The organism is Allobosea sp. NPDC055594 (assembly GCF_053618995.1).
Window position 1 is genome coordinate 279,220 of sequence record NZ_JBSHIO010000003.1, and the last position, 223,428, is coordinate 502,647.

The 223,428-nt window shown below is 66.9% G+C and carries 215 protein-coding genes, 2 tRNA genes, 1 pseudogene and 1 CRISPR repeat array (1 of these 219 only partly in view); of the genes and pseudogenes, 104 read left to right on the forward strand and 114 right to left on the reverse strand.

Annotated elements, in window-relative coordinates:
- Positions 1–10: 10 nt before the first annotated feature.
- From ACWGRX_RS08485 to ACWGRX_RS08500, 4 genes are read right to left on the reverse strand one after another with little or no spacing between them, the layout of a single operon-like run.
- Complete coding sequence (locus tag ACWGRX_RS08485; protein ID WP_452117189.1) at positions 11–880, reverse strand: metal ABC transporter permease; 870 nt, start codon at positions 878–880, stop codon at positions 11–13.
- Positions 877–1,731: a metal ABC transporter permease gene (locus ACWGRX_RS08490; RefSeq protein WP_291642114.1), complete on the reverse strand. Its 855-nt coding sequence runs from the start codon at positions 1,729–1,731 to the stop codon at positions 877–879. The genes ACWGRX_RS08485 and ACWGRX_RS08490 overlap by 4 nt, the downstream gene beginning before the upstream one ends.
- Entirely contained in the window at positions 1,728–2,639 is a 912-nt protein-coding gene (locus ACWGRX_RS08495) for a manganese/iron ABC transporter ATP-binding protein (RefSeq protein WP_452117190.1), read from the reverse strand. Before ACWGRX_RS08495 ends, ACWGRX_RS08490 begins: the two co-directional genes overlap by 4 nt.
- Positions 2,636–3,556: a metal ABC transporter substrate-binding protein gene (locus ACWGRX_RS08500; protein ID WP_452117191.1), complete on the reverse strand. Its 921-nt coding sequence runs from the start codon at positions 3,554–3,556 to the stop codon at positions 2,636–2,638. Before ACWGRX_RS08500 ends, ACWGRX_RS08495 begins: the two co-directional genes overlap by 4 nt.
- Positions 3,557–3,684: 128 nt before the next feature.
- Here ACWGRX_RS08500 and ACWGRX_RS08505 point away from each other — a divergent pair, with 128 nt between their 5' ends.
- A complete protein-coding gene (locus tag ACWGRX_RS08505; RefSeq protein ID WP_291642118.1) occupies positions 3,685–4,137 on the forward strand; it encodes a Fur family transcriptional regulator in 453 nt (150 codons plus the stop codon).
- Positions 4,138–4,246: 109 nt separating this feature from the next.
- On the opposite strand, the gene acs is transcribed toward ACWGRX_RS08505, so the two are convergent.
- The 5 genes from acs to tsaD all read right to left on the reverse strand — a co-directional run bounded on the left by acs (position 4,247) and on the right by tsaD (position 9,274).
- Positions 4,247–6,199, reverse strand: a complete 1,953-nt coding sequence (acs, locus tag ACWGRX_RS08510) for an acetate--CoA ligase (RefSeq protein WP_291642120.1) — start codon at positions 6,197–6,199, stop codon at positions 4,247–4,249.
- Between the two features lie 264 nt (positions 6,200–6,463).
- Positions 6,464–6,874, reverse strand: coding sequence for an EVE domain-containing protein (locus ACWGRX_RS08515; protein ID WP_452117192.1), 411 nt, complete (start codon positions 6,872–6,874; stop codon positions 6,464–6,466).
- A complete protein-coding gene (locus ACWGRX_RS08520) occupies positions 6,874–7,206 on the reverse strand; it encodes a hypothetical protein (protein ID WP_291642124.1) in 333 nt (110 codons plus the stop codon). The genes ACWGRX_RS08515 and ACWGRX_RS08520 overlap by 1 nt, the downstream gene beginning before the upstream one ends.
- A gap of 29 nt (positions 7,207–7,235) precedes the next feature.
- Complete coding sequence (locus ACWGRX_RS08525) at positions 7,236–8,231, reverse strand: NAD(P)H-dependent glycerol-3-phosphate dehydrogenase (RefSeq protein WP_452117193.1); 996 nt, start codon at positions 8,229–8,231, stop codon at positions 7,236–7,238.
- Entirely contained in the window at positions 8,231–9,274 is a 1,044-nt protein-coding gene (gene tsaD / locus ACWGRX_RS08530; RefSeq protein ID WP_291642128.1) for a tRNA (adenosine(37)-N6)-threonylcarbamoyltransferase complex transferase subunit TsaD, read from the reverse strand. The genes ACWGRX_RS08525 and tsaD overlap by 1 nt, the downstream gene beginning before the upstream one ends.
- A gap of 194 nt (positions 9,275–9,468) precedes the next feature.
- Here tsaD and hemC point away from each other — a divergent pair, with 194 nt between their 5' ends.
- The 5 genes from hemC to rpoH all read left to right on the forward strand — a co-directional run bounded on the left by hemC (position 9,469) and on the right by rpoH (position 16,433).
- Entirely contained in the window at positions 9,469–10,392 is a 924-nt protein-coding gene (hemC, locus tag ACWGRX_RS08535) for a hydroxymethylbilane synthase (RefSeq protein ID WP_452117353.1), read from the forward strand.
- A 32-nt stretch (positions 10,393–10,424) separates the two neighbouring features.
- Positions 10,425–12,440 carry a uroporphyrinogen-III synthase gene (locus ACWGRX_RS08540; RefSeq protein ID WP_452117194.1) on the forward strand — a complete coding sequence of 672 codons (2,016 nt, stop codon included), beginning with the start codon at positions 10,425–10,427 and terminating at the stop codon, positions 12,438–12,440.
- Between the two features lie 10 nt (positions 12,441–12,450).
- Positions 12,451–14,136: a heme biosynthesis protein HemY gene (locus ACWGRX_RS08545; protein ID WP_452117195.1), complete on the forward strand. Its 1,686-nt coding sequence runs from the start codon at positions 12,451–12,453 to the stop codon at positions 14,134–14,136.
- A gap of 165 nt (positions 14,137–14,301) precedes the next feature.
- The gene (locus tag ACWGRX_RS08550) at positions 14,302–15,330 is read left to right on the forward strand and encodes an RluA family pseudouridine synthase (protein ID WP_452117196.1); all 1,029 of its coding nucleotides are present in this window, start codon (positions 14,302–14,304) and stop codon (positions 15,328–15,330) included.
- Between the two features lie 206 nt (positions 15,331–15,536).
- Positions 15,537–16,433 (forward strand): RNA polymerase sigma factor RpoH, encoded by an 897-nt coding sequence (rpoH, locus tag ACWGRX_RS08555; RefSeq protein ID WP_291642136.1) that lies wholly within the window; start codon positions 15,537–15,539, stop codon positions 16,431–16,433.
- On the opposite strand, the gene ACWGRX_RS08560 is transcribed toward rpoH, so the two are convergent.
- The gene (locus ACWGRX_RS08560) at positions 16,427–17,491 is read right to left on the reverse strand and encodes a DUF2125 domain-containing protein (protein ID WP_452117197.1); all 1,065 of its coding nucleotides are present in this window, start codon (positions 17,489–17,491) and stop codon (positions 16,427–16,429) included. The genes rpoH and ACWGRX_RS08560 overlap by 7 nt on opposite strands.
- A 131-nt stretch (positions 17,492–17,622) precedes the next feature.
- Between ACWGRX_RS08560 and ACWGRX_RS08565 the strand changes: the two genes are divergently transcribed.
- The gene (locus ACWGRX_RS08565) at positions 17,623–18,180 is read left to right on the forward strand and encodes a gamma-glutamylcyclotransferase (RefSeq protein WP_452117198.1); all 558 of its coding nucleotides are present in this window, start codon (positions 17,623–17,625) and stop codon (positions 18,178–18,180) included.
- 4 nt (positions 18,181–18,184) lie between these two features.
- On the opposite strand, the gene ACWGRX_RS08570 is transcribed toward ACWGRX_RS08565, so the two are convergent.
- The 5 genes from ACWGRX_RS08570 to ftsE form a co-directional block, all read right to left on the reverse strand.
- Positions 18,185–18,571: a hypothetical protein gene (locus ACWGRX_RS08570; protein WP_452117199.1), complete on the reverse strand. Its 387-nt coding sequence runs from the start codon at positions 18,569–18,571 to the stop codon at positions 18,185–18,187.
- Positions 18,572–18,630: 59 nt separating this feature from the next.
- Complete coding sequence (locus ACWGRX_RS08575; RefSeq protein ID WP_452117200.1) at positions 18,631–19,413, reverse strand: lysophospholipid acyltransferase family protein; 783 nt, start codon at positions 19,411–19,413, stop codon at positions 18,631–18,633.
- 48 nt (positions 19,414–19,461) lie between these two features.
- On the reverse strand, positions 19,462–20,208 hold the full coding sequence (locus ACWGRX_RS08580) for a YdcF family protein (protein WP_452117201.1): 747 nt from the start codon (positions 20,206–20,208) through the stop codon (positions 19,462–19,464).
- A 120-nt stretch (positions 20,209–20,328) separates the two neighbouring features.
- Complete coding sequence (locus tag ACWGRX_RS08585; RefSeq protein WP_291637700.1) at positions 20,329–21,315, reverse strand: cell division protein FtsX; 987 nt, start codon at positions 21,313–21,315, stop codon at positions 20,329–20,331.
- Positions 21,302–21,961 carry a cell division ATP-binding protein FtsE gene (gene ftsE / locus ACWGRX_RS08590; protein ID WP_291637698.1) on the reverse strand — a complete coding sequence of 220 codons (660 nt, stop codon included), beginning with the start codon at positions 21,959–21,961 and terminating at the stop codon, positions 21,302–21,304. The genes ACWGRX_RS08585 and ftsE overlap by 14 nt, the downstream gene beginning before the upstream one ends.
- A 199-nt stretch (positions 21,962–22,160) precedes the next feature.
- Between ftsE and ACWGRX_RS08595 the strand changes: the two genes are divergently transcribed.
- The 3 genes from ACWGRX_RS08595 (at position 22,161) to ACWGRX_RS08605 (ending at position 24,183) form a co-directional block, all read left to right on the forward strand.
- On the forward strand, positions 22,161–23,117 hold the full coding sequence (locus ACWGRX_RS08595) for a zinc-ribbon domain-containing protein (RefSeq protein WP_452117202.1): 957 nt from the start codon (positions 22,161–22,163) through the stop codon (positions 23,115–23,117).
- A gap of 126 nt (positions 23,118–23,243) precedes the next feature.
- Positions 23,244–23,804: a hypoxanthine phosphoribosyltransferase gene (hpt, locus tag ACWGRX_RS08600; protein ID WP_291637694.1), complete on the forward strand. Its 561-nt coding sequence runs from the start codon at positions 23,244–23,246 to the stop codon at positions 23,802–23,804.
- A 4-nt stretch (positions 23,805–23,808) separates the two neighbouring features.
- On the forward strand, positions 23,809–24,183 hold the full coding sequence (locus ACWGRX_RS08605; RefSeq protein ID WP_452117203.1) for a response regulator: 375 nt from the start codon (positions 23,809–23,811) through the stop codon (positions 24,181–24,183).
- Between the two features lie 15 nt (positions 24,184–24,198).
- On the opposite strand, the gene ACWGRX_RS08610 is transcribed toward ACWGRX_RS08605, so the two are convergent.
- On the reverse strand, positions 24,199–24,708 hold the full coding sequence (locus ACWGRX_RS08610; protein ID WP_452117204.1) for a TspO/MBR family protein: 510 nt from the start codon (positions 24,706–24,708) through the stop codon (positions 24,199–24,201).
- Between the two features lie 104 nt (positions 24,709–24,812).
- On the opposite strand from ACWGRX_RS08610, the gene ACWGRX_RS08615 reads away from it, so the two are divergent.
- A complete protein-coding gene (locus ACWGRX_RS08615) occupies positions 24,813–25,967 on the forward strand; it encodes a trans-sulfuration enzyme family protein (RefSeq protein WP_452117205.1) in 1,155 nt (384 codons plus the stop codon).
- A 92-nt stretch (positions 25,968–26,059) separates the two neighbouring features.
- Here ACWGRX_RS08615 and ACWGRX_RS08620 read toward each other — a convergent pair whose 3' ends face one another.
- From ACWGRX_RS08620 to argH, 6 genes are all read right to left on the reverse strand, one after another.
- Complete coding sequence (locus tag ACWGRX_RS08620; RefSeq protein ID WP_452117206.1) at positions 26,060–27,274, reverse strand: GGDEF domain-containing protein; 1,215 nt, start codon at positions 27,272–27,274, stop codon at positions 26,060–26,062.
- A gap of 144 nt (positions 27,275–27,418) precedes the next feature.
- On the reverse strand, positions 27,419–28,048 hold the full coding sequence (locus ACWGRX_RS08625) for a glycoside hydrolase family 19 protein (protein ID WP_452117207.1): 630 nt from the start codon (positions 28,046–28,048) through the stop codon (positions 27,419–27,421).
- Between the two features lie 233 nt (positions 28,049–28,281).
- Positions 28,282–30,960, reverse strand: a complete 2,679-nt coding sequence (locus ACWGRX_RS08630) for a TIGR02302 family protein (RefSeq protein ID WP_452117208.1) — start codon at positions 30,958–30,960, stop codon at positions 28,282–28,284.
- A gap of 149 nt (positions 30,961–31,109) precedes the next feature.
- On the reverse strand, positions 31,110–32,399 hold the full coding sequence (lysA, locus tag ACWGRX_RS08635) for a diaminopimelate decarboxylase (RefSeq protein WP_452117209.1): 1,290 nt from the start codon (positions 32,397–32,399) through the stop codon (positions 31,110–31,112).
- Between the two features lie 7 nt (positions 32,400–32,406).
- Positions 32,407–32,670: an LPS translocon maturation chaperone LptM gene (gene lptM / locus ACWGRX_RS08640; RefSeq protein WP_291645758.1), complete on the reverse strand. Its 264-nt coding sequence runs from the start codon at positions 32,668–32,670 to the stop codon at positions 32,407–32,409.
- Positions 32,671–32,800: 130 nt separating this feature from the next.
- Positions 32,801–34,207, reverse strand: a complete 1,407-nt coding sequence (gene argH / locus ACWGRX_RS08645) for an argininosuccinate lyase (RefSeq protein WP_452117210.1) — start codon at positions 34,205–34,207, stop codon at positions 32,801–32,803.
- 30 nt (positions 34,208–34,237) lie between these two features.
- Between argH and tlpA the strand changes: the two genes are divergently transcribed.
- Positions 34,238–34,864 (forward strand): thiol:disulfide interchange protein TlpA, encoded by a 627-nt coding sequence (tlpA, locus tag ACWGRX_RS08650; protein ID WP_452117211.1) that lies wholly within the window; start codon positions 34,238–34,240, stop codon positions 34,862–34,864.
- 57 nt (positions 34,865–34,921) lie between these two features.
- Here tlpA and ACWGRX_RS08655 read toward each other — a convergent pair whose 3' ends face one another.
- Positions 34,922–36,988 carry a mechanosensitive ion channel domain-containing protein gene (locus tag ACWGRX_RS08655; protein WP_452117212.1) on the reverse strand — a complete coding sequence of 689 codons (2,067 nt, stop codon included), beginning with the start codon at positions 36,986–36,988 and terminating at the stop codon, positions 34,922–34,924.
- Positions 36,989–37,337: 349 nt separating this feature from the next.
- Between ACWGRX_RS08655 and ACWGRX_RS08660 the strand changes: the two genes are divergently transcribed.
- Entirely contained in the window at positions 37,338–39,083 is a 1,746-nt protein-coding gene (locus tag ACWGRX_RS08660) for a carbamoyltransferase family protein (protein WP_452117354.1), read from the forward strand.
- Between the two features lie 99 nt (positions 39,084–39,182).
- Here the strand turns inward: ACWGRX_RS08660 and grxD are convergent, their stop codons facing one another.
- The 6 genes from grxD to ACWGRX_RS08690 all read right to left on the reverse strand — a co-directional run bounded on the left by grxD (position 39,183) and on the right by ACWGRX_RS08690 (position 45,317).
- Positions 39,183–39,518, reverse strand: coding sequence for a Grx4 family monothiol glutaredoxin (gene grxD, locus ACWGRX_RS08665; RefSeq protein WP_291637666.1), 336 nt, complete (start codon positions 39,516–39,518; stop codon positions 39,183–39,185).
- A gap of 47 nt (positions 39,519–39,565) precedes the next feature.
- Positions 39,566–39,802, reverse strand: a complete 237-nt coding sequence (locus tag ACWGRX_RS08670; protein WP_291637664.1) for a BolA family protein — start codon at positions 39,800–39,802, stop codon at positions 39,566–39,568.
- A gap of 14 nt (positions 39,803–39,816) precedes the next feature.
- Positions 39,817–42,027: a phosphoribosylformylglycinamidine synthase subunit PurL gene (gene purL, locus ACWGRX_RS08675; protein ID WP_452117213.1), complete on the reverse strand. Its 2,211-nt coding sequence runs from the start codon at positions 42,025–42,027 to the stop codon at positions 39,817–39,819.
- A gap of 95 nt (positions 42,028–42,122) precedes the next feature.
- Positions 42,123–42,560 carry an acyl-CoA thioesterase gene (locus tag ACWGRX_RS08680; RefSeq protein WP_452117214.1) on the reverse strand — a complete coding sequence of 146 codons (438 nt, stop codon included), beginning with the start codon at positions 42,558–42,560 and terminating at the stop codon, positions 42,123–42,125.
- Entirely contained in the window at positions 42,557–43,444 is an 888-nt protein-coding gene (locus ACWGRX_RS08685) for a methyltransferase domain-containing protein (RefSeq protein ID WP_452117215.1), read from the reverse strand. Before ACWGRX_RS08685 ends, ACWGRX_RS08680 begins: the two co-directional genes overlap by 4 nt.
- Before the next feature lie 16 nt (positions 43,445–43,460).
- Positions 43,461–45,317, reverse strand: a complete 1,857-nt coding sequence (locus tag ACWGRX_RS08690) for a M3 family oligoendopeptidase (protein WP_452117216.1) — start codon at positions 45,315–45,317, stop codon at positions 43,461–43,463.
- A gap of 220 nt (positions 45,318–45,537) precedes the next feature.
- On the opposite strand from ACWGRX_RS08690, the gene ACWGRX_RS08695 reads away from it, so the two are divergent.
- From ACWGRX_RS08695 to ACWGRX_RS08720, 6 genes are all read left to right on the forward strand, one after another.
- Positions 45,538–46,794 carry a GGDEF domain-containing protein gene (locus ACWGRX_RS08695; RefSeq protein WP_452117217.1) on the forward strand — a complete coding sequence of 419 codons (1,257 nt, stop codon included), beginning with the start codon at positions 45,538–45,540 and terminating at the stop codon, positions 46,792–46,794.
- A gap of 106 nt (positions 46,795–46,900) precedes the next feature.
- A complete protein-coding gene (locus ACWGRX_RS08700) occupies positions 46,901–48,469 on the forward strand; it encodes a sigma-54-dependent transcriptional regulator (protein WP_452117218.1) in 1,569 nt (522 codons plus the stop codon).
- A gap of 60 nt (positions 48,470–48,529) precedes the next feature.
- Positions 48,530–50,434, forward strand: coding sequence for a L,D-transpeptidase family protein (locus ACWGRX_RS08705; RefSeq protein WP_452117219.1), 1,905 nt, complete (start codon positions 48,530–48,532; stop codon positions 50,432–50,434).
- Between the two features lie 223 nt (positions 50,435–50,657).
- The gene (locus ACWGRX_RS08710) at positions 50,658–52,391 is read left to right on the forward strand and encodes a peptidoglycan L,D-endopeptidase MepK (RefSeq protein ID WP_452117220.1); all 1,734 of its coding nucleotides are present in this window, start codon (positions 50,658–50,660) and stop codon (positions 52,389–52,391) included.
- A gap of 140 nt (positions 52,392–52,531) precedes the next feature.
- The gene (locus ACWGRX_RS08715; RefSeq protein WP_452117221.1) at positions 52,532–53,698 is read left to right on the forward strand and encodes an efflux RND transporter periplasmic adaptor subunit; all 1,167 of its coding nucleotides are present in this window, start codon (positions 52,532–52,534) and stop codon (positions 53,696–53,698) included.
- 3 nt (positions 53,699–53,701) lie between these two features.
- A complete protein-coding gene (locus tag ACWGRX_RS08720; protein ID WP_452117222.1) occupies positions 53,702–56,851 on the forward strand; it encodes an efflux RND transporter permease subunit in 3,150 nt (1,049 codons plus the stop codon).
- A gap of 9 nt (positions 56,852–56,860) precedes the next feature.
- On the opposite strand, the gene ACWGRX_RS08725 is transcribed toward ACWGRX_RS08720, so the two are convergent.
- The gene (locus tag ACWGRX_RS08725; protein WP_452117223.1) at positions 56,861–57,469 is read right to left on the reverse strand and encodes a glutathione S-transferase family protein; all 609 of its coding nucleotides are present in this window, start codon (positions 57,467–57,469) and stop codon (positions 56,861–56,863) included.
- A gap of 79 nt (positions 57,470–57,548) precedes the next feature.
- Entirely contained in the window at positions 57,549–58,514 is a 966-nt protein-coding gene (locus ACWGRX_RS08730; RefSeq protein ID WP_452117224.1) for a LysR family transcriptional regulator, read from the reverse strand.
- 185 nt (positions 58,515–58,699) lie between these two features.
- Between ACWGRX_RS08730 and ACWGRX_RS08735 the strand changes: the two genes are divergently transcribed.
- A complete protein-coding gene (locus ACWGRX_RS08735; RefSeq protein ID WP_452117225.1) occupies positions 58,700–59,287 on the forward strand; it encodes a nitroreductase family protein in 588 nt (195 codons plus the stop codon).
- 136 nt (positions 59,288–59,423) lie between these two features.
- Positions 59,424–60,119: a pentapeptide repeat-containing protein gene (locus ACWGRX_RS08740; protein WP_452117226.1), complete on the forward strand. Its 696-nt coding sequence runs from the start codon at positions 59,424–59,426 to the stop codon at positions 60,117–60,119.
- 93 nt (positions 60,120–60,212) lie between these two features.
- Here ACWGRX_RS08740 and ACWGRX_RS08745 read toward each other — a convergent pair whose 3' ends face one another.
- Positions 60,213–60,455: a DUF2312 domain-containing protein gene (locus tag ACWGRX_RS08745; protein ID WP_066477463.1), complete on the reverse strand. Its 243-nt coding sequence runs from the start codon at positions 60,453–60,455 to the stop codon at positions 60,213–60,215.
- 78 nt (positions 60,456–60,533) lie between these two features.
- Complete coding sequence (locus tag ACWGRX_RS08750; protein WP_452117227.1) at positions 60,534–61,307, reverse strand: N-formylglutamate amidohydrolase; 774 nt, start codon at positions 61,305–61,307, stop codon at positions 60,534–60,536.
- 228 nt (positions 61,308–61,535) lie between these two features.
- Between ACWGRX_RS08750 and ACWGRX_RS08755 the strand changes: the two genes are divergently transcribed.
- The 4 genes from ACWGRX_RS08755 to pncB all read left to right on the forward strand — a co-directional run bounded on the left by ACWGRX_RS08755 (position 61,536) and on the right by pncB (position 66,400).
- On the forward strand, positions 61,536–62,843 hold the full coding sequence (locus ACWGRX_RS08755) for a glycerate kinase type-2 family protein (RefSeq protein WP_452117228.1): 1,308 nt from the start codon (positions 61,536–61,538) through the stop codon (positions 62,841–62,843).
- Complete coding sequence (locus ACWGRX_RS08760; RefSeq protein WP_452117229.1) at positions 62,840–63,292, forward strand: DUF1036 domain-containing protein; 453 nt, start codon at positions 62,840–62,842, stop codon at positions 63,290–63,292. Before ACWGRX_RS08755 ends, ACWGRX_RS08760 begins: the two co-directional genes overlap by 4 nt.
- A 125-nt stretch (positions 63,293–63,417) precedes the next feature.
- Positions 63,418–64,857 carry a pyruvate kinase gene (gene pyk, locus ACWGRX_RS08765; protein WP_452117230.1) on the forward strand — a complete coding sequence of 480 codons (1,440 nt, stop codon included), beginning with the start codon at positions 63,418–63,420 and terminating at the stop codon, positions 64,855–64,857.
- Between the two features lie 238 nt (positions 64,858–65,095).
- Positions 65,096–66,400 carry a nicotinate phosphoribosyltransferase gene (gene pncB / locus ACWGRX_RS08770; protein ID WP_452117231.1) on the forward strand — a complete coding sequence of 435 codons (1,305 nt, stop codon included), beginning with the start codon at positions 65,096–65,098 and terminating at the stop codon, positions 66,398–66,400.
- A gap of 22 nt (positions 66,401–66,422) precedes the next feature.
- On the opposite strand, the gene ACWGRX_RS08775 is transcribed toward pncB, so the two are convergent.
- The 7 genes from ACWGRX_RS08775 to ykgO form a co-directional block, all read right to left on the reverse strand.
- On the reverse strand, positions 66,423–67,151 hold the full coding sequence (locus ACWGRX_RS08775) for a class I SAM-dependent methyltransferase (RefSeq protein ID WP_452117232.1): 729 nt from the start codon (positions 67,149–67,151) through the stop codon (positions 66,423–66,425).
- A 216-nt stretch (positions 67,152–67,367) separates the two neighbouring features.
- Positions 67,368–68,081 carry an RES family NAD+ phosphorylase gene (locus tag ACWGRX_RS08780; protein WP_452117355.1) on the reverse strand — a complete coding sequence of 238 codons (714 nt, stop codon included), beginning with the start codon at positions 68,079–68,081 and terminating at the stop codon, positions 67,368–67,370.
- Entirely contained in the window at positions 68,075–68,488 is a 414-nt protein-coding gene (locus ACWGRX_RS08785; protein WP_452117233.1) for an MbcA/ParS/Xre antitoxin family protein, read from the reverse strand. The genes ACWGRX_RS08780 and ACWGRX_RS08785 overlap by 7 nt, the downstream gene beginning before the upstream one ends.
- A gap of 73 nt (positions 68,489–68,561) precedes the next feature.
- On the reverse strand, positions 68,562–68,816 hold the full coding sequence (locus tag ACWGRX_RS08790; protein ID WP_452117234.1) for an alpha/beta fold hydrolase: 255 nt from the start codon (positions 68,814–68,816) through the stop codon (positions 68,562–68,564).
- A gap of 189 nt (positions 68,817–69,005) precedes the next feature.
- Positions 69,006–69,518 carry an alpha/beta fold hydrolase gene (locus ACWGRX_RS08795; RefSeq protein WP_452117235.1) on the reverse strand — a complete coding sequence of 171 codons (513 nt, stop codon included), beginning with the start codon at positions 69,516–69,518 and terminating at the stop codon, positions 69,006–69,008.
- Positions 69,519–69,566: 48 nt separating this feature from the next.
- Positions 69,567–70,217 carry a tetratricopeptide repeat protein gene (locus tag ACWGRX_RS08800; RefSeq protein WP_452117236.1) on the reverse strand — a complete coding sequence of 217 codons (651 nt, stop codon included), beginning with the start codon at positions 70,215–70,217 and terminating at the stop codon, positions 69,567–69,569.
- Between the two features lie 166 nt (positions 70,218–70,383).
- Positions 70,384–70,509, reverse strand: a complete 126-nt coding sequence (gene ykgO, locus ACWGRX_RS08805; RefSeq protein WP_114828362.1) for a type B 50S ribosomal protein L36 — start codon at positions 70,507–70,509, stop codon at positions 70,384–70,386.
- Positions 70,510–70,799: 290 nt separating this feature from the next.
- Here ykgO and ACWGRX_RS08810 point away from each other — a divergent pair, with 290 nt between their 5' ends.
- Positions 70,800–71,711 (forward strand): tellurite resistance TerB family protein, encoded by a 912-nt coding sequence (locus ACWGRX_RS08810; protein WP_452117237.1) that lies wholly within the window; start codon positions 70,800–70,802, stop codon positions 71,709–71,711.
- A 146-nt stretch (positions 71,712–71,857) separates the two neighbouring features.
- On the opposite strand, the gene ACWGRX_RS08815 is transcribed toward ACWGRX_RS08810, so the two are convergent.
- Both ACWGRX_RS08815 and ACWGRX_RS08820 read right to left on the reverse strand, forming a co-directional pair.
- A complete protein-coding gene (locus ACWGRX_RS08815) occupies positions 71,858–72,187 on the reverse strand; it encodes an SMR family transporter (protein ID WP_291645781.1) in 330 nt (109 codons plus the stop codon).
- On the reverse strand, positions 72,184–73,368 hold the full coding sequence (locus ACWGRX_RS08820) for a pyridoxal phosphate-dependent aminotransferase (RefSeq protein ID WP_452117238.1): 1,185 nt from the start codon (positions 73,366–73,368) through the stop codon (positions 72,184–72,186). The genes ACWGRX_RS08815 and ACWGRX_RS08820 overlap by 4 nt, the downstream gene beginning before the upstream one ends.
- 358 nt (positions 73,369–73,726) lie before the next feature.
- On the opposite strand from ACWGRX_RS08820, the gene ACWGRX_RS08825 reads away from it, so the two are divergent.
- The 8 genes from ACWGRX_RS08825 (at position 73,727) to denD (ACWGRX_RS08860) (ending at position 81,029) form a co-directional block, all read left to right on the forward strand.
- Positions 73,727–75,577 carry an IlvD/Edd family dehydratase gene (locus ACWGRX_RS08825; protein ID WP_291637602.1) on the forward strand — a complete coding sequence of 617 codons (1,851 nt, stop codon included), beginning with the start codon at positions 73,727–73,729 and terminating at the stop codon, positions 75,575–75,577.
- A gap of 267 nt (positions 75,578–75,844) precedes the next feature.
- Positions 75,845–76,684, forward strand: a complete 840-nt coding sequence (locus ACWGRX_RS08830; protein ID WP_452117239.1) for an isocitrate lyase/PEP mutase family protein — start codon at positions 75,845–75,847, stop codon at positions 76,682–76,684.
- A complete protein-coding gene (locus ACWGRX_RS08835) occupies positions 76,681–77,007 on the forward strand; it encodes a hypothetical protein (RefSeq protein WP_452117240.1) in 327 nt (108 codons plus the stop codon). Before ACWGRX_RS08830 ends, ACWGRX_RS08835 begins: the two co-directional genes overlap by 4 nt.
- On the forward strand, positions 77,004–77,681 hold the full coding sequence (locus ACWGRX_RS08840; RefSeq protein ID WP_452117241.1) for a GNAT family N-acetyltransferase: 678 nt from the start codon (positions 77,004–77,006) through the stop codon (positions 77,679–77,681). Before ACWGRX_RS08835 ends, ACWGRX_RS08840 begins: the two co-directional genes overlap by 4 nt.
- 1 nt (position 77,682) lies before the next feature.
- Positions 77,683–78,129 carry a GNAT family N-acetyltransferase gene (locus ACWGRX_RS08845; protein WP_452117242.1) on the forward strand — a complete coding sequence of 149 codons (447 nt, stop codon included), beginning with the start codon at positions 77,683–77,685 and terminating at the stop codon, positions 78,127–78,129.
- Between the two features lie 25 nt (positions 78,130–78,154).
- The gene (locus tag ACWGRX_RS08850) at positions 78,155–78,901 is read left to right on the forward strand and encodes an SDR family oxidoreductase (protein WP_452117243.1); all 747 of its coding nucleotides are present in this window, start codon (positions 78,155–78,157) and stop codon (positions 78,899–78,901) included.
- Positions 78,902–79,027: 126 nt separating this feature from the next.
- Positions 79,028–80,020 carry a D-erythronate dehydrogenase gene (denD, locus tag ACWGRX_RS08855; protein ID WP_452117244.1) on the forward strand — a complete coding sequence of 331 codons (993 nt, stop codon included), beginning with the start codon at positions 79,028–79,030 and terminating at the stop codon, positions 80,018–80,020.
- A 25-nt stretch (positions 80,021–80,045) separates the two neighbouring features.
- On the forward strand, positions 80,046–81,029 hold the full coding sequence (gene denD / locus ACWGRX_RS08860; RefSeq protein WP_452117245.1) for a D-erythronate dehydrogenase: 984 nt from the start codon (positions 80,046–80,048) through the stop codon (positions 81,027–81,029).
- 149 nt (positions 81,030–81,178) lie between these two features.
- On the opposite strand, the gene ACWGRX_RS08865 is transcribed toward denD (ACWGRX_RS08860), so the two are convergent.
- From ACWGRX_RS08865 to ACWGRX_RS08875, 3 genes are all read right to left on the reverse strand, one after another.
- Positions 81,179–81,991, reverse strand: coding sequence for an AprI/Inh family metalloprotease inhibitor (locus tag ACWGRX_RS08865; protein WP_452117246.1), 813 nt, complete (start codon positions 81,989–81,991; stop codon positions 81,179–81,181).
- Complete coding sequence (locus tag ACWGRX_RS08870) at positions 81,976–82,950, reverse strand: 2-hydroxyacid dehydrogenase (RefSeq protein ID WP_452117247.1); 975 nt, start codon at positions 82,948–82,950, stop codon at positions 81,976–81,978. Before ACWGRX_RS08870 ends, ACWGRX_RS08865 begins: the two co-directional genes overlap by 16 nt.
- Positions 82,951–83,150: 200 nt before the next feature.
- Complete coding sequence (locus ACWGRX_RS08875; protein WP_452117248.1) at positions 83,151–83,909, reverse strand: FadR/GntR family transcriptional regulator; 759 nt, start codon at positions 83,907–83,909, stop codon at positions 83,151–83,153.
- A 258-nt stretch (positions 83,910–84,167) separates the two neighbouring features.
- On the opposite strand from ACWGRX_RS08875, the gene ACWGRX_RS08880 reads away from it, so the two are divergent.
- From ACWGRX_RS08880 to ACWGRX_RS08900, 5 genes are all read left to right on the forward strand, one after another.
- On the forward strand, positions 84,168–85,220 hold the full coding sequence (locus tag ACWGRX_RS08880) for an ABC transporter ATP-binding protein (protein WP_291641394.1): 1,053 nt from the start codon (positions 84,168–84,170) through the stop codon (positions 85,218–85,220).
- Between the two features lie 119 nt (positions 85,221–85,339).
- Complete coding sequence (locus tag ACWGRX_RS08885) at positions 85,340–86,647, forward strand: ABC transporter substrate-binding protein (RefSeq protein WP_291641391.1); 1,308 nt, start codon at positions 85,340–85,342, stop codon at positions 86,645–86,647.
- Positions 86,648–86,707: 60 nt separating this feature from the next.
- Positions 86,708–87,661, forward strand: a complete 954-nt coding sequence (locus ACWGRX_RS08890) for a carbohydrate ABC transporter permease (RefSeq protein ID WP_291645792.1) — start codon at positions 86,708–86,710, stop codon at positions 87,659–87,661.
- Positions 87,654–88,556 carry a carbohydrate ABC transporter permease gene (locus tag ACWGRX_RS08895; RefSeq protein ID WP_291641387.1) on the forward strand — a complete coding sequence of 301 codons (903 nt, stop codon included), beginning with the start codon at positions 87,654–87,656 and terminating at the stop codon, positions 88,554–88,556. Before ACWGRX_RS08890 ends, ACWGRX_RS08895 begins: the two co-directional genes overlap by 8 nt.
- 55 nt (positions 88,557–88,611) lie before the next feature.
- A complete protein-coding gene (locus tag ACWGRX_RS08900; RefSeq protein WP_452117249.1) occupies positions 88,612–89,502 on the forward strand; it encodes an NAD(P)-dependent oxidoreductase in 891 nt (296 codons plus the stop codon).
- An 85-nt stretch (positions 89,503–89,587) separates the two neighbouring features.
- Here the strand turns inward: ACWGRX_RS08900 and ACWGRX_RS08905 are convergent, their stop codons facing one another.
- The gene (locus tag ACWGRX_RS08905) at positions 89,588–90,589 is read right to left on the reverse strand and encodes a LacI family DNA-binding transcriptional regulator (protein ID WP_291641383.1); all 1,002 of its coding nucleotides are present in this window, start codon (positions 90,587–90,589) and stop codon (positions 89,588–89,590) included.
- Positions 90,590–90,786: 197 nt separating this feature from the next.
- Between ACWGRX_RS08905 and ACWGRX_RS08910 the strand changes: the two genes are divergently transcribed.
- Positions 90,787–91,698, forward strand: a complete 912-nt coding sequence (locus ACWGRX_RS08910; RefSeq protein ID WP_452117250.1) for an NAD(P)-dependent oxidoreductase — start codon at positions 90,787–90,789, stop codon at positions 91,696–91,698.
- Positions 91,699–91,711: 13 nt separating this feature from the next.
- Here the strand turns inward: ACWGRX_RS08910 and ACWGRX_RS08915 are convergent, their stop codons facing one another.
- The 10 genes from ACWGRX_RS08915 to ACWGRX_RS08960 all read right to left on the reverse strand — a co-directional run bounded on the left by ACWGRX_RS08915 (position 91,712) and on the right by ACWGRX_RS08960 (position 101,688).
- Positions 91,712–92,629: a DMT family transporter gene (locus ACWGRX_RS08915; RefSeq protein WP_452117251.1), complete on the reverse strand. Its 918-nt coding sequence runs from the start codon at positions 92,627–92,629 to the stop codon at positions 91,712–91,714.
- 113 nt (positions 92,630–92,742) lie between these two features.
- Entirely contained in the window at positions 92,743–93,216 is a 474-nt protein-coding gene (locus tag ACWGRX_RS08920) for a MarR family winged helix-turn-helix transcriptional regulator (RefSeq protein WP_291641377.1), read from the reverse strand.
- A 93-nt stretch (positions 93,217–93,309) separates the two neighbouring features.
- Complete coding sequence (locus ACWGRX_RS08925) at positions 93,310–93,891, reverse strand: NAD(P)H-dependent oxidoreductase (protein ID WP_291641375.1); 582 nt, start codon at positions 93,889–93,891, stop codon at positions 93,310–93,312.
- A gap of 2 nt (positions 93,892–93,893) precedes the next feature.
- Complete coding sequence (locus ACWGRX_RS08930) at positions 93,894–95,318, reverse strand: FAD-binding oxidoreductase (protein WP_452117252.1); 1,425 nt, start codon at positions 95,316–95,318, stop codon at positions 93,894–93,896.
- Complete coding sequence (locus tag ACWGRX_RS08935; protein ID WP_452117253.1) at positions 95,315–96,643, reverse strand: cytosine deaminase; 1,329 nt, start codon at positions 96,641–96,643, stop codon at positions 95,315–95,317. The genes ACWGRX_RS08930 and ACWGRX_RS08935 overlap by 4 nt, the downstream gene beginning before the upstream one ends.
- 99 nt (positions 96,644–96,742) lie before the next feature.
- A complete protein-coding gene (locus ACWGRX_RS08940; RefSeq protein WP_291641369.1) occupies positions 96,743–97,924 on the reverse strand; it encodes an enolase C-terminal domain-like protein in 1,182 nt (393 codons plus the stop codon).
- Positions 97,925–97,936: 12 nt separating this feature from the next.
- Positions 97,937–99,211, reverse strand: a complete 1,275-nt coding sequence (locus ACWGRX_RS08945) for a TRAP transporter large permease (RefSeq protein ID WP_452117254.1) — start codon at positions 99,209–99,211, stop codon at positions 97,937–97,939.
- A 6-nt stretch (positions 99,212–99,217) separates the two neighbouring features.
- The gene (locus tag ACWGRX_RS08950) at positions 99,218–99,730 is read right to left on the reverse strand and encodes a TRAP transporter small permease (protein ID WP_452117255.1); all 513 of its coding nucleotides are present in this window, start codon (positions 99,728–99,730) and stop codon (positions 99,218–99,220) included.
- A gap of 240 nt (positions 99,731–99,970) precedes the next feature.
- Complete coding sequence (locus ACWGRX_RS08955) at positions 99,971–100,966, reverse strand: TRAP transporter substrate-binding protein (protein WP_452117256.1); 996 nt, start codon at positions 100,964–100,966, stop codon at positions 99,971–99,973.
- 53 nt (positions 100,967–101,019) lie between these two features.
- Positions 101,020–101,688 carry a GntR family transcriptional regulator gene (locus ACWGRX_RS08960; protein WP_291641361.1) on the reverse strand — a complete coding sequence of 223 codons (669 nt, stop codon included), beginning with the start codon at positions 101,686–101,688 and terminating at the stop codon, positions 101,020–101,022.
- A 121-nt stretch (positions 101,689–101,809) separates the two neighbouring features.
- Here ACWGRX_RS08960 and folD point away from each other — a divergent pair, with 121 nt between their 5' ends.
- Positions 101,810–102,673, forward strand: coding sequence for a bifunctional methylenetetrahydrofolate dehydrogenase/methenyltetrahydrofolate cyclohydrolase FolD (gene folD / locus ACWGRX_RS08965; protein ID WP_452117257.1), 864 nt, complete (start codon positions 101,810–101,812; stop codon positions 102,671–102,673).
- Positions 102,674–102,780: 107 nt separating this feature from the next.
- Here the strand turns inward: folD and lpdA are convergent, their stop codons facing one another.
- The 11 genes from lpdA to zapE all read right to left on the reverse strand — a co-directional run bounded on the left by lpdA (position 102,781) and on the right by zapE (position 115,299).
- Positions 102,781–104,178 carry a dihydrolipoyl dehydrogenase gene (gene lpdA, locus ACWGRX_RS08970; protein WP_452117258.1) on the reverse strand — a complete coding sequence of 466 codons (1,398 nt, stop codon included), beginning with the start codon at positions 104,176–104,178 and terminating at the stop codon, positions 102,781–102,783.
- Between the two features lie 19 nt (positions 104,179–104,197).
- On the reverse strand, positions 104,198–104,863 hold the full coding sequence (locus ACWGRX_RS08975; protein ID WP_452117259.1) for a hypothetical protein: 666 nt from the start codon (positions 104,861–104,863) through the stop codon (positions 104,198–104,200).
- Positions 104,860–105,300, reverse strand: a complete 441-nt coding sequence (locus ACWGRX_RS08980) for a VOC family protein (protein WP_452117260.1) — start codon at positions 105,298–105,300, stop codon at positions 104,860–104,862. The genes ACWGRX_RS08975 and ACWGRX_RS08980 overlap by 4 nt, the downstream gene beginning before the upstream one ends.
- A 20-nt stretch (positions 105,301–105,320) precedes the next feature.
- Positions 105,321–105,704, reverse strand: coding sequence for an MAPEG family protein (locus ACWGRX_RS08985; RefSeq protein ID WP_452117261.1), 384 nt, complete (start codon positions 105,702–105,704; stop codon positions 105,321–105,323).
- A gap of 9 nt (positions 105,705–105,713) precedes the next feature.
- On the reverse strand, positions 105,714–106,937 hold the full coding sequence (gene odhB, locus ACWGRX_RS08990; protein ID WP_452117262.1) for a 2-oxoglutarate dehydrogenase complex dihydrolipoyllysine-residue succinyltransferase: 1,224 nt from the start codon (positions 106,935–106,937) through the stop codon (positions 105,714–105,716).
- A 93-nt stretch (positions 106,938–107,030) separates the two neighbouring features.
- Positions 107,031–109,988, reverse strand: a complete 2,958-nt coding sequence (locus ACWGRX_RS08995) for a 2-oxoglutarate dehydrogenase E1 component (RefSeq protein ID WP_452117263.1) — start codon at positions 109,986–109,988, stop codon at positions 107,031–107,033.
- A 117-nt stretch (positions 109,989–110,105) separates the two neighbouring features.
- The gene (gene sucD / locus ACWGRX_RS09000; protein WP_291638086.1) at positions 110,106–110,990 is read right to left on the reverse strand and encodes a succinate--CoA ligase subunit alpha; all 885 of its coding nucleotides are present in this window, start codon (positions 110,988–110,990) and stop codon (positions 110,106–110,108) included.
- A gap of 9 nt (positions 110,991–110,999) precedes the next feature.
- On the reverse strand, positions 111,000–112,196 hold the full coding sequence (gene sucC, locus ACWGRX_RS09005; protein ID WP_452117264.1) for an ADP-forming succinate--CoA ligase subunit beta: 1,197 nt from the start codon (positions 112,194–112,196) through the stop codon (positions 111,000–111,002).
- Between the two features lie 117 nt (positions 112,197–112,313).
- Positions 112,314–113,276 (reverse strand): malate dehydrogenase, encoded by a 963-nt coding sequence (gene mdh, locus ACWGRX_RS09010; protein ID WP_291638088.1) that lies wholly within the window; start codon positions 113,274–113,276, stop codon positions 112,314–112,316.
- 242 nt (positions 113,277–113,518) lie between these two features.
- Complete coding sequence (locus tag ACWGRX_RS09015) at positions 113,519–114,118, reverse strand: TetR/AcrR family transcriptional regulator (protein WP_291638089.1); 600 nt, start codon at positions 114,116–114,118, stop codon at positions 113,519–113,521.
- Between the two features lie 2 nt (positions 114,119–114,120).
- On the reverse strand, positions 114,121–115,299 hold the full coding sequence (zapE, locus tag ACWGRX_RS09020) for a cell division protein ZapE (RefSeq protein WP_452117265.1): 1,179 nt from the start codon (positions 115,297–115,299) through the stop codon (positions 114,121–114,123).
- A gap of 302 nt (positions 115,300–115,601) precedes the next feature.
- On the opposite strand from zapE, the gene ACWGRX_RS09025 reads away from it, so the two are divergent.
- Positions 115,602–116,219: a GNAT family N-acetyltransferase gene (locus tag ACWGRX_RS09025; protein WP_452117266.1), complete on the forward strand. Its 618-nt coding sequence runs from the start codon at positions 115,602–115,604 to the stop codon at positions 116,217–116,219.
- Positions 116,220–116,315: 96 nt separating this feature from the next.
- Here ACWGRX_RS09025 and ACWGRX_RS09030 read toward each other — a convergent pair whose 3' ends face one another.
- Positions 116,316–116,999, reverse strand: coding sequence for an AprI/Inh family metalloprotease inhibitor (locus ACWGRX_RS09030; protein WP_291638092.1), 684 nt, complete (start codon positions 116,997–116,999; stop codon positions 116,316–116,318).
- A 191-nt stretch (positions 117,000–117,190) separates the two neighbouring features.
- On the opposite strand from ACWGRX_RS09030, the gene ACWGRX_RS09035 reads away from it, so the two are divergent.
- On the forward strand, positions 117,191–117,619 hold the full coding sequence (locus ACWGRX_RS09035) for a RidA family protein (protein ID WP_291645810.1): 429 nt from the start codon (positions 117,191–117,193) through the stop codon (positions 117,617–117,619).
- A 16-nt stretch (positions 117,620–117,635) separates the two neighbouring features.
- On the opposite strand, the gene ACWGRX_RS09040 is transcribed toward ACWGRX_RS09035, so the two are convergent.
- Complete coding sequence (locus tag ACWGRX_RS09040; protein ID WP_291645811.1) at positions 117,636–119,213, reverse strand: OpgD/OpgG family glucan biosynthesis protein; 1,578 nt, start codon at positions 119,211–119,213, stop codon at positions 117,636–117,638.
- 665 nt (positions 119,214–119,878) lie between these two features.
- Here ACWGRX_RS09040 and ACWGRX_RS09045 point away from each other — a divergent pair.
- From ACWGRX_RS09045 to ACWGRX_RS09055, 3 genes are all read left to right on the forward strand, one after another.
- The gene (locus ACWGRX_RS09045; protein WP_291638095.1) at positions 119,879–121,024 is read left to right on the forward strand and encodes a type III PLP-dependent enzyme; all 1,146 of its coding nucleotides are present in this window, start codon (positions 119,879–119,881) and stop codon (positions 121,022–121,024) included.
- Positions 121,025–121,360: 336 nt separating this feature from the next.
- Complete coding sequence (locus ACWGRX_RS09050; protein WP_452117267.1) at positions 121,361–121,897, forward strand: GNAT family N-acetyltransferase; 537 nt, start codon at positions 121,361–121,363, stop codon at positions 121,895–121,897.
- Positions 121,898–122,152: 255 nt separating this feature from the next.
- A complete protein-coding gene (locus ACWGRX_RS09055) occupies positions 122,153–123,589 on the forward strand; it encodes a homospermidine synthase (protein WP_452117268.1) in 1,437 nt (478 codons plus the stop codon).
- Positions 123,590–123,721: 132 nt separating this feature from the next.
- Here ACWGRX_RS09055 and ACWGRX_RS09060 read toward each other — a convergent pair whose 3' ends face one another.
- Entirely contained in the window at positions 123,722–124,024 is a 303-nt protein-coding gene (locus ACWGRX_RS09060) for a hypothetical protein (RefSeq protein WP_291638098.1), read from the reverse strand.
- Between the two features lie 123 nt (positions 124,025–124,147).
- Positions 124,148–125,128 (reverse strand): hypothetical protein, encoded by a 981-nt coding sequence (locus ACWGRX_RS09065; RefSeq protein WP_452117269.1) that lies wholly within the window; start codon positions 125,126–125,128, stop codon positions 124,148–124,150.
- Positions 125,129–125,683: 555 nt separating this feature from the next.
- Between ACWGRX_RS09065 and ACWGRX_RS09070 the strand changes: the two genes are divergently transcribed.
- A complete protein-coding gene (locus ACWGRX_RS09070) occupies positions 125,684–126,718 on the forward strand; it encodes an aspartate-semialdehyde dehydrogenase (protein ID WP_291638100.1) in 1,035 nt (344 codons plus the stop codon).
- Between the two features lie 64 nt (positions 126,719–126,782).
- Here ACWGRX_RS09070 and ACWGRX_RS09075 read toward each other — a convergent pair whose 3' ends face one another.
- Complete coding sequence (locus ACWGRX_RS09075; RefSeq protein WP_452117270.1) at positions 126,783–127,112, reverse strand: four-helix bundle copper-binding protein; 330 nt, start codon at positions 127,110–127,112, stop codon at positions 126,783–126,785.
- Between the two features lie 237 nt (positions 127,113–127,349).
- Between ACWGRX_RS09075 and ACWGRX_RS09080 the strand changes: the two genes are divergently transcribed.
- The gene (locus ACWGRX_RS09080; RefSeq protein ID WP_452117271.1) at positions 127,350–128,261 is read left to right on the forward strand and encodes a DMT family transporter; all 912 of its coding nucleotides are present in this window, start codon (positions 127,350–127,352) and stop codon (positions 128,259–128,261) included.
- 22 nt (positions 128,262–128,283) lie between these two features.
- Here ACWGRX_RS09080 and ACWGRX_RS09085 read toward each other — a convergent pair whose 3' ends face one another.
- Positions 128,284–128,952 carry a TetR/AcrR family transcriptional regulator gene (locus tag ACWGRX_RS09085; RefSeq protein ID WP_291638102.1) on the reverse strand — a complete coding sequence of 223 codons (669 nt, stop codon included), beginning with the start codon at positions 128,950–128,952 and terminating at the stop codon, positions 128,284–128,286.
- Positions 128,953–129,094: 142 nt separating this feature from the next.
- Between ACWGRX_RS09085 and ACWGRX_RS09090 the strand changes: the two genes are divergently transcribed.
- The 6 genes from ACWGRX_RS09090 (at position 129,095) to ACWGRX_RS09115 (ending at position 134,279) form a co-directional block, all read left to right on the forward strand.
- Positions 129,095–130,297, forward strand: a complete 1,203-nt coding sequence (locus ACWGRX_RS09090) for an HlyD family secretion protein (protein ID WP_452117272.1) — start codon at positions 129,095–129,097, stop codon at positions 130,295–130,297.
- A 156-nt stretch (positions 130,298–130,453) separates the two neighbouring features.
- Entirely contained in the window at positions 130,454–132,037 is a 1,584-nt protein-coding gene (locus tag ACWGRX_RS09095) for a DHA2 family efflux MFS transporter permease subunit (protein ID WP_452117273.1), read from the forward strand.
- 170 nt (positions 132,038–132,207) lie between these two features.
- Positions 132,208–132,741 carry an iron response transcriptional regulator IrrA gene (irrA, locus tag ACWGRX_RS09100; protein WP_291645821.1) on the forward strand — a complete coding sequence of 178 codons (534 nt, stop codon included), beginning with the start codon at positions 132,208–132,210 and terminating at the stop codon, positions 132,739–132,741.
- Entirely contained in the window at positions 132,738–133,025 is a 288-nt protein-coding gene (locus tag ACWGRX_RS09105) for a (2Fe-2S)-binding protein (protein ID WP_291638106.1), read from the forward strand. Before irrA ends, ACWGRX_RS09105 begins: the two co-directional genes overlap by 4 nt.
- Positions 133,026–133,135: 110 nt before the next feature.
- Positions 133,136–133,624: a bacterioferritin gene (gene bfr / locus ACWGRX_RS09110; RefSeq protein WP_291638107.1), complete on the forward strand. Its 489-nt coding sequence runs from the start codon at positions 133,136–133,138 to the stop codon at positions 133,622–133,624.
- Positions 133,625–133,736: 112 nt separating this feature from the next.
- Entirely contained in the window at positions 133,737–134,279 is a 543-nt protein-coding gene (locus ACWGRX_RS09115; protein ID WP_452117274.1) for an MOSC domain-containing protein, read from the forward strand.
- A 56-nt stretch (positions 134,280–134,335) separates the two neighbouring features.
- On the opposite strand, the gene ACWGRX_RS09120 is transcribed toward ACWGRX_RS09115, so the two are convergent.
- The 4 genes from ACWGRX_RS09120 to ACWGRX_RS09135 form a co-directional block, all read right to left on the reverse strand.
- Positions 134,336–135,013 (reverse strand): cold-shock protein, encoded by a 678-nt coding sequence (locus ACWGRX_RS09120; RefSeq protein WP_452117275.1) that lies wholly within the window; start codon positions 135,011–135,013, stop codon positions 134,336–134,338.
- 300 nt (positions 135,014–135,313) lie between these two features.
- Entirely contained in the window at positions 135,314–136,009 is a 696-nt protein-coding gene (locus ACWGRX_RS09125; protein WP_452117276.1) for a carbonic anhydrase, read from the reverse strand.
- 70 nt (positions 136,010–136,079) lie between these two features.
- Positions 136,080–136,394, reverse strand: a complete 315-nt coding sequence (locus tag ACWGRX_RS09130) for a DUF167 family protein (RefSeq protein WP_452117277.1) — start codon at positions 136,392–136,394, stop codon at positions 136,080–136,082.
- A 4-nt stretch (positions 136,395–136,398) separates the two neighbouring features.
- Complete coding sequence (locus tag ACWGRX_RS09135) at positions 136,399–136,689, reverse strand: YggT family protein (RefSeq protein WP_291638112.1); 291 nt, start codon at positions 136,687–136,689, stop codon at positions 136,399–136,401.
- A gap of 110 nt (positions 136,690–136,799) precedes the next feature.
- Here ACWGRX_RS09135 and ACWGRX_RS09140 point away from each other — a divergent pair.
- Both ACWGRX_RS09140 and ACWGRX_RS09145 read left to right on the forward strand, forming a co-directional pair.
- Positions 136,800–136,875, forward strand: a tRNA-Ala gene (locus ACWGRX_RS09140).
- A 91-nt stretch (positions 136,876–136,966) separates the two neighbouring features.
- Positions 136,967–138,724, forward strand: a complete 1,758-nt coding sequence (locus ACWGRX_RS09145; RefSeq protein ID WP_452117278.1) for a DUF6538 domain-containing protein — start codon at positions 136,967–136,969, stop codon at positions 138,722–138,724.
- A 1-nt stretch (position 138,725) separates the two neighbouring features.
- Here ACWGRX_RS09145 and ACWGRX_RS09150 read toward each other — a convergent pair whose 3' ends face one another.
- Both ACWGRX_RS09150 and ACWGRX_RS09155 read right to left on the reverse strand, forming a co-directional pair.
- Complete coding sequence (locus ACWGRX_RS09150) at positions 138,726–139,892, reverse strand: reverse transcriptase domain-containing protein (RefSeq protein ID WP_452117279.1); 1,167 nt, start codon at positions 139,890–139,892, stop codon at positions 138,726–138,728.
- Between the two features lie 223 nt (positions 139,893–140,115).
- Positions 140,116–140,301 carry a helix-turn-helix domain-containing protein gene (locus tag ACWGRX_RS09155; RefSeq protein ID WP_452117280.1) on the reverse strand — a complete coding sequence of 62 codons (186 nt, stop codon included), beginning with the start codon at positions 140,299–140,301 and terminating at the stop codon, positions 140,116–140,118.
- Between the two features lie 823 nt (positions 140,302–141,124).
- Here ACWGRX_RS09155 and ACWGRX_RS09160 point away from each other — a divergent pair.
- Complete coding sequence (locus ACWGRX_RS09160) at positions 141,125–141,832, forward strand: recombinase family protein (protein ID WP_452117281.1); 708 nt, start codon at positions 141,125–141,127, stop codon at positions 141,830–141,832.
- A 466-nt stretch (positions 141,833–142,298) separates the two neighbouring features.
- On the opposite strand, the gene ACWGRX_RS09165 is transcribed toward ACWGRX_RS09160, so the two are convergent.
- Together ACWGRX_RS09165 and ACWGRX_RS09170 are read right to left on the reverse strand one after the other, a co-directional pair.
- A complete protein-coding gene (locus ACWGRX_RS09165; RefSeq protein ID WP_452117282.1) occupies positions 142,299–143,327 on the reverse strand; it encodes a hypothetical protein in 1,029 nt (342 codons plus the stop codon).
- An 11-nt stretch (positions 143,328–143,338) separates the two neighbouring features.
- Positions 143,339–144,490 carry a hypothetical protein gene (locus tag ACWGRX_RS09170; protein WP_452117283.1) on the reverse strand — a complete coding sequence of 384 codons (1,152 nt, stop codon included), beginning with the start codon at positions 144,488–144,490 and terminating at the stop codon, positions 143,339–143,341.
- A 676-nt stretch (positions 144,491–145,166) separates the two neighbouring features.
- Between ACWGRX_RS09170 and ACWGRX_RS09175 the strand changes: the two genes are divergently transcribed.
- Positions 145,167–146,174, forward strand: a complete 1,008-nt coding sequence (locus tag ACWGRX_RS09175; protein WP_452117284.1) for a helix-turn-helix domain-containing protein — start codon at positions 145,167–145,169, stop codon at positions 146,172–146,174.
- Between the two features lie 512 nt (positions 146,175–146,686).
- Here ACWGRX_RS09175 and ACWGRX_RS09180 read toward each other — a convergent pair.
- Positions 146,687–146,953, reverse strand: a complete 267-nt coding sequence (locus tag ACWGRX_RS09180; protein WP_291638115.1) for a YMGG-like glycine zipper-containing protein — start codon at positions 146,951–146,953, stop codon at positions 146,687–146,689.
- A gap of 233 nt (positions 146,954–147,186) precedes the next feature.
- Between ACWGRX_RS09180 and ACWGRX_RS09185 the strand changes: the two genes are divergently transcribed.
- The 5 genes from ACWGRX_RS09185 (at position 147,187) to ACWGRX_RS09205 (ending at position 152,616) form a co-directional block, all read left to right on the forward strand.
- Positions 147,187–147,345 carry a hypothetical protein gene (locus ACWGRX_RS09185; RefSeq protein WP_452117285.1) on the forward strand — a complete coding sequence of 53 codons (159 nt, stop codon included), beginning with the start codon at positions 147,187–147,189 and terminating at the stop codon, positions 147,343–147,345.
- A gap of 109 nt (positions 147,346–147,454) precedes the next feature.
- Positions 147,455–149,068, forward strand: coding sequence for a cytochrome c oxidase subunit I (gene ctaD, locus ACWGRX_RS09190; RefSeq protein ID WP_452117286.1), 1,614 nt, complete (start codon positions 147,455–147,457; stop codon positions 149,066–149,068).
- Positions 149,069–149,167: 99 nt separating this feature from the next.
- Positions 149,168–150,106, forward strand: a complete 939-nt coding sequence (locus ACWGRX_RS09195; RefSeq protein ID WP_452117287.1) for a heme o synthase — start codon at positions 149,168–149,170, stop codon at positions 150,104–150,106.
- Positions 150,107–150,185: 79 nt separating this feature from the next.
- Positions 150,186–151,028 carry a pyridoxal kinase gene (gene pdxY, locus ACWGRX_RS09200; RefSeq protein WP_452117356.1) on the forward strand — a complete coding sequence of 281 codons (843 nt, stop codon included), beginning with the start codon at positions 150,186–150,188 and terminating at the stop codon, positions 151,026–151,028.
- A 124-nt stretch (positions 151,029–151,152) separates the two neighbouring features.
- Entirely contained in the window at positions 151,153–152,616 is a 1,464-nt protein-coding gene (locus ACWGRX_RS09205) for an L-lactate permease (RefSeq protein WP_452117288.1), read from the forward strand.
- A 126-nt stretch (positions 152,617–152,742) separates the two neighbouring features.
- Here the strand turns inward: ACWGRX_RS09205 and pdxR are convergent, their stop codons facing one another.
- The 4 genes from pdxR to ACWGRX_RS09225 form a co-directional block, all read right to left on the reverse strand.
- Positions 152,743–154,182 (reverse strand): MocR-like pyridoxine biosynthesis transcription factor PdxR, encoded by a 1,440-nt coding sequence (pdxR, locus tag ACWGRX_RS09210; protein WP_452117289.1) that lies wholly within the window; start codon positions 154,180–154,182, stop codon positions 152,743–152,745.
- A 214-nt stretch (positions 154,183–154,396) separates the two neighbouring features.
- The gene (locus ACWGRX_RS09215) at positions 154,397–155,176 is read right to left on the reverse strand and encodes an aldolase (protein WP_291638120.1); all 780 of its coding nucleotides are present in this window, start codon (positions 155,174–155,176) and stop codon (positions 154,397–154,399) included.
- Positions 155,177–155,178: 2 nt separating this feature from the next.
- On the reverse strand, positions 155,179–155,841 hold the full coding sequence (locus tag ACWGRX_RS09220; RefSeq protein ID WP_452117290.1) for a glutathione S-transferase family protein: 663 nt from the start codon (positions 155,839–155,841) through the stop codon (positions 155,179–155,181).
- The gene (locus tag ACWGRX_RS09225; RefSeq protein ID WP_452117291.1) at positions 155,838–156,812 is read right to left on the reverse strand and encodes a Bug family tripartite tricarboxylate transporter substrate binding protein; all 975 of its coding nucleotides are present in this window, start codon (positions 156,810–156,812) and stop codon (positions 155,838–155,840) included. The genes ACWGRX_RS09220 and ACWGRX_RS09225 overlap by 4 nt, the downstream gene beginning before the upstream one ends.
- Positions 156,813–156,897: 85 nt before the next feature.
- Here ACWGRX_RS09225 and ACWGRX_RS09230 point away from each other — a divergent pair, with 85 nt between their 5' ends.
- A complete protein-coding gene (locus ACWGRX_RS09230; RefSeq protein ID WP_291638123.1) occupies positions 156,898–157,428 on the forward strand; it encodes a helix-turn-helix domain-containing protein in 531 nt (176 codons plus the stop codon).
- A 77-nt stretch (positions 157,429–157,505) separates the two neighbouring features.
- On the opposite strand, the gene ACWGRX_RS09235 is transcribed toward ACWGRX_RS09230, so the two are convergent.
- On the reverse strand, positions 157,506–158,042 hold the full coding sequence (locus tag ACWGRX_RS09235; RefSeq protein ID WP_452117292.1) for a MarR family winged helix-turn-helix transcriptional regulator: 537 nt from the start codon (positions 158,040–158,042) through the stop codon (positions 157,506–157,508).
- Between the two features lie 358 nt (positions 158,043–158,400).
- On the opposite strand from ACWGRX_RS09235, the gene ACWGRX_RS09240 reads away from it, so the two are divergent.
- Together ACWGRX_RS09240 and ACWGRX_RS09245 are read left to right on the forward strand one after the other, a co-directional pair.
- Positions 158,401–158,952, forward strand: a complete 552-nt coding sequence (locus ACWGRX_RS09240) for a redoxin domain-containing protein (protein ID WP_452117293.1) — start codon at positions 158,401–158,403, stop codon at positions 158,950–158,952.
- Positions 158,953–159,211: 259 nt separating this feature from the next.
- Positions 159,212–160,459, forward strand: coding sequence for an aspartate aminotransferase family protein (locus tag ACWGRX_RS09245; protein ID WP_452117294.1), 1,248 nt, complete (start codon positions 159,212–159,214; stop codon positions 160,457–160,459).
- Positions 160,460–160,555: 96 nt separating this feature from the next.
- Here ACWGRX_RS09245 and ACWGRX_RS09250 read toward each other — a convergent pair whose 3' ends face one another.
- From ACWGRX_RS09250 to ACWGRX_RS09280, 7 genes and pseudogenes are all read right to left on the reverse strand, one after another.
- A complete protein-coding gene (locus tag ACWGRX_RS09250) occupies positions 160,556–161,239 on the reverse strand; it encodes an MOSC domain-containing protein (protein WP_452117295.1) in 684 nt (227 codons plus the stop codon).
- A gap of 67 nt (positions 161,240–161,306) precedes the next feature.
- Positions 161,307–161,380, reverse strand: a tRNA-Cys gene (locus tag ACWGRX_RS09255).
- 410 nt (positions 161,381–161,790) lie between these two features.
- A pseudogene (locus ACWGRX_RS09260) lies at positions 161,791–162,501 on the reverse strand (pyridoxal-phosphate dependent enzyme); the annotation flags it as partial.
- Complete coding sequence (locus ACWGRX_RS09265; RefSeq protein WP_452117296.1) at positions 162,498–163,739, reverse strand: aminotransferase class V-fold PLP-dependent enzyme; 1,242 nt, start codon at positions 163,737–163,739, stop codon at positions 162,498–162,500. The pseudogene ACWGRX_RS09260 and the gene ACWGRX_RS09265, both read right to left, overlap by 4 nt.
- A 182-nt stretch (positions 163,740–163,921) precedes the next feature.
- Complete coding sequence (locus ACWGRX_RS09270; protein ID WP_452117297.1) at positions 163,922–165,064, reverse strand: DegT/DnrJ/EryC1/StrS family aminotransferase; 1,143 nt, start codon at positions 165,062–165,064, stop codon at positions 163,922–163,924.
- Between the two features lie 108 nt (positions 165,065–165,172).
- Positions 165,173–166,243 carry an alanine racemase gene (gene alr, locus ACWGRX_RS09275; RefSeq protein ID WP_452117357.1) on the reverse strand — a complete coding sequence of 357 codons (1,071 nt, stop codon included), beginning with the start codon at positions 166,241–166,243 and terminating at the stop codon, positions 165,173–165,175.
- A 79-nt stretch (positions 166,244–166,322) separates the two neighbouring features.
- Positions 166,323–167,525 (reverse strand): phosphoserine transaminase, encoded by a 1,203-nt coding sequence (locus ACWGRX_RS09280; protein ID WP_452117298.1) that lies wholly within the window; start codon positions 167,523–167,525, stop codon positions 166,323–166,325.
- Between the two features lie 407 nt (positions 167,526–167,932).
- Between ACWGRX_RS09280 and ACWGRX_RS09285 the strand changes: the two genes are divergently transcribed.
- From ACWGRX_RS09285 to ACWGRX_RS09340, 12 genes are all read left to right on the forward strand, one after another.
- Complete coding sequence (locus tag ACWGRX_RS09285) at positions 167,933–168,646, forward strand: 2OG-Fe dioxygenase family protein (protein ID WP_452117299.1); 714 nt, start codon at positions 167,933–167,935, stop codon at positions 168,644–168,646.
- A gap of 64 nt (positions 168,647–168,710) precedes the next feature.
- Complete coding sequence (locus ACWGRX_RS09290; RefSeq protein WP_452117300.1) at positions 168,711–169,409, forward strand: phosphatidylserine decarboxylase; 699 nt, start codon at positions 168,711–168,713, stop codon at positions 169,407–169,409.
- A gap of 169 nt (positions 169,410–169,578) precedes the next feature.
- A complete protein-coding gene (locus tag ACWGRX_RS09295; RefSeq protein ID WP_452117301.1) occupies positions 169,579–170,397 on the forward strand; it encodes a glutamine amidotransferase in 819 nt (272 codons plus the stop codon).
- Positions 170,394–171,629, forward strand: coding sequence for a serine hydroxymethyltransferase (glyA, locus tag ACWGRX_RS09300; protein ID WP_452117302.1), 1,236 nt, complete (start codon positions 170,394–170,396; stop codon positions 171,627–171,629). Before ACWGRX_RS09295 ends, glyA begins: the two co-directional genes overlap by 4 nt.
- Before the next feature lie 172 nt (positions 171,630–171,801).
- Positions 171,802–173,052 (forward strand): 5-aminolevulinate synthase, encoded by a 1,251-nt coding sequence (hemA, locus tag ACWGRX_RS09305; protein ID WP_452117303.1) that lies wholly within the window; start codon positions 171,802–171,804, stop codon positions 173,050–173,052.
- Positions 173,053–173,319: 267 nt separating this feature from the next.
- A complete protein-coding gene (locus ACWGRX_RS09310; RefSeq protein ID WP_452117304.1) occupies positions 173,320–174,222 on the forward strand; it encodes a hypothetical protein in 903 nt (300 codons plus the stop codon).
- Positions 174,223–174,451: 229 nt separating this feature from the next.
- Entirely contained in the window at positions 174,452–175,237 is a 786-nt protein-coding gene (locus ACWGRX_RS09315; RefSeq protein WP_452117305.1) for a DeoR/GlpR family DNA-binding transcription regulator, read from the forward strand.
- 47 nt (positions 175,238–175,284) lie between these two features.
- The gene (phnD, locus tag ACWGRX_RS09320) at positions 175,285–176,316 is read left to right on the forward strand and encodes a phosphate/phosphite/phosphonate ABC transporter substrate-binding protein (protein WP_291641741.1); all 1,032 of its coding nucleotides are present in this window, start codon (positions 175,285–175,287) and stop codon (positions 176,314–176,316) included.
- Entirely contained in the window at positions 176,316–177,155 is an 840-nt protein-coding gene (phnC, locus tag ACWGRX_RS09325) for a phosphonate ABC transporter ATP-binding protein (protein WP_452117306.1), read from the forward strand. The genes phnD and phnC overlap by 1 nt, the downstream gene beginning before the upstream one ends.
- Positions 177,152–177,958, forward strand: a complete 807-nt coding sequence (phnE, locus tag ACWGRX_RS09330; RefSeq protein WP_291649374.1) for a phosphonate ABC transporter, permease protein PhnE — start codon at positions 177,152–177,154, stop codon at positions 177,956–177,958. The genes phnC and phnE (ACWGRX_RS09330) overlap by 4 nt, the downstream gene beginning before the upstream one ends.
- On the forward strand, positions 177,955–178,791 hold the full coding sequence (gene phnE, locus ACWGRX_RS09335; protein ID WP_452117307.1) for a phosphonate ABC transporter, permease protein PhnE: 837 nt from the start codon (positions 177,955–177,957) through the stop codon (positions 178,789–178,791). Before phnE (ACWGRX_RS09330) ends, phnE (ACWGRX_RS09335) begins: the two co-directional genes overlap by 4 nt.
- A complete protein-coding gene (locus tag ACWGRX_RS09340) occupies positions 178,769–179,674 on the forward strand; it encodes a TIGR01459 family HAD-type hydrolase (RefSeq protein WP_452117308.1) in 906 nt (301 codons plus the stop codon). The genes phnE (ACWGRX_RS09335) and ACWGRX_RS09340 overlap by 23 nt, the downstream gene beginning before the upstream one ends.
- Before the next feature lie 116 nt (positions 179,675–179,790).
- Here ACWGRX_RS09340 and ACWGRX_RS09345 read toward each other — a convergent pair whose 3' ends face one another.
- Positions 179,791–180,243: a hypothetical protein gene (locus tag ACWGRX_RS09345; RefSeq protein ID WP_452117309.1), complete on the reverse strand. Its 453-nt coding sequence runs from the start codon at positions 180,241–180,243 to the stop codon at positions 179,791–179,793.
- 135 nt (positions 180,244–180,378) lie between these two features.
- Between ACWGRX_RS09345 and ACWGRX_RS09350 the strand changes: the two genes are divergently transcribed.
- Complete coding sequence (locus ACWGRX_RS09350; RefSeq protein ID WP_291641750.1) at positions 180,379–180,588, forward strand: hypothetical protein; 210 nt, start codon at positions 180,379–180,381, stop codon at positions 180,586–180,588.
- A gap of 101 nt (positions 180,589–180,689) precedes the next feature.
- Positions 180,690–181,334: a hypothetical protein gene (locus tag ACWGRX_RS09355; protein WP_452117310.1), complete on the forward strand. Its 645-nt coding sequence runs from the start codon at positions 180,690–180,692 to the stop codon at positions 181,332–181,334.
- Positions 181,335–181,367: 33 nt separating this feature from the next.
- Here the strand turns inward: ACWGRX_RS09355 and ACWGRX_RS09360 are convergent, their stop codons facing one another.
- Positions 181,368–181,640 (reverse strand): hypothetical protein, encoded by a 273-nt coding sequence (locus tag ACWGRX_RS09360; RefSeq protein WP_452117358.1) that lies wholly within the window; start codon positions 181,638–181,640, stop codon positions 181,368–181,370.
- Positions 181,641–181,877: 237 nt separating this feature from the next.
- Here ACWGRX_RS09360 and ACWGRX_RS09365 point away from each other — a divergent pair, with 237 nt between their 5' ends.
- Complete coding sequence (locus tag ACWGRX_RS09365; protein WP_452117311.1) at positions 181,878–182,624, forward strand: transporter substrate-binding domain-containing protein; 747 nt, start codon at positions 181,878–181,880, stop codon at positions 182,622–182,624.
- Positions 182,625–182,627: 3 nt separating this feature from the next.
- On the opposite strand, the gene ACWGRX_RS09370 is transcribed toward ACWGRX_RS09365, so the two are convergent.
- The 6 genes from ACWGRX_RS09370 to ACWGRX_RS09395 form a co-directional block, all read right to left on the reverse strand.
- Complete coding sequence (locus ACWGRX_RS09370; RefSeq protein WP_452117312.1) at positions 182,628–183,572, reverse strand: threonine ammonia-lyase; 945 nt, start codon at positions 183,570–183,572, stop codon at positions 182,628–182,630.
- Positions 183,569–184,609: a succinylglutamate desuccinylase/aspartoacylase family protein gene (locus tag ACWGRX_RS09375; RefSeq protein ID WP_452117313.1), complete on the reverse strand. Its 1,041-nt coding sequence runs from the start codon at positions 184,607–184,609 to the stop codon at positions 183,569–183,571. Before ACWGRX_RS09375 ends, ACWGRX_RS09370 begins: the two co-directional genes overlap by 4 nt.
- A 111-nt stretch (positions 184,610–184,720) precedes the next feature.
- Complete coding sequence (locus tag ACWGRX_RS09380) at positions 184,721–185,503, reverse strand: transporter substrate-binding domain-containing protein (protein WP_452117314.1); 783 nt, start codon at positions 185,501–185,503, stop codon at positions 184,721–184,723.
- A 40-nt stretch (positions 185,504–185,543) separates the two neighbouring features.
- Positions 185,544–186,275 (reverse strand): amino acid ABC transporter ATP-binding protein, encoded by a 732-nt coding sequence (locus ACWGRX_RS09385; protein ID WP_291649351.1) that lies wholly within the window; start codon positions 186,273–186,275, stop codon positions 185,544–185,546.
- Positions 186,262–186,912, reverse strand: coding sequence for an amino acid ABC transporter permease (locus tag ACWGRX_RS09390; protein WP_452117315.1), 651 nt, complete (start codon positions 186,910–186,912; stop codon positions 186,262–186,264). The genes ACWGRX_RS09385 and ACWGRX_RS09390 overlap by 14 nt, the downstream gene beginning before the upstream one ends.
- The gene (locus ACWGRX_RS09395; protein WP_291649348.1) at positions 186,909–187,571 is read right to left on the reverse strand and encodes an amino acid ABC transporter permease; all 663 of its coding nucleotides are present in this window, start codon (positions 187,569–187,571) and stop codon (positions 186,909–186,911) included. Before ACWGRX_RS09395 ends, ACWGRX_RS09390 begins: the two co-directional genes overlap by 4 nt.
- A gap of 162 nt (positions 187,572–187,733) precedes the next feature.
- Here ACWGRX_RS09395 and ACWGRX_RS09400 point away from each other — a divergent pair, with 162 nt between their 5' ends.
- From ACWGRX_RS09400 to ACWGRX_RS09410, 3 genes are all read left to right on the forward strand, one after another.
- A complete protein-coding gene (locus ACWGRX_RS09400; RefSeq protein WP_291641770.1) occupies positions 187,734–188,519 on the forward strand; it encodes an IclR family transcriptional regulator in 786 nt (261 codons plus the stop codon).
- A gap of 122 nt (positions 188,520–188,641) precedes the next feature.
- Positions 188,642–188,851, forward strand: a complete 210-nt coding sequence (locus tag ACWGRX_RS09405) for a hypothetical protein (protein WP_452117316.1) — start codon at positions 188,642–188,644, stop codon at positions 188,849–188,851.
- A 117-nt stretch (positions 188,852–188,968) separates the two neighbouring features.
- Entirely contained in the window at positions 188,969–189,295 is a 327-nt protein-coding gene (locus ACWGRX_RS09410) for a polyhydroxyalkanoic acid system family protein (RefSeq protein WP_452117317.1), read from the forward strand.
- Between the two features lie 9 nt (positions 189,296–189,304).
- On the opposite strand, the gene xerD is transcribed toward ACWGRX_RS09410, so the two are convergent.
- Genes xerD through ACWGRX_RS09425 form a run of 3 tightly spaced genes read right to left on the reverse strand, consistent with a single transcriptional unit; the run spans position 189,305 to position 192,269 of the window.
- Positions 189,305–190,240, reverse strand: a complete 936-nt coding sequence (gene xerD, locus ACWGRX_RS09415; RefSeq protein WP_452117318.1) for a site-specific tyrosine recombinase XerD — start codon at positions 190,238–190,240, stop codon at positions 189,305–189,307.
- Positions 190,241–190,250: 10 nt separating this feature from the next.
- The gene (locus ACWGRX_RS09420; RefSeq protein ID WP_291641778.1) at positions 190,251–190,394 is read right to left on the reverse strand and encodes a histidine kinase; all 144 of its coding nucleotides are present in this window, start codon (positions 190,392–190,394) and stop codon (positions 190,251–190,253) included.
- A 30-nt stretch (positions 190,395–190,424) separates the two neighbouring features.
- Positions 190,425–192,269 carry an aminodeoxychorismate synthase component I gene (locus ACWGRX_RS09425; protein WP_452117319.1) on the reverse strand — a complete coding sequence of 615 codons (1,845 nt, stop codon included), beginning with the start codon at positions 192,267–192,269 and terminating at the stop codon, positions 190,425–190,427.
- 145 nt (positions 192,270–192,414) lie between these two features.
- Here ACWGRX_RS09425 and ACWGRX_RS09430 point away from each other — a divergent pair, with 145 nt between their 5' ends.
- The 3 genes from ACWGRX_RS09430 to ACWGRX_RS09440 are packed head-to-tail and all read left to right on the forward strand — an operon-like array spanning position 192,415 to position 195,456.
- Complete coding sequence (locus tag ACWGRX_RS09430; protein ID WP_452117320.1) at positions 192,415–192,996, forward strand: shikimate kinase; 582 nt, start codon at positions 192,415–192,417, stop codon at positions 192,994–192,996.
- The gene (gene aroB / locus ACWGRX_RS09435) at positions 192,993–194,138 is read left to right on the forward strand and encodes a 3-dehydroquinate synthase (RefSeq protein WP_452117321.1); all 1,146 of its coding nucleotides are present in this window, start codon (positions 192,993–192,995) and stop codon (positions 194,136–194,138) included. The genes ACWGRX_RS09430 and aroB overlap by 4 nt, the downstream gene beginning before the upstream one ends.
- A 10-nt stretch (positions 194,139–194,148) precedes the next feature.
- A complete protein-coding gene (locus ACWGRX_RS09440) occupies positions 194,149–195,456 on the forward strand; it encodes an HlyC/CorC family transporter (protein WP_291640782.1) in 1,308 nt (435 codons plus the stop codon).
- A gap of 6 nt (positions 195,457–195,462) precedes the next feature.
- Here ACWGRX_RS09440 and ACWGRX_RS09445 read toward each other — a convergent pair whose 3' ends face one another.
- Both ACWGRX_RS09445 and ACWGRX_RS09450 read right to left on the reverse strand, forming a co-directional pair.
- On the reverse strand, positions 195,463–195,792 hold the full coding sequence (locus tag ACWGRX_RS09445; protein WP_452117322.1) for a DUF1330 domain-containing protein: 330 nt from the start codon (positions 195,790–195,792) through the stop codon (positions 195,463–195,465).
- 205 nt (positions 195,793–195,997) lie between these two features.
- Positions 195,998–197,806, reverse strand: a complete 1,809-nt coding sequence (locus ACWGRX_RS09450) for a glucan ABC transporter ATP-binding protein/ permease (protein ID WP_291640778.1) — start codon at positions 197,804–197,806, stop codon at positions 195,998–196,000.
- A 239-nt stretch (positions 197,807–198,045) separates the two neighbouring features.
- Here ACWGRX_RS09450 and ACWGRX_RS09455 point away from each other — a divergent pair, with 239 nt between their 5' ends.
- On the forward strand, positions 198,046–198,816 hold the full coding sequence (locus ACWGRX_RS09455; RefSeq protein WP_452117323.1) for a motility protein A: 771 nt from the start codon (positions 198,046–198,048) through the stop codon (positions 198,814–198,816).
- A 14-nt stretch (positions 198,817–198,830) separates the two neighbouring features.
- Entirely contained in the window at positions 198,831–199,655 is an 825-nt protein-coding gene (locus tag ACWGRX_RS09460) for an OmpA/MotB family protein (protein WP_452117324.1), read from the forward strand.
- A gap of 18 nt (positions 199,656–199,673) precedes the next feature.
- Here the strand turns inward: ACWGRX_RS09460 and ACWGRX_RS09465 are convergent, their stop codons facing one another.
- Both ACWGRX_RS09465 and ACWGRX_RS09470 read right to left on the reverse strand, forming a co-directional pair.
- Positions 199,674–200,156, reverse strand: a complete 483-nt coding sequence (locus ACWGRX_RS09465; RefSeq protein ID WP_452117325.1) for a CAP domain-containing protein — start codon at positions 200,154–200,156, stop codon at positions 199,674–199,676.
- A 43-nt stretch (positions 200,157–200,199) separates the two neighbouring features.
- On the reverse strand, positions 200,200–202,803 hold the full coding sequence (locus ACWGRX_RS09470) for a DUF3772 domain-containing protein (RefSeq protein ID WP_452117326.1): 2,604 nt from the start codon (positions 202,801–202,803) through the stop codon (positions 200,200–200,202).
- Positions 202,804–203,246: 443 nt separating this feature from the next.
- On the opposite strand from ACWGRX_RS09470, the gene ACWGRX_RS09475 reads away from it, so the two are divergent.
- From ACWGRX_RS09475 to ACWGRX_RS09505, 7 genes are all read left to right on the forward strand, one after another.
- A complete protein-coding gene (locus ACWGRX_RS09475; protein WP_452117327.1) occupies positions 203,247–203,714 on the forward strand; it encodes a (2Fe-2S)-binding protein in 468 nt (155 codons plus the stop codon).
- Positions 203,715–203,804: 90 nt separating this feature from the next.
- Entirely contained in the window at positions 203,805–205,994 is a 2,190-nt protein-coding gene (locus ACWGRX_RS09480; RefSeq protein ID WP_452117328.1) for a xanthine dehydrogenase family protein molybdopterin-binding subunit, read from the forward strand.
- A gap of 116 nt (positions 205,995–206,110) precedes the next feature.
- Positions 206,111–206,572, forward strand: coding sequence for a sulfur oxidation c-type cytochrome SoxX (gene soxX / locus ACWGRX_RS09485; protein WP_452117329.1), 462 nt, complete (start codon positions 206,111–206,113; stop codon positions 206,570–206,572).
- Positions 206,535–207,029: a thiosulfate oxidation carrier protein SoxY gene (locus tag ACWGRX_RS09490; protein WP_452117330.1), complete on the forward strand. Its 495-nt coding sequence runs from the start codon at positions 206,535–206,537 to the stop codon at positions 207,027–207,029. Before soxX ends, ACWGRX_RS09490 begins: the two co-directional genes overlap by 38 nt.
- Positions 207,030–207,033: 4 nt before the next feature.
- Complete coding sequence (gene soxZ / locus ACWGRX_RS09495) at positions 207,034–207,360, forward strand: thiosulfate oxidation carrier complex protein SoxZ (protein WP_452117331.1); 327 nt, start codon at positions 207,034–207,036, stop codon at positions 207,358–207,360.
- A 7-nt stretch (positions 207,361–207,367) separates the two neighbouring features.
- Positions 207,368–208,126, forward strand: a complete 759-nt coding sequence (gene soxA, locus ACWGRX_RS09500) for a sulfur oxidation c-type cytochrome SoxA (protein ID WP_452117332.1) — start codon at positions 207,368–207,370, stop codon at positions 208,124–208,126.
- A 73-nt stretch (positions 208,127–208,199) separates the two neighbouring features.
- Positions 208,200–209,186 (forward strand): alpha/beta hydrolase, encoded by a 987-nt coding sequence (locus tag ACWGRX_RS09505; RefSeq protein WP_452117333.1) that lies wholly within the window; start codon positions 208,200–208,202, stop codon positions 209,184–209,186.
- A 5-nt stretch (positions 209,187–209,191) separates the two neighbouring features.
- On the opposite strand, the gene ACWGRX_RS09510 is transcribed toward ACWGRX_RS09505, so the two are convergent.
- Positions 209,192–210,310: an ROK family protein gene (locus tag ACWGRX_RS09510; RefSeq protein ID WP_452117334.1), complete on the reverse strand. Its 1,119-nt coding sequence runs from the start codon at positions 210,308–210,310 to the stop codon at positions 209,192–209,194.
- A 203-nt stretch (positions 210,311–210,513) separates the two neighbouring features.
- Between ACWGRX_RS09510 and ACWGRX_RS09515 the strand changes: the two genes are divergently transcribed.
- The 4 genes from ACWGRX_RS09515 (at position 210,514) to ACWGRX_RS09530 (ending at position 213,271) form a co-directional block, all read left to right on the forward strand.
- Entirely contained in the window at positions 210,514–210,993 is a 480-nt protein-coding gene (locus tag ACWGRX_RS09515; protein WP_452117335.1) for a DUF2938 domain-containing protein, read from the forward strand.
- Positions 210,994–211,032: 39 nt separating this feature from the next.
- On the forward strand, positions 211,033–212,268 hold the full coding sequence (locus tag ACWGRX_RS09520) for a metal-dependent hydrolase family protein (RefSeq protein WP_452117336.1): 1,236 nt from the start codon (positions 211,033–211,035) through the stop codon (positions 212,266–212,268).
- A gap of 4 nt (positions 212,269–212,272) precedes the next feature.
- On the forward strand, positions 212,273–213,010 hold the full coding sequence (locus tag ACWGRX_RS09525) for a spermidine synthase (RefSeq protein WP_452117337.1): 738 nt from the start codon (positions 212,273–212,275) through the stop codon (positions 213,008–213,010).
- Positions 213,011–213,082: 72 nt separating this feature from the next.
- Positions 213,083–213,271: a DUF3008 family protein gene (locus tag ACWGRX_RS09530; protein WP_291640747.1), complete on the forward strand. Its 189-nt coding sequence runs from the start codon at positions 213,083–213,085 to the stop codon at positions 213,269–213,271.
- A 15-nt stretch (positions 213,272–213,286) separates the two neighbouring features.
- Here the strand turns inward: ACWGRX_RS09530 and ACWGRX_RS09535 are convergent, their stop codons facing one another.
- Positions 213,287–214,477, reverse strand: coding sequence for an MFS transporter (locus ACWGRX_RS09535; protein ID WP_452117338.1), 1,191 nt, complete (start codon positions 214,475–214,477; stop codon positions 213,287–213,289).
- Positions 214,478–214,857: 380 nt separating this feature from the next.
- Between ACWGRX_RS09535 and ACWGRX_RS09540 the strand changes: the two genes are divergently transcribed.
- A complete protein-coding gene (locus tag ACWGRX_RS09540) occupies positions 214,858–216,111 on the forward strand; it encodes an MFS transporter (RefSeq protein ID WP_452117339.1) in 1,254 nt (417 codons plus the stop codon).
- Positions 216,112–216,153: 42 nt separating this feature from the next.
- Here the strand turns inward: ACWGRX_RS09540 and ACWGRX_RS09545 are convergent, their stop codons facing one another.
- Positions 216,154–216,549, reverse strand: a complete 396-nt coding sequence (locus ACWGRX_RS09545) for a hypothetical protein (protein WP_452117340.1) — start codon at positions 216,547–216,549, stop codon at positions 216,154–216,156.
- 402 nt (positions 216,550–216,951) lie between these two features.
- Between ACWGRX_RS09545 and cas9 the strand changes: the two genes are divergently transcribed.
- From cas9 to cas2, 3 genes are read left to right on the forward strand one after another with little or no spacing between them, the layout of a single operon-like run.
- Positions 216,952–220,236, forward strand: coding sequence for a type II CRISPR RNA-guided endonuclease Cas9 (cas9, locus tag ACWGRX_RS09550; RefSeq protein WP_452117341.1), 3,285 nt, complete (start codon positions 216,952–216,954; stop codon positions 220,234–220,236).
- Positions 220,237–220,240: 4 nt separating this feature from the next.
- Entirely contained in the window at positions 220,241–221,215 is a 975-nt protein-coding gene (cas1, locus tag ACWGRX_RS09555; protein ID WP_452117342.1) for a type II CRISPR-associated endonuclease Cas1, read from the forward strand.
- Positions 221,212–221,550: a CRISPR-associated endonuclease Cas2 gene (cas2, locus tag ACWGRX_RS09560; protein WP_291649258.1), complete on the forward strand. Its 339-nt coding sequence runs from the start codon at positions 221,212–221,214 to the stop codon at positions 221,548–221,550. The genes cas1 and cas2 overlap by 4 nt, the downstream gene beginning before the upstream one ends.
- Before the next feature lie 72 nt (positions 221,551–221,622).
- A CRISPR array of direct repeats spans positions 221,623–222,120; the repeat unit is 36 nt; unit sequence AGATTAGCGTTTCAGAGATCGCGGTCCAGCGGCAAC.
- 3 nt (positions 222,121–222,123) lie between these two features.
- Here the strand turns inward: cas2 and ACWGRX_RS09565 are convergent.
- Positions 222,124–222,828 (reverse strand): alpha/beta fold hydrolase, encoded by a 705-nt coding sequence (locus ACWGRX_RS09565; RefSeq protein WP_452117343.1) that lies wholly within the window; start codon positions 222,826–222,828, stop codon positions 222,124–222,126.
- Between the two features lie 96 nt (positions 222,829–222,924).
- A protein-coding gene (locus ACWGRX_RS09570) for an HpcH/HpaI aldolase/citrate lyase family protein (RefSeq protein WP_452117344.1) crosses the window boundary here: on the reverse strand, positions 222,925–223,428 show its 3' portion. Its footprint extends 297 nt past the window's final position; the window shows 504 of its 801 coding nt (coding positions 298–801); the start codon falls outside the window, past its right edge; the stop codon is at positions 222,925–222,927.

The window sequence follows — 223,428 nt, forward strand, 5'->3', positions numbered from 1 at the left end:
TTCCTGGCAATCACGCTTTCGTGAAGTCTCCGGCGACGGCGCTCGAGGCCCGGCGCCGGCTCGCCCGCCAGAGATTGGAGGCTAGCGCCAGGGCGAAGAACCCGCCCTGGACCACGACGATGCAGGGGCCGGTCGCGGCGTCGAGATGGAAGGAGAGGATCGTGCCGGCGACGCTCGATGCCGTCGCCGAGGCGATCGCGACCAGCAGCATCAGGTCGAAACGGCGGCTCGTCAGGTAACCGATCGCGCCCGGCGCCACCAGCATGGCGACGACCAGGATGATGCCGACCGCCTTCAGCGCCGCAACGATAGTCAAAGCCAGCAAGGCGAGCAGGCCGAAATGCAGCGCCCTGACCGGCAGACCGATGGCGCGCGCATGACCGGGATCGAAGGCGTGCAGCAGGAAGTCGCGCCGCTTCAGCAGCATGATCGCAGTAACCGGCAGCGCGATCAGCGCGGTCTCGGCGATGTCGGCCCAAGTCACACCGAGCATGTTGCCGAAGAGGATGTGCATCAGGTGCTGGTCGCTATCGACCTTGACGAAGAGCACGAGGCCAAGCGCGAACATGCCGGAGAAGACGATGCCCATCACCGTGTCCTCCTTCACCCGGCTGTTCTCCTTGAGATAGCCGATGCCGAAGGCGCAGCCGAGCCCCGCGGCGAAGGCGCCGAGCGCCAGCGGCAGGCTGGCGATATGGGCGAGCACGATGCCGGGCAGCACCGCATGCGAGACTGCGTCGCCCATCAGCGACCAGCCCTTGAGCACGAGGAAGCAGGAGAGCACGGCACAGGCCAGGCCGACCATCACCGCGACGATCAGGCCGCGCTGCATGAACTCGTGCGCGAAGGGGGCGAGCAGCCAGGTCTGGACGAGGCTCATGCGGAAGCCCTCGCACTCGCCGCCCGCCGCGCCGCCAGCCTTCCATGCTTCGGCGCGAAGACGAAGGCGGCGAGGAACAGCAGGGTCTGGAAGACGACGATAAGCCCGCCGGTCGAGCCGTCGAGGAAGTAGCTGACATAGGCGCCGACCGCCGAGGTGACGACGCCCATCGTCACCGCGATCGCGATCAGCCGGCCGAAACGATCGGTCATGAGATAGGCGGTAGCCCCCGGCGTCACCACCATGGCGATGACGAGGCAGGCACCGACCGTCTGCAGCGCAGCGACCGTGCAGGCACTGAGCAGGACGAAGAACAGGATCTTCAGCCTGAGCGGGTTCAGCCCGACGCTGCGGGCATGGTTCTCGTCGAAGAAGACCAGCATCAGGTCCTTCCAGCGCGCCAGCAGGATCGCGAGCGAGACCAGCGTGATGATCGCGACCTGGATCACGTCCTCGTCGGAAATGCCGAGGATGTTGCCGAGCACGATCGACTGGACATTGACCGAGGTCGGGTTGATCGAGACGATCAGCAGGCCGATGGCGAAGAAACTGGTGAAGACGATGCCGATCACCGCGTCCTCGCGCAGTTGCGTGCGCACCCTGACCAGCGCCATGGCGAGCGCCGCGAGCAGCCCGGAAAAGAAGGCGCCGGCGGCATAGGGCACCTTCAGCAGATAGGCGAGCGCAACGCCGGGGACGATCGCATGCGCCAGCGCATCGCCCATCAGCGACCAGCCCTTCAGCATCAGATAGCAGGAGAGGAAGGCGCAGACCCCGCCGACCAGGGCCGAGACCCAGATCGCCTTGACCATGTACTGGTAGCCGAAGGGCTCGAGCAGGAATTCGATCATGGCTTGTCGTCCGTGCTGCCGCTCGCCAGCTTCTCATGGTCGCGCTCGCCATAGAGCACGAGCGGCCTCTCATCGTCGGTGAGCACGGTGATCCGCCGGGCATCGGCATCGTCGTGCAGGGCCGTGCCCTCGAGCCGGAAATGCCGGAGCGCGCCGCCGAAGGCCCGCTGCAGGTTCTCCTGGGTGAAGGTGGTCTCGGTCGGCCCCGCCGCCAGCACGGTCTTGTTGATGATCACGACCTGGTCGCAGAACTCCGGGATCGAGCCGAGATTATGGGTCGAGACCAGCATCAGCCGCCCTTCGGCCCTGAGCTCGCGCATCAGCGAGACGATCTGGTCCTCGGTCTTGACGTCGACGCCGGTGAACGGCTCGTCGAGCAGGATCACCTGCCCGCCCTGCGCCAGCGCACGCGCCAGGAAGACGCGCTTGCGCTGCCCGCCCGAGAGCTCGCCGATCTGGCGGCGGCGGAAATCGAGCATGTTGACCCGGGCCAGCGCCTGCTCCACCGCCTCGCGATCGGCCTTCCGCGGCAGGCGCAGGAAGCCCATATGGCCATAGCGCCCCATCATCACGACGTCCTCGACCAGAACCGGAAAGGTCCAGTCGACCTCCTCAGCCTGGGGGACATAGGCGACAAGGCCACGCTTCAGCGCCCGCTGCACCTCGAGTCCGGCGATCCGCACGAGGCCGGCAGCCGGCTTCAGGAAGCCCATCAGCGTCTTGAAGATCGTCGATTTGCCGGAGCCGTTGATGCCGACCAGCGCGCAGATCGTGCCCGGCCCGAGCCCGAAGGAGGCGTCGTTCACGGCGGTGACGCCGTTGGCATAGCTCACGGTGACGCCCTCAACCGTGATCGAGGGCGCGCCTTCCGCCGCGAGCAGCGGCGCTACCGGGCGGTGCAGGTTCACTGGCCAAATCCCTTGGCGATAGTGTCGACGGTGACTTCCAGCAGCTTCAGATAGGTCGGCACGGCGCCGCGCGCATCGGAGAGCGAGTCGACATAGAGCACGCCGCCATATTTCGCCCCGGTCTCGCGCGCCACCTGCTTGGCGGCCCGATCCGAGATCGTGCTCTCGCTGAACACAGCCGGGAGCTTGTTCTTGCGGATGAGGTCGATCAGCCGGCGCACCTGCTGCGGCGTGCCCTGCTCATCGGCATTGATCGGCCAGAGATAGGCTTCGCGCCAGCCATAGTCGCGCGTGAGATAGCTGAAGGCGCCCTCGCTGGAGACGAGCCAGCGCTTGTCCTCCGGCACCTTGTCGAGCCTTGCGCGCAGCGGCGCGTCCATCGCCTGGATCTGCGCGGCATAGGCGGCGGCGTTCCTGGCATAGGTCTCGGCATTCGCCGGATCGGCCTCACTCAGCGCCTTGCGGATATTCTCGACATAGATCAGCGCGCTTGCCGTCGACATCCAGGCATGCGGGTTGGGCTTGCCCTCATAGGGCCCCTCCTTGATGCCCATCGGCACGATGCCCTCGGTCACCACCGCGCTCTTCACGTTCTTCACATTGTCGAAGAAGCGCTCGAACCAGCGCTCGAGATTCATGCCGTTCCAGAGCACGAGATCGGCCGACTGCGCCTTGACCACGTCGAGCGGCGTCGGCTGGTAGTCGTGGATCTCGGCGCCGGGCTTGGTGATCGACTCGACGATCGCCGCCGTGCCGGCGACGTTCTGGGCGATGTCCTGGATCACCGTGAAAGTGGTGACGACAAGCAGCGGCTTGCCGGACGCGGCCTGCGCCAGCGCGGTCAGAGGATCGAAGGCGAGACCCAGCGCCAGCGGGGCAGCAGCGAGCAGGCTCAGGAAACGGCGGCGCGGGGACATGCTTTCTCCAGCGTTCGATGGCGCATGGTCGAACGCTATTGCAAACCACTTGCATCTGTCAACGCAGTTGCGAACGATTTGCGATAACTGCTTTTGCAAATGCCTCTCAGCGTTGCTACCTCTCTGCCATGAAGGGAATCGACCAGCGCGTGGAGGCTTTCGAAGGCCAACTCCGCCAGGCGGGGCTGCGCATGACGCAGCAGCGCCGGCTTATCCTGCGCGTACTCGCCGAAGCCGACGACCATCCGGACGCCAAGGGCATCTTCACCCGCGCCTTCGCGCATGATCCGACACTCTCGCTGTCCACGGTCTACCGGACGATGAAGCTCTTGGAGACGCAAGGCGCGATCGAGCGCCACGCCTTCGAGGACGGCGTCTCGCGCTATGAGCACGCCGACCAGGAGCATCACGATCACCTGATCGATGTCGAGACCGGAACGGTGGTGGAGTTCTCCTCGCCCGAGATCGAGGCGCTGCAGGCCAAGATCGCCGCCGAGCTCGGCTATGAGATCGTGCGCCACCGGCTGGAACTCTATGGGCGCAAGATCAAGGCGCCGCGCCGCAAGCCTGCCGCAAAGTAAGCCTGAGGCGCCCCGCAGCGACCTCGGCCGCCGCCGGCGATCGTGTCATGAGGAATTAAAAGAAAATGGCCGGATCGGATCCGGCCATTTTCCGCGTCGCTTTCGGGACTCAGCCCGCCTTGCGCTTGTTCTGGCGGTTGGCGATCAGGTCTTCGACCACGGCCGGATCGGCCAGCGTCGAGGTATCGCCCAGCGCCCCGAACTCGTCCTCGGCGATCTTGCGCAGGATGCGGCGCATGATCTTGCCGGAGCGGGTCTTGGGCAGGCCCGGCGAGAACTGGATCAGGTCCGGCGACGCGATCGGGCCGATCTCGTTGCGGACATAGGTGACCAGCTCCTTCTTCAGGTCCGCCGTAGGCTCTTCGCCCGCCATCAGCGTGACATAGGCGTAGATGCCCTGCCCCTTGATGTCGTGAGGATAGCCGACCACCGCGGCCTCCGAGACCTTGGGATGCGCGACCAGCGCGGACTCGACTTCGGCCGTACCCATGCGGTGGCCGGAGACGTTGATCACGTCGTCGACGCGCCCCGTGATCCAGTAATAGCCGTCAGCATCGCGCCGGCAGCCATCGCCGGTGAAGTACCTGTTCGGATAGGTCGCGAAATAGGTCTCCTCGAAGCGCTTATGGTCGCCATAGACCGTACGCATCTGGCCCGGCCAGCTCTCGGAGATGACGAGATTGCCCTCGGCCGCCCCCTCGAGGACCTTGCCCTCGGCGTCGACGATCTCGGGCTTGACGCCGAAGAAGGGCCTGGTCGCCGAGCCCGGCTTCAGCCGGGTCGCGCCGGGCAGCGGCGAGATCAGGATGCCGCCGGTCTCGGTCTGCCACCAGGTGTCGACGATCGGGCAACGGCGCTCGCCGACGACCCGGTGATACCATTCCCAGGCTTCCGGATTGATCGGCTCGCCGACCGAGCCGAGCAGGCGCAGCGACTTGCGCTTGGTCTTGGTCACGGCCTCCTCGCCGGCGCCCATCAGCGAACGGATCGCGGTCGGCGCAGTGTAGAAGGTGTTGACCTTGTGCTTGTCGATCACCTCCCAGAACCGGGAGATGGTCGGATAGGTCGGGATGCCCTCGAACATCAGCGTCGTCGCGCCATTGGCGAGCGGCCCGTAGAGAATATAGCTGTGGCCGGTGACCCAGCCGACATCGGCTGTGCACCAGTAGATGTCCCCGTCGTGGTAGTCGAAGACGTATTGATGCGTCATCGCGGTATAGACGAGGTAGCCGCCGGTGGTGTGCAGCACTCCCTTCGGCTTGCCGGTCGAGCCGGACGTGTAGAGCAGGAAGAGCGGATCCTCCGCCTTGACCTCGACCGGCGGGCAATGGCCGGAGACCTTCGCCGCCTCGTCATGGTACCAGACGTCGCGGCCATCCTGCATGGTGACGTTGCCACCGGTACGCTTGACGACGATGACCGTCGCGATGCCGCCCTTCACCTTGGGGTCGGCGGCATCGACATTCTTCTTCAGCGGAACGGTGCGGCCGCCGCGCAGCCCCTCATCGGCGGTGATCACGATCTTCGAATCGGAGTCCTCGATCCGGCTGGCGAGCGAGTCCGGCGAGAAGCCGCCGAACACCACCGAATGCATCGCCCCGATGCGCGCGCAGGCCAGCATCGCATAGGCCGCCTCCGGGATCATCGGCAGATAGATGGTGACGCGGTCGCCCTTCTTGACGCCTTGGGCCTTCAGCACGTTCGCGAACTTGCAGACCTCGGTGTAGAGCTGCCCGTAGCTGATCTTCTTCGACTCCGAGGGGTCGTCGCCCTCCCAGATGATCGCCGTCTGCTTCGCCCGCGTCGGCAGATGCCGGTCGATGCAGTTATAGGCGACGTTGGTAGTGCCGTCCTCATACCACTTGATCGAGACCTTGCCCGGCTTGTAGCTGACGTTGCGGACCTTGGTATAGGGCTTGAACCAGTCGATGCGCTTGCCCTGCTCGCCCCAGAACTTGTCGGGATCCTTGATCGAGGCCGCGTACATCTTCTTGTACTTGGCGTCGTTCAGATAGGCCTTCTTGGCCCAGGTCGCCGGCACATCGTAGATCATCTCGGTCATATCAGACGTCTCCCCAGACTTCGGCCGTCGGCGTGAGCCGGAGGCGGCTCTGGGCGGCATGGCGCCGTCGTCGCGATCCGACGCGGCTTCTTTCAAGTTCATCACATCATAAGACGCAAGCCATCGGCGACAAGCGCCGGCGGCTCGCACTTTCGTTGCTGCGACTTTCGGCGGGGGAGCGAGCTCCGCCGCTGCGCCCGGGTCGCTCCGGATACGCCGTCGCGTGCCCTGCCGGCCTCCCGGTGGACGCACGCGGAAACGGTCTCAGAGCCCGCCCATCCTGCAGACCATCGCCCATTCCTCTTCGGTCACGGGCTGCACCGACAGGCGGAAGGAGGTGACCAGCGACATCTTGGCGAGGCTCGGCTCGGCCTTCACCGCGGCGAGCGTCACCGGCTTGGGCAAGGGCTTCACCGCCTTGAAATCGACCAGCACCCAGGGCGGGCCCGCTTCGCTCCAGGGATAGTGCTCCTTGATGACCTCGACGATGCCGACCACCGCGAGCCCTTCATTCGAATGGTAGAAGAAGACCTGCTCGCCCTTCTTCATCGCCATCAGGTTGAGCTTGGCGGTGTGGTTCTTCACCCCGTCCCAGCGCGTGCCCTCGGCCCCGGCCTTGACCTGGTCCTCCCAGGACCAGACCGAGGGTTCCGATTTGATCAGCCAGTGAGCCATCAGGCGTCGTCCTCTTCTTCCTTCAAAGGCGCCGGTGGCCGCGAGGCGGCCTCGCCCTGCTCGTTCCAGAACCGCACCATCTCGCGGGTCAGCGCGGCATAATCCTGCGGGCTGAGCTCGATCCTGGTCTCGCCCTCGCCGAAGGGCAGGATCAGCACGAAGCGATGCGTGTCCTCGCGGCGGCGGCGGCGCAGTTCGATCACTCGCCCGGCGATCCGCCCGGCCAGAGGCACGGGCTGGCTCTCGGCCACCAGCTCGGCGCCGGTGGTCTTGCGTACCTCGGCGATGCCGCGGGCCACGCGTTTCGTCAGATCGGACCAGTCATTGGCCATTATTCGCTCCCTGCCCGGTTCCAGCCGTTTCAGTTCTCGGAACGGATCGGCCGCGCCAGCAGCCCGGCGACCGCCTCGCGGACCCCGATCTTTCCGGCGATGATCGCCGCGACCGCTTCCGCGATCGGCGTCTCGATTCCTCGCGACCGCGCCATCTCCGCCAGGATCGCCGCCGTGAAGGCGCCTTCGGCGAGCTTGCCGCCGGCTGCCTCGGCCGGCGTGCTGCCCTGCCCCAGCGCCAGCCCATAGGCGAAATTGCGCGATTGTGCCGAGGCGCAGGAGAGCACGACGTCGCCCAGGCCCGAAAGCCCCATCAGCGTCTCCGACTGCGCCCCGAAGGCCTCGCCGAAACGGCGCAGCTCGGAAAAGCCGCGCGCCACCAGCGCCGCCCGGGCGCTCTCGCCATAACCGAGCCCGATCGCGATGCCCGCAGCGATGGCGAGCACGTTCTTGGCGGCGCCGCCGATCTCGACGCCGCGCGGGTCGTTGCTGTGATAGATGCGCAGCGAAGACGAACTCAGCACCTCGGCGAGCTTCTGCGCCAGCACGGGATCGCTCGCCGCCAGGGTCAGCGCCGTTGGCAGGCCGCGGGCGATGTCGACGGCGAAGCTCGGACCCGACAGGATCGCCGGCACCGCGCCCGGCCAGAGCTCGGCGATGATCTGCGTGGTGAACAGGCCGCTCTTCTGCTCGATGCCCTTGGCGGCCGAGATCGCCGGCAACCCGGAAGGCAAGGCTTGCGCGAGGCTCATGCAGACCGGCCGCAGCGACTGGGTCGGCACCGCCAGGATCAGCGCCTGCGCCGCGGCCAGCGCCGTCAGCTCGGCGACCGGCTCGACGGCCTCCGGCAGGATCGCGCCCGGCAGGCGCGGCACTTCGCGGCGTGCGCGCATCGCCGCCACCGCCTCGCCGTCGCGGGCCCAGAGGATCACGTGCCGTCCGGCCCGTGCCGCCGCCAAGGCAAGCGCCGCGCCGAAGGCGCCGCCACCGACGACGCCGATCGTGGCGAACCGATCCGCTGCCATCACACGGCGGCCTTGAGCTCGTCGAGCGGCCAGCGCGGCCGGGCGACCGCGCTCATATCGTCGACCATGCCGAGCCGCAGCCGCTCCAGCCCGGCCCAGGCGATCATCGCGCCATTGTCGCCGCAGAGCGCCAGCGGCGGCGCGACCATCGGCAGCCCGGCCTCGGTGGCAAGCCGCATCAGCCCGGAACGGATCGTCTGGTTGGCGGCGACGCCACCGGCGACGACGAGCGTCGACGGGCTGATCCCGGCCTCGCGGCAGGCGCGCAGCCCGGCCCGGGTCCTGTCGACCAGAACATCGACGACCGCGGCCTGGAAGGAGGCGCAGAGATCGGCGACATCGCGATCGGAAAGCGGCGCGATCCGCTCCGCCAGCAGCCGCACCGCCGTCTTCAGGCCCGACAGCGAGAAATCCGGCTTGGGTCGCCCGGTCATCGGCCGCGGGAACTCGAAACGCTCGGAATCGCCCTTGAGTGCCTCGCGCTCGACCGAGGGGCCGCCGGGATAGGGCAGGCCCAGCATCTTGGCGATCTTGTCGAAGGCTTCGCCGACCGCGTCGTCGATGGTCGTGCCCAGCCGAAGGTAGTCGCCGACGCCGCGCACGGCGAGCAATTGCGTGTGCCCGCCGGAAACCAGCAGCAGCAGATAGGGGAAGGCGACGTCGTCGGTCAACCGCGCGGTCAGGGCATGGCCCTCGAGATGGTTGACCGCGATGAAGGGCTTTCCGGTCACCAGAGCGATCGCCTTGGCGCTGGTCAGGCCGACCATCACGCCGCCGACCAATCCCGGCCCGGCCGCCGCCGCGACCGCGTCGATCTCCGAGGCCTTGAGCCCGGCGCTCTCGAAAGCGCGCGCGACGATCCGGTCGATCGCCTCGACATGGGCGCGTGCCGCGATCTCCGGGACGACCCCGCCATAGGCGGCATGCGCCGCGATCTGGCTGAGGATCTCGTTGGACAAAATCTTGGCCGCGCCGCCGCGCTCGACGCCGACGATCGCGGCGGCGGTCTCGTCGCAGGTGGTCTCTATGCCCAGAACTCGCATGGCCGGTCGGTCGGAAAGCTCGCTGGTTTAAGGTCCCGGCAGCGGGGTGGCTGACAGGTGCGCGGTTTCGCGCGGGGATTTCCTTCGTATAGTGCTGCAGAAAGAGAAGGCCAATGGCGCGCGGGACGCTGCGCCGGGAAACGGAGAATTTGCGCCGAATGAGCGAACAGCCCACCCCCCCGCGGCAGCAGCGCATGCCCGGCCGCTTCGTCATCGGTACGCGCGCCAGCCCACTCGCCATGGCGCAGGCCCGGGAATTCGCCGGCCGGTTGATGGACGCCCATGGCTGGGCCGCCGAGGAATTGCCCTTCGACCCGATCGTCACCACCGGCGATTCGATCCAGAATCGCTCGCTCGCCGCGGCCGGCGGCAAGGGATTGTTCACCAAGGAACTCGATGTCGCCCAGCTCGCCGGGATGATCGATTTCGCCGTGCACTCCTCCAAGGACCTGCAGACGGAGCTGCCGCCCGGCCTCGTGGTCGGCGGCTATCTGCCGCGCGAGGATGCGCGCGACGTGCTGATCTCACGCGGCATCTCCCGCCTCGCCGACCTGCCGCAAGGCGCCGTGATCGGCTCGGCCTCGCTGCGCCGGCAGGCGATGCTGCGCCGGATCCGGCCCGATCTGAAGGTCGTTCTGCTGCGCGGCAATGTCGCGCGGCGCATGGAGAAGGTCGCCAGCGGCGAGATCGACGCGACGCTGCTGGCGCTCGCCGGGCTGCGCCGGCTCGGCCTCGAGGACAAGGCGAGCGGCATCCTGTCCATCGCGGAATCGCTACCGGCGGTCGGCCAGGGCGCGATCGGCATCGTGATCCGCGAGGACGACGCTGCCGCGATCGCGGCACTCGCCCCGGTGATCTGCCGTGAAACCGGGATCGCGGTCACGGCCGAGCGCGCCTTCCTGGCCGAGGTCGACGGCTCCTGCCGCATGCCGATCGCCGGCCATGCCGTCGTCGACGGCGACCGCGTGCATCTGCGCGCCCAGCTGCTCTCGCCCGACGGCTCGCAATGCGCCGAGGGTGAGCGCCATGGTTCCGTCACGGAAGCCGCGCAACTGGGAGCCGATCTCGGGCGCGAATTGCGCGCCCGCGCCCCGGCCGGCATTTACGATCCGGCCTGAGCCTCTACGACCGGCCGAAACGAGGAGACGACATGCGCGTTCTGGTGTTGAGACCGCAGCCCGATGCCGAGCGCACCGCCAAGGCGCTGCGCGAGCGCGGCCAGGAGCCGGTCCCGGCGCCGCTCTTCAGCATCGTCCCAGGCGCGGAGCCGGCACCGAAAGGCCCGTTCGACGCGATCGTGCTGACCAGCGCCAACGCCGTTCCGGCGCTGGAGCAGTTGCCGAAGGCCTGGCGCAAGGCGCTTCCTGCATTCTGTGTCGGCAGCCGCACCGCCGATGCGGCCGGGGAACTCGGCTTCGCGACCCGCAACGCCAAGGGCAACCGCGCCGATCTCCTCGCTTTGATCTCCAGCCAATTGCCGGCGCCGAAGAAGCTGCTCTTCGTCGCCGGGCAGGACCGCCATGACGATCTGCCGGAGCAATTGCGCACCGCCGGCCATGAGGTCGCGATCTGGACGGCCTATGAGGCCAGGGCGGTCGAGAGCCTGCCCGAGGCCGCCGTCGAGGCCCTGCGCCGCGGCGAGGTCGATGCCGCCCTGCATTATTCTCCGCGCAGCGCCCAGACTTTCCTTTCGCTGGCCAGCGCTGCCGGCCTGACCGAGCAGGCGCTCGCCTTGCCGCAGGTCGCGCTTTCGGCCGAGATCGCCGCACCGCTGATCGGTGCCGGCGCCGGCACCGTGCTGGTCGCCGAGCATGCCGAGGAGGCCGCTCTGCTCGCCGCACTCGACCAACTGCCGGCTCGCATTCTGCTCGATGGCGGTGCTAGAGAGGAAATGGCGGCGGCCGAACCGGCTGCCGAGACGGAAAAGGATGCCATGAGCGAGCCGAGCAGCGAACAGAGCCCGGCCGCAAAGCGTCGCAGCCGCTCGGGCCGCACCCCGCCGACCATCGAATTGCAGCCGCAGGGCGAACCGACCGCCGAGGTCTCCCCCGAAGCCGCGACGCCTGAGCCGGAGTCCGCCGCGAGCCCCGCCGCCGAAACCGAGCGCGCCGCCGAGGCCGTATTGCCCAGCGAGGCCCTCCCCCGCGAGTTCGAGCCGCCCCCGCCCCCCCTGCCCCAGCGCCGCCCCGGCCTGCCGGCGCTTGCTCTCGCCGGACTGATCGGCGGCGCGGTCGGCGCCGGGCTGGTGCTGCTCGGCCTCAAGCTCGCCGGCCCCGACGACGCCGCCCGCCTCGCCGAGTTGAACCGTCGGATCGAGGCGCTGCAGGCCCAGAGCGCCGCCTTGCCCAGCCGCGCCGCGCTCGAGGCGATCGAGCGCAAGGCCAGCGCCGCCGCCGACAGCGCGGCCAAGGCCGACGCCGTGGCGCAGAGCAATGCGAGCCGCCTCGCCGAGCTCGCCAAGGCCGCCCCCGCGGTCGCGGCGGGCGACGCCGCCGCCCTGGCCCAGGTCACCGAAAAGCTCAGCCAGGCCGACAGCAACGCCGCCGCCGCCCGCACTGCCGCAACCGAACTCGAGCGCCGCCTCGGCGAGACCGGGCAACGCCTCGCCGCGGTCGAGACCACCGCCAAGAACGCTCTGGTGCCGAGCCGGCAGGCACTCGCCGCCACCCGCATCGTCCTCGCCGAGCGCGTGCGCGAAGCGATCGCCGCCGGCCGGCCATTCCAGCAGGACGTCGCCGCGCTCGCAGCAGGCGGCATCCCGGCCGCCGAGCTGACCGCACTCGATACGGTCGCCGCCAAGGGCGCCTCGACCCGCGACGCCCTGCTCGCCCAGTTCCGCAGCCACCGCGCCTTGTTTGCCCGCGAGAGCGCCCCCCCGGCCAGCAGCTGGGAGGACAAGCTGCTCGGGCTGGCCAGCCGGATCGTCACCATCCGCCCGGTCGGCGACACCGGCGCGAACGATCCGGCGACGCTGCCGATCCGGCTGGAGAACGCTCTGGTGCAGAACGACATCGCCACTGCGGCGGCGCTCTGGGCGCAGCTGCCGGAGCCGGCCCGCCGCCCCAGCGAGGCGTTCGGGACGGCGCTCAAGCAACGTGCGGCAGCCGAGGCCGCCATCGCCGCGATCGCGCGCAATGCGGTCGCCGCCCTGGGTTCGGCAGGCTGAGGAAGGCTCCATGGTTCGCGTACTGACCTATCTCCTCGTCATCGCCGCGCTGGCAGCCGGCGCCGTCTGGCTCGCCGACCGCCCGGGCGAGGTCTCGGTGCTCTGGCAGGGCTACCGGATCGAGACCAGCGTCGCGATCGCCGCGATCGGCGTCATCCTGCTCGCCTTCCTGGCCTTGGTCGTCTGGGCGGTGCTGCGCTTCGTGCTCGGCCTGCCCTCCGCCTTCAGCTTCGCCTCACGGTCGCGCCGCCGGGCGCGCGGCTTCGAGGCGGTGTCGCGCGGCATGGTCGCGATCGGCGCCGGCGATCCCATCGCCGCCGGCCGTCACGCCCATGACGCCCGCAAATTCGCGGCCGAGGAGCCGCTGACCCTGCTGCTCGAGGCCCAGACCGCCCAGCTCACCGGCGATCGCGGCCGCGCCGAGGCCGCCTTCAAGGCGATGCTCGACAAACCCGAGACCCGGGTGCTCGGCCTGCGCGGCCTGTTCGTCGAGGCGCGCCGCCGCGGCGACATGGCCGCGGCCCGCGCCTTCGCCGACGAGGCGGTGCGCCGCTCGCCCTCGCTCGCCTGGGCCAATGATGCCCTGCTCGATTTCCACACCAGCGCCGGCGACTGGCAGGCGGCGCGCACCGCCGTCGAGCGCCGTGCCGCCTTGCGCCTCGCCGACAAGGCCGAGGCCAAGCGCCAGCGCGCCGTTCTGCTCGCCGCCGAGGCGCTCGAAGCCAAGGGCCGCGAACCCGAGAAGGCGCTCGCCGCCGCACTCGAAGCCGCCAAGCTCGCCCCGGGGCTGACCCCGGCGGCGGCACTGGCCGGGCGCATGCTCTCCGAGCGCGGCGACGTCAAGAAGGCGGCGAGGCTGCTCGAAGCCGCCTGGAAGGAAGCTTCCCACCCCGATATCGCCGCCGCCTATCTCGATGTCCGCCCCGGCGACAGCGCCCGCGATCGCCTCGCCCGCGCCGAGACGCTGACCCGGCTGCGTCCCTCCGACCCGGAGGGCGTGCTGGCGCTCGCCGGCGCGGCGATCCACGCCCAGGACTTCGGGAAGGCGCGCGCGACGCTGAAGCCGCTGCTCGCCGGTGGCGCCTCAGTCCGGGTCTGCCTGCTGATGGCCGAGCTCGAAGAGGCCGAGCACGGCGCCGCCGGGCGCGTCCGTGAATGGCTCGCTCGTGCCACCCGTGCCCCGCGCGACGCGGCCTGGGTCGCCGATGGACTGGTCTCCGACCATTGGCTGCCGGTTTCGCCGATCTCCGGCCGCCTCGATGCCTTCGTCTGGACGATGCCGCCGGCGACGCTCGGCCGCCCCGCCGCCGATCTCGACGACGTGCTCGCCGATCTCGACGAGTCCGCCCCGCTCCTCGAAGGACGTGTCGAAACCGCGACGCCGGAGCCCGCCGCCGCGATCGTCGAGGCCGTTCCGGCCGCCACCGTGGCCGAGGCGGTCACACCCACCCCGACGCCTGCCGCTGCGGAGACGCGAGCCGAATCTACGCCGGAAGCCAAGCCCGAGCCCGTTGTCGAGCCGAAGCCCGAGCCGGCGGCTGCCGCGCCCGCCGAGGCGGCTCCGAGCCCCGCCAAGCCGGCCGGACAGGCCCGGCCATCGCCGGTGGTCTTCCCCGTCGCCCACGCTCCCGACGATCCGGGACCGGAACAGGCAAAGCCGGAAGAACCGAAGGGCCGCTTCCGCCTCTTCGGTTGACGCAAATCGGCGTCCTTCCTCGGCCAGAGCGCCATGACGAGCCGGCCACCTCCTGACGGGAGAGCGCCGACTCGTGCCTCGCGCGGCCCGAGCTGCCGATTAAGGCCCGCACATGACCCGTGATCTTTGGGTGCGATTTTCTTCCCTTGCGCCTATAGACGGGACATGAACGCGCCCAACCCCACTGATGTCCCGACTGAACTCGTCATTGCCGCCGGGCATGCCGGCCTGCGTCTCGACAAGGCGCTGGCGCTGCTCGCTGGCGAGATTTCCCGTGCCCGGCTGCAGCAGGTGATCAAGGAGGGCGGCGTCAGCATCGACGGCGCCGTGATCGCCGACCCCAGCCGCAAGGTCGCCGAGGGACAGAAGCTCGCTCTGGTGATGCCCGAGGCCAAGCCCGCCGCGCCGGTCGGCCAGGCGATCCCGCTCGACGTCGTCTTCGAGGACGAGCACCTGATCGTCATCGACAAGCCCGCCGGCCTCGTCGTCCACCCCGCCGGCGGCCATGAGGACGGCACGCTGGTCAATGCGCTGATCGCCCATTGCGGCGCGAGCCTCTCCGGCATTGGCGGTGTGCGCCGGCCCGGCATCGTCCACCGCCTCGACAAGGACACCAGCGGCCTGCTCGTCGTCGCCAAGCACGACAAGGCGCATCAAGGGCTGGCCAAGCAATTCGCCGATCACGGCCGCACGGGACCGCTCGAACGCGCCTACCTGGCCCTGGTCTGGGGAGCGCCGCGCCGCCATAGCGGCACGATCGACGCACCGATCGAACGCTCCAACCGCAATCGCGAGAAGATGATGGTGGTCGGCGAAGGCCGGGGCCGCGAGGCCATCACCCATATCGAATTGATCGAGCGCTATCCGCCCTTGCTGCGCGGCCATGAGGAGGTCGAAGCACTGGCGAGCCTGGTCGAATGCCAGCTCGAGACCGGCCGCACCCACCAGATCCGCGTCCATATGAGCCATATCGGCCACCCCCTGCTCGGCGACCAGCTCTATGGCTCGGGCTTCATGACCAAGGCCAGCCGCCTGCCGGAAGGCGCACGTGCCGCGCTCACCGCTCTCGGTCGCCAGGCTCTGCATGCGCGCCTGCTCGGTTTCGCGCATCCGGTCACCCGCGAGGAGCTGCATTTCGAGTCGGAACCACCGGACGACTTTGCACGTTTGCAAAGAGAACTCGCGATCCTGTGACGGTTTTTTGCTGCGCCGCCCACTTTCGGTCACTCTCGCATTGAATATACTGCACTGCGAAGCGGATGGCTGAAGGGGCGCCGCTGGGAGCGCTACTCGCGAATTGACGACGGTCTTCGTCGAGCCGGCGCGCCGCACAATCCTGCCCGATGGATCATCGGGTGGTCGGCTCGCCGCTGTGCGGGAGCCTGGAGAGGAGTACGAGCATGGCGATTGCGTCGCTGCCCGTCATGTCCGCCGAGGGCGGACTTTCACGCTATCTGGAAGAGATCCGTCGGTTCCCGATGCTGGAACCGAACGAAGAGTTCATGCTGGCCAAGCGCTGGCGCGAGCATGGCGACCGCGACGCGGCGCACAAGCTCGTCACCTCGCATCTGCGCCTCGTCGCCAAGATCGCCATGGGCTATCGCGGCTACGGGCTGCCGATCGGCGAGGTCGTGTCCGAGGGCAATGTCGGCCTGATGCAGGCGGTCAAGCGCTTCGAGCCCGACAAGGGCTTCCGGCTCGCGACCTATGCGATGTGGTGGATCAAGGCCTCGATCCAGGAATATATCCTGCGTTCCTGGTCGCTGGTGAAGATGGGTACCACCGCCAACCAGAAGAAGCTGTTCTTCAACCTGCGCAAGGCCAAGAGCAAGATCTCGGCGCTCGGCGACGGCGATCTGCGGCCCGACCAGGTCAAGAGCATCGCCACCAAGCTCGGCGTCGGTGAACAGGACGTCGTCGACATGAATCGTCGCCTCGGCGGCGACGCCTCGCTCAATACGCCGCTGCGCGAGGATGGCGAGGGCGAATGGCAGGACTGGCTGGTCGACGACAGCGAGAGCCAGGAGAACCGGCTCGCCGAATCCGAGGAAAGCGACAACCGCCATTCGGCGCTGCGCGAGGCCTTGAACGTCCTCAACCCGCGCGAGCGCCGCATCTTCGAGGCGCGCCGCCTCGCCGAGGACCCGATCACCCTCGAGCAGCTCTCGGAGGAGTTCGGCGTCTCGCGCGAGCGCGTCCGTCAGATCGAGGTCCGTGCCTTCGAGAAGGTGCAGGAGGCGGTCAAGAAGGCGCTGGTGCGGATCGAGGCGCCGCGCGCCGCGATCGGCGCTCAGTAGAGCGGCCGCAGCGGTTGCAGGGGCAGCCGCACCGGCCCGAGAAAGACCCTGCCCTCGCGCAGGACGACCGGCGGCAGCGGCGTGAGCCCTGCCGCCGCATTGCTTTGCGCCGCATTGGCCCGCCCGCCGAGCAGCGCGCCGAGCCCCGCGGTCAGCCCCCCGACCCTGATGCCGGCGACGCGCTCGATCCCGGCGACCGCGGCATCGACCTGCCCGGCCGGCCGATGCACCTCGTCGAGCCCGAGCCGGCCGGAAGCCTCGAACCGGGCCGAGCCTTTGAGCAGGCTGAGCCGCGTGATCTCTATCCCGCCATTGGCCGTGCGCCAGCTTTCAAGCGCATCGGGATTGAAGCCGCGCCGAAAAGCGTAGGATTGCAAGACGGTCGCCTGCACGTCGAGATCGCTCGGCGCGGCATCGCCGAGCAGGGCATCGAGCACCGGCAAGACCGCTCCCTTCGTGCTCAGCGCGACATCGACCGCCTGCTGACTGGCATAATTCTGCTGGTTCGGCCGCAGATGCGCCTCGAACAGCGCCGAGCGCAGCGTTTCGCTACGCAGGCCGCCGGTCTCGTCCGGAGTGCGCAGCGTCGCGACCGGGTCGTGCACGACAAGCGAAATGCGCTCGAAACCGGTCGTGGTCAGGCGCAGGCTGGCCTCGAGCGCGCTCCAGTTGAGATCGGCGTTCTGCCTGGCCGGCAGGGTCGCGGTCAGCGGCCCGGTGGCTTGCAGGATCAGATGCCCCGGCGCGGTCGCCTGGGCTACGGCAACGGCGGGGCCGGTCTCGACCTTGACCTCGTCGCCCCAGCGCGAGGAGACCAGCGTCACGCCGGCGCAGCGCAGCTCGATCCGGAACGGGTAGCCGCCGATGCTGCGATCGCGGCAGGTCCAGTTGCGGCCGGCGGCCGCCTCGCGCGCGATTCCCGCGTCGAGATGCTGCTCGACCTTGCCGCGCGCCATCATCCAGAGCCCCGACCAGCCCGCGGCGAGGATGGCGAGCAGGACGAAGGGAGCATAGAGCCAGAAACGGCTGTTCCGTCGCGCGGTGGTGTCGGCAGGCATGCGCGGTCGCTCCCTTGCAAGGATTCCGGCGGATTGATAGCGACCGGGGCGGCAAGAGGCCAGCGCCGATCCGCTTGCGGATCGTGGCGTCCTGTCTGCCGAGGCAAGCGGGCCAAATTGTGAGGGTACGGATGACCGAAGCGGAAACGCCGGAGGATCTCTGGGTGTTCGGCTATGGCTCGCTGATCTGGCGACCGGGCTTTGATTTCGTCGAGCGGGCCGGAGCACGCCTGCACGGCTTCCATCGCTCGCTCTGCATCTATTCGCATGTGCATCGCGGCACGCCCGAGACACCCGGCCTGGTGCTGGGGCTGGATCGCGGCGGCATCTGCCGCGGCGTCGCCTTTCGCGTGCCGGTCGACCAGGCCGAGGAAACCATCGATTATCTGCGGGCCCGCGAGCAGGCGACCGCGGTCTATCTCGAAAGGCGGCTCGCCATCCGCCTCGACGACGGGCGGCGCCTGCATGCGCTCACCTATATCGCCGACCGGGCCCACGGCCAGTATGCCGGCCGCTTGCCGGAGGCGGCGGTGCTCGGCTTCGTACAGCAGGGCAAGGGCGTCTCAGGCGAGAATCCGGACTATGTCCGGCGCACCCAGGAGCACCTGCATGAGATGGGCATCCACGACCCGCTGCTGACCCACCTCGTCGCCGAACTCGACAAGAGCGCGAGCCCTACCCCGACCTGAGCCTTCAGGCCTCGGGCATCAGATCGGCGAGCGCGGCGCGCCGGCTCGCGCCGTCCTCGGCCAGCAAATGCACATGGATCTCGCAGGCACCGGCCATGGCGGCCGCGTCGCGCCAACGGGTCAGCGCCGCATCGATGCCGAAGGCGCCGCTGTCGCGCGCCGCGACGATCGTCCGCTCCGGCGAGACGGCGAGCAGCACGGCATCGGTGAAGTTCAGCGCATGCCCGTCCTGCACCGCGAAGACCGAGGCGACATAGCGCCGCCCCGAGCGGCCGCGCCAGGCGGTGAAGCGCCGTTCAGCCAGTTGCGCCGCGCCGCGCAGCGGCGCCTCACGCGCGGTCCGCACCGGGCGATCCTCGCAAGGGCCGGCCAGAAGAGCCAGAGCAGCCATCGGTTCCTCCTTTGTTCCAGAACAAAATCAGAACATAGTGACGCTGCTGTCAAGTTCAATCAGCCATTGCGCGTCGCTTCCTGCCGCGGACTGACAGGAGCAGGCACGCCGAGGCGGGCGAGTTCGGCCCGGCCCTCGCTGACCAGACGGTCGGTGGCACCCTCGATCTGCTCCTGCAGCAGCATGTGGAAGGCCTTCTTGTCCATGCCGGGCTGGATCGCCGGCAGGATCTCGACGCGGATCGTCCCCGGGCGGCGCAGAAAGGAGCGCCGCGGCCAGAACAGGCCGGCATTGAGCGCGACCGGCACGCAGGGCACGCCGAGCTCGCCATAGAGATGGGCGACGCCGAACTTGTAGGCGGGCGGGGCGGCGACGGGGCGACGCGTCCCCTCCGGGAAGATCAGCAATTGCCGCCCATTCTGCCCGAGCTCAACTTTGGCCCGGCGCGTCGCCATCTGCAGCGCGCGGCTGCCGGCGCTGCGATCGACCGGGATCATCTTCATCTTCAGCAGCGCCCAGCCGAAGAAGGGGAGCCAGGTCAGCTCGCGCTTCAGGATGTAGACCGGGTTCCGGAACACCGTGATCAGCGCGAAGGTCTCCCAGGCCGACTGGTGTTTCGCCGCCATGATGATGCCGCCGGGCGGAATGTTCTCGATGCCGCTGATCTCGCAACGCGTGCCGACGATCACCCGCATCAGCCAGAGCGAGCTGCTCGCCCAATTCAGGGCGACGCCGAGCAGGAAGCGCTTCGGCAACACCATGGTCACCATGGCGCAGACCAGCCAGAAGGCGAGGTTGAGGTAGAAGGCGATATTGAAGAGGAGCGAGCGGAGCACGAGCATGCGGGGCAAGAACCTCGCCGGCGCGCGCCCGTCAAGAGCACCGCGGCCTCAGGCGCCCGGCACCTGCCCCGCGGAGCGCGAACGCTTGTCCTGCTCCGGTCCCATCTGGTCCCCCGGCTTGGGCGAAACCGGCTTGCGTCCGCCGATGATCACCGAAAGCCGCGAGGTTTCGGGATCGTCCTCGACCAGGCTGCGCAGGAAGGCCACCAGGTATTTGGCATATTCAGGCACCAGCAGCCTGATCGTGTGCCAGTCCTTCCACCAGGCCGTGACGTCGACCTGGTCGGTGACCACCGGATAGGGCACGATCCGCACGCCGGGCATGGCGTGATTGAATTCCAGCATGGTGCGCGGCATGTGGTAATTGGAGGTCACCAGCAGCAGCGAGCGGAAGCCGTGCTGGCGGATCCAGCGCCGCGTCTCGATGGCGTTGCCGATGGTGTTGCGGGCGCGATAGTCGAGATCGACGCAGCATGTCAGCACCTCGCGCGCCCGTGGGTTGAGCTTCGCCAGCTCCTCTCGCCCGGTCCGCTCATTGACGCCGCTGATCAGCAATCGCGTACCACGATCCGCATGCAGCAGCCCCATCGCGTCGCCGACGCGCTGGGCACCGCCGGTCACCACGACGATCGCGTCGGTTCGCGGCGCCCTGGCCTCGCTCTGGGCCAGGCGCATCGCGAAATGCACATAGCCGGCGACAAGCGCCAGAGTTCCCAGCAAGGCGAGCCAAAGCAGCGCACGTCCCAGCCTGCGGCGGAACGACGCCTTCGTCACGATGGCGCGCGCATCGGCCACATCGCCCTCAGCACGCGTAGGATGAGCTGGCCTCGCTGCGATCATCGCCATGACCACTGCAAGATACTCGCCCATTCGGGCGCAATAGCGGCATGATCGCAGGCCCCCCCTTGCAATACATCACGACATCGCCCGCAGATAATGCCGAACCGTCACCCGAGAGACGAGACCGGCAATGGCGGCAACGATTGCCGCAACCAGAATGACGACGCCATAGCCCGACCAGCCGATCTCGAAGGCGCCGAACATAGCCTGCAACTGATCTGCCTCCGGGGTCGCGCTCCAGGCCGAAGCCAGCCAGCCGAGCAGCGCGATGACGATGACGGCTGCGAATCCACCGGCGCCGCCGCCCCGCAACCCTAGCGTGATGAACCGGTTCTGGAACTCTCGGGCGATGAACTCGTCATCGGCGCCGACCAGATGCAGCACCTCGACGCTGTCGCGACTGCCAGCCATCGCACCGCGCGTGGCGAAGGCGACGGCGAGCGCCGCCGCCACCAGCACCAGCATCACCACACCGACGCCCGCGACGATGATCGTGTTCGCCATGGTCGAAAGCCGGCGCACCCAGAGCCGATGATCGTCCAGCGTCGCGCTCGGCACCTCGCGCCGCAATGTCTGGCTGAAGGCGACGAGGTCGTTCGCCACGCTGGCATTGAGGCGCAGCACGATCAGGCGCGGCACCGGCAGCTCGATCAGATCGAGCCCGGCGCCGAGCCATGGCTCGAGCAGCCTGTCCGATTCGGCCCGTGGCATCGCCCGTACCTCGGCGACGCTCGGAACCGCACGGGCGAGCTCGACGGCCCGGGCGAGATCGGCCTCGATATTGCGGCGCGGATCGGGCCTGACCTGGATCGTCATCTCGTTGGCGACCGCGCCGCGCCATTGCTCCGAAGCCCGCGCCGCCATCAAGGCACCACCGGCACTGAGCGCGGCCAGGAAGGTGAGGATCGCGATCACCACGACCAGGGCACGCCCGGCGACCGTGTCGACCGGGACCAGCGGCTGATCGCGCCGCAGATTATCCGGCAACCGCGATCGCGGCCGGGCGAACTCCTCGCCCTCCTCGTGCTCGGCCGGCTCGGCGCCCCGGTCAGGCGTCGACATGAAGATGCCCGTCGGCAAGCACCAGGCGCGGTGCGTCATAGAGCTCCATCAGCGCAAGGTCATGTGTCGCGATCACAACCGCAGTGCCGAGCGTCTGCAACTCCATGAACAGGCGCAGCAGGCGCCGGCCCAGCCCCGGATCGACATTGCCGGTCGGCTCGTCGGCAAGCAGCAGCTGCGGCCGCGAGATCAGCGCCCTGGCGATCGCCGCGCGCTGCTTCTCGCCACCGGACAGAACCGAGGGCACCGCATGCATGCGCTCGCCGAGCCCGACCCAGCGCAGCAATTCGACGACCTCGGCGCGATAGCCGGCCTCTTCCTTGCCGAGCACGCGCAGCGGCAGGGCGACGTTCTCGTAGACGGTGAGATGGTCGAGCAGGCGGAAATCCTGGAAGACGACGCCCATCTTGCGCCGGAAATCGGTCAGCGTCGTCGCCTCGAGCCGCGAGACGTCCTGGCCGAAGAGGTGCACGAGGCCGCGCGTCGGCTTCAGCGCCATCAGGATCAGCCGAATCAGCGTGGTCTTGCCGGCTCCCGAAGGCCCGGTCAGATACTGGAACGAACGCGGCGCGATGCTGAAATTGATGTCTTTCAGCACCTCCGGCCCCATACCGTATCGCAGCCCGACATTTTCGAACCGAACCAACTCTGCTCCTATCCCGTAACCCGCCGAATCGCGCTTCGCCGGTCTCGCCGCAGCGCGATCCTACACCCGGAGCGGCCGCCCGCGGGAAGGGTCATGCCGTCGCTCCCCGCAATTCTTCCCCTGAAAGCACCCGCTTTACGCGACGTTAACCATAAATTGCGCCAATGACTGGACGAACCGCCTCCCGGCATGCCGGCGCTTGCGCGCCGCCCGGAACCGAGGAGGTTCGAACATCATCGCCGCGCCTTCCAGCCGGCTGCAGACCAACGCCGCGCGGAGCGACCGCCCCAAGACCATGCTGATCGTCTGTCCCTCCTGCGCCAGCCGGTATGAGCTCGACGAGGCCAAGATCGGCCCTTCCGGGCGCAAGGTCCGTTGCGCGTCCTGCCAGACGACCTGGCAGGTCGAGGCCCCGGCACTGGCCGCGCCCCCGCCCGAGCCTCGGCAGGCGGAAGAGCCAGCGACCGAGCCGGAAGCCGATCTCGGCGAGATCGCGGCCCAGGATTTTCCCAGCGCCCCCAGCGAGGACGAGACCAACGCACTGCTGGCCGAGGAATTGCGCCAGGCCGCCGAGATCGAACAAAGCGTCTCGGCGCTCGCCGCCGAACGCAGCGACGCCGCGACGGCGCCGACCACCGCGCCGACGAGACGACGCCGCAAGCCTGCGGCGAAAGGCTGGCTCGAAAGGCTCCGGCCGGCCGGGCGCCTGCCGCTCGGCACGCCCGCCGCCATCGCCTTCGCGGGAGTCTGCGTCCTCGGCCTGGCTCTCTGGCAGCGCGGCGCAGTGGTGCGCACCCTGCCGCAATTTGCCGCGCTCTATGAAAGGCTCGGCCTGCCCGTCAATCTGCGCGGGCTCGCCTTCAGTGCCGTCGAGAGCGAACTCGTGCAGGATGCGCAGGGGCGCTTCCTGGTTGTCGAGGGCGACGTCACCAACATCACCCGCGAGAAGACGAAGCTGCCGCCGATCACGGTCGCCGTGAAGGACGAGGCCGGCCAGGTGCTCTACACCTGGACCGCGGATCCTCCGCGGCCGGTACTCGAGCCGGCGGAGCTGGTCCGCTTCCGGGCGCGGCTGGCTGCACCGCCCGAGAACGGCCGCTCGGTACAGGTCCGTTTCGGGCCGCTCGCCCAGGCGACGCTCGCCAGCGCTCGGTGATTCCCCCACCACATTGCCGTGGCGGACTTCAATTATCCGCGCTCCGGCGTTATCGATAGGTCCAGTTTCAGCCGCGATCATGGGGCGGCGCTAGCGGGCGCCGGAGCCCGGAAGGAATGCCAGACCATGCCGCCGTCCCAGCGTATCCGGGTGCTCTACGACGAGGCGACCATTGCCGCCCGCAACGCCGAGATGGCTGCGGCGATCGCAGCTGATTCGCCCGCCGACCTGCTGGTCGTCGCGGTGCTGAAGGGCAGCTTCATGTTCGTGGCCGATCTGATCCGCGCGATGCACCGCGCCGGCATGGCGCCCCAGGTCGAGTTCGTCCATCTCTCCAGCTACCGGGCCGCCACCATCTCCTCCGGTCAGGTCGAGATCCTGCGCGACGTGCAGAGCGATGTCCGCGGCCGCCAGGTCCTGCTCGTCGACGACATCCTCGAATCCGGCCGCACCCTCGCCTTCGCCAAGGACCTGCTGGCGGCGCGCGGTGCGGCCAAGGTTTCCAGCGCCGTCCTGCTGGAGAAGCCGGGCAAGCGTGCCGTCAACATCAAGGCCGATTATGTCGGCTTCGAATGCCCGGATTATTTCGTCGTCGGCTACGGCATGGACGTCGCCCATTCCTATCGCCAACTCCCCTATGTCGGCGTGATCGAGACCGCCGACCAGGCCGGCTTGCCGGGGATCTGAACCCATGTCGCGCATTCTCGTGGTCGATGACGAGGAGACCCTGCGCATGCTCGTCGCGCGCGGCCTCGCCATGGACGGGCACGATTGCATGATGGCTGGCGATGGCGCCGAGGCGCTGGAGATCCTGACCGCCGAACAGGGCCGGTTCGACCTTGTGCTCACCGATATCCGTATGCCCCTGATGGACGGCATCGCGCTCGCCCTCGCCGCGAAGCGCGAGTTTCCCGACCTCACCATCATGCTGATGACCGGCTATGCCGAGCAGCGCGAGCGCGCCAAGAGCCTCGAGACCATCGTCGCGGAGGTGATGGCCAAGCCCTTCACCATCGCCGAGCTGCGCGAGACCGTGATGCGGGTGATCGAACGCTCGATCGATTGAAGCAACTCTCCGCCTTCAGCGGTTCAACCACCAGATCGAGAGGTTGAGCACCGCGGCGAACGAGACCCAGGCGAGATAGGGCGCGAGCAGCCAGGCCGCGAACCGGTCCGGCAGGGTCGCGAAGCGCCTGATCGTCCAGATGATCGCGGCGATCAGCAGGGCGATGACGACGAGCCCGCTCGCCGGGCTGTTCAGCCCGAAGAAGACACAGGACCAGGCGAGATTGAGCGCGAGCTGGACATGATAGGCCAGCAGCGCCCGGCCGCGACCGAGCGTGCCTGACGGGCGGCGCAGCACGCGGAAGGCGGCGAGGCCCATCAGCGCGAACAGGACGGTCCAGACCGGGGCGAACAGCCAGTTCGGCGGGTTGAAGGGCGGCTTGGCGAGCCCGGCATACCAGCCCGGGATCTGCGGCACCGTCGCCGCGCTGCCGATCAGCGACGCTGCGACCACCGGCAGGATGGCGATGAGAAGGGCCAGCCACACTGCCGGCTGACGATCGGCGCTATCGGTCTGTGTGCTCATGCGGCAAGGATGGGGTATCCCTGCGCTCCTCGCAAGACGAGTCTATTGCACCGCAGCAAAGACAGTGAGATGAATTGTCTCTCATAGTGGAAACTGGATCGCCGATGACCAAGCGCCCGCTGCATCCCCGTTCGCTCGCCGCCCAGGCCATGGGCAAGGTCGACCCGCTGACCAAGGCGGTCGTGCCGCCGATCCATGTCGCCACCACTTATATCCGCGACGCGGACAACGCCTATTCCTCGGGCTTCGTCTATGGCCGTCCCGACAATGAGACGGTGCACGAGGCGCAGGCCGTGCTCGCCATGCTCGAGGAGGCCAAGGCCGGCGCCCTGCTGTTCAGCTCCGGCATGGCCGCGGCGACCGCCGTGTTCCAGGCGCTCTCCCCGGGTGACCATGTCGTCGCCTCCAAGGTGATGTACTGGGCGTTGCGGGCCTGGCTCCTGACCGAGGCGACGCGCTGGGGGCTGAAGATCGAATTCGTCGAGACCGACGATCTCGCCGCTTTGAAGGCGGCCGTGAAGCCCGGCATCACCAAGCTCATCTGGGCGGAGACGCCGTCGAACCCGCTCTGGACCATCACCGACATCGCCGCCGCCGCCGAGATCGCCCACGCCGCCGGCGCCAAGCTCGCGGTCGATTCGACCTGTGCCTCGCCGGTCCATACCCGGCCGCTGACCCTCGGCGCCGACATCGTCATGCATGCCGCGACCAAGGTGCTGAACGGCCATTCCGACGTCGTCGCCGGTGCGCTCTGCGCCGCCGAGGACGACGAGTTCTGGGGCAGGGTCAAGACCGTCCGCAAGATGCAGGGCGGCATCCTCGGCCCGTTCGAGGCCTATCTCCTGATGCGCGGCATGCGCACGCTCCATGTCCGGCAGGAGCGCCAGTCGGCCTCGGCCATGGCGCTGGCCCAGAAGCTCTCGGCCCATCCGCTGGTCTCGCGCGTGCTCTATCCCGGCCTGCCGCAGCATCCCGGCCACGACATCGCGGCGCGCCAGATGCAGGGCGGCTTCGGTTACATGCTCTCGATCCAGGTCAGCGGCGGTGAGCAGGCGGCCGTTGCCGCAGCGGCTCGCGTCGAACTTTACAAGAGAGCGACCTCGCTCGGCGGCGTCGAGAGCCTGATCGAGCATCGCGCCTCGATCGAGGGCGCCGGCTCACCCTGCCCGCCCGATCTGCTGCGGCTTTCGACCGGCATCGAGGATGTCGAGGACCTCTATGCCGATCTCGACCAGGCGTTGAAGGCGGGGCACGGCTGAGCAGTGCGGCTGTTTCGCATCGGCTTCCGCAGGCCGATGCGATAACAAAAAGATCGATCACCGTAACCGGGTCCGGACGGACGCGCGGCGATCTAGCCGACCTTGAGCCGGACGCGCTCGACGACACCGCGCCGCCCCTCCGGCAATGGCCGGCTGCTGGCCGGAGGTTCCGTGTCGCCCGCACGCACGACACGGTCGCGGCCATTCCGCTTGGCGGCATAGAGCGCCTTGTCGGCATCGTGCAGAAGCGCCTCGAAATCGAGAACGGTTTCTTCGGACCAGGCGACGCCGGCGCTGACCGTGCTCGCAAACGAACCACCATTCCCGCTGAAATTGCGCTTGGCGAGGCGCCTGCGCACGCCATCGGCGAGATTTGCCGCCATGATCAGCGAGGCTCCCGGCAACAGCAGCGCGAATTCCTCGCCGCCGAGCCGCGCCGCGAGCCCCTGCGATCGGCTGGTCAGCGCCAGGATCTTCCCGAAGCTTCGCAGCACCTCGTCGCCCGCCAGATGACCATGGACATCATTGGTCGTCTTGAAGTGGTCCATGTCGAAAACGATCAATGCCGCGGGACCTCTGACGTCGCCTGAGAGGCGACTGAGCAGCGCCCGCCGGTTGAGCAGGCCGGTCAAAGGATCGGTCTCGGCATCGCGCTTATGGCCGCGCGCCAGCCGCGCCTGGTTCAGCGCCAGGGAAAGCGCGCCGATACCGGACAGGGTGAGCAGGCAGATGACGATGTTGAGGTCTTCGGCCCAGTTCGATGGAGCCTGCGACAGGCGCCATTCGCCATCCAGCAGCAGCAGGACGGCGCAGGGGACGAAGGAGAGCCCCGTCAGCACGTAGAGGACCGTCAGCAGCGGAATGGCCAACCGGGCTTCGGCGCGGCCGAGCCAGTAATCCCAGGCCGTGATCAGAAGAATGACCGTCGCTGCGACATTGAGCATGACGATGGCGGCGCCGTTGTAGCCGGCCAGCATCGGGACGGCCATGGCGACGGAGGACACCACCGCCATGACGACCATGCTGCGCCAGGGCAGGACGCCGGTGCGGAACTCACGGCCGGCGCCGAACACGAAAGCGAGGCCGGTCAGCAGGATCGTGTATCCGGCGGCGCCAATGGCCGGCACCATGGTCTGCGCGTACCAGCTGTAGATCAGCACGCCGAGCGCCATGAACGCCACGCCGAAAGTCCAGGCGATCAGGAAGCGTTCCGTTCTGGAGGCCAACCAGCTTACGAAAAAGGTGATCGCCAATCCGCAACCGGAAAGGGCGAAGGCCGTCAGCAGCGAATGGTAGTCCAGCGGCAAGGCACACTCTGCGGCAGGTGGCGATAGCTGCGCAGCTTATCGACGCCTGCCCTTGCGAAAGCTTTAAGCCGACCGCGTGGATTCCGAGCTATCGCGGCCGAGGCCGATCCTGATCGGTTTCGGCCCCTGGACTGGCTGCCCGGTCTAAACCCAGATGCCCTTCGCCGTCGCCAGCAATTGCCGGCGGTCGGCGAGACCGTTGGCGCCGCCATTGATCAGCTGCGTGACGCGGGCCGCATCGTCGCGGTCTGCGGCGGCGTTGAGGTTGCGGTCGCGCCAATAGGCGAAGGCGATCTGGATCGAGATGCGCGGATCGAGCGCGAGCTCCGGCCGGCCCTCGAGATCGACGTTCAGCATCCGGCCATAACGCCGGTAGTTGGCCCGGCCGGTCAGCTGGAAGACGCCACGGCCATGATAGCGCGCCCCATCCCCGGCTTCGCTGTTGCCGAGATCCGTGCGCCCTTCATAGCGCGCGAACTGCGTCGCCCCACCCTGCTCCTCGAGCGTCCGGAAACGGTTGGTCTCATGCGCGGCCTGGGCGAGGAAATGGCAGAGGCGCAGCCGCGTCGTGACCTCGGCCTGGACGGCGAGCCGCTCGAAATGCAGCGCGATGTTCGCCATGATCTCGGCCTTGCCGACCGGGGCGAGCCGGGCGAGCCGCGCCACCGTCACGGCGAGGTCCGGCTCGGCGACCGGCACGTTCTGGGCCGGAACCTCTTCGGCCGGCACCGGCGCGGCGGGTTTCCTGCGGCTTCGCGATCCCTTCATCGACATGACGGCGCTCCCCATGGCTGCGGGCATCATGCACCGGTTTTCCGGGACGGGGATAACGCGGTCGGATATCCCGCCGGCCGATCAGTCGCGCCGTTGGAGCGGGAAACTCGTCGTCATTCTCGGATGAAGCGAAGCGCAGACCCGAGGAGTGCCTGACTTGGGGGCGCCGACCTGTGCCTCCTTCGGCCGAGGATGCTCGGGTCAAGCCCGAGCATGACGACGAGGCGCAGCGCTCAGTTCCGCCGCAGCAGGCGTTCGAGATAGTCAAGCTCTTCCAGCGGCCGCGAGGGATCGCCGAGGCGGCGGCGCAGCTCCTCGAGGATGCGCCGTGCGCGCTGCGTCGCGCTCTCGTCGGCGCCGGGCACGCGGACCCGGCCATCGGCCCAGTCGCGCTGGCGCTGCGGCCGGCCGAGCGGGTCGTCGCGGGTGCGCTGCTGGGCTGAAGGCCGCCCCGCCGGGCGCCCATCGGGCTCACCAAAGGCGTTGTCATTGCCCTCACCCTCGCCGGGCTGGCCCTGCATCTGCTGGGCAAGGTTCTGGCCGCCCTTGCGCAGCGCGTCGAGCGCCCGTCCCTGCGCATCGACGGCCTCGCCTTCCTGGCCCTGGCCGAGCTGTCCCTCCGCCTCGCGCATCGCCTCCTCGGCCTCGCCGAGCTCCCCCGGATCGGCGCCCATGCCGCGCATGCGCCGCTGGAGGTCCTGCAGGCGCTCGCGCAGGGCCTGCTGACGCTGCGACAGGCCCTGCCCCTGGCCCTGGCCGCCCTCGGCGTTCTGGCCGTCCTCGCCCTCGCCTTCGTCGCCCTGCTCGCCGGGTTGCTGGCCGCGTTGCCCACGCTGGCCCTGCTGGCGCTGCTGGCCGGGGCGGGCCTGCTGCTGGCCCGGCCGCTGGCCACGCTGGGCCCGGTTCTGGCGCTGCTGCTCCTGCTGATAGGTCTCGTCACGCAACTGCTGCTGCTCGCGCGTCATCCGGTCGAGATCGCCGAGCGCCTGGTTCATCTCGCGCTGGCGCGGATCCTGTTGGCCGGGCCTTGCCGTCTTGAGATTGTTGAGGAGGTTGTTGAGCTCCTCCATCAGCCGCTGCGCCTCGGCGAGATCGCCGCGCTTCGACAATTCCTCGATCCGGTCGAGCATGTTCTGCAGGTCGCGCGGCGTCACCGAGCGGAAATTCTCCGGCAGCTGCGCCTGGTTCTGCTCGCCATTCTGCTGCTGGCGCTGCATCTGCTGGGCGAGCTCGCGCATATAACGATCCATCGCCCGCCGCATTTCCTCGGTGAGCTTGCGGATTTCCTCCTCGGAAGCGCCGCGTTCCAGCGCCTGCTGCAAGTTCTCCTGAGCGGCGCGCAGCGCCTTCTCGGCATCGGAGAGATCGCCATCCTCGAGCTGCAAGGCGAGCCCCCACATCAGGTCGGCGGTCTCGCGCAGCTGATCGTCGCTCGTCGCACGGCGCAGGCGCTCGCCGATCATCCGCATGGCGAGATAGACCCCGGTCTCCTTCATGAAGCGCTCGGGCTCAATCATCAGCGCGTCCATGGCGAGCTGAACGCGCTTGCGGGTCTCGACATTCATCACCAGACGGCGGCGCTCCTCGACCAGCGCCTTGGCCAGCGGCTTGGTGAAGACGCGCTGCGGCAGAACCACTTCGAGCGTCTCGCTACGGCCCTCCTGGCCGGCCTCGTCGCGCGCCAGCAGGCTCATATTGACCTTGGCGCCGGCCCAGGGATGGGCCGAAAAATCGACCGTGCTCTTCATCTCCTCCTCACCGGAGGCGGAGGATGGCGGCGGCAGGCTCTGCTTCGGCGCTTCGACCAGAGAACGCCCGCTCGTGACCGGACCGGCGCGCGAGACGATCACCTCAATCGCCGCGATTCCGTAATCATCCTTGGCGCGGTAGCCGATCCCGAGCCCACCCTGCACGCCGCTCACGGGCTTGGGGGCATCGACGAAAGCGATCTCGGGCTTGGCGTCGATGACGGCGTGCAGGCTCAGCGTCTGCTCCGGGGCGCCGCTGCCTGTGATGCGCAGCGTGCCGTCACCGGCGAGGAGATAGCGCTTCTCGACGACCGCGACGGTAGGCTCGGCTGACCTGGCAGCCCCGCTTGGGCCGGCGCCGGCCGGCGCCGCCTTGTCATCAGCCGGCAGCGCGTCGAGCCGGCCTGTCGTGGCGACGTCCATGGCGCTGCGGCCGGCGATACGCACGACCACCGTCGACTTCTCGGGAACGTTGAAGCGCGGGCTGGCGAGCCTGGAGAAATCGATCAGGATCGGCGGCAGGCGCGTATAGGCCGGCGGATCGATCCAGGCATCGATCCGCGCCGGCGCCGTCGCCGCGGCCGGGCCGCGCCAGTCGAAAGCCGCCGAGAGCCGGGGCCAGACCTCGTGGCCGGCGACGAAGAAGCCGGTGACCGCCGCGAGCAGCGGCACGGCGCGCAATGCGCGCCGGTCCCGTGCGGCCATCAGCGGCCGAGGCACGCTCACCTTCAGCGCCGCGACATGTTCGCTCTGGCGCTGCAGATGCAGCTTCCACAGCGCCTGCGAGACCGGATCGCGCCCACCGACGGCGAGGCTGTCCTCGAGCGCCGTCGCCGGACGATGGCCGCCCGCCACCGAGCGGTCGAGCCGCGCCAGCGCCTCGCGCCGGCCCGGCCAACGGTCGCGGACGATCGGCCAGAAACTCGCAAGAAAGGCGCCGGCGAACAGAAGCGCGCCTCCAGCCCGGCCCCACCAGGGCAGATGCAGCCAGAGCCCGAGCCAGGAAACGGCGAGGAAAGCGAAGGCGACGGAAAGCGGTGCCCAGAGCCGCGGCCAGAGCCGCTCCCAGGCCAGCGACAGTCGTGCCACCACCGCGAGGCGATCGAGCCTGCGGCGGATCAATGCGAGCGGATCGAGCGCCGTGTGGCGCGGCCTGTCATTCATCCCGCTGCTCCGGGCCGCGCCATACGGCCCTCTGCCTCCGATATGGAACAAAGGCTAGCACGGGAATATGGCATGACCAGCGCGGAAGCGCGGCAGCCCACAGGCGCTCCGGGAATCGTGAAGCCGCCAGAGCGATCATCATGCGCGGTCTAGGACAGCCAGGGCGGGGACCGATCGGTGCCGATCAGCTCCTCATAGCTCTGCCTGGGCCGCGTCACCGCGAATTGATCACCCTTCACCAGGACCTCGGCGACCAGCAGTCGCTGGTTATAGGTCGAAGACATGCTGGCACCATAGGCGCCGGCGGTCATGAAGGCGATCAGATCGCCCTGCCGGAGCTGCGGCAGCTCGCGCCCGGTGGTGAAGGTGTCGCCTGATTCGCAGATCGGCCCGACCACGTCATAGGCGACCGTCTTTGCGCCCTCCTCGGGCTCCGCGACCGGCCAGATCTCGTGATAGGCCTCGTACATCGCCGGCCGCATCAGATCGTTCATCGCGGCGTCGACGACGAGGAACTGCTTGGTCGGCCGCGGATTGAGATGCAGCACCCGCGTCAGCAGGATGCCGGCATTGCCGACGATCAGCCGGCCCGGCTCGAAGCCGAGCTCGACATCGAGGCCCGCCGTCAGCTTCCCGACCATCCCGGCATAGGCTTCGATCAGCCCCGGGCCATGGTCGAAATCCCGCGGCACTTCATAGGGAATGCCGAGGCCGCCGCCGAGATCGAGCCGGTCGACCCGGTGTCCCTCTTCGCGCAGCGCCAGGACGAGGTCGCGCATCTTGGCATAGGCCGCCTCGAAGGCTCCGGTCTCGCGGATCTGGCTGCCGATATGCACGGCGAGTCCCATGATCCGGACGCCGGCCAGGTTGGCCGCGCGGGCGTAGAGCCGGTGCACGTCCTCGAAGGAGACGCCGAACTTGTTGGCCGAGGAGCCGGTGGTGATCTTGGCGTGGCCGCCGGCCCCGATATCGGGGTTGACCCGGAACACCGCCTCCTGGCGCCGGCCGAGCCGCTCGCCGATGCGCGACAGCAAGTCGAGCTCGCTCTCGCTCTCGATATTGACCTGGTAGATTCCGGCCTCTACGGCGAAGGCGAGCTCGCCTTCGCTCTTGCCGACACCGGAGAAGACGATGCGTTCCGGCGGGAAGCCGGCCGCCAGCGCCTTGCGGATCTCGCCTTCGGAAACCGTGTCCGCCCCTGCTCCCAACCCCGCCAGCGTCTTCAGCACGCCGAGATTGCTGTTCGCCTTCATGGCATAGAAGACCTGCGGCTTCCGCCCGGGCGTGATCGACGCCATCGCCTGCTCGTAGAGCCGGTAATGCCGCTCGATCGTGGCCGAGGAATAGACATAGACGGGGGTTCCGACCTTCTCCGCGATCTCGCGCAGGTCGACATTCTCGGCGAAGAGCGCGCCGTCGCGATAGGCGAAATGGTGCATTGTCAGCTCAGAGCAGCGGGTCGAGCACGAAGGGCGTCTCGGGAATCTGCAACGCCTTGCTCGCTTTCGCCGGCTTGCCGAGCGGCGAGGCGTCCATGGCGGTCGGCGGCGTGTTCTCCACGGCGCCGATCTGCTTGTCCGGCAGCGCGATGGCGTTCTTGGCGTTGGGAGGGGCCTCGAGCGGGCCCTTGCGGCCACAGGCCGCGAGCGCGAGTCCGAGCAGGCCGGCCAGCAGAACGGCGCGGCCGAATTTCAGGCGGGAATGCGGCACGAAAGAAAATCCTCGGACTAGGTTCGAGCGGCAGTGTAGCGAATGGCGCCGAGGCTTGCGAGCCTCGCCGGCGTCATTCTCGGGCGCGGCGCTGCGCCGGCCCGAGAAACTGGGGCGGTAGAGGCTCGGGTCAAGCCCCGGACTGACGGCCGGCATCCTTGGCGAGCAGCTTCAGCCAGCGCTTGGCCTGCCGCTTCACATTGGCGGGCGCGGTGCCGCCATAGCTGACCCGGCTCTTGACCGACTGCTCGACACCGAGCACCGCGAAGACCGCCTCGGTGATCGTCGGCTCGACCTGCTGCATCTCGGCCAGCGAGAGCTTCTCCAACCCGACGCCACGCTCCGAGGCCAGGCCGACGAGGCGCCCGGTGACGTGATGCGCGTCGCGGAACGGCATCTTCAGCACCCGCACCAGCCAGTCGGCGAGGTCGGTCGCGGTCGCGTAGCCGAGGCCCGCCGCCTTCTTCATCACCTTGAGGTCCGGCTGCATGTCGCGGACCATGCCGGCGGTCGCGGCAAGGCAGAGCGACAAGGTCTGCACCGCGTCGAAGGTGCCTTCCTTGTCCTCCTGCATGTCCTTCGAATAGGTCAGCGGCAAGCCCTTCATCATCGTCAGCAGAGCCTGCAGCGCGCCGAAGATGCGCCCGGCCTTGCCGCGCACCAGCTCGGCCGCGTCCGGATTGCGCTTCTGCGGCATGATCGAGGAGCCGGTCGAGAACTTGTCGGAGAGCTTGACGAAGCCGAATTGCGGCGTCGCCCAGAGCACGATCTCCTCGGCGAAGCGCGACAGATGCATCGCGCAGATCGAGGCTGCGGACAGGGTCTCCAGCACGAAATCGCGGTCCGAGACCGAATCGAGCGAATTCGCCGTCGGGCGGGCGAAGCCGAGCGCCTCTGCCGTCATGTGCCGGTCGATCGGGAAGGAGGTGCCGGCGAGCGCGGCGGCGCCGAGCGGGCATTCGTTCATGCGCTCGCGGGCATCCCTGAGCCGGCTACGATCGCGCGCCAGCATCTCGACATAGGCGAGCAGATGATGGCCGAAGGTGACGGGCTGCGCCGATTGCAGATGGGTGAAGCCCGGCATCACCGCCCCCGCATAGGCCTCGGCCTTCTCGGCGAGCGCGAGCTGGAGACCGGCGACCTGCTCGTCGAGCTGGTCGAGCGCGTCGCGCACCCAGAGCCGCATATCGGTCGCGACCTGGTCGTTGCGTGAGCGGGCCGTGTGCAGGCGCCCGGCGGCGAGGCCGATCTGCTCGCGCAGATTGCCCTCGATGTTCATGTGGATGTCCTCGAGCGCGCGCGAGAACGTGAAGCGCCCGCCCTCGATCTCGGCCTCGATGCCCTTGAGTCCCTTGGTGATGACGTCCACGTCGTCCTGCGTCAGGATCCCGGTCGCGGCCAGCATGGCCGCATGCGCGAGCGAGCCCCTGATGTCCTGCCGCCACAGGCGCTGGTCGAAATCGATGGAGGCGTTGATCTCCTCCATGATGGCGTCTGGACCTGTGGCGAAACGCCCACCCCACATGCGGTTGCTCACGGCGATCTTTCCTGCTCTTGAGGACGCACGATGACGTCTCGTTCGAAAATGGCGGTGGCCCTCGGCGCGCTGGTTCTGGTCGCGCTCGGCGGCGTGGCCGCCTTCTACTCCGGGCAGGGCGGGGCCGGCAATTCCACTTGCAGCGCCGCGACCACGAAGCTCGCCGAGCTGCGACCGCTGGTGAAGGGCGAAATCGCCGCCATCCAGGTGCCGCAAAAGTCGACGCCCGTGCCCGATCTCGCCTTCAACGGCCCGGACGGCAAGCCGACCAGCCTCTCGGCGATGCGCGGGCGGACCGTGCTGGTCAATCTCTGGGCGACCTGGTGCCCGCCATGCCTGCTCGAAATGCCGGCGCTGGCCAAGCTCCAGAAGACGCTCGGCGGTCCGGATTTCGAGGTCGTCACCGTCAATATCGACACGCGCAACCTCGACAAGCCGAAGGAGTGGCTGGCGAAGAAGGACATCGCCGGCCTCGCCTATTACGCCGACCCCGAAGCCAAGGTCTTCCAGGATCTGCGCGCCGCCAAGAAGGCGGAGGGCATGCCGGTGAGCCTCCTGGTCGATCCGCAGGGCTGCGAGCTCGCGACATTGCAGGGCCCCGCCGAATGGGCCGGCACCGAGGCTCTCGCCCTGATCCGGACGGCGCTCGGCCGCTGAGCCGAGCTTTCGCTGCCGCAGATTCGCCGCCCCGGCCGGAACCTCTGCCCCCGACGCCTATGGCTTGCCCGCCGACGCTCCGGCGAGCGCGAGTTGCCCCGAAAGGTTGAGCGGCGGCGCCGCGCCCGCCTTGTCGGCGCCCATATAGAGCGTCAGATGCGGGAACGGGATTTCGATGCCGCGGCGGTCGAAGACCTCCTTGAGCAGCTCGTTATAGGCGCGCCCGGCCGCCCATTGCGCGCCCGGCAAGGTCTTGATCCGCGCCCGCACGGTGATCGCGGAATCGCCGAAAGCGGTGATGCCCTGCATCTCGAGCGGCCCGATGATCCGCTCGCCATGCTCGCTCGCCTGCAGGCTGGCGAAGGCCTCTGCCATCGCCTCCTTCACCTCGGGGATGCTCTCGCGATAGGCGACCCCCATTTCGGCGACGTGGAAGGAGAAGCCCTTCATCATGTTCGAGACCTGATCGACCGAAGAGAACGGGATCAGGTGCAGCGTGCCGTCGAGCGAGCGGACCGAGACCGAGCGAATGGTCAGGCGCTCGACCACGCCGGACTTGCCGCCGACCTCGACGACATCGCCCTCGTTCATGACGTTCTCGAACTGGATGAAGACGCCGGTGATGATGTCCTGCACGAATTTCTGCGCACCGAAGCCGATCGCCAGGCCCAGCACCCCGGCGCCGGCCAGCAATGGCGCGATGTTCAGGCCGAGCTGCCCCAGCGCGAGCATGAGGACGAGGACCGCGAGCGCCGTGGTGAAGGCATTGCGGAACAGCGAGAGCAGGGTCTTTTCGCGGGCGGTCGGGACTGTCCCGAAATCGGGATTGAGCCGATATTCGACCCAGGACAGCATCGCGACATAGATGCCCATGCCGACGAGGACGATCAGCGCCGCCGCGATCACCGAACCGGTGAGCCTCTGGCCGGACGCGCTCGCCAGCCATCCCGCAAAATCGAGCAGCTGCCAGGCCTGCGCGACGGCGAGAAGAACACCGAAGACGACCAGGGTCCTGACGATCTGCAGCACCCGCGGCGTGAAAGCCTGAAGCCGCGGCTCGAGCAGCGGCAGGCGCAGGCGGATATCCTCGGGCAGGCGGACGCCGACATTGGCCAATCGCGAGACGAAGGCGACCACCAGCCCGCCGATCAGCGCGACGACCACGGACTGGACCGTCGCAGCCATGACGAACGGCAAGGCCCGCGCCGGGTTGACCAGCCAGACCAGGAAGATGCCGACGAGATAGGTGATGGCGAGGATGTGCCAGTAGCGCCCGAAGACGTGGCCGGCGCGGGCTAGCAGGTCGCGCCGGCCGGCCTCCATCCGCGCGAACAGCCGGCGGCGCACGCTGTGCCGGTTCTGCAGGATGATGATGATCGTGATCACCAGGGCCGTCAGCGTCACCAGGACCTTGAGCGCCTGCGCCGCGGCCGTCGGGAGGTAGAGTGCCATGACCGGTGCCGCGAACAGGAATGTGTAGCCCATCAGCGAAACCAGCCGCGCCAGCCAGAAATACCAGTACGCCGCCATTGTATCGTCGAACCTCAGGACGCGCAGTCCCGGATGCCGTGGCTCGAGCACGGCCCGCATCGCCACCTTGACGAATTCGATCACCAGGAAGGCGTTGAGCAGCAGGGTCTGGTCCAGCGTCATGCGGCGGGTCGCGCCGCCGACAAGTTGGAGGGCGATCAGATAGCCCGCCCCCCAGGCGAGGGCGACGCCTGCCAGATCCAGGATCGCCGCGCCGATGAGCGCGGCCAGCCGGGGCGCCCAGGATGCCCGCTCGACCCGCCTCGCCAGGCTGCCCTGCGCCGCCTCGACGGCGAACCTGACGACCAGGAAGCTGGCGAACAGCCCCGCAGCGACCAGCGCCAGTGCCAGCCCGGCATCGCGCAGGCGCACCATGTCGAGCCCTGAATCGCCCGAAAACACCGTCCCGATCTGCCGCACCGCCTGCAGCGCTGCCGAGACCGCCTCGGCGCTCTGCTCGGCCACCGCTCTGGTGTATTCCGCGACACGTTGCGCCAGCCCTGCCTCGCTCGGCTGCGCCGGTGCCACCTGCCCCGGCGGACGTTGCCTCAGGCGCTGGAGCAGATCCGCGCGCAGCTTGTCGTCCTCGAGCACGCGCACGAGATCGTCGAGCGACGCAGCCCCGCGCTCGACCGTCGAATCCGCAGTAGAATTGGAATGACCAGAGACAATACCTTGCGCAAGGCAGATGTTAGAAAATACAGAAAAAATAAAAGATAGAACAAATAGAAATTTCGACATCAAACAGGACCTGCGGGCGAATTTTGGGAGACACGCAGCCTAGGCGCATCATATACTCAGTCAACGAAAATAAAATTATACAAACAAATACAACACGATAGCGTCAAATCTACAAAAATTAACTCGCAAGGAGCGCTGGCACGTCGCAATCTCGACATCCCTCATGTTAAAGTATCGGCCACCCCATCACTTGCCCGAGTACATGACCTACACGATCGGCCTCGCCACCACCTTCCACGACCCCGCCATCGCCATCGTCGGCCCGGATGGCGAGGTGCTCTTCGCGGAAGCGGCCGAGCGCTATCTCCAGTACAAGCGCGCCCCCAATTGCGAGCCGGACACCACGGCGCGGATGGAGTCTCTGCTCGGGCGCTACATTCCGCGCGGTGCCGAGATCCGCCTCGCGACCAGCTGGGGCGCCGAGTTCACCGACTTCCTCGCGCAGATGGACCGCAGCGGCGCCTTCACGCTCGATGCCCTGCTCAAGCTCTCGCCGGAATTCAACCGCTCCATGGTGCCGGAGCGCTCCGAGCGGGCCTTCATCGCCTCGCTCCATCTCGCCCAGCAGCGCGCCGGGATCGGCACGCTGATCGGGCTCGACCGGGCCTTCGGCGAGGCGAGGATCACCGGCCTTACGCGCTATGGCCACCATCTCAGCCACGCCGCCTATGCCTGCTGGTCCTCGCCTTTCCGCGACGCCGCCTGCCTGGTGGTCGACGGTATGGGCGAAACCGGCGCTTCGGCGATCTTCGCGTTGAGGGACGGCGAGATCACCGAGCTCAGGCGCCATAGCGGCCGCGCCTCGATCGGCTTCTATTTCGGCTTCGTCACCGATCTCGCCGGATTCGACCAGGCCAAGGGCGAGGAATGGAAGATCATGGGGCTCGCCCCCTATGGCCGGCAGGACCCGGAATTGCTGACCCTGCTGCGCCGGCTCTACCGGATCGAGGGCAGCAAGCTCTCCTTCGCCGATGCCACAACGGTCAGGGAGGTCGGCGCCGAGATCCTCTCCCGCCGCCCGGCCGATGCGCTCGATCAGGGCTGGGCCGACCTCGCCCGCTGCGGACAGGACGTCTTCGCCGAGATGATGGCGGCGCTGCTGGCCGAGACGGCGGCGCTCTGCCCCTCCGAGAACCTCGTCCTCGCCGGCGGCTGCGCCCTAAACTCGTCTTTCAATGGCAAGATCTGCAACGACAGGATCGCGGGCCGCCACGGTTTCGCCCGTGTCCATGTGCCCTCGGCACCAGCCGATGACGGCAATGCGCTCGGTGCCGCCTGGCTCGCCTATGCCGAAGCCAATCCCGGCTGGCGCCCGCCGGCGGGACCGCTGAGCCCCTATCTCGGCTCGACCGTCTCGACCGAGCCGTTCGAGCGGATGGCTGCCTGGGAGCCGCGGCTGCGCAAGCTCGCGGCCGATGAGATCGCGCCCGCGACCGCAAGCCTGCTCGCCGAAGGCAAGCTCGTCGGCTGGGTCCAGGGCCGCGCCGAATTCGGCCCGCGCGCCCTCGGCAACCGCTCGATCCTCGCCGATCCGCGCCCGGCGAACGCCAAGGACCTGCTCAACGCCAAGGTGAAGTATCGCGAGGCCTTCCGGCCCTTCGCCCCGTCGATCCTGGCCGAGCATGGCCCCGACTGGTTCGAGGACTATCAAGACACGCCCTATATGGAGCGCACTCTGAGCTGGAAGGAAGCGGTCCGCGCCCGCGTCCCGGCCGTCGTCCACGAGGACGGCACCGGTCGGCTGCAGAGCGTCACGGCGCAGCGCAATCCGCGCTATCACGCGCTGATCTCGGCCTTCCACGATCTGACCGGGGTGCCGGTGATCCTCAACACCTCCTTCAACATCATGGGCAAGCCGATCCTGCATACGAGCGAGGATGCGATCCTGATGTTCTACACCTCGGGCCTCGACGCGCTGGTCGTCGAGGACTGGCTGCTGGTGAAGTGAGCCTCCGACCTCGCATCGGTAGACCGCCACCCGGCGCCAAATGCAAAAGGGCGGCGCCGGATGCGCCGCCCTCTCGAAGGCTTCGACAAATTGAGAGCGTCAGCTCGCCTGCTTGACGGTGATGCCCTTCTCCGCCAGCAGCGTCTGCAGCTCGCCGGCCTGGAACATCTCGCGGGCGATGTCGCAGCCGCCGACGAACTCACCCTTGACGTAGAGCTGCGGGATCGTCGGCCAGTTCGAATAGGCCTTGATGCCCTCGCGGATCTCCTGATCCTCGAGCACGTTGACGCCCTTGAACGGCACGCCGACGTAATTGAGGATCTGCACCACCTGGCCGGAGAAGCCGCACATCGGGAATTGCGGCGTGCCCTTCATGAAGAGCACGACGTCCTCGGACTTCACCTCGGCGTCGATGCGGGCATTGATGTCGGTCATGTCCTGATCTCCTGGGGCGGGTTCAAGGCCCGCTGGATGCATTCGTTCTAATTCTGGGGAACCGCCGTCGTCAGCGCAAGGGCGTGCAACACGCCGCCCATGCGGCCTTGCAGCGCGGCATAGACCATCTGGTGCTGCTGCACCCGGGACTTACCCTTGAAGGCGGCCGAGGTCACCGTCGCGGCGTAGTGATCGCCGTCGCCGGCGAGGTCCTTGATCTCGACCACCGCATCGGGCAGCGCCGCCTTGATCATGTTCTCGATTTCGTGGGCGTCCATCGCCATGTCTTTAGGTCTCCTCAGGCAGCCTTGCCGGCCATGTAGTCCGGCAGCCAGCTCTCATGCGCCTTGCGCAGAGCCACGATCGAAACGGCGGCCTCGCCCGGCAGGGCAAGATCGGCGCCGCCGGTCTGCCCGATCAGCTGCGCCGGAACGCCCGCCGCTTTTGCCTCGGCGATGAGCGCCTCTGCGGCACCGGCCGGCACCGTGACGAGATAGCGGCCCTGATCCTCGCCGAACAGCACCGCATGGGCGGGACCGGCCGGCAGGGCCGCGACCTTGGCGCCGACACCCTTCGCCATCGCCATCTCGGCGAGCGCGACCGCAAGTCCGCCATCCGAGAGGTCATGGCAGGCGCTGACGCGGCCGGCCGTGACCAGCGGGCGGACGAAATCGCCATTGCGCCGCTCGATGGCAAGATCGACCGGCGGCGGCGCGCCCTCTTCGCGGCCGCAGATCGTCGCGAGATAGGCGCTCTGGCCGAGCCAGCCGTCGGTCTCGCCGATCAGGATGATCGCCTCGCCCTCGGCCTTGAAGCCGACGGTCGCATGCTTGGTCACATCGGCGAGGACGCCGACGCCGCCGATCGTCGGAGTCGGCAGGATCGAGACGCCATTGGTCTCGTTGTAGAGCGAGACATTGCCGGAGACGACCGGGAAATCGAGCGCGCGGCAGGCCTCGCCGATGCCCTTGATGCAGCCGACGAGCTGGCCCATCACCTCGGGCCGCTCGGGATTGCCGAAGTTGAGATTGTCGGTGACGGCAAGCGGCAGGGCGCCGACCGCGGTCAGATTGCGCCAGGCTTCGGCGACGGCCTGCTTGCCGCCCTCGAACGGGTCGGCCTCGCAATAGCGCGGCGTCACATCGGCGGTCATGGCGAGGCCCTTCGGCCCGTCCTCGACCCGCACGATGCCGGCGTCGCCACCCGGCGTCACCGCAGAATTGCCGAGAATCAGCGTGTCGTATTGCTCCCAGATCCAGCGCTTCGAGCAGAGATCGGGCGAGCCGACCAGCTTGAGCAGGGCTTCGGCATTCGCCATCGGCTGGGCAACGCTCGCCGCCTCGACCACCGGCCGCTTCGGCGTCTCGATCCAAGGCCGATCATATTCCGGCGCCTCATCGCCGAGCTCCTTGATCGGCAGATTGGCCATCGTCTCGCCCTGGTGCTTGACGACGAAGCGCAGCGTGTCGGTGGTCTTGCCGACGACGGCGAAGTCGAGGCCCCATTTGCGGAAGATCGCCTCGGCCGGCTGCTCATGGCCGGGCTTGATCACCATGAGCATGCGCTCCTGGCTTTCCGAGAGCATCATCTCATAGGCGCTCATCCGCTCCTCGCGGCAGGGCACGGAATCGAGGTCGAGTTCGACGCCGAGATCACCCTTGGCGCCCATCTCGACGGCCGAGCAGGTCAGGCCGGCTGCGCCCATGTCCTGGATCGCGTCGACATGGCCGGCGGCCATGATCTCGAGGCAGGCTTCGAGCAGCAGCTTCTCGGCGAAGGGGTCTCCGACCTGCACGGTCGGGCGCTTCTCCTCGGCACCCTCGTCGAAGGCGGCCGAGGCCATGGTCGCGCCATGGATGCCGTCGCGCCCGGTCTTCGAGCCGAGATAGACGATCGCCTTACCGACGCCGGACGCCTTGGCGTAGAAGATCTCGTCGGCACGGGCGAGGCCGACCGCCATGGCGTTGACCAGGATGTTGCCGTCATAGCGGCGATGGAAACCGGTGGCGCCGCCGACATTCGGCACGCCGAAGGAGTTGCCGTAGCCGCCGATGCCGGCGACGACGCCGGAGACCAGATGGCGGGTCTTCGGATGCGACGGGTCACCGAAGCGCAGCGCGTCGAGCACCGCGATCGGACGCGCGCCCATGGTGAAGACGTCGCGCAGGATGCCGCCGACGCCGGTGGTCGCGCCCTGATAGGGCTCGATGAAGGACGGGTGGTTGTGGCTCTCCATCTTGAAGACCACGGCGAGCCCGTCGCCGATATCGATCACGCCAGCGTTCTCGCCCGGGCCCTGGATCACCCAGGGCGCCTTGGTCGGCAGCGTCTTCAGATGGATCTTCGAGGATTTGTACGAGCAGTGCTCGTTCCACATCGCCGAGACGATGCCGAGCTCGGTGATCGTCGGCTCGCGCCCGATCAGATGCAGGAAGCGCTGGTACTCGTCGGGCTTGAGCCCGTGCTCGGCGACCAGCTGGGGGGTGATCTTGATGTCGTTGGGAATCACGCGACCTGTTCCTGACGGACGGGGCGAGCGGAGCGCTCATTCAGGGCGGGGCATAGCCCGAAGCCGGCGGAGAAACAACTTTTCCGGGCCAGATTTCAGATGCTCAGTCCCGCCAGCGCCTCACGCAGCCCTTCCGGGATCGGCACCGGCTTCTGTGCGGCGCGCTCGACATAGACATGGGTGAACAGGCCCTGCGCCGCCGTCTCCTGCGCACCTTCGCGGAAGATGCCGAGGCGGTAGGTCACCGAGGAGCGGCCGAGCCTTTCGACCGCGAGCGCGCCCTCGACCGTCTCGGGGAAGGCAACGCTCTCGAAATAATCGCAGCGCGTGCCGACCACGAGGCCGACGACCGGGCTCTCCTTCACGTCGAGGAAGCCCTGCTCGATCAGCCAGGCGTTCACCACCGTGTCGAACCAGTTGTAGTAGACGACATTGTTGACGTGGCCGAAGACGTCATTATCGGCCCAGCGCGTCGGGATCGTGCGGAACAGCCGGAAATCGGCCCGCTTCAGTCGTACCGGCTTGTCGCTCATCCCTGCCCCTCTCCGCCCGGCTTCTCGCCGGTACCGACCTCCGTCACGCCGAGCGCATCCGCCAGCCGCGCCTTGGCCGAACCCGGCCGGAGCGGCTTCTGTTGGCTCTCATGCGGCGCCCAGCCCGAGAGCCAGACGATCTCGAAACTCGCCCGCAGCCTGCCATCCGGATCGGCAAAGCGCTCAGCATAGAGCTCGGCAGCACGCAGCAGCACGGCCCGTCGCAGCGGCTTGCGGCTGCGCTCCAGCAGCGTATTGGCCCAGCCCATGGCGCGCAGGTCGCGCAGCAGGCCGAACAGATCGCCATAGCGCACGGTGACGAGCTCGCTGTCGACGACCGGCAGGGCAAAGCCGGCCCGCTGCAACAGGCTACCGAGATCGCGCAGATCGGCGAAGGGCGCGACCCGCGGGCTCGCCCCGCCGCTCACCTCGACCTCGGCGGCGAGTAGTGACTGGCGCAGTTCGGTCAGGCTCTGCCCGGCGAGCAGGCAGCCGATGAACAGCCCGTCCGGCCGAAGGCTGCGCCTGATCTGGAGCAACGCGCCGGGCAGGTCGTTGACCGCCTGCAGGGCGAGCAGCGAGGCGGAAAGGTCGAGCGCGGCGGCGGCGAAGGGCAGCGCCTCGAGATCGCCGACGATGTCGGCGCCAGCGCCGGCCACTTCCGCCAGCCGCAGCACCCCGTCCGCCTTCTGCCGCAGCACCGGTGCCGCCAGCGGCAGGGCCGAGCCGAGATCGGCGGCGACCGCGAAGCGCCGCAGCACCGCAGAAAGCCGCTCCGCGAGATCATCGGCGCAGCGCGCCAGCAGGAAATCGGGATAGCCGTCCGCGAGCGCCGCCGCGAGGCGACGCCGATAGAGCGCGCGGTCGAAGACCTGGGAGCTCACCTGCGCACCCCCTCGCTTATTCCATGCCCTCGAGCTCGATGATCAGCCCCTCGATCATGTTGAGGCCGATCTGCCAGAAGGCCGGATCGCGGGCGTCGAGGCCGAACGGCTTGAGCAGTTCGGAATGATGCTTGGTGCCGCCGGCCGAGAGCAACGCGAAATAGCGCTGCTGAAAGCCCTCCGCCGAGTTCTGGTAGACGCCGTAGAGCGAGTTCACCAGGCAATCGCCGAAGGCATAGGCGTAGACGTAGAAGGGCGAGTGGATGAAGTGCGGGATATAGGCCCAGAAGGTCTCGTAGCCCGGGCCGAGCCTGATCGCGGGACCGAGGCTCTCCGACTGCACGCTCATCCACAGTTCGCAGAGATTTTCCGCCGTCAGCTCGCCCGAGCGGCGGGCTTCGTGGACCTTCCGCTCGAAGGAGTAGAAGGCGATCTGGCGCACGACCGTGTTGATCATGTCCTCGACCTTGGCGGCGAGCATCGCCTTGCGCTGCTTGGCGTCGACCGTCTCGTTGAGCAGCTTGCGGAAGGTCAGCATCTCCCCGAAGACGCTCGCCGTCTCGGCCAGCGTCAGCGGCGTCGGCGCCATCAACGCGCCGTTTGGCCCGGCCAGCACCTGGTGCACGCCATGGCCGAGCTCATGGGCGAGGGTCATCACGTCGCGCGGCTTGCCCTGATAGTTGACCAGCACATAGGGGTGCGCGGAGGGCACGGTGGGATGGGCAAAGGCGCCCGGCGCCTTGCCGGGCCGCGCCGGCGCATCAATCCAGCGCTCATCGAAGAAGCGCCGGGCGATGCCGGCCATCTCCGGCGAGAAATCGCCATAGGCGGACAGCACGGTGTCGCGCGCCTCGTTCCACGGGATCGTGCGCTGCTCGACGCGTGGCAGCGGCGCGTTGCGGTCCCAGTAATCGAGCGCCTCGCGCCCGAACCAGCGTGCCTTCAGCCTGTAATAGCGATGCGACAGGCGCGGATAGGCATCGCGCACCGCCGCGACCAGCGCATCAACCACCTCGCGCTCGACCCGGTTCGCCAGATGCCGGGAATCGGCGACATCCTCGAATTTGCGCCAGCGATCGGAGATCTCCTTGTCCTTGGCGAGGGTGTTGGTGATCAGGCCAAAGGTCCGCAGATGCTGGCGGAACACCGTTCCGAGCGCCTCCGCCGCCTCCTTACGGACCGCCCCATCGGCGTCCTGCAGGCGGTTCAGCGTCAGTTCGAGCGTCAGTTCCTCGCCGCCGGCCTTGAAGCGCAGCGAGGCGATGGTCTCGTCGAAAAGCCGGTTCCAGGCGCCGTGGCCGGTCACCGACTTCTCGTGGAACAGCTCCTCGATCCGGTCCTCGAGCTGATGCGGCTTGTCCTTGGCGAGGTCCTCGATCCACGGCTTCCAATGGCTGAGCGGCGCCTGTGCCGCCGCCTTGGCCAGGGTGGCCTCGTCGATCCGGTTGAGCTCCAGCCCGAAGAACAAGAGCTCCGTCGAGATCGCCGTGACCTTGTCCTGCGTGTCGCCATAGAATTTGGCGCGCTGCGGGTCGGTGGTATCGCCGGAATAGACCAGCCCGGCATAGGACATGATCTTGCCGACGAGGTCTTCGAGCTTCTCATAAGCAGCAACCGCTTCCGCCAACACCGTACTGGCGTCGGCGCGCGCCGCCAGCATCGCGAGCTTGCCGCGGTAGAGGGCCGCGAAGCTGCGCGCCTCGGCCAGGGCTTTCTCGAGATCGGCGGCGAATTCCGGCGCGTCCATCGCCGGATAGAGATGCGTCAGATCCCATTCCGGCAGGACGCCCAGCGCCTTGGCCGCCTTGTCGGCGCGGCCGGCAGGGCTCCTTGCGACATTGGCGGCGGTCGTCCCGGCGAAGGCTGTCGTCATGTCAAAGGCACCTTTCTGGCGAAACCGTTCCCTCCCATATGCGCGGACAAGACCGCGCGATCAACGTTGCGCAGCGCCGCAATCGTGCCGCGCCTCGCTCCAGCCGCTTGTGCATGCAGGGCATTCGCGCGAACTGAAGACGTTGACTTTCCGTAAGGTCTGCCACTACCCAGGGTCGAGACCGGCCTCTGCGAGCGCGCGCCGACCGCGGAATGGTGGAATGGACCACGCCTATCTTCTGACCGCGATTCTGCCCGTCATTGCCGCGGTGCTCTGCGCGACCCTTTATTCCCTCTGGCTGAAGCAAAGGGAGCACCGGCATGTGCTCAACTGGTCCTTGGCCTATGCTTGCGCTGTCCTTGGCTCCGCGATCAGCCTGGCGCGCCTCGTCACCGAGAACGCCGCGCCCTTCTCCCTGATCGCCAACGCCTTTCTGGTCGGTGTCGCCTTCTTCGCGGCACGCGGCGCCCTGATTCTGCATGCCGGCCGGCCGGCCGACCGCCTCACCTTGCCGATCCTGCTCGCCACCGTCCTCGCCGGAATCTGGTTCGGCCTCGTGAGCCCGAGCGTCTTCTGGCGCGGCACCATCGCCAGCATCGGAGCCGCCCTGATCTTCCTGATCGCGGCGTGCGCGATCGCGCGCGCGCCGGACCGCGACAGGATCGACCGGTTGACCGGCCTGGTCTTTGTGCTGACGGCCGCCATCCTCGTCGTCCGTCCCGCCCTCGCCTTCGTGCTGGAGGGGCCGATCGAGAGCGAGGCGGAAGTGACGAGCGCCTTCTGGGGCGTAAGCTTCCGGATTTTCGCCATGCTGAGCTGGTGCGCCATGGCCGCCCTCTTCCTGCTCAGGGCGACGAGCGACCTGATGGCCGAGGCGACCGCGCAGTCGCTGACCGACCCGCTCACCGGCATCGGCAATCGCCGCGGCTTCTTCACCGCCGCCGAGACCGCGCTGGCCGCAACCTGCCGCGAAGCGCCGGCGACGCTCCTGCTCTGCGACATCGACGCCTTCAAGCAGGTCAATGACGTCTATGGCCACGCCACCGGTGATCTCGTCATCAAGGAGCTGGCCAACGTCCTGGCCGAAGCGGCGGATGGGAACGGCGCGATTCTCGGCCGTCTCGGCGGCGAGGAGTTCGTCGCCCTCCTGCCCGGCACGCCACTCGAGCCGGCGCTCGCCATGGCCGAGGCGATCCGGGCCGACTATGCGCGTCGCTCGCGCGCCATCCGCCCGCTGCAAGGCCCGGTGACGGTCAGCATCGGCGTCGCCGAAACGGCCGGCGAGGAGGAGCTGGAAGCCGTGATCGAGCGTGCCGACGCGGCGCTCTACCGGGCCAAGCGCAAGGGCCGCGACCGGGTCGAGGTCGCCGGCCTTGCGGAAGGCACGCCCGAAGTGCCGCAGCGCGGCACCTCGCATAGCCGCCGCTACAGGCGCGCCTTCACCGCACCTGAAGCACGGACCCGCACGCGCCCCTGAGCGCGAACGGTGTCGCTGTCTTAATCACGACTTAACCCTTCTGGCCGAGATTGCCCCGAAACGGAACAGCGCTTCCGCCTGCAAGCCCCTGGCCGATCGAGGGTCCATGTCCGCCACCGTCCTCGTCGTCGACGACGATCCCGTCCAGCGCCGGCTGCTCGACGCGATGCTCAAGCGTTTCGGCCATGACGTCCTGACGGCTGAGGGCGGTGAGCAGGCGCTCGCTCTGCTCGGCGACGAATCGCAGCATATCGACTGCCTGGTACTAGACCTCGTCATGCCCGGCCGCGACGGCATGGCGGTGCTCGCCGCGCTGCGCGAGCGCGGCATCGCGACGCCGGTGATCGTCCAGACCGCGAACGGATCGATCGAGACCGTGGTTTCCGCGATGCGGGCGGGGGCGGTCGACTTCGTGGTCAAGCCGGTCGGAGCCGAGCGCCTGCAGGTCTCGCTCAAGAACGCGCTCAAGCTCGGTGCGCTCGAGCATGAGATCCGCTACATGAAGCGGCGCTCCGCCGGCCAGCTCGGCTTCCGCGACCTCGCCAGCAAGAGCCCGGATATGAGCCGGGTCGTGCAGCTCGCCGAGCGCGCTGCCAAATCGAACATTCCGGTGCTCGTCGAAGGCGAATCCGGCGTCGGCAAGGAAGTGCTCGCCCGCGCCATCCAGGGCTCCAGCGACCGCCGCGGCAAGCCCTTCGTCACCGTCAATTGCGGAGCGATCCCGCACAACCTCGTCGAATCCATCCTCTTTGGCCACGAGAAGGGCGCCTTCACCGGTGCCACCGAGCGCCATGTCGGCAAATTCGTCGAGGCCAATGGCGGCACGCTCTTCCTCGACGAGGTCGGCGAACTGCCGCTCGATGCCCAGGTCAAGCTGCTGCGCGCCATCCAGGAGGGCGAGGTCGACCCGGTCGGCGGCAAGAAATCGGTGCGCGTCGACATCCGCATCATCTCGGCGACCAACAAGAGCCTGCTCGATCAGGTCAAGCGCGGCGAGTTCCGCGAGGACTTGTATTACCGCCTCAACGTCTTCCCCATCACCCTGCCGCCGCTGCGCCAGCGCCGCGAGGATGTCGCCGACCTCGCCCGCGGCTTCCTCGCCCGCTTCTCCGCCGAAGAGGGCAAGAAGCTGCGCGGCATCAGCAGCGAGGCGCTCGGGCTGCTTGGCCGCTACGACTGGCCGGGCAATGTCCGCCAGCTCGAGAACGCCATGTTCCGCGCCGTGGTCCTGGCCGATGGCGACGAGCTGACCATCGCCGAGTTCCCGCAGATCGCCGCGCAGATGGAGGGCTTCGACGTCCGCATCCCGCCGGCCCCGCCTCCCCTTTCCGGCGCGCGCCAGGAGGATGCGCCGCCGCGCATCGTCCAGGTGCCGGTGCGCGATCCCAACGCGCTCGACCTCGTAGCCGGCTCCGACATGCGCAGCCTCGACGAGCTCGAACGCGAGATCATCAAATTCGCGCTCGCCCATTATCGCGGCCACATGTCCGAGATCTCGCGGAAGCTCGGCATCGGCCGCTCGACGCTCTATCGCAAGCTCAAGGATTACGGGCTGATCGAAGGCGAGACCGGTCCGATTGGAGTGGACGCCGCCGAGCCGGAACCGGACCGAGCGCCGCGGCCGGCGGAGCCGGCTTCGGACAGAATGGCCGCCGCTGTTGCAGGGCGGCACTAGTCGAAACAGGCTGCCTCACGCAGGTATCGGCGTGGATCGGCAGCGATTCGGGGACACAGCATGCGCCGTCGCCTTCTGGCGGAATCCGCCTCCGCCGCTATCCTGGCTCTCGCGCTCGGCATCGTCGGCGCGCTCGCGCAGGAAGCCCCGCACGAGGCCGCCGCGCCGCGCCTGCCGCTACCGGAACTGCCGGCTCCGCTGGTGATGCTGCCCGAAGCGGCCCCGCTCAGGCTCGACATTCCCGCCCCGCCCGAGCTGGTGCTCGACCTGCGAACCGGCCCCGCCGAAGAGCAGCCTGAGCTCGCCGCCCGGCTCGATGCGACCGAGCTCGTCACCGGAGCGATCTCGGTGACGCCGCAGCCTGAGGACCGCATATTCCTGCTCGACATCCCGGCTCCCGAGCTGCCGCCGGTCGATCCCGCATTGACCGCCAGGCCGGCGCCGGACGCGCCCTCCCCGGCCGCGCTCCCGGCGCAGATCGAGATCGCGCCGCCGGCCTTGCCCGAAGTCGTGTTGTCGCTGCCGAGCGCGCTCGAGCTCGCCGCCCGCATCGCCCAGCGTGCCGAGGAAGGTCTCGCCGTGCCGCGCCTCGCCCAGCGTGAGCGCGCCGACATCCTCGCCGCCTACGCTGCCAACGAGAATCGGCCGTTCTGGATCGAGGGCAAGGGCTGGAGCCCCGCCGGCAAGCAGCTCGTCGCCCAGCTCGCCCGCGCCGGCCAGGACGGCTTGCGCCCCGCCGACTATGCCGTGCCGGCTTTCGAGGCCAGCGACAAGGACGGCCTCGCCGAGGCCGATGTCAGGCTCTCGGCCCTCGCCGTGCTCTATGCCCGCGACGCGCGCGGCGGCCGCATCGATCCGCGCCGCCTCTCGAAGATGCTGACCCCGGAGCTCGACCTGCCCTCGGCCACCGAGGTGCTGTCGGAGCTCGCCGGCGCCGCCGACCCGGGCGCGGTGCTCGCCGCGTACAACCCGCAGCACGAGGGCTATCGCCGGCTCAAGGCCAAGCTCGCCACTCTGCGCTCCAACGACGAGGATGTGCCTTCGGTGCGCATCCCTGCCGGGCCGCCGCTGCGGCTCGGCATGCGCGACCAGCGCGTGCCGCTGGTTCGCGCCCGCCTCGGCCTCGGCGCCAGCGAGGAACCGGTCTTCGACCGCTCGACCGCGACCGCGCTCGCCGCATTCCAGAAGCAGGCCGGGCTGCGCGCCGACGGCGTGCTCAGCAACCAGACGCTCGCCGCGCTCGGCTCGCCGCCCGCCGCTCGCCTGGAAAACGACATCATCGCCCAGATGGAGCGCTGGCGCTGGCTGCCCGCCGATCTCGGTGCCAGCCATGTCATGGTCAACGTCCCCGAATTCCGGATGCGCATGGTCCATGACGGCAAGCCCGTGCACGATACCCGCGTCATCGTCGGCAAGCCGCAGAGCGCGACACCGATCTTCTCGCACAAGATGGAATATGTCGTCGTCAATCCGTCCTGGTACGTGCCGCCCTCGATCCTGAAGAAGGAGTTCCTGCCCGGGCTCAAGGCCGATCCCGATTATGCCGCCAAGCGCGGCTATGTCGTCACCCGCCGCGGCAATTCGATCTCGGTGCGCCAACCCCCGGGCGAGCGCAACGCGCTCGGCTGGATCAAGTTCATGTTCCCGAACGACCATGCCGTCTATCTGCACGACACGCCGAACCGGCGCCTCTTCGCCGGCAACAAGCGCGCTCTCAGCCATGGTTGCGTGCGCGTCGAGAACCCGTTCGCGCTCGCCGATCTCGTGCTCGGCCCGGAATGGACGAACGAACGGCTGAAGCGCCTGATCGGCTCCGGCGAGCGCACGATCAGATTGCCGCAGCCGCTGCCGATCCATCTGGTCTACAACACGCTGGTGGTGAACGAGGCCGGCGCGATCACGACCTTTGAGGACCTCTACGGCTTCCACCGGCTGGTCCGCACCGCGCTCGAGCGGCTCTCCTGAGGCCAGATTGCGGCGGCGGCACGGTTTCGCCATGATCTGTGGGTAGCCAGCTGCGGACTTGCCGAAAATCCGGCGGGATGGTTGTGCCGCCGGTAACCTCCCGTTAAGCCTTCTCGGCAACTGTTCCTTCACGTTTACCGCACCGGCTCGCCGGCGCTTCGAGACGGGTCAGGTGAGAGTGAGCTGGTCGAAAGCCGAGACGACGAGACGGCTGACGCGCCCCATGCGGCGCCTCGCGCATACCGGTGCGCTCGTCGCGACCAGCGTGGTCGTCTTGTGCATTGGGGTCCGCGGCACGCAAGATGCTGTCGCCAACGGCGATACCCGCACCATCACCATCAAGCACATGCACACCAAGGAGGAGACGACCGTCACCTTCAGGCGTGATGGCCGCTACGATTCCGCAGCGCTCGAGAAGCTGAACTGGGCGATGCGCGACTGGCGCACCGACGAGCCGATCCGGATGGATCCGCGCCTGTTCGATCTCGCCTGGGAAGTGCATCGCAAGGTCGGCTCCGAAGAGCCCTTCCACGTCGTGTCCGCCTATCGCTCGCCCGGCACCAATTCGATGCTGCGCCGGCGCTCGCGCGGGGTCGCCAAGTCCAGCCAGCACATGGTCGGCAAGGCGATGGACTTCTACCTGCCGGACACACCGACCGTGAAGATCCGGGAGGTCGGCATGCGGCTGCAACGCGGCGGCGTCGGCTTCTACCCCGGCGCCCATACCCCGTTCATCCATCTCGACGCCGGCTCGGTGCGCTCCTGGCCACGCATGACGCGCGACCAGCTGGTGCGTCTGTTCCCGGACGAAAAGACCGTGCATCTGCCGGCCGACGGCAAGCCCCTCAGCGGCTACGAGGTCGCCAAGGCCGAGATCCTCTCCGGCGGCGGCTCGGTGATGGGCTATGCCGCCACCGATTTCGACGAGGGCGCGATCATCGCTTCCGGCCGCGGCGGCAAGGGTTTCTGGGCAGCACTCTTCGGCGGCGACGACGAGGAGGCGGATGCCCGCCCGAGCCGCGGCCGCGCCGCGGCCCGCCGCGCACCGACGCCACAACCCACCGTCATGGCCTATGCCGGCGACAGCAACAGTGGCGATGGCGGCCGTTTCGCGGTCTTCAATGCCCAGCCCGCCCAGGCCGAGCCGACCGGCCGCGCCCTGATGCGCGAGCGCTCGAACCGCGCCACGGCACCGGCTCCCGCGGCGCCCGCTGCCGCACCGGCCGAGACCCAGCTCGCCGCCCTTGCGCCACCGCCGGCCGAACCGCCCAAGCCCAGCGCGATCGCGACCGCATTGCCGGTCGCGCGACCGGCCAGCCTGACGCTGCCGCCACCGCCCGCCGGCTCGCCGCAACTCGCCGCATTGGCCGCCGAGGCCTCGGCATTGCCCTTGCCGCAGACCGAGCAGAAGCTGATTCTCGCCTCGCTGCCGCCGCGCCGCCCCGGCGATCTGCCGCCTCCCGTGCTCGAGGCTGTCGTGGCCGGCCGGCCTGTCGCGGCGCCCTTGCCGCCGATCCGCCCGGTCGTTCTCGCGAACCTCGCCCCGGAGCCCGCTCGCGCCGAGGCCGAGGACGCGGCTCCTGCCGGCGCCCGCCTGGTCAATGTCTCGCATCCACCGCCGCCGATCCGTCCGCGTGCGCCGGGCGAAGCGACGCGACGCGTCGCCGAAGGCGCGGCGGCCGAGACGCGGACGCCGATGGCCGCCGAATACGATGCCGATCGCTCCGGTCTGGATTCGCTGTTCGCTGCCGTCGCCCAGCCGGCGGCCGCGCCGCGCCGCGCCGGCGTCGCCACCGCCAAGGCGAAGGTGACCGACCCTGCCGCCAGGGGGTGGGTCGCGGGGCCGAGCCCAGCGGCCGCGCTCGGCTTCAGCAACGCCGCCCCCAGCGACCTCAAGACCAGCGGCTTCAGCGGCCCCGCCGTCCGCGCCCTGCCGACGACCTTCGTCCAGAACTGACCTGCCGACGGGCCGACGCTGCGACAGCGCCCGTCATGATCTTGTAGGCGTAGCGCAGCATCAATAAAACGCGCACAGTGCCGTCGCGTCATGATACGCGTCATGGCAGGATACGGACGATGCCTACGGGAGTCATGGAAATGCGCGCTCAACTTGCGGAAAGTCCGGCTCGCCGGTCGCGGAATGGAGCGACCTTCCTGCTCGTCGCCGGCATTGCCCTGCTCGGCCCCTGCTGGCCCGCACTCGCCCAGCAGGCTCAACCCGCCCAGCCGGCGGCCATCCCGGTCGGTACCACCCCGGCGCAGAAGCGCCCGATCGAGCGCACCGCCGATTTCGTCGGCCGCATCGAGGCGATCAACCGGGTCGAGGTCCGGGCCCGCGTCACCGGTTTCCTGGAAGCCGTCCTGTTCCGCGACGGCGACAGTGTCAAGGAAGGCGCCCCGCTGTTCCGCATCGAGAGAGCGCCGTTCGAGGCAGCCGTGCAGCAGGCGCAGGGCACGCTCGAGAGCGCCGAGGGGACGCTGCAGAACGCCACCGCCCAGCGTCAGCGTGCCGAGGACCTGCTGCGGACCAATGCAGGCTCGGTCGCGGTACGCGACCAGCGCGTCGCCGAGGAGACCGCTGCTAAGGGCTCGACCACCACCGCCGCCGCCAATCTGAAGACCGCGGAGATCAATCTCGGCTACACCGAGATCACCTCGCCCATCGCCGGCCGGATCGGCCGTACCAAGCTGACCAAGGGCAATGTCGTCTCGCCGGACAGCGGCGCGCTGGCCCTGATCGTCAGCGAAGACCCGATGTATGTGAACTTCCCGGTCAGTCAGCGCGAATTCGTCACCTTCGGCCATAATCGCGTCGATGCCGGCGCGACCGGACCAAAGGTCACCCTGCGCTTTTCAGACGGCTCGACCTATGACCAGCAGGGCACGATCGACTTCGTCGACGTCTCGGTCGACCGCTCCACCGACACCGTCCTGGTCCGCGCCGTCGTGCCCAATCCGAAAGGCCGGCTGATCGACGGAACCCTGGTCAATGTCGCCGTCCATGCCGACAAGCCCGTGGACAAGGTCCTGGTGCCCCAGGCGGCGCTGATCGCCGACCAGCAAGGCGCTTACGTCTTCGTGGTCGAGGGCGGCAAGGCCGTGGTCAAACGCCTGAAGATCGGGGCCGAAGCCGGCGCCTATGTCGTGGTCGACCAGGGGTTGAATGGTGGCGAGCAGATCGTGGTCGAGGGGCTCCAGGGCCTGCGGCCCGGCACCCCGGTTCTCGCCTCCCCTGTCGCAGCGCCGCCGGCCGGCCGGAGCTGAGGCATGTTCACCTCCGTCTTCGTCGACCGGCCGCGCCTGGCCATCGTCATCGCGGTCGTCACGGTCATCGCCGGCCTGATCTCGCTCTTTGCGATTCCGGTCGCGCAATATCCCGACATCGTGCCGCCCCAGGTCTCGGTGACGACCTCCTATCCCGGCGCATCGGCGGCCGTGGTCGAGTCGACCGTGGCGCAACCGCTCGAAGCCCAGATCGTCGGCACCGACAAGATGCTCTACATGAAGAGCGTCAGCGGCAATGACGGCAGCTATTCGCTGAAGATCTCGTTCGAGCTCGGCACCGATCCCGACATCAACACCGTCAACGTCAACAATCGCGTCCAGATCGCGCTGTCGAAGCTGCCCGAGGAGGTCAAGCGCAACGGCGTGACGGTGAAGAAGCAGTCCTCGGCGCTACTCGGCGTCATCGCGGTCTATTCGCCGAAGAAGACCTACGACAACCTCTTCGTCTCGAACTACACCACCATCAACCTGCTCGATGCGATCCGCTCGACCCCGGGGGTCGGCGACGCCTCGCTGTTCGGCGCGCAGGACTATTCGATGCGCGCCTGGGTCCGCACCGACGCCCTGACCGGGCTCGGCCTGACCACCGGCGACATCATCAACGCCATCCAGTCGCAGAACACCCAGGCCGCCGTCGGCCGCATCGGCGCACGTCCGATCTCCGACGACCAGCAGCTTCAGCTCAACATCCAGACCAAGGGCAGGCTGAGCTCGCCGCAGGAATTCGAGAAGATCGTGGTGCGCACCAACCCGGACGGGTCGGTGCTGCGGCTCTCCGATGTCGCGCGCATCGAGCTCGGTGCCGCCAATCTCGACCGCGAGACCCGCCTCAACAGCGGCCCGGCCGTGCTGATCGGCATCTACCAGTCGCCGGGCGCCAACGCCATCGCGGCGCTCGATGCGGTCAAGAAGACCGTCGGCGACATCGCCCGCAATTTCCCGGAAGACCTCGCCTGGAAGGTGACCTACGACCCGACCGCCTTCGTCACGGCGACCATCGACGAGGTCAAGAAGACGCTGATCGAGGCGTTCATCCTCGTCATCATCGTCGTCTTCCTCTTCCTCGGCAGCTTCCGCGCCACCCTGATCCCGACCTTCGCCGTCCCGGTCAGCCTCATCGGCACCTTCATCGTGCTGAACGCCATCGGCTACTCCGCCAACACGGTCTCGCTGCTCGCCGTCGTGCTCGCCATCGGCATCGTCGTCGACGACGCGATCGTCGTCGTCGAGAATGTCGAGCGCGTGATGGAGGAGCATCCCGAGCTTTCGCCGGCCGACGCGACCAAGCGCGCCATGAGCGAGATCGTGGCGCCGATCATCGCGATCACGCTGGTGCTGCTCTCGGTCTTCGTGCCCGTCGCCTTCATCCCCGGCATTTCCGGCGAACTCTTCCGCCAGTTCGCCGTCACCGTCGCAGTCGCGATGCTGATCTCGGCGATCAATGCGCTGACCCTGTCGCCAGCGCTCTGCGGCGTTCTGCTCAAGCCGCATCACGGCCCGCGCCGCGGGCCGATCGGCCATGTCATGCGCGGCATCGACTGGACGCGCGATCGCTATGGCGACCTCGTCGCCCGGCTGGTGCGCATCTCGCTGATCAGCCTGGCGCTGACCGCGGCCTTCGGCGCCGCGATCTACGGCATGGGACGCATCACACCGACCGGCTTCCTGCCGGAGGACGACCAGGGCGCCTTCTTCGTCGTCGCCCAATTGCCCGACGGCGCCTCGGTCGGCCGCACCGCGGCCGTTGCCGCCGAGGTCGAAAAGATCCTCAAGGCCGAGCCGACGGTCGAGGATTACTCGACCATCATCGGGCTGAACTTCATCGACGGGAACTCGCAGTCCAATGCCGGTTTCTTCCTCGTCACGCTGAAACCCTTCGCGGATCGCAAGGGTGCCGACCAGAGTGCCAACGCGGTCCTCGCCCGCGTCGCGCAGAAGCTGCGGGCGGTACGCGGCGGCGCCGTGGTGCCGATCGCGCCGCCACCGATCGTCGGTCTCGGCACCGGCGGCGGCTTCACCTATGTGCTGCAGGACATGGGCGGCTCCGATCCCAAGGCGCTCGCCCGCACGCTGCGCGGCCTGACCATCGCCGCCAATCAGGACCCGCAGCTGAGCCGCGTCTTCTCGACCTTCTCGGACACGACGCCCTCGGTCTTCCTCGACATCGACCGCGACAAGGTCCAGATTCTCGGCGTCGAGCTGAGCACACTGTTCCAATCGCTCCAGGCCTCGCTCGGCGGCTACTATGTCAACGACATCAATCTTTTCGGCCGCACCTGGCAGGTCCAGATCCAGGCCGATGGCGCAGACCGCAAGTCGATCGACGACATCTACCGCATCAATGTCCGCAGCCGCGACGGTAGCATGATCCCGCTGCGCAGCCTGCTCGAGGCACGCATCATCGTCGGGCCGCAGGCGCTGATCCGCTACAACAACCGCCTCGCCGTCACGATACAGGGCTCGCCGGCGCCGGGGGTCTCCTCCGGCCAGGCGCTGGCGGCGATGGAGCAGGTCGCGGCGAAGACGTTGCCGGCGGGCTATCGCGGCGACTGGACCGACGTCTCCTTCCAGGAGAAGCGGGCCGAGGGCCAGACGGGGATGATCCTCGCTTTCGCCCTGCTCTTTGCCTATCTCTTCCTGGTCGCGCTCTATGAGAGCTGGACGATCCCCGTGCCCGTCCTGCTCTCGGTCGCGGTCGGCGTGCTCGGCGCCTTCATCGGCATCGTCATCGGCGGGCTGACGCTCGACCTCTATGCCCAGATCGGCATCGTCGTGCTGATCGGCCTTGCGGCCAAGAACGGCATCCTGATCGTCGAATTCGCCAAGGAGCAGCGCGAAAAGGGGCTTCCCCTCCTCGACGCAGCGACGCTGGGCGCGCGCCTGCGCTTCCGGCCAGTGATGATGACCTCGCTCGCCTTCATCCTCGGCCTCTTGCCGCTGGTGATCGCGGAGGGGCCCTCGATGCTCGCCAGACGCAATGTCGGCACGCCGGTCTTCGGCGGCATGATCGCGGCGGCCGTGATCGGCATCTTCCTGATCCCGGCGCTCTACGTCATCTTCCAGTCGCTGCGCGAGCGCTTCCGCCCAGCCTCCAGGCCGAAGGTCGAGCGCGAACCCGACCCGGCGCAGTAGCGCCGGGTCTTACTCCCGGTCGATCGGCCAGGCCTCGAACACGTCGAGCGCCTCGCAGGCCTTGGCCTGTGCGGCGAGCGCCGGCCAGCGCGCTTCGTCGACGAACTCCGGGATGACGAAACGGCAGAAGCCCCAGGCGATCGCCGCCGCGATGTCGCTCGGCCGCAATTCCGGACCGGCGGCGAGCTCGCCGCGCCGCGCCGCCTGGTCGAGCAGATCGAGCGCCGTATGCAGCTGCGTCAGAATGCGCTCCTGCCAGTTGGCGTAGCGGCGCTCTTCCGGACGCTTGCGCTCGTATTCGACCGAAACCGCCTTGTCGGCGGCGACGATGCCGATGCCGGTCAGACTGAGGTCTCGCACCCGTGCGGCCGGGTCGACGGGCCGCAATGAGCGTCCGGCGACATCCTCGAAATGCTGGATGATCAGCAGCGATTCACTGATTACCGTGCCGTCATCGGCGACCAGCGTCGGCGCCTTGATCAGCGGATTGATCTTGCTGAACTCCGGCATGTGCCGGAACACCGAGACCGAGCGGTGCTCGAATTCGAGCCCGAGCAAGGTTCCGGTGATCGCGGCGCGCCGCACATAGGGGCTGTCTAGCATTCCAACCAGCAGCATCACGATCTCCCGCTTCGATGGGTCGCAACACTGCCTTTGCGAAAGACGGCTGGCACGTGAAATCGGGTGAAGTGCAACTTCACGCAGCTTGATGTTCGTCCTCGCCAGATCCGACCATCTGCGCATGCTGATCCAGCACCTTCCGGCAGGGATCCCAGGTCGCGGCGGAGCCGAAGCGTTCGACCAGGAGATCGGTGAGCACGCGGACCTTGCCGGAGACATAGGCGCCCGGCGGACGCACGACATAAAGCCCGCTTTCCGGCAGCGGAAACTCGACCAGAACGGGCTCGACCCGGCCGGCGCGAATCGCCTCGCCGGCAATGAAGCTCGGCAGCAGGGCGAGACCCAGCCCGGCCTCCGCCCATTGCAGCAAGGTGTCGCCATTATCGGAACGAAGCCGCCCGCTCGGCCGGACCGAGACAAGCCGCCGATTGACCTTGAAATTCCAGTCGGGCACCGCCCCGCCGGTATAGATCAGGCATTCATGGCCGGTGAGATCGGCCGGCGTCGCCGGGCGGCCATGCCCGGCAAGGTAGGCGGGACTGCCGACGACGATACCGCGCACGGAGGTGATCCGACGCGCCACCAGGCTGGAATCCTTCAGCACGCCGATCCGGATCGCCATGTCGAAGCGCTCGGAGATCAGGTCGACCTGCCGGTCGCTGGCCTCGGCATCGATCTCGAGCCGGGGATGCCGGCGCGCCAGCTCGGCCAGCACCGGCGCGGCATGATGGATGCCGAAGGAGAGCGGCATGCTCAGCCGAAGTCGGCCCGCGACCCCGCCGGCCTGCAGCGCCACCGCTTCGCGAGCTTCTGTCAGCTCGGCCAGGATGCGTTCGCCGCGCGCCTTGAACTCGAGCCCCGCTTCGGTCGGGCTGACGCCGCGGGTGGTACGGCTCAGAAGTCTGGTGCCGAGATCGGCCTCCAGTCGCGCCACGCGGCGACTGATGATCGATTTCGACAGGCCGAGGCTACGCCCGGCCCGGCCGAAGCCTCCGGAATCGACCACGGCGACGAAGCTGCGGATATCGTCGAGCTCGGACATGCAGGCGTTCCTCCGCTAGCAACAGATTGGTGCCCAATATGGGCATTCCGATGCAGCAAGTGAACCGCTACCTCTCCCCCATCAAGTCCCGCCTTCGCCGGGACGGCGCCTGTGCAGGCGCTCAGGGAAACCCGTCCTGTCTCATCGGTCCACCGACGTGACATGCGTTCGCATATGAGGAAGCCATGCTCGACAAGCTCAAGAAGCGCCGTACGCAATATGCGCTCGGCAAGAATCTGCCGATTCCCGAAGCGCAGGTGGATGCCCTGATCAGGGAAGCGATCCGCCTTTCGCCGTCCAGCTTCAACTCGCAGAGCTCGCGCGCCGTCATTCTGTTCGGCAAGGAGAGCGACAAGTTCTGGAACATCACGCGGGAGGCGCTTCGCGCCGTCGTGCCGGCCGCCGATTTCGAGGGGACGAGCAAGAAGATCGACAGCTTCGCGAACGGCGCGGGAACTGTGCTGTTCTTCGAGGATCAGGAGCCGGTCAAGACGCTCCAGGCCAGCTTCCCGCTCTACGCGCACAACTTCCCGATCTGGTCGGAACATTCGACCGGCATCGCGCAGCTGGCCGTGTGGACGACGCTCGCCGACGCCGATATCGGTGCGAGCCTCCAGCATTACCATCCGCTCGTCGACGCAGACGTCGCCAAGGCTTGGAACATCCCTGCGTCCTGGAAGTTGACGGCGCAGATGCCCTTCGGCTCCAATGAAGCGGCTTTCCAGGAAAAGACCTTCATCGATGACGAGGTCCGGTTCCGGACCCATAGCTGACAGCCGCCCGCAAGGCCGCCCAGGAAAACGCCGGTCTCAGATGATCCGAGGCCGGCGTTTTCCGTCATGAATTGACGGCGCGGGAGCGATGGCCGACAGGGCTGCCAACTGAGAACGCACCCGCAGGAGCTTCGCGATGGCCGAGAACAGGACGCCCGACACCGTCGTCGCCGGCAACAGGCCCGATCGCTCCGAGCTGGCCGCTCTGGCCGCCCGGGAGCAACCAGCCCGCCTTTCCGGCTGCGACCTGCAGGGGCTCGACCTGTCGCGGCTGGACTTTTCCGACTGGACCTTCGAGCGCTGCAATCTCCAGCACGCACAACTGAAGGGCGCCATTCTGGAGCGCACGGGCTGGACATCGTGCAGCGCCGCCTTCGCCGACATGACCGCAGCGGACCTGACCGAGGCCAAATTCACGTCCTGCGACCTCAACAATGCCGGGTTGCGCGGGGCGAAGCTCACCTCCGCATCCTTCATCGGCTGCAAGCTCACGGGGGCAACCCTTACGGAAACCCGGTCGCTGGACACCTGCTTCCGCGACACGCTTTTGGTCTACGCCAAGCTCCGCGGCATGTCGTTTCGCGGGATGCACCTCGAGGGCGTCGACTTCTCGCAGGCCGATCTCGGCGACTGCGATTTCCGCGACGCGATCCTCGCGGGCGTCAGCCTGCGCGAAGCCTCGCTGAAAGGCGCGCGCTTTCAGGCCGCAGATCTGCGCGGCGCCGATCTCGGTGGACTGCGGCTCGGCGATGCCGCCGCCTTCAAGGGCGCGACGATCTCGCGTGAACAGGCCGGGCAGTTGCTGCGGGAATTCGGGCTGTACGTCCGGTAGCGAACAGCGCCAGGGCCGGACGGCCTCGATCGCCTGACGACAGGGGCAGTCCGGCTGGCAATAGGCGGGTTGGCGCTCGACGCGCCGCCCGGATCAGGGCGTCTCGCCGACGGCCTGCAGATAGAGGTCGAGGATCGCCTCCTCTTCCTTGCGCTCGTCGAGGTCGCGCTTGCGCAGCGCGATCACCTTGCGCAGCACCTTGACGTCGTAGCCATTGGCCTTGGCCTCGGAATAGACCTCCTTGATGTCGTCGGAGATCGTCTTCTTCTCTTCCTCGAGCCGCTCGATGCGCTGCACGATGCTAAGCAGCTGATCGCCTGCAACCGGATCGTCCATTCTCAAACCCTTCTTCGAAAATTGGTCGCAGGGGTTCGCCCGGATGGGCCGCGAGGTCAAGCGGGAAGCGGCCGGATTTCACATTTCTCGCGCGATTGCGAGGCTCGCGGGCAACAAGCGCGCCAGCCGCCTGCCCCAGGCGCGCGCCGCGTGCGGCTCGCCGATCAGGTCCTGGCGGATCTCGATAAGCGCGTCGAGCAAGCCGCGCCGCGTCGCATGCCGGTCGATCGTGTCGCCCGGCAGCCCGCCCCTATAGGGCTCGTTGTCGCCGACGGTCAGATCGCCTTCGTTCTGCAGCGCCGCGATCAGCGCCTGCGCCAGCCGGCCCTCGCGGTCCCAGAGCAGGCCGGCATGCCAGGGGCGGGGCACGCCCTTCCAGAACGGCGTGAAGGAATGCAGAGAGACGATCGCCGGCGGGTGCCCGGCCGCGATCGCGGCCTCGACCGCCCCGTCGATGGCGGCGTCATAGGGCGCGTAATAGCGGAGAATCCGCTCGGCGATGCCGGCCTCGTCGATCCGGGCGTTGCCGGGCACGAGCGCGCCATCCGAAATGCGCATCACCAGGGTCGGGTCGTCGCGCCCGCGATTGGGATCGATCAGGAGCCGCGAGAAATTGCTCAGCACCGCCGGCGCGCCCAGCGCCGCCGCCATGGCCCGCGTCATCTCGGCCGCGCCGATATCGTAGGCGATATGGCGCTCGAGCTGCTGGGCCGGCAGGCCGAGCCCGTCGAGCTCGGCAGGAATGGCGTTGGTGGCGTGGTCACAGAGCAGCAGCACGCCGGTCGCCGGATCACCCGGGATGATCTCGACCTCGCCGGGCCGCAGCACGGGAGCTCCGTTCGGCAAGGCCATCTGCGCTTCCATTCCGCCCTCGGAACTGCCTATGGCATCGGACTGAAAAGTGGAATCCACTTTTCGGAAAACTCCGATGCGATAACAAAAAGATAGATCACCGTAGCCGCGTCCGGACGGACGCGCCGCGATCTAGCAAATCGCGGATGACGCCCGCGCGTCAGCGACATAGAAGGGGCTGAGACGAAAGTCGATTGGCATGATCGGATTCGCGGGAAGGCCGACGGTTTGCAACAGCTTCGCAAGGCAATCGAACAGCGGCGCCGGACCGCACGGACGATCTTCGACGCCGCGGTGGCGCGCGCCCATCCGAGCAACTGGCTCGCCGGACACCTGCCCGAGCCTCAACCGTCCGGCCGCCTGATCCTGCTCGCCGCCGGCAAGGCCGCCGGGAGCATGACCGCGCTCGCGGAAGCGCATTATCTCGACACGCTCGGCCTCGCGCCCGAACGCCTGCTCGGCCACGCCGTCGCCCGGCACGGCTACGAGACCAAGACCCGCCACATCCCGATGGTCGCCGCCGGCCATCCGGTACCGGACGAAGGCAGCATCGCCAGCGCCGAGCGCGCGCTCGCGCTCGCCCAGGGCGCAACGGCCGACGATCTCGTCCTCGTCCTGCTCTCCGGCGGCGGATCGGCCAACTGGGTCGCACCGGCCGGCACGCTCACGCTGGCCGAGAAGCAGGCCGTCAACAAGGCGCTGCTGCGCTCGGGCGCGCCGATCGGCGAGATGAACATCGTGCGCAAGCGGCTCTCGCGCATCAAGGGCGGCAGGCTCGCCCTCGCCGCCACCCCGGCACGGCTTTTGACCATCGCGGTCTCCGACGTGCCGCATGATGACCCGGCCGCCATCGCCTCGGGCCCGACCGTGCCCGACCCCAGCACCATGGCCGATGCCCGCGCCATCGTCGCCCGCTACGGGCTGAAGCTGCCGCCGGCGGCCGAGGCACTCCTCGCCGACGAGACCAACGAGACGCCGAAGCCCGGCCATCCGGCCTTTGCCGGCAGCGACTACCGCATCGTCGCCCGCCCGGCCGACGCGATCGCCGCCGCGGTGGCAGCCGCCCGCGCCGCCGGTTACGAACCGATCGATCTCGGCCCCGATCTCGAAGGCGAGGCCCGCGAGGTCGCGCAGGGGCAGGCCCGGCAGGCCCTTGCGCTGAAGGCGGAAGGCCGGCGCGCCGCGCTGATCTCGGGCGGCGAACTCACCGTCACCATCGCCGGCAAGGGTCGTGGCGGCCCGAACCAGGAGTTCGCATTGGCGCTGGCCATCGCGCTCGCCAGCGAGCCGGGCATCGTCGCGCTCATCGGCGATACCGACGGCACCGATGGCGGCGGCGGCGAAGCCAGCGACCCGGCGGGCGCGATCATCGACGAGACGACGCTGGCACGCGCCCGCGCGCTCGGCCTCGATCCCGCCCAATCGCTGCGCGACAATGATTCGACCGGCTTCTTCGAAGGCCTTGGCGACCTGCTGCGGACCGGCCCGACCCTGACCAATGTCAACGATTGCCGCGTGATTCTGATCGATCCATGATTTTGAACGCACGCCTCGCCCGATCCGTGCTTCGCCTCGCCTTGCCGGGTGCGTTCCTGCTCGCAGGCGCCGTCCCGGCGCTGGCTGATCTGCGCATGTGCAACACCACGGGCAGCCGCGTCGGCGTCGCCATCGGCTATCGCGACGCCCAGGGTTGGGTCACGGAGGGCTGGTGGAACATCGCGCCGCGGGCCTGCGAGACCCTGTTGCGCGGCACGCTGGCGGCACGATTCTACTATGTCCACGCCGTCGACTACGACAAGGGCGGCGAATGGACCGGCAAATCGATCATGTGCACGCGCAACAAGGAGTTCACCATCCGCGGCATCGAGGATTGCCTGTCGCGCGGCTATGACCGCTCGGGCTTCTTCGAGGTCGACACCGGCGAGCAGAAGGGCTGGACGATCCAGCTGACCGACACTCCCGGCGCAGCGCCGCCGCGGCCTTGACCGCGATAGCCTTTCCAGTTCCGGGCGAGCGCAGAATCTTGCGTCCACGCTTGCCCTGGAGCCACGAATAAGCGACGGAACGACCGGACGCAGAACGAACTGCGCGAACAAGGAGAAACGACCCAATGTGGCGGGAACGACGGATCAAGATCATCGCGACATTGGGGCCCGCCTCCTCCACGCCGGAGATGTGTGCGAAACTTTTCCAGGCCGGCGTCGACGTTTTCCGGATCAACATGAGCCATACCCAGCGCGAGACGCTGCCCGAGAAGGTCGCGATGCTGCGGGCACTGGAGACGCAGTTCCGGCGGCCGGTCGGCATCCTCGCCGATCTGCAGGGGCCGAAGCTGCGCGTCGGCCAGTTCGGCGGCGATGGCGGCGTGCTGCTGGAGAACGGCGCGCGTTTCACCCTCGATTCAGATCCTGCCCCCGGCACGGTCAAGCGCGTCCACCTGCCCCATCCGGAAATCCTCTCGGCGCTGGAGCCCGGTCACAACCTGATCCTCGATGACGGCAAGATCCGGCTCGTGGTCGAGAAGGCCTCGGAGAAGCAGGCCGTGACCAAGGTCACGGTCGGCGGGCGGCTGTCCTCGCGCAAGGGCATCAGCCTGCCCGACACCACGATTCCGGTCTCGGCGATGACCGACAAGGACCGCTCCGATGCCGAGGCGGCGGCCGAGGCCGGCGTCGACTGGATCGCGCTCTCCTTCGTGCAGCGGCCCGAGGACATGGCCGATCTCCGCAAGATCGTCCGCGGCCGCGCGCTCGCCCTGGCCAAGATCGAGAAGCCGCAGGCGCTGCTGCGCCTCGAGGAAATCATCGATGCCTCCGACGCGATCATGGTCGCGCGCGGCGATCTCGGCGTCGAGATGCCGCTCGAGAAGGTCCCCGGCACGCAGAAGCGCATCACCCGCCTGTCGCGGCGCATGGGCAAGCCGGTGGTGGTCGCGACCCAGATGCTGGAGAGCATGATCACCGCCCCGGTGCCGACCCGCGCCGAGGTCTCCGATGTCGCGACCGCCGTCTTCGAGGGCGCCGACGCCGTGATGCTTTCGGCCGAGAGTGCCGCAGGCCAATACCCGGTCGAAGCCGTCACGATGATGAACCGCATCGCCGAGGAGGTCGAGAACGACACGACCTATCGCTCGATCCTCGACGCGCAGCGCGCCGAGCCGGAGGCGACCGGCGCCGACGCCATCGCCAAGGCCGCCCATGAGATCGCCTCAGCCCTGCATCTGAAGGCGATCGCGGCCTGGACCTCCTCGGGCTCGACCGCCTTCCGCCTCGCCCGCGAGCGGCCGAATTCGACGGTCGTCGCGCTGACGCCCAACCGCGCCACGGCGCGCCGCCTGACCCTGGTCTGGGGCGTGCATGCGGTCGTCACCAAGGACGCCAGCGACAATGACGACATGGCCTTCCGCGCCTGCAAATTCGCGGTGCGCGAGGGCTATGCGGCGCTCGGCGACCGCATCATCGTCATCGCCGGAGTCCCCTTCGGCACGCCGGGTGCGACCAACATGGTCCGGATCGCCTTCGTGGCGAAGGAGCATGTCGAACAGGCGTGAGGACGTCTCTTCGCGCTTGCTGAGGAAGCATGCCGTCTTTCCGGGGCTTCACGCAGCGAAGAGCCCGGACCCCATGAATACCACGGCCGGCAGCAAGACTGTCGGTCGTGGTATTCATGGGGTCCGGGCTCGGGCCTTGCAGCCTGCCCCGGAATGACCCTGTGCCGCCGCCCGCCATTCCCCTGCGGCCGCCCCTGCTCTACTGCTTGAGCGATCCTTCCAGCAGCCCGCGACGCCCATGGCCATCACCGACATCGCCTCACGGACCTACAACCACAGCTGGCGGCTCGACCCGATCGTGCGCAGCCTGCTCGACACCGATTTCTACAAGCTCCTGATGCTGCAGATGATCAGGAGCTTCCACCCGAAGGTCGAGGTCACCTTCGGGCTGATCAACCGCAGCAAGGCGATCCGCCTCGCCGAGGTGATCGACGAGGGTGAGCTGCGCGCCCAGCTCGACCATGCCCGGGAACTGCGCTTCACCAAGAAGGAGCTGATCTGGCTCGCCGGCAACAGCTTCTACGGCAAGACCCAGATGTTCACGCCGGATTTCATCGCCTGGCTCGCCGAGTTCCGCCTGCCCGATTACGAGCTGCGCAAGGTCGACGGGCAATACGAGCTGACCTTCGCCGGCCCCTGGACCCATTCGATGATGTGGGAGATCCCGGCCCTCGCCATCGTCAACGAGCTGCGCTCGCGCCAGGCCCTGAAGGGCTGGGGACGCTTCGCGCTCGACGTGCTCTATGCCCGCGCCAAGTCGAAGCTCTGGGACAAGGTCGAGCGGCTGAAGAAGCTGCCCGATCTGCGCATCTCCGATTTCGGCACCCGCCGCCGCCATGGCCATCTCTGGCAGCGCTGGTGCGTCGAGGCGCTGAAGGAGGGCCTGGGGCCGACCTTCACCGGCACCTCGAACGTGCTGCTCGCCATGGAGAACGATCTCGAGGCCATCGGCACCAACGCCCATGAACTGCCGATGGTGCTGGCGGCGCTGGCCGACAGCGACGAGGAACTGCGCGCCGCCCCCTATCGCGTGCTCGACGAATGGCGTCAGGTCTATGCCGGCAACCTCCTGATCGTGCTGCCCGACGCCTTCGGCACCACCGCCTTCCTCGACGACGCCCCCTCCTGGCTCGCCGACTGGACGGGCTTTCGCCCCGACAGCGCCCCACCGATCGAGGCCGGCGAGCAGATCATCGCCTGGTGGAAATCCCAGGGCCGCGATCCCCAGAGCAAGCTGCTGATCTTCTCCGACGGCATGGACATCGACTCGATCGAGGAGGCCTATCACCATTTCCACGGCAGGGTCCGCACCAGCTTCGGCTGGGGCACCAACCTCACCAACGACTTCGTCGGCTGCTCGCCGGTCGGCACGCCCGATCTCGACCCGATCTCGCTGGTCTGCAAGGTCGTCAGCGCCAATGGCCGCCCGGCGGTGAAACTCTCCGACAACCCGAACAAGGCCACGGGCGATCCGGCCGAGATCGCCCGATACCTGCGTGTCTTCGGCGGCGCGGATCGCAAGGCGAAGGCGGTCAGGGTCTGAGCCCGCCGCGATCCGCACGGTGTCAGCACTGTGCCGACACCAGCAGCATCATCGGCCGCTCCAGCTCCTCCGCCAGCCCGGGATTCTCCGCGATCTGGGCTGCGGTCGGCGCGAATTCCGCGACATGGCGGAGCGTCCAGCCGGCGGCGATCAGGCCGTTCAGCGTCGTACCGAGCGTCCGGTGATATTTGAGGACGCCGTCGGTGAACCAGTTGGTGCGGCGCTCGCCTTCCACGGCATAGCGGTTCACCGGCCAGGTCTTGCGCCCGTCCTCATCGCTCGACCAGCGCGGATGGGCCGCTGCCATGTAGATCGGGTGCTCGATCGTGAAGACGAAATGCGCACCCGGCGTAAGAGCCTGGTGGATCATGCGGACCAGCCGGCCGAAATCCGCGATATAGTGGAAGGTCAGGGCGCTGTAGGCGAAGTCGAACGCCGCCGGAGGCAGCTCAAGCGTCTCAAGATCGGCGATTTCATAGGCGATCGCGGCATCCGAGGTCTGCGCCCGGGCACGCGCGATCATCTTCTCGGAGACATCCAGACCCGTGACGCATGCGGCGCCCTGCTCGCGCGCCCAGCGCGCGAACCAGCCGAAGCCGCAGCCGAGATCGACGACCCGCTTGCCGGTCAGATCGGGGATGAGTGCGCGGATAGCCGGCCATTCCGGCGCCCCGGCGAGGCCGTGGACCTGCCGCGGAAGCTGGCTATAGCCGGCGAAGAATTCAGGATCGTCATAGATGTTCTGTGCCATGCAAAGCTCCATCGGTCATGCGGATGGACGAGGCACAGGCGAAAAGACGGCCTCGTCCGTTTCCGGCGAGGCTGCGGGTGCGCGATACGCTTGGACTAACGCGATCGATGCCCCGGCATCCCGCCAGTCGGGATGCCGGCGAGCCGGGCGACAATATGCGTATCCTTCTCGATCATGCCGGCATTATCTGGAGCAGAGCGAGGGCCTGTCAACGGGCTACCCGATCCGGAACACCCTCCCCGTCCCCGCCTCGCGGTAGAGATCCACGCGCTTGCCGTTCCAGTGATAGTCGAGATGCCGGCCCTGAACCGGATCGCGCGCGAGGTCCGGCCAGAACAGGCCGACGCATTCGCCGTCCGGCCGGCGCACGCTCGGATAGACGACGCCGTCCGAGCCCGACGCCCTGAGCCGCGCGCCCAGCGCCTGCCCGGCCTCGTACCCCTCCGCCAGTAGCAGCGGACTCGTTCCGACCGCTTCGCCACGCAGATCGTGCAGCGAGCCTTCAACCAAGAGAACGATCTCGCGGAACTGCGAGGTCCAGCCCGGCGGCTCCTGTGTCTTCGCCATGAAGCTTGCATGGTGATGGATCGTCTCGAGCAGCGCCGTCTCGAAGACGTCGCCGGCATAGAGCACGCCGAACGAGCCGTCGCTGAAGCGGCTCGGCCGGTCGCGGCTGACATGGGTGAAGGGCGCCATCAGAAGGCTCGCCCCGGGACCGGAGACGCGACGACTTGGCGGCACCAGATCGAGATTGCCGATCGTCTCCATCAGCCGCGGATTGGTCTTCATCTCGGCCGAGATCAGCAGTGGCCAATCGGCGGGGTCGGCGATGTCCTCGAACAGATCGACCGGCGGGAAGGCGCTGCGGATGATGCGGACCGCCGCCGAGCACGCGACCGGAACGACCGGAAACTCGCCGGAACTCACCAGAGCCCACGTTCGGCGTCGAGATAGCGCCGCACCCGCATCAGATCGGTGAGTTCGCCATCGAGCATGACCGCGAGCGCCGACTTGCCACCGAAGGCCTCGTTCGCAGCCCTGATCCAGGCATAGCCGCGCTGCGGCTCGCGGAAGATCAGGCGCAGCGCCTTGTGAATGCCCATCAGATTGGAGAGCCGCGCCGCACCGTCGCGGTCGATCCGGCCGATCTCGCCGGACTTCCAGCGCCGGTAGCTGCGCACCGGCTGGTCGAGCAGCATGGCGGCCTCCTCGTCGGTGACGCCCCAGAGCCGAAACAGATTGACCGCTGCCCGGAACATCGCCGCCGCCTCCTCCTGCGTGATCGCGGCGGGCGAAAACGGCGCAGCAGCGGTATTGACCGGAGAAAGCGCAGTCATGACCAATCCTCCATATGGCATCATATAGATAAATTGATGCCATATGGCAAGATTCGATCAGCGATTGGCTTGCTCAACGCCGTGCACGAGCCGCTGCGAACATCGCGTCGATAGCCGCGGCGATCAGCCCCGGCGCGGCATGCTGCGGCATATGACCGACGCCCGGCAGCAGCAGCAGGCGCCCCTGCGGAGCGTCGCGCGCCATCGCAGCCGAATGGATCGCTGGCGAAACGATGGTGTCGGCATCCCCAGCGATCGCCAGCACCGGCACTTCGAGCTCGCGATAGCGCGGCGCCTGATCGGCGAGGAAATCGAAAGCGACAGCCATGTCCTCTGCATTGGATTGCTGAACCTCGGGACGCAGCAGCAGGCGAGCCTCGCCCGCCGCCTCATGGCAAGGCCGTTGCGGGACAAGGCCCGAGACCGCGTCCGTCCCGCCGCCCAGCCGGTAGCGCGCCAGCGGCACGCCGACGACATGGCTGAACAGCGGCCCGATCCAGGGCGTAGCGGCGATGCGCTACGACCAGGCGATGCCGCCCGGCCAGGGATGGCTCATGGCGCCGAGCAGCACGAGGCCCTGCAGCCTTTCCGGTCGCTCCAGTGCGATTCGGGACGATATCGCGCCGCCGAGCGAATGCCCGACGAGCACGAAGCGCTCCGGCGCGATCCGGTCGAGCCCCTGCATCAGGGCCTGCGCCTGCCGGCCGGGATCGGCCATGTCCCGCCCACCCAAGCGCTCGCTCCAGCCATGGCCGGGGCGATCCGGTGCGATGACGCGATAACTGGAGAGCGCCGGACCGAGCGCCGCGAGCAGATCGGCATGATTGTCATAGGCGCCATGGAGCAGCGCTACCGTACCGCGCGGCTCCCCCGCCGGCCTGCACTCACGATAATGCAGCCGCCCGCCTGCAACCGCGACGAAAGCGCCTCGGGGCGGGTGGCGCGCCTCCACCTCGGCGCGGGTGACCTCGCTGAAGACGGCGAGGCCGAGCATGAGGAGCAGGATGGCGATCAGGGCGCAACGTAACATTGCCGCTCCATCGCGGGCAATCGCATTGAGTCGCTACGCGAGCGCGATTCAGGCGTCGCGACCGTCGACCTCGATCTTGAGCGCTTCGACGGCCTCCTTGACCGCTTCGAGCTCGGGATAGATCGCCAGCACCTGCCGATAGGCGATCATGGCGCGCTTGTCGTCGCCCTGCTGGCGCAGGATCGTGCCCAGCCCCATCATCGCGCCATAATGGCGCGGCTCGCGCTTCAGCGTCTCACCGATGTCGTAAAGCGAGCGAATCGGGTCCCCCAGCAGGAAGAGCGCATTGGCGCGCTGGTTCCAGCCCTCGGCCCAGTCCGGCTCGAGCGTGATCACGCGGTCGAGCAGCTCGATCGCCAGCGGCAGCTCCTGCGCCTTCACGGCCTGCTGCGCCCGGCTCATCAGGAGGTCGACTGTGTCCGAACCGGAGCGCGCCCAGCGGCGCTGGATCAGATTGGCGATGCCCTTGGCCTCTTCCGGCGTCTTGGCGGCAGCCAGACGCTCGAACAGCTTGTCGAGTGTCGCCGCCGGGCTGCGCGGCGCCGGCGTCTCTGGCTGATTGGGATTGTCGTCGATGTCGGCCGGCGGCACCGCGCCGTCGCGCGACGGCGGTGTCGGCTGCGCCCAGACGGATAGCGGCGCCGTCACGGCAAGCGACAGCGGCACCAACGCCAAGCGGAGGAAACGGGCGAGCCTCATGCCCGTGAATGTAGGCGGCATCGGCCCGGCGTCAATTCACGGGACGGCGAACTCGCCGGAAAGCCAGGACGGCCAAGCCAAAAAAGCGGGCCGCACCGAAGTGCAGCCCGCTCCTGTTCCGGTCTGGCACAGTGCCGGTCGACGCGGCGCAAAGCCGCGTCAAAACTCAGCCCTGGCGCGCCTTGAAGCGCTTCTGGACCTTGTTGATGATGTAGACGCGGCCCTTGCGGCGCACGAGCTGGTTGTCGCGATGACGGAGACGCAGCGACTTGAGCGAATTGCGGATCTTCATGGCTCGAACTCCCATCGGCTCGCCCTGCGACGAAACCGGTCAAAAATTTTGGCGCGACGCGAACCGTTTGACCGGCCCTCATCGAACAAACGACAGCGCGCCTGATGCGATGGCGGCTGTATAAGGCCTTTGACGCCGAAAGCAAGGGCGAAGACGCCGAATTCATCGCCTTTCTCGCGGCCGACCCGCCGCCATCCTCCCGCCGTTTTCGCATGACCCGTCTAGCGGCCACAGAACGCGGTGCCTAGAGTGCGCCGCCGCCCCGGCATGCCTTCCGAAGGAGTCCTTCGATGTTCAACGCCAAATCCCTTCTCGATGCGCTCGTCAGCGCCGGCAGCCAGATCGGTGCCCAGGCAGGGCAGCAGGGCGCTCAGAGCGGCAGCGGCGGGCTGAGCGGCATGCTCGGCAACATCGCCCAGCAGGTCCAGCAGGCGGGCGGCGCCGGCGGCCTCGCCGGTATGGCCGGCCAGATCTTTGGCCAGGCCACGCAGGGCGTGCAGGACGCAGCCCAGAAGACCGGGCTGCAGCAGGGCGCCACCGACATCGTCGGCCAGATTTCCGGCGGCAAGACGCCGGAGGAGCTACTCGCCCAGGCGAAGGGCATGCTCGGCAACAACCAGCTGGCCGCCGGTGCGGTCCTCGGTGGCCTCGGCGCGCTGATCTTCGGCACCTCGGCCGGGCGCTCCATTGCCGGCTCCGCCGTCAAGGTCGGCGGCCTCGCTCTGGTCGGCGGCCTCGCCTACAAGGCCTATCAGAACTATCAGGCCGGCAAGCCGCTGCTCGGCGCCGAGCAGCGGGTCCTGCTGCCAGCCCCCGCCGGCTCGGGCTTCGAGCCGGAAGCCGCGAGCGACGCCAATGCGCTGATCTTCATCCGCGCCATGATCGCCGCCTCGGCATCGGACGGCCATATCGACGACAGCGAGCGTGGCGCCATTCTCGGCGGCCTGCGCGAGGCCGGCTTCGACCCGGAGGCAAATGTCTGGCTCGCCAACGAGATGGCGAATCCCGCCTCGGTCGACGAGCTGGTCGAGGGCGCCGAGTCGCCGGAGCTCGCGGCGCAGATCTACACGGCCGCCCGAATCGCCATCAATCCGGACAAGCCGGCGGAAAAGGACTTCCTCGCCGGCCTCGCCGGCTCCCTCGGCCTCGATGCCGAGCTGGTGGCCAATATCGACGCCGCCGCGAGCGCCGCGAAGGTCTGAGGCCGGCAGGGGACGCCCCCCCCTGATCAGCCGTCACTCCGGACAGGCCGGATCAGCGGCGCCGCTCCGGAATGCCGCGCCAAGAACAGAGAGCACCGGAGCCTCACTCGGTGCAGACCGGCCTCACCCTGCCCACGCCGCCTCGCTCAGTGAGCCACCGACTTCGAGAAGGCGTTGATCACGACGACGCCGGCGACGATCAGGCCCATGCCGATCACCGCCGGCAGGTCGAGCTTCTGCCCGAACAGGACGAGCGCGATCAGGCTGATCAAGACGATGCCGACGCCCGACCAGATCGCATAGGCGATGCCGACCGGCATGGTCCGCAACGTCAGCGACAGGAAGTAAAACGCGCTCGCGAAGGCGACCAGCGTGATCAGCGAGGGCACCGGCCGGGTGAACTGCTCGGACGCCTTCAGCGCCGAGGTGCCGATCACCTCGCTGACAATCGCGAATGCGAGATAAAGATAGCTCATGCAGCCTTGGCGCTCTTGAGGAACTCGCCCATCCGGCCGAGCGCCCGCTCGATATTCTCCAGCGAGTTGGCATAGGAGAGGCGGATATAGCCCTCGCCATGCACGCCGAAATCCGGCCCGCCAATGGTCGCGACGCCAGTCTCCTCGAGCAGCGCCGAAGCGAGCCTTTTCGCCTTCCAGCCGGTCTGCGAGACGTTCGGGAAAGCGTAGAACGCCCCCTTCGGCTCGATACAGGAGACGCCAGGCAGTTCGTTCAGCCCGGCGACGACCGCCTTCCGGCGCCGGTCGAACTCCGCCAGCATCATCGCGACCGCGTCCTGCGGGCCGGTCAGCGCCGCGAGCCCCGCCCATTGCGCCGGCGCGTTGACGCAGGAATGCGAGTTCACCGCGAGCTTGCGGGCATTGTCGTAGAGCGGCTTCGGCCAGATCGAGAAGCCCATGCGCCAGCCGGTCATGGCATAGGTCTTCGACCAGCCATTGAGCAGGATCAGCCGGTCGCGGATTTCCGGATAGCTCAGCAGGCAGACATGCTTCTCGCCGTCATAGAGCATCTGGTCGTAGATTTCGTCCGACATCACGGCGACGTGGGGGAAGTTCGCGAGGCCGGCGACCAGCTTGTCGACCTCGGCCTTGGGCGTCACGCCGCCGGTCGGATTCGCCGGCGAGTTGACGATCAGCAGCCGCGTCTTCGGCGTGATCAGCGACAGCGTCTCCTCGGCCGAAAAGGCGAAGCCGTTCGCCTCGCGGATCGGCACCGGCACCGGCGTCGCGCCGGTGTACTCGATCATCGAGCGGTAGATCGGGAAGCCGGGATCGGGATAGAGGATCTCGGCGCCGGGCTCGCCGAACATCAGGATCGCCATGAACATGGTCACCTTGCCGCCCGGCACGATCATCACCTCTTCCGGCGAGACGTCGACGGCATAGCGCTTGTGCAGATCGGCCGCGACCGCCTCGCGCAGGGGCAGGATGCCGTTGGCCGGCGTGTAGCCGTGATGGCCGTCGCGCAGCGCCTTCACCGCCGCCTCGACGATATGCTCCGGCGTCGGGAAATCCGGCTGGCCGATGCCGAGATTGATGATGTCCTTGCCCTGGCGCTGCAATTCGGTCGCCCGCGCCAGCACGGCGAAAGCGTTTTCCTCGCCGATCCGGGCGAAGGATGGGACGACCTGGAGCGTCATGGCGGTTTCCTCTTGCGCTTGTTGTCGCACCCGTCCCGCAGGCCGGGCCGGCCTTGTCCATCTGTCTTGGCCGCAAAGCCGCGCCCGGGCAAGCCTGCTCTCGGCCCCCGCATCTGCGCCCCTCGCCGGGCTGGGCCGCATTTGGAACACTTGCAAACTGCGCCGCCGCGACCTTTGCTGGTGCCGGGCGTGCATTGGCGATTGGCAGGCCGCTCAAAGCTGCTGTATGCAGAATACAGCAGCAACGGCAAGTGCGCTTGCCGTGCTGCCGTGGCCGGCATGACCTGTCGGTCAAATCGATTTAAAGACGATGCCGAAGCGGCTCGAAGGCCGCCTGGCCGCGAGAGGAAACGACGGGATGGCCAAGAGCCCCACAGGCAAGACGCCGAGCAAGTCTTCGAACGGCAAGAAGCCGGTCCGCAGGATCAAGCCGGAGCAGCTGCGCTCCAAGGCCTGGTTCGATAACCCCGCCAATGCCGACATGACCGCGCTCTATATCGAGCGCACCATGAATTTCGGCCTGTCGCGCGAGGAGTTGCAGTCGGGCCGCCCGATCATCGGCATCGCCCAGACCGGCTCCGACATCGCCCCCTGCAACCGCCATCATCTCGAGCTCGCCAGCCGCGTCCGCGACGGCATCCGCGAAATGGGCGGCGTGCCCTTCGAGTTCCCGATCCATCCGATCCAGGAAACCTGCAAGCGGCCGACCGCCTCGCTCGACCGCAACCTGCAATATCTCAGCCTGGTCGAGATCCTCTACGGCTACCCGATCGACGGTGTCGTGCTGACGACCGGCTGCGACAAGACCACCCCGGCCCAGATCATGGCGGCTGCGACGGTCGACATCCCGGCGATCGCGCTGCCGGGCGGCCCGATGCTGAACGGCGACTTCCGCGGCGAGCGCACCGGCTCGGGCACGATCGTCTGGAAGGCGCGCCAGATGATGGCGGCCGGCGAGATCGACTATCGCGGCTTCGTCGACCTCGTCGCCTCCTCGGCGCCGTCGGCCGGCCACTGCAACACCATGGGCACGGCCTCGACCATGAACGCGCTCGCCGAGGCGATGGGCATGACCCTGCCCGGCGCCGCCGCGATCCCGGCCCCCTACCGCGACCGCTATGAGATGGCCTATCTCACCGGCCGCCGCATCGTCGAGATGGTCTGGGAGAACCTGATCCCCTCGAAGATCCTGACGCGTGAAGCCTTCGAGAACACCATCGTCATCAATTCGGCGATCGGCGGCTCGACCAACGCACCGGTCCACGTCAACGCCATTGCCAAGCATATCGGCGTAGCCCTCGACAACGAGGACTGGACCAAGATCGGCTACGACACGCCGCTGCTGGTCAACATGCAGCCCGCCGGCGAGTATCTCGGCGAGGATTATTACCGCGCCGGCGGCCTGCCCGCCGTAATCGCCGAGCTGCTCGAGAAGGGCAAGCTCAAGCCGGCGATCACCGCCAATGGCCGCACCCACGAAGAGAACTGCAAGGGCTTCTTCGCGATCAACCGCGACGTCATCAAGAGCTATGACGAGCCGATGAAGAAGGAGGCCGGGTTCCTCAACCTCTCCGGCAACCTGTTCGACTCGGCGATCATGAAGACCTCGGTGATCACGCCGGAGTTCCGCAAGCGCTATCTCGAGAACCCGAAGGACCCGATGGCCTTCGAGGGCCGGGCCATCGTCTTCGACGGACCGGAGGATTATCACCACCGCATCGACGATCCGGCGCTCGCCATCGACGAGCACTGCATCCTGTTCATCCGCGGCGTCGGGCCGATCGGCTATCCGGGCGCGGCAGAGGTGGTGAACATGCGGCCGCCGGATTACCTGATCAAGAAGGGCGTTTCCGCGCTGGCCTGCGTCGGCGATGGCCGCCAGTCCGGCACCTCGGGCTCGCCCTCGATCCTCAACGCCTCGCCGGAAGCGGCGACCGGCGGCGGGCTGGCTCTGCTTATCACCGGCGACAAGGTCCGCATCGACCTGAAGAAGCGCACCGCCAACATCCTGATCTCGGATGAGGAACTGGCGCAGCGCCGGGCCGAGTTCAAGGCCAATGGCGGTTACAAGTATCCGAAGAGCCAGACGCCCTGGCAGGAGATCCAGCGCAAGATCGTCGGCGAGCTGTCTGAGGGCATGGTTCTCAAGCCGGCGGTCAAGTACCAGAAGATCCACAAGAAGTTCGGCGTGCCGCGCGACAACCACTGATCGCGCCCGCAACGATCGCGACGCCATCCAGCGTCTACGACATCGCCCCGCCCGCGCGACCGCGCCGCGGGGCGATGCTCTTTCAGCCGCGAAGGACATGTCGTCGGGATCCGGGCCCGGGCCGCTCGCGGCGCCATCCGGCCCGCCTCAGGACACGGCATTCGCATGGCGCATCCCGGCTTGCCCCCCGATGCGGGGCTGCGGGGCTGACAAATCGGCGCAAGAACGACAGTATGGCGCCCCTAGACCGTTTTGAAACGATTTAAAATGGCGTACAGCCCGCAGGTCGAGATCTTCCGTAGGCTTCATGAAGCCGGCTGCTTCGTCATGCCCAATCCCTGGGACGAAGGCTCGGCGCGTTGGCTGCGCGGACAGGGCTTTCCGGCCCTGGCCTCGACCAGCGCCGGCTTCGCCTTCACCAGGGCCCGTGCCGACCAGGACGTGCCGCGCGACATGATGCTGGCGCATCTCGCCGAGTTGGTGAAGGCCGTGCCGGACCTGCCGATCAATGCGGATTTCGAGAACGGCTATGCCGACGCGCCCGATGGCGTTGCGGCCAACGTCAAGCTCTGTATCGCGACCGGCGTCGCCGGCCTCTCGATCGAGGACGCGACCGGCCGCGCCGAGGACCCGCTCTATCCGTTCGAGCTTGCGGTCGAGCGCGTCCGTGCCGCCCGCCGCGCCATCGACGAAACCGGTTCCGGCGTGCTGCTGACCGCCCGGGCCGAGTGCTTCCTGACCGGTCACCCCGATCCGCTGAACGAGTCGGCGCGCCGCATCAGCGCCTATGCGGAGGCGGGCGCCGACGTGCTCTATGCCCCCGGCCCGAAGACTGCGGCCGATATCGGCACCATCGTCGCCGCGGCCGGCGGCAAGCCGGTCAATACACTGGTCTATGGCGATTTCGGCCTCAGCGTTCCCGACATCGCTGCGGCGGGCGCCCGCCGGATCTCGATCGGCGGGGCGCTCGCCCGCGCCGCCTGGGCGGCCTTCATCGAGGCCACCCGCCTGATCCGGGACGAAGGCAGCTTCAGGGGCTTTGCCGGCAATGGCGCCTCGGCCCCGCTCAACCCGTTCTTCCGCGACGATCTGAAGGCACGCTCGTGAGCGGACATCTCCTCATCGCACCGGAATGGCTCGGCCGCAGCGGCCTCTGGCTGGTCGACGCCAAGGGCAAGCGCAAGCCGGTCGACGCCGAGGATGTCGGCCTCTCCGACGATCTTGCCGACCGGCTCGAAAGCTGGATGGATTCCTTCGACGCGATCTATGACGAAGCCGATGAAGCCGCCTCCGATTTCGGCAACGCGGTCGAGCGGCTCGCCTGGGAAGCCGAGGGCGCCGCTTTGGCAGAGGCCATCATCGGCGAGGTCGGCTCCGACTGGGACGTCATCCAGGACCTGAACGGCTGGCGCGAAAAGGCGACGAAATGAACCCGGCTCTGGACTGGACTCCCCCGCCCTTCCCGCCCGCCAAGGTCCTCGACGGCCGCTATTGCCGGCTCGAACCGATCGACCCAGCCCGTCATCTCGACGATATCTGGACGGCAATGGCCGGCCATGACGCGCTCTGGGAATGGATGCCGGCCCATCCGCCCAAGGACAAGGCGGCCTATGGCGAATTGCTGGCGACCATGGTCGTCAAGCCCGGCATCGTGCCCTTCGCCGTGATCGACAAGGCCGACGGCAAGGCCAAGGGCCATCTCTGGCTGATGGAGATCCGCCCCGAGCAGGGCGTCTTCGAGGTCGGCTACATCACCTACTCGCCGTCCTTGCAGCGCACCCGGGTGGCGAGCGAGGCGATCTATCTCTGCGGCGCCTATGGCTTCTCGCTCGGCTATCGCCGCTATGAGTGGAAGTGCAACAATCTCAACGAGCCTTCCAAGCGCGCGGCCCTGCGCTTCGGCTTCCAGCATGAGGGGCTTTTCCGCCAGCACATGGTGGTCAAGGGCCGCAACCGCGACACCGCCTGGTTCTCGATCACCGATGGCGAGTGGCCGCAGCGGGCCGAAGCCTTCGAGCACTGGCTGGCGCCGGAGAATTTCGATACGGAAGGCCGGCAGAAGACCTCGCTGACGGATTTCATGAAGCAGGCGAAAGCAGCCTGACATGTCGCTGCGCCTCGCCTCGACGGACGATATCCCGGCGATCGCCGCGCTGACCGAGGCTGCCTACCTGCCGAATGAGAGCATCATCGGCGTGCCCTCGCTACCGCGCATCGCCGACTATCATCAGGTGCTGGCAGAGCATGAAGTCTGGCTCGCCGAAAGCGACGGCACGCTCGACGGCGTCCTGGTGCTCGAGGAGGCCCCGGCGAAATTCACGCTCTGGAGCATCGCGGTCGCACCAGCCGCCGCCGGCCGCAAGGTCGGCTCAGCCCTGATGGATTTCGCCGAGGAGAGGGCCCGAGCGCTCGGCCACGACGCCATCCACCTCTATACCCATGCCAGGCTTGCCGAGCGCATCGGCTGGTATGAGCGGCTGGGCTACCAGACCACACATTTCGAGGATCTGCCGGACCGCCGGCTGATCCATATGCGCAAGAACCTCCGATAGTCGGAAAGTACAAGGAAGAAGCACAATGGCTGGACGTTTGAAGGGCAAGGTTGCGGTCGTCACCGCGGCTGGACAGGGCATTGGCCGCGCGATCGCCGAGGCCTTCGTCGCCGAGGGCGCGACCGTCTGGGCGACCGACAAGGACGTCGCCTTGCTCGAGGGCATTCCGAAGGCCAAGAAGCGCAAGCTCGACGTGCTCTCGACCAAGGCGGTCGAGGCCTTCGCCGAGAAGGTCGGCACCATCGACATCCTCGTCAACGCCGCCGGCTTCGTGCATCACGGCACCGTGCTGGAATGCGACGACAAGGCCTGGGAGTTCTCCTTCGACCTCAACGTCAAGTCGATGCACCGCACGATCAAGGCCTTCGTTCCCGGCATGCTCGCCGCCGGCAAAGGCTCGATCGTCAACATCGCCTCGGGCGCCGGCTCAGTGCGCGGCATCCCGAACCGCTATGTCTACGGCGCGACCAAGGCGGCGGTGATCGGCCTGACCAAGGCGGTCGCGGCCGACTACATCAAGAAGGGCATCCGCTCGAACGCGATCTGCCCCGGCACGATCCAGTCGCCCTCGCTCGACCAGCGCATCATCGAGCTCGCCAAGGCGACCAATGTCACCGAGGCGCAGGCACGCCAGGCCTTCATCGACCGCCAGCCCATGGCCCGCCTCGGCACCGCCGAGGAGATCGCCTGGCTCGCCGTCTATCTCGCTTCCGACGAGGCGAGCTATACCACCGGCCAGATCCACCTCGCCGATGGCGGCTTCGCGCTCTGAGCGCGCCTTTCGTCCGGCAGGAACCGGCCGGGCGGCAGAAATCCTCATAAGGTCAAAAGACCGGGCATGGTCCGCGGGAGTGGCGTTCACTCCTGCGGGCCATGCTGCAGCGACGGGAGAGACGCCATGCATGTCCTGATCACCGGCGCCGGCGGCATGATCGGCCAGCGCCTTGCCGCACGCCTGGCGCGCGAGGGCACCTGCAACGACCGGCCGATCTCACGCCTGACCCTGACCGATGTCGTCGCTCCACCAAGGCCTACCGGCTTTTCCGGAGAGATCGAGACGCGCACCGAGGATGCCGCCGAGCCCGCGGTCGCCGCAGCCCTCGCCGCGCTGCGGCCCGACATCATCTTCCACCTCGCCGCGATCATCTCGGGCGAGGCTGAGCGCGATTTTGACAAGGGCTACCGGATCAATCTCGACGGCATGCGCAACCTGCTGGAAGCGATCCGGCAGGAGGGCCTCCGCAACGGCCCTTACGTCCCCAAGCTGGTCTTCTCCTCGTCGAGCGGGATTTTCGGCGCCCCCTTCCCGGCTTCGATCTCGGACGAGTTCCACGTCACGCCGCTGACCAGCTACGGCACCCAGAAGGCGATCGGCGAACTCCTGCTCGCCGACTATTCGCGCCGCGGGCTCATTGAGGGCGTCGGCGTCCGCTTCCCCTCGATCGTGATCCGTCCGGGCAAGCCCAATGCCTCGGCAGGCGGCTTCTTCTCCGGCATCATCCGCGAGCCGCTGCAGGGACTGGAGGCGCTGCTGCCGGTCGAGGACAGCGTGCTCTTCAGCCATGCCAGCCCTCGCTCGGCCGTCGGCTTCCTGATCCATGCCGCCGGCCTCGGCCGCGAACAGCTCGGCCCGCGCATCAATCTCAGCATGCCCGGCGTCTGCGTCACCGTCGGCGAGCAGATCGAGGCGCTGCGTCGGATCGCCGGCGACAAGGCGGTGAAGCTGATCCGGCGGGCGCCCGACAAGGCATCGGCCGAGATCGTCAAGGGCTGGCCGACCCGCTTCGACGCCGCCCGCGCGACTGCGCTCGGTTTCAAGGCCGAGAAGGATTTCGACGAGATCATCCGCATCCACATCGAGGATGACCTCGGCGGCCGTCTTCCGAACTGACAATCAGGACATCGAGGAAACACCCATGCATATTCTCGTTCTCGGCGGCGCCGGCATGGTCGGCCGCAAGTTCATCGAGCGCCTGGCGCGCGACAAGGAACTCGGCGGCAAGACGGTCGACAAGGTCACGGCCCAGGACATCTTCCCGGCCAGCCCGCCGGCCAACGCCCCCTTCGCCTTCGAGACGCTGACCTCCGACCTGTCGCAGCCCGGCGAGGCCGAGAAGCTGATCGCCTCGCGCCCCGAGCTGATCGTCCATCTCGCCGCCGTCGTCTCCGGCGAGGCCGAGGCCGATTTCGACAAGGGCTACCGCATCAATCTCGACGGCACGCGCTATCTCTTCGAGGCGATCCGCCACGCCGGCGACGGCTACAAGCCGCGCGTGGTCTTCACCTCCTCGGTCGCCGTCTTCGGCGCGCCCTTCCACGATAAGATCGAGGACGAGTTCTTCACCACGCCGCTGACCAGCTACGGCACCCAGAAGGCGATCGGCGAACTCCTGCTCTGCGACTATAGCCGCCGCGGCTTCTTCGACGGCGTCGGCATCCGCCTGCCGACCATCTGCGTCCGCCCGGGTACGCCGAACAAGGCCGCCTCCGGCTTCTTCTCCAACATCATCCGCGAGCCGCTGAACGGCCAGGAAGCGGTGCTGCCCGTCTCCGACCAGGTCCGCCACTGGCATGCCTCGCCGCGCTCGGCCGTCGGCTTCCTCGTCCATGCCGCGACCATGGACACCGCCGCGATCGGCCCGCGCCGCGCCCTGACCATGCCGGGCTATTCCTGCACGGTCGCCGAGCAGATCGAGACCCTGCGCAAGGTCGCCGGCGAGAACGTCGTCAAGCGCATCCGCCGCGAGATCGATCCGGTGATCGACAAGATCGTCGCCGGCTGGCCGCGGAACTTCAACGCCCAGCGCGCGACGGCGCTCGGCTTCAAGGCCGAGGCGAACTTCGAGGAAATCATCCGCGTCCATATCGAGGATGAGCTCGGCGGCAAGTTCGTCGCGTAAGGACCGAAGGTCGAATGCCTCCACCGTCATGCTCGGCCTTGTGCCGAGCATCCACGTCTTGAACACCGCACTCGATCAGCAAAGACGTGGATGGTCGGGCCAAGCCCGACCATGACGAGAGAGGCATTTAGGCAGAAAGCTAACCTGTCCTAAGGCAGCTTCTTCAGCATCAGCGGTGCGCCGACCGCCGGGTCCTTTCGCCATTGCCCGTCCTCGAAGACGAGCTCGACCTTGTGGCCCTTGCGGGCGATCAGCTCGAGCCGGCCGGCGACATAGCGCCAGGCCACGGGCGAGAAGATCGTCAGGCCGGTGTCAGTGCAAGCGCCTTCGAAGCTCGCGACGCTCGCGTCCGCGGTTTCGGATGGCGCCGCTGTCAGGGAAAGCTTGCAGACCTCCCGGCCCGGCTGGCGCATCGCCGCATAGCGGCCCGGCACGCTCTCCGTCGCCGGCGCCTGTGCCGGATCGACCGGCGTGCGCCGGCTCGCGGCGGTCGCCGCCAGTTCGGCGGCGCTCGGCGTCGGGCGCGCCGCGACGCGAGCATGGCCCTTGGGGTCGAGCCCGTATTGCGCGCCGTCGCTCCCCTTGCCGCGCCGCCCAGCCGCACCGGACCTCTCGTCGAAGGCGATCAGCACCTTGCCCGCACCGTCGATCAGGCGCGGGGCGCCGGCCGAGCCCAGATCCCAGCCGGCGGCCTCGTTCAGGATCGGTAGCGCCCGCCGGCAGGTCGCCGGAAAGCGCAATTGCCAGCCTTTCGCCGCAGGCTCCGTGCCGAAAGTGACGGTGCAGCTGCGCGGCGCGCCGATCTTCTCGATCTCCCAGGCTCCGGCCAGCGCGCGCGGCGCGGTTGCCGGCCTGCCCGCGGGTTGCCCCTGTGCGAAAACCGGGCCGGCGAGCAGAAGGAGCCCGGCGGCGAGCGCCGCGAGCCCCTTCGCTTTGCGGGTGGAGATCAGGCCTTCTTCCATGGCGTCTCGACGACCGGGGTCAGCGGCCCCTTGCCGTCGAACCACGAATTCAGATTGTCGACCAGGAGCTGGCCCATCTGCTCGCGGGTGTGCACCGAGGCCGAGCCGACATGCGGCAGCAGCACGACATGGTCGAGCGCGATCAGTTCGGCCGGCACGCGCGGCTCGTCCTCGAACACGTCGAGGCCGGCGGAGAGGATGGTCTTGTCCTGCAGCGCCTTGACCAGCGCCTGCTCGTCGATCACCGTGCCTCGGCCGACATTGACGACGATGCCGTTCGGCCCCAGCGCCTTCAGCACCTCGGCATTGATGATGTGATAGGTCGAGTCACCCCCCGGGGCGACCGAGACGAGCGTGTCGACATCCTGGGCCATCTCGACCAGCGAGGGGTAATAGCGATAGGCGACATCGGCCTGGCGCGAGCGGCCATGATAGGCGATCTCGACCCCGAAGGCCTCGAGGCGATGCGCCACCGCCTTGCCGATCCGCCCGAGCCCGACGATGCCGATCTTGCGCTTGCGCAGCGAGGTGGTCAGCGGATAGGGGCCGGCGAGCCACTTGCCCTCGCGCAGATAGCGGTCGACCTGCGGCAATTGCCGGACGGTCGAAAGCAGGAGCCCGAGCGCGAGGTCGGCGACCTCGTCGGTCAGCACGTCCGGCGTGTTGGTGACGACGAGGCCGCGCCTTCCGGCCTCGGCAGCGTCGACATTGTCGTAGCCGACGCCGAAATTCGAGACGATCTCGAGCTTGGGCAGCGCATCGAACAGGGCGCCGTCGATCTTGATATGCGCGCCACCGCCGGCGACGCCGCGCACCCGGTCCCTGAGCTCGGCGAGCGCGGCGGCCTTGTCCTCGGCCTTCCAGAGCTCGTGCACGATGAAGCGTGCCATGAGCTGGTCGGCGGCATAGGCCATCAGCGGCCCGGTCATGATGATCTCGATCTTGTTCTGCGCGGTCATGGGGCCTGTGCTCTCGTGGACGTGAACGGATACGCGTATCCGGGTTGATTTCAAAATATTAAAACGATTAAATGAAGCGTAGAGGCTTCAGCTCGATCCGCCCACCGTGGCGGATGCATCGCCGGGTCGCCCGCAGAGCAGAGACGGCCCGAGGCGCTGCTTCCCTGCCGAACCGCCAATCCCGGCATTTATAGTATGACTTATTCACGGCCTGGCTCGCCTTTTTCCGACGAGCGGCCGGCCAGCAATCGCAGGGTGCTGTTCAGGCTGTCGATCACCAGCCCGCTCATCCGGGCCGCGGCGAGATCGCCGTCGCGCTGGCTGATCGCATCCAGCACCCGCTCGTGATCCACCAGTGACGCCGTGAAGAAGAAGCGATCGTCCGGCGCCTTCAGGAACAGCGACCACTGGATCGTGGCGCAGACGGCCGGTGCGAGGCATTGCAGCGGCGGGTTGCGCGTCGCCTCGAAGATCGCCTCGTGGAAAGCGAGGTCGGCCTGCACGGTCGGCTCGGCATAGGGAGGATTCACCGTCATCCCGCGATAGGCAGCCTCGATCCGGGCGAGGTCTTCCTCGCTGCGCCGTTGTGCCGCCAGCCGCGCTGCGCTCGGCTCGACGAAAAGTCGCAACTCAAAGAGATCGCGAATGAATTTCTCGTTCGGATCGGCCTCGAAATGCCAGGCCAGGACATCGGGATCGAGCAGGTTCCAGGATTCGCGAGGCGCGACGCGGGTGCCGCTTTTCGGCCTCGCCTCGACCATCCCCTTGCCGGTCAGGAACTTCACGGCCTCGCGATAGGCCGTACGCGACACGGAGATCTCGCCGCGGATGCCGTCCTCGTTCGGCAGCAGATCGCCAGCCCGCGAGGCGCCGCTGATGATCGAGACCGCCAGCTTGTGGGCGACCTGTCCGAACAGCCGGTCGGGGCTCAGCATCCTCGCCCGCGAAATGTCGCGCATCCGCATCCGCTTCGGTTTTCCTCCGCGCCACGCCGCCTTCCGGCGACGTCGGCGCTCTTCTGGCCGAGCGCTTGACACGCCCGTTCGTATCGTATGACTTTATCCGGGAACGGGAGCTACGCAACAGGCGAGGATTTGCCTGCATTGCGGCGCGCCATGGCCATCGGCCCAGAGAAGCCGAGACCAATGGGATTGCGGCCATGCCGCCGGGGTGCGATCACTCGTCCCCGTAGGAAACGAAGACCGGGAGACGCCAAGATGGCCTCAGTCCAGATCGCCGATGTGCGCAAGGCCTATGGCTCGACGCAGGTCATCCATGGTGTCGACATCGACATCGACGACGGCGAGTTCGTCATTCTGGTCGGTCCCTCCGGCTGCGGCAAGTCGACCCTTTTGCGCATGATCGCCGGGCTGGAGAACATTACCGGCGGCGAGATCCGCATCGGCCCGCGCGTCGTCAACGACGTGCCGCCGAAAGAGCGCGACATCGCCATGGTCTTCCAGAACTATGCGCTCTATCCGCACATGACGGTGGCCGACAACATGGCCTTCTCGATGAAGCTGCGGAAGGCGCCACAGGCCGAGATCGACGAGCGCGTCAACAAGGCCGCCGGCATTCTCGGCCTCGACAAGCTGCTCGACCGCTATCCGCGCCAGCTCTCGGGCGGCCAGCGCCAGCGCGTCGCCATGGGCCGCGCCATCGTGCGCGACCCGCAGGTCTTCCTGTTCGACGAGCCGCTCTCCAATCTCGACGCCAAGCTGCGCGTCCAGATGCGCACCGAGATCAAGGAGCTGCACCAGCGCCTCAAGACCACGACGGTCTACGTCACCCACGACCAGATCGAGGCCATGACCATGGCCGACAAGATCGTCGTGATGCATGACGGCATCGTCGAGCAGATGGGTGCGCCGCTCGACCTCTACGACAACCCGGCCAACCTCTTCGTCGCCGCCTTCATCGGCTCGCCCTCGATGAATCTGCTGAAGGGCACGATCCGCGCCAACGGCTTCGAGACCGAGGGCGGCGTGATCTGGCCGGTCGGCCAGCATCCGGCCGATTCGAATGGGCGCGCCGCCGTGATGGGCATCCGCCCCGAGCACATCCTGCTCGACCCGGCCGGCCTGCCGGCCGAAGTCGTGGTGATCGAACCGATGGGCTCCGAGACGCAGGTGGTCGTCCGCTGCGGTGGCCAGGATCTGACCTGCATCTTCCGCGAGCGCATCACCGCCAAGCCGGGCGAGAACATCCACATCCGGCCCGACACCTCGGTCACGCATCTCTTCGACGCCGCGACCGGCAAGCGCATCTGACCATCCGCTGCTCCGCCCAATGGGGGCGCCGCCCCCGGGGCGGCGTCGCGCATCCGCCGACTACAAACCCTGACGAGGCTCCCATGTAGGGCCTCGCGGTCCAACGGAGGAGCTGACCCATGACGATTTCCAGACGTGACGTATTGATCGGCGGCGCCGGACTCGCCGCCGGCGCAACGCTTGCCGCACCCTCGATCGCCCAGACCGCAAATATTGAGAAGGGCGCGACCCTGCGCGTCCTACGTCCGACCAAGTTTGTCGATCCCGACCAGGCGATCTTCGACGAGAACACCGCCGCCTTCACCAAGGCGACCGGCGTCCAGGTCCGCGTCGACTATGCGAGCTGGGAAGACCTGCGCCCGCAGACGGCGGTGACCGCGAACACCGGTGCCGGACCGGACGTCGTCGTCGGCTGGGCCGACGACCCTCATATCTTCGCCGACAAGCTGGTCGACCTGACTGGCATCGCCGAGGACCTCGGCAAGAAATACGGCGGCTGGTACCCGATCGCCGAGAAATACGGCAAGAAGGACAAGACCAACACCTGGATCTCGATCCCGATGGGCGGCTCGGGCGGCCCGGCGGTCTATCGCGAATCCTGGGTCAAGGAAGCGGGCTTCGACAAGTTCCCGACCGACCATGCCGGTTTCCTCGACCTCTGCCGCAAGCTCAAGGCCAATGGCCACCCGGCGGGCTTTGCCCTCGGCAATGCCGTCGGCGACGGCAATGCCTTCTGCAACTGGCTGATCTGGTCGCATGGCGGCTACATGGTCGACGAGAACAACAAGGTCGCGATCAACAGCAAGGAGACGATCGAGGGGCTGAAATACGCCAAGGCGCTCTACGAGACCTTCATTCCGGGTACGCTTTCCTGGCTCGACATCAGCAACAACAAGGCGCTGACGGCCGGTGAAGTCGGCCTGACTCAGAACGGCGTCTCGCTCTACTTCTCGATCAAGAACTCCAAGGACGAGAAGATCGCCGCCGTCGGCAAGGACCTCAATCATGCGCCGATGCCGATCGGCGCCGGCGTCGGCCGTCCGACCGAGACGGCGCTGGTCATCAACGCCATGGTGTTCAAGCACACCAAATTCCCGAACGCCGCGAAAGAGTACCTCCGCTTCATGATGGAGAAGGAGCAGTACGATAAGTGGCTGACCGGCTGCTACGGTTACTGGACCCAGCCGCTCAAGGCCTACGCCTCGAGCAAGGTCTGGGAGAGCGACCCGAAGATCCTGGTCTATCGCGACACCTGGGAGCGCGCTCTGTGGAGCGGCTACAAGGGCGCGATCACCGAGGCTGCCGGCACCGTCAACGCCGAATACGTCATGGTGCAGATGGTCGCCTCGGTCTGCGCCGGCCAGGCGACGCCCGAACAGGCCGCTGCGGAAGCCGAGCGCCGCGCCAAGCGCTACTACCGCACCTGATCCGTCACGACCGCGCCGCCGCCACCGCGGCGGCGCGGCTTCATCACGGGAAATCGCGCCATGACGATCGCGGCCGAGGCTCGGGCCGGCCACCAGTTCTCCCAGGGCTGGTTGACGCGCCTGTTCGACTACAAGCCATTTCTGGTTTTCATCTGCCTGCTGCCGGCACTGGGCCTGCTGCTGGTCTTTCTGAGCTATCCGCTCGGCCTCGGCGTCTGGCTCGCCTTCACCGACACCCGCATCGGCCGCGCCGGCTATTTCATCGGCTTCGAGAACTTCCAGTCGCTCTGGCACGATCCGGTCTTCATCACATCGGTCTGGAACACGCTGCTCTATACGGGCGTCGCGACCATCGGGAAGTTCGGGCTCGGCCTCTGGCTGGCGCTGCTGCTCAACAACCACCTGCCGTTCAAATCGCTGCTGCGCGCGCTGATCCTGGTGCCCTGGATCGTCCCGACCGTGCTCTCGGCGATCGCCTTCTGGTGGATCTACGATCCGCAGTTCTCGATCATCTCCTATATCCTCGTCGATGTGCTCGGCTGGCGCGAAACCTATATCGACTTCCTCGGCGCCCCCTGGCCGGCACGCTTCTCCCTGATCGCCGCCAACATCTGGCGCGGCATCCCCTTCGTCGCGATCTCGCTGCTCGCCGGCCTGCAAACCATCTCGCCGGCGCTCTACGAGGCGGCGATGCTCGACGGCGCCAATGCCTGGCAGCGCTTCCGGCATGTGACGCTGCCGATGCTGATGCCGATCCTGGCGGTGGTGCTGACCTTCTCGGTGCTGTTCACCTTCACCGATTTCCAGCTCGTCTACGCCATCACGCGCGGCGGGCCGATCAACTCCACCCATCTGATGGCGACGCTCGCCTTCCAGCGCGGCATCCCCGGCGGCCAGCTCGGCGAGGGCGCGGCGATCGCCGTGGCGATGATCCCCTTCCTCGTGATGGCGACGCTGTTCAGCTACTTCGCGCTCGCCCGCCGCAAATGGCAGCAGGGAGAAGACAATGACTGATCACGCTGCAGCGGAGCGCCCGCATCTGGTCGAGAAGGAGCAGGCCGGCGTCATCGACTGGTCGTCGGGGCCGCGCCGCTTCATCACCCTCTATCTGCCGCTTTCGCTTTTCGTGATCATACTGCTGTTCCCGTTCTACTGGATGGCGATCACTGCGATCAAACCGAACTCGGAACTCTACGACTACAAGAACAACAACCCGTTCTGGGTGAAGTCGCCGACGCTGGAGAACATCAACAAGCTGCTCTTCCAGACCGATTATCCGCAATGGCTGCTGACGACGATGACCGTCGCCACGGTCGCGACGGCTCTCTCCCTGTTCTCCAGCGTGCTCGCCGCCTATGCGATCCAGCGCCTGAAGTTCAAGGGCTCGCAATATGTCGGGCTCGGGATCTATCTCGCCTATCTCGTGCCGCCCTCAATCCTGTTCATCCCCATGGCGACGCTGATCTTCCAGCTCGGTCTGTTCGACTCGCAATGGGCGCTGATCCTGACCTACCCGACCTTTCTGATCCCGTTCTGCACCTGGCTGCTGATCGGCTATTTCAAGTCGATCCCCTTTGAGCTCGAGGAATGCGCCATGATCGACGGCGCGACCCGTTTGCAGACGCTCTGGAAGATCACCTTGCCGCTGGCGCTGCCCGGGCTGATCTCGGCCGGTATCTTCGCCTTCACCCTGTCCTGGAACGAGTTCATCTACGCGCTGGCCTTCATCCAGTCGGCCGAGAAGAAGACCGTGCCCGTCGCCGTGCTGACCCAGCTCGTCGAGGGCGACGTCTACCATTGGGGTTCGCTGATGGCCGGCGCCCTGCTCGGCTCGATCCCGGTCGCCCTGCTCTATTCCTTCTTCGTCGACTATTACGTCGCCTCGCTCACCGGCGCGGTGAAGGAATGAGCCCCTGCCGGGCCCGTCCAGGGACGGGCCCATTGTCAGCAAAAAGGTTGGTTTTGTGAGTTCGATCGCCTTCGTCGGTCTCGGCGCCATGGGTGCGCCGATGGCCGAGAACCTCGCCAAGCGCCAGTTCCGCGTCACCGGTTTCGATATGCGGCAGGAAGCCCGCGCCGCCCTCGTCGCGGCCGGGGGGCACGCCGCCGACAGCGCGAGGGCTGCAGCCGAGGGCGCCCAAGCGCTCATCCTGATGGTCGTCAATGCCGCTCAGGCCCGCTCCGTACTGTTCGAGGCCGGGGCGCTCGCCGCCCTCGCGCCCGCGGCGACCGTCATCCTGATGGCGACCTGCCCGCCCGGCGAGGTCGAGGCGATCGCCGCCGAAGTCGAGAAGAGCGGCCGCCGCTTCGTCGACGCGCCGGTCTCCGGCGGTGTCAACGGCGCCCGCAACGGCACGCTGACGATCATGGCCGGCGCCTCGCAGGAGAGTTTCGACGCCGGCAAGCCGATGCTCGACGCGATGGGCGACAAGATCTTCCATGTCGGCCTGAGGCCCGGCCAGGGCGCGACCGTGAAGACCGTCAACCAGCTGCTCTGCGGCGTCCATATCGCCGTTGCCGCCGAAGCCCTCTCGCTGGCCCAGAAGGCCGGGATCGACGGCAAGCTGCTGTTCGAGATCATGGGCGGCTCGGCCGCCTCCTCCTGGATGCTCAGGGATCGCGGCCCGCGCATGCTCGACGACGAGCCGCCGGTCGCCAGCGCGGTCGACATCTTCGTCAAGGATCTCGGCATCGTGCTCGATGCCGGCCGGGCCGCGAAGGCCGCGCTGCCGCTGGCGGCCACGGCACATCAGATGTTCCTTGCAGCTTCGGGCCTCGGCCATGGCGGACGCGACGACTCGCAGGTCGTCCGCGCCTATCGCGCGCTGAACCCCAAAGCGGCCAACGATGCCTGAACCCGGACTGGATGACGCCGCCTGCGGACGGGCTCGTCCGCAGGCGGGGCAACCGCTCGCCGGCGCGAGGCCGGGGTGCCCTACCCTATTTCTTGCGGGGCGGCGCCGTGGTTCCGCGCACCACGAGATCCGGCTTCAGCACGACCCTGCGCGCCGGCGCGGCCGGCTCGGCGATGCGGCGCAGCAGCATCTCGGCCGATTGGCGCCCCATATCGTCCTGAAAATTCTTGATCGTCGTCAGCGCCGGATACCATTGCGCCGCTTCCTGGACGTCGTCGCAGCCGACCAGCGAGAAGTCTTCGCCGGCCTCGAGCCCGCAATGGCGCAGGCCGAGCATCGCCCCGAAGGCGGTGAGGTCGTTGAAGCAGACCGCAGCCGTCGGCGGGTCCTCCACCGAAAGCACCTTCTGGACGCCTTTCAGCCCGTTCTCGCGCGTCCCCCAGGCGGAATAGACCAGTGCCGGGTCGAGCGGCAGACCGTGTTTGGCGAGCATGTCCCGATAGCCACGATAGCGATTGCAGCCGGTCGAAATCAGCTTGCTCTCGCCGAGGAAGGCAATGCGGCGATGGCCGAGCTCCAGAAGATGCTCCATCGCCAGCATGGTGCCGTGCCGGTCGTCGGAACCGACGAAGTCGAGATCGACGCCCTCGATCTCGCGCGAAAGCTGGACGAGCGGCACCTGCGCCGCCATAAGATGGGCCAGCGTCTCCGCCGTGCTGCCGCCGGCCGGGCAGATGATCATCCCGTCGGGCCGGTATTCCTTCAGCGTGTTGAGCACGCGGTCCTGACGTTCCAGGTTCTCCGCATAGGTTCCGAGAAGGATCGAGCGGCCATGGGCGGCAGCCGTTTCCTCGATCGCCGCCAGGAGCTCGGCGAAATAGGGGTTGGTGATGTCGTGGAAGCCGACGCCGAGAATATTGGTCCGGTCGGTCCGCAGCGAGGCGGCGCTGCGGTTGTAGCTGTACCCCATCTCGCGGGCGATCTTCTGCACGCGATGCTTGGTCGCGTCGGCGACGAGCGGACTGCCGCGCAGCGCGAGCGAGACTGTCGCCGTCGAGACGTCGAGGTGATCGGCGATGATCTGCAAGGTAACACGCCCTCGCCCGCCCAAGCGTTCCCGAGGGATTGCAGCGCCCTTTCCGACGGAGGAGGGGTCCCGCAGGTTTCCGTCGCCAGCCATAAAGCGCTTCTCCTGAAGCGGGTTACCCACGGCCTTCAACCAGTTCTTGGTCAAATCGTTCCGCATGCTCACCGTCCATCTCATATAATCCAGAGGAACTAAAGATGACCGCTCATAAAGAAGCGATCGGCTTCATCGGCGTCGGCTTCATGGGCCAGGGCATGGCCTCCTGCATCCTCGCCAAAGGTTTTCCCTTGACCGTCATGGGGCACAGGAACCGTAAGCCCGTCGAAGAGCTCAAGGCAGCCGGCGCCCAGGAGGCCCGGACGCCGCGGGAGCTCGCCGAGAAGGCCTCGATCATCTTTCTCTGCGTCACCGGCACGCCGCAGGTTGAGGCCGTGGTCAATGGACCGGACGGCATCGCAGCCGGCGCGAAGCCCGGCACGATCATCGTCGATTGCTCGACCTCCGATCCCGGCTCGACGGTCAGATTGGCGGCCCAGCTCGCGGCCATCGGTCTCCACCTTTGCGATGCACCGCTCGGCGGGACCCCCGCGCAAGCGGCTCTTGGCCAACTCTCGACCATGATTGGCGCCGACAGAGAGGTTTTCGCCCGGATCAAGCCGGTCTGTGACGCATGGGCACAGAAGGTGGTTCATCTCGGCCCGGTCGGGGACGGCCACAAGATGAAGCTTCTCAATAACTTCCTGTCGATGGGCTATGGTGCGATCTATTCGGAAGCGCTGACGCTGGCGCAGAAGATCGGCATCACGCCGCAGACCTTCGACAGCGTGATCTCGGGCGGCCGGATGGATTGCGGTTTCTACCAGACCTTCATGCAGTACGTGCTGCAACGCGATCGCGACGCCCACAAGTTCACCTTGTCGAACGCGCTGAAGGATGTTCGCTATCTCGAAGCGGTCGCCAACGATGCCGGCATTCCCAACCCGGTCGGCAATGCCGTCAAGAACGTCTATGCCCAGGCCGTCGCGGCCGGGAAGGGCGACGATTTCGTGCCGATGCTGTCGGATTTCGTGGCGTCGCAGAGCCGCCTCTCGCTCACCGACAAGGGCTGAGCGGCGCGCGGCCTCAATCCAGCCGGGCCGAGCCTTCGGGCACGGCCCGGACCCGCTCGCGATAGAGCAGGTAGAGCCCGGAGCCGATGACGATGCTCGCACCGATGAAGGTGTAGCCGTCAGGAATCTGGCCGAAGACGAACCAGCCGAGCGCCACCATCCAGACGATCTGCGAGTAGTTGAACGGCGAGAGCATGCTCGCCGGCGCGCGCTGATGCGCCAGGATCAGCAGCCAGTGGCCGAGCGCCCCGAAAAGCCCGACGCTCAGCATCAAGAGCCAGCTCGCCCCGTCGGCCGGCCAGGACCAGAACAGCGGCACCAGCGGCAGCATCACCACCGCCCCGACGATGCCGGAATAGAACATCGTCGTCTCCGGGGCGTCGCTGGCGGCGAGCATCCGCGTCGAGATGCTGTAGAAAGCGTAGCAGAAGCAGCCGCAGACGGTGAGCAGCGCCGCCGGGGGCAGCCCGCCGAAGCCGGGGCGCAAGATGATCAGCACGCCGATGAAGCCGACGCCGATCGCCGCCAGCCGGCGCGGGCCGGCCCATTCGCCGAGGATCGGCCCGGCCAGAAGCGCGACGAGAAAGGGCGTCGCGAACATGATCGAGACGCTCTCGGCCAGTTGCAGATATTTCAGCGCGATGAAGTTCAGCCCCGTCGAGGTCAGGAGCAGGAGCGAACGGAAGCCCTGCAGCCAGGGGCGGCGCGTCCGCAGGATGCCTGGCCGCGACCATGGATTGAGCAGGGTCGAGACCAGCGCCACGCTGATCAGATAGCGGGCCGCGACGACCTGCATCGCATGCATCGAGCCGCCGAGCCATTTCGCCGAGGCATCGAGCAGCGCAAAGCACAGCACCGCCGCGCACATCAGCAAGATGGCGGTCAGGCGCGTCCGGCGCGTATCCGGGGGCGGAGCGGGGGCGGCCGACAAGCGACGGGTCTCGGCATGCTTCTGCGGAATGGCCTGAGATCAATGAACCGATTTAAAGGCCGAGACCAGTCCGGTGACGCATGCACGCCATGCCGGGAAGGCGCCAGCCTGGCTCAGGCTGCGTCCTCAACCTCGTCTTCGGGATCGTCGAGCTCGGCGCCGGCCTGCGAAAGTCCCTTGGCGACCTTGCGCAGCAGCTTGCGCAATTGCTTGCGTTCCTTGGAGTCGAGCTTCTCGAGCAGCTCCTCCTCGACCTGGGTCCAGACCGCGTCGAGCGCCGTGGCGGTCTTCTGGCCATGTTCGGTCAGCGCGACCTGAACCAGCCTGCCATCCTTGCCGCCGCCCTCGCGGCTGACCAGGCCCTGCAGCGAAAGCCGACCGATCGTCTTGGAAACCGTCGGCGGCTTGACCCGCAGCAAGGTAGCGAGCTCACCCATGGTCATCGGCGCGGCCTGCAGCGCCTTCAGGGCCTGCTCCTGGCCCGGGAAGAGCCCCAGCGCATTCAGCCGCTCGCCCATCCGGCCGCGATGCAATCTCGCGGCGAGCAGCAAGGCGCGGCCGACGCTTTTCTCGATCGTCTTGGTCATGAGCCGGCCCCTCGAAAAGATTGCCCATACTTTTCGCCGGCTCTGGAATCGCCCGCCAACATGACAAGCAAATGACAATGGTACGACAATCACCTAGAATTGTGCGGTCATCGCCTCGATCCTGCGCAGAAATGCCGTCCGGCTCTCCGGCGTCGAGCGGTTCATGTCGTAATGGGCCTGATAGCTGAGGCGGGCGGTTGGGTGGCAGACTGCCCGCAACGACCGGCCGACCAGCTTGCGCGGCGGGTCGCCCATCAGCATGGCCCGCCAGCGCGTGGCGCCATAGGTCGTCACCGCAGCAAGCCGGCGAATATTCCAGAGGCTCGGCTGTGCCTGCCCCTCGACCAGCTTGAACGACACGCCGGGCAGGAAGACCCGGTCGAAATAGCCTTTCAGCATGGCAGGATAACCGAAATTCCAGACCGGAAAGCACAGGACCAGCGCTTCCGCGGCGCGCAGCCGCTCGACATAGCCGGCTACCGAACAGCCATTCTTCGCAAGGTCGAGATAGTCGAGCCGCTCCTGTCGGCTCAGCACCGGTTCGAAGCCCTCGGCATAGAGGTCGCAATCATCGACCTCATGGCCGTGCCGGCGCAGCCCAGCCACGGTCGCGGCGTGCAGCGCCGCGCCGAAGCTCTCGGGATTGGGATGCGCGTAGACGACGAGGACGCGCATGCTCAGCCGCCGGCCGCTTCACCCAGGCTGCGGAACAGGAAGGTCTTTCCGGCGCGATAGTCGTATTCCGGGTCCTCCCAGGCGACCATCTTGCCGGGATTGAGCAGGCCCTGCGGATCGGCCTCGCGCTTGAAGGCGAGCTGGACCTCGTCGGTCTGCTTCATGCCGCCCTCTTCCAGCGTGTAGCGATGCGGGTTGAAGATCGGCGCGCCCATCTCCTCATGGATCGCCATGATCTCTTCAAGCCGCTCCTCCGTGGTAAAGCGCACCAGCGGCAGGCCGAAGCAGGTGATCTTGCCGTCGAAGCGGACGAATTCGAGATGGCAGGTCAGCTCGTCGCCGAAACGCTGATGGATCTTCTCGACCAGCTCGACCTGGTTGGGGAACGGGTAGAGCACCTGCAGATAGGTGATCGACGGATCGACCCTGAGCGCCCGCAAGGTGGTGTGATTCCAGGCGAGCTCGAAGGAAGCCGGTAGGCCTTTCGCCTCTTCCAGCGTCAGCTTGTCCGAGCGCATCAGCAATTCCGCGCCCCGGAAGCGGCGGGCATAGGCCAGCGTCGATTCCACCGCGAAATCCGCGATCATGGCGATGACGCAATGGCTGTCGCGCGGCAGGAATTTGCGATGGCGCAGGAAATAGTCGTGCGGCGCCGGCGCCGCGACGACGGCGAGTTCCTTCAACGCCAGCCCGTCCTGCTCGCCGAGCGAATTGGCGAATTCGGTCGCACCGCGCAGGCTGTCGAAGCCGATGATCACGTCGACCCAGTTATAGGCCGGGCCGAGCGGCATCTCGACCTCGGTGATGATGCCGTTGGTGCCATAGGCGTGCGAGACCTTGTGCAGGTCCTCGCCCTGAAGCTCGAGGATGCGCGGAGTCGCCTCCATGGTCGCGACCTTGAGGCGGATGATGTTGCCCCAATCGCGCAGGCCGCCCCATTTGATCGAGCCGACGCCGCCGGAGCCGCCAGCGATGAAGCCGCCGACCGAAGCGGTGTGGTAGGTCGAGGGGTGCAGGCGGATCTCCTGGCGCGAATGCGCCCGAGTCTCCTCGTCGATCTTCGAGAGGATCGCGCCGGGCTCGGCGACATAGCGCCCCGCCTCGATCGCCTTGACCTTGTTGAAGCCGGAGAGATCGAGCACCACCCCGCCCGATAGCGGCATGGCCTGGCCGTAATTGCCGGTACCGGTGCCGCGCGGCGTCACGGGGATGCCGAGCGCATGGGCGGTGGCGAGCACCTCCAGCACCTCCGCCTCGCTGGTCGGCGAAACGATGATATCGGCCGTGACCTGGTCGAGCTGGCGCTTCAGCGTCGGCGAGTACCAGAAGAAGTCCCGGCTCTTCTGCTTCACCAGCGCGGGATTGTCCTCGCTCCTGATGTTGCCGAGGCGGGCCTTGAGGGCGGCGATGTCGTATTTCGTGCTCATGCGTCGGTGCTCATCAGATGGTCGAGTTCGCGATAATCGGGCAGCGTGCGGTCGATCGCCTTGCCTGAGATCAAGACGGTGCGCTCGGCCTGCGGCCGGGCGAAGAATTCGGTCCAGTCCCGTGCCCGGGTCAGGATCATGTCGGCGGGGCCGCCAACACTGAGCCGGCCCTGTCCTGGCAGGCCCATCAGTGCGGCCGGCGTCGTCGCGATGCTCTGTACCCAGTCATTGCCCGAATGGTCCAGCTGCAGGATGCGCGTTCCCTCGCGCAGCACCTCGACGAGGTCGAGATCGCCATAGGCGTAGAAGGGATCGCGGGTGTTGTCGGAAGCGATCATCACCGGCACGCCGGCAGCCTTCAGCTCGTGCAGCGCGGTGACGCCGCGCCAGCGCGGCGTGCGGCCGGCCTGCCGGTCCTGCAGATACATGTTGCACATCGGCAGCGAGACCACGGCGATGCCGGCCTCGGCGACCTTGGCGACGATGCGGGCCTCGTCAGCCGGCTGCTGCAGGGCCAGCGAGCAGCAGTGACCGACGAGGATCTTGCCGGTGAAGCGATGGCGCAGCGCCGCGTCGGCAATGGCTTCCAGCGAGCGCGCCGCCGGATCATTGCTCTCGTCGACATGGAAATCGAGGTCGAAACCGTTCTCGATCGCGGTCTGGAAGATCGTATCCAGCGCCGCCTCGAGCTCTGGGATCATGTAGGTGACGCAGCCGAGCAGCCCGTCACCATGCGCCCTCACAGCTCGGGTGATTGCCTGCATATGGGCGCCGTCGGCGACGGCCTCGACGCCGAACAGCGGCGAGCCCTGCAGGGCGATGCGCCCGGCCCATTCCGCCCGAAGCTCGGCCAGCACCGGCCAGGAGATGCCGATCTGCGGACCGAGCGAGTCGATATGGGTGCGGATCGCCGCCGTGCCATGCGCGAAGGCGCAGCGCAGGCCGAACTCCATCCGTGCCCTGACGTCCCGCGCCGTCCAGTTCGCCTCGCGATCGGCGCCGACGCTGGTCAGCGCCCCCATGAAGCTGCCGTCAGGGTTGGGGCGGCGCGGCCAGATATGGCCCTTGTCGAGATGGGTGTGCACATCGACGAGGCGCGGCAGGACGATGCCGCCGTCGAGATCGACGGCATGCCCGGCATCGAGACTCGGCATGCCTGCCGGCAGGAGCGAGGCGACGACGCCGTCCTCGATCGCGATGTCGAGCAGTGCAAAGCCGGCCCGGTCGCTCGCCATGGCTTCGGCCGAGACCAGACAGGCCGGCACCCGGGCCTTGTTCAAGCGATAGCTGCCCGAGGCCGGGATTGCTGCAAAGCCGGTGGTCACGTGGTTCTCTCCGGCTCGCCAGACGCCGCCTGAATCGGGAGGCGCGAAGATGAGGGCTCGGCGCGCCGCGATCAAGCGGCTCGTCGAGCCCCGGGGCGATCAGAGCCTGAAGACCTGCTGCGCCGTCTTATGGGCCCGGATGTAGTCCCAATCATAGCTGACGCCGAGGCCCGGCCCGGTCGGCACCGGCACGGTGCCGTCCTTGTCGACGGCGTCGATCTGGTCGGAATAGCCGCAGGTATAGACCGGCGGCACCGCATTCGGACAGTCCGGGCCGAGCAGCGCGATCTCGTAGAAATTGGTGTTGCGCGTCGCCGCCATGCAGTGGCGATGCGCCGGGCCGCAGGCGTGGATCTCGACATCGACGCCGAAAGCCTCGGCGAGATGGGCGATCTTCATCGCTCCGGTGATGCCGAGATCATATTCCGGGTCGGAGCGCAGCATGTCGGTGCCGCCGGCGATCAGGAAGTCGGCCTTGGTCTCGAAGCCACGCAGATACTCGGTCTGAAGGATCGGCGTCTTCAGCATCTCGCGCAGCTTCTTGTGGGCGAAGGCCGAGACGCCGCAATCGCGCATCGGGTCCTCGTACCAGAAGTAGTTCGCCTCGTCGCAGGCACGCCCGACATAGAGCGCGTCGGCGAAGGTTCTGAGCTCGTTGGCGGGGTCGAGCATCAGCGTCATCCGGTCGCCGACGGCCTTGGCGACATGGAGCACGTTGCGCGCCTCTTCCTTGGCGTCGCCCTCGTGCCAGCCATGGACTTTGTAAGCGCGGTAGCCGAGCTCGTAGCAGCGCTCGGCGAAGTCGGCGAAGGCCTGCGGCGAGTCGAGTCCGCCATTGCGGTCGCCGTGATAGGTCGAGGCATAGGATTTGAGCCGTGTGCGGTAGCCGCCGAGCAGGGCCGAGACCGAAGCGCCGTAGCGCTTGCCGGCGAGATCCCAGAGCGCGATGTCGATCGGGCCGATGCCCATGCCGTCATGCTGGCGCAGCTCCCGCTTCATCTCGTTCCAGATCAGCTCGCGATGATCGGGATCGCGGCCGAGCAGGCTCGGCGCCAGCGAAAGCGTCTGCGCCATGGTCGAGCGGCTGCCGCCCCAGTGCATGACGTATTCGCCCTGCGCCCCGTCATCGCTGCGGATGACGATCGCGAACTTGGTCAGCTCCAGCGAGGAATTGGGCTTGTAGCCCATATTGTAGATCGCCCGCAGCTTGTCGGAGGAGACCCCGAGATTCCGCGCGGTGAACGAGAACTCGGTGATCTCGACTTCGGTGATGGTGGCCATGGAGGGTCCTCTTCAGAAGCCGGCGACCTTTGGGAGCCAGAGGCTCAGGGCCGGGACATAGGTGATGATCGCCAGCGCAACGATGAGCGCGATCAGGAAAGGCCAGAGCTCGCGGATCAGCGGCCCGAGCTTCTCCCTGGTGATCGCCATGGCGACGAAGCAGAGCACGCCGACCGGCGGTGTGACCTGGCCGATCACCAGATTGACCAGGAGGATGATCCCGAAATGCACGAGGTCGATCTGCAGCGAGGTCAGCAGCGGCAGCAGGATCGGCACCAGGATGATCATGATCGCGATCGTCTCCATGAACATGCCGGCGATCAGCAGGGCGACGTTCAGGATCAGCAGCACGACCAGCGGATCGGTGGAGATCGAGGTCATGAAGTCGGTGACGAGCTGCGGTGCCTGCTCGATCGCCAGGATCCAGCTGAACGGCGAGGCGGCCGCGACGATGGCGATGATCACCGCTGTTTCGCGCGCCGTGCCGACCAGGATCGCCGGAAGATCGGCGAGTTTGATCGAGCGATAGATGAACATGCCGACGACCAGCGAATAGGCGGCGGCGACGCCGGCGATCTCGGTCGCGGTGAACAGGCCCGCGCGGAAGCCGACGATGATCAGGACCGGCATCAGGAGCGCCAGCGAGGCATGCCGGAACTCGCTCCACAAGGTGGCGAGCGAGAAGGCGCCGGCCGGCCTGAAGTCGCGCCGCAGCGCCTGGATCGCGATCGTCCCCATGATACAGCCGGCCATGACGAGGCCGGGAATGATGCCGGCAACGAAGAGCTGGCCGAGCGAGACGTTCGCCTGCCAAGCATAGACCACCATCAGGATCGAGGGCGGGATGATCGGCCCGAGCGTGCCGGCGACGGCCGAGAGCGCCGCGCCGAAGGCACGCGGATAGCCCATCTTCTCGAGCTGCGGCACGAAGACCCGCGCCGCAGCGGCGGTGTCAGCCACCGACGAGCCGGAAATGCCGGAAAGGAAGACCTCGCCGACGACGAGCGTATGGGCCGGGCCGCCGCGGATATGGCCGACCAGCGCCTTGGTGAAGCTGAACAGCCGCTCGGAAATGCCGGACGCGTTCATCAGCGAACCCGCGAGCGTGAACAGCGGGATCGCCAGCAGCGGGAAGGACTGCACGCCGGCGACCATACGCTGGGCGGCGACCGTCAACGGCACGCCTTCCATGAAGATGGCGAGCAGGGCCGAGCCCGCCATGGCGACCCAGATCGGCGTGCCGACGACGAGCAGCACTGCGAAGGTGAGGAGGAGGACAAGCACCATGGCGGGTCACTCGCGCGTGGTGATGTCGGACCAGAGCGCGCCGGTGACGCCCTCGTCGATCAGGTTGCGTAGGAGATGCAGCAGCGACAACAGGCTGCCGATGAAGAGCGGCGCGATCGCCCAGCCGGCGGAGATGCCGAGCATCGGGGTGATGTTGGGCATCTCGCGCTGCAGATAGAGCCAGGAATACCAGGTCAGCACGCCGAGCACCGCCGCCGTGACAGCCAAGGCGAGCACGCCGAAGGCGAAGCAGAGCCAGCGCGGCGCGAACAGCACGACGACGTCGATGATGATGTGCGTGCGGGCATGGAAGGCGTTGGCGACCCCGAGGAAGATCATCCAGCCAAAGAGCAGGAGGATCAGCTCCTCCGACCAGGTCAGCGGATCGTTGAGGACGTAGCGGAACACCACGGCCGCGCAGACCAGCGCGGCGATGATGCCGTGCAGGGCCGCGAGTGCGAGGTTCTCCAGGCGGCTCGACCAGTCGTCGAGCCGCCGGATCAAATCGAAGCCGGTCATCATTGTGGACCCGGCACCGTCGACTGGTGCTGCTGTAAGGCCTTCATGGAACCTCCTGCGCCATTCCGGAGCAGGCCGAAGCCCCGCACCCGGAACCGATGCGTCTGGTCGAAAGGTCGGGATGGCCGATGCGCCCCATTCAGAGGCGACATCGGTCCTGGGTTCCGGCACGGTGCCGACGCACCGCCGCGGACTGGCCGTCAGGTCTCTCAGCCCGCCACGCCGATGGCGGGCACCGGACTAGCGCTTGCGCTGGGCCTCGATCGCCGCCAGCACCCGCTCGACCTGGGGCTTGCCCCAGCGGCCTTCCATCGCCGTCGTCACCACCTTGGCCTTGGCCGCGAAGGCGTCACGGTCGACATCCTCGATGATCTTGGAACGACCGGACTTGCGGATGTCCTCCAGCATCGAGGCTTCGCGCTTCTGCTGCAGATAGGTGTTCATCGCCGAGGCGCGGGCGGCTTCCGCGAACAGCACCTCGCGATGCTCGGGCTTGAGTTTGGCGAGGCTGTCCTTGTTGATGACGATCATGTTGTTCTGGAGCATGTGCTTGGTCATCGCGACATAGCCCTGCACCTCGTAGAACTTGCGCGAGAAGATCGTCGGGATCGGGTTCTCCTGCCCGTCGACCGTCTTCTGCTGCAGGGCGGTGTAGACCTCGCCGAACGGGACGGGCGTCGGTGCGCCGCCGAAGGCCTTGATCATCTCGACCCAGACCGGGCTTTCCGGCACACGGATCTTCAGCCCCTGCACGTCCTCGGGCTTCTTCACGGCCCGGTCGAGCGTCGTCATGTTGCGCCAGCCCCAGTACCAGATGCGGCTGACCGGCACGATATTGTGCTTGTCGCGCAGCTCGTCGAAGATCGGGTCGAAGGCGTCGGAGCGGATGATCGCCTCGGCCTCGGTCCAATCCTTCCACAGGAAGGGCGCGCTCGGGATTTCGAGCGCCGGTACCAAGGCGGACGCCGCCGCCATGGACGGCGCCGAGATGTCGAGCGCGCCTTCCTTGACCTGCTTGAACAGGTCGATCTCCTTGCCGAGCTGCTCGGCCGGGAAGACGCGGATGGTGACCGCGCCCTTGGTGCCCTTGTTCACGCGGTCGGCGAATTCGGCGAAGAGTTCGCCGGCGATCTCGCTCGTGGTGTTGGCGTGGCCGAAGCGCAGCGTCTGCGCCTGGGCCGCACCTGCCACGAAGCCTCCGGCGATCAGCGCGGCGGCGGCGATCCGTTTCAGCATGTCTTTTCCTCCCTCTGTCGAAGGCCGGGCCGTTTTCGGCCTCGGCCGGTTGGCTATTTGATCAATCGTTCATAGGAGCCCTGGAGATGCCGGCGCATCGCATCGGCGGCGGCTTCGGGATCGCCGGCCTCGAGCGCATCGACGATGGCGTGATGCTCGCGATGGGTCGGACCGACATCCTGCTCGCGCGTCAGGTAGAGGCGCGAAATGTGGAGATGGAAACGTAAGTCGTCATAGCTCTTCAGCGCGACCTGGTTGCCGGCCAGCTGCAGGACGATGCGATGGAAGCGGTCATCCGCTTCCGTGAAAGCGCGATGGCTGCGGTATTCGCGCGAAGGCTCCCCGGCCATCATCGCTGCGACCGCGTCGCGCAGCCCGGCGATCGCCTCGGGAGCCGGCCGGCGCCGCGCCGCCTCGGCCGCAGCCCAGGGCTCGATCACGCCGCGAAAACTGTAGACGTCCTCGTAATAGCGCTGGTCAGGCACCGGCGCCGTCGCGAAACCGACGAAGGGCTCGGCGCGGACCAGCCCCTCGGCGGCGAGTCGCATCAGCGCCTCGCGGATCGGTGTGGAGCTGACGGCGAACTCGCGCACCAGCGCGTCGATATTGAGCCGTTCCCCCGGCACATAGGCCTGATCGAGAATGCGCTCCTTGATCAGCTCATAGACCTGCCCGGCCAGAACGACCCGGGACGGCTTACGGAATGTGGGCTCGGCGTGCATCATGGATCGTGCATGATTTTGACATAGACCAAACTAAGTCAAGGCCCATCGGTCGTGCGGCCTTGTTTGCGCTGCAGCGATCGCGCATGAGAACGGCTCGCGAGAACGCAAGGACGAGCACATGCCGGGACAAGCGCGCATCATCGACGGCAAGGCGGCGGCAGCCGAACTGCGGGCCGAGATCGGCCGCGAGGTCGCGGCCATCAAGGCGGCCAAGGGCCTGGTGCCCGGTCTCCACGTCGTCCTCGTCGGCGACGACCCGGCCAGCCGCGTCTACGTCGCTTCCAAGGAGAAGCTCGCGGCCGAGATCGGCATGAACTCCGTCGCCCACCGCCTGCCCGCCGAGACGACCGAAGCCGAACTCCTCACCAAGATCGCGGCGCTGAACGCTGACGCTGCGGTCGACGGCATCCTGGTCCAGTTGCCTCTGCCCAAGCATATCGACACCGGCCGGATCATCGACGCGATCGACCCGGCCAAGGATGTCGACGGGCTGCACCCGATCAATGCCGGCCTGCTCGCCGGCGGCAAGAACGGCCTCGTGCCCTGCACCCCGCTCGGCAGCATGCTGCTGCTGAAGCAGACCCTGCCGTCGCTGTCCGGGCTGGAGGCCGTCGTCATTGGCCGTTCGGAGCTGGTCGGCCGGCCGGTCGCGCAGCTCCTGCTTCAGGCCGACTGCACCGTGACCATCGCGCATTCGCGCACACGCGACCTGCCCGCCGTGGTGAAGCGTGCCGACATCGTCGTTGCCGCCGTCGGCCGCCCGCTGATGATCAAGGGCGACTGGATCAAGCCCGGCGCCACCGTGATCGATGTCGGCATCAACCGGATGCCCGACGGCAAGCTCGCCGGCGATGTCGACTTCGCCGAGGCGGTGAAAATCGCAGGCGCGATCACGCCGGTTCCCGGCGGCGTCGGCCCGATGACCATCGCCTGCCTGCTCAGGAACACGCTGACCGCGTTTCACGCGCGGAGGGGCGCATAAGCGACCTGCTCCGACCGTCCCAGAAAGCAAGACGCCCGGCTCTTCGCCGGGCGTTTTTTGTTCTGCCCAGGCCTACAGGCCCGGGCTCCTTTGGCGAGCGAGGCCGATCACATATGGATCGGGCGCTTGTCGACGGCGAGCGCCGCTTCCTTGACCGCCTCGGCCAGCGTCGGATGCGCATGGCAGGTGCGGGCGAGGTCCTCGGCCGAGCCGCCGAACTCCATCAGCACCGTCACCTCGGCGATCAGGTCGCCGGCATGGGGGCCGATGATGTGGCAGCCGAGCACGCGGTCGGTCGCCGCATCGGCGAGGACTTTCACGAAACCGTCGGTATGGCGCATGGCGCGGGCCCGGCCATTAGCGGTGAAGGGGAACTTGCCGACCTTGTAGGCGATCCCTGCGGCCTTCAGCTCCTCCTCGGTCTTGCCGATCGCGGCGACCTCGGGGGCGGTGTAGACGATGCCGGGAATGGCATCATAGTTCACATGGCCGTGCTTGCCGGCGATGATCTCGGCGGCCGCGACGCCCTCATCCTCGGCCTTGTGCGCCAGCATCGGCCCGCGCACCACGTCGCCGATGGCGTAGATGCCCGGCACATTGGTACGGAAATGATCGTCGATCACGACGCGGCCGCGCTCGGTCGCGACGCCGGCCTTGTCGAGGCCGAGCCCGTCCGTGTTCGGGCGGCGGCCGATCGCGACCAGCACGATATCGGCGCCCAGCGTCTTGGCCTCGCCGCCGGCGGCGGGCTCGACGGTGACGGTCGCGCCCTTCTTGCCGGTCTCGACCTTGGTGACCTTCGAGCCGAGATGGAAGGCGAAGCCCTGCTTCTGCAGGATGCGCTGGAACTGCTTGGCGACCTCGTCGTCCATGCCGGGCAGGATCCGGTCGAGATATTCGACCACGGTGACCTTGGCACCGAGACGGGCCCAGACCGAGCCGATCTCGAGCCCGATCACGCCGGCGCCGACGACCAGCAGCTCCTTCGGCACGGCGGTCAGCTCGAGCGCGCCGGTCGAGGTGACGATGGTCTTCTCATCGGTGGTGACGCCGGGCAGCGGCGCCGATTCCGAGCCGGTGGCGATGACGATGTTCTTGGTCGTCAGCTCCTGGGTCTTGCCGTCCTCGGCGGTGACCAGGACCTTGCCGGCGGCCGGGATCGAGGCCGTGCCGTGGAAGGGCTCGATCTTGTTCTTCTTCAGGAGGAAGGCGACGCCGTTGACATTGGCGTCGACCGTCTCCTGCTTGTGGACCAGCATCTGCTTCAGGTCGAGCTTGGGCGTGCCGACATCGATGCCGAGGCTCGGGAAGGTATGGCTCGCCTCCGCGAACATCTCGGAGGCGTGCAGCAGCGCCTTGGACGGGATGCAGCCGACATTCAGGCAGGTGCCGCCATGGCTCTTGCGCTTCTCGACCACCGCGACCTTGAGGCCGAGCTGGGCGGCGCGGATAGCGCAGACATAGCCGCCGGGGCCGGTTCCGATGACGACGAGATCGTAGGACATGGTTATTTCCATCAGTTGTTCAGTTGTCGGGATTGGAACCGTCTCGCAGCCGAGCATTTGCGATACGGCCGATCACATCGGCACGCGTCTCGGTGCCATCCGGAAGCGTTTTGCTCAAAATCGCGTCCGCGCCATAGTCAAAAATCCAAATTGCATACAAAAAATAGTCAAAATCAAAAACTGACCACGCATAAGCCAATTTTCGCATCTCTACTTTGTAACCAAATGTAATAGAGCGACAATCATCTATAATCGTGAACTCTATCATTTTCTCATTATTACACCGAACAACCAAACTATTGGGATCCGGACAATTCTGAAAAAGTCGCCGTATCGTAGAAAATTGCGACAACGACTTGCCGTTCAACGTAATAAGAGAGAGCCCGGCAAGTTCTTTCGAAGGCTCCTCCCCGTCAAGCACATCGGCGGCCTCGCTCGACAGCGACCAGGAGGATGGATGGATTTTGACGCTCCAGAGATGAGGAGGCAGCCCCTGGAAATAGCATTCAGCCTGCTCGGCCGTCAGAACCCAAGAGGAAAACGGCAACTGCCCTTCGTAGCCATGATTGCGCACGCCCAGCGCCTTGCGGAGCCCGGCAATGTCGGTTTCGCCGAAAGCAATACCGCCGCTACGGCCAGCTTTAAAAAGCTGCCAAAGATCGAGATTCGGTCGCCGCCTTCTCACGCCCCGCACTCCCGGCTCGTGTTCAGCGGCGCGTTAAAGGCCCAGATGTGGCCGAAGGGATCACGCAGGCGCGCATAGCGGGCGCCCCAGAACACGTCGCCTGCCGGCATGAAGACGTCGGCGCCGGCAGCCTGCGCTCTGGCGACGGCGGCATCGACATCGGCCGCGCTCGGCAGATTGATGTTGATCGCGACGCTGATCCCGCCAACGGTGCCGGGCGCTATCACAGAGCCGCCGAATTCCGGAAACTCGTCATGGAGCATCACCTCGCCACCAAACAAGGCAAGATTGGCGTGCATCACGCGCTTACCGTCATCCGCCATCGCCCTGAAGGTGCACTGCGCGCCGAAGGCCTGCTCGTAGAAAGCGATCGCCGCGTCGCCACCCTTGACGCAGATATGCGCTTGGATCGGTGGTGGGTTGGGTCCGGAAGCCATGCTCCACGCTCCTTCCGACGTCAGATCAGCAGGCGAGCCGCCATCAGCGCGAGGCCGATCACAGCGGCCAGCCAGGCCAAGCTGCGCCAGTGCGGGATGCCGGCGAGATAGAGCAGCAGGTAGACGATGCGCGCAGCCAGCCACAGCGCGCCGCCAATGAGGCCGACCCCGTAGGGGCGACCACTCGCGACCAGCGCCACGGCCAGCACTGCGAAAGCCGGATACGTCTCCAGATAATTGCGCAGCGCCCGCTCGGCCCGCCCGGCGATGACAGCTTGCGGCTTCACCCCCTCATCGCGCGGTCCGGCATTCCAGGCCGAACCCAGCTCGCTGGTCGCCGCGATCGCCTGCGCTCCGATATGGACGAAGAGCAGGACGACACTTGCGACGATCAGCGCGAGCACGGACTCGCCTCAGAGGTCGAGCACGAGGCGGGCCGGATCCTCCAGGCCTTCCTTGATGCGCACCAGGAAGGTCACGGCCTCCTTGCCGTCGATGATGCGGTGGTCATAGGAGACCGCCAGATACATCATCGGACGCACGACGATCTGGCCGCCGACCACCATCGGACGCTCCTGGATCTTGTGCATGCCCAGGATAGCCGATTGCGGCGCGTTCAGGATCGGGGTCGACATCAGCGAGCCGTAGACGCCGCCATTCGAGATGGTGAAGGTGCCGCCTTGCATGTCCTCGATCTTCAGCGAGCCGTCGCGCGCCTTCTTGCCGAGGATGCCGATCTCCTTCTCGACACCGGCGATCGAGAGCTGGTCGGCATCGCGCACCACCGGAACCACCAGACCCTTGTCGGTGCCGACCGCGACCGCGATGTGGTAGTAGTTCTTGTAGACGATGTCGGTGCCGTCGATCTCGGCGTTGACCGAGGGGATTTCCTTCAGCGCCTGCACGCAGGCCTTCACGAAGAAGCCCATGAAGCCGAGCTTCACGCCGTGCTTCTTCTCGAAGACGTCCTTGTACTGGTTGCGCAGCGCCATGACGTTGGTCATGTCCACCTCGTTGAAGGTGGTCAGCATCGCCGCGGTGTTCTGGGCTTCCTTCAGGCGGCGCGCGATGGTCTGGCGCAGCTTGGTCATCTTGACGCGCTCTTCGCGCGAGGCGTCGTCCGGCGCCGAAGGCGCGCGCAGCTGCGCCGCAGGAGCCGGAGCGGCAGCCGCGGCCGGAGCGGTCGCGATCGCCGCCAGCATGTCGCCCTTGGTGACGCGGCCGTCCTTGCCCGAGGCCGGCACGCTCGCCGGATTGACGCCGCTCTCGGCAGCCAGGCGGGCGACCGCCGGGCCGGAATCGGCGGCCTTGGTCGCGGCGCCCGAAGCGGCCGGCGCCGGGGCGGCAGCCGGCTTGGCGGCTTCGGCGGCCGGCTTCGGCGCCGCAGCGGCGGCAGCGCCGCCGGCGGTGATCGAACCCAGCAGCGCGTTGACGCCGACCGTCTCGCCTTCCTTGGCGACGATCTCGCCGAGCACGCCGGCGGTCGGCGCGTTGACCTCGAGCGTCACCTTGTCGGTCTCGAGCTCGACCAAGGGCTCATCGGCCTTCACCGCCTCGCCGGGCTTCTTGAACCACTTGCCGATGGTCGCCTCGGAAACGGATTCGCCGAGGGTGGGTACGCGGATTTCGGTCGCCATGTCAGGCCTCTTCTCAATGTCTTTGTCTCGAACCCGATGCCGAGAACCGGGCAGGCTCTCGGGCGTCTCGGGCTCCGGCGATAGCGGAGCGGATCAGGCCGCGAAGGCCTCATCCAGGAATGCGTTGAGCTGGGCGAGATGCTTGGACATCAGGCCCGTCGCTGTCGCGGCCGAAGCCGGGCGGCCGACATAGCGCGGCCGCTTCGACTTCGAGCCGGCATGACCCAGCACCCATTCCAGATAGGGCTCGACGAAGGTCCAGGAGCCCATGTTCTTCGGCTCTTCCTGACACCAGACCACGTCGGCGCCCTTGAAGCGCGACAGCTCCTGCGCCAGCGACTTCAGCGGGAACGGATAGAGCTGCTCGACGCGCATCAGGTAGACGTCGTCGACGCCGCGCTTCTCGCGCTCCTCGAGCAGGTCGAAATAGACCTTGCCCGAGCACAGCACGACCCGGCGGATCTTCGAATCCTTGACCAGCTTGGTCGTCGAGTTGCCGCGCTCGGCATCGTCGTGCAGCACGCGATGGAAGCTCGAGCCCTCGCCGAGCTCCGACAGGCTGGAGACGCAGCGCTTGTGGCGCAGCAGCGACTTCGGCGTCATCAGGATCAGCGGCTTGCGGAAGTCGCGCTTCAGCTGCCGGCGCAGGATGTGGAAATAGCTCGCCGGCGTCGAGCAGTTCGCCACCTGCATGTTGTCCTCGGCGCACATCTGCAGGAAGCGCTCGAGACGGGCGGAGGAGTGCTCCGGCCCCTGGCCCTCATAGCCATGCGGCAGGAGGCAGACCAGGCCCGACATGCGGAGCCATTTGCGCTCGCCCGACGAGATGAACTGGTCGAACACCACCTGGGCACCATTGGCGAAGTCGCCGAACTGCGCCTCCCACATCGTCAGAGCGTTCGGCTCCGACAGGGTGTAGCCGTATTCGAAGCCGAGCACCGCCTCTTCCGAGAGCATCGAGTTGATGACCTCGTAGCGCGACTGGCCCTCGCGGATATGGTTCAGCGAGGTGTGGCGCGCCTCGGTCTCCTGGTCGATCAGCACCGAATGGCGCTGCGAGAAGGTGCCGCGCTCGCAATCCTGGCCGGAGAGGCGCACCGGGTTGCCGTCGAGCAAAAGCGAGCCGAAGGCCAGCGCTTCCGCCGTCGCCCAGTCGATGCCCTGCCCGCTCTCGACCGCCTTGCGGCGGTTGTCGAGGAAGCGCTGGATCGTCTTGTGGACGTTGAAGCCCGCGGGAACCTCGGTGATCTTCTGCGTGATCTCCTTCAGCACCGCCTCGGGAACGCCGGTCGCGCCACGGCGCGGATCGTCCTCGTCGGCGCGCATCGCCTTCATTCCGGCCCAGCGGCCGTCGAGCCAGTCGGCCTTGTTCGGCTTGAAGGACTGGCCGGCGTCGAACTCGACCTCGAGCCTGTCCTTCCAGGCGGCGCGCATCTGGTCGAGCTCGCCCGGCTGGATCACGCCTTCGGCCTCGAGCTTGGTGCTGTAGAGCTCGAGCGTCGACTTGTGGCCGCGGATCTTGCGGTACATCAGCGGCTGGGTGAAGCCCGGCTCGTCGCCCTCGTTATGGCCGAAGCGGCGATAGCAGAACATGTCGATCACGACCGGCTTGTGGAACTTCTGCCGGAACTCGATCGCGACCTTGGCAGCGAAGACCACCGCTTCCGGATCGTCGCCGTTCACATGGAAGACCGGGGCCTCGACCATCTTCGCCACATCGGACGGATAGGGCGAGGAGCGCGAATAGCGCGGATAGGTGGTGAAGCCGATCTGGTTGTTGATGATGAAGTGCAGCGAGCCGCCGGTGCGGTGGCCCTTCAGCCCGGACAGGCCGAGGCACTCGGCCACGACGCCCTGGCCGGCAAAGGCCGCGTCGCCATGGATCAGCAGCGGCAGCACCTTGGAACGCTCGACGATGTCGCCGAACTGGTCCTGCTTGGCCCGTACCTTGCCGAGCACGACGGGGTCGACGATCTCGAGATGCGAGGGATTGGCGGTCAGCGAGATGTGGACGTTGTTGCCGTCGAACTCGCGGTCCGAGGATGCACCGAGATGGTACTTAACGTCGCCCGAGCCCTCGACGTCGTCGGGCGCGAAGGAGCCGCCCTTGAACTCGTGGAACAGCGCCCGGTGCGGCTTGCCCAGCACCTGGGTCAGCACGTTGAGACGGCCGCGATGGGCCATGCCGAAGACGATGTCGCGCACGCCGAGCGCGCCGCCGCGCTTGATGATCTGCTCCAGCGCCGGGATCAGCGCCTCGCCGCCATCAAGGCCGAAGCGCTTGGTGCCGGTATATTTCAGGTCGAGGAACTTCTCGAAGCCCTCGGCCTCGACGAGCTTGTTCAGGATGGCCCGCTTGCCCTCGCGGGTGAAGGCGATCTCCTTGTCGGGGCCCTCGATCCGCTCCTGCAGCCAGGCCTTCTGCTCGGGGTCGGAGATGTGCATGAACTCGACGCCGACCGTGCCGCAATAGGTCCGCTGCAAGATCGCCGTCATCTCGCGGATGGTGGCGAATTCCAGGCCGAGCACGTTGTCGATGAAGATCTTGCGGTCGAGATCGGCCTCGGTGAAGCCGAAAGCGGCCGGCGAGAGCTCCTCGATGTCCTTGATGCCCTCGATCCCCAGCGGGTCGAGCTGGGCATGCAGGTGGCCGCGCATGCGATAGGCGCGGATCAGCATGATGGCGCGCACGGAATCACGCGTCGCCTGCTGGACGTCGGAGGCAGAGAGCGTCGCCCCGGCGGCCTTGGCCTTGGCGCCGAGCTTGTCGCCGATCGCCTTCTCGACCACGGCCCAGTTGCCGTCGAGCGCCGAAACCATTTCGCCCTGGGCGGGGATCGGCCAGTTCGGCCGCTTCCAGGAGGCGCCCTTGGCGTTGTCGATGACCGCCTGGCGCTCGTCGTTCAGCCCGGCGAAGAAGCCCCGCCACTGCTCGTCGACCGATTTCGGATCGGTCTGGTAGCGGGCATAGAGGTCCTCGATATAGGCCGTATTGCCGCCATAGAGGAAGCCCGTCTGCGCGAGAGCCTCATTGATGTCCTGGCGAGCCATGTCGTCCTGCCTTCTTCCTGCCTAGCACATCGGGATCGGCCGCAGCCGATCATCTCTGGTCGTTCCAGCGCCGCAACGCGCCGGCCGGGCCCCTGCCCGGCCGGCTCATCGCGACACTCAGCCCTTCAACACGTCCACCAAGGTCTTTCCAAGGCGCGCCGGCGACGGCGAGACCCGGATGCCAGCGGCTTCCATGGCGGCGATCTTGTCTTCCGCGCCGCCCTTGCCGCCGGAGATGATCGCGCCGGCATGGCCCATGCGGCGGCCCGGAGGCGCCGTGCGGCCGGCGATGAAGCCGACCATCGGCTTCTTGCGGCCGCGGCGCGCCTCGTCCTTGATGAACTGCGCCGCGTCTTCCTCGGCCGAGCCGCCGATCTCGCCGATCATCACGATCGACTCGGTCTTGGGGTCGGCGAGGAACATTTCGAGCATGTCGATGAACTCGGTGCCCTTGACCGGGTCGCCGCCGATGCCGACCGCGGTCGACTGGCCGAGGCCCTCATTCGTGGTCTGGAACACCGCCTCATAGGTCAGCGTGCCCGAACGCGAGACGATGCCGACCGAGCCCGGCTTGAAGATGTTGGCCGGCATGATGCCGATCTTGCTCTCGCCGGCGGTGACGACACCCGGGCAGTTCGGCCCGATCAGCCGCGACTTCGAACCCGAGAGCGAGCGCTTGACGCGGACCATGTCGAGCACCGGGATGCCTTCGGTGATGCAGATGATCAGCGGAATCTCGGCGTCGATCGCCTCGCAGATCGCGTCCGCGGCGCCCGGGGGCGGCACGTAGACGACCGAGGCGTCGGCGCCGGTCTTGTCGCGCGCCTCGGCGACGGTGTCGAAGACCGGCAGGCCGAGATGCAGACTGCCACCCTTACCGGGCGAGGTACCGCCGACCATCTTGGTGCCGTAGGCGATCGCCTGCTCGGAATGGAAGGTGCCGTTCTTGCCGGTGAAGCCCTGGCAGATGACCTTGGTGTTCTTGTCGATCAGGATTGACATCGGTTTTCCTCAAGCCTTCTTGATCGCAGCCACGATCTTCTGCGCCGCATCGTCGAGATCATCAGCCGGGATGACGTTGAGCCCGGAATCGCGAATGATCTGCTTGCCTTCCTCGACATTGGTGCCCTCGAGACGCACCACCAGCGGAACCTCGAGGCCGACCGCCTTGACCGCGGCGATGACGCCGCGCGCGATGACGTCGCACTTCATGATGCCGCCGAAGATGTTGACCAGGATGCCCTTCACCTTCGGGTCGGCGGTGATGATCTTGAAGGCCGCGGTGACCTTCTCTTCGGAAGCGCCGCCGCCGACATCGAGGAAGTTCGCAGGGCTCTCCCCATAGAGCTGGATGATGTCGAGCGTCGCCATGGCGAGGCCGGCGCCGTTGACCATGCAGCCGATCGTGCCGTCGAGCGCGATATAGGCGAGGTCATACTTGGAAGCCTCGATCTCCTTCGGGTCCTCCTCGGTCTCGTCGCGCAGCTCCATCAGCTCGGGATGACGGTAGAGCGAGTTCGAGTCGAACGAGACCTTGGCGTCGAGGCACTTGATCTGCCCCTGCGTCGTGACGATCAGCGGGTTGATCTCGAGCATCGCCATGTCCTTGGCGACGAAGGCGGCATAGATCTGGTTGAGCACGGCGCCCGCCTGCTTGGCGAGGTCGCCGGACAGGCCCAGCGCCTTGGCGACGGTGCGGCCGTGATGCGGCATGATGCCGGTCGCCGGGTCGACCGAGAAGGTCAGGATCTTCTCGGGCGTGTCATGGGCGACCGCCTCGATGTCCATGCCACCCTCGGTCGAAACCACGAAGGCGACGCGCGAGGTCTCGCGGTCGACCAGCGCCGAGAGATAGAACTCCTTGGCGATGTCCGAGCCGTCCTCGATATAGAGGCGGTTGACCTGCTTGCCGGCTTCGCCGGTCTGCGCGGTCACCAGCGTGTTGCCGAGCATTTCCTTGGCATGGGCCTCGACCTCTTCGACCGACTTGGCGAGGCGCACGCCGCCCTTGGCGTCAGCCGGCAGTTCCTTGAACTTGCCCTTGCCGCGGCCACCGGCATGGATCTGGCTCTTCACGACATAGAGCGGGCCGGGCAGCTTCTTGGCCGCCGCGACGGCTTCCGCCACGGTGAGCGCCGGGAAGCCGGCGGAGACGGGCGCGCCGAACTCCTTGAGGACCGCCTTGCCCTGATATTCGTGGATGTTCATGCCTGATGTCCTGTCTGGAAGGGGTCGATGGCAAAGATGGCAGGCGAGGAAGGCCGAGAGGCGGACGACAGGGCGAGCCTGTCATCCGCCATTCGCGGCCTCGCCGCCGGCTCTATCTCACGCCAGTGACGAATCGATGGTCTTGCAGGCGTCGATGAGGCCCTGCACGGACGCGATCGACTTCGCCAGCATCTCCTTCTCGGCGCCGTTGAGACGGATCTTGACGACGCGCTCGACGCCCTTGGCGCCGATCACCACCGGCACGCCGACGAACATGTCCTTGACGCCATACTGGCCCTTGAGCGCGGCGGCAGCCGGCAGGACGCGCTTCTGATCCTTGAGATAGCTCTCCGCCATGGCGATCGCCGAGGCGGCCGGGGCGTAGAAGGCCGAGCCGGTCTTCAGCAGGTTGACGATCTCGCCACCGCCCTTGCGGGTGCGCTCGACGATGGCGTCGAGACGCTCCTGCGTCGTCCACTTCATCTTGACGAGGTCGGGCAGCGGGATGCCGGCGACGCCGGAATAGCGGACCAGCGGCACCATGTCGTCGCCATGACCGCCGAGCACGAAGGCCGAGACGTCCTTGACCGAGACCTTGAACTCATCGGCGAGGAAGTGGCGGAAGCGGGCGGAATCGAGCACGCCGGCCATGCCACAGATCATGTTGGGCTTGACGCCCGAGAACTTCTGCAGGGCCCAGACCATCGCGTCGAGCGGGTTGGTGATGCAGATCACGAAGGCCTTGGGGGCGTAGGTCTTGATGCCCTCGCCAACCGACTTCATCACCTTGAGGTTGATGCCGATCAGGTCGTCGCGGCTCATGCCGGGCTTGCGCGGCACGCCGGCGGTGACGATCACCACATCGGCGCCCTTGATGTCCTCATAGCTGTTGGTGCCCTTGTAGCCGGCATCGAAGCCGTCGACCGGGGCGGATTCGGCAATGTCGAGACCCTTGCCCTGCGGCGTGCCTTCGGCGATGTCGAACAGGACGACGTCACCGAGCTCCTTCAGGCCGGCGAGGTGAGCCAAGGTGCCGCCGATCTGTCCGGCGCCGATGAGGGCGATCTTCTTGCGGGCCATTGCCTAGTCCTTGTCCTTGGATACGTGAACCGGAAATCGAGGGTTCTTTGGCCCAACCGGGCTTTACGCTCAACCCTCGGCGAATTATGGCAAATCCGTGAATTTCGGCGCCAAAATCAACCATTTCGGGCCGAATAGCAAAGGAAATCAACAAATTACCGTGCCAGGGCGTAAACGCCCCCTCGATACGGCCGGAGAACAATACAATGACATTTTACAAAAAATGTCATTTTTCTCTGATTTTAGATCACGCCGGTCGCCAGAGTCCGCAGCACGACCCTGATCAGCGTCGCCAGCCGCGCATCGACCGAAGCCTGCGGCACATCACCTTCCAGTTCAAGCGCCGCCGGATGGATGAAGCGATGGGTCGCGTCGATCACGAAGGCGATCGCCCGGTCGCGGTCACGCGGCTCGAAGGCGCCGGCGGCGATGCCTTCGTCGATCACCCGGTCGAACAGGGCGCGGACCCGGGACCGGTTGCGCCGGCTGATGGCATGGCGCTTCGCCACCGCCTGCGACAAGGCGGCGAAGAGATGAGGATCCTCGTGCAGCAGGTCGCGATTGGCCTTGGCCAGCGCCAGGATCAGCCGCTCGAGCTTGTCATCGGCCGGATCGGGACCATCGGCGATGTCGGCGAGGCGCCGCTCCGTCGCCTTGAGCCAGGCATCGACGACCGCATCGATCAGCGCCGTCTTCGACGGGAAGTAGCGATAGACATTGGCGTGTGTCATGCCCGCCTCCTCCGCCACCGCCACGACGGTGAAGCGGCGCAGGCCGTGCAGGCGCAGATGCTCGCTGGCGACCGAGAGGATACGGGTCTCGCTCGGCTCGCGCGTGCCCATGCCTAGGTTTCCACCAGCCCGGTCGTCTCGCCGCTGGCGGCGGAATCGGCGCGGCCATGCGGCAAGGCGAGATATTCCTCCGAGCGCATCTCGATCAACCGCGAGACGGTGCGGTCGAACTCGAAGGCCTCGCGTCCCGAACGCGCGACATAGAGCCCGGTCGGCTCGGCCGCCGCCGAGGCGACGAGCTTCACATGGCTCTCATAGAGCGTGTCGATCAGAATGATGAAACGCTTCGCCTCATTGCGCCGGTCCATGTCCATCACCGGGATGTCGTCGAGCACCAGCGTATGGAAATCCTGGGCCAGAGCGAGATAGTCGGAAGCGCCATAAGCCTGCGCGCAGAGATCGGAAAAGCTCGCCCGCGCTACCCCGGCCGCCGCCTGCGGCAGCCTGAGCTCGTGCCCCTTGATCGCGATCGTCGCAGGCACCCCCTGGGCGACGCCGGACAGGCGCGCGAACGCCGTGTCGAGCGCGGCTCGCGCCGCGGCATCGGCCGGGACGTGATAGGTCGGTGCGCCGCCGAGCTTCTCGAGCCGGAAGTCGGTGCGTGCGTCGAGTCGGATGACCTCGACCTTGCCCTGCAGCAGGGCGATGAAGGGCAGGAACAGCGCCCGGTTGAGCCCGTTCTCATAAAGCCGGGACGGCTCGACATTCGAGGTCGCGACCACGACGACGCCCGCGGCGAAGAGTGCCGTGAACAGCCGGCCGAGGATCATCGCATCGGCGATGTCGGTGACGGTGAACTCGTCGAAGCAGAGCAGCGTCGCCTCGGCGGCGAGCGCCGCGGCGACCGGGCCGATCGGGTCTGCCTCCTTGACCTTGCCGGCCTTCAGATCCTGGCGATAGGCATGGATGCGCTCATGCACATCGGCCATGAAGGCATGGAAATGCACGCGCCGGCGCGAGGCCAGCGGTATCGCCTCGTAGAACATGTCCATCAGCATGGTCTTGCCGCGCCCGACGGAGCCCCAGATGTAGAGGCCCTTGACGCTCTCCGGCGGCGGCTGCTTGCGGCCAAACAGCCAGCCGAGCGCGCTGCTCTTCCTGGCCAGTTGACGGCTGGCGAGCGTCTCGGTCAGCGCCTGCAGGCGCTTGACCACGGCGACCTGCGCCGGATCGCGTTCGATCGCGCCGGTTGCGACAAGGGCGGCATAGCGTTCGGGAAGGGTAGCGGACATGACCTGGAGGCAAGGGAGGAGGCGCCTGAGGGTTATTGCAGGCCAGCCCCGCCCGCAAGCGCCGGCCAGCAATGGCCCGAAGACGGCGACGGCGCGGCCTGCTCGGCGACGGCACCGGACAGGTTTGCCGCGCGCTGGCGTATGATTGGAGAAAACCTGTCCAAATATCGCAGCGTTAGCGGTAATTTGCCGCAATCCGCCCTCTTGTAATCGGCGCTCGCGAGCGCATTTTGAAGACCGAGTTAGGGAAGAATACGCCTCCTGGTCGGCAGCGTGTCACAGCGCTTTATCAGGAGCTGCAATTGAATCGTTCGATGAAACCTGGCGCGAAAGCCAGGCACGGCGAGGTCAGGCGTCTCTGGCCCACCGAGCGCGACCTCTTCACCGCCCATCTTCTGCGCCTCGATGCCGCCTCGCGGCGCGAGCGCTTCGGCACGGCGGTCAACGACGAATTCCTCACCGACTACGCCGAGAGCACCTTCGGCATCGGCGGGCTGGTCTATGCCTATGTCGAGGCCGGCGAAGTCCGCGGCGCCGCCGAACTGCGCGGGCTCGAGGAACTCGTCGTCCAGACTGGTGAAGCCGCCTTCAGCGTCGAAAGGGACTGGCGCCGGCGCGGCATCGGCGCGGCGCTGTTCGGGCACCTGATCACCGCGGCCCGCAATCGCGGCATCCGGACGCTCTACATGACCTATCTCCCCGAGAACATCGCGATGCGCAATCTCGCCCGCAAGTTCGAGGCCGAGCTGATCTCGGGTTACAATGACGTCGAATGCCGGATCGCCACCGGCGCACCGACGCCGTTCACCTTGCTCGACGAGGCGCTCAACCATGCGCAGGGCTTCGCGGCGATGTCGCTCGCCTTGCAGCGCAAGCTCTGGCAGCCGGCGCTTTTCAGCACAGCCGGCGGGCCTCACTGAAGGCCGGACGCGATCGCCGGACTTCCGCCGGCGATCTGCCTCTCGGTGAAAGCAGCGGCTTCGTCCGGGAAGCGAAGCCGCTTCCCGGTTCGACACTCAGCGATTGAGCGAGAGCGCCGCCCCCGATTTGGTGACGGCGCCATTCATTGCACCGCCGCCGGAGACGCGCAGCCGCGCCACCACCGAGCCGCCGCGCTGGTAGAGATAGACCTCCCCGTCCCGGTAATCCCAGGCATTGACCTGCTGCAATTCGCGGTTGGAGCAGCCATTGGCGCTGGCGCGGTAGAGGTCGAGCGAGGGCGCGCTCGAGAGCTGCACCCGGCAGGAGCCGCCCGTCGCCTCCTGCGCCGTCCAGCTGCCGACGACGGCATCGCGCGAGGCGCCGGGGCTGCGAGCCGGTGCCGGCGCTGGGTTGGGATTGGCGTTGGCGACCTGTCCGCGCAGCTGCGGCGCCTCGGTCACGCGCTCGACCGGCTGCTGGCCTTGCGGCGCGGCCTGGGGGTCGAAGAACGGATCACTCGGCGGCGGCAGGCCGCTACCCCCGGCCGGGGGCGCGGAGGCGACGGGGTAGCCGCCCGGCGGCGGCAGCGGCTCGGACATCACCGGCGCCGAGGAGATCGGCGGCGCGGATTGGAGCGGCTCGCTATAGACCGGCGCGCGCGCCGGACCCGAGCCCGGGCCGGAAAAGCGCTGTGAACCGGCACAGGCCGCCAGCCCGAGCAGCGGAACGAGGCCAGCCAGCCGCAGCAGACGCGTCGCAGGAAGATAGTTCAGCTTCATCTTCATCATCTCAATCGCGCGGCCGGCGGCGCCATCGCCGGGCCGACCTCCCCTGCATTGTGAATGCGGCGCCTGAACACGCCATGACCAAGTTCAAGGCGGTAAATGCAGCTCAGGTCAAGCGATCCCGCCATTTCGCCGACCGGTGCGGCATGGCAGAACCGGCTGTAGTCGACAAACGGGACCACAAGATGAAGCCGCTCACCCCCGCCGCGATTCGCCCACCCTTCGCCCGCTACAGCCATGGCGTCGAGCTGCCGGCCGGGCAGCGGCTGGTGTTCTGCTCCGGCCAGCTCGGTATCGCCGCCGACGGCACGATCCCCGAAAGCCCGCGCGACCAGGCCGATCTCTGCTTCGCAAACATCGCCGCGATCCTCGGCGAGGCCGGCATGACCCTGGCGAACATCGTCCGGGTCAACGCCTACGTCACCGATCGGGCCCATATGAAAGGCTACATGGAATCGCGCGATGCCCATGTCGGCACGCCCCCGCCCGCCTCGACGCTGATGATCGTCTCCGGCTTCACCTTGCCGGAGTTCAAGGTCGAGATCGAAGTCGTCGCCGCCGCGCCGGAAAAGCGGCGCAAGACGGCGCGCAGCACCAGCGCGCCGAAGTTCTGACGGCCGCGGGCCTGGCTCAGGCCGGCTCAGGCGCCCGCCAGGGATAGGTCCAGGTCTCGGTCAGCGCCTTGTCGCCGGAACGCAGGAAGGCGCGCAGATCGGCGAGCTGGCCGGGCTCGACCACAATGTCGAAGAAGGCGCGGAACCCCTCGGTCTTGCGGTTCGGCACGATGAAGGCGCGCACGATCCGCCCGTTCGAGATCGAGGGCACGATCTCGACCTTTTCCGGCTGGTTGAGATGGAAGGCGAGATCGCCGCCGGAAAAGTCGATGATGAAGCGCCGCGCCCCATCCGGCACCGGCTCACCCGAGCCCAGCGCCTTGGGCCGCGCCTGGTAGGTGTTGATCGCCCGCCCGCCCGGATGCAGCTCGTCGGCATCGAGCATGGCTGAGAGCTTGTAGCGGAAGCTGAATTCGCGGCCGGGCTCGATCGGGTTCTTCGGCGCCCAGAGCGCGACGACATTGTCGTTGGTCTCGTCGGTGGTCGGCAGCTCGATCAGCTCGACATGTCCCTCGCCCCACTCGCCTTCCGGCTCGATCCAGTAGGAGGGCCGCAGCTCATAGGCGAGGTCGAGATCCTGGTAGTGCTCGAAGACGCGGTCGCGCTGGATCAGGCCGAAGCCGCGGACATTGCGCTCGACGAAATAGGACGAGGCCTGCTCGCGCGGATTGCGCAGCGGTCGCCAGATCCACTCGCCGCTGCCGGAATGGATCATCAGCCCGTCGGAATCGTGCAGTTCGCTGCGGAAATCGTCGTGGAAACGCCGGTCATTTTCGCCGGTGAAGAACATCGAGGTCAGCGGCGCCAGCCCGAGCCGCTCGATCTTGCGGCGTGCGAACAGGGTCGCCGAGACATCGATCACACTGTCCTGGCCGGGATAGATGTTGAAGCGATAGGCGCCGGTCGCCGAAGGCGAATCGAGCAGGGCGTAGACCGTGATGCGCTCGGCATTCGCCGCCGGCGACTCGACCCAGAACTCGCGGAAGACCGGGAACTCCTCGCCATCGCGCACGCCGGCGCCGATCGAGAGCCCGCGCGCCGAGAGCCCATAGCGCTGACCACGGCCGAGCAGGCGGAAATAGCTCGCGCCGATGAAGGAGATCAGCTCGTCGAAGACGCGTGGATCGTTCAGCGGATAATGCAGCCGGAAACCGGCGAAGCCGAGATTGACCGGCAGCGGTTTCTCGAACTTGGTGCGGCCATAATCGAAGAGATTGGTGGCATAGGGCACCGGAGTCGGCACACCCTCGCGGATGACGTTCACCGTCACCGGGCGCGTGAACAGGAAGCCGGGATGGAACATCTGCAGGCGGAAGCCTGAATTGGTCTGCGCCAGCAGCGAACGCTCGGGCCGGAAGCGGATCTCGCGCCAAGCGTCGAAATCGAGCCGCGTCAGGGCCTCCGGCAGGCTCGGCCCCGCCTCATAGGGCGCGATCGAAATCTCGCGGGCGCGGCGCACCACCTCCTCGAAGCCGAATCGCGGCTGCGGCGGCGACGCCTCGGGCTGCTGGGCCAGCAATGCCTGCGGCGCGGCCGCGGCGCACAGGGCGGCGCTCAGCCCGGCCAGAACCCGGCGGCGGTCGGTCACGATCATGGCGAAAGCTCGTCCCAGTCTCATCGCGCGGCGAAGGCGCATTCCGGCAATGACTTAGGGGATGAAATGGGGCCGGTCTAGGGCGTCGGCGAGGCTGGAAGGGACCCGCGTGACTGCCGCGGCCAGGGCGGCGGCGCATCCCTCGCCGCGTTCGCCAAAAAAACCGCGTCCGGGCGTAAGAAAAAACTTGAAGCCGGAGCCACCCATCCGTATATCGGCCTTACCCAATTCGCACGTGCCTGTGGCCGCGTGCCGGTCGGTGGGCATCCGGACAAGAGGCCGGACAGCCGCCAGGGATGGGAAACGGATGGAGGGGGATGGATATCCCCTCAAATCACGCTCCCGGTCTTCGCAAGAGGGCCGCTCCCGAACAGCGACTGGCAGCCGGAGGCGAAACCGGCGAACCCCGAATCTCCACGGGGGACGCAGCTTAAAGCAACGACGGAGCGGGCTTTTTTGGTCTCGTTGACCCTCCAAAGGTCAACACCGAAGAGGCTTGTCCTTCATTGCCGGCCGTGCGGGGATAAATCTCCCAATCGACGGTGTTTTCGGGTCCGGACGTGACGTCCGCTGTCCTTGGCGTCTCCATCGCGCCTCGGATCGCGAACGTTTCAACCGGCTACACGTCGTATCGGCGCCGCTTGCGCCGAAGAGGAGTCGCGCCGATGACCGAGCGCATCCGTGGTTTTCTCCGTGACCGCCGTGAGGATGGTCCCTGCGTCGTGATCGACCTCGAGGTCGTGCGCGAGAACTATGTCGCCTTCTCCCGGGCGCTGCCGGACACCCGCGTCTTCTACGCGGTCAAGGCGAACCCGGCGCCGGAAGTGCTGCGCCTGCTGGCCAAGCTCGGCTCCTGCTTCGATTGCGCCTCGGTCGTCGAGATCGAGCTCGCGCTCTCGGCCGGCGCCACGGCGGACCGCATCTCCTTCGGCAACACCATCAAGAAGGAGCGAGACATCGCCCGTGCGATGGAGCTCGGCGTGCGCCTCTTCGCCGTCGACTGCATCGCCGAGACCGACAAGATCGCCCGCGCCGCCAAGGCGACCGGCACGCAGGATGCGAACATCTTCTGCCGCATCCTCTGCGACGGTGCCGGCGCCGACTGGCCGCTCTCGCGCAAGTTCGGCTGCGTGCCCGAAATGGCCGCGGACGTGCTCGAGCACGGCCATCGCAACGGGCTCGTCGCCTATGGCATCTCGTTCCATGTCGGCTCGCAGCAGGCGAATGTGCACGCTTGGGACTCCGCCCTGGCCTCGGCCTCGGCGGTGTTCAAGGAGTGCGCCACCCGCGGCATCTCGCTGTCGATGGTCAATCTCGGCGGCGGATTCCCGGCGCGCTATCTGCGTCCGATCCCGGGCGTTCCGGCCTATGGCGATGCGATCTTCCAGGCGCTGTCGAAGCATTTCGGCAACCGCCTGCCGGAGACCATCATCGAGCCGGGCCGCGGCATGGTCGGCGAAGCCGGCATGATCGAGGCCGAAGTCGTCCTGATCTCGAAGAAGAGCGAGGACGACCAGGTCCGCTGGGTCTATCTCGACATCGGCAAGTTCAACGGGCTGGCCGAGACGATGGACGAGGCGATCCGCTATCCGATCCGTACGGAGCGTGACGGCGACGCCACGGTGCCTTGCGTGCTGGCCGGCCCGACCTGCGACTCGGTCGACGTGCTCTACGAGAAGACGCCCTATATGCTGCCCTTCTCGCTCGAGATCGGCGACAAGGTGCTGATCGAGGGCACGGGCGCCTATACGACGACCTATTCGGCCGTCGCCTTCAACGGCTTCCCGCCGCTGAAGCAGTACGTCATCTGACGCGGAGCATGTTCCGCAAAAGTGGCTGCCACTTTTGCGATCAGTACATGCTCGACTCTAGCAAGCGCGCATTCTTCTCGTCCGGCTGGAAACAGCCGGACGGAAAGCGCGCCGGGGCCGGCCTCGCCGGCCTCCTGTGAATCGGGTCCGGCGAAGCGCCCTGCCAGGATCGGCAGGCCGCCCAGGAAACCGGGCGGAGCGCTCGCGCCTCCAGAATGGAGGGCGCGGGCGTGGCTCCCGCCGGACCCAGTTTCCCCATTCCCTGACATCGAGGCCGCGCTCGCGCGGCGCCGGGAAGGTCCGCGGAGGCGCGGGCGCTCCGGCCGGAGGTGCGCCATGATCACGATTCGCGAGGAAATCGCCGCCGATGTCGCGGCCCGCGAGCTCCTGCTCGATCGCTGCTTCGGCGAGCGCCGCACCGCCAAGTCGAGCGAGCGCCTGCGCGAAGGCCGGCTGCCGGCGGAAGGCCTGGCGCTTACCGCCGAGCGCGACGGCGCCCTCGTCGCGACCGTGCGTCTCTGGCATGTCGAGGCCGATGGCCGGCCGGCCCTGCTGCTCGGCCCGCTCGCGGTCGCCCCTGAACTGCATGGCGAGGGCCTCGGCGGCATGATGATGCGCGAGGCGATCTCCCGCGCCGCGCGTCACGGCCACGACGCCATCCTGCTCGTCGGCGACGCGCCCTATTACCAGCGCTTCGGCTTCTCGGCCGCGCCGATGGCCGAACTCGCCATGCCCGGCCCGGTCGAGCGCGAGCGCTTCCTCGGCCTCGAACTGCGCGACGGCGCCCTCGCCGGCGCCAGCGGCGTGCTCAAGCCCACCGGCAGGCTCGTCGCGACCGAGGGAACGGACGGTCTCCGACGTCGCGCCGCCTGAAACCGGGGAGCCACAATCCTCGTCGACGGGCAGGCCATAGGCCTGCCCGTTTTCGTTTGGGGTCGGCCCTCCCGGACGTTTCCAGTCAGGTTTCATCCGGCCGTCACCTCGATGCGCGAGCAGTGACGCGCCGGCCCCGGAAATCGAAGCCAACCGCCTGCAAAAGCGGGGTTTTTGCCACTCAGCATTGACGTGAAGGCCCCAACCCCATACGAGCCACGCTTGGCTCGAAACCTGACCCAGGAGTTGAAAAGAATGACGAATTGGCCCGTACACGGCGAGATCAGCGGCCCGATCGTGATGATCGGTTTCGGTTCGATCGGCCGCGGGACGCTGCCGCTGATCGAGCGGCATTTCAAATTCGACAAGAGCCGCTTCGTGGTGATCGCACCCGACGACGACAACCGGGCCCTGCTGGACGAACGCGGCATCCGCTTCATCCAGGAAGCCGTGACGATCGACAATTACAAGGCCATGCTCGAGCCCTTGCTCACCGCGGGTGGCGGCCAGGGCTTTTGCGTCAACCTGTCCTGCGACACGGGTTCGCGCGACCTGATGGAATTCTGCTCCAGCCTCGGGGCCCTTTATATCGACACGGTCAACGAGCCCTGGCTCGGCTTCTATTTCGATGAGAGCAAGGGCCCGGCCGAGCGCTCGAACTACGCGCTGCGCGAGATGACGCTCGCCGCCAAGCGCGCCCGCGCGCCCGGCGCGACGACCTCCGTCTCCTGCTGCGGCGCCAATCCCGGCATGGCCTCCTGGCTGGCCAAGAAGGCCCTGCTCAACCTCGCCTCCGATCTGCGCCTGAACCTGCCCGAGCCGACCACGCGCGAGGAATGGGCCGCGCTGATGCAGCATGCCGGCGTCAAGGGCATTCATATCGCCGAGCGCGACACGCAGCGCTCGCGCAATCCCAAGCCGCCGGGCGTCTTCGTCAACACCTGGTCGGTCGAAGGTTTCATCGCCGAAGCCGTGCAGCCCTCCGAGCTGGGCTGGGGCACCCATGAGCGCTGGATGCCTGACAACGCCCATACGCACGAAACCGGGTCGCAGGCCGCGATCTATCTGATGCAGGCCGGCGCCGAGACCAAGGTCCGGAGCTGGTGCCCGACGCCCGGCCCGCAATACGGCTTCCTCGTCACGCATAACGAGGCGATCTCGATCTCCGACTATTTCACCGTGCGCGACGACAGCGGCAAGGCGATCTATCGGCCGACCTGCCACTACGCCTATCACCCGGCCAATGACGCGGTGCTCTCGCTGCATGAAATGTTCGGCAATGCCGGCCGTGCCCAGACCGAGCACCACATCCTCGAGGAGAACGAGGTCGTCGACGGCATCGACGAGCTCGGCGTGCTGCTCTACGGCCACGCCAAGGGCGCCTACTGGTTCGGCTCGCAGCTCTCGACCGAGGAGGCGCGCAAGCTCGCCCCGTATCAGACCGCGACCGGCCTGCAGGTGACCTCCTCGGTGCTCGCCGGCATGGTCTGGGCGCTGGAAAACCCGAATGCGGGCATCGTCGAGGTCGAGGAGATGGACGTCAATCGCTGCCTCGAGATCCAGCGACCCTATCTCGGACCTCTCGCCGGCTACTACACCGACTGGACCCCGCTCGACGGCCGCCCGGGCCTGTTCCCGGAAGACATCGACACGTCCGATCCCTGGCAGTTCCGCAACATCCTGGTGCGCTGACGAGGCAGGCACGTCATGCTCGGGCGACCCCAGGGAGACCCGAGACGGCCGGGTCAAACCCGGCCATGATGTGGAAAACCAAAAAGGCCCGCCTTCCGGCGGGCCTTTCTCGTTCGGCAGCCTTGCGCCGCTTCAGAAGCCCGGCGTCGAGAAGCTGTTGGCGAAGGGGTTGCGGCCAGCGCCGATGCGCGGTGGCAAGGTGCCTTCGCCATAGAGGTCGCCAGCAGCCGAATAGACCGGGCTGGCGATGATGTTCTGGGTCGCGTAGCGGTTCATGCTGCCGACCGCGACGACGTTGCCGGCGTCGAAATAGCTGCGCTTCTGCACGGTGATGCGCAGCGGCCGCCGCTCCTGCGCTTCGGCAAGCGAGACGGCGACGGTCGTGGCCGCGAGCGAGATGGCGAGGCCGGCGGCAAAACGCGAAAGCGAACGCATGGAAGTCTCCTGGAGCGACAACTTCCGTCAACGGCGGAAGCCTGATCGATGGGAACAGGATACAAGCACTGAGTTAATGCTTTTGCCGCGCCTTACCAGAGGTAAGGCGACATAACGAGGCCGTTACCTTGCGGCGCCTTGCCTTCCGGCGCCGGTTTTCAGGGCCGGCGCCTTTGCCTCGGCATCGGCGCCCTTGCGTCCGCCCGCAGCAGTACGCGGCACCGAGCAGCCCGGCCTGCGCTGCGGCTCGGCCTTCGCGAAGACGGCCCGCAACCCGGGATCGTCGCCGGCGCTGAGCAGCTCGACCCGGTCCAGCAGACAGGCGAGCTGCGTCCGGTCGGCCGGCCTGGTCTCGCCGCCGCACAACCAGCCGGAGAAGGAAAGATGCGCCGCCCCGTCGAGATGACGGAAGCCGATGCAGGCGCGGCCGGCGCTGCCATCGCTCAGGCCGATATCGGCGGTCTCGACCGTGCCGAATTTGGTTTCGATCAGCGTCGTGGCGCCGCTGCGGCCGACTGAGAGCCCGCGCGCCGCGCTCTCGCGCACCAGCGTGATCACGAAAGGCTGCGACAGCCCCACCGCAGCACCCTGCTCCGCGGCCTCGCGATTGGCCTGGAACTTGAGTGCCAGGAAAGGCTGCCCGTCGCCGAACTCGCCAAAGCTCAGCATGTCCTCGCGCCGCCCCCCGTCCTGGCTGCGCCGCGCCTCATAGCCGGCGCGCTTGCCGATCTCCGGCGCGTCCAGCCCGAACATCGCGATCGGCCGTGCGACATGGATCCAGCCCTCCTCGCCGAAGGCGGCGGGAACCGCCTGGATCCGAACATCGCGGATCACCGGCGCGGCCACCGGCTCGGCCGGCACCACGCTCGACAGGCTCGGCAGCGTATCCTCCGGCGTGCCGGAGGAAAGCCCGGCGACCAGGGTCGCGGTCAAGCCGATGCCGGCGGCCGCCGCGACGCCGCGCCAGAGCAGGCCGCCGGTCAGGCCCGCACCGCCGGCACGCAACAGCCGCCCGCCTGTCCGGATCACGGCAGCGAAGCCGGCTTCGAGCGCGTCCGCAAGATCGATCAGCCGCGCGACCGGATCGACCCGTCGGGCCGGCACGCGACCAGTATCGCCGGCCGGCGCCGGTCTCTGCAGCGCGTTCCGCAGCCACGCGCGAACAACTGTCTTGATATCCCCGGACACGGCACGAACCCGACAATCTGCGGTCACCGGCAGCCGCGACGCCGCCCGTTTCCGCTCCTCACCCGCTGGGTAGATTCGGCAGGCTCCGTCAGCGGCCCGTTACCGATGGCAGGAGATCGCGAAACAGGGTCAACGCCGGGTAAGCAGGCAGGGTTAACGCGGATCGGGCGCTTGCCCGGCCGCGCGCCAATTGACTTTTCGCTGGCGGCGGTGTTTGGGAAGCCGGCTGGAAGCTGCTATCCTTCCGGCCTCGCGATGATGCTCAGCTCTGGATTGGCTCTGTGACCTTCCGTCCGACGACGAAATGCACGACCAAAACGGCGACCGGGAAAACCCGGACGCTGCGCTGACGCTTCGCCTCGATTCCGGGTTCTCCCCCCCGGCCGGGGTCAAAGGCCGGAACCGCGCTCGAACTGCGCGGCGAGGGCCCCCCGGGGAGGATGAACCGGTTTCGCCAGAAGGAATTCCAGCATGAGCTTCAAGGTCGCGGTAGTCGGCGCCACGGGCAATGTGGGCCATGAGATGCTCGACATCCTCGCCGAGCGGGCTTTCCCCGTCAGCGAGGTTGTGGCGCTCGCCTCGCAACGCTCGGTCGGCACCGAGGTCTCCTTCGGCGACAAGAAGCTGAAGGTGAAGGCGCTCGAGCATTACGACTTCTCAGACACCGACATCTGCCTGATGTCGGCCGGCGGCGCCGTCTCCAAGGAATGGTCGCCGAAGATCGGCGCGCAGGGCTGCGTCGTCATCGACAACTCCTCGACCTGGCGCATGCACCCCGACGTGCCGCTGGTCGTGCCCGAGGTCAACGCCGCTGCGGCCGCCGGCTTCAGCAAGATGAACATCATCGCCAATCCGAACTGCTCGACCGCGCAGCTCGTCGTGGCGCTGAAGCCGCTGCATGAGCGCTTCGGCATCAAGCGGGTCGTCGTCTCGACCTATCAGTCGGTCTCTGGCGCCGGCAAGGAGGCGATGGACGAGCTCTTCAACCAGACCCGTGCCGTGTTCTCGGCCGGCGAGGTCGCCGCCAAGAAGTTCCCCAAGCGCATCGCCTTCAACCTCATCCCGCAGATCGACGTCTTCATGGAAGACGGCTTCACCAAGGAAGAGTGGAAGATGATGGCGGAGACCAAGAAGATCCTCGATCCGAAGATCAAGCTGACCGCGACCTGCGTGCGCGTGCCGGTCTTCATCGCTCATTCCGAGAGCGTCAACATCGAGTGCGAGAAGCCGGTCACCGCCGAGGAGGCGCGCGAGATCCTGCGCACCGCCCCGGGCATCCTCGTCATCGACAAGCACGAGCCCGGTGGCTACATCACCCCGCATGAGGCAGCCGGCGAGGACGCGACCTATATCTCGCGCATCCGCGAGGACAACACCGTCGAGAACGGTCTCGCCTTCTGGTGCGTCTCCGACAATCTGCGCAAGGGCGCGGCCCTGAACACGGTCCAGATCGCCGAGGTTCTGGTCAACCGCAAGCTGATCCAGCCGCGCAAGCGGGCGGCCTGAGGCCGCCTGCCAGAGACAGCGCGTCGCGACGCCTCCCGTCGCGACGCGCTGGATCGCACCCGGCTCAAGCGGCCATCTTCCGGCAGCTCTCGGCGCAGGCTCGGCACGCCTTGACGCACTCCTCCATATCACCGACCCGCTCGCAGTCGCGGGCACAATCCTCGCAGATCTGGGCGCATTTCGCGCAGAGATCGCGATGATGCGGCGTGCCGAGCAGCATCAGATGCGCCGCGCTGCGACAGACCTCTGAACAGGCCAGCATCAGCTGGATATGAGCCGGCTTCGTATGCTCCCCGCCGAGTTCGAGGCAATGCGAGGACGCCATCTCGAGGCAGATGCGGTAGCAACGCAGGCAGTCGTCGATGCAAGCCTGCATGCCGGAGCTCGTATGCATAAGCAGTCTCCTTGTTGGGAAAGGGCTATCCCCTACCCAGGCAAGTCCTTCGGCCTGCCGCGGTTCCCTGCTGCAACATGATGTAACAATCGCGCAGGTCGACGGGCGGCCCTAGCTCGCGCGCCGGACATGCCCGCCTTTCCCTCTTAGCGCGACCATCCCACGGCGAACCTGCTAGGGTTCCTGACCTTCCCTGGTGCAGCAGCGGCCGGCTTGCGACAATCTCCTTCCCCTGACATGCAGCCCGTTCAAGGCGGGCAGCCTCCGTCTCCGCGCCGCGAAAACTCGCTGCGCGGCATCGGTCTCGTGCTGCTCGGCGGCGCCTTCCTGTCCAGTGCCGACGCCGTCTCGAAGCTGATGGCCGAGACCGTGCCGCCGCTGCAGATCACCTGGCTGCGCTATGCCGCCTTCGCCGTGATCATGCTCGCCATCGCCCTGCCCGGCGGTCGGCCGCTGCTGGTCCCGAATCGCCTTCGCCTGCAATTGCTGCGCGGCGTCGCCGTCACCGTCTCCTCGATCCTGTTCGTCTCGAGCCTGAAATACCTGCCCATCGCCGACGCCACGGCGACGAGCTTCATCTCGCCGCTCTTCGTCACCGCGCTTTCGATCCCGCTGCTCGGCGAGAAGATCGGCTGGCGGCGCTGGACGGCGACGATCATCGGGCTGATCGGCGTTCTGATCGTCGTGCGCCCCGGCGGCGCCGGCTTCCAGCTCGCCGCTCTGCTGCCCATGCTCTCCGCCTCGGCCTGGGCCTTCGCGCTGATTTTCACCAGGATGATGAGCGCGACCGAGAACCCGGTGACCACCCTGACCTGGTCGGCGATCATCGGCTTCCTGCTGCTCAGCCTGCTGCAGCCCTTCGGCTGGCAGCCGCTGACGGCGCAGGCGATCTGGCTCGGCGTCTTCGTCGGCGTCGCCTCGACCATCGGCCACTGGTTCGTGATCCTGGCGTTCCGGCATGCCGATGCCTCGCTGCTCGCACCCTTCGCCTATTTGCAGCTGCTCTGGGCCTCGATCTTCGGCTTCCTGATGTTCGCCGTTCTGCCGGACCGCTTTACCTGGCTCGGTGCGGTCATCATCACGGGCTCCGGCCTCTATATCGCCCATCGCGAGCGCCTGCGCGCCCGCGGCCCGCTAAGCCGAGGCTGAGCGCGGGACGGAGAGCCGGGCCCTAGCCCGGCTTCCTGACCCCATACTGCGCCAGGAACATCGTCACGGCCGAACCGACCACCCGGGCAATCTCCTCGTCATCCGGCGGCACGGACACGGCGTTGAAGAGCCGTGGACGCGTCAGCGTCGACTGGCAGAGATCGATGAACTGTGCGGCTGCGAGCCCGGCATCCGCAATGGCGAGTTCGCCGACCTCGACGCGCCGCTGCAGGAAAGCGGCGAGACGCCGCGTCCCCTGCATCGGGCCGCGCTCGAAGAACTCCCGGCCGAGTTCCGGCATGCGCTCGGCGACGCCGAGCACGATGCGCTGGGCGCTCAGCGCGAAACCGCCGGTGATCAGTCTGACCAGTCTTTCACCGAAGCTTGCCAGTGCATGGGCGAGATCGGGGTCATCCGCCAGCGCCTCGTAGATGCCCTGCTTCTGCTTTTCGCGCTCACGCTCGATCAGCGCGATGAACAGATGCTCCTTGTCCTGGAAATAGACATAGAGCGTGCCCTTCGAGACATTCGCCGCCGCGGCGATGTCGCTCATGCTGGCGGCGTCGAAGCCGCGCGCCGTGAAGACCGCATGCGCACCTTCCAGGATCTGATGACGTTTGTCGGGGTCAGCGCCGGCGACCCGCCTGTTGCGCGAGCGTGGTTTGACTTGGGTTTCCGGGCCGGCAGTCATCGCGTTCCATCCATGGCGCATTTCGCACCTGCAAAATAATCGAACCATGCAGTTCGATTTGCCCTTGATATGCCTCTTTTCCGGCGCTATCTCAAGCCCTCATCGAACCGATCGGTTCGAATTGAAATCGTCAGGGCAACACATGTCGGCCGACACCCTCATCGAGAAGCACGCCGAACCCCGCCGCGACCGACTGAAGCTGGTCGATGCCCGGTTGGAGACGGCGCAGCCGCCTTCCGAGGCCCGCAAGCCCGAAGAAGCGACGCCGGGTAGCGAGCAGAGCACAGCCAGGCCACCAGCCGGCCGCATGCCGATAAAGCGCATGGCCCTGATCCTCGTCGCCGGGACCGTGCTCGCCGCCGGCGGCTGGTTCGGGCTCGACTGGTGGCGCAATGGCCGCTTCATCGTCTCGACCGACGACGCCTATGTCGGCGCCGAGATGGCGACGATCTCGGCCAAGCTCGCGGCCAATGTCGCGACCGTCTCCGTGGCCCGGAACCAGGAGGTCAAGGCCGGCGACCCGCTGGTCGGCCTCGACGATGGCGACCAGCGCATCGCCCTCGAAAGCGCGCAGGCGAAGAGCGCCACCGCTGCCGCCACCCTCTCCCGCATCGACGCCCAGACCGAGGCGGCCCGGGCCAGCCTGCTGCAGGCGCAGGCACAGGCGACCTCGGCCGAGGCGGCGGTGACCCGCAGCCTCGCGGATTTCGAGCGCGCCAACAGCCTCGCCGCCAAGTCCTATGGCTCGCAGGCGACCCTCGACGCCGCCACCGCCGCACGCGACCAAGCCGCCGCCGCGCTCGCCAGCGCCCAGGCCGGCGTCGCGCAGGCCAAGGCCAATATCGAAGTGCTGCAGGCGCAGCGCATCGAGGCCGCCCGCCAGGCCGACGAGCTCAAGGTCGCCGAGGAAAAGGCGGCGCGCGACCTCTCCTTCACCAGGATCACCGCCCCGATCGACGGCCTCGTCGCCAACACCAATGTCCAGCTCGGCGACCTCGTCAGCGCCGGCAAGCGGCTGATGTCGATCGTTCCGCTCGACCAGGTCTATGTCGACGCCAACTTCAAGGAGACCCAGGTCGGCCCGCTGAAGATCGGCGACAAGGCGACGATCACCGTCGACGCCCTGCCCGGCCAGGTCTTCCAGGGCACGGTCAGCGGCATCGCCGGGGGCACCGGCTCGGTGTTCTCGCTGCTGCCGGCCGACAATGCGACCGGCAATTTCACCAAGATCGTCCAGCGCGTGCCGGTGCGGATCGCGCTGGCGCCCGAGGCGATCGCCCGCCACACGCTGCGGCCGGGCATGTCGGTGGTGGTCTCGATCGATCCGCGGCCGCAGGCGCACTGAGCCGGCCAGCCCGCGGGGCCTCATCCTGAGGAGCCGTTCCGTAAAGGACGGCGTCGCGAAGGGTGTTCCAGCGCCCCCTGGAACCATCCTTCGCGCCGCGGCTGACGCCGCTCCTCAGGAAGAGGCCTGCGCAAACAAGAAGCCAGGGAGGCCGTGATGGCCACCGCGACCCTTGCCAGCCCCGCCGGTACCCCGCCGGCCTCCGACGCCATTCCGGCGAGGCGGATATTCGCCTTCCTGGCCATGGTCTTCGGCATGTTCATGGCGATCCTGGACATCCAGATCGTCTCGGCCTCGCTCGCCGAGATCCAGGCCGGGCTCTCCGCCTCGGCCGACGAGATCGCCTGGGTCCAGACCGCCTATCTGATCGCCGAAGTGATCATGATCCCCTTATCCGGCTATCTCAGCCGGGCGCTGTCCACCCGCGTCTTCTTCACCATCGCCGCCGCCGGCTTCACCGTCGCGAGCGTGCTCTGCGCGATGTCGACCTCGATCAACGAGATGATCCTGTGGCGCGCAGTGCAGGGCTTCATCGGCGGCGGCATGATCCCCGGCGTCTTCGCCGCCGCCTTCACCATCTTCCCGGCCTCCAAACGGCCGATCGTCTCGCCGCTGATCGGCCTGATCGCGACGCTCGCCCCGACCATCGGCCCGACCATCGGCGGCTATCTCAGCCATGCCTTCTCCTGGCACTGGCTCTTCCTGATCAATGTCGTGCCCGGCATCGGCGTCTCGATCGCCGCCTGGACGCTGATCGACTTCGACAAGCCCGACCATTCCCTGCTCAAGCGCTTCGACTGGCTCGGCCTCGCCAGCATGGCCGCCTTCCTCGGCAGCCTCGAATACGTGCTGGAGGAAGGCACCAGGCTCGACTGGTTCCAGAGTCATGAGATCGTCTTCTTCACCGGGCTGATGCTCGTCGGCTGCGTGCTGTTCTTCTGGCGGGCGCTGACGCGCGACGATCCGCTGGTCGACCTCTACGCCTTCCAGAACCGCAACTTCGCCTTCGGTTCGCTGTTCTCCTTCACCATGGGCATCGGCCTCTACGGGCTGACCTATCTCTACCCCGTCTATCTCGGGCGCATCCGCGGCTATGACGCGCTGATGATCGGCGAGACCATGTTCGTCACCGGCCTCGCCATGTTCCTGACCGCGCCGATCGCCGGGCGCCTCTCGGCCAAGCTCGACCCGCGCATCATGATGATGATCGGCTTCGCCGGCTTCGCGCTCGGCACCTGGCTCGCCTCCTTCGTCACCGCCGACTGGGATTTCAACGAGCTGCTCGTGCCGCAGATCCTGCGCGGCTGCTCGCTGATGCTGTGCATGGTGCCGATCAACAACCTCGCGCTCGGCACCTTGCCGCCGCAGCAGCTCAAGAACGCCTCGGGGCTCTATAATCTGACCCGCAATCTCGGCGGCGCCGTCGGCCTGGCCCTGATCAACACCTTCCTCAACAGCCGCACCGACCTGCACATCGCCCGGCTGCACGAGGCGGTCGCCGCCGGCCGGCAGGTGGCGGAGGAGAACCTCGCCGTGCTGACCCAGCGCTTCGCCGATTATGGCGACGCCGCCGAGTCGATGGCGCTCGCATTGATGAACCAGCGCGCCCACAAGCAGGCGCTGGTCATGGCCTTCGGCGACATCTTTCTGGCCCTGACCTTCGTCTTCGCCACCCTTGTCGTACTCGCTCTCTTCATGCGCAAGCCGGGTCAGGCCGCGCCGGACGGAGCTGGCCACTGAGGCCCGCCACGGCTCCGGCCTGCACTGCGGACAATCCCCTGATGCGACTTGCCGCAGGGCACAAGGAATTGACACGGAGCGAGAGAGAAGGCAAAAATATCAACAATATCAGTAGTTTAGACTTTTTCTAAACTACAGGACGCGAGAACTGCGAGTCTGGAAGGCGTTTCATGAGCATTGTGTCCCTGAAGAATGGCGCGGCGACGCGCAGTCAGGCCGACCAGATCCCGTGGCCGCAGAAGGTCCCGGCGGCCTGCCCGATCAGCGCCGTGAAATCGCGCCTGCGCAGCGTCGGGCTGCGGCCGACGCGCCAGCGCATGGCGCTTGGCTGGCTGCTCTTCGCCAAGGGCGACCGCCATGTCAGCGCCGAGATGCTCTATGAGGAGGCGCTGCGCGCCCGCGAGCCCTTGTCGCTGGCGACCGTCTACAACACGCTGCGGCAATTCTCCGAGGCCGGGCTGCTGCGCCAGGTTTCGGTCTCCGGGCCGAAGACCTTCTTCGACACCAATGTCTCCGAGCACCACCACTTCTACAATGAGGACGACGAGACGGTCGTCGACATTCCCGGCTCGGAGATCCAGGTCAGCGGCCTGCCGGTGGCGCCGGAGGGCATGGTGGTGTCCTCGGTGGAGGTCATCGTCCGCCTGCGTCGCGCCGACGGCAAGGAGAACGTCGCCAAGCTCGCAGGGGGCGGCCGGGCGTGATCGTCTGCTCCTGTAACGTCCTGTCCTGCCGGCAGATCAAGAGTACCATCGCCTCGGACGGCTCGGGGCCGAAGACGGCAGGTGAGGCCTATGACTGCCTCGGCTGCAGCCCGGATTGCGGCCGCTGCGCCCGCGCGGTGCGCAGCCTGCTGGCCGAGGCGCGTGCCGCCTGCGCCAGCCAGTGCAGCAGCTGCGCCAGCCGCGAGATCGACTGCGCGGTGCACGTCTCCGTCGGCCTGATGCTGGCCGAAATCGAGACCGCCGACGAGCGCGCAGCTGCCTGAGCCTCGGCCCGGCAGCTGCGGACTATCGAGCCGGATTCTGCGCTTCCCTTTTGAGAATGCCCGGCCTACATTAGGATCATTCTAATGTGGGCATTGCGAGGGAAGCTGCCATGAAGGGCGACAAGAAGGTCATCGAGTACCTCAACAAGGGCCTGCGCTCCGAACTCACGGCCATCAACCAGTACTGGCTGCACTACCGGATCCTCGACAATTGGGGTCTGAAGGACATGGCCAAGACCTGGAAGAAGGAATCGATCGAGGAGATGGTCCATGCCGACCGCTTCGTCGACCGCATCCTTTTCCTCGAAGGCTTCCCCAACATGCAGACGCTCGACCCGCTGCGGATCGGCGAGAACGTCAAGGAAGTCATCGAATGCGATCTCAAGGCCGAGATCGAGGCGCGCGCGCTCTATCAGGAAGCGGCGACCTATTGCCGTGAGGTCCAGGATTATCCGTCCGAAGAGCTGTTCAAGGCGCTGATGAAGGATGAGGAAGGCCATATCGACTTCCTCGAGACCCAGCTCGAGCTGATCGGCCGCATCGGCCTCGAACTCTACACCCAGAAGCATGTCGGCGGCCTCGAGGGCGACGACCACTGAACGCGCGTCATGCCAGCATTGCAAGGACTGGCGATATCAGGAGCCGGCCCCGTTCCGCGGGCCGGCTCTTTCGTTTGACGGACGGGCCTCATAGCAGCCGAAGGAAGGCGCCATGACGGGTATGATCGTCGCAGTCGGCCGGGACGAGCGGCACCGTTTCAGCAAGCCGGCGCTCCCCGCCATCCGCCTGCTCGCCGGGCTCGGTGTCGAAGGCGACGCCCATTGCGGCGTCACGGTGAAGCACCGTTCCCGCGTCGCTGCAGACCCGACCCAGCCCAATCTCAGGCAGGTCCACCTGCTTCACGCCGAACTCTTCGACGAGCTCGCGGTGGCCGGCTTCGCCCTGAAGCCAGGCGACATGGGCGAGAACCTGACGACACGCGGCATCGACCTGCTCGCCCTACCGACCGGGACCCGGCTGCAGCTCGGCGACGATGCGCTGGTCGAGATCACCGGACTGCGCAACCCTTGCGCCCAGATCGAGGCCTTCCGGCCCGGCCTGCTCAAGGCCGTGCTCGGCCGCGACGCGAAGGGAGCCCTGATTCGCAAGGCGGGCATCATGGGGATCGTGCTGAAAGGCGGCGAGGTCAGGCCGGGCGATCCTGTCGCGCTGATGCTCCCCGCCCCGCCCCACCGGGCACTCGAACGTGTTTGAGGCGGCGCGCCTCTCGGCACGCCGCCCCGAAAACCTCACCGGAAACGCGGCAGCGCTCAGACGTAGCTGACGTTCGCCGCTTCCGGGCCCTTTTTGCCGGCGCGGATCGAGAAGCGCACGCGCTGCCCGTCCATCGGCGGCTGCAAGCCGCTGCGGCTCAGCGAGCTGACATGCAGGAAGACGTCAGCGCCACCCTGGTCGGGGGCGATGAAGCCGAAGCCGCGATCGGCATTGAAGAACTTCACGGAACCGTCGAAGGGCCCCTCCATCGGCGCGCTCGCGCCACGGTCATAGCCACCGGCGCCGCCACGGTCGTAACCGCCGCCACCGCCATAGCCGCCGCGATCATAGCCGCCACCGCCGCCACGATCGTAGCCACCGCCACCACCGCCATAGCCACCGCCGAAATCATCGCGCGGGGGGCGCGGCGAGAACGGGCGGGCACCGCCGCGCGGAGCGGCCGGGGTCGCGGTCGAGGCGTCGATCTCGTGGACCGCAACGACCTGCAGGCCGCGCCGCCCCTCGCCGAGATCGGCGATGATGGTGGCGCCGGGCTGGAGATCCTGCGCGTCGAGCGGACCGATGGCCGAGACGTGGACGAAGACATCGCCCGAGCCGTCCGACGGAGAAGCGAAGCCGAAGCCCTTCTCCGGGTCGAACCACTTGATCTTGGCCTCGATGTTTTCGTGCGTGACGAAGGGAGCGGGGGCAGCGGGCTTGCGTCGATCGAACATGAAACTTCAGGTGAATTGTGACCGGGAGGCGGCAATCTAGCGCATGCCGGCCGTTTCGTCATCGGGTCCGCGCAGCAAAATTATCGAGCCCGCCGACCATTGCCGCCGACACCTCGTTGCCTGCCCGCCTTCTCTTTCCCCAGGGGCAGAAAGCGGGCTTCGATCGCGAATCTCTAGCCCGCTCGCAAGGGGCAAGGCACTGCTCCGGTAGGAAACGCCCTTTCGACCGGGCCCGCAAGCCAGGCCGGCACAAGGCCGTGCACGAAATCGTAAGCCGGAGCCGCTTTTCCGCGCTGCCCTTCAGTCGCAGCGTATGCCCTGGACCTTCTTCGGCATCTCGCCGACCGCCGGGATGAACTGCCCTGTCTGCGGGTCGAGCAGCATCAGCGTGCCGGTCGCGACCGCGAAATAGGCGCCATGCAGATGCAGGCGCCCCTTTTCCTCGAGGATCTTGATGCAGGGGAAGGTCCGCAGATTGTCGAGCGATTGCTGGACCGAGGCCAGCGCCAGCCGCTCGACATAGCCCGCGAAATCCTCGTTGCGGCCGCGGCCGCCGGAACGCCGGGCAGCCGGCTCGATCAAAGTGATCCACTTGCCGATGAAGTCGCCCGGTGAAAGCGGCCCCTGCGCATCGTCGGCAAAGGCGCGGATGCCGCCGCAGCGACCATGACCGAGCACGACGATATGCTCGACCTTGAGCGCCTGCACCCCATATTCGAGCGCCGCCGAGGTTCCGTGCAGCTGATCGTCGGGCGAGAAGGGCGGCACCAGATTGGCGACATTGCGGACGACGAACATCTCGCCGGGGCTGGCGTCGAAGATCACTTCCGGAGAGACGCGCGAATCGCAGCAGCCGATCAGCATGATCTTCGGCGTCTGGCCGGATTCGGCGAGCTGCTCGTATCGGCTCTGCTCGCGCACGAAACGGTCGTCGAGGAAGGCGCGATAGCCTTCGGTCAGGCGCTCGGGGAAGTGCGGCGATGAAGCTGGGTCCATGCCCTAGTTGGGACAGGAGCCGAGCGCCTTCGTCAAGAGCCGATTCGCAGGTTTCTACTGCAACGCAGCATCAAATCTCGCAAAACCGCTTCTGCAATCGTGCCGCCAGCGCCGCCCCATCGCCTTGAACGAGGACACGCTTCAGGCGCGCGCTCGCGCCTGCGGTTAGTGACACCTGCGAACGGGAGATGGCGAATTCCTTGGCCAGGAGTGCGACCAGCGCCGCATTGGCCTCGCCCTCGCTCGGCGCCGCCCTGACCCGCGCCTTCAATACTTGCCGGCCATCGGCCAGCGTCTCGACCCCATCGAGACTGTCGCGTCCGCCGCGCGGCGTCAGACGGATCGCGATCGCAAGCCCATCCGGCGCGATGGACCACGCGGCCATGCGGCTAGAAAACGTTGGGATAGATGTAGCGGGTGATCACGCTCTGGATGAAGAAGATGCCGAGCAAGAGGATGATCGGCGAGATGTCGATGCCGCCGAGATTGGGCAGCATGTTGCGGATCGGCCGCAGCGCCGGCTCGGTGATGCGGTAGAGAAAATCCCAGACCGAGGAAACGAACTGGTTGCGCGTGTTGACGACGTTGAAGGCGATGAGCCAGCTGAGCACGGCGGAAGCGATCAGGATCCAGACATAGAGGTTCAGCGCCAGCATCACGACATCGAGAACGGAACGCATCAAAGGACCTCTCTGAAAACCGTCCGGCGCGCGGATCGCCCGCCCGAAGAATGTTCCTGTCGGAAGCGATTGACAGGAGCGCAACGCAGGGCCTAGAAGGCCAGCGCTTCGGGGCTGTAGCTCAGTTGGGAGAGCGCTGCAATCGCACTGCAGAGGTCAGGGGTTCGAATCCCCTCAGCTCCACCAAACACTCTTAAGTGGTTGGTGGCCCGAAGAAACTAGCAAATTCAACGTCTTCTGTGTCGGCATGGGCCACGAACGTGGTATACATCGAGGCATGGAAGACGTGCGACGCATCCCCGGCACCACCAAGCGGAATGGAATTTATTACCTCCAGCGCCGCGTTCCGGCTGATTTGGTCGAGGCGTTCGGTTTCCCGCACTTCAAAGAGAGTTTGGAGACGCGCGACTTCCACGAAGCTAGGCGAAGGCTCAATGCAGCAAACGTCCGCTACGATGAGGTGATCGACGCGAAGCGGATCGAGCTTCAGACGGGTGCATTTCCCCTTGTCCCGCCAGCTCCCCTTAAGCTCAACGCGTTGAAGGCGCGCGTGCGCGAATATGTCTCATCCGAAACACCCCTGCGGCGGGCAGCGCTCTCAAGGAAGCGCTGGAAGCAGGAGCCCGGTTCGCGCGAAAAAGCTCGTGCCGAGATCGTCGCAACGTTTGAAGCCCTCCGGGATCCGTCCGATGATTTTACGATTCACCGGCTCCAGACGGTTGCCGTCGCACTCTGCCCTGAGAATCGCTTTGACGATCCTGATCTCGGCCCGATCCACAATCTGCGGCACGCGATAAACGGCCCCTTCCGCGATCTCCTGCGTCGAGCGCTTTTGGAGATTGAACGGCGGATGTTGAGTTTCCTCGACGGCGACTATTCGGGTGCGGGATTGGACCCGGTGTTTCGTTTGCAGGCGCCTGCAAAGCCCTCAGAAACTCCGTCCACGGCCGATGACAGAAGCCAGGGCGTCACCCTAGCCGAGCTTTCGAAGCTGAGGCTAGCGGAGCACGCCAAAGGAACAGTCAGGGCTCAGCGCCAAGCTCAGCTTGCCGCCGCGCATAGCCTTATCCTTCGTCATTTCGGTAGCGACACGAACGCAGCGTCTCTCACGCCCAGCATGTGCGCGAAATTTCGCGATCTGCTAGCGGAGCTGCCGCGCGACCTTACCAAGCGCTTCGCAGCGACGGAACCGCTTGGCGCGATCGCCGCGCAGGCGAAGGCAAAGAAGCTTCGCACCATCGCTCGGGCTACTCAGGAAACATACTTGGGCGCTCTCCGCGAGATGATGGAATGGGGTCTAGACAATTGGAAAATCGACCGCAATCCCGCCAATGGCCTCAAATCACTGACGCCAAACCGGCGCCGTGAGCGCGTCGATTTCAACGAGGAGCTTCTTGAGCGGATTTGCCTTGAGCCGTTCATGCGCCGGTATGACCGGATGAAATTTGGATCCGATCCGCGCGAGGGTCTAGCTGATGCGACACGGTATTGGGTGCCGCGCATCGGCCTTTTCACCGGCATGCGTCAAAACGAAATCTGCCAGCTCGACGTGAGCGACATTCGGAAGACGCAGTCGGGCGTTCATTATTTCCTCGTCACCGACGACGCGGCCGATAAGCAGCTTAAGAACGTTGCCAGTCGCAAGGCCGTCCCTGTCCACGATCGGCTTCGCAATGCCAGGTTTCTCGATTATGTCGCGGCAGTTCGAAGAGCAGGGCATCGAAAGTTATTTCCAGACCTCACAGCCTCCAAGTATGGCCATTACGGAGCGAAGGTATCGAAATGGATAACCCGCCAAATGCGAGGGGCGGGTTATCCGGCAGGCGTCGATTTTCACGCGTTTCGCCACACGTTTAGACAAGCGCTGCGCCACGCTGATACCCCGCTGGAAATCGCCGCTAGGCTTGGTGGGTGGTCCAGCAAGGCCGGCCTAGCCGATCACTACGGGGGCGAACTAAGCGACCGATGGATCGAACACATGAACAGGTTTCTACAGAAGGTTAACTACGGAAAAGCCGAACCGCACATATTTTAGCTCAGTTGGCGTCTCGTAACCCCTTGACCAGCGCTTTGCGATACGCTTCACCTTCAACGTCCATCCAGAGCAGCATATCTTCGTGGAAATCTTCCAAGTCGCTTACGGCTGGCCAGCCTCGCTTGGTATTACGCAACGCGACTGTTCCACCTTTCTTAGGGTCCCATCCGCGGTGGATATTCATTTCGACCAACAGGCGTAGCCTGTCCTGGGTCGCGAGGATCTGCCGGGTGTCTGGTACGATCTCGATTTGCTCCGCCATAATCGAAGGTCGAAATCCGTACCCGATCAAATCGAAACCTCTGCGAGCGTCAACGTCTTGAACCACCATTCGGAAGGACCCGGCAGGGTGCGTTAGTATGTAACGCTCAAGGATAGCACGAGCTGCGGCACGCTCATCCTCGTTGCGAGCGAGGACCAAAATGTCGTCGCCGTAAACGAATAGCCGGATATCCATAGAGAACGCTTCCGGCATGTCATTCAGCAAAACTGCAAAAATGACCGATGAGGTAGCAGCGCCTTGAATGAGCCCCGCTGATCCCCCCGATGGTATGTTGTAATATGTCTGCCTATGCGCGTATCCGGCACCTGCCTCCTTCCTCCAATCGTGTATAAATTGCCTGCCGTCATATACGAGGTTGTTCCGTATTACGGACTTGGGCAGGGGCGTATTACGCAACGCGCTTAATGCGTTAGCGTTTTGGAAGGCGTCGCGAATATCGGCGCGGACGCCAAATCGATATCCAGACCGCAGCGCATCGAGAATAAGACGCGCCTCACGGTCACGACCACGCGTTTTGATCAGAAATAGATGTTCATTTGGCTGAAAGCTGCATTCGATGGCGTCCTTCAGTATTATCTGACGCATACGGCCATGGAGCGTAAGACGGTGAACAACCCTACAACCGCCACGTCGCTTCTGAACCCGCCAAAAGAAGATTGGGCTTGTGTCGGGAGCAAATAAATTGAGTCGCGACACCGCGGTCACGATGATGTCAAGTTCGGCGTGCGGCCCAAGCTCACGGTAGGCGGCTTCATATGCCACGGCGCGATTTCGGACATAGGATCGAAGGGCCGATGCAAGAGCGCGCTGGCGGCCGTTTACCTGCGCTGAGCGGATCTTCCGCCGCGCGCGTTCCGCTTTGATGCCTGCTTCGTCGAAATGCACGGGCGCCTCCCTACGCCAAGAATCGCACATAGCATTCAGCCGGCGCCGGCAAATGACAACAGTAAAGATCTGTCTACAACACGTATTATGATGCCACTTTGACGAAAATGAACATAAATAAGCCGAATTATAAGCGTATTCGGGGGGAGAGTGTTATTGCAGGTGACCTGCAATAAACAAGCGCGAATATCAGCTCTGCGAAAATTTGTTTTCGCTCAGCAGCCTAGGCAGATCGATGCCGAGTGCGAGCGAAGCGTGCCACATGTAAGAACGGTTGGGTCTCTGCGACCTCCAACCCGCTTACGTAAGCTCGGCCCATGCCCATCCTAACCGCGACCTCCTCCTGAGAGACGCCAGCGGCGAGCCGGTATTGCCTTACGTTCTCTCCAACCAGCCGCCGCACGTCCATGCCGCATGACGTGCCGATCGTGCATTTTTGAGCTGCGCATTATAGTGCACAGAGAACGCGCTAACTTGCTATGATTCCTATCAGGCCCATCGCCACTTTGGCCGTCATATCGATCTGCATTACCACTTTCAACGCAGGAGCCGGTGAACTTGGGGATTCTGATCACTCCAAAATGGTCCGCGGTAGGAAAGCAGGAAAAGCCAGTGTGGCTGCGGCTTTCGACGCCGTGAGCAAGGTGGTCGCAGCGGCCGCATGCTAAGGTTGCTGGCCGCGGCCAGCGCCCTCAGGCAAAGCGCTATACCTGCAGTATCGCGAGCGCATCGATCAACTAGACCGAATGATCAAATTGCACCGAACAAGCTAGATGGCAAACTCCAGCTTTATCGCTAGTTTTGGTGTCATTTATTGAATATTTAACCGAATACGCTTGCGGAGGTACCTAAATATGCGATTTCATAAAGTATTTATCATCGCTTCTATTTTTCTATCTGCGTGTCAGACGTCAAGTAGCCTAACACGACAATGCCCGGAAAAGCCCAAGCCAACAGCTTTAGAATTATCAAGAATGTCTGCCAGATTGATGAAACTTAACGCAGAAAATGTAGAAATTCAACGGCGAACAGAGACCTTTAAATGGGCCTCTAATATGCCTTATGAGTGCGTGCAAAGTATTGCAGATTACAATTTCTGGATGACGGAATACATTAAAAAAATATCTTCTGATCCTTATTCAGATCTATAAATATTTTGATTTCACCAGGATAAATATTTTGCACCGACTTCAATAATGTGTTCAAACATATGCATCCACCGATGCATATAAATGGACAGCGCAATGCCCTCGGGAAAGTTCATCGCATACTATCGGGTCAGCACGGCCCGACAGGGTCGCAGCGGTCTCGGCCTCGAAGCTCAACGCGCCGCTGTCCATGAGTATCTAAACGGCGGAGCCTGGACCCTGATCTCCGAAACTGTCGAGATCGAGAGCGGCAAGCGCTCTGATCGGCCCGAGTTGACCGCAGCCCTCACCGCATGTCGGCTGCATAAGGCAACGCTCGTCATTGCCAAGCTCGATCGGCTGGCGCGGAACGTCGCTTTCGTCTCAGATCTCATGGAAAGCGGCGTCGAATTCGTGGCTTGTGATTTTCCGACAGCGAACCGCCTCACGATCCACATCCTTGCTGCGGTAGCCGAGCACGAAGCCCTTGCCATCTCTGCCCGCACAATAGCGGCTTTAGAGGCCGCCCGGGCTCGCGGAACAAAGCTAGGGGGCTACCGGGGACGTTCCGGCACAGCAGCCGACTGTGAGCGCGCACGAGCCGCACAGACGGCCCTTGCGGATCAGCGGGCGGGCGATCTCACCGCGACGGTGCAAGCTATCCAGTTGGATGGTCATTTCTCCCTACGCTCTATCGGCCAGGAGCTAACACGGCGAGGCATCCCGACTGCAAGGGGCGGGGTGTGGAACAGCAGCCAGGTCAGTAACGTCCTGAGCCGCATTGCTCTGCTTCAAAACCGAGGAGAGCGATAAGAGGCCGGGCCATATGCTAAGTTGCAATAAAATCTAGGAAATTTTTGTCGGATGGCAGTGTCTGTATTACTACGCGCATACATAATACAACACATGGTAGGATAAATTTGATCGTACCTATAGGCACGCATCGTAGTATACATTCAATTTTAGGAAGCACATATTACGATGTAATACGACAATATTTCAATGAGTTAAAATCAAATATAAGTACTGAAACGGCCAAATTTAAGAGTGGCGGATACTTTTGTAGGGATCAATGCCCAATGAACGGTTCCTGTGACACAACATAGTCCCTGACGTACGCTTAGTAACAATGTAGTGGTGGCCGCCACGTCGCTGCTTTGCAGGTACCTGCAAAAAGCTCTTTCCTATCAATGGGAGTCGACGAGGTGCCGTGATCTGCCCCCAGGCAGAAGCGGCGTCGGGGCATACCGATTAAATCGAGGCGGCTGAGAGCATAAATTCAGATGTCGATCGACAGCAGGCGCAACGCGCTGGTCTCCATTGCTGGCAAGACCGCCTCGACTGCCAGCTGCGCGTCGGTGAAGTTCTCAAAAATGACCCCCGATGCCGAGTGAACGATAGCGCAGCGCATTTGATAAACAAATCCAGCTCCCCGCTTCCAGGTGGCCTCTAATGGTACCCGTCCAGCCTCACTTGAGCCTAACCGCGCGCAGACAGCGTCGACAAAACTGTTAGCTCCCCGCATGGTATCGATTGTCTGCCAGATTTTCTCGAAATCGGCCGTCAGTTGACGCTCTTCGATCGTCGAAATGAGCTGCTTGACCTCCGCTTCCAGGGATTTGGAGGCGACCGTCATCGCTTCTTTCGGGGACAGAAAGAAGTCAGCTTCGACCTTTCGAAATATCGCGAATAAATACTCGGCTTCGTGGGCCTTATAAAGGGCGAGAAACTTCATTGAAGGTTCGGTGCGGCGATAGGCATCCGCAATATGTCTCGAAATTAGTGTGCGAGGTCGACTTGTGTTTGTCGCCTCATTTCTACACCATGCTTGGCTCGCTGCAAGCAGTGAAGGTTGCCAGGCAGCCCCAGCGACACTTGATCTAAAAAGACCTTTAAAGAGTTCCTTTATATAAGAAGCGTCGGGCTCCCGGCGATGGGCGATAAAAACCAGAATATTTGTCTTTAATTGGAGGTTCTGTGCCGGATCGCAAAGATCATCCGACCAATTGAGGGCATTTAGGATTGCAAGCTCGGCTTTTGTCGGGGCCCTCTCCGCGAGCGTTGCAGGAACAACCACCACCTCAATGATAGTTCCCGAATCAAACATCTCGCTGTAAAACCAATTGCCGGCCGGGGCTTCTAGTTGGTGCCACTCGACAGTGTATTCGGTTTCATCATCAGCAATATTATTTAGCAAATCGGCAATGTCGTCATTTACAATGAAGCCACATTGCCCATTTGCTGAAAATGACGACAGCTCGTCGTCCTGATTAAGGCCAAGCAGACTCTTTAGGCGTAAATTAAGCACAGGTCGCGCTCTCAATAATTTCCAGCAAGTTCCCAACATTCCCGAAGGGGGCTTTGCCCCCTATTCAGAAAAAACTGACGGAATGTATGAAATACTAGTTCGCGAGTGGCAGCGCCGACGTTGCGTTTAGATGGATTAATACCGGTGCGGATACGCGCAAACATCTGGGTCCCCAACGGATCCTCATGGGGATCGCCTTGAATAACCGTTCGTAGCAGCTCGACGGCATTGACGTCCGTCGCGCGGCCTACCGCAGCCGCGATACCTAACAGAACGGTATCATTACCAAAGAACTGGAGAGCATCCGGGATTGGTGGCACTGCCGATGCAAGGAAATGATCGGCCTCTACCGTCCATTCCATCAGGTTCTTGAAAGTGTCGATGTTGTGCGTTTGCTCAGAAGCAGAATAAAGACCAAGGGTACTAATGGCAGAGTCGGCGAGCAATTCTTCCATCACGGAGTTCGCGATATCGATATTTGGGGAACCCTGCAGCCAAGCCTGGAACATTTGGGCGATTTTGGCCAAATGAAACTGCCCTGCACTCACTCGGCGCCTGTTATCTTTGGATGAGATGATTTCCATACGTGGAATGCCGCTTAGGTCCTCCTTAAGGCCACGACTCAAGATTTCGATCTGATGCTTCATCGACATCGGCTTTTGGCCTGCGTTCAGCAAAAGCATCCGGTAGGCGATGGCTTGGAAGGGTAAGTTCAGCCAAATCTCGAAGCGCAAGTGGCGCGCGTTGAACTCGTCGAGCTCCTCAGGTTTCAATCCCGACCTGATTTCGAGCAGCGCGTTCGTGCGCTGTAGACCATCGATAATTTGAACATCTGTCGATTTGAGTCCATTTAGCTGGGCCGTGAGGCTTTCTAAAAGGCTTTGTTCCTCTCGTTGAGACCAAACGGTCCTCAGCCGGTCCAACCCGACCGGGAGCGTGACGTTGTTCGCCGCAAGCACAAGCGGGGGAAGAACGCACCCACGTCGAATGTCCGCACGCAATGTCGCATAGGCCTTGGTTCCAGAAATGATTTTGCGCTGGATCTCTAGATTCTCAAGACTATCTTCCGCTGCCCGCAGAAACCACTCGTAATCAGCGCGTGCGGTAACGCAAAAGCCGGAAATGCGACGGTCAAACTCTAAAGCAAGCGGTGTAAATAACATTTAAGAATGTCCTTGGCGGCACTATCTGGCACTTCAAATCCGTGTGGGATATCGAAGGCGTTTATCAAACTGGAAAATGCGGTGGGTCGCGCGGCGCGTCAATGAGAGAGTGAGGGGCGGCGACGCCCTTGCTAGTCATCGACCGAAAAAACTTGGCCTGAGAAGATACAAAGGTGGTATACATCGCAAACGAGCGCGACGAGGATGCGCTGAATTTGCTTGCTTTTTTGGGTTTTGAGCTGCTTCCCCTCAGCTCCACCAATCTTTTCGCCTAATGCGTTGAGATTGCTGGAAATAATCCGAAGCCTGCACCACCTGCCCCAACATTTTCCCCAACACCCGCCCGTCATGGCTGGCATCTTGGAGGCACCCTGTCGGTGCCTGGCACTGGACGATTGCCTTGCCGATTCGGGGCCAGTCCCATTCGTTTGCGTCGCACCGTGTCGACAACGGGCCCCGACCCCCAGCCTGAGCGCCTGACATAGGGCCGGCGGCATGACGGCGCTGCCTGCGTTGGAGGGGCCATGTGTCACCAGGCTTGCGCCATTGCCTGACCGATCCACCCACTCGCCCCTTCCCTTACGAAGGTGTAGATTGACGCACGGCCGCAACCACGTGAAATGATACGATTGAGGGCCTATGCCGATATAATGGGAGCGTCACCACAGGTATTACCTTGGAACCGATCGAAATCTCGACACACGGACTTCCGATCTCGCAGCAACTTGATGCATGGCAGGGATGGTTCGATACGGTCTTTGACCTTCATGTCTTGGAACCGGAACTAGGCTTCTCCGCCAAGAGCGTACATTGGTCGTTCGGAAGCATGTCACTGAGCCGGGTTGCTGCTCCAGCACTTCGGGCCGTCAGGTCGAAAGCTCTGCTGCGGCGGAATCCGATCGACCATTGGGTTATCACGGTGGGTGGACGAAAGACGTTCGGCATCAGTGCGGGAGGCATCGCATTCGAGGTTCCGGCAGGCATTCCATTCGTCGCATCGCTGGGACAGGAACTGGTGAGCCAGCGGGCGCAGGATGAACGGCTCCAACTCTATCTGCCGAGGGACAGCTTCAGCGATCTGGCCTGCGTGCTCGACGCGGTTCAGGGAACGCCTCTGAACACACCACTCGGTCGATTGCTCGGCGACTATATCCGCCTGCTTGAGCGGAGCTTGCGCGACCTGACGCCGGCCGATACCCCGAAGCTAATGGAAGCCGCAAAGGCGATGATACTCGCCTGCCTGTCGCCTTCGGCCGATCCTCATGCTGCCCGGCAGATCCTGCTAAATCGGCGCGAGAAGGCGAAGCAGGCCATCGTAAAGCATCTTCGACACCCTTCTCTTGGGCCGGAGAGCCTTTGCCGCGAGTTGGGCATGTCTCGCAGTCAGCTGTATCGCCTGCTCAAGAATGACGGCGGCATAGCGCAATACATCCAGAGGCTGCGACTGCTCCAGGCACATGCCGAACTGTCGGATGTGTCGAATGAAGACTCCATCAGATCCATCGCTGAATCGTTCTGCTTCCCGGATGGTTCCGGTTTCGCGCGCGCCTTCAAGCTGGAATTTGGCGTCAGCCCGAGTGATGTGAGGGCAGCCGCGCTAGCGGGCCATGGCTCGATCGCGCGGCCCAGGAACGTTCGGAGCCCGCAGTTCGGGACATTGGGCGATTGCCTTCGCCATTTCTGAGGTGGAGCGCCGGGCTCCCATTCGCCGGCTCGCTCTCTTACCCGCAAATGCGCGGTCATTGCGCATTTTGATCGGCGCAGCATTACGCTGATTGGCTATGGCGCCGAAACAGCGGAACGAAACGGGGAAGGGATGTCCGCCTGAAGAGGCCGTGACATCCCCTCCACATCACGGCAGGATCAAACTGTCGAGGGGCAGGGCATGAAGAAGTTTGCCACGATGATGTGCTGCCTGCTGCTGGCGGGATGCGCAGGTGTCAGCAATTGGTCGGGCGCTCCTGGCGTCGATCCGATGCAAAGCGATGGGCACAGCTATGTGCCTGTCGGAGCGGGAACATACGACCCGCCACCTGATGAGCAGCGGCCTGTCAGCACCTGCACGATGAGGGGGCAGAACGTCATCTGCCGCTAGCTGCCGCTGGCCGAACGACGCTTCAGATCATTCAGGCGCCGCCCTGACGGTGGCGCCTATTTATTGGACGCTCTGACGAGCGCATCTCCCAACCAGATTTCTCAGGGGCAGCGCGCGGTAAACCTGCGGCCGTTCCGATCTTGATAGATGCAGTTGTTCGGGGTCGTCGCGCGGCCGATCAATGCACCGGTCACGCCGCCTGCGACGGCGCCTATCGCGGCGCCACGCCCCCCGCCTGCCGCTGCACCGATGAGAGCGCCGCCGCCGGCGCCGATCGCTGCACCCCCAAGGGTCCGCTGCGATTGAGAATCGGTATTGCAGCCCGCGAGGGCGATAGCGAGGCCAAGGAAAACGACAGTTCGGATCATGACGGCCTCTCGAGATGCCAGGGTGCGAGCACGGCTAAGGACAGATCAATATTTAGACCGGACGCTCAGAACCTCCATCGCGCAGCGTCCCAATGAATGTGCAATACGTTCCTAACCGCCGGATATCGCTCGACGGGGAGCTCTTGAATGTCAGCGCAGCGAGGAACGCATCGGACGCTTGCCTGATCGCGGACCTGCTGGCAGTGGCGTGCTGCCCTCTCTCGGCGGATGGCATGCGGCTGAACGAAAGGCTGACCCTGATGCTGCGCGCCGGCCTGATCGAGCAACTCTGCCATCCCGTGCCGCAGCCGAAACGGGACGCCGGCGCGATCCTGGCCAGGCTGCGCGCCAAACCGGCCTGTCGCCGCTCCCTCGCCGGGCGACCGGCATAGAAGCCAAACCGGAACTGGCTCTTATCGGCCGCTGGACACGGTCCTAGGCAGCGATGTCGCGGCGCTCCGATGCGCCGCGACGCTCACGCCAGGGTCGGAGTTCAAAGCCATGGCCATCAAGACCGAGGAGCTGAACCGGGATCACGCGGTTCCCAGCTTCGCAAGACGCTGGTTCGCCTCGACCAACCACAACGATATCGGCACGCTCTATCTGCTGTTCTCGCTGGGCGCAGGCCTCTTGGGCGGTTTCCTCTCAGTGGCGATGCGGCTCGAACTGCAGGAGCCCGGCCTGCAATGGTTCAGCAACCCCCAGACCTTCAACGTCTTCGTCACCGGCCACGGCCTGATCATGATCTTCTTCGTGCTCATGCCGGCGCTGATCGGCGGTTTCGGCAACTGGTTCGTGCCGCTGATGATCGGCGCACCGGACATGGCCTTCCCGCGGATGAACAACATCTCGTTCTGGCTGCTCGTCGGTGGCTTCGTCCTGTTCGTCATCTCGATGTTCGCGGAAGGCGCGCCCGGATCCCGCGGCGTCGGCGGCGGCTGGACCATGGTGCCGCCGCTCTCGGTCGCCGGCCATCCCGGCCCGGCCTTCGATTTCGGCATCCTGGCGCTGCATATCGCCGGCGTGAGCTCGATCCTCGGGGCGATCAACTTCATCACGACGATCCTGAACATGCGCGCGCCCGGCATGAGCATGCACAAGATGCCGCTCTTCGCCTGGTCGATGCTGGTCACCGCCTTCATGCTCCTGGTCTCGCTGCCGGTCCTCGCCGGCGCGATCACCATGCTGCTGACCGACCGCAATTTCGGCACGACTTTCTATGATCCGGCCGGCGGCGGCGACCCGCTCCTCTACCAGCATCTGTTCTGGTTCTTCGGCCACCCCGAAGTCTACATCATGGTGCTGCCGGCCTTCGGGATCGTCAGCCACATCATCTCGACCTTCTCCAGGAAGCCGATCTTCGGTTATCTCGGCATGGCCTATGCGATGGTGGCGATCGGCGTGGTCGGCTTCGTGGTCTGGGCGCACCACATGTTCACCGTCGGCCTCTCCCTCAACACCCAGGCCTATTTCGCCTTCGCCAGCATGGTCATCGCCGTGCCGACGGGCATCAAGATCTTCTCCTGGGTGGCGACGATGTGGGGCGGATCGATCCGTTTCACCGCGCCGATGTACTGGGCGCTGGGCTTCATCTTCGTCTTCACCATTGGCGGCGTCACCGGCATCGTTCTGGCCAATGCCGGAATCGACCGCACGCTGAACAACACCTATTACGTCATCGCCCATTTCCACTACATTCTCTCGCTGGGCGCCGTGTTCATGATCTTTGGCGGCTGGTATTACTGGTTCCCCAAGATGTCCGGCTACATGATCCCCGACTGGATCGGCCGGCTACACTTCTGGATCGCCTTCATCGGCTCGAACATGCTGTTCTTCCCGATGCATTTCTCCGGCATCGCCGGCATGCCGCGCCACTATGTCGATTACCCCGACGCCTATGCCGGATGGAGCCGCATCTCCTCCTTCGGCTCCTATATCTTCGCCGCCGGCGTGATCTTCTTCCTGTTCGCCATGCTCTATGTCGTCCTGATCCGCCGGGAGCCGGCACCGGCCAATCCCTATGGCGAAGGCGCGACCACGCTGGAATGGACCCTGCCCTCGCCGCCGCCCTTCCATCAGTACGCGACGCTGCCGAAGGCGCCTTCCGAGCCCTGACGGCCGGCCGCACCGCGTCGGCGCGACCGACCCCAGCCCTCCTTCGCATCGGCTCCGCTGCGTCCAGGCGCAGCGGCGCACATGCTCCCGGAGAAGACGATGATCACGAAGAATCTTCGCCAATTGCCCGTCCCGGCGCGGCCGATCCCGGTGCCCTCCATGGCGCTTCCCGGCGATTATTTCGCCCTGATGAAGCCAAGGCTGATGTCGCTCGTGATCTTCACCGCGCTGGTCGGCATGATGTTGGCGCGCCAGGGCCAGCCCGTGCTGGTCGCATTGTGTTCCCTCCTGGCGATCGCGGTCGGCGCCGGAGCCTCGGGCGCGCTCAATATGGTCGGCGATGCCGATCTCGACCCCCTGATGAGCCGGACCCGCCAGCGCCCGATCCCGGCCGGGCGGGTGACGCGCGACGAGGCGCTGGGCTTCGCGATCACCCTCGCCACCGGCTCCGTCATGGTTCTCGGCCTGGTCGCGAACTGGCTCGCGGCGCTGCTCCTGGCCTTCACCATTCTCTTCTACGGCGTGATCTACACGCTCTGGCTGAAGCGCTCGACGCCGCAGAACATCGTCATCGGCGGCGCGGCAGGCGCCCTGCCCCCGCTGATCGGCCAGGTCGCCATGACCGGTCAGATCGACCTGATCGGGATCAGCCTGTTCGCCATCATCTTCTTCTGGACGCCGCCGCATTTCTGGGCCCTGGCGCTGATCAAGGCCGATGATTACGCGCGTGCCGGCATTCCGATGATGCCGAACGTCGCGGGCACGAAGTCGACGCATCGGCAGATCCTCGCCTACACCCTGATCCTTGTCGGCATTTCCTCGAGCCCCTTTCTCCTCGGCTTCGGCGGCATCGCCTACCTTGCCGTCGCCGGCATCGGCGGCGCGGCGATGCTGCTCTGCGCGCTGGCCTTGCGCGACGACGTCGAGCGCCGGCGTGCCGATCGCGCCGCCGGCCGGCTCTTCGCGGTGTCGATCCTCTATCTCTTCGCGCTCTTCGCGACATTGCTTGTCGAAAGCACCGTCGCGGGCCTGCGCTAGCCAAACGCAGGCACCGTCCGGCAGCGGATTTTCACGCCGATCGCAGCGGCATGGCGCGAGAAAGGAAGCAATCTTGCAGGTGATCTCAATCCAGAGTCAGGTCGTGCACGGCCATGTCGGCAACAGCGCCGCGGTCTTTCCGATGCAGGCGAAAGGCCTCTCGGTCGCCGCCGTTCCCACCGCCCTGTTCTCGAACCATCCGCATTACCCGACCATGCACGGCCAGATCCTCGGCCCGGAGCTCGTCGCCGGTCTCCTGCGCGGCGTCGAGGAACGGGGCCTGCTCGACAGCGCGGCGGCGATCATCACCGGCTATCTCGGCTCAGTCGCGAATGCCGAAATCGTCGCCGATTTCATCGCCCGTGCCCGGCAGCGCGCCCCCGGGCTGCTGCATATCTGCGATCCCGTGATGGGCGACGACGATCTCGGCGTCTTCGTTGCGGAGGGCCTGGTCGAGATCTTCCGCGAGCGCCTCGTCCCGCAGGCCTCGCTGATCACGCCCAACCGATACGAACTCGAACTGCTCGCCGGCACCGAGGCCCGCTCGATGGACGGCATCGCCGACGCCATGGCGACGCTTTGCCGGAATGGCAGCCAGGCGGCCGTCGTCACCGGCTGCGTGCTTAACGATACCGCTTCCGGCTCGGTCGAAACCGTGGCCTGGTCGCCGACGGGCATGTCGCGCACCGCGGTGCGACGCCTGCCGATCCGGCCCTGCGGCACGGGCGATCTGTTCACCGCACTGTTGACCGCCCGCCTCTGCGCCGGTGAGGCCTTGTTGCGTGCTGCCGAGGGCGCCACGATGGAGGTCTTCTCGGTGCTTGAGCGCACCCAGGCCTGCACCACGGCCGAAATGGCGATCACCGGCTTCCGCTTTGCCGATCGGCCGCCTCCGGCGCCCGCCGAAGCGGCCGCTTCATAGCGGGTATGCAGGATCGGGCATTTCCGGACGCGGGCGGCGGCTCGACCTTGCCAGGTGCGATCGGGGCGAAGACATCGGCGAGCTCCGCCGCTGGCGAGAACGGCCCGCTGGAGGCGGACGCGAATTGACCTATCTGATCTGGACCTTGCCGGCCCTGGCGGTGATCGGTGCAATCGCCAGCGGCCGGGTCGGCACGCTCGCGGCCTCGGTGATCGGCATCGCGCTTGCCCTGATCGTCGCGCTCACCACCGCGCCGGTCGACTTCAAAGCGGCGCAGGCTGGCATCGCCATGCTCCGCGGCGCCTGGATAGGCTGGGTCGTGGTTCCCTATATTCTGGGAGGCCTGCTGTTCTGGCAGATGGCGATGCGTCCGGGCGACAGCGTCGTCACGGAGGAGGCGCGGATCGGCGCCGAAGCTGGCCGGCGCCGATTGCTGTTCAGGGCCTGCTTCCTGATCGGCCCCTTCGCCGAATCCGCGACCGGCTTCGGGATCGGCATCATCGGAACCCTGCTGCTGATCCGTCGTCTCGGGCTTTCGCCGATCCATCTGGTCTGCTTCTCGCTGATCAGCCAGACCATGATCCTCTGGGGCGGCATGGGCAGCGGCGCCATCATCGCCGCAGCCTATGCGCGGACCGACCCGACCACGCTCGCGGTCCATTGCAGCCTGTTCCTCGTCGCCTTCAATCTTTTCTGGCTGCCGCTCTATTGGCGCCTCGCCGCCCAGGCCGGCATCGCAGCGGAGGCCAGCGAGAAGCGGAGCGAGGCGCTCTGGCTTGCAGGCAGCGTCGCGCTCCTGATTGGCGCGACGGCGCTGATCGGCCCCGAGACCGCGATGCTCGGCGCCTATGGGCCGATCATCGCGCTGCGCTACCTGATCGATGAGCGGCCGGACCGGCGTCGCCTGGCCGAAGTCTTCCGCAAGGTCCTGCCCTTCGTGTTGCTGATCGGCTGGCTGGTGATCACCAGGCTGGCACCGCCGCTGCACCGCCTGCTCGAGGACAGCCTGCGGCTCTCGCCCTTCGTCGGCACGCCGTCCTGGTCGCCGCTCTTCCATGCCGGGACGTGGCTCGTGGTCGCTGCCGTCCTGACCGGACTGCTGCGCGGGCAGGCCGGCGCCTTGGCCAAGGAGGCGCAGGCCGCCTGGACCACCGGACGGCTCGCGGTCCTCTCCGTCATCGCCTTCTCGATGATGGCCGAGATCCTGTCGGAGTCCCGGATCGCCAGCGGTCTGGCGGAAGGCCTCTATCACCTGTTCGGACGCTGGGCGCTGATCCTGACGCCACAGATCTCGGCCGTTTTCGGGGCGCTCGCCAACAGCGGCAATGCCGCAAACGGCCTATTCATGGTGTCGCAGGTGAGCCTGGCGCAGGAAGCGGCGCTCAATACGGCCGCGGTCGCTGCGCTCCAGCATAGCGCCGCCCTGTCGCTCAACATGGTCTCGCCAGTGCGCATGTCGATCGTCTGCGGCCTGGCCGGCACCCCCGGCCATGAAAGGGAGGCCTATCGCGCCATGACCCCTTTTGCGCTGGTCGTCATCGGCGTCCTCCTGCCGGCCTCGGTGCTGATCGCGCTGCGGCTGGTCTGAGCGCCGCGGCACGGCCAAGCGCCCAACTGGATATTTCCGCGTTTCCCCGAAACGCGGAAATATCCCAACTCGTTGTTTTATCGCATTTTCTTCATGCGGCCCGGTGTCCGCTGCGCTCGAGAATGCTCAGGGCATGGACCGGGCGAGGATATCGATCGCCCGCATCTGTTCGCGCTCGTCCAGGCTCGCGAAACCGAGCCGGAAAGCCTCCGGGGGCCGGGCCGTCTCGAGCTCGAAGTTCAGCCCGGGAAGGACGGAAAGGCCTAGCCGCGCGGCGTTCGTCGCCCAGGTCTCGGCGCTGATCCCTCCCAGCAAGCGCAGCCAGATCGCTAAGCCGCCAGCCGGCAGCGAGAACTCGGCGACCTGCGAGAATCGCTCCACCAGCAATCCCGCCAGATGGTCGCGACGACCGTGATAGATGCGGCGGGCCTTGCGCGCATGCCGCTTGATGGTGCCATCCGCCAGCAGGTCGGCGAGCGCGTTTTCGAGCGCGAGATCGCCCTGACGATCGAGCGAAACCCGGCGATCCGCCATCGGCCGGAGCAGTTTCGGCGGCGCGACGGCATAGCCGACGCGGATACCCGGCGCCAGCAGCTTGGAGAGCGAACCCAGATAGATGATCGGCAGCTCGTCGCTGGCGCGCGCCGCAAGCGGGAGGATCGGCCGGCCGTCGAAGCGATACTCGTTATCGTAGTCGTCCTCGATCACCACCAGGGAATATTGCCGTGCGATCTCCAGCAGGCGCAGGCGCCGGGCGGCGCCCAGCGTCACCGTTGTCGGATACTGGTGATGCGGCGTGACATAGACCGCGCGCAGATTGCGGTTGCCGTTCGCCAGCCTCTCGAGCGCCTCGACATCGATGCCGCCGCCATCGACGGGGACGCCGATCACCGAAATGCCGGCGGCGCGGAAGGCCGACCAGGCCAGCGGATAGCCCGGCCGCTCGACGGCGATCGCGGTGCCGGGTTCGGCGACCGCGGATGCCGCGAGGAACAACGCCATCTGGCTGCCCCTGGCAACGAGGATGTCGTCGGCCGAGCTCGCCAGCCCGCGCTCGTCGCGAAGATAGGCCGACAGCGCCTCGCGCAGCATCCCGCTGCCGCGCGGATCGCCGTAAGACCCGCCCGAGGCGAAGGCGTGGCTCATCAAGGCCCGCCGGAACGCCTGCGCGAAGGCCGTCGTCGGAAGCAGGCGGACATCGGGATAGCCGTCCGAGAGCTTGAGCATCGGACGTCCGGCCGGGCGGGGCGCCGCCGGCTCCGGTACCGGAACGCGGCGAGCGGGCGGCGGCGCGCGAATACCGTCAGGAAGATCGGTCGCGACGAAGGTCCCGCGCGACGGCTCGGTCGCGAGCCAGCCCTGCATGGTCAGCTCATGATAGGCGGCATCGACGGTGTTGCGGTTGAGTTGGAGCGCCCGCGCCAGCGCCCGCGTTCCCGGGAGCGGGCTTCCCGGCCTGAGCCGGCCGCGATCGATCTCCTCGATGATGGCGCGGGCGAGCGCCAGGAAGATCGGCTCGCGTCCTTCGGGCCTCACCTCGACCGCGAGTGTCGTTCCTTTTCCCATAGATCACACCACAATGCCCACATCACCCGATGCGCCTGGCTGCGTTTCGCTGCCACATCGCAGCCGGATGATGCAATGAGCCATGATGATGTAATTTGGCTGGGCCGGATCGCGATCGAATTGCCCGCTTCCGGCCCACCACCGGCGGCAGCTAAGCACCGGTCGGGCGCCTCATGAGCGCGGGGCGTCGGATGCCGGCCGCCCCCGCCGGCGGCTAGAAGCCGCCATGCGCCTTGATGGTCCGGCGCGCGTAATAGGCGAACGCCACGCTGTTGCGCTTGGGCGTATTGATCCAGTCGCGTGCCTCGGTCGCCAACGCCGGGTTGATCGGCTGGATCGCACCGGCCGCCATCGCAGCCAGCTGCATTTTGGCGGCCCGCTCGAAGGCGAGCGCAATCACGCAGGCTTCCTCGACCGTCCGTCCAGCCACCAGCAGGCCGTGATGGGCGAGGAGGAGCGAGCGCTTGTCGCCGAGCGCACCGGAAATCAGTTCGCCCTCGTCATTGCCGACCGGCACGCCCGGCCATTTCGGCACGAAGGCGACATCGTCATAGAGGATGCAGTTGTCCATGTGAGAGACCTCGAGCGGTGTCTCCAGCATGCTCAGCGAGGCCGTATGGAAAGCGTGGCTGTGCACGATGCAGTTCACATCCGGCCGGGCCCGGTAGACCCAGGAATGGAAGCGGTTGGCGGGGTTGGGCATCCCCTCGCCTTCGACCACCTTCAAATGCTCGTCGACGACGAGAAGATTGGCCGGCGTGATTTCATCGAAGCCGAGACCGAGCCGCTGCGTGAGATAAGTGCCCGGTGCTTGCCTCGCGGTGATCTGGCCGGCGAGTCCGGAATCATGGCCGTTATGGAAGAGGATACGGCAGGTCAGCGCGATCTTCTCGCGCAGGGAATAGTTCCCCTCGTCGAGATGGGACCGCATCGCCTCCTGCGAGCGCTCCATCAGGCTGGCCTTGTCGAGCGTGAAACTGTCTTCGGTCTGCATGGTCAAATTTCCTCCGCATGCTCGTTGAGGTCCGGGCGTCCCGGAAAGAGGGGCTGATAGCCGGGCAGGGCCTCGAAGCGCCCGATCCAGTGGGACACCGCCTCGAAATGCGCGAGATCCAGGCCCGCCATGCGCGCCAGCCGGCTATAGGGATAGAGCGCGACATCGGCGATGCTGGGCTGGCCGGCGCCGGCGACCCAGCCCTCGCCTCCGCCTTCCAGAAGCCGTGCGTTCAGGATCGAGAGCGCCTCTTCGGCCTGTCTCTGCCAACTGGCGCGCTGCTCGGCGGCCAGCGGCCAGCCCGGGTGGATCGCCAGATGCAGCCGCAGCTGGGCCAATGGCGGCATGTGCCGGCTTTGCTCGAAGGACAGCCAGCTCATCACCTCGGCCTGCGCCAGCCGGTCGGCAGGCCACCAGGGCGTGCCGGCCGACAGGAAGAACAGGATCGCCATCGATTCCGGGATCGTGCTCCCGTCCGGGAGCTCAAGGAGCGGGACCTGGCGAAACCGGTTCAGCTTTGCGAAGGCCGGCGTCCTGAGATCGCCGCGGTCGATCGAGAGCGTACGCCGCTCCAGCGGCTGCCCCAGCAGGCCGGCCATGATCCTGATCTTCCAGGCATTGCCCGAGCGCTGCGTATCGTAGAGGCGTATGACGGGCGCATTCATTTGAGGCTGATCCTGGCTGCGGCAGTGACCTTCGACCAGCGCTCGGTCTCGGCCGCCACATGCTCCCGATAGGCCTCGACGCCGAGCGGCATCGGCTCGATGCCGAGGGCGCGCAGCCTTTCGGCGATGGCCGGATCGGCGAGCACATGCCCGAGTGCGTCGGCTACCTTCGCAACACGCGCCGGAGGGGTGCCGGCCGGTGCGAGCAGCGCATTCCAGGAGCCGATCTGCAGGCCCTCGAGCCCCTGCTCGGCGGTGGTCGGCACCGAGGCTGCGGATGGATTTCTCTTGGGTTGGGCGATCGCGATCGCCTTCAGGGCGCGATTCGCGACCTGCGGCATGACCACCGGAATGGCGTCGAACACGATGTCGATCTGCCCGCTCAGGGCGCTGTTGACCGCATCGCCACCGCTCTTGAACGGCACATGGACGATATCCAGCCCGGCCAGGAGCTTCAGCAGCTCGAGCCCGAGATGCGGCGAGGTGCCATGTCCTGCCGAACCGAAATTCAGCTTGCCGGGCCGGCTTTTCGCCTCTGCGATCAGCGCGGACAGGCTGTCGAGCTTGAGCGACTGCCCGACCGCGAGCACATAGGGAGAATTGCTGACCAATGACACCGGAACGAAAGCGGCGGGATCATAGGACAGCTTCGGATAGACCATCCTGTTGACGACCTGGGTTCCGACCGTGCCGAGCAGCAACGTGTAGCCGTCAGCTTCGGCGCTCGCGACGACCTGAGCGCCGATGCTTCCGCCGGCGCCCGGACGGTTTTCGACGACGACGGATTGTCCGAGCCGCTCGGTGAGGCCTTGGGCGACCAGCCTCGCAACGACGTCGGTGATGCCGCCGCCGCCGAACGGGACGATGAGCTTGATTGGACGCGTCGGATAATCGGACTGCGCAAGAACCTGGCGTGGCCAGCCGGCCGCGAGCATCGCGGCCGAAAATGTCAAGATTCGGCGATTGAGCATGATGGACCCCCCGGTCTTTTGGTTTTAGCGAGGAGGACCAGATGCCCTTACGGCGCCTTAGTCAACAAGTTTCTTATAGGCAACAATGTCACTAAGCTTCAAGTTGCTCCGGCTGCGGGCAAATCTCACCCTCGAAGAGGTGGCCCAGGCCGCGGGCGTCACGCGCGGCTATCTCTCGAAACTCGAACGCGGTCTGGTGAAGCCCTCGGTCGGCTCGGCGCTCAAGCTCGCAAAGATCCTCAACGTCCCGGTCGAGGATCTCTTCGGCGACGCCAAGACCGAGGAAGCCATCGTGATCACGCGGAGCGAGGCGGCGAGCCCGCTGGCGGACATGATGGGCGCACCGCGTTTGATCGCCAGTACCCGCGGCGGCCATAAGATGATCGCCTTCGTCGTACGGCCGGGCTTGTCCGAAGAGCCCAATCACCCGATGAGCCAGCACGAGGGCGACGAGTTGCTGTACGTGCTGAAGGGCCGCGTCGGCTTGCAGCTGCCGAGCCGCAGCGAGGAACTGGAGCCCGGCGATTGCGTGCAGTTCAACGGCGCCATGCCACACAAGCTGACATCGCTCAGCGGCGAGGAGGCCGAGGTTCTGATCGTCATCCGGATCGAGTAACCGGAAGACTCTTGGCGCTTGGTCTCGACGCCCGGCGCCGAGCGATGATGGCCCGTTCTGCCTTGCGCCGGCTGCCGCTAAGCGGCCTTGCCCGCGAAGCGCTGCCAAAGCGAGGCCTGCGCATCGGCCGGCGCCTCCTCGTGCTCGGCGCAGGCGAGCCGCAGATGGCGATCGCCGAAGGGCGCATCGACATAGGCACAGTGATGGGGAGCGGCCCCGTCGGCATGGGCGAAGGGATGGAAATAGCGGCAGGTGACGCACATCCGCTGCTGCGGCACGTCGCCATGGAGCTGCAGGGCCCGGATGACCTTGACCAGGCAGCGCAGCAGGTCCGCCTGCTCCCGGGGTTCGAGCGTGTCGACCGCCTGGGCCAGGAAATCCGGCCAGTCGCGCGTGCGATCGGCGAGGTCCTCCCCGGCCGCGGTCAGAAGCAGCGCGATCGAGCGCCTGTCCGGCCCCGGAGCCTTCACCGCGAGCCCCTTCTGGACCAGGGAGGTGACGGCTTCGCTGGCGGTCGGCGCGGAGATGCCGAGCATGCCGGCGAGTTCCGCCAGCCGCATGCCATCGGGCGCTTCCCGCAGCAGGCCGAGCGCTTGGCCCTGGGTTGGCGTCACCCCTGCCGCACCCGCGCCTTTCCAGGCGTGGCTTCGCAAGACTCCGCCGATCTTCGCCAGCCCAGCCGTCACCCGTCGCGCGATCGGCTCGCTTATCGCATCGAAAATCGCGGCCAATATTCGGACTCCTAACTTATCATTGACTGATGCCAACAATAGAATTAGCACTCCTAATATTTCATGTCGATCTATCATCAGGCATGAGCGGGAGAGCCTCATGAACGGCATCGGCTTCCATTCGCCGCGACCTTGCGCCTCCCACGCCTGCAACGTCGCCAGCAGCTGATCTCAGCCTGCACGCCCCGGGCGCAGTGACGGCCCGACCTCCCACCCAGGCGAGACCGATATAGGAGACCCCATGAACCCCCAATCGCAGGTTGCGCCGGACTGGGAGATCGAGCGCTGGTTCAACACGCCGCGCCCGGTCGATCTTGCATCCCTTCGCGGCAGGGTCGTCGTCGCAGGCGCCTTTCAGATGCTCTGCCCCGGCTGCGTCTCGCATCTTCTGCCGCAATTGGCGCAGGTCCACCGGATCTTCCCGAACAAGCATGTGCAGGTAATCGGTCTCCACACGGTCTTCGAGCATCACGCGGCGATGCGGCCGGTTTCGCTCGAAGCCTTTCTCCATGAATACCGGGTCGCCTATCCCGTCGGCGTCGATCGCGCGACGGGACCGGACGATCCCCTGCCCATCACCATGCAGCGTTACCGGATGCAGGGCACCCCGACACTGCTTCTCATCGATAGGGTCGGCCGCTTGCGCCGCCAGGTCTTCGGCCATTTGCCCGACCTGCAGCTCGGCGCCGAAATCGCGGCCCTGATCGGCGAGACCCCGGAGACCTCGCTCGTCGCGGATCCGAACGGCGCCGAGAAGGACGGCTGCTCCGAGACCGCCTGCACGATCGGATAGCCCGACTGGCAACCGCCTACGGCAGGACCGGCCACGCAAGGAACTGCGACATGCGGCGCAGATCCTCCGTCCATTCTGCCGCGAAGACCCTGCCGGCCTATCAGAGTTCCGCGACCCGGACCTGCCGGCCAGGCCTCGAGGCCGGTACGAGCGGCGTTCCAGACGCTGCCTTGCCGGAGGATTCGCTCTTGCCTCATCTGAAACACGTCGGGGCGCCATGTCCCGGCTTCGACCAATCCTCCCATGCGAGGCGCCTTGGATGACCCGTCCTCTGCTGCCCGTCGCCTCGCCCTTTGATCTCGCCTTCGAATTCGGCCGGGGAAGCTGGCTCTATTCGCAGAGCGGCGAGCGCTATCTCGACTTCGCCTCCGGCATCGCCGTCAATGCGCTCGGCCACGGCCATCCGCGCCTGATCAGGGCGCTCAAGACCCAGGCCGGCAAGCTCTGGCATACCTCGAACCTGGTCCGGGTGCCCGAAGCCGAAAGGCTGGCGCAGCGGCTGACCGAGGCGAGCTTCGCGGATGTCGTCTTCTTCGCCAACTCCGGCGGCGAGGCCAATGAGGCGGCGGTCAAGATGGCCCGGAAACATCATTCGGCGGCAGGCCGGCCCGAGCGCTACCGGGTCGTGACATTCGACGGCGCCTTTCATGGCCGCTCGCTGGCGATGATCGCCGCGACCGGCTATGCGAAATATCTCGACGGCTTCGGCCCCAAGGTCGACGGCTTCGATCAGGCCGTGCTGGGCGACTGGCAGGGGCTCGACGCGCTGCTGTCGGCGCAGACCGCGGCGATCATGCTCGAGCCCGTGCAGGGCGAAGGCGGCTTGCGCACGGTCGAACCGGAGATCTTGATCCGGCTGCGCCAGATCTGCGACGAACGCGGCCTGTTGCTCATTCTGGACGAGGTCCAATCCGGCGTCGGCCGAACCGGCAAGCTCTTCGCTCATGAATGGAGCGGCATAAAGCCCGACATCGTCACACTGGCCAAGGGGATCGGCGGCGGCTTCCCGATGGGCGCTTGCCTGGCCACGTGCGAGGCGGCCAAGGGCATGCTGCCGGGATCGCATGGCACGACCTTCGGTGGCAACCCGCTAGCCATGGCCGTCGGCAACGCCGTGCTGGACATCGTTCTCGACGCCGGGTTCTTCGAGCATGTCCTGGAGATGGCCGAGCTTTTCCGCGAACTCCTGGTTGGGATCCAGCGGCAGCACGGCGAGCTGATCTGCGATGTGCGCGGCGCCGGGCTCCTGCAGGGATTGCGCTTGCATGGCGATCCGCTCGAACTCGTGCATGCCTTGCATGCCGAGCGGATGCTGTCGGTTCCCGCACGCGACGGCGTGGTCCGGTTTGCGCCGCCGCTGACCGTCCGCCCGCGTGAGATCAAGGAAGCGGCCCGCCGCATCCAGGCCGCCTGCACGGCACTGCGCGGCAAATCCCCTTCCCGCCAGTCCAGGCCCGGCAAGCCGGCGGCTGCGTCGTCTTCCGCCGTACTCAGCCTGCGTCCTTGAAGTTACTAAGCCCGGCCGGCCGTTCGGTCGGCCGGCAGCCGGCGCGCCGACAGCTCAGCCAATGATCCATTCCGGGCCACTTTCCGAAACGCGTTTTCAGGGCGCGCCCGTCAAGCGGCGCGACCAATCCTCGACCTGCCGGGTTGCCAGTCGCCTTTTGGCGTAGCCGCGCCAGCCTTCGGGGAGATGCGCGAGCTCGGACATCGCCGCAAGCTCGTCGATATTCATGGTGTCGACATAGAGGGTTCGCCAGATCCTGCGCAGCGTCCAGTCCGGCGAGAGCCTGTCGATGAGGCGAAGCTCGTCGCCCTTCTCGATATGACCGGCTTCGATCACCCGATAATACCAGCCGGTCAATCCGGTACGCTGGACACGCACGGCCATGTCCGGAACCTCGAACCTGGCGTTCAGCTTCCAGCAGGGCTGGCGGCCCTGGCTGACCTGGATGACGATCTTCCCCAGCCGGAAGGTATCGCCGACCGCGACCATGTCCTCAGTCAGCCCCGTGGTCGTGAGATTCTCGCCGAAAGCACCGGGAGCGGCCAGGACGCGTTTCGGGCCGATCTCCCTCCGCCAGGTGGCGTAGTGCTCAAAAGCATAGTGATGCAGTGCCTTCTCAGGCCCGCCATGATGTTTGCGGTCGCCCTGCTCGTCATTGGCGAGCCCCTCGATGCCGACATGGATCTTGCCGCTGACCGGCGTCTTGTCGATACCGCTCGGTTTCCCTTGCGGCCCCAGCGGCGCAACCGGACCTGCCAGGACATCGTCGATCAGGAGCATCGCAATCCCATTGAATGAAGAGGGGCGGAACGCAGGCGTTCCGCCCAGCGCTTCCAGGGCTGATTGATGGAGGCCGGGCCTGGATTTGAACCAGGGTTTGCGGATATGCAGTCCGCCGCGTCGCCACTCCGCCACCCGGCCGGGGGCATTGCCAGATCCTGGATAGCAGCCGAGCCGGCTCCTGTTACCAGCCGGATCGAGGTTTTCAGCCAGGCCGGAACACTTGCGCCACCATGGCCGGCCCGCCCCTTCTCGCGGCCCGCCCGACTCCCCGTAACGAGACCAGGCAGCCGGTCACTTCATGCAGCCTGGCATGGTCATTATGCCTTGCAGCAAGCCTGTCGCGGCTATGATCGAACTCCTGGCCGGCGGGCGCGCTCAGAGGTGCCGCTCTATGATTTCCGGCGGGACAGGACCGTCGGCAGATCCTTGTCGCCCCGGCCTGACAGACCCAGGACGACGATCTGGTCTTTCGGCCGCGATCCCGCGATCTCCGGCAGGCGCGCCAGCGCGTGCGCGGCCTCCAGCGCCGGGATGATGCCCTCGAGTCGCGCGTCCGGCAGGCGGCCCTCGCGCTCGATCACCTGCCGGCGCGTCTCCTCGCCGATGACCGACTGGAAGTCGCGGACCATCATCGGATAGGGGTGCGGCCCGGCCACCGTGCCGATGCAGTAGAAGGTGTCGCCGACATTCGTCACCCAGTCGCGCAGGGCTTCGTTCATGGCATCCTTGAGCGTCGCCGAGCCCGATTGAACCGGGCGAATCTCCGCGCCGAGCATGCGCATCCGGGCGACATTCGCTTCCTGGCGCCCGACATCGACCGCGCCCATATAGACCACGCAGTCGAGCCCGAACCGGGCGCAGAGCGTCGCCGCAGCGACGCCATGCATCCCTGCCCCGGTCTCGGCGATGACGCGCCTTTTGCCCATGCGCCGGGCCAGCATGATCTGCCCGAGCACATTGTTGACCTTGTGCGCCCCGGTATGATTCAGGTCCTCGCGCTTGAAATAGATCCGGGCGCCGCCGAGATGCGCGCTCAGATTCTCGGCATGGTAGAGCGGCGACGGCCGGCCGACGAAGCTCTTGAGGTGCCCGTGCATCTCGGCCAGGAAGTCCGCATCGCCGCGCGCCTGCTCATAGGCGCCCTGGAGGGCGTGGATCAGCGGCATCAGCGTCTCGGAGACGAAGCGCCCGCCATAGATCCCGAAGCGCCCGTTCTCGTCGGGCCCGTTGCGCAGCGAGTTCAGCCCTGCAGCGCTCATCGCAGCAGAAGCCGCCGGGCCGTCGCCAGCGCCTCGATCAGGGCGTCGACCTCGTCTTTGGTGCTGTAGAGCCCGAAGGAGGCGCGGCAGGACGAGGTCGCCCCGAACCTGGCCAGGAGCGGCGAGGCGCAATGGGTTCCGGCGCGCACCGCGACGCCTGCCCGATCGAGGATCGTCGCGACGTCATGCGCATGCGCGCCCTCGAGATTGAAGGCGACGATCGAGCCCTTCCCGGCGGCACGACCGTAGAAGGCAACACCGCCGAACGCCTCCAGCCGGGCCTGGGCATAGTCCGTCAATCTCGCCTCATGGGCGTGAATGGCCTCGCGCCCGAGCCGCTCGACATAGTCGAGCGCCGCCGCGAGCCCGGCCGCCTCGATGATCGGCGGCGTGCCCGCCTCGAAGCGGTGCGGCCCATGGTTATAGGTCACCATCTCCTTGGTGACGGTCTCGACCATCTCGCCGCCGCCCTCGAAGGGCGGCAGCCGTTCGAGCCATTCCATCCGTCCATAAAGCACGCCGATACCGGTCGGCCCGTAGATCTTGTGGCCGGTGAAGCAGTAGAAGTCGGCGCCGAGCGCCTGCACGTTGAGCGGCAGGTGAACCGCTCCCTGGGCGCCGTCGACGACGAGCGGAATACCGCGGGCGCGGCAGAGCTCCGCCATGCGCCGGACCGGCGCGACCGTGCCGAGCACATTCGACATATGGGTGAGCGAGACCAGCTTCGTACGCGGCGACAGCAGAGCTTCCAGCGCTTCGACGTCGAGTGCGCCGGCCTCGTCGACCGGAGCCCAGCGGATCACGGCGCCATGACGCTCGCGCCAGAAATGCCATGGCACGATGTTGGAATGATGCTCCATCTCGGAGAGCACGATCTCGTCGCCCGCGCCGATCTCGAGATGGCGCCCCAGCGAGGAGGCAACGAGGTTGAGCGCTCCGGTGACGGAGCGGGTGAAGATCACCTCCTGCGCGGAAGACGCGTTGATGAAGCGCCGCGCGGTTTCGCGGGCACCCTCGTAGATCTCGGTCGCGCGATTGGCCAGGAAATGCAGGCCGCGATGGACATTGGCGTAGTCGTTCTCGATCAGGGCGAGCATCGCCTGCGTCACCTCGCGCGGCTTTTGCGCCGAGGCGGCCGTATCCAGATAGACGAGCGGGCGCCCATAGACCTGCCGGGCAAGGATCGGGAAATCGGCCCGCACGGCCGCGACGTCATAGGATGGGGTCGGCTGGTTCATCGCTTCGCGGGACCTGTCTTCGCGCCAAGGGATCGACGAGGAAACGCTCGCCCCGGCGGGCGGCGGCGCGAGGTTGGCGAAGAGGTTAGGGGCCCGGTGGCCCCGGGCGGAGAACCGGTTTCGCGAAAACCGCTAGGCCGCTCCCCATGCTCCCGATCGGTGCCGGGATGGCTGGCGCAGCATCATGCGGCGGCGCCGACGATCGCGGCCACCCGCTCCGCATCGCCCTCGCTCATATAGGGGTTCATCGGCAAGGACAGGACCTGGCTGCACAGGGCCTCGCTGTTGGGCAGGGCCGGCGGGCCGCCGCTGATCGCATCCTGGTGGATCCGGGCATAGGCCAGTTGGCGGTGCATCGGCTTCGGATAATAGACGCCGAACCCGATGCACTGCGCCGACAGCGCCGCCTGGACCGTGGCACGGACCGCGATATCGGGCAGGCGGATCGTGTAGAGCCCATAGGCGTTCACCGCCCCGGGCTGAGCCCGCTGCAGGCCGACCCTGCCTTCCAGGATCGCATCGTAGACGGCGGCGATCCGCCGGCGCTCGACGAGTTCCGCTTCGAGCAATGTCATCTTGGCCGAGAGGATGGTCGCCTGGATCGTGTCGATCCGCCCGTTGACCCCGATGCGCTCGACTTCGTAACGGGCCCGCTCGCCATGGCTGCGAATCTTCCGGTAGATTTCGGCGCGCTCCCCGTCATCGGTGAGGAGCGCGCCGGCATCGCCGAACGCCCCGAGCGTCTTGGTCGGAAAGAATGACAGGGTGGTCGCATGACCGTGGTGGCCGATCCTGCGTCCGTCGAGCTCGGCCCCAAAGGACTGTGCGGCATCGTCGAGCGCGAGCATCCCCTCGCGGGCGCAGATCGCCTCGATCGCCGGCCAGTCGGCCGGAAGCCCGAACAGGTCGGCTCCAATCACGGCGCGCGGGCGAAGACGCCCATCCTGCTTGACCAGCGCGATCCGTCGTTCGAGATCGGCGACACTGAGGTTGAAGGTGTCCGTGTCCACATCGGCGAAGACCGGGGTCGCTCCCAGCAGGAGCGGCACTTCCGCCGTCGCGGTATAGGTGAAGGCCGGAAGGAACACCGCATCGCCCGGCCCGATCGCTTCCGCCATCAGGGCGATCTGCAGGGCGTGGGTACCCGAGGAAACCCCGACCGCATGGGCACAGCCGGCGAATTCCGCGAGCCTGGCCTCGAATTCGCGCACCTGCGGGCCGTTGATGAACACTCCGGAATCGATCACCTCGGCGATGCGCCGGTCGATCTCAGGCCGCAGCAGAGAGAGCTGCTTTTTCACATCGAACAGAGGAATGCCGTGCATGGCGTTCAGATCCGTGGCTGAGGGCTGGCGGTCGGCGAGGCCGTCGCGGCGCGCGGCTCCGATCCGGCCGGGATGTGTGCCGAGGCGTCGACCTCGGCCTTCGCGCCGCTAATCGACATGGACCCGCCGATACCGTGATCCGAGGCTGGTCAGGATCTCGTAATTGATCGTGCCGGCATCGCCGGCCATTCCCTCGACCGTTTGGTGGGGGCCGATGATCTCGACATAGTCGCCGGGTCCGATCCGGTCCGCCGGTACGTCGGTGGCGTCGACGGTCAGGCAGTCCATCGAGACGCGCCCGATCACGGGCAGACGGTGGGCGCCGAGCCAGACCGCGCCACGGTCGCTGGCGAAGCGCAGGAACCCGTCGGCATAGCCCACCGAAACCGTCGCGACGCGGGTCTCGCGCCGCGCCCGGAAGGCCCAGCCATAGCCGACCATCGTGCCGGGCGCGATCGAGCGGAGCTGCACGATCCGCCCGTAGACGGCGACCGCGGGATCGAGCCGCGGCATCCGGGGAGACGCGACCAGGCCGTAGAGGGCGGCGCCCGACCGGCAAAGGTCGAAATGATAGGCCGGGCTGAGGAAGATCCCGGCCGAGTTCGCCAGCGAGCGCGGCATGGCCGGGAATTGCGCGGCCGCCGCCTTGAAGGCCGCCAGCTGCAGGGCATTGCCGGGATGCTCCGGCTCGTCAGCCACCGCAAGATGGCTCATGACCAGCGTCAGGCCGAGCCGCTCGACCAGTTGGCGATCTGCTACAAGGGCCTGCCATTCCTCCGGGGGCAGGCCCATGCGCGACATGCCGCTGTCGAGCTGCAGGACGGCACCACTACCATTCCCGGATACGGCGCCATGGCCTGCCCAGGCCCTCGCCTGGGCGAAGCTGTTGAGGACCGGACGGATCCCCGCTGCGGCACAGGCCGCCTCCTGGCCCGGCATGAGGCCGTTCAGGACATGGATCACGGCGTCGCCGGGAAGCAGAGGCTTCAGCGCCAGCGCCTCGGCCAGCATCGCGACGAAGAACTCGCGGCACCCCGCCTCGTACAATGCCGGCGCGACCCGCCCGATGCCGAGTCCATAGGCATCGGCCTTGAGCACCGCCCCGCAGCGCGCGGGCGCGATGCGATCGGTGATCGCGCGATAATTGGCCCGGATCGCCGCAAGCGAGATCCGGACCATGCCGCGGCCGTCATCGGCCTGATGACCGGGCTCGCCGGCGGCGCTTCCGACCTCGGTGGCGGACAGGGCGATCATCGGCTCAGGCGAGCGCCGCTGCCGGGACCGGTCGGCCGGGCACCCCGTCGAGACGGACCGTCTCATAAGCCCAGTCGAGCCAGGGCAGCACCGCCTTCATATCGGCATTCTCGACCGTCGCCCCGCCCCAGAGCCTGAGCCCGGGCGGCGCCGCGCGGTAGGCGCCGATATCGTAAGCCACCCCCTCCCGATCGAGCAGCCCGACCATCCTCGACACGAAGCGTCCCTGCTCGGCCGCGTCGAGCGCCCGCACTTCCGGCGCAACGATCTGGAGACAGAGCGCGGTGCAGGACCGTGTCTCGGCGTTCTGCGCCAGGAACCCGGCCCATGCGCTACGCTGCACCCAATCCGAGACGATGGCGAGATTGCCCTCGCAGCGTCTGATCAGCGCGGGCAGTCCACCGAGTTCCTCGGCCCAGGCCAGCCCGTCGATCGCATCCTCCACCGCCAGCAGGGAAGGCGTATTGATGGTCTCGCCTTCAAAGATCGTCTCGATCAGCCTGCCGCCCTTGGTCATGCGGAACAGCTTGGGCATCGGCCAGGGCGGCACATGGCTCTCGAGCCGCTCGACCGCGCGCGGGCCGAGCACAAGCATGCCATGGGCGCCTTCGCCACCGAGCACCTTCTGCCAGGACCAGGTGACGACATCGAGCTTGCGCCAGGGCAGGTCCATCGCGAAAGCAGCCGAGGTCGCGTCGCAGATCGTCAGGCCGGCGCGATCATCGGCGATCCAGTCGCCATTCGGCACGCGCACGCCCGAGGTCGTGCCGTTCCAGGTGAAGACGACGTCGCGCGCGGCATCGACCTGCGCGAGATCGGGCAATGCGCCATAGGCGGCGGTCATCACGCAGGTGTCCGCGATCCGAAGCTGCGTGGTGATGTCGCTCACCCATTCCTGCCCGAAGCTCTCCCAGGCGAGGACATCGACGCCACGCGGCCCGAGCAGCGACCACAGCGCCATCTCGACCGCACCGGTATCCGAGGCGGGAACGATGGCGATGCGATAATCCTCCGGCACGCCCAGAATGGCGCGCGTCCGGCCGACCACCTCGGCGAGCTTGGCCTTGCCGGGCAGCGACCGATGCGAGCGGCCGATGAGGGCCTCGCTCAACACCGCCGGCCCCCAGCCATGGCGCTTCGCGGAGGGCCCCGACGAGAAATGCGGATTGCGCGGACGTTCGGTCGGCTTGATCGGCTGATTGGACACGTGTCTGCCTTTTGAGCGGCTCGGGCGGCGCGGAGCGCCGCTGCCGGCCGGCGATCTGCCGACCGGGCCGCGGGCTCATGGGAGAAACCGAGACTCGACCGGGCGCCGGGCGGATTGAAGCGCCGGATCACAACGCGGCGCTGGGCCGGTTCGGTGTCGCAACCGAAGCGGCCCGCCCAACCGGCTCCTCGCGTTTCTACAAACCGGACCTGTCTGCCGGGCCACTGTGCCCCTAGCCATCATCCGTGTTCGTCCGGAGATGGAGCCTGCTCAGCTTGACTGCGACCCGTCCGCCGCCGCTGCCGGTCCTCACGCGCCCGGCCCGGTCACCCCGCTCCCGATCGCGAGGCGCATCCGGGCCTGATGGCTCCGCCGCATCGCAAACCGAGGACAGGCATGATCCGAAAATGCCCGGCCAGCTCGCGCAGGAACTGGGCGAGCACGGTTTCGTGCGCATTTCCAGCGCCCGCATGCGCGGCTCGCTCGGCTCGGGACCGCTGTCCGAATGGTCGCGCCTGAGAGCGAGCTGGGAACTGCTACCCGCCGACGAGCGCGTCGCCGCCAATGGCGGCTCTGCGCGGCGACGTGGCGCAGTCTTCCTCATCGGCCAGAATTTCATCTGGCGCCGGACTCCGAAATCGCAATCTCAAGATGGCGAGCGCTTGTCGTTCGCGAGTGACATCGGAGCCGGGGTGGCGCCGATGGCGGCCAATGCCACCAGCGGTGCGCTGATCAACGCACTCCTGCAGCTCGCGCGAACGACTTTCAGCGTCGCCGACGCCGCCAGCCTCTGGCATGTCGCAATGCATCAGCTCCGCGTCGAAACCGGGCCGGACAGGACCAGCACTTCGCTCCGGGCCCTGCATTGCCAGGCCCACGAGCGGATCGTCGTGCTCGCCGTCAAACGCTCCGGCATAGCCGGCGGCATGGCGCAGCTTGCCGCGCCGGGCGGCACCAGGATCGCCGCCCTGTCCCTCGGGCGGCCCCTCGAAGCCCTCATTCTCGACCCCCGCCGCGTCAGGCTCGGCATCACACCGATCCACCCGCGCAAGGGGGCGCTGGCCGGCCACTGGGACATCCTCCTCATGACGTTCAGAAAGACCACCGAATGGAATTCCTGATCCTGCGCCCCACGCCGCCAAGGCCGCTCGCCCGACTGTTCGATCGCCTCGAGGACCGCCTTTCGTGAGTATCGTCGTCTCCATCCGCAGCAGCCTCGTTCCGGTCCATCGCGCCGGCTACCCCTTCATCGCCATCGGCCTGATCCTCACCATCGCCGCCGGTTTCGTCTCGAGCGCCCTCGCCTGGATCGCCGCCATCATCACCGGCTGGGTCATCCACTTCTTCCGCGATCCCCCGCGCACGACGCCGCAATCGGCCGAGCTGATCGTCTCTCCCGCAGACGGCCGCGTCAGCATGATCGTCGAGCTCCTGCCGCCGCCCGAGCTCCAGCTTCCGGCGCAACCGATGCTGCGGATCTCCGTGTTCATGAGCATTTTCGACTGCCATGTGAATCGCATGCCGATCGCCGGGCGGGTCAGCCGCATCGCCTATACGCCGGGCCGTTTCGTCAACGCCGATCTCGACAAGGCGAGCGAGCATAATGAACGCAATGCCCTGGCGATCGCCTCGGCCCACGGCCCGATCGCCGTCGTCCAGATCGCCGGCCTGATCGCGCGCCGCATCGTCCACTGGGTCGCGCCGGACGACGAACTCGCCGTCGGCGAGCGCTTCGGCCTGATCCGCTTCGGCTCGCGGCTCGACGTCTATATGCCCGTCGGCAGCGATGTGCTCGTCGCGGTCGGCCAGCGCGCCGTCGCCGGCGAGACCCCGCTCGCGGATCTAAGCGCCGCCAAAACGCAGCGCGTGTTCCGGACCACCTGACCCCGCCCGCCTTCAAGGCGACCAGCCGGCGGCAACACCGAGAGCCGGCCCAGCCGCCTTCGCGAACCCGGCACGCCCTGCAGCGCCTGGCGTGCCCTATAGCATCGGACCGAAAAGTGGAATCCACTTTTCTGGCAATTCCGATGCAATAACAACAAGATAGATCACCGTGACCGCGTCCGAACGGACGCTCGGCGATCTAGGGCTGGGCCCGAACCCGCAAGCGCGCATCCCGATCGTGAAGGACCTGTCGATGGCCGCAGCGCCCAGGAGAGTTCCAGCCACGCTGAAGACCGCGATCGTCATCCGGCATCTCGATTTCGAGGATCTCGGCACCTTCGAGGCGGTGCTGACGGCACGCGGCTATCGCAGCCATTACTACGACCTCGACGTGAACGAGCTTTGGACGCTCGACCCTCTCCTGCCCGAGCTGCTCGTGGTCCTCGGCGGCCCGGTCGGCGTCTACGAGGACGAGACCTACCCTTTCCTCAAGCAGGAGCGGCGGCTTCTCGCCGCACGCCTGGCGTCGAACCTGCCGACCCTGGGCATCTGCCTCGGCGCCCAGCAGATCGCCGCGACGCTCGGCGCAAAGGTGGCGCCGAGCGGCGTCAAGGAGATCGGCTTCTCGGAGCTGACCCTGACGGCGGCCGGCCGCGCCGGCCCACTGCGCCATCTCGACGGTGTCCCGGTGCTGCACTGGCACGGCGACGCCTTCGAGATCCCGGAGGGCGCGGACAATCTCGCCGCGACGCCGCTCTGCGCGACGCAGGGCTTCGCGCTTGGGCGCAATGTGCTCGGCCTGCAGTTCCATCCCGAGGTCAATGCCTGCGCCGGAATCGAGCGCTGGCTGGTCGGCCATGCCGTCGAACTGGCGGCGGCTGGGATCGCTCCCCGAAATCTGCGCGCGGATGCCGAGCATTTCGGCCCGGCTCTGCGCGAGGCCGCCCGGCAGATGCTGGCGGATTGGCTCGAAGGACTGTCTGAATGAACGACCTACCCGATCCCGCGCTTTCAGCGGCGCTGGCCGAAGAGGCCGAGCGTCAACACCGCCATATCGAATTGATCGCCTCGGAGAACATCGTCAGCCGGGCGGTCCACGCCGCCCAGGGCTCGCTCCTGACCAACAAATATGCCGAGGGCTATCCGGGCCGCCGCTATTACGGCGGCTGCGAAGCGGTCGACAAGGTCGAGCACCTCGCGATTGAGCGGATCTGCGAGCTGTTCGGCGCGGCCTTCGCCAATGTCCAGCCGCATTCCGGCGCCAACGCCAACATCGCCGTTCTCTTCGCGCTGCTGAAGCCGGGCGACAGGATCATGGGCCTGGACTTGTCCTGCGGCGGCCATCTCACCCATGGCTCGCCGGTCAGCCTGTCCGGCCGCTGGTTCGAGGTCGTGCCCTATGCGGTGCGCAGAGACGACGAGCTCATCGACTATGAGGAGATGGCGCGCATCGCCAGGGAGAACCGGCCGCGCCTGATCTTCGCCGGCGGCTCCGCCTATCCGCGCGCCATCGATTTTGCCCGGATGCGCGCCATCGCCGACGAGGTCGGCGCCTATCTCGTCGCCGATGTCGCGCATTATGCCGGGTTGATCGCGACCGGGCTCTATCCCGATCCGGTTCCGCACGCGCATGTCGTGACCTCGACCACGCACAAGACGTTGCGCGGGCCGCGCGGCGGGCTCGTCCTGACCAATGATGCCGAGATCGCCAGGAAGGTCGACAAGGCCGTCTTCCCGGGCACGCAGGGCGGTCCCCTCATGCATGTCATCGCCGGCAAGGCCGCGGCATTTCACGAAGCTCTGCAGCCCTCCTTCGCGGACTATTCCGGAGCCGTCGTCGAGAATGCCCGGGCCCTTGCCGAGACGCTCAGCGCCGGCGGGCTGCGGCTCGTCACCGGTGGCACCGACTGCCATCTGCTGCTGGTCGACCTCCAGCCCTTCGGCATTTCCGGCAAGGTCGCCGTCGAGGCTCTGGAGCGTTTCGGCCTGACCGCCAACAAGAACACCGTACCCTACGACCCCCAGCCTCCGACCATCACCTCCGGCATCCGCTTCGGCACGCCCGCCGGAACCTCGCGCGGATTCGACGCCGAGACCTTCCGCACGGTCGGCGGGCTCATCCTTGCCGTCCTGCGCGGCGCACGCGGCGAGACCCTCGACGAGCCCGCGATCAAGGAGGAGATCCGGCGTCTGACCGACGCCCATCCCGTCACGGCCTGACCTGAAGCCGATGGCGGTCGGAACTCCGGCGGCGCCCGGTCGGAACGCCGCCGCGCCTGCCGGCGACGCAATGCCTTCACGCCGGTCGCTGCGGTCGCAGGCACCGGGCGCCGGCACAACCAAGCGGAGCCCGCCGCGTCATGACGGGCGCCGCCAAGCATATGGCGAGACGATGGATTTCGATTATTCCCGCTTCTTCAGCGGCGCGCTGGACAGCCTGAAACGCGAAAGGCGCTATCGCGTCTTCGCCAATCTCGAGCGCCTGCCCGGCAACCCGATCCGCGCCTATGACCACCGCGTCCAGCGGCCGGTGACGATCTGGTGCTCGAACGACTATCTCGGGATGAGCGTTCATCCGGCCGTGCTCAACGCGGCCCGCAATGCCCTGTCGAGCTTCGGAGCCGGTGCGGGCGGCACACGCAACATCTCCGGCACCAGCCATGAGCATGTCCGGCTGGAGGAAGACCTGGCCGATCTCCACGCCAAGGAAGCCGCCCTCGTCTTCACCTCGGGCTATGCCGCCAATGACGCCGCCCTCTCGACACTCGGCAGGCTGCTGCCGGACTGCGTGGTCCTCTCGGACACGCTGAACCATGCCTCGATGATCGAGGGCATCCGCCGTTCCGGCGTCGCCAAGAAGCTGTTCCACCACAATGACGTCGAGGATCTCGAGCGCAAGCTGAAGGCGATCGAGCCCGGCCGGCCGAAGCTGATCTGCTTCGAGAGCTGCTATTTCATGGATGGCGACTTCGCGCCCATGGCGGCGATCTGCGATCTCGCCGAGCGCTACAACGCCCTGACCTATCTCGACGAGGTTCACAGCGTCGGCCTCTACGGCCCCCGTGGTGGGGGTATCGCCGAGGCGGAAAGCCTGATGAGCCGCATCGACATCGTCCAGGGCACGCTCAGCAAGGGTTTTGGCGCGATCGGCGGCTATATCGCCGGCAGGATGGAAGTCGTCGATTTCGTCCGCAGCCATGCGCCCGGCTTCATCTTCTCGACGGCGCTGCCGCCGGCGACCGTCGCCGGTGTCCGCGCCGCGATCGGGCATCTGAAGTCCAGCTCCGTCGAGCGCGAGACGCTTCATCGCCGGGTGCGTTCGGTCAAGGCCGGGCTGGAGGCATTGGAGCTCCCCGTCCTGCCGAGCCCGAGCCATATCCTGCCGGTCATGATCGGCGATGCCGGCCTCGCCAAGCACCTGACCGACGAATTGATGGAGCAGCACGGGATCTATGTGCAGCCGATCAACTACCCGACCGTGCCACGCGGAACGGAGCGGCTGCGCGTCACACCCAACCCGTTCCACACCGATGAGGACGAGGCCGCCTTCCTGGATGCGCTCTCGCAGGTCTGGCAGCGCAACGATGTCCCGCGCTGGCCCCGCAGCCAGATGAGCCGGCTGACGGAGATCGGGGCGGCCTGACCGCCCCGACCGGATGGCCGGCACGGCTTGGTCGAAGATGCGCCCGGTACGGCGGTGCCCGCGCCCGGAACGGTCGCGCCAAGCGATCGGCGCGCGTCAGCTGCGATCGCGACAAGGCTGTGGAGGTTGAGAGCGATTCGTTAACCTCGACGACCAAAATGGGGCGAAACGCGGCCCGATCCGGTATCCGACGCGGTGATTTTCACGCCGGTTTAGGAGCGTATCGGCCATGGCAGGCTTTCTGGCTGACATGGCGAGTGCACAATCTTGTCGAACTTCCTTTCCTCCCTAGGCGCATTGGCTACCGGCCTCGCGTTCACCCTCTCCATGCTCGCTCCGGCGCAGGCGATCGAAGGCCAGCCCGATCCGGCAGCCGCCAGATCGGTCTGCGATAGCGACGATGACGCCCCGACCGACGCCTTCGGCTTCACCGACGGCTCCGGCATCGCCGATCTCGGCCGCGGCAGCCTCGGCCTGACGCTCAATGCCGATGGCGGCGTCCGCCGCGGCCGCTCTCTGGGCCGCGGCGCGATGCTGCAGGGCTCCTATGGCTTGCTGCCCTGCCTGGAAGTCAGCCCCTATCTGCTCGGTGGCACGACACGCTCGCAGATCGAGCGCCAGGGGCTCAAGGACAAAGCCTATGGCGGCGGCTTCGAGGCGCGCTACCGCCTGCTCAACCATGGCCGGCACGGCTTCGGCCTGACCATGGGCATCGATGCCGGGCTCGAGCGCAATGAGAGCCATGGCGAGGGCCGCTTCTCGACCTACAACACCACCATGCGCGTGCTGGCCGACAAGGTCCTGATCCCCGGCACGCTCCATGCCGCCTTCAACCTCTCGCACAACCTGATCTGGTCCGGCCCCTCGCCGCATGAACGGGCCTCCACTTTCACCATCGGCGGCGCGCTCGCCTGGCAGGTCGTCGACGATGTCTATCTCAGCGGCGAAGTGCGCCATATGCGCCAGCACGACTCGCTCGGCTTCGGCAAGCTCGCCGGACACGCAACCTTCGTCGGCCCGGGCATCTACTGGCAGGCGACCGATCAGCTCGCCATCTCGCTGGCCTACAACGTCCAGGTCTATGGCGAGGAGAGAGGCCAGCCCGGCCGGCTCGACCTGACCAATTTCAGCCGCCACCTCGTGCAGATGGATATCGGCTGGACTTTCTGACAGGCCGGCCCGATTTCACGGGCCGCACGCGCTGGCGGGAGACGAGCCTCGCGCCGGGCCGCGGAGCGCATGGTTGTGCCGTGGACGGAAGAACGGCACGCCACCGCCCGGCGCGGCGGTCCCGGACTGGACAAGCGGCGTTGTACGGGTCTCGATGACGCCGTTCCCCTCGCGGCGGTCCACCGCGGCCGGGTCTGCGACGCCCAAGCCAAGGGGATTGCCGGCTCCCATGACCAGCCCAGACATTCGCGAGACCAGCGCGCTGACGCCGCGCCAGCAGCAGATCCTGGCGATCGTCCAACAGGTCGGCTTCAGCACCATCGAGACGCTCGCCGAGCGCTTCGGCGTCTCCGCCCAGACGGTGCGCCGGGACATCATCCAATTGCAGGCCAGCAATTACCTGCAACGCTTCCATGGCGGCGCCGGTCTCGCCACGGGCGGCTTTCGCTCGGCCTATGCCCAGAAGCTGACGGTCTCGCCGCAAGTCAAGCAGCGCATCGGTACGGCCGTCGCCGGGATCGTACCGGCCGGCGCCTCGATCTTTCTCGATGTCGGCACGACGGTCGAGGCCGTGGCGCGGGCCCTTGTCGGCAAGCCCGACCTGCGGATCGTCACCGCCAGCGTCTCGGTTGCGCAGATCCTATGCCAGCACGGCGTTTTCGACGTGGCTGTCACCGGCGGCAGCACCCGCGGCGCCAATGGCTCGCTGGTCGGCGAGGCAGCGGTCGCCTGCATCATGGGCTTACGCTTCGACTATGCCGTGCTGGGATTTGGCGGCTTCGACGATGATGGCGCGCCGATGGATTTCGACCTCGAGAAGATCGCGGTGCGCCAGGCCGCGATCAGCCGTGCCGGCATGGTTCTCGGCGTGGCGGATAGCTCCAAATTCGACCAGACGGGCACGGCGCGGATCGCCGATCCCAGGGCGTTCGGCATGATCGTCACCGACGCCGAGCCGCCGGCGCGTCTGTGCGCCGCCTGGCAACGCACGGGTATCCACTGGCTGGTCGCGTGAAGCCTTGCTTAGCCGGCCAATTTTGATCAGGATGTAAGAAATCTTACATGCGCCCGATCAACGGAGCGCTGCACTCCAGGGAGGTTGCCATGCTGCGCGCCAAGATCGCGTCGCTTTGCCTGATCGCGCTCGGCTTCGGCCTGGCCAGCCCGGCACAGGCTCAGAATTGCCCCAATCGCGGCACGCTCGATGCCCGCTATTGCGACGCCGATGGCGATCTGCTCGCCGACATCCCGGCCGACAAGGCGCGGCAGAAGGATCCGGACACGCTGATCTTCTCCTATACGCCGGTCGAGGACCCGTCGGTCTACGAGAACGTCTTCGCCGACTTCCTGGCCCATCTCACCAAGGTCACCGGCAAGAAGGTCAAATGGTTCGGCGCCGAATCCTATGCGGCGCAGGTCGAGGCGATGCGCTCCGGCCGCCTGCATATCGCCGGCGTCGCCAGCGGGCCGACGCCCTTCGCGGTCAATCTCGCTGGCTTCCGGCCGATCGTGGCGATGGAAAAGCATGACAACTCGATCGGCTACACCCTTCAGCTGATCGTGCCGAAGGGCAGCCCGATCCAGTCGATCGCCGACCTCAAGGGCAAGCGCGTCGCCCATGTCGCGCCCTCCTCGAATTCCGGCGACACCGCGCCGCGCATCCTGTTCAAGGAAAAGGGCATCGTGCCCGGCAAGGACTACGAGGTCCTCTATTCCGGCAAGCATGACAATTCGATCATGGGCGTGGTCAACAAGGACTATGACGCCGCCCCCATCGCCTCCAGCGTGCTCGAGCGCATGGCCGATCGCGGCATGTTCAAGCGCGACGACGTCCGCATCGTCTACGAATCCGCGCCCTTCCCGCGCACTGCCTTCGGCATCGCCCATGACCTCAACCCGGAGCTCCAGGCTAAGATCAAGGAAGCCTTCCTCTCCTTCGACTTCCTGAAGTCCGGGCTCGCCAAGGAGTTCAAGGACACCAAGGGCTTCAAGGAGCTGAGCTACAAGGCCGCCTGGTCGGACATCATCGTCATCCAGCGCGAGAGCGGCATCAGCTATACCCAAGACGGCCTCGCCAAGCTGAAGGGCGACTGATGTCTCAAGGCTTCCATGCGGCGACGGGCGGCGCCTCGCCGCTCCTCGCCGTCGAAGGGCTGACCAAGGTCTACCCGACCGGCAAGAAGGCGCTCGGCGGCATCGACGTGGTGATCGACCGGCCGCAGCTCGTCGCGGTGATCGGCTCCTCCGGCGCCGGCAAAAGCACCTTCATCCGCTGCATCAACCGGCTGGTCGAACCGACGGCCGGGCGCATCCTCCTCAACGGCGAGGACATCGTCGCGCTCGACCGCAAGGGCCTACGCGCCGCCCGGCGCCGCATCGGCATGATCTTCCAGGAATACAACCTGGTCGAGCGGCTGAGCGTGATGCAGAACGTGCTCTCCGGGCGGCTCGGCTATGTCGGGCTCATCGCCTCGCTGCGCTGGCGCTTTCCGCCGGAGGACATCCAGGCCGCCTTCGCCCTGCTCGACCGCGTCGGGCTCGACGGCTATCACAACCAGCGCGCCGATGCGCTCTCCGGCGGCCAGCGCCAGCGTGTCGGCATCGCCCGCGCTTTGATGCAGCGGCCGGACCTGCTTCTGCTCGACGAGCCGACCGCAAGCCTCGACCCCAAGACCTCGCGCCAGATCATGCGGCTGGTGCGCGAGCTCGTCGCCGAGCGCCAGACGCCGGCGATCATCAACATCCACGACGTCGCGCTCGCCCGCGCCTATGCCGACCGGATCATCGGCCTGCGCGACGGCATCGTCGTCTTCGACGCCGAGGCTGCGGCGCTCACCGAAGCGGCGCTGACCGAGATCTACGGCGCCGAGGACTGGGCTCCCGCACCGAGCGAGGATGACGACGAACCCGCGCTGATCGGCATGCGGCCGTGAGCGCTCCGGCTTCCAGCTACCCGAGCCAGTGGCGCGCGCCGAGCATCTTCGGCAGCCCAGGACGCCGCCTCGCTTTCTGGCTCGCGCTCGCGGCCTATCTCACCTGGTCTCTGTCGACGCTGAACGTCGACACGGCCCGCATCCTCGCCGGCCTGCCGCGGGCCTGGAACATCCTGGAGCGGATGGTCCCACCGGATTTCAGCCGCTGGCAGCTCTTGCTCACCGGCATGGTCGAGAGCGTGCAGATTGCCATCGCCGCGACCATCGTCGGCGCGGTGTTCTCGATCCCGATCGGCATCGCCGCCGCAGCCAATCTCTCGCCGCGCCCGCTCTATCTCGCCGCACGCGGGCTGATCGTGGTCGGCCGGACCTTCCACGAGGTCATCATCGCGATCTTCTTCGTCAAGCTCTTCGGCTTCGGCCCGGTCGCCGGGCTGCTGACGCTCGCCTTCTCCTCGGCGATCTTCCTCGGCAAGATGCTGGCCGAGGACATCGAGAACATGAAGCCCGGCCCAGTCGAGGCGATCCGCGCTACCGGCGCCAGCTTCGGCCAGATCTTCGGCTACGCCGTGGTGCCGCAGGTCCTGGTCAAGACGCTCGGCGTGTTGATCTACCGGCTCGATTCCAATCTGCGCCATTCGACCGTGATCGGCATCGTCGGCGCCGGCGGCATCGGCCAGACCCTCTCGGCCTCGTTCTCGCGCTATGATTTCGACTTCGCCAGCGCCATCCTTTTGACCATCGCCGCCATGGTCGCCTTCGGCGAATGGTTCAGCGACTGGGCACGGCGGAGGCTGAGATGACCGTGCATCAGCCCGAGCCGCGCGGCACGCCGGTGCCGGCCCGCCTCTACCCCGACAGCTGGGAGCGCTATTCGTTCAAGGAGCGCCTCGTCCACTGGCTCTGGCTCGGCGGCATCGCTTTCGCCGCCGCCTGGTCGGTCTCGGCGCTCGACATCGAATGGGCCTTCTTCGCCGATGCGCATGAGCAGGCGGCCGACCTGATCGCGCGCATGTGGCCACCACGCTGGTCCTATTTCCCGCGCATCGTCCAGCCGCTGATCGAGACGCTGCATATCGCGACACTCGGCACGATGATCGCGGTGCTCTTCGCGCTGCCCGTCGCCTTCCTGGCCGCGCGCAACACCACGCTGAACCAGGGCACCTGGCTGATCGGCCGCGCCATGCTGGTGCTGTCGCGCTCGATCAACACGGTGATCTGGGGGCTGGTCTTCGTCGCTATCTTCGGGCCGGGCCCGGTCGCCGGCATCTGTGCGGTGGCGGCGCGCTCGGTCGGCTTCATCGCCAAGCTCGTCGCCGAGGCGATCGAGGAGGTCGACGCCGGCCAGATCGAGGCGGTCGAGGCCTCCGGCGCCCGCACCTTCCAGATCTATGCGGTGGCGATCCTGCCGCAGATCCTGCCCGTTCTGATCGGCACGACGATCTATCGCTGGGACATCAATGTCCGGGAATCCAGCGTGCTCGGCTTCGTCGGCGCCGGCGGCATCGGCCTCCTGCTCTATGCCTCGATCAACCAGTTCGCCTGGTCGCAGGCCATCGTCATCCTGATCGCCATCCTCGGCATCGTCATCATCAGCGAAGCGCTCTCCGCCTATGTCCGTTCACGCATCGTCTGAGCGGCGCAGCCTCACCGATTTCCCGGCCGGCATCGGCGCTCTGGCCTCGCGCTATGACGGTTTCCTGCTCGACCAATGGGGCGTGCTGCATGACGGCAGCACACCCTATCCGAAAGCGCTCTCCTGTCTCGAGCGCATCCGGCAGGCCGGCAAGACGGTGATCATCCTCTCGAATTCCGGCAAGCCCGGCAGCGAGAACGAGGCGACGCTGGCGCGGCTGGGCTTCCCCCGCGCACTCTACGATCACGTGGTCTCGGCCGGGGACGATGCGCGCGACGCGCTGATGGCGGGTGGCGAGCCGGCCTATCGCGGGCTGGGCCGCAACTGCCTGCTGCTGGTGCGGCCGGGCGAGGAGCGCCTCGCCGACGGCCTCGGGCTGACGCCGACCGACGATCCGCACGCCGCCGATTTCATCCTGCTGATGAGCATGGAACCGCCGGCCCAGTCCGTCGCCGGCTGGCAGCCCCTGCTCGCACGCGCCGCCACCCGCGGCATCCCGATGATCTGCGCCAATCCCGACCGCCACCGCGTCCACGCCGATGGCCGTCTCCACGAGGCTCCGGGCCTCGTCGCCCAAGCCTATGAGGCGATGGGCGGGACGGTGCATTATCACGGCAAGCCGCATGCGCGGATCTACCGGACCTGCCTGCGCCTGTCGGGCATCCCTGCCGCGCGCCTGCTGGCGATCGGCGACTCGCTCGAGCACGACGTCGCCGGCGCGGCGGCAGCCGGTATCGACGCCGCCTTCATCGCCGGTGGCATCCACCGCGGCGCGCTGCGTTGGACGGCGGCCGGCGCGGTCGAGCCCGAGAGCTGCCGGCGCCTGTTCGCGCGCGAAGGACCAGCGCCGCAATTCGCGCTGCCCTGGTTCCAGTGGGATTGAAGCCGGAGCGCCGGAGCGTCGCAGGCATCTCGCCCGACCAGGAACGCTTCACCCCCGACGCAAGTTGCCGGGGGTGCGATCACAGCCGATGCGATTGGCCGGGAATGCGCTGACGCTCAGCTCTTCAGCTTGGCGTTGCACTGGCTCCAGTAGCCGCCGCCCTTCTCGATCCATTTCAGCTCGCCATTGGCGTTCGCCGTCTTGTTGGCGTTGTACTGGTCGGCGCAGGTCTTGAGGCGTGCCTTGCCGGCCGTCTCGTTGCTGTATTTCGGCGCGACCGCCTTCGGGAACACCGCAGCCTTGGCCTTGCCAGCAGGCTTGGCCGGAGCGCTGGCCGGAGTGGCGGCCGGGGTCTCGGTCACGGCGGCGGCGGCATCGGCCTCGGCGGCGTCGTCATCGCCGCATTGCGCCTTGCGGAAATCGTTCCATTTCTGGCCCTTCAGCGTATTCGCCTTCTTCGCGTCCTGATATTTCGCGCTGCATTCCTTCATCGTCAGCGCCGAGGCGGGCACAGTCATTAGGCCTGCGGCCAGACAGGCGAGCGCAGTCGAAAGAACGAGGTTTCTCATGGGAAGTCTCCTGCGGGCGATGAGTCGCACTCACCAGCGCGAGATTAAGCCGCGACGCCTCATCATGTCATCGCCATGCAGGAACTTCCACGCCCCCGATGCGTTCCCAACGCCACACTATTTCGGGAGCGTCTGATGAACCGGCCTGCTGTCTTCGTCACCGCCTTGAGCCTCGCGTTAGGCCTGGCGGCCTGCAACACCGTCGAGCAGCGCGTCGGTGGCGCCGCGGTCGGCGCCGGCACCGGCGCGGTCGTCGCGGGACCGGTCGGTGCGGTCGTCGGCGGAGCGGCTGGCGCGATCAGCGCTCCCACCGTCGTCCGCACCACCAGGCGCGCCACGCGCTGATCCCTGATCGCGCTGACGCCGCCCTTTTCTGCCCTTTCGAACGGAACCCCGCCGTCGCTGCCTCGTTTCGAGAGGGAGCCCTGCAAATGGAGTTTCAAGTGATGGACAGCGACAAGCGTATGCCACCGGACGTGCCGCGCAGCGCCGGCGAGGCGAGAGACGAGATCGAGCGCGCCGCCAACGGCGTCGCCGAGCGTGCGAGCGAGCTGGCCAGCCGTGCAGCCGACACCGTCAAGGGCAGCTATGAGCGGGCGCGCGACAAGGTCGCCGAGATCGATCCGCGCGAGAGCCTGCGCGATGCCGGGCGCTATGTTCAGGAAACCGGCGAGGCCGCGGCCGAGACGGTCGAGCGTCATCCCCTGGCGGCCTTCGCGCTCGGCGCAGTCAGCGTCGGCCTGATCGCCTGGGCGATGACCGCGCGTCGCTCGACACGCTGGCAGCCGGATACGAGCGGCTGGAGCCAGACACTGCGCGACTATGGCGATGACGCCTTGCGGGCCGGCCGCGAGCTGCTCGGCACTGGCCGCCAGCAGCTCGACCAAAGCCGCGACTACCTGGCCCGGGGCCGCGACTATGTCGACAGCGGACGCGACTATGCCCGCGAAGGCGGCCGGATGCTGGTGCAGCGCAGCGAGCGCGAGCCGCTCGCGGCGGTGCTCGGCGTTGGCATCGCGCTCTATGTGCTGGGCTCGCTCTTCACCAGCAGCACGCCCCAGCCCGCGAAGCGGCGAACGGCCAAGCGCTGACGACAGAGGCGAGGCCAGGAACGGGCGCGGGGGTCAGCCCTTTCGCCCGGACTTCTCCTTGCCGGCTTTCTCGGCCGCCGGCTTGCCGGACCGCACGATCGACGTGATTACCAGGCTCGGCTTGCCGGATTTTTCGGCGATCACGCGATCCTGTTCGATGATCGCCTCGCGCGCCGGCTCGTCACCGTCGAGCCCGCCCAGGAGGATGCTCGGCACCCGCCGGTTCGAGGTGCGCGAGCCATCTTCGTAGAGCACGTCGAACATGACGAATTCTGCATCGAGCGGCTTCGATTTCTTGCGGGACATACCAGATCCTGTTCGTCGGTTGGACGCTCGGCAGTCTCGACGCCCCGGGACTTCCTTGACGCGCATGGGCGCGGATCCGCGACTGCGGGCGGTCAGCAGGGCAAGCGAGCGATCACCCAGCGAGGTAGAGGCCATTGACCCACAAGGCAAGTCCTGAAGGCATGACGCAGCGCCCGCTTGCCCATGCGGCAGCGCTAGGCGCATAACTGCCCGGCTCGCAGTCGCAGGAAGAATGCCATGGAATTTCGGCCCGATATCGGCACGCTTTCGCCGACGCTGCGCGAGCATCTGGCTCCCGGCAACCTGCTGCGCGCCGGCATCAACCTCTCGAACTTCCTGCTCGTATCGAGCCGCGGGCCGGGCGGCGAGCCGCAAGGTGTCTCCCCCGATCTGGCGCGCGCCCTGGCCGATCATCTCGGGACCGGCCTGCGCCCTGTCCCCTATGCCAATCCCGGCCTGCTCGCGGATGCGGCGCTCCGCGACGAATGGGATGTCGGGCTGATCGGGGCGGAACCGCAGCGGGCCGAGACGATCGGCTTCACACCGGCTTATGCCGAGATCGAGGCGACCTATCTCGTCCGGGACGCCTCGCCGCTGCGTCAAATCTCCGATGTCGACGCCGATGGCGTGCGCATCGCCGTGACCGGCCGCGCCGCCTACGGGCTCTGGCTCGACCGGCATATCCGCAAGGCGACGCTGATCCGCTCCGGCACACTCGACGAGGCGGCCGTCGACTTCGTCGCACAAAAGCTCGAAGCGCTGGCCGGCCTGCGGCCGCGCCTGATCTCCGACCGTGCCGCAATCCCCGACACACGCCTGCTCGGCGGCCATTTCATGACCGTGCAGCAGGCGATCGGCGTGCCCCGGCCGAAGGCCGAGGCGGTGGACTATCTCAGCCGCTTCGTCGAAGCGGCGAAAGCCTCGGGCTTCATCGCCGCGCTGATCCGCAAGCACGGCGTCGATGGGCTCAGCGTCGCGCCCTGAGGCTCAGGCGCCGGTGCCGTCCGTTCCGGCGCCGCAGACCAGCGCGCAGACCTTGCTGCCGGGCTCCGGAACGAAGCGCTTCGATTGCAGCGCCGCGGCCGCAGCCGCCCCGGACAGGTCGGCTGCGATGCCGAACTCGAACCAGAGCGAGCGGGCCGCCTGCTCCATCTCCTCGTCGCTGACCAGCACGACTTCGTCGACATTGCGGGCGGCCGCCTCGTAGATCGCCTGGTCGGTCTGGCGGCAGGACATGGTGGCGACGCGCGTCTCGAGCTTGTCGAGCGTCACCAGCTTGCCCGCGGCGAGGCAGGCATGCAGGGTCGGCGAACCATAAGGCTCGATGCCGATGATGCGGGTCTTCGGCCGGAGCGCCTTCACCGCGGTCGAGAGACCGGTGATCAGGCCGCCGCCACCGATGGCGACGAGAATGACGTCGACCTCCGGCATCTCGTCGAGGATATCGAGACCGAGCGTGCCCTGGCCTGCGACCACCACCGGGTCGCTGAACGGGTGGGCATAGGTCGCGCCGGTCTTCTGGGCATGGGCGAGCGCCGCGGCATTAGCGTCGTCCCAGACCGCGCCGACGATCTCGACATCGGCGCCCCATTTCCTGAGCTTGGCGACCTTGTCGGCGACGACATTGGACGGCAGGAAGATCTTGGCCTTGGCGCCGAGCACATGGGCCGAGCGGGCGATGGCGAGGCCGTGATTGCCGCCGGAGACGGTGACGACGCCGGCCTTGAGCTGCTCGGGCGAGAGCGTCAGCAGGCGGTTCATCGCGCCGCGCCCCTTGAACGAGCCCGCCGCCTGCAGCAATTCGAGCTTCAGCGTGACCCCGCCGCCGAAATCCTCGCCCGTGCTGGTCTGCGCATAGGGCAGCAGCGGCGTCTTGCGGATATGCGGCGCGATGCGCCAGCGCGCATCCTGGATGTCCTCGAGGCTGATCACGACAGCGTCCCCCGGTAAGGCGCCGCGACGATCAGGCAGCAATTGCCCGGCTTGACCCGGCCCGGCTGACGCCGGCCATAGAGGATGCCGTCGGCGGCATAGTGCAAGGTTTCGGGCGGGCGCGTCGGATCCCAGGTGCAGTGGATCCGCCCGGCCGGCTGGCCGGCGCTGACCTTCTCGCCATTGGCGTGGAACGGCTCGAAGACGCCGTCCGCGGTGGCGTAGACATAGGCGGTCGTACCCGGCAGTTCGAGCACCTGGCCGTCGCCGCGCCGCGGCTCGCGCTTTTCGAGCGCGACGATGCCGAGATGGTCGAGGACATTGGCGACGCCGCGCCGGCAGACCTTCAGCGCCTCGAGCGAGACCGTGCCGGCCCCGGCCATTTCGGTGCCGACCGTGACGAGCCCATTACGGCAGGCCGCGGCGGTGGCGGTACGCGGCTCGCCGAGATTGGAGATCACCACCGTCATCGGCGCATCGAAGGCCTGCACCGCCGCGACATTGCGCTTGTGCAGGGCCGGATCGTCGGTCGGCTCGACGATCGCGCTCGGGATGATATCGAGCGAGGAGCCGCCGGAATGCAGGTCGAGGAAGGCGTCGCCCAGCGGCATGATCTGGTCGTTGACGAAGGCCGAGATCTGCTGGGTGATGGTGCCGCGCGGATCGCCCGGGAAGGTGCGGTTGAAGTTCAGCCCGTCGACCGGCGAGGTGCGCTGGCCGGCGATCACCGCATGGACGTTGTTCGCCGGCATCAGGATCAGCCGCCCCTGCACGCGGCCGGGATCGAGATCGCGGATCAGCTCGCAGATCGCGATCGGCCCCTCATATTCGTCGCCATGATTGCCGCCTTCGAGGATCGCGGTCGGTCCCTCGCCGTTCTTGATCACCGCGACCGGGATACGCGTCGCGCCCCAGGCGTCTTCATGCGGCGAATGCGGGATCATCAGGAAGCCGACCTGCTTGCCGTTCTTCTCGGGATCGACGGTGAGGAAGGCTGAGGACGGGCGCGGGGCGGTCTTCTGGCGGGAACTGGTCATGGCGGGGCTCGCAGACGCGAAGGGGCGATCAGGGCCGGCCGGGCCCCGTGCTATCGCCGGAAAAGAAAGGAGGCCAGGCACGAAGTGCCTGGCCGGAAGAAAGGTGGCTGCTCAGAGGGTCGGCAGCGGATCCATCGGCATGTCCAGATACTTCTTGTGCAGCCGGTCGAGCTCGCCGTTCAGGCTGTTGAAGAAGATGAAGCCGTCGAGCCAGCGCACCAGATTGTGCTGGTCCATCTGCACGCCCATATGGGCCGGGCTGCGGCGGATGGTGAACTTGCGCTCGAATTCCTTGTTCGGGTTCTGCTTGGCGAGCGCCTGGGCGACGATCGAGTTGGTCGCGAGCAGATCGGCCTGGCCGGTGATGTAGGCGGCGGCGGCGGTCGCATCGTCCTCGGTGCGCATCACATTGGCCTTGGGCGCCGATTCGGTGATCGCGAGTTCCTGGGTCGTGCCCTTGGCAGCGGCGACGCGAGCCGAGCCGAGGGTCGCTGCGCTGTTCACGGTCGAGGATTTCGGGCCGTAGACCGCGAGGAAGGTGTTGGCATAAGGCGCCGTGAACTGGATCTGGCGGGCGCGCTCCGGCGACAGGCCCATCACCGAGATGACGATGTCGACCTTGTCGGTGAGCAGGAAGGGTATGCGGTTGGCGCCGGTGATCTGCTGCATTTCGAGCTTCACGCCGAGGCCCTTGGCGACCATCTCGGCGAGCTCGATGTCGAAGCCGATCGGCTTGCGGTTGGCGTCCTGAGAGCCGAAGGGCGGCGCATCGAGCGGCACGCCGATGCGAACCACGCCCTTGGACAGGATGTCCTGGAGCTTGTCGGCGCGGGCTTCCGCGGCACCGAAGGCGGCGATGGCCATGGCCGCCAGACCTGCAAACAGCTTACGCATGTGTTTTCTCCCCTCGTGGACCGGAACTGGTTTCTTGGCCTCAGTGCAGCACGGCGCTGAGAAAGGTCTTGAGCTCGGGCGTCTGCGGCTCGGCGAGCACCGCCGCGGCCTGGCCTTCTTCGTGGATCCGGCCCTCGTGCATGAACACGACACGCGAGCCGAACCGGCGGGCGAACCCCATCTCGTGGGTGACGAGGATCATGGTCATCCCCTCCTGCGCCACGGATTCCAGCACCTTCAGCACCTCGCCGGTCAGTTCCGGGTCGAGCGCCGAGGTGACCTCGTCGAACAGCATCAGCTTGGGCTGCATGGCGAGCGAGCGGGCGATGGCGACGCGTTGCTGCTGGCCACCGGATAGCTGCGAGGGAAACGCGTCGAGCTTGCCTTCGAGGCCGACGCGACGCAGCACATCGGCGGCGACCTCGCGGGCCGCTTCCGGGGCCTGCTTCTTCACCACCCGCGGCGCGAGCGTGATGTTGTCGCAGACCGAGAGATGCGGGAACAGGTTGAAGCTCTGGAAGACGATGCCGACCTGCTGGCGCAGCTTGCGCAGATCGGTGGCGGGATCGTTGACCTGAACGCCGTCGACGCGGATCGTGCCGGCCTGGATTTCCTCCAGCCCGTTGACACAGCGCAGCAAAGTGCTCTTGCCCGAGCCGGAGCGGCCGATCACGGCGACGACCTCGCCCTTGGCGACGTCGAGCGAAACGTTCTTCAGCACCTGATTGGAGCCGTAGCTCTTGCTGATTTCCCGGATTTCAACGAGCGACATCGAGCTTCCGCTCGAGCGAGCGGCTCCATTGGGTCAGAGGGAAACACATCAGGAAGTAGATGCAGGCGACGGTGATGTAGACCGCGAAGGGCTTGTAGGTGCCCGCCGCCGTCAGCTGGCCCTCACGGGTCAGCTCGACCAGCCCGATCACCGCCGCGAGCGAGGTGTTCTTGATCAGCTGGACCAGGAAGCCCACGGTCGGCGGGATCGCGACCCGTACCGACTGCGGGATGATGACGTAGCGCAGCTGCTCGGCGAGCGAGAGCCCGAGCGAGGCGCCGGCCTCCCATTGCGTCCTGGCGATCGAGACCAGGGCGCCGCGCCAGATCTCGCCGAGGAAGGCGCTGCCATAGACAGAGAAGGCGACGGCCGCCGCGAGCCAGGGATTGACCGAGATGCCGATCAGCGGCAGCCCGAAGAAGATCAGGAACAGCCAGACCAGCAGCGGCGTGCCCTGGACGATGTGGATGTAGCCGGCAGCCAGCCAGCGCACCGGCGCGAAGGGCAGGATGCGCGCGATCGCGATCGCCAGACCGATGACGGATGCGCCGGCGAAGGCCGTGATGGTCAGCAGCAGCGTCCAGCGCGCCGCGCCGACGAGGTACATCACGTCGATGAAGCCGAATTCTCTGATCATCGCTGCACGAAAGCCAGGCGGTAGATCACCGCGAAGAGGCCCCGGAAGGCGAAGGCGAGCGAAAGATAGAGCACGCCGATGACGGTATAGACTTCGAAGTCGCGGAAGGTGCGCGACTGAACGATCGAGGCGGCATGGAACAGGTCCTCGACCGAGATCTGTGAGACCACGCTGGTCGCCAGCATCATCAGCACGAACTGGCTGGCGAGCGCCGGGAACATCGCCTTCAGCGCCGGGAAGACCACGATATAGCGGAAGACCTGCAGACCCGAGAGCCCGAGCGAATGCCCGGCCTCGATCTGCGCCTTCGGCACCGCTTCGAGGCCGGCGCGCACGATCTCGGTGGTGTAGGCGCCGAGATTGATCACCAGCGCGATCATCGCCGCGGTCAGCCCGTCGAGCCGCAGGCCGAGGCTCGGCAGACCGAAGAAGATCAGGAAGAGCTGGACCAGGAGCGGGGTGTTGCGGATCACCTCGACATAGGCGCCGACGAGGCGGCGCAGCCAGCCCGGGCCGTAGACGCGCGCCGCGGCGCAGAGGACGCCGATCGCCAGACCGCCGACCATCGCGACGCCGGACAAAAGCAGGGTGATCCAGACGCCATCGAGAATCGACTCCCAGGCGGCGAAGACGTCGCGGAACTGGAGACCGTACTTCATCGCGTCAGGCCCACCAGGCCCGCAGACCGGCGGTCCGGTGCCCGACGACTGCCCACGCTTGCTGCGGCAATGGCGTCATGTCTCCCCCTCTTTACGGGGAGGCTGATTGACTTCTTATTTGATGTCAAGCTTCATATATGAAACCAGATTGGTGTGGGCATCATGAGCGACCCCGTCGAAGCCGAGACCGACGACAAGGCCAGCTACGCGGCGCCGGCCCTGGAGAAAGGGCTCGATATCCTCGAACTCCTGGCCGAGGTCGGCGAACCGCTCTCGACCCGCACGATCGCGGAGCAGTTGCGGCGCTCGAAGAGCGAGATCTTCCGCATGGTCTTCGTGCTGCAGCAGCGGGGCTATCTCGAACGTGAGGCCGGGACCGATCGGCTCGGTCTGTCTCGGCGCCTGTTCGATCTCGGGATCCGGACGCCGGGCGGCAAGCAGCTGACCGCGGCCGTGCTACCGCTGATGGAGCGCTTCAGCGAGGAAAGTGGCCAGGCGGCCCATCTCGTCGTCCTCAGCCGGGCGCAGACCGTGGTGCTGGCGACCACGGCGGGCCATCTCGACGCCAGCGTGATCGTCCGGCCCGGCTATGGACGCCCGGCGCTGGAGGCCAATTCCGGCCTGCTCATCCTCGCCTTCCAGTCGGAAGCACGGCGGCGCGCGCTGATGCGCGAGGCTGAGCCGGAGTTCCGCAAGCGGCTCGACCAGCCCGAAACCGAGGCGATCTTCGCGGAGATCCGCGAGCAAGGTCATCGTATCGCGCCGAGCCGCGACATCCTCGCCGTCACGGACATCGCCTGCCCGGTGGTCGGCCTCTCCGGCTATGCCGAGGCCGCGATCCTCGTGCCCTGCCTGAAGCGCCACGGCGTCGCCACTGATGAAGAGGCGATCCTGCTCACGCTGAAAGCCTGCGCCGCCGAAGCCGGCTTACGCCTGCCTCTCGGCTGAGCGCCGAAGCCCAGAAAATCCTCGGCATTTGCCGCAGGGATACCCTGCCCTTGCCACATGCTTTCCAAGATTGGTCGCGATTTTCCCTCTGACCGCAACAAACGGCACGGAGGAGGACCGCAATGGCCGAAACCGCGACGAACACGCAAGCGCCCGTGATGACCGATCCCGAATGGATCGCGCTGGAGAGCATCAGCGAGGAAACCCGGCGCTTCATCTTCGGCGAAGCGATGCTGCGCCTGCTTCAGGGACGCGGCCTCGCCGAGCCCGGCGACGAGCGCTGGAACGTGACCCAGGAAGGCCAGAACGCCCTCCAGGCCCGCAGCAACTGATCAGGCGCCCTTCATCGTCGTTCTTGGCTGGCCGGAACCACCCGGCCGGTTGCAACGGCCTGAGACGATGCGCATCTCTGCGGCAGCGACAGCCAAACGCATGAGCCGGAGCCGCCGATGAAACGCCCCGTCACCATCACCATTTCCCATACGCTCGGGCGCGAAGCCGCCCGGGCGCGTCTGCAGGGCGGCGTCGACAAGGTCCGCGACAAGCTCGGCACGCTGCACATGCAACTCACGCAGGAGGACTGGCAGGGCGACACGCTGCATTTCGGCGTCGCCGCCCTCGGCCAGACCGTGAACGGCAAACTCGACATCGAGGACAGCCTCGTCCGGGTCGAGGTGATGCTGCCCTGGATGCTCGCCGTCTTCGCCGAGAAGTTGCGCCTCGGCGTCGAGAAGCAGGGCCAGATCCTGCTGGAGCACCAGCCGACCAAGGCCTGAGCGCCTGCTCTACCCCTCGCCATCCATCAGCGGGTGCAGGTCGCGCACCAGGCTCTTCAGCCGCTCGTCGAGGATGTGCGTGTAGATCTGCGTCGTCGCGATGTCGGCATGCCCCAGCAATTCCTGCACCACGCGCAGATCCGCGCCGTTCTGCAGGAGATGGCTGGCAAAGGCGTGTCGCAGTACATGCGGGCTGACCTTGGCCGGCGACAGCCCCGCCTCCGCGGCGAGCGTCTTGAGATCGCGCCCGAAGGCCTGCCGGGTCAGATGCCCGCTCTCGCCATCCGACGGAAAGAGCCAGCGCCCGCCGACATCGCCCTGCTGGCGCAGGAAGGTGAGATGCGCGGCGGCCGCCAGCCGCGCCGCCTCGTTGAGCGGCACCAGCCGGTCCTTGTCGCCCTTGCCGCGCACCACCAGGAAGCGCTCGCGCGTCGTCGCGGCCGAGAGCGGCAGGGCGATCAACTCGGAAACGCGCATGCCGGTGGCGTAGAGCATCTCGATCAGGCAGCGCATTCGCAGGCTGCGCGCCTGCGCCGCCGGCGACTGGCCTTCGCGCTCCGCCGCCTGCTGCGCGGTCGCGATCAGCCGGTCGACCTCGGCGACCGAAAGCACCTTGGGCAAGGGGCGCCCGAGCCGCGGCCCCTCGATCGCCGCGGTCGGGTCGCTGCCGACCAGCCCCTCGGTGTAGAGGAAACGATGGAACTGCCGCACCGCCGACAGCCGCCGCGCCGCGGAAGAAGCCTTGAGCCCGCGCTCCGAAAGCTCGGCCAGGAATGCCCGGATATCGGCTGCAGCGACGTCTGCCGGGCCGCCATGTCCGGCGGCGAATTCGAGATAATCGTCGAGGTCGCGCTGATAGGCCTCGATCGTGTTCTTCGCCGCGCCGCGCTCGGCTGCGAGCATGTCGAGGAAGGCGTTCACCCAGGCGCGTGCTTGCCGGGTCATCTTCGGCGACTCATTTCTGCAGCTTCGAGGGCGGCACGACCTCGACCATCTCGCGCGGCTCCGGCTTGACGAAGGTGACGAGCGCGACCATGCCGCCGAACACCAGGCCACCGATCACGGCGAGGAAAGTCAGGAACTTGAACAGCGTCGGCACGGCCGGCGATTTCCTTGTTAACCTTATCGGTTATTCCCGATCCGCGCCCGCCGATGCAAGCCTTGGATCGTCGAGGAGCAGGCGCGCTCGTCGCAGGCCGCGCAGGCTGCTGCCGACGAACCAGCACGCCTCGCCCCGCAAATCCTCGACCCGCAGGGCGGCCTCCCGTGCCCTGCCGGCCTCCAGCAGCTCGCGCCGCAGCACGCCAGGTAGCAGACCGTGCGCGACGGGCGGCGTCTGCAACACACCGTCGCGCTCGAGGAAGACGTTCGCCCGGCTCGTCTCGGTGACGAAGCCCTCGCGGTTGAGCAGGAGCGCATCGTCGCAGCCTTGCGCCTCGGCAGCGGCGAAGCAGCGCTCATAGCGGCTTCGCCGCGTCGTCTTGTGTCGCGCGAACGGGTCAGCGGCATCGCTCCGCTCGGCCGCGATGCCGATCGTCAGCGTCCGCTCCGTCTCCTTCGGCAGCGGCACATGCCGGATCGAAACTGAGCCGTCGCGCCGCAGTTCGAAGCGAACACGCTGTTCGCTCTCCTCCCCGAATCCGCCGGCGCATTCGGCCAGCAGCGCCCTCAAGGCCTCGCCGTCGAAGCGGAAACCCAGCTCCGCCGCCGAGCTGGCGAGTCGTCCGAGATGCAGCTCCAGCCGGCGATAACCTGGCCCCCGCGACCAGAGCAGCGTCTCGAACAGCCCGTAATCCTCGGCAAGATCAGTCAGCACCCGGGCCTTCAGCCGGCACTCCGCGAACTCGCTCGCCGGATCGGAATCGACGACGATGCCGCCGCCGACCCCATAGACGCCGCGCCCGTCCGGCAGCAGCGTCGCCGTCCGGATCGCGACGTTGAAGCGCAGATCGCCATTCGGCGCGATCGCGCCGATCGAACCGGTATAGGCATCGCGCGGTGCCCCTTCGAGCTCGCGGATGATCTCCATGGCGCGCAGCTTGGGCGCGCCGGTCACAGAGCCGCAGGGGAACATCGCCCGGATCAGCTCGCCCGCCGACAGGCCCGGCCGCAACCGGCTCGTCACCTCCGAGGTCAGGGTGTGCAGCGTCGGATAGGTCTCGACGCTGAAGAGCTTTGGCACGGCGACGGAGCCGATCTCGCTGACCCGGCCGAGATCGTTGCGCAGGAGATCAACGATCATCAGGTTCTCGGCACGCTGCTTCGGATCCGCCCGCAACGCTGCCATCGCAACGGCATCGCCCGCCACATCCGTACCGCGTGCGACCGTGCCCTTCATCGGTCGCGTCGTCGCGCCGCCGCCTTGCGTCTCGACGAAGAGCTCGGGCGAAACCGAGAGCAGCGTCGCCGCGCCCGTCGCGACGAGGCCGCCATGGGCGACCGGCTGGCTGGCGCGCAGCGCCGCATAGAGGGCGAGCGGATCGCCGCCATAGCGGAAGCGGATCGGAAAGGTGAGATTGACCTGATAGGCATCGCCCGCTCGCAGATAGTCAAGCACATGCCCGACCGCGGCGGCGTGCTGCGCCTCATTGAGACCGAGCGCGACGGCGTCCAGTGGCGGTGGCGCGGCGACGCCGGCGAATTGCCGGTCGAGCGCGGCAGCATCCAGCGCCTGAGCCTCGCGGAACAACCCGATCCAGAGCAGCGGCAGGGTCCGCCCTTCCGGCAGCAATGGCGCCAGCCGCGGCTCGAAGGCGTAGCCGAGCTCATAGGAGAGAAAGCCCGCCGCATGCAGCCCCGTCGCAAGCCCCGCCTCGATCCGAGCCAGCGCCGCCGGGACCTCGGACAGCCCCTCGGCTTCCACCACCTCGATTGGTTCGGCGTAGAGCAAAGCCGAGCCTGTGCTGCGATCGTCGAGCAGCACGAAGGGCGCGCGTAGAGCTGCGATCTCGACCTCTCCTCCCGACCTCGGCATGCCGCTTTCCTCCCGTCCCTGCATCGGCCGGTAGCAGTCTGACTCGTCGCGGCCGGTCAAGGCGCGGCAGGACCTGCGCGGCGCATCAGGAGGACGTGGCGGCAAAGCATCGCACATGCTAGAGCGGCAAGGAGGAAACGTTGCGATGCTGATGGCCGATACTGTCGAAACGCTTGATGTCGCCGCCCTGCGCACCGCGCTCGGCCGGCGCTCCGTCGTGCTCGTCGGCATGATGGGGTCGGGCAAGAGCTCGGTCGGCAAGCGGCTCGCCACACGTCTCGGCCTGCCCTTCGTCGATGCCGACACCGAGATCGAGACGGCCGCCGGCATGTCGATCCCCGACATCTTCGCCCAGCGCGGCGAGACCGAATTCCGCGACGGCGAGCGCCGCGTCATCGCGCGCATCCTGGCCACTCGTTCGCCCCTGGTGCTGGCGACCGGCGGCGGCGCCTATATGAATGCCGACACCCGCGCCCGCATCGCCGAATTCGGCATCTCGGTCTGGCTCAAGGCCGATGTCGACGTGCTGATGCGCCGCGTGCGCAAGCGTAGCAACCGCCCGCTGCTGCGTACCGCCGACCCGGAGGGGACGATGCGCCGCCTCCTCGCCGAGCGCGAACCGGTCTATTCCCAGGCCGACATCACCGTGATTTCCAGCGACGATCCGCATGAGATCGTCGTCGAAGCCGCGCTCGCCGAGCTCGAGCGTGCAACGAGCAGCCGATGACCAAGCAAGCAGCAGATGCCGCGCGCGCAGAGCGCATTCTCGTTCCCGTTCCGCTCGGCGAGCGCGCCTATGACATCCTGATCGGGCGTCACCAGCTCTGCGAGGCTGCCGGGGTCATCGCCAAGCTCGCTCCGGGTGCCCGCGCCGCCATCGTCACCGACGACAATCTCGCCGCGCTGCACGCGCCGGCGCTGGAAAGCTGCCTGCACCAGGCCGGCATCGCGACGACCCGCCTGACGATCCGGCCCGGCGAGGCCTCCAAATCCTATCCCTGCTTCGTCGAGCTCTGCGACGGGCTGCTGGCCGCCAAGATCGAGCGCAACGATCTCGTCATCGCGCTCGGCGGCGGTGTCGTCGGCGACCTCTCGGGCTTTGCCGCCTCGGTGCTGCGGCGCGGCGTGCGCTTCGTCCAGATTCCGACGAGCCTGCTCGCCCAGGTCGATTCCTCGGTCGGCGGCAAGACCGGCATCAATTCCGGCCATGGCAAGAACCTGATCGGCGCCTTCCACCAGCCGGCTCTGGTGATCTGCGACACCGCTCTGCTCGATACGCTCAGCGAGCGCGAGTTCAAGGCCGGTTATGCGGAGGTGGTGAAGTACGGGTTGATCGACGACGCCGCCTTCTTCGACTGGTGCGAGGCGAACTGGCGGCGCGTCATCGCCGGCGGGCCGGAGCGCGACCATGCCGTCGCCACCGCCTGCCGCGCCAAGGCGGGAATCGTGGTGCGCGACGAGCGCGAGGATGGCGACCGCGCCTTGCTCAATCTCGGCCACACCTTCGCCCATGCGCTGGAACGGCTGACCGCCTATGATTCCAGCCGCCTCGTCCATGGCGAGGCGGTCGCGATCGGCCTCGCGCTGGCCTTCCGCTTCTCGCAGCGGCTCGGCCTCTGCCCGGGCCAGGATGCCGGGCGCGTCGCGGCACATCTTGGCGCGGTCGGCCTGCCCTCGCGGCTGCAGGATGTGCCGGGCGGCGCCGGCAGCGCCGCCGAGATCGTCGAGGCCATGACCCAGGACAAGAAGGTCAAGCGCGGCGCGCTGACCTTCATTCTCGCCCACGGCATCGGCAAGAGCTTCATCGCGCCGGGCGTTCCCGCCGACGAGGTGCGCGGCTTCATCGAAAGCGAACTCGCGGGGGCCTGATCGCACGCCAATGGCCGCGCTCGTCCCCATCGATCCCTGGCTGGCGGTCGCGATCGTCGTCCTCGGCCTGTTGCTGACCGGCTTCCTCTCGGCCAGCGAGGCGGCGCTCAACGCGACATCCCGCGCACGACTCACCGCGCAGGAGAAGGCCGGCAGCCGGCGCGCCGCGATCGCGCTGCGCGCGCTGTCGAACCGCGAGCGCCTGAGCGGCGTCCTCCTGCTCGCACGCACCCTGGTCAAGACCGCGACGGCGGCCTTCGCCACCTATGCCGCCGCGGTCCTCTATGGCGCATCGGGCGCGCTCTGCGCAGCAGCGGCCGTCGCACTGCTCGCCATTCTTTTCGGCGAGCTCGCGCCGCGCATGGTGGCGGTCGCCAAGCCGGACCGCACGGCGCTCTTCTTCGTCCGGCCGGTGGCGCGCCTGCTCACCGTGCTCGGCCCGCCGCTGCGCCTGCTGCAATGGCTGGCGCGGCGCTGCATCGGCCTGTTCGGGCTGCGGATCGATTCGCAGCGCCCCGTGCTCGCGACCGACGAGGTGCTGCGCGACCAGGTCGAGCTGATGCGCCAGCAGGGCACGGTCGAGAAGGCCGATGGCGACATGGTCAGCGGCCTGCTCGACCTGAAGGACCTCGAAGTCGCCGACGTGATGATCCACCGCACCAAGATGCGCACGATCAATCTCGATCTCGGCCCCGAGGCGATCGTGCGCGAGGTCCTCGCCTCGCCCTATACGCGCCTGCCGCTCTGGCTCGAAAAGCCGGAGAACATCGTCGGCATCCTGCACGCCAAGGATTTGCTGCGCGCGCTGGACGCCGCGGGCGGCGATGCCGGCAGGCTCGATGTCGGCGAGATCGCGCTTTCGCCCTGGTTCGTGCCGGTGACGACCTCGCTGCCCGAGCAGCTCAAGGCCTTCCTCGCCCGCAAGACGCATTTCGCCCTCGCCGTCGACGAATATGGCGAGGTCATGGGCCTGGTCACGCTGGAGGACATCCTCGAGGAGATCGTCGGCGATATCCGCGACGAGCACGACATCGCCCTGCCCGGCCTGCGCCCGCAGGCGGATGGCTCGGTCATCGTCGATGGCGGGGCGCCGATCCGCGACCTCAACCGCGCCATGGACTGGAACCTGCCGGACGAAGAGGCGACCACTGTCGCCGGGCTCGTCATCCACGAGGCGCGCGCCATTCCCGAAGCCGGCCAGGCCTTCACCTTCCACGGCTTCCGCTTCGAGGTGATGCGCAAGAGCCGCAACCGCGTCACCGCGCTGCGGATCACGCCGACGGGCAACGGCCCGGCCGAGCCGCCTCCCGCGGCCTGAAGTGGATCAGCCGAGCTTCGCCAGGAAATCGGTCGCCCGGTATCCCTCCGGCGCTCCTTCGACGATGAAGGCGGCGCTGCGCGCATTGCGCGTCCGGAGCGGCAGGATCGCCTGATAGCCCGGCGAGGCGTACCAGGCCTGCGCGGCTTCACGGTCCGGAAAGGCGATGACGACGAGATCGCCCTCCCAGGACCCTTCCAGAATCTTGGGCGTCACGCCATGGATCAGGAAGCGGCCACCGAAGGGCGCGAGGGTCTCGTCGATGCGCAGGATGTAGTCGATGATCTCGGCGTTGCGATCGACATCGCGCAAATGGGCGATGGCATAGGCGGTCATGGCAAGGTCCCCCTGGAGCGGGCCTCGACCCGCGATACCGGGACCATGCGGGCAATGGAGCGGCCGGTCGATTACCTCACAGGTAAGCGAAGCCACCCTAGATCACCGCGCGTCCGTTCGGACGCGGTCACGGTGATCTATCTCATTGTTGTCGCATCGGAGTTGACCGAAAAGTGGAGTCTACTTTTCGGTCCGACGCTATGGCTCACCCCTCGACGATACCCTTGGTCGCCAGCGACGACTCCCTCGCCTCGGCGGGCTTGTCGGTCACGAGATACTGCGCCCGCGCCAGCGCCTCGAAGCGCCCGCCCTTGGCGACGAGTTCCTCGAAGGAGCCCATCTCGATCACCCGGCCCTGCTCGAAGACCAGGATGCGGTCGGCATTGCGGATCGTGGCGAGACGGTGGGCGATGACGAAGGTGGTGCGCCCCTTCATCACCTCGTCTAGCGCCTTTTGCAGCTTCACTTCGGTCGCGGCGTCTAGGGCCGAGGTCGCCTCGTCGAGGATCAGGATCGGCGGGTTCTTGAGCAGCGCCCGGGCGATCGAGAGGCGCTGGCGCTCACCGCCGGAGAGGGTGCGGCCGCGCTCGCCGACGATGGTGTCGAGCCCGTCGGGCTGGCGCGCCATCACCTCCGTCGCCTGGGCGCGATCGAGCGCTTCCATCATCTCGGCATCGGTCGCGTCCGGCTTGCCGACGGTCAGGTTTTCGCGGATCGAGCGGGCGAACAGCATCGGCTCCTGGAAGACGACGCCGATGTTCCGGCGCAGCGAGAGCAGCGAGATCTCGCGGATGTCCCTGCCATCGGCGAGGATCCGGCCCGATTGCGGATCGAAAGCCCGGTGCAGCAGGCCGAGCGTGGTCGATTTGCCCGAACCGGTCGAGCCGACGATGGCAATCGTCTCACCGGGCATGACCTCGAAGGAGACGTCGGCCACGGCGGCGCGCTTGCCGTCATAGGAGAAGGAGACGTCGTCGAAGGTGATGCGGCCTTCGAGGCGGCCGGCATCGGGCGCGCCCGGCAGGTCGCGTACCGCCGGCAGCGTGTCGACCACCTCGAAGAACTCCCGCATCTTCGGCGCCTGCATGAAGATGAAGTTGACGAAGGCGACGATCTGCTCGAGCCGGCCGACCAGCATGGTGGCGAAGCCCATGAAGGTGACGATCTCGCCGACCGTGGTCTGCCCCTGCATCAGGAGCCAGGTGCCGACAACGAAGATCGAGAGCACGGTCAGCGTCGCCGAGGCGCGCGTTGCCACCGTCGCCACCGCCCACCAGGTCAGGACCGGTATCTGCGCTTCGAGCAGGCTGGTGATCGTCGAGCGCAGGCCGCGTACCTCGGCCTCGATCCGGGTGAAGCTCTGGATCACCGGGACGTTGCCGAGCGCGTCCGAAGCCCGCTCGGCGAGGCTCGAATGATAGCTCTCGACATTGCTCTGCAGCTTGTCGGTCTTGCGCAGCACATAGGCCGTCAGCGAGCCGAACAGCACGACCAGGAAGATCAGCAGGAGCCCGAGCTGCCAGTTCTTCCAGAGCGTGAAGGGCAGCAGGATGAAGAGCGCGACGAAGCTCGCGCAATGCTCACGAAAGAAGGAGAGCCACAGCGCCCACATGCCGCTGGTGCCTTCCAGCATCACCTTGAGGACGCGGCCGGAATGGGTCTGCGTGTGATAGGCAAGCGGCAGCGTCAGCGCGTGCTCGAAATAGTTCGCCATCACCGCGAGCCGCCGGCGATGCGCCAGACGATCGGCGAACAGCGCGACGAACACGCCCGCGGCGATGTTGAACAGGCCGAAGCCGACCCAGGCGGCGATCAGGAGGTTGATGTCGCTCCAGCTCGGCCGGTTGCCGGCGTTCTGGACGCTGGTCAGCTTGTCGATCAGCGCACCGAACAGCATCGGCTCGGCGAAAGCCGCCGCCGCCAGGGCGATATTGGCCAATGCCAGGATCAGCCCGAGGCGCCTCTCCGGGCCGAGTTCGCCGAGCACGCGGGCATAGAGCGCAAACAGGGACATCGCAGGACCTTAGAGTACGGGCGCGAGCAGACGACACCGGTTGTGGTGAAAATCCGGCGCGAAATCAAACGGGCTCCATCGCGATTCGGCGAAACCGCCTTCAGATCCCTGCGGCGCCTGCCGGCATGAGGAGTTTCTCAACCTTAACGCTTCCTTCAACCCGCGCGCCCTATCGTTTGGAGCATGCGAGAGGCCGGGCGAGCAGCGTCGGCGGCGACGCGCATCAGGATAGCCTTTTCATGGATCTCGCAACCGGCGTCGGCATTATCGGTGGCATCGCGACGATCGTCTCGCTGATCTTGATCGATGGTGGCAATTTCGCCGCCTATTGGGACAAGCACGCCGCGATCATCATCTTCGGCGGCGCCTCGGCTGCCACCCTGCTGCGCTTCCCTTTCTCGGTGATCGCCAATGGCCTGCCGATGGGCATCCGCTTCGCCTTCACCATGCGCGCCATCCATCCGCGCGAGCTGATCGACGAGATCACCCGCGTCGCCGAGATCAACCGCAAGAGCGGCCCGGTGGCGCTGGAAAACGTCGAGGTCTCCGACCCGTTCCTGGCCCAGGGACTGCGCTACATCGCCGACGGCTACGACAAGGATTTCATCCGCGACACGATGGAGCGCGACCGCGACAACTTCCTGCAGCGGCTCGACGAAGGCTCGAAGGTCTACCGCGCCATCGGCGACTGCGCCCCGGCCTGGGGCATGATCGGCACCATAATCGGCATGGTCACCATGTTCGCCAACATGTCCGACCCGTCCAAGCTCGGCCCGGCCATGGCGACCGCACTGCTGGCGACGCTCTACGGCGCCATGGTCGCCAACATGCTCACCCTGCCGATCGCCGACAAGCTGCACATCAAGCTCGAGGAGGAGGAGATCTCGCGCACGCTGATCATCGACGGCGTGCTGCAGATGCGCGACGCCAAGAGCCCGACCCTGGTGCGCGAAATGCTGCTGGCCTATCTGCCCGATCATCATCGGGCCGAGATGGCGCAAGCCAGCTGAAGGGCCGCTGAACGATGGCCAAGAAGAAGCGCGGCGGCCATGGCGGTCACGGCTGGTTCGTGACCTTCGCCGACCTGATGGCGCTGCTGATGGCCTTCTTCGTCATGGTCGCGGCCTATTCCAGCCAGGACAAGCAGAAGCTGCAGATCGTCGCCGGCTCGATGCGCGACGCCTTCGGCACGCAAAAGGACGTCCGCCTCGCCGGCATCGTCGAGGTCGACGGCATCCCGACCAAGACCCACATCAAGAATTCCTATGTCCGGCCGATCGAGGACGCCTCCGACAACACCGCGCCCAACCACAACCAGCAGAAGGAAGACGGCCTGATCTCGGCGACGCATGATCGCGGCTTTGCGCTCGCCGCCGCCTCGCTGCGTCAGGCCCTGCGCGAGATGCCGGAGATCGGCGAGCTCTCGCGCAACATCCTCGTCGAGGTCTCGGAGACCGGCATCGACATCCAGCTCGTCGACCAGGACGGGCGCGCCATGTTCGACGAGAGCTCGGTCCAGCCCAATGCCAGCATGCGCAAGCTGCTCGCCGCCATCGCTCCGACGCTGCGCCGCATGCCCAACAAGATCGCGATCACCGGCCATACCGCGACGCCGAGGCCGGGCACATTCCTACGTGGCAACCCCTGGGCACTCTCGGTCGGCCGTGCCTCCGCCGTGCGGGAGATCCTCGGCAATGCCGGCGTACCCGACGAGCGCTTCGCCTCGGTCGCCGGCAAGGCCGACACCGAGCCGCTGATCAAGGACAATCCCTATCTGCCCTTCAACCGCCGCGTCGCCATCGTGCTGAAGGCGGACGCGCCGCCCTTGCCCAACGGCGCCAAGCCCTGACGCCTGCCCCGGCCGGGATCAGGGCGCGACGATCAGCGCCCAGTAGACCTGGTATTTCGAACCTGGCGCATAGGCCGAGGCGATGCCCATCCGGGTCGCGCCCGGCGCCTTCATGACGCGATCGTGCTGGGGCGAATCGCGCCAACCGGAAAAGGCCTCCGCCAGCCGCCGGTAGCCGGCCGAGAGATTGGCCTCGGCTCCGGACTGGCCGGCGCGCGCCAGACGTGCCTTGACCGCTTCGGCCTGCGCCGGCTTGTCGGCCGCCGCCATCGCCTTCGCCTCCTGCTCGGCCGCCTGCATCAGCTCCGGATCGAGCTTCAGCGTGGCGAGGCCGGCATTCAGGCGATAGGCCGAGATCGTCGCGCGCGCCGCCTCCGCATCGACGCGCGCCGAGGGCGAGCCGAGATCGCGATAGAAAGCCGGCTGGGTCCGTACCGGCTCGGTGCAGCCGGCGATGTTGAACAGCGTCAGGGCGCCGGCCAGCGCGGCAGGGCAGCTCATTGCGCGCCCACGGGCGGGACGAGCGGAAAACGAAAGCATCGCATCATTCCTTGTTGTCGTCCTTGCCTGCAGCCTCGTCCTTGCCGGCCTCCGGCGCAGAGCCGTTCCTGGTGGGAGCATCTTCCTCGGTCTCGTCCGCTGCGACTTCGTTCGCCGCGCGGGACCGGCTCGCCTTGACCTTGCTCGCTCCCTTCCGCGCGGGAGCCTTGCGCTCGCCGGCGACGGCGGTCGCGATGCTGCCGAGCGACTGCTCGATGCCCTCCAGCCCCTTCACCGTCAACTCGGCGGCCGCTGCCGGCTTCTCGAGCTCGGCGAGGCGCTTGTGGATGACGTAGTTGAGATCGCTGGTGACGCGGCCGACCTGGTCGACGTCACCGACCACGCAGATCAGGTCGAAATCCAGGGTCGTCGTGGCGATCTTCTTGAACAGCACGTTCGGTGGCGGCTTCTTCAGCACGTCGCCATGCTCGGTGCCGGCATCCGCCAGCAGGGAACGCACCTCGGTCGGATCGAATGTGCGCGGCACGCTGATCGAGATCAGCACGCGCCCCGTGCGGTCGGAGCGGACACGGTTGCGCACCACGCCGGAGACCAGGTTCGAGTTCGGCACGACGACCGTGGAACGGTCGAAGGTCTCGATCTCGGTCGAGCGCACATTGATGCGCTTGACGATGCCCTCGGCGTCGCCGACCAGCACCTGGTCGCCGACCCGGATCGGCCGCTCCCAGAGCAGGATCAGCCCGGAAACGAAGTTCGACACCACCGATTGCAGGCCGAAACCGATACCGACGGAGAGCGCCGAGGCGACCAGCGTCAGCCGCTCCAGGCTGAAGCCGAGCGTCGAGACCGCGAGCGCTACGGCAGCTGCATAGCCGAGATAGCCGGCGGCGGTGGTGATTGAATTGCGCAGCCCGGTGTCGAGCTTGGTCGTCGGCAGGAACTTGTCGTTGAGCCAGCCCTGCAGCGAGCGCGTCGCGGCGAGACCAAGCGCGAACATCGCGGCGGCAACGAAGATCGAAGACAGCGAGACGGTGACGCCGCCGACCTGGAAACCGAAGAAGGCCGCGCGCAGGGAGGTCAGGAAGTCAGCCGATTCCAACCCCCAGGGCGCCAGGACCAGCATGATCGTCACGACGATCAGCACGATCTTGAGCACGCCGGTGAGCACCACCGCGAATTTCTGCAAAGTGGCGGCGCGCAGGCCGACGCCCGTCCGCAGGGTCAGCGCGAAGCGCCCCTCGCCGGTCAGGAGATTGCCGATGCCGAGCTCGATCAGTTGCATCAGCAGCACGAAGAGGCCCGCGAGGATCCCGAGCCAGAGCACCTGCTCGGTCAGGAAGGTGGCGAGCACGACATAGCCGAGCAGCACCGCCAGGATGATGGCGACGCCGACCACCCAGGACAGGATGCGCACCGGACCGAGGCTGGCCCCGTCGACCGGGACATAAGGGCCGAGGCAGGCTTCCTGCTCGATCTCGTCATTGTCGCGCAACCGGTAGAGGCCGACGACCAGCGTCAGCGCAAAAAGCGCGGCGAGGACGCTGCGCACGATGATCGACAGTGTCAGACCGGCGGCGATCGCCTGCAGCCAGGCTTCGAGAACCTTGCCGCTCGCCATGACGATGGCGAGCCAGCCGGCCATCCAGACCACAGTGCGCGCGGTCGATTCCATCACGCTGACCAGCCGGCGCTGCGGCTCGCCCGGGGCGAACAGCGCGTCCGCCAGTGCCTGGACGAAGGCGAAGAGCGCGAGCCCGTAGACGATGGCGAGGATCACCGGCTGGATGCGGGGCGGCAGCAGGCCGGCCGTGTTGAGTGCGGCATAAATCAGCCAGCTCGCCAGCGCCGGCGGCGCCGAACGGGCGAACAGGCGGATAATCGCGCCATAAAGGCAACGGACCTCGCTATCGGTCTCATGCGCTGCGAGACGATTGCTCAACCGCGGCAGATAGCGCGCACGGGCAATATAGAGGCCGATCGCGCCTATGAAGCCGAGCAGGACGAGCACCCCGCGTGGGCTCAGCAGCGCGGCGCTGAAGACCGAGAGCCAATCACCGAAGACGAGATGCGAGGCGCGGATATCCGACGGCAGGGTCGTGACCGTCGCGGCCCAGGTATCCGGGCTCAGCGGCGAGGGGCCGGGCGCGAACAGCATCTTGGCGAAGCGCTCGCGCCTGAGGTCGCTGATCGCCGTCTGCAGCTGCTCGGCCTGGAGCTGGGTCGCCCGGGCGAGCTTGAGCGACTCGTCGGCCTCGGAGAACCCCTTTTCGCGCGCATCGCGCTCCTTGGCGACTTCAGCGGCTTCCGGCGGCGCCTTGGCGTCCGGCTTCGGCCCGAGCTGCTCGAGCCGTGCCCTCGCCTGCTCGAAGCGCGGTGCCTGTTCCTCGGTCAGGGCGCGGATCTGGTCGAGCAGGGGCTGTAGGCGCAGCCTCTGCCGCTGCAGCTCGGCATCGGAGGCATTGGGATTGCCCAGCGCCGACTCGATCTGGGTCAGCTCGCCCCTGATCGAATCGACCCTGGCGCGCGCGGCCGCCGGGTCGGCCGGCTGGGCCAGCGCCGAGAGCGGCAGCAGCAGGAAGAGCCCGAACAGGGCGGCGCCGAGTCGGCCGCCCAGAACGGCGAAGGCGTTACGGGCTTTCGACGTCACTGGCATTCCGATCTCGCCGGGCTGATTCGCGTCCTTGCGCAGCCTCGCCACCGCTGCGCGGCGAAATCAAGCATGCCGGAGAAAAGCGGTTGCGGGCGGGCTTCGCGGCGATGCCGCGCCGGCCGGCAAGGTTCGGAGAAGGACATCACATTCCCGTGAAAACGAGCCTGGATACTGCGGTCACGCAGCGCCATTTCGGCAAGAAACCGGACAGCATGATGGCGGAACCTCGTCGCTGCGGCGGCTTCGCGCTCCGGCCACGGCGTTACCCCCGCCCCCGCGAGACCGTGATCGCCGCCATGCCGCAGAGGTACTGGCGCTCCCACGCCAACTCGGTTTGTATTTCGTCCAATATAAATCTGGCCCGGAGCGGCCGGAACGACCGAACGGCGAGGCGCGCTGGCTCTCTCGCCAGCTCTGGAATCGAAACCGGGAGGTTTGCGATGGCTAAGCTCAACATCAACGGCAAGACGATCGATGTGGAGGTCGACGGCGACACGCCGCTACTCTGGGTCATACGCGAGCAAATCGGCCTGACCGGCACGAAATATGGCTGCGGCGTCGCTCAATGCGGCGCCTGCACCGTGCATGTCGACGGTGTCGCCACGCGCTCCTGCTCCATGCCGGTGAGCGCCGTCACGGCCGAGCAGAAGATCGTCACCATCGAGGGGCTGTCGCCCGATGGCAGCCATCCGCTGCAGAAGGCCTGGATCGAGCACGACGTGCCGCAATGCGGTTTCTGCCAGAGCGGCATGATCATGGCCGCCGCAGCCATGCTCCAGGCCAATACCAAGCCGTCGGAAGCCGATATCGCGGCCGAGATGACCAATATCTGCCGCTGCGGCACCTATAACCGCGTCAAGGCCGCCATTCAGCAGGTCGCCGCCGGCGGCGAGCTCGGCCGCGGCTGAACCCTGTTTCCCTTCACAGCGCCGGGCTCGATCGCGATCCGCCGAATGGCCGCTCGCCTCGCCCATGCCGACCAGAATCTGGAGGACGCCATGACATCCGCCTCTGCCGTCGAGATGAAGCTCTCCCGCCGCAGCCTGCTCGCCGGCTCGGCCGCCGCCGCTGGTGCCTTCAGCTTCGGCTTTTCGGTGCCCTTCGCCGACGAGGCGCTGGCCCAGGGCGCGACGCCCGAAATCAACGCCTGGGTCGTCGTCCAGCCCGACGACAAGGTGGTGATCCGCATCGCCCGCTCCGAAATGGGCCAGGGCACGCTCACCGGCCTCGCCCAGCTCGTCGCCGAGGAGCTGGAATGCGACTGGGCCAAGGTGACGACCGAATATCCGACGCCCGGCCAGAACCTCGCGCGCAACCGCGTCTGGGGCAATTTCTCGACCGGCGGCAGCCGCGGCATCCGCGAATCCCATGACTATGTCCGCAAGGGCGGCGCGGCTGCGCGGATCATGCTGGTCCAGGCCGCGGCCGGCGAATGGAAGGTCCCCGCCGCCGAATGCAGCGTCAGCAAGGGGGTGATCACCCACAAGGCGTCCGGCCGTTCGCTGCGCTATGGCGAGGTCGCGGCCGCCGCCGCCAGGCTCTCGCCGCCGAGCGAGGTGCCGCTGAAGGATCCGAAGGACTGGACCATCGCCGGCAAGCCGTTGAAGCGGCTCGACACCGCCGACAAGACCAACGGCAAGAAGATCTACGGCATGGACTTCAAGCTGCCGGGGATGCTCAACGCCGCGATCAAGGACTGCCCGGTCTTCGGCGGCAAGGTGAAGAGCTTCGACGCTGCAAAGATCAAGGACATGCCCGGCGTGAAGCATGTCGTGCCGGTCGGCGACAGCGCCGTCGCGGTCGTCGCCGACACCTGGTGGCGCGCCAAGACCGCGCTCGACGCGCTGCCCATCGTCTGGGACGAGGGCGAGCACGCCAAGGTCTCGAGCGAGAGCATCGCCGCCTGGCTGAAGGAGGGGCTCGACGCGCCGCAGGCAGCCGTCGGCAACCAGGTCGGCGACGTCAAGGCGGCGATCGCCGGCGCGGCGCGGACGATCGAGCAGGTCTATTCCTATCCGTTCCAGAACCATGCCTGCATGGAGGTGATGAACGCGACCGCACTCTACACGCCGGAGCGCTGCGAGGTCTGGACGCCGACCCAGAACGGCGAGGCGGCGCTGGCCGCGACCGCCGAGGCCTCCGGCCTGCCGCTGGCGAAATGCGAGGCCTACAAGATCGATCTCGGCGGCGGCTTCGGCCGGCGCGGCGCGGTGCATGACTGGGTCCGCCAGGTCGTCGCGATTGCCAAGCAGATCCCGGGCACGCCGGTAAAGCTGATCTGGTCGCGCGAGGAGGACATGCTGCATGGCCGCTTCCATCCGGTGACCCAGTGCAAGCTGACAGGTGCGCTCGACAAGGACGGCAACCTGACCGGCCTGCACATGCGCATTTCCGGCCAGTCGATCGTCGCCGGCATCTTCCCGCAGAACATCCAGAACGGCCGCGACCCGGCCGTCTTCCAGGGCCTCAACCCGCCCGGGCCGGAGGCCTCGATCGGCTACACCGTCCCGAACCTGCTGATCGACCACGCGATGCGCAACCCGCATGTGCCGCCGGGCTTCTGGCGTGGGGTCAACCTGAACCAGAACACGATCTATCTGGAATGCTTCATCGACGAGCTCGCTCATGCCACCGGCAAGGACCCGCTCGAATTCCGCCGCGCGCTGATGAAGAGCCATCCCAAGCACCTCGCCGTGCTCAATGCCGTCGCCGAAAAGGCCGGCTGGGGCACCAAGGCGCCCGAAGGCGTCTATCGCGGCATCTGCCAGACCATGGGCTTCGGCTCCTATGTCGCGGCGGTCGCCGAGGTCTCGGTCAGCCCCGAGGGCAAGCTCAAGGTCCACAAGATCACTGCCGCGACCGATCCGGGCCATGCCGTGAACCCGGCGCAGATCGAGCGCCAGGTCGAGGGCTCCTTCGTCTACGGCCTCTCCGCCGCGCTGTTCGGCGAATGCACCGTCAAGGACGGGCGCATCGTCGAGGAGAATTTCGACAGCTATCCGGTCATGCGGCTGGAGGACATGCCGGCGGTCGAGACGGTGATCGTGCCCTCGGGCGGCTTCTGGGGCGGCGTCGGCGAGCCGACCATCGCCGTCGCGGCGCCGGCCGTTCTCAACGCGATCTTCGCCGCCACCGGCAAGCGCGTGCGGTCCATGCCGCTCCGCCACGCCGATCTGCGCAAGGCGTGAGGTTGCGCGACACTGCGAGAGGCAAGTTGCCCTTCGCGAAAACACGAGGTCATCCCGGCCGGAGCGAAGCGAAGAGCCGGGATCCATGCCGGAACGCTGACCTGAAAAGCTCAGGCATGGCTCCCGGGTCGACCTGCAGTCGCCCGGGACGGCTGGCGCTTGTCCTGGCAACGCTTCTCGCTGCTCCGGCGGGCGCCCTCGAAGCCTATACCGTCGCCGGCGACGCGATCCCGGCGCCGCTCGGAGGCGAGATCGGAGACGCCTCCCGCGGGCGGGTGCTGGTGCTCGACCGTACGCGCGGCAACTGCCTGATCTGCCACTGGGTGCCTGAGCCGGACGAGCCTTTCCAGGGGACGATCGGCCCGCCACTCGCCGGCGTCGGCGCAAGGCTCACTGCCGGCCAGTTGCGGCTGCGCTTGGTCGACACCAGCCTGCTCAACCCGGAAACCGTGATGCCGCCCTATTTCCGCACCGAAGGATTGCGAGACGTCGCCCCGCAATTTCGCGGTCTGCCGGCCCTCAACGCCCAGGAGATCGAGGATGTCGTCGCCTATCTCGCCAGCCTGCGCACGCCCTGAAGCCGGCCCCTCGCGGCGCGAGGTGATGGCGGCCGGCGCCGCCGGCTTCGCGCTGGCCATCTCGCCCGCAGCAGCTTATGCCGCCGCGCCTCCCGCCCTCGCCGAGCTGATCGGGCGTATCACCGGGGGAGCCGTCCCGGCTCGCGGCGGCATCGTCTTCGACATCCCGCAGCTGGTCGAGAACGGCAATTCGGTCGATGTCGCGATCCAGGTCGAATCTCCGATGACCGAGAGCGACCATGTCCGCTGGATCCATGTCATCGCCGAGAAGAACCCTTATCCCGACATGGCGCGCTTCCATCTCGGTCCTCGCAGCGGCAGGGCCGACATCCGCGCCACCCTGCGTCTCGCCACCTCGCAAAAAGTCGTGGCGATCGCCTCGCTGAGCAGCGGCGGCTATGTCATGGCCGACGCCGATATCGTCGTGACGCTCAGCGCCTGCATCGACGGAGGCTGACTTCATGTCGACGTTCAACGCCCGCATCACCATGCCGGCCGAGGCCAAGGCCGGCGAGATCATCGAGATCCGGGTGCTCGTCCGCCATCCCATGGATCGCGGCGGACAGGTCGACGCGGAGGGCCGCATCGTACCGCGCAAGATCCTCAACCGCCTCACCGTGACCTATGCCGGCGAACCGGTCTTCCGCTTCGACATGCATACCGGCATCTCGGCCAACCCCTTCGTCAGCTTCACCACCCGCGCCCTCGAAACCGGCGACCTCCATTTCGAATGGCGCGAGGATGGCGGGGCGGTCTTCACCCGCACCGCGCGCCTCGTCGTGACGTGAGCCGCCAGTGACGACACGCGCGGCCCTGTTCATCGGCTTGTCGCTCGCTGCGACTATGGCCTCAGCCCAGGAGATCAAACCGGGCAGCGCCTTCCTCTCGCCGGAGATGCTCCGGCAGCAATCTGACGAGGCCCGCAATCCCGGCTTCCTCTGGGTCGAGCAGGGCGGGGAACTCTTCAGCCGGCACAGCGGCGGGACGCCGGCCTGCATCGCCTGCCATGCCGATCCGGAGCGAAGCCTGAAGGGCGCCGCGACCCGCTATCCGCAGGTCGATGCCGCCAGCGGCAAGCTGCTCAATCTCGAAGGGCGCATCGAGCAATGCCGCACGCAACGCCAGAACGAGCCGGCCTTCGGCTATGAAAGCCCTGAACTGCTGGGGCTCACCGCCTATGTCGCCTCGCTCTCGCGCGGCCTGCCCATGGCCGTCGCGACCGAAGGGGCGGCCAAGCCCTATCTCGAAGCCGGCAAGGCCTTCTATGAGCGCCGGCAGGGCCAGCTCAACCTCTCCTGCCGGCAATGCCATGACGGTCTCGTCGGCGAAAAACTGCGCGGCGACACGATCAGCCATGGCATCGGCACCGGCTATCCCGCCTATCGCCTCGAATGGAACGGCGTCGGCTCGCTGCACCGGCGCCTGCGCGCCTGCTCACTCGGCGTCCGCGCCACGCAGTTCGACTATGGCGCCCCGGACTATCTCGCGCTGGAACTCTATCTCGCCGCGCGCGCCAAGGGGCTGGCCTTGGAGAGCCCCGGCCTGCGACGCTGATCAGCCGGATTGGCTTGGCCCGGCGGGCCGAAGCCGCCACGATGGCGGCACATTCCTGTCGGAGATGCGGCGGATGCTGCGCCTGTCTGCCCTGTTCGCTCTGCTGATCTGCGCCACCGCCGCGCTCGCGCAGCCGGTCGCGGAACCGCAGGCTCCGGTCGTCGCGGCTGGCCCTGCCGCAAATCCCGCCGCCGCGACTGCCGCTGCGCCGCCGCCCGCTGCGAACCCCGCCCCCTTCGTCCTCAAGGACACCGAGGTCAGGACGATCCGCGCCAAGGCGCTGCAGCGCGATTACGAGATCTATGTCGCCCTGCCGCCATCCTACCATTCTTCGCCGCGGCGGCGCTTCCCGGTGCTGTTCGTCAGCGACGGCGACTATTCCTTCCCACTGGTCCGCAGCATCGCCCAGCGCGTCGGCAACCGCGCCCAGGGGCTGGAGGAGTTCATCCTCGTCGGCCTCTCCTATGCGATCGGCGATACCAGGCAATACAGCCGGCGGCGCGACTACACGCCGACGCCGAACGGCGAGAAGACGAGGGACGAATCCGGCCGCCCGCCGCTCTTCGGCGAAGCGGAAGGCTATCGCCGCTTCCTCGCCGAGGAGCTGATGCCCTTCGTCGCCGCGACCTATCGTACCGACACCACCCGCAGCATCTATGCCGGCCACTCCTATGGCGGCCTGTTCGGCGTCCACATCCTTCTGACCGAGCCGAAGATGTTCTCGCACTACATTCTCGGCAGCCCCTCGCTCTGGTTCGACCAGAAGGTGATGTTCGCCCGCGAGAAGGCCTATGCCGACGCCAACAAGGATCTGAAGGCGAATGTGCTGATGGCGATCGCCTCCTATGAGACGATCAACAAGGCCTCCAACGACCCGCGCTTCAGCCGCAACCTAGACATGATCGCCGACATGCAGGACTTCGAGAAGGCGCTGCGCTCGCGCGAATATCCCGGCCTGTCGCTGACCAGCGAGATCATCCCCGGCGAGGACCACCTCACCGTCTTCCCGGCGGTGATCACGCGCGGGCTGCTGTGGGCGCTGCCGGCGAAGCGGGATTGAAGCGCTCAAGCCTTCTTGCCCTTACCCGCTTTTTCCATCTCGTCCCTGTCCTTATCCTTGCCCTTCGGCTTCTGCCGGTTGCGGTAGCTCGCATTGCCGAGCCCGGTGCCGATGGTCAGCACAGCCCAGTTCTCGACATCCTGCATGAACGGCATTTCGCTGAGCCCCTGCACCACGGCATCGTTGTGCATCACCACCACGGTCTCGTGCTCGCCGATCTCCGGCGCCATCTCGCGGATGCTCTCGACCAGGTTGAAGCGGCTGCTCGACCAGTTGCCCGGCAGGTTCTGCGCCCCGCGATCGATCGCGCCATCGGCCTCGATCAGCCCGGGACAGCCGACACCGATGAAGGGCGCGACGCGCAGGCCCTCCTTCCCGGCGTGCCTGATCTGCTCGCGCAGCATCTTGCCGAGCCGGCTCACCGCCTCCTCGCGACTCGGCTCCTCGTCGGCATGACGCCAGAGCTCGGTTTCCCAGACCCGTGCCTTGCTGAGATCGGGCGCCTTGTCCTGGCGCAGCTCGACGATGCCGGCCCGGATGTTCGAGCCGCCGATATCGACGGCGACCAGGCTGTCATAGGCCTCGAAGATCCATTTCGGCGCGAGATGGGCGCTGCCGACCAGGCCGGCCTCGTCCGGATGGTGCCGGACCGGCACGAGCTCGATCGCATGCCCCTCCGATTGCAGGAGGATGCCGGCACGAGCGATGGCGAGCTCGCCGACGCGGCTCTGGCGAAAGCCACCGCCGACCACGATGCGCTCGACCGGAGCCCAGGCCTTCTGCCGCAGGAAGCGACGAATCACGAAGGACAGCGACTGGGCGAAGCGCTCGACCGCGGAGAGCACCAGCGCAGCTTCGCGCGCCTCACCCTTGCTGATCAGTTCGTCGAGCTCGGACTTGCTCGGAGCCGCGTCGGTGTCGCCGAGCGGATCCTCGCCATTCTCGGCGAGATGGCCGCGCAATTCGGCGAGATGGTCCATGAAGGCGCCGCGGCTCGCCTTGTCTCCGATGAAGCCGTCCCCGTCGCGGATTTCGAGATTATAGCTGGTGACGGTGACCGAGGGCAGTTCCTGCGCACCATGCCCACCCTTCGTGCCCACCTTCGCCGCCGTTGCAACCGCCATCGTTCGCTCCCCTGCCGTCGCCGAGGAAACGAACGGTGCCGCCCGAGGTTCCGGCTGCGACCGATGGCCCATGCCCGGCGCATGCCGCCCCTGCGCCTGCAAGGGGGATAAGGTCGCCCTTTCCGTTGACCTCGTCCCCCGCTTTCCCCTCCATAAGACTCGCTTGAGGACGCGGCCTTCGAGGCCGCTGGGAGGGGTGAAGCATGCTTGAATTTCTCGGCCGCGCGATCGTGATCGGCGTCGGCGCTACTGCCATTCTCGACCTCTGGGCCCTGCTGCTCAACCGCACACTCGGCATCCCGCTCGCCAATTGGGCGATGGTCGGGCGCTGGTTCGCGCATCTGCCGCGGGGGCGCTTCATGCACGACCCGATCTCGGCCTCGGAGCCGGTTTCCGGCGAACTCTCGATCGGCTGGATCATGCATTATCTCGTCGGCGTGCTCTTCGCCGCCGTGCTGCTGCTGATCTGGGGCATCGGCTGGGCCAAGGCGCCGACATTGATCCCGGCGCTGATCGTCGGCATCGTCACCGTCGGCTGCGGCTGGTTCATCCTGCAGCCCGGCATGGGCTTCGGCGTCGCCGCCTCGAAGCGGCCGAACCCCGGCCAGATCCGGCTCGTCGGCCTCGTCAACCACGTCGTCTTCGGCCTCGGCCTCTATCTCACCGCGCTCTTGACGCGCTGACCGCCGCCTTCGCCCGCACCCGCTCCGAGGACCGCCATCATGGCCGCGACCCTGTTCCAGAACGCCCGCATCGTCGACGGAACCGCCCCCGAGCGCGGCGAGCCGGTCAATGTTCTCGTCGAGGACGGGCTGATCCACGAGGTCGGCAGGTCCTTGCGCGCCGACAAGGCCAGGGCGATCGACCTCAAGGGCCGCACCCTGATGCCGGGGCTGATCGACGCCCATGTCCATGTCATCGCCGGCCTCGCCGATCTCGGCCGCAATGCGGCGCTGCCGGACTCGCTCGTCACGGTGCGCTCGCTGGTGATCATGCGCGAGATGCTGCTGCGCGGCTTCACCACGGTGCGCGATGTCGGCGGGGCCGATTTCGGTCTTAAGCAGGCGACTGAGGAGAGTGATTTCCCGACGCCACGCCTCGTCATCTCCGGCAAGGCTCTGAGCCAGACCGGCGGCCATGCCGATTTTCGCGGGCGCTATGACGACCGGACGGCGCCCGGAACCCGCCATCGCCTCGGCGCACTCGGCCGCATCTGTGATGGCGAGGCGGAGGTGCGCCGCGCCGCCCGCGAGGAGCTGAAGGGCGGCGCCGACTTCATCAAGATCATGGCCAATGGCGGCTGCGCCTCGCCGACCGATCCGATCCATTTCCTCGGCTTCTCGGTCGGCGAATTGCAGGCCGTGGTCGAGGAGGCCCGCATGGCAGGCACCTATGTCTCCGCCCATGTCTATACCGACGAGGCGATCCGCCGCTGCGTCGAGGCCGGCGTCCATTCGCTCGAGCATTGCAACCTGATCCAGGCCGAGACTGCGAAGCTTGCCGCCAGGAACGGCGCCGTCGCAGTGCCCACCCTCGTCACCTATGACAAGCTCGCCAGCGAAGGCGGCAAGCTCGGCTTCCCGCCCGACTCGGTCGCCAAGGTCGAGAGCGTCCGCGCCGCCGGCATGGAGTCGCTCGCGATCATGAAGGCGGCCGGCCTGCCCATGGCCTATGGCAGCGACCTGCTCGGCGAGATGCACCGGCACCAGTCGGAGGAGTTCGTCATTCGCGGCCGCGCCCTGCCCGCCCATGAGGTGATCGGGGCCGCCACCCATGTCGCGGCGAAGCTGCTGAAGCTCGAGGGCAAGATCGGAACGGTTGTGCCCGGCGCCCATGCCGACCTCGTCGTCGTCGATGGCGATCCACTGAAGGATCTGGCGCTGCTGACCCGCCAGGGCCGGCACATGCCTGTGATCATGAAGGCCGGGGCCTTCGCCAAACGGACGCGACTGGACTGAAGCGATGGCGCATTGGACACAGCTCGACGCCGCCCCGATCCCGGGCGGCGGCACGCTGAAACTGCTGCAGCGCGGCGATAGCGAGTTCTCGATCACGCTCGGCCATAACGAGTTGATGAATTCACGGCTGCGCGGCTCGGAGGAAGCGCTGGCGACGCTCGCCGCCGAGCGCCTCGGCCAGCGCGCCCGGCCGCGCTTCCTGATCGGCGGGCTCGGCATGGGCTTCACCTTGCGCGCCGCGCTCGCCGTGCTGCCGGCCGATGCCGAGATCATCGTCGCCGAATTGATCCCGCAGGTCGTCGCCTGGGCCCGCGGCCCGCTCGCTGCGATCTTCGCTGGCTGCCTCGACGATCCCCGCGTCAGCATCCGCGAGGCCGATGTCGCCTCGCTGATCCGTGCCGGCAAAGCCGGCTATGACGCGATCCTGCTCGACGTCGACAACGGCCCCGATGGCTTGATGGTCGAGGCCAATGACCGGCTCTATGATTTCGCCGGGCTCGCCGCCGCCAAATCCGCCCTGCGCAAGGGCGGCGTGCTCGCCATCTGGTCGGCCGGACCGGACCGCGCCTTCACCGAGCGCCTGCGCATGAGCGGATTTGCGGTCGAGGAGAAGAAGGTCCGCGCCAATGCCTCCGGCGGCGGCGCCCGGCATGTGATCTGGCTGGCGACGGCGGCAGCCGCCGATCGCGACCGGAGCCCGCCCGAAAGCACCTCCTCCCGGCGCGGTCCGCGCCGGCGCTGACACCTGCCGGAACCATCGCGCCGCCCTCCGGTTGATCGGGCATCCCCGCCCTTTCGGAGAAGGAGGCCAGCCATGCCCGCGAAATCCAAGGCGCAGCAGAAGGCGGCCGGCATGGCGCTGGCCGCCAAGCGAGGCGAGATACCCAGGAGCGATCTCAAGGGCGCCTCGAAAGCGATGGAAGGGTCGATGACCGAGAAAGAGCTCGAGGAGTTCGCCTCGACCAAGCACGAGGGCAAGCCGGAGCATGTCGCCAAGCGCTGAGCCGGCAGCGCCGCTTCAGGGATGGACCTCGCCTTTCGGCAGCCGGATCGCGAGCAGCATCAGGAAGGCGACGAACGCGAGCCCGCTCGTCAGCCAGATCGCCTGTACGCCCCAGCGGTCGAGCGCCAGCCCGAACAGCAGCGGTGCGGCGGCCTGCAAGGCGCGCCCGGGACCGCCGACCAGCCCTTGCGTCAGGCCGTAGCCTGCCGGCCCGAACAGCGCGAGCGGCAAGGTTCCCTTGGCGATCGTCAGAACGCCGTTGCCGGCCCCGTGCAGGAAGGCGAAGGCATAGGCCCCGGGCGCGCCGAGCGCCAGCAGAACGCCGGCGCCGAGAGGATGCGTCAGCGTCGCCAGCCTTGCCGAGATCAAGGGATGCAGCTGCCGCATCAGCGTGAACTCGGCGAGGCGGGCGGCGACCTGGGCCGGCCCGATCAGCGCACCAGCAGCGACCGCCACCGCCGTCGTCGCCCCGGCCGCCTCGAGCAGCCGCGGCAGATGCGCCGCCATCGCCGTGCTGTTGAACCAGGTGATGGCGAACACCAGCGCCAGCAATACCATGACCCAGCGCGATTTGCGGGCCTCCGCCCGGTCGCCGTCCTGCCCCGTCTTCACCGCAGCCGCAGGGGCGGAAACGGCTATATGGCCTGACGGCAGCAAGCAATTGAGCGGCAGCGCCAGAAAGAGATGCAGCCCGGCCCAGCCGAGGCAGGCACCGCGCCAGCCGATCTGCGCCTCCATCAGCGCCGATAGCGGCCAGCCGATCGTGCTGGCGAAGCCGGCGATCAGGGTGATGCCGGTGATCGGCGAGCGTGCCTCCCGGCCATAGATGCAGGCGAGCGCGGCGAAGGCGGCCTCATAGAGCCCGATCCCCATGCCGAGCCCCATGGCGAGCCAGCCGGTCCAGAGCAGGACCGTCCCCTGCGCCAAGGCGAGGCAGGCGAGCCCGGCGGCGAAGATGAGATTGGAGCCGATCAGGACGCCGCGCCCGCCGCGCCGGTCGATCACCGCTCCGCCCCAGGGGCCGATGACCGCCGACACCACCAGAGCCGCCGAAAAAGCGGCGAAGATCTCGACCGGGCTGGTCGAAAGATCATGCGCCATCGGCGTCGCCAGCACCGCCGGCAGATAATAGCTCGATGCCCAGGCCACGGTCTGGGCGGTTCCGAGCGCGAGAACGGTCGCAGGGGTCGAACGTGGCGCGGCCATCAGCTTCGGCGGCTCTTCGCCCCTGCCGGCGCGGGCACGCCCCTGTTCACGGTCTCCGACAAGTCCTGCTCCCTGGTCTGCTCGCGGCCTCGCCTCTCACCGCACCGAAGCCGCCCCTCGGCGAAAACCGCAAGGGCGCGCCAGCGAAAGGCACTCCGCCCGCAGCTGCGCCCAGCGCATGACGGCGATGCCTCCGCTCGGCCGATCGGCATGCTCAGTTCCGCCAAAATTTGGGGGCTTATCCGGACGGACATGCTATTCCTGCCGGCAGCTGCAGTGGCCGGCAATCGATTTCGCGAGAACGCCGTGGTGACCCAGAATTCGTTCTCGCCCCGCCGCCCCGCTTCGCGGCAGTTCGCCTGCACGGAATCGACCCGGCCGTGAGCGAAGCCTCGAAACCGCAAACCGGCTCGGTCGCGGCGCTCGGCGCCATCGTCACCGGCGCGCTGATCCTGCAGGTCGCGAGCACGATCATGAACACGGTCGTGCCGCTGCGCATGGCCCTGGAGGAGCAGCCGCTGCTGCTGATCGGCCTGGTCGGCTCGGCCTATTCGGTTGGCTTCCTGCTCGGCTGCTTCTGGATTCCGACGCTGATCCGGCGCGTCGGCCATATTCGCGGCTTTGCGGTGTTCGCCTCGCTGCAGGCGGCGCTGACGCTCAGCTTTCCGGTCCTGCCGGTCGAATGGTGGAGCCTGACGCGCTTCGTCATGGGCGTCGCGGCGGCCGGCCACAGCATCTGCATCGAGAGCTGGATCAGCGGCCAGGCCCGCTCGAGCCATCGTGGCCGGATCTTCGGCATCTACCAGATCCTGAACCGGCTGGCCCTGATCGGCTCGCAGGTCGGCATCGGCTATGTCGCGATCCAGACCCATGACGTCTTCCTGATCGCCAGCGTCGCCTTCTCGATCGCGCTGATTCCGGTGAGCCTCACCCGGGCGAAGGGCCCGGAATCGGCCGAACTGGTCTCGGTCCGCCTCAAGACGCTCTGGCAGCAGGCCCCGGCCGCCGTGATCGGCTGCCTCTATGTCGGCCTGGTCAGCGGGCCGCTGACCAATGTCGTGCCGGCCTATGGCATCCTGATCGGGCTCGGCCAGCAGCGCGCGCTCCTGCTGACCGCGGTGATCCAGCTCGGCGCGCTCCTGCTGCAATGGCCGATCGGCTGGCTCGCCGACCGGGTCGACAGCCGTCGCGTCCTGCTCGGTGCCACCGCGGCGACCGCCCTGTCCGCCGCAACGCTCGGGGCGCTTTTCCTGTCGGGCACGACGCAGCGCGACTGGTGGCTCTACGGCCTGTTCGCGCTCACCGGCGGCTGCAGCGTGCCGCTCTATACGGTGGCGGTGACCCACGCCTATTTCCGGCTCGGCCGCGACCAGGCCGTCGGCCTCTCGGCCGGGCTGCTCTTCCTGTGGAGCGTCGGGGCGACGATCGGCCCGCTGGTCGCGACCGCCGTGATGCAGATCGTTGGGCCGCAAGGTCTGCTGCTCTATATCGGTGTGCTCTCGCTGGCGGTTGCGAGCTATTTCGCGATGCGCATCCTGACCAATCCGATCGCGCCGGAGGCCGCCGCGGCCCGCACGCCCGCCGAGACCTCGCTCCCCGATCTCGGGCCGCGCCCCCGCCAAAGCGAGCTCTGAGCCTTTTCGCGCGAACCGGCCCTCGCTTCGCGCGAAAATGCTTCAGGCCAAGCAGTCGCGGCCACCCCTGCGCGATGCGGCTGCACCTTCAGGCAGGCTCTCGCGGATCCTGCGCTTCACCTCCTCGATATCGTGACAGCGCCCGAATCCGGCCGCGGCGGCCCGGCGTTTCCCCGACATCGCCCAATGCCAGCGAGGCGAGCCGCGCGGCGCATATTTGTCGTGCGTTATGACGGCGATCCGCTCGCCGCCTTCGGCCTCGACATGAAACAAATGGTCGATCTCCGGCCAGGTTCGCCGAATCCGCATCTTAACCGCCCTCATCCAGCTCCGATTCCAGAATGTTCTTATTTTGTTCTCATCAAAAGGGCAAGCGAGCGCATCGCGCGGCCATGGCTCGAACGGGGCGTGCATCCAGCTCTGCGCTGGCCGGTTCATGGCCCGGCCATGAAAATCACCACCACCGGATGGTAGAAACAAAAAAAGGCGACGCCGGAGCGCCGCCCTTATCTGGTGCAGACATGACTGCTTGTTAACAGCCAGACCGCGATCTCTGAAGTCTTCAGAATAGCTCTTCAGGGATCGCGGTCAAGCACCGTTTCAGAGACCGCAGGTCCAGCGGCAACTAGGTGAACTTGGGCTCTTCTGACCTTAGCCCAGTTAGCCTAAGGGAGCGCTCCCTTGACGGATCAGTTTGGACCCCGATCCGTCCGGCTAGGGCTCTGGTAGGAGCAAAGCCGCCTATTGTCAATTTCCCTAGGTGAACTTAATTCATAATAAACACTCGACATTTACACAACCATAGATAGTATCCCCGGCGCAGCAGGGGGAGCAAAGGATATGCGGTGGCGTCTGGGGGCCGATCTCGGCACGAATTCGCTCGGCTGGGCGGTCATCCGACTCGACGACCGGGGCGCTCCGAATGGTGTCGAGGCCGCCGGCTCCCGCATCTTCTCCGATGGGCGCGAGCCGAAATCGGGGGCATCTCTCGCGGGCGGACGCCGCGACGCCCGTGCCATGCGACGCCGGCGCGACCGCTTCAAGCAGCGCCAGACAGCCCTGCTCAAATATCTGACGCTGGCCGGCTTTTTCCCCGCAGATGACGAGGCCCGCCGGGCCCTTGCCGCGCTCGATCCCTATGAGTTGCGGACGCGGGCGCTGGATGAAGCCTTGCCGCCAGCCCATCTCGGCCGGGCGCTGTTCCACCTGAACCAGCGGCGCGGCTTCAAGTCGAATCGCAAGACCGACCGCGGCCGCAACGACGATGCCGGGATGATCAGGATCGGCGTCGCCCGGCTGCACGAGCAGATGGCGCAGGAGGAGGCGAGGACACTCGGCGAGTTCCTGCACAAACGCCGGGCAGGCGCCGCCGATCCCAACGCGATCCCGCATGTGCGGACCCGGATCGTCGCCCCCGAGGCCGAGGCGGGCAAGGCCGGTGAGATCTATGATTTCTATCCCGACCGGCAGACGCTGGAAGAGGAGTTCGCCGCGATCTGGCAGGCGCAGGCGCTGCATCACCCCGCTGCGCTGACACCCGAAAGGCGCAAGCAGTTCTACGAGATCATCTTCCACCAGCGCCCGCTGAGGGAGCCGAAGATCGGCTTCTGCACCTTGCTGCCGCCGGAACCGCGCCTGCCCAAGGCACATCCGCTGTTCCAGCGCCGGCGCCTGCTGGAGGAACTCAACGCGCTGAGGATCGTGCTGCCTGGGGCGGAAGCACGCCCGCTGGACAGGCCGCAGCGCGACGCCCTGCTCTCGAAGCTCGGACAGAAGAAGACGGTCGCCTATGAATCGCTGCGCAAGGGGTTGAAGCTCGATCCCGATACCCGCTTCAACAAGGAGAGCGAGAACCGCAAGGAGATGAAGGGCGACGAGGTCGCCGCCGAGATGGCCCATAAGAGCCGCTTCGGCGCGGCCTGGCTCGGCATCAAGCCCGAGGCGCAATGGCCGGTGATCGAGCGCCTGCTGACGCTCGAAAGCGATACCGAGATCACCGAATTCGAGGATTGGCTGCAGCAGGCCCACGGACTCTCCGGCGAGCAGGCCGCGAACGTCACCGGCGCGCGCCTGCCCGAGGGCTATGGCCGCTTCGGCGAGACCGCGACGAAGGCGCTGATCGCCGAGCTGGAGAAGGAGGTCGTCGTCTACAGCGAGGCGGTGCAGCGGGCCGGGCTCGGCCATCATTCCGACCTGCGCGACGGACGAACCTGGCAGGACGACAAGGGTAATCCCGCCCTGCCCTATTACGGCGCGGTGCTGGAGCGCCACATCCTGCCCGGTACCGCCGATCCGGACGAACAGGACGAGGCGCTGCGCACCGGACGGCTGACCAATCCGACCGTGCATATCGGCCTCAACCAGCTCCGCCGCGTCGTCAACGCGCTGATCCGCCGCTTTGGACCGCCGCAAGAGATCGCGATCGAGCTCGCCCGCGAGCTCAAGCTCGACGAGGAGCGCAAGCGCGAGATCAATGTCGAGAACAGGAAGAATCGCGAGGCGGCCGAGCAGCGCTCGCGGAAGCTCCAGGAGATCGGCCAGGCCGACAAGGGCGGCAACCGGGCGCTGCTCAAGCTCTGGGAGGAACTCAACCGCGACAATGTGCTCGACCGGCGCTGCGTCTATAGTGGCCGGCAGATCTCGCTCGACATGCTGTTCTCGGGCGCGGTCGAAATCGATCACATCCTGCCCTTCAGCGCCACGCTCGACGATTCAAACGGCAACCGCGTCCTCTGCCTGCGCGAGGTCAACCGCATCAAGCGCAAGCGCACGCCCTTCGAGGCCCGGGCCGATCTGCGCGCCCATTTCGGCCCGGATGCCGACTGGGAAGCGATCGCCGCCCGCGCCGCGCGCCTGCCCAGGGAGAAGCGCTGGCGCTTCGAACCGGAAGCGCTCGGCCGCTTCGATGCGCAGGGCGGCTTCCTCGCCCGCCACCTCATCGACACCCAGCATCTTTCGCGGCTGGCGCGGGAATATCTTTCGGCGCTCTACCCCGAGACCGGCGAGGGCTCGAGCCATGTCTGGGTCTCGCCCGGGCGATTGACCGAGATGCTGCGGCGCAATTGGGGGCTCAACCACCATCTGCCGGACCACAACCTTGCCGGTGGCACCAGCCAGCCGAAGAACCGCCGGGACCACCGCCATCACGCGATCGACGCCATCGTCGTCGCCGTGACCGATCGCGCCATGCTCAATCGCATCGCCCGCGAGGCCGGCAGCCAGGGCCATGAGGCCGCCGACCGGCTGGTCGCCGGCATCCCCGACCCCTGGGCGGGGTTCTCGGAGGCGGTCGGCGAGGCCGTGCGCGCCATCACCGTGAGCCATCGCCCGGACCATGGCAGCGCGAGCAAGGCCGGACGTCCGGCGAATCGCGATACGACGGCCGGGCGCCTGCACAACGAGACAGCCTATGGCGTCACCGGCGAGAAGGATGCGCGCGGGCTCGACATCGTCGTCACGCGCAAGCCGCTCTCGGCATTCAAGAAACCGGCCGATCTCGACGCGATCCGCGACGAGGATCTGAAACAGAAGCTGAAGGACTGGACCGCCGGCAGGGAGGGGGCGGCCTTCGAGCAGGCAATGCGCAGCTTCGGCCATCCCGAGCGCGGACCGCGCTCCTTTCCGGGCCTACGTCGCATCCGTGTGGTCGAGCCGCTCTCCGTCATCCCGATCAGGGACCGGGAGGGGCGCGCCTACAAGGCCTATAAGGGCGACTCCAATTACCGCTTCGACGTCTGGGAGCTGAAGACCGGCAGGTGGAAGGACGAGGTCGTCTCGATGTTCGAGGCACACCAGCCGGGCTGGAGCTCGCCGATCCGCGCCGACAATCCGACGGCGCGCAAGGTCCTCTCGCTCCAGCAGAACGACGTCGTCGCGATCGAGCGCGACGGCGAGCGCGAGCTGATGCGCGTCGTCAAGTTCTCCGCCGGTTCGCTCGTGCTGGCACCGCCGCAGGAGGCCGGCAGCCTGAAAGCCCGCGACGCCAACAAGGACGACCCGTTCCGCTATGTCTATGGCTCGCCCAGCTCGCTGCAGCGCTGGAAGGCGCGGCAGGTCCGCATCGACGAGCTCGGCCGCATCCACGACCCGGGTTTTCCGGCCCGCAAGCCGCGCTCGAAAGGATAGGGGCATGGAGCGGGTCGTCGACATCGCCAGCGACGGCCGCCACCTCTCCGCCCTGCGCGGCTTCCTCCTCGTCAGCGAGGACAGGCAGGAGATCGGCCGCGTCCCGCTCGACGACATCGCGGCGGTGATCGTACATGCGCATGGCGTCACCTGGAGCACCAATCTCGCCGTCGCCCTGGCCGAGCGCGGCGTGCCGCTGGTGCTGTGCGGGCAAAACCATGCACCGGTCGGCGTCCTGCTTCCGCTCGACGGCCATCATGGGCAGAATGCGCGCATGCGAGCGCAATGGGCAGCCGGCCGCCCGCTCGCCAAGCAGCTCTGGAGCCGGATCATCGTGGCCAAGCTGCGCTGGCAGGCCGCCATTCTCGCGGCGCACGGCAAGGAGCGCGCCGCGCTCGACATGCTCGTCCGCAAGGTGCGCTCGGGCGATCCCGACAATATCGAGGCGCAGGCGGCGCGGCGCTACTGGCCCTTGCTGATGGAGCCGGGCTTCCGCCGCGAGCGCGATGCGCAGGACATCAACGGTCCCCTGAATTACGGCTATACCATCCTGCGCTCGCTGGTCGCCCGCGCGGTGGTCGCAGCGGGCCTGCATCCCTCGATCGGCATCCATCACGCCAATCGCGGCAATGCCTTCGCGCTCGCCGACGATCTCGTCGAGCCCTTCCGGCCCCTGGTCGACGCACTGGCGCTGCGCCTTGCCGCAAAAGGCTTCGACAAGGTCGACCCGGCCACGAAGCGGGCTTTCGCAGGACTGATCGCGGTCGATCTCCCGGGCGCGGACGGCGTCACCACGGTGACCGTGGCGGCCCAGCGCCTGGCGCAGTCGCTGGCGCGCGCCTTCGAGACGAACGACGCCTCGACACTGGTGACGCCCTTGCCACCAACGCCGATCGAGATCGCGGGCCTCGACCGGCTGGTTCCCGAGTCGGAGCCGAAGCCCTCCGCGACCATGCCCGCGGCGGAGCGTCCGCCATGACGCTCACCCAGCTCAGCGGTTACCGGCTCATGTGGATCTTCGTGATGTTCGACCTTCCCGTGACCAGCAAAGTCGAGAGCCGCGCGGCGACCAAGTTTCGCGAATATCTGCTCGACGAGGGTTTCGAGAAGAGCCAGTTCTCGGTCTATGCCCGCTTCTGCAACGGCAAGGAGCAGTTCGAGGCCTATCTGCGGCGGATCGAGGCGCATCTGCCTGCGCGCGGAGACGTGCATATCCTGACATTCACCGACCGGCAGTATGAGAATATCGTCAGATTTTCGGGCCAGCGCCGGAAACGCAGCCGGAAAAATCCGGATCAACTCGCGCTATTCTGAGCGGAACATGCAGAAAAAACATCCTGCCACAGCCCCTATCCTCTTTCTTTACAAGAGGATAGGGGCTGATCAAGATTAGCGTTTCAGAGATCGCGGTCCAGCGGCAACGACGAGCAGGTGCTTGAAATTCGAGACGAAAGATTAGCGTTTCAGAGATCGCGGTCCAGCGGCAACTTGGCGTCAGCCGGGCCGGTGAAGAAGGCGAGATTAGCGTTTCAGAGATCGCGGTCCAGCGGCAACAGAGCGCCCGCCGTAGCTGAACCAATGTTGAGATTAGCGTTTCAGAGATCGCGGTCCAGCGGCAACTGGGGCGGGGGTGGCGGCCGGCGCACTCGTAGATTAGCGTTTCAGAGATCGCGGTCCAGCGGCAACCTGCTCGCGTTCGGCGGCAGCAAAGGCTTTAGATTAGCGTTTCAGAGATCGCGGTCCAGCGGCAACGGTAGCGCGAGATCGGCGATTTCGGAGGAGAGATTAGCGCTTCAGAGATCGCGGTCCAGCGGCAACTTGAGCGCCAGCGTCCGAAGTGGCCGCGAGAGATTAGCGTTTCAGAGATCTCGGTCCAGCACCGGATCCTTAGGGCTGCCCCGATTGCAGCCAGGAGCGCAGGGCCGCATTCACCGCCGCCGGGTTCTCGATCGGCGTCATATGGCCGCTGCCGGGCACGGCGACGAGCCTGGCCTGCGGCACGAGACGCGCCATGGCCTGGTGCTCGGCGAGCGGCGTCAGCCTGTCCTCCTCGCCGCACAGGATCAGGACCGGGCAGCTCAAGCCGCTCAGGACGCCGGAGCCATCCTTCCGCAGGATATTGTTCTGGCGCAGGAAGACCTCGGCGCCGAGCCGTTGCGTCATGCCCCGGATGCGCCCGACGATCTGCTCGTCCTGAAGATGGGCCTCGCTGAGATAGGTCCTGAGCAACCGGTCGCCCAAGCCGTGGAAGGTGCCCGGCCCCCGGGCGGCCTTGTCACGAACCTTTCGCGCCGCCGCCCGCTCGGGATCGTCCGGCTGGATCGAGGTGTCGAGCAGGGCCAGCCGCTCGATGCGCTCCGCCGCGAGACGCGCCATCTCGACCGCGACATAGCCACCCAGCGAGAAGCCGGCGAGGGCAAAGCGCGGCGGCGCCTGCGCCAGCAGGCTCTGCGCCAGCGCCTCCAGACTCTCGCCCTGCGTGATGTCGGCGACCCGGCACTCGGCGATGTCCGCCAGCGCCGCGATCTGGTCGCGCCATAGCTCGGCATCGTTGAGGAGCCCGGGGATCAGGATGAGCGGGGGCAGAGCCATTCGAAACCTTCCTCAGACAAGGCATTTTCCAGGCGCAGGCTTCCACGGGTACTTGCGCCGACGCTCCTGTCGGCTCGCGATGCAGGCAGCCCGGCCTCAGGCGCCGGCCTCTGCGCTTCGCGCCAGGATGGAGCGGGCACGCAGGCGTACGGGCTCATCGACCATCGCGCCGTCGACCGCAGCCGCGCCATCGCCGCTCGCCAGCACCTTGCGGGCCCAGGCGATCTCGGCGGGATCGGGGGCAAAGCCCGCACGGATAGGCTCGATCTGCCGCGGATGGATGCAGAGCTTGCCGCTGAAGCCGAGCTCGCTTGCATGACGCGCATCCCCGACGATGAGCCCCGCATCGTCGATCGCGGTGGTCACGCCGTCGATCGGCGGCAGGAGGGACGCAAGCCGCGAGGCCAGCACCAATTCGCTGCGCGCCGCCAGCAGAGCCTCCCGGCTGTGGGCGCAGCCGAGATCGGCGCAGAAGTCGATGCTACCGAAAGCGATGCGCGCGACATTGCCGGTCGCCGCGATGAGACGGGCGTCGGCGAGGCCGCGCGCGCTCTCGATCAGCGCGATCACCGGCATCGGCAGGCGCGTGCACAGATCCGC

What these genes read in the sequence shown, in the direction of transcription:
- ACWGRX_RS09120 (WP_452117275.1), bottom strand. Translation starts at nt 135,013, where the DNA reads ATGTTCGATCGACGCAAGCCCGCTGCCCCCGCTCCCTTCGTCACGCAC.
- ACWGRX_RS08705 (WP_452117219.1), top strand. Translation starts at nt 48,530, where the DNA reads ATGCGCCGTCGCCTTCTGGCGGAATCCGCCTCCGCCGCTATCCTGGCT.
- ACWGRX_RS09460 (WP_452117324.1), top strand. Translation starts at nt 198,831, where the DNA reads ATGGCCAAGAAGAAGCGCGGCGGCCATGGCGGTCACGGCTGGTTCGTG.
- ACWGRX_RS08800 (WP_452117236.1), bottom strand. Translation starts at nt 70,217, where the DNA reads ATGAGGCTCGCCCGTTTCCTCCGCTTGGCGTTGGTGCCGCTGTCGCTT.
- ACWGRX_RS09225 (WP_452117291.1), bottom strand. Translation starts at nt 156,812, where the DNA reads ATGCTCAATCGCCGAATCTTGACATTTTCGGCCGCGATGCTCGCGGCC.
- ACWGRX_RS09030 (WP_291638092.1), bottom strand. Translation starts at nt 116,999, where the DNA reads ATGAAGCTGAACTATCTTCCTGCGACGCGTCTGCTGCGGCTGGCTGGC.
- ACWGRX_RS08485 (WP_452117189.1), bottom strand. Translation starts at nt 880, where the DNA reads ATGAGCCTCGTCCAGACCTGGCTGCTCGCCCCCTTCGCGCACGAGTTC.
- ACWGRX_RS09510 (WP_452117334.1), bottom strand. Translation starts at nt 210,310, where the DNA reads ATGGCGGTTGCAACGGCGGCGAAGGTGGGCACGAAGGGTGGGCATGGT.
- ACWGRX_RS08690 (WP_452117216.1), bottom strand. Translation starts at nt 45,317, where the DNA reads ATGACGACAGCCTTCGCCGGGACGACCGCCGCCAATGTCGCAAGGAGC.
- ACWGRX_RS09035 (WP_291645810.1), top strand. Translation starts at nt 117,191, where the DNA reads ATGAAGCCGCTCACCCCCGCCGCGATTCGCCCACCCTTCGCCCGCTAC.
- ACWGRX_RS09265 (WP_452117296.1), bottom strand. Translation starts at nt 163,739, where the DNA reads ATGAACCAGCCGACCCCATCCTATGACGTCGCGGCCGTGCGGGCCGAT.
- ACWGRX_RS08680 (WP_452117214.1), bottom strand. Translation starts at nt 42,560, where the DNA reads ATGAGCGACAAGCCGGTACGACTGAAGCGGGCCGATTTCCGGCTGTTC.
- ACWGRX_RS09250 (WP_452117295.1), bottom strand. Translation starts at nt 161,239, where the DNA reads ATGCTCCTGATCGACGATGTCCTGGCAGGTCCGGTTGCGCCGCTGGGG.
- ACWGRX_RS08955 (WP_452117256.1), bottom strand. Translation starts at nt 100,966, where the DNA reads ATGCTGAAACGGATCGCCGCCGCCGCGCTGATCGCCGGAGGCTTCGTG.
- ACWGRX_RS09445 (WP_452117322.1), bottom strand. Translation starts at nt 195,792, where the DNA reads ATGACCGCCTATGCCATCGCCCATTTGCGCGATGTCGATCGCAACGCC.
- ACWGRX_RS09340 (WP_452117308.1), top strand. Translation starts at nt 178,769, where the DNA reads ATGTCCGTTCACGCATCGTCTGAGCGGCGCAGCCTCACCGATTTCCCG.
- ACWGRX_RS08525 (WP_452117193.1), bottom strand. Translation starts at nt 8,231, where the DNA reads ATGGCAGCGGATCGGTTCGCCACGATCGGCGTCGTCGGTGGCGGCGCC.
- ACWGRX_RS09185 (WP_452117285.1), top strand. Translation starts at nt 147,187, where the DNA reads ATGCGGCTGAACGAAAGGCTGACCCTGATGCTGCGCGCCGGCCTGATC.
- phnD (WP_291641741.1), top strand. Translation starts at nt 175,285, where the DNA reads ATGCGCCCGATCAACGGAGCGCTGCACTCCAGGGAGGTTGCCATGCTG.
- cas2 (WP_291649258.1), top strand. Translation starts at nt 221,212, where the DNA reads ATGACGCTCACCCAGCTCAGCGGTTACCGGCTCATGTGGATCTTCGTG.
- mdh (WP_291638088.1), bottom strand. Translation starts at nt 113,276, where the DNA reads ATGGCCCGCAAGAAGATCGCCCTCATCGGCGCCGGACAGATCGGCGGC.
- ACWGRX_RS08920 (WP_291641377.1), bottom strand. Translation starts at nt 93,216, where the DNA reads ATGACCAAGACGATCGAGAAAAGCGTCGGCCGCGCCTTGCTGCTCGCC.
- ACWGRX_RS09085 (WP_291638102.1), bottom strand. Translation starts at nt 128,952, where the DNA reads ATGACTGCCGGCCCGGAAACCCAAGTCAAACCACGCTCGCGCAACAGG.
- ACWGRX_RS09050 (WP_452117267.1), top strand. Translation starts at nt 121,361, where the DNA reads ATGATCACGATTCGCGAGGAAATCGCCGCCGATGTCGCGGCCCGCGAG.
- ACWGRX_RS09245 (WP_452117294.1), top strand. Translation starts at nt 159,212, where the DNA reads ATGACCCGTCCTCTGCTGCCCGTCGCCTCGCCCTTTGATCTCGCCTTC.
- phnC (WP_452117306.1), top strand. Translation starts at nt 176,316, where the DNA reads ATGTCTCAAGGCTTCCATGCGGCGACGGGCGGCGCCTCGCCGCTCCTC.
- ACWGRX_RS08745 (WP_066477463.1), bottom strand. Translation starts at nt 60,455, where the DNA reads ATGGACGATCCGGTTGCAGGCGATCAGCTGCTTAGCATCGTGCAGCGC.
- grxD (WP_291637666.1), bottom strand. Translation starts at nt 39,518, where the DNA reads ATGACCGACATCAATGCCCGCATCGACGCCGAGGTGAAGTCCGAGGAC.
- ACWGRX_RS09440 (WP_291640782.1), top strand. Translation starts at nt 194,149, where the DNA reads ATGGCCGCGCTCGTCCCCATCGATCCCTGGCTGGCGGTCGCGATCGTC.
- ACWGRX_RS08820 (WP_452117238.1), bottom strand. Translation starts at nt 73,368, where the DNA reads ATGACGCTCCAGGTCGTCCCATCCTTCGCCCGGATCGGCGAGGAAAAC.
- odhB (WP_452117262.1), bottom strand. Translation starts at nt 106,937, where the DNA reads ATGGCGACCGAAATCCGCGTACCCACCCTCGGCGAATCCGTTTCCGAG.
- ACWGRX_RS08890 (WP_291645792.1), top strand. Translation starts at nt 86,708, where the DNA reads ATGACGATCGCGGCCGAGGCTCGGGCCGGCCACCAGTTCTCCCAGGGC.
- ACWGRX_RS08875 (WP_452117248.1), bottom strand. Translation starts at nt 83,909, where the DNA reads ATGCGCGACATTTCGCGGGCGAGGATGCTGAGCCCCGACCGGCTGTTC.
- ACWGRX_RS08910 (WP_452117250.1), top strand. Translation starts at nt 90,787, where the DNA reads ATGACCGCTCATAAAGAAGCGATCGGCTTCATCGGCGTCGGCTTCATG.
- ACWGRX_RS09490 (WP_452117330.1), top strand. Translation starts at nt 206,535, where the DNA reads ATGTCGTCGCCTATCTCGCCAGCCTGCGCACGCCCTGAAGCCGGCCCC.
- ACWGRX_RS08825 (WP_291637602.1), top strand. Translation starts at nt 73,727, where the DNA reads ATGGCCAAGAGCCCCACAGGCAAGACGCCGAGCAAGTCTTCGAACGGC.
- ACWGRX_RS09160 (WP_452117281.1), top strand. Translation starts at nt 141,125, where the DNA reads ATGGACAGCGCAATGCCCTCGGGAAAGTTCATCGCATACTATCGGGTC.
- pncB (WP_452117231.1), top strand. Translation starts at nt 65,096, where the DNA reads ATGGCCATCACCGACATCGCCTCACGGACCTACAACCACAGCTGGCGG.
- phnE (WP_452117307.1), top strand. Translation starts at nt 177,955, where the DNA reads ATGACCGTGCATCAGCCCGAGCCGCGCGGCACGCCGGTGCCGGCCCGC.
- ACWGRX_RS09080 (WP_452117271.1), top strand. Translation starts at nt 127,350, where the DNA reads ATGCAGCCCGTTCAAGGCGGGCAGCCTCCGTCTCCGCGCCGCGAAAAC.
- ACWGRX_RS09070 (WP_291638100.1), top strand. Translation starts at nt 125,684, where the DNA reads ATGAGCTTCAAGGTCGCGGTAGTCGGCGCCACGGGCAATGTGGGCCAT.
- denD (WP_452117245.1), top strand. Translation starts at nt 80,046, where the DNA reads ATGCATATTCTCGTTCTCGGCGGCGCCGGCATGGTCGGCCGCAAGTTC.
- ACWGRX_RS09090 (WP_452117272.1), top strand. Translation starts at nt 129,095, where the DNA reads ATGTCGGCCGACACCCTCATCGAGAAGCACGCCGAACCCCGCCGCGAC.
- ACWGRX_RS09285 (WP_452117299.1), top strand. Translation starts at nt 167,933, where the DNA reads ATGCCCGGCCAGCTCGCGCAGGAACTGGGCGAGCACGGTTTCGTGCGC.
- ACWGRX_RS08845 (WP_452117242.1), top strand. Translation starts at nt 77,683, where the DNA reads ATGTCGCTGCGCCTCGCCTCGACGGACGATATCCCGGCGATCGCCGCG.
- hemA (WP_452117303.1), top strand. Translation starts at nt 171,802, where the DNA reads ATGGATTTCGATTATTCCCGCTTCTTCAGCGGCGCGCTGGACAGCCTG.
- ACWGRX_RS09535 (WP_452117338.1), bottom strand. Translation starts at nt 214,477, where the DNA reads ATGGCCGCGCCACGTTCGACCCCTGCGACCGTTCTCGCGCTCGGAACC.
- ACWGRX_RS08660 (WP_452117354.1), top strand. Translation starts at nt 37,338, where the DNA reads ATGACCTACACGATCGGCCTCGCCACCACCTTCCACGACCCCGCCATC.
- ACWGRX_RS09385 (WP_291649351.1), bottom strand. Translation starts at nt 186,275, where the DNA reads ATGTCGCTCGTTGAAATCCGGGAAATCAGCAAGAGCTACGGCTCCAAT.
- ACWGRX_RS08775 (WP_452117232.1), bottom strand. Translation starts at nt 67,151, where the DNA reads ATGGCACAGAACATCTATGACGATCCTGAATTCTTCGCCGGCTATAGC.
- ACWGRX_RS08950 (WP_452117255.1), bottom strand. Translation starts at nt 99,730, where the DNA reads ATGACCGGCTTCGATTTGATCCGGCGGCTCGACGACTGGTCGAGCCGC.
- ACWGRX_RS08870 (WP_452117247.1), bottom strand. Translation starts at nt 82,950, where the DNA reads ATGACCGCGCAGAACAAGATCGAGATCATCATGACCGGGCCGCTGATG.
- ACWGRX_RS08810 (WP_452117237.1), top strand. Translation starts at nt 70,800, where the DNA reads ATGTTCAACGCCAAATCCCTTCTCGATGCGCTCGTCAGCGCCGGCAGC.
- ACWGRX_RS09130 (WP_452117277.1), bottom strand. Translation starts at nt 136,394, where the DNA reads ATGGCCGCGTGGTCCATCGCGCCGGATGGGCTTGCGATCGCGATCCGT.
- ACWGRX_RS08725 (WP_452117223.1), bottom strand. Translation starts at nt 57,469, where the DNA reads ATGCTGCTGGTTGGAATGCTAGACAGCCCCTATGTGCGGCGCGCCGCG.
- ACWGRX_RS08715 (WP_452117221.1), top strand. Translation starts at nt 52,532, where the DNA reads ATGCGCGCTCAACTTGCGGAAAGTCCGGCTCGCCGGTCGCGGAATGGA.
- ACWGRX_RS08830 (WP_452117239.1), top strand. Translation starts at nt 75,845, where the DNA reads ATGGCGTACAGCCCGCAGGTCGAGATCTTCCGTAGGCTTCATGAAGCC.
- ctaD (WP_452117286.1), top strand. Translation starts at nt 147,455, where the DNA reads ATGGCCATCAAGACCGAGGAGCTGAACCGGGATCACGCGGTTCCCAGC.
- ACWGRX_RS09055 (WP_452117268.1), top strand. Translation starts at nt 122,153, where the DNA reads ATGACGAATTGGCCCGTACACGGCGAGATCAGCGGCCCGATCGTGATG.
- ACWGRX_RS08945 (WP_452117254.1), bottom strand. Translation starts at nt 99,211, where the DNA reads ATGGTGCTTGTCCTCCTCCTCACCTTCGCAGTGCTGCTCGTCGTCGGC.
- ACWGRX_RS09075 (WP_452117270.1), bottom strand. Translation starts at nt 127,112, where the DNA reads ATGCATACGAGCTCCGGCATGCAGGCTTGCATCGACGACTGCCTGCGT.
- ACWGRX_RS08980 (WP_452117260.1), bottom strand. Translation starts at nt 105,300, where the DNA reads ATGGCTTCCGGACCCAACCCACCACCGATCCAAGCGCATATCTGCGTC.
- ACWGRX_RS08880 (WP_291641394.1), top strand. Translation starts at nt 84,168, where the DNA reads ATGGCCTCAGTCCAGATCGCCGATGTGCGCAAGGCCTATGGCTCGACG.
- ACWGRX_RS08720 (WP_452117222.1), top strand. Translation starts at nt 53,702, where the DNA reads ATGTTCACCTCCGTCTTCGTCGACCGGCCGCGCCTGGCCATCGTCATC.
- ACWGRX_RS09240 (WP_452117293.1), top strand. Translation starts at nt 158,401, where the DNA reads ATGAACCCCCAATCGCAGGTTGCGCCGGACTGGGAGATCGAGCGCTGG.
- soxX (WP_452117329.1), top strand. Translation starts at nt 206,111, where the DNA reads ATGGCTCCCGGGTCGACCTGCAGTCGCCCGGGACGGCTGGCGCTTGTC.
- ACWGRX_RS08790 (WP_452117234.1), bottom strand. Translation starts at nt 68,816, where the DNA reads ATGGCTGTCGCTTTCGATTTCCTCGCCGATCAGGCGCCGCGCTATCGC.
- ACWGRX_RS09405 (WP_452117316.1), top strand. Translation starts at nt 188,642, where the DNA reads ATGGCCGAAACCGCGACGAACACGCAAGCGCCCGTGATGACCGATCCC.
- cas1 (WP_452117342.1), top strand. Translation starts at nt 220,241, where the DNA reads ATGGAGCGGGTCGTCGACATCGCCAGCGACGGCCGCCACCTCTCCGCC.
- ACWGRX_RS09465 (WP_452117325.1), bottom strand. Translation starts at nt 200,156, where the DNA reads ATGAGCTGCCCTGCCGCGCTGGCCGGCGCCCTGACGCTGTTCAACATC.
- ACWGRX_RS08795 (WP_452117235.1), bottom strand. Translation starts at nt 69,518, where the DNA reads ATGTTACGTTGCGCCCTGATCGCCATCCTGCTCCTCATGCTCGGCCTC.
- hpt (WP_291637694.1), top strand. Translation starts at nt 23,244, where the DNA reads ATGCCGCCGTCCCAGCGTATCCGGGTGCTCTACGACGAGGCGACCATT.
- ACWGRX_RS09380 (WP_452117314.1), bottom strand. Translation starts at nt 185,503, where the DNA reads ATGCGTAAGCTGTTTGCAGGTCTGGCGGCCATGGCCATCGCCGCCTTC.
- ACWGRX_RS09450 (WP_291640778.1), bottom strand. Translation starts at nt 197,806, where the DNA reads ATGTCCCTGTTTGCGCTCTATGCCCGCGTGCTCGGCGAACTCGGCCCG.
- ACWGRX_RS09170 (WP_452117283.1), bottom strand. Translation starts at nt 144,490, where the DNA reads ATGTTATTTACACCGCTTGCTTTAGAGTTTGACCGTCGCATTTCCGGC.
- ACWGRX_RS09515 (WP_452117335.1), top strand. Translation starts at nt 210,514, where the DNA reads ATGCTTGAATTTCTCGGCCGCGCGATCGTGATCGGCGTCGGCGCTACT.
- ACWGRX_RS09525 (WP_452117337.1), top strand. Translation starts at nt 212,273, where the DNA reads ATGGCGCATTGGACACAGCTCGACGCCGCCCCGATCCCGGGCGGCGGC.
- ACWGRX_RS09520 (WP_452117336.1), top strand. Translation starts at nt 211,033, where the DNA reads ATGGCCGCGACCCTGTTCCAGAACGCCCGCATCGTCGACGGAACCGCC.
- acs (WP_291642120.1), bottom strand. Translation starts at nt 6,199, where the DNA reads ATGACCGAGATGATCTACGATGTGCCGGCGACCTGGGCCAAGAAGGCC.
- glyA (WP_452117302.1), top strand. Translation starts at nt 170,394, where the DNA reads ATGAACGACCTACCCGATCCCGCGCTTTCAGCGGCGCTGGCCGAAGAG.
- pdxR (WP_452117289.1), bottom strand. Translation starts at nt 154,182, where the DNA reads ATGGGAAAAGGAACGACACTCGCGGTCGAGGTGAGGCCCGAAGGACGC.
- pyk (WP_452117230.1), top strand. Translation starts at nt 63,418, where the DNA reads ATGTGGCGGGAACGACGGATCAAGATCATCGCGACATTGGGGCCCGCC.
- ACWGRX_RS08605 (WP_452117203.1), top strand. Translation starts at nt 23,809, where the DNA reads ATGTCGCGCATTCTCGTGGTCGATGACGAGGAGACCCTGCGCATGCTC.
- ACWGRX_RS09220 (WP_452117290.1), bottom strand. Translation starts at nt 155,841, where the DNA reads ATGAATGCGCCCGTCATACGCCTCTACGATACGCAGCGCTCGGGCAAT.
- ACWGRX_RS09475 (WP_452117327.1), top strand. Translation starts at nt 203,247, where the DNA reads ATGGCTAAGCTCAACATCAACGGCAAGACGATCGATGTGGAGGTCGAC.
- ACWGRX_RS08730 (WP_452117224.1), bottom strand. Translation starts at nt 58,514, where the DNA reads ATGTCCGAGCTCGACGATATCCGCAGCTTCGTCGCCGTGGTCGATTCC.
- ACWGRX_RS09135 (WP_291638112.1), bottom strand. Translation starts at nt 136,689, where the DNA reads ATGCGTTCCGTTCTCGATGTCGTGATGCTGGCGCTGAACCTCTATGTC.
- ACWGRX_RS09095 (WP_452117273.1), top strand. Translation starts at nt 130,454, where the DNA reads ATGGCCACCGCGACCCTTGCCAGCCCCGCCGGTACCCCGCCGGCCTCC.
- ACWGRX_RS08520 (WP_291642124.1), bottom strand. Translation starts at nt 7,206, where the DNA reads ATGGCCAATGACTGGTCCGATCTGACGAAACGCGTGGCCCGCGGCATC.
- ACWGRX_RS09400 (WP_291641770.1), top strand. Translation starts at nt 187,734, where the DNA reads ATGAGCGACCCCGTCGAAGCCGAGACCGACGACAAGGCCAGCTACGCG.
- ACWGRX_RS09365 (WP_452117311.1), top strand. Translation starts at nt 181,878, where the DNA reads ATGGAATTTCGGCCCGATATCGGCACGCTTTCGCCGACGCTGCGCGAG.
- ACWGRX_RS09350 (WP_291641750.1), top strand. Translation starts at nt 180,379, where the DNA reads ATGAACCGGCCTGCTGTCTTCGTCACCGCCTTGAGCCTCGCGTTAGGC.
- ACWGRX_RS08925 (WP_291641375.1), bottom strand. Translation starts at nt 93,891, where the DNA reads ATGCGCGTCCTCGTCGTCTACGCGCATCCCAATCCCGAGAGCTTCGGC.
- ACWGRX_RS09315 (WP_452117305.1), top strand. Translation starts at nt 174,452, where the DNA reads ATGACCAGCCCAGACATTCGCGAGACCAGCGCGCTGACGCCGCGCCAG.
- alr (WP_452117357.1), bottom strand. Translation starts at nt 166,243, where the DNA reads ATGGTCCGGATCTCGCTTGCGGCGATCCGGGCCAATTATCGCGCGATC.
- ACWGRX_RS08575 (WP_452117200.1), bottom strand. Translation starts at nt 19,413, where the DNA reads ATGCTCGTGCTCCGCTCGCTCCTCTTCAATATCGCCTTCTACCTCAAC.
- lpdA (WP_452117258.1), bottom strand. Translation starts at nt 104,178, where the DNA reads ATGTCCTACGATCTCGTCGTCATCGGAACCGGCCCCGGCGGCTATGTC.
- ACWGRX_RS09345 (WP_452117309.1), bottom strand. Translation starts at nt 180,243, where the DNA reads ATGAGAAACCTCGTTCTTTCGACTGCGCTCGCCTGTCTGGCCGCAGGC.
- bfr (WP_291638107.1), top strand. Translation starts at nt 133,136, where the DNA reads ATGAAGGGCGACAAGAAGGTCATCGAGTACCTCAACAAGGGCCTGCGC.
- ACWGRX_RS08560 (WP_452117197.1), bottom strand. Translation starts at nt 17,491, where the DNA reads ATGCCTGCCGACACCACCGCGCGACGGAACAGCCGTTTCTGGCTCTAT.
- ACWGRX_RS09270 (WP_452117297.1), bottom strand. Translation starts at nt 165,064, where the DNA reads ATGCACGGCATTCCTCTGTTCGATGTGAAAAAGCAGCTCTCTCTGCTG.
- ACWGRX_RS09045 (WP_291638095.1), top strand. Translation starts at nt 119,879, where the DNA reads ATGACCGAGCGCATCCGTGGTTTTCTCCGTGACCGCCGTGAGGATGGT.
- hemC (WP_452117353.1), top strand. Translation starts at nt 9,469, where the DNA reads ATGCCCGGCCGCTTCGTCATCGGTACGCGCGCCAGCCCACTCGCCATG.
- denD (WP_452117244.1), top strand. Translation starts at nt 79,028, where the DNA reads ATGCATGTCCTGATCACCGGCGCCGGCGGCATGATCGGCCAGCGCCTT.
- ACWGRX_RS09230 (WP_291638123.1), top strand. Translation starts at nt 156,898, where the DNA reads ATGTCACTAAGCTTCAAGTTGCTCCGGCTGCGGGCAAATCTCACCCTC.
- ACWGRX_RS09455 (WP_452117323.1), top strand. Translation starts at nt 198,046, where the DNA reads ATGGATCTCGCAACCGGCGTCGGCATTATCGGTGGCATCGCGACGATC.
- ACWGRX_RS08610 (WP_452117204.1), bottom strand. Translation starts at nt 24,708, where the DNA reads ATGAGCACACAGACCGATAGCGCCGATCGTCAGCCGGCAGTGTGGCTG.
- ACWGRX_RS08995 (WP_452117263.1), bottom strand. Translation starts at nt 109,988, where the DNA reads ATGGCTCGCCAGGACATCAATGAGGCTCTCGCGCAGACGGGCTTCCTC.
- ACWGRX_RS08785 (WP_452117233.1), bottom strand. Translation starts at nt 68,488, where the DNA reads ATGACTGCGCTTTCTCCGGTCAATACCGCTGCTGCGCCGTTTTCGCCC.
- sucC (WP_452117264.1), bottom strand. Translation starts at nt 112,196, where the DNA reads ATGAACATCCACGAATATCAGGGCAAGGCGGTCCTCAAGGAGTTCGGC.
- ACWGRX_RS09215 (WP_291638120.1), bottom strand. Translation starts at nt 155,176, where the DNA reads ATGCAGACCGAAGACAGTTTCACGCTCGACAAGGCCAGCCTGATGGAG.
- ACWGRX_RS09430 (WP_452117320.1), top strand. Translation starts at nt 192,415, where the DNA reads ATGCTGATGGCCGATACTGTCGAAACGCTTGATGTCGCCGCCCTGCGC.
- ACWGRX_RS08565 (WP_452117198.1), top strand. Translation starts at nt 17,623, where the DNA reads ATGACCGAAGCGGAAACGCCGGAGGATCTCTGGGTGTTCGGCTATGGC.
- ACWGRX_RS08615 (WP_452117205.1), top strand. Translation starts at nt 24,813, where the DNA reads ATGACCAAGCGCCCGCTGCATCCCCGTTCGCTCGCCGCCCAGGCCATG.
- ACWGRX_RS09480 (WP_452117328.1), top strand. Translation starts at nt 203,805, where the DNA reads ATGACATCCGCCTCTGCCGTCGAGATGAAGCTCTCCCGCCGCAGCCTG.
- ACWGRX_RS08570 (WP_452117199.1), bottom strand. Translation starts at nt 18,571, where the DNA reads ATGGCTGCTCTGGCTCTTCTGGCCGGCCCTTGCGAGGATCGCCCGGTG.
- ACWGRX_RS09040 (WP_291645811.1), bottom strand. Translation starts at nt 119,213, where the DNA reads ATGATCGTGACCGACCGCCGCCGGGTTCTGGCCGGGCTGAGCGCCGCC.
- ACWGRX_RS09425 (WP_452117319.1), bottom strand. Translation starts at nt 192,269, where the DNA reads ATGCCGAGGTCGGGAGGAGAGGTCGAGATCGCAGCTCTACGCGCGCCC.
- ACWGRX_RS09375 (WP_452117313.1), bottom strand. Translation starts at nt 184,609, where the DNA reads ATGACCAGTTCCCGCCAGAAGACCGCCCCGCGCCCGTCCTCAGCCTTC.
- ACWGRX_RS08750 (WP_452117227.1), bottom strand. Translation starts at nt 61,307, where the DNA reads ATGGCCTTGCCGAACGGAGCTCCCGTGCTGCGGCCCGGCGAGGTCGAG.
- ACWGRX_RS08815 (WP_291645781.1), bottom strand. Translation starts at nt 72,187, where the DNA reads ATGAGCTATCTTTATCTCGCATTCGCGATTGTCAGCGAGGTGATCGGC.
- ACWGRX_RS09505 (WP_452117333.1), top strand. Translation starts at nt 208,200, where the DNA reads ATGCTGCGCCTGTCTGCCCTGTTCGCTCTGCTGATCTGCGCCACCGCC.
- ACWGRX_RS09390 (WP_452117315.1), bottom strand. Translation starts at nt 186,912, where the DNA reads ATGATCAGAGAATTCGGCTTCATCGACGTGATGTACCTCGTCGGCGCG.
- zapE (WP_452117265.1), bottom strand. Translation starts at nt 115,299, where the DNA reads ATGTCCGCTACCCTTCCCGAACGCTATGCCGCCCTTGTCGCAACCGGC.
- ACWGRX_RS09395 (WP_291649348.1), bottom strand. Translation starts at nt 187,571, where the DNA reads ATGAAGTACGGTCTCCAGTTCCGCGACGTCTTCGCCGCCTGGGAGTCG.
- folD (WP_452117257.1), top strand. Translation starts at nt 101,810, where the DNA reads ATGCCGGGACAAGCGCGCATCATCGACGGCAAGGCGGCGGCAGCCGAA.
- tsaD (WP_291642128.1), bottom strand. Translation starts at nt 9,274, where the DNA reads ATGCGAGTTCTGGGCATAGAGACCACCTGCGACGAGACCGCCGCCGCG.
- cas9 (WP_452117341.1), top strand. Translation starts at nt 216,952, where the DNA reads ATGCGGTGGCGTCTGGGGGCCGATCTCGGCACGAATTCGCTCGGCTGG.
- rpoH (WP_291642136.1), top strand. Translation starts at nt 15,537, where the DNA reads ATGGCGATTGCGTCGCTGCCCGTCATGTCCGCCGAGGGCGGACTTTCA.
- ACWGRX_RS08545 (WP_452117195.1), top strand. Translation starts at nt 12,451, where the DNA reads ATGGTTCGCGTACTGACCTATCTCCTCGTCATCGCCGCGCTGGCAGCC.
- ACWGRX_RS08940 (WP_291641369.1), bottom strand. Translation starts at nt 97,924, where the DNA reads ATGGCCACCATCACCGAAGTCGAGATCACCGAGTTCTCGTTCACCGCG.
- ACWGRX_RS08840 (WP_452117241.1), top strand. Translation starts at nt 77,004, where the DNA reads ATGAACCCGGCTCTGGACTGGACTCCCCCGCCCTTCCCGCCCGCCAAG.
- ACWGRX_RS08515 (WP_452117192.1), bottom strand. Translation starts at nt 6,874, where the DNA reads ATGGCTCACTGGCTGATCAAATCGGAACCCTCGGTCTGGTCCTGGGAG.
- ACWGRX_RS08740 (WP_452117226.1), top strand. Translation starts at nt 59,424, where the DNA reads ATGGCCGAGAACAGGACGCCCGACACCGTCGTCGCCGGCAACAGGCCC.
- ACWGRX_RS08760 (WP_452117229.1), top strand. Translation starts at nt 62,840, where the DNA reads ATGATTTTGAACGCACGCCTCGCCCGATCCGTGCTTCGCCTCGCCTTG.
- ACWGRX_RS09115 (WP_452117274.1), top strand. Translation starts at nt 133,737, where the DNA reads ATGACGGGTATGATCGTCGCAGTCGGCCGGGACGAGCGGCACCGTTTC.
- ACWGRX_RS09545 (WP_452117340.1), bottom strand. Translation starts at nt 216,549, where the DNA reads ATGAACCGGCCAGCGCAGAGCTGGATGCACGCCCCGTTCGAGCCATGG.
- ACWGRX_RS09360 (WP_452117358.1), bottom strand. Translation starts at nt 181,640, where the DNA reads ATGTCCCGCAAGAAATCGAAGCCGCTCGATGCAGAATTCGTCATGTTC.
- soxZ (WP_452117331.1), top strand. Translation starts at nt 207,034, where the DNA reads ATGTCGACGTTCAACGCCCGCATCACCATGCCGGCCGAGGCCAAGGCC.
- ACWGRX_RS08505 (WP_291642118.1), top strand. Translation starts at nt 3,685, where the DNA reads ATGAAGGGAATCGACCAGCGCGTGGAGGCTTTCGAAGGCCAACTCCGC.
- ACWGRX_RS08490 (WP_291642114.1), bottom strand. Translation starts at nt 1,731, where the DNA reads ATGATCGAATTCCTGCTCGAGCCCTTCGGCTACCAGTACATGGTCAAG.
- irrA (WP_291645821.1), top strand. Translation starts at nt 132,208, where the DNA reads ATGAGCATTGTGTCCCTGAAGAATGGCGCGGCGACGCGCAGTCAGGCC.
- ACWGRX_RS08700 (WP_452117218.1), top strand. Translation starts at nt 46,901, where the DNA reads ATGTCCGCCACCGTCCTCGTCGTCGACGACGATCCCGTCCAGCGCCGG.
- ACWGRX_RS09125 (WP_452117276.1), bottom strand. Translation starts at nt 136,009, where the DNA reads ATGGACCCAGCTTCATCGCCGCACTTCCCCGAGCGCCTGACCGAAGGC.
- ACWGRX_RS08865 (WP_452117246.1), bottom strand. Translation starts at nt 81,991, where the DNA reads ATGGAAGAAGGCCTGATCTCCACCCGCAAAGCGAAGGGGCTCGCGGCG.
- ACWGRX_RS08895 (WP_291641387.1), top strand. Translation starts at nt 87,654, where the DNA reads ATGACTGATCACGCTGCAGCGGAGCGCCCGCATCTGGTCGAGAAGGAG.
- ACWGRX_RS08930 (WP_452117252.1), bottom strand. Translation starts at nt 95,318, where the DNA reads ATGAGCACGAAATACGACATCGCCGCCCTCAAGGCCCGCCTCGGCAAC.
- ACWGRX_RS08625 (WP_452117207.1), bottom strand. Translation starts at nt 28,048, where the DNA reads ATGTCGATGAAGGGATCGCGAAGCCGCAGGAAACCCGCCGCGCCGGTG.
- ACWGRX_RS09355 (WP_452117310.1), top strand. Translation starts at nt 180,690, where the DNA reads ATGGACAGCGACAAGCGTATGCCACCGGACGTGCCGCGCAGCGCCGGC.
- ACWGRX_RS08500 (WP_452117191.1), bottom strand. Translation starts at nt 3,556, where the DNA reads ATGTCCCCGCGCCGCCGTTTCCTGAGCCTGCTCGCTGCTGCCCCGCTG.
- aroB (WP_452117321.1), top strand. Translation starts at nt 192,993, where the DNA reads ATGACCAAGCAAGCAGCAGATGCCGCGCGCGCAGAGCGCATTCTCGTT.
- ACWGRX_RS08540 (WP_452117194.1), top strand. Translation starts at nt 10,425, where the DNA reads ATGCGCGTTCTGGTGTTGAGACCGCAGCCCGATGCCGAGCGCACCGCC.
- ACWGRX_RS08850 (WP_452117243.1), top strand. Translation starts at nt 78,155, where the DNA reads ATGGCTGGACGTTTGAAGGGCAAGGTTGCGGTCGTCACCGCGGCTGGA.
- ACWGRX_RS08585 (WP_291637700.1), bottom strand. Translation starts at nt 21,315, where the DNA reads ATGTCGACGCCTGACCGGGGCGCCGAGCCGGCCGAGCACGAGGAGGGC.
- xerD (WP_452117318.1), bottom strand. Translation starts at nt 190,240, where the DNA reads ATGACCCGGCAAGCACGCGCCTGGGTGAACGCCTTCCTCGACATGCTC.
- ACWGRX_RS08630 (WP_452117208.1), bottom strand. Translation starts at nt 30,960, where the DNA reads ATGAATGACAGGCCGCGCCACACGGCGCTCGATCCGCTCGCATTGATC.
- sucD (WP_291638086.1), bottom strand. Translation starts at nt 110,990, where the DNA reads ATGTCAATCCTGATCGACAAGAACACCAAGGTCATCTGCCAGGGCTTC.
- ykgO (WP_114828362.1), bottom strand. Translation starts at nt 70,509, where the DNA reads ATGAAGATCCGCAATTCGCTCAAGTCGCTGCGTCTCCGTCATCGCGAC.
- ACWGRX_RS09410 (WP_452117317.1), top strand. Translation starts at nt 188,969, where the DNA reads ATGAAACGCCCCGTCACCATCACCATTTCCCATACGCTCGGGCGCGAA.
- ACWGRX_RS09180 (WP_291638115.1), bottom strand. Translation starts at nt 146,953, where the DNA reads ATGATCCGAACTGTCGTTTTCCTTGGCCTCGCTATCGCCCTCGCGGGC.
- ACWGRX_RS09530 (WP_291640747.1), top strand. Translation starts at nt 213,083, where the DNA reads ATGCCCGCGAAATCCAAGGCGCAGCAGAAGGCGGCCGGCATGGCGCTG.
- lysA (WP_452117209.1), bottom strand. Translation starts at nt 32,399, where the DNA reads ATGCACCATTTCGCCTATCGCGACGGCGCGCTCTTCGCCGAGAATGTC.
- ACWGRX_RS09145 (WP_452117278.1), top strand. Translation starts at nt 136,967, where the DNA reads ATGGAAGACGTGCGACGCATCCCCGGCACCACCAAGCGGAATGGAATT.
- ACWGRX_RS08670 (WP_291637664.1), bottom strand. Translation starts at nt 39,802, where the DNA reads ATGGCGATGGACGCCCACGAAATCGAGAACATGATCAAGGCGGCGCTG.
- ACWGRX_RS08550 (WP_452117196.1), top strand. Translation starts at nt 14,302, where the DNA reads ATGAACGCGCCCAACCCCACTGATGTCCCGACTGAACTCGTCATTGCC.
- ACWGRX_RS09015 (WP_291638089.1), bottom strand. Translation starts at nt 114,118, where the DNA reads ATGGGCACGCGCGAGCCGAGCGAGACCCGTATCCTCTCGGTCGCCAGC.
- ACWGRX_RS08695 (WP_452117217.1), top strand. Translation starts at nt 45,538, where the DNA reads ATGGACCACGCCTATCTTCTGACCGCGATTCTGCCCGTCATTGCCGCG.
- ACWGRX_RS09565 (WP_452117343.1), bottom strand. Translation starts at nt 222,828, where the DNA reads ATGGCTCTGCCCCCGCTCATCCTGATCCCCGGGCTCCTCAACGATGCC.
- ACWGRX_RS09195 (WP_452117287.1), top strand. Translation starts at nt 149,168, where the DNA reads ATGATCACGAAGAATCTTCGCCAATTGCCCGTCCCGGCGCGGCCGATC.
- ACWGRX_RS08735 (WP_452117225.1), top strand. Translation starts at nt 58,700, where the DNA reads ATGCTCGACAAGCTCAAGAAGCGCCGTACGCAATATGCGCTCGGCAAG.
- ACWGRX_RS08710 (WP_452117220.1), top strand. Translation starts at nt 50,658, where the DNA reads ATGCGGCGCCTCGCGCATACCGGTGCGCTCGTCGCGACCAGCGTGGTC.
- ACWGRX_RS08885 (WP_291641391.1), top strand. Translation starts at nt 85,340, where the DNA reads ATGACGATTTCCAGACGTGACGTATTGATCGGCGGCGCCGGACTCGCC.
- ACWGRX_RS09155 (WP_452117280.1), bottom strand. Translation starts at nt 140,301, where the DNA reads ATGGACGTGCGGCGGCTGGTTGGAGAGAACGTAAGGCAATACCGGCTC.
- ACWGRX_RS09060 (WP_291638098.1), bottom strand. Translation starts at nt 124,024, where the DNA reads ATGCGTTCGCTTTCGCGTTTTGCCGCCGGCCTCGCCATCTCGCTCGCG.
- ACWGRX_RS08960 (WP_291641361.1), bottom strand. Translation starts at nt 101,688, where the DNA reads ATGCACGCCGAGCCCACATTCCGTAAGCCGTCCCGGGTCGTTCTGGCC.
- tlpA (WP_452117211.1), top strand. Translation starts at nt 34,238, where the DNA reads ATGACGTCTCGTTCGAAAATGGCGGTGGCCCTCGGCGCGCTGGTTCTG.